Below are 177,111 nucleotides of genomic sequence, written 5' to 3' on the forward strand. Positions count from 1 at the left end.
TGCGTGGCCTTCACCGCCCTCTCCAAGGCGGCCGAGAAGTACCGCCTGCGCATACTGCCGGACTGCTGCACCAGCGTCAGCGAGATGATTCACCGCATCGCGCTGAGCGGCGTGTCGACCCGGGTGAGCTTGGTTCCCAGCGAAGAGGCCTTGGCCTGAGCCGCAACAAAAAAGGCCGAACCCTTGTTCCGGGTCCGGCCAGCTCACAAAAGAGAAATCAGTGCTGCTGAATGCTCAGAAATGAATGCCCTTCATCATCTGCTGCAGGGCGATGGCCTCGGCCGAGAGCTGAGGCTTGCCACCCTTCTCGCCCTTGGCCGCATCGCTGTCCGGGAACATGCGGAAGCTGGTATTCATCACGATCTGCGCCACCCGCGGCATCAGCGCATGCATCAGCTCGCCGGTGATGCCCAGCCTTGTCGCGATGCGCACCGGCTTGGCGATGCAGGCCTCGGCAATCATATCGGCCGCTTCCTCGGGGCTGAGCGTGGGCACATTGTTGTAGATCTTGGTCGGCGCAATCATGGGCGTGCGCACCAAGGGCATATTGATGGTGGTGAAGGTGATGCCCTGGTCGGCGAACTCGGATGAAGCGCAGCGCGTCCAAGCGTCCAGCGCGGCCTTGGAAGCCACATAGGCCGAGAAGCGCGGCGCATTGGTCAGCACGCCAATGCTGGAGATATTCACCACATGGCCTTTGCGCTTGGCCACCATGCCGGGCAGCAAGCCCATGGTGACGCGCAGGCAGCCGAAGTAGTTCAGCTGCATGGTGCGCTCGTAGTCGTGGAAGCGGTCGTAGCTGCCCTCGATGGCGCGGCGGATGGAGCGGCCGGCGTTGTTGATGAGGAAGTCCACCCCGCCAAAGTTCTCGGCGATCCAGGCCATCATCTCGGCGCAGCTCTGTTCATTGGCGATATCGGCCGAGAAGCTATGCACCTGGGCTTGGGCGCCGGCTGCAGCGCGGATCTGCTGCACTGCCTCGACCAGCTTGACCTCGTCGCGGGCGCAGATCAGGGTGATGGCGCCGGCCTCGGCGAACTTGATGGCCGCGGCCAGGCCAATGCCGGAGGAGCCCCCCGTCACCAGCACCACCTTGCCCGCCACCGTGCCGCGCAGGCTGCGGTCGATGAAGAGGGCCGGGTCCAGATGGCGCTCCCAGTAGTCCCACAAACGCCAGGCGTAGTCGTGCAGATTGGGGCAGGCAATACCCGAGCCCTTCAGCGCGGCCTCGGTGTCGCGGCAGTCAAAACGGGTGGGGTAATTGACGAAGGTGAGCATGTCCTCGGGCAGGCCCAGATCCTTCATCACCGCATTGCGGATACGCCGCACCGGCGCCAGCGCCATCAACCCCTTCTTGACGCTCTTGGGGATGAAACCCAGCAAGGCCGCGTTGATGAAGAGATTCATCTTGGGCGCGTGGGCGGCCTTGGAGAAGATGTCCAGCACATCGCCGACCCGGTAGCCCACCGGGTCCACCAGATGGAAGCAGGCGCCGCTCTTGCGCTGCTGGTGGCTGATGTGATCGAGCGCGTCCACCACAAAGTCCACCGGCACGATATTGACGCGGCCGCCCTCTAGGCCGATGGCCGGCATCCAGGGCGGCAGGATCTGACGCAGGCGCTGGATGGGTTTGAAGAAGTAGTAAGGCCCGTCGATCTTGTCCATCTCGCCGGTCTGGGAGTCGCCCACCACCATGGCCGGGCGATACACCGTCCAGGGCTTTTTGCACTCCTTGCGCACGATCTTCTCGCTCTCGTGCTTGGTCATGAAATAGGGGTGGTCCAGGCCCTCGGCCTCGCTGAACATATCCTCGCGGAACACGCCTTCGTAAAGGCCTGCAGCCGCGATAGAGGAAACATGGTGCACATGACCGGCGTCCACCGCCTGGGCGAACTCCACCATGCTGCGGGTGCCATCGATATTGGCCCGCACCTGGGACTCCTCGTCCGCCTTCAGGTCGTAGACGGCAGCCAGGTGGTAGACGTGATCGATCTGACCCTTGAGGCGCTTGAGGTCCTCGGCGCTGACGCCCAGCTTCTTGCCATTCAGATCACCAAAAACCGGCACGGCCCGGGTCTTGGCGCTCTTGCCCAGGCCCCAGAATTCCAAGAGCTCGGGCAGCTTGTCCCGGCTTTCTTCGCGCAGCAAAAAGTGCACCGTGCTGCCCCGGCGGGCCAAAAGTTTCTTCACCAGACGTTTGCCGATAAAGCCGGTGGCCCCAGTCACGAAATACTGCATCGCAGTCTCCTATTGTTTGAATTTGCGCTGCGATTCTTGACCATTCGCCGAGCGCCGCCCCCCGCGCTTACCCGCAGTTGCCAGGCTCGGCCAGCGCACGCCAAACTCGCAGGCGCAAGCCCAAAACCCTGGCAAAGGCCGGCAATAGGTAGAGGGCACAGCCTAGGAAGTACCGATGCGCAGGGCACGACTGTGGCTCTATAGTGGGACAAGCGCCCGCAAAGATGGGCCGCATGAATCAAGCAAAGCACAGCAAATTGTCATCACAAAGGACTGAGAACATGGTCAAGAAGCTTCAGAAAATGGCGGCTAAAAAGAACGCGGCAGCTAATAGCTCCTTGGGTGCGGCCTTTGGCTCTGCCATCCCTGCAGGCCTGCTCGACAGCCAACTGGCCCAGAACATCAAGGACTCCGCCCAGCAAATCTGGGCCGCCGGTCTGGGTGCCTTCTCCAAGGCCCAGGGCGAAGGTGGCAAGGTGTTTGAAGCCCTGGTCAAGGAAGGCGTCAATCTGCAGAAGAAGACCCAGTCCGCCGCCGAAGACAAGCTCGGTGCCATGGCCAGCAAAATGAGCGGCATGGCCGGCGACGTCGGCAACAAGGCCGGCCAGCATTGGGACAAGCTGGAATCCATCTTCGAAGAACGCGTGGCCCGTGCCTTGAAGCGCCTGGGTGTGCCCTCGGCCAAGGATGTGGACGAACTGATCGAACGCCTGAACGCATTGAGCGATCATCTGGATCTGCCTAAGGCCAAACCCGCCAAGGCCGCGAGCAAGGTCAGCAAGCCAGCAGCCAAAGCGGCCGCCAAGCCCGCTGCAAAGTCTGCCGCCAAGCCCGTGGCCAAGAAGGCGACGCCCAAGGCTAGCAGCGCTGCGCCCAAGTCGCCCTTCAAGGCAGTGAGCAAGGCCGGCAAGACGGTCAAGGCCGCCGCTGACAGCGCCCCGGCTGCCGCCAAAAAGGCCGTGGCTCAGGCCGTCAAAACCGCCAAGCCCGCCACCAAGGCCTTGAGCAGCGCGGCCAAGGCTGTCAAGGCCGCCGCAGCCCCGGCGGCCAAGAAAGCCCCGGCAAAGAAGGCCGCCGCCCCCAAGGTGGAAGCCAAGGCCGAGGTCAAGGTCGAGGCCGCCCAGGCCTGACGTCAAGCAAAGCCACCGAGTCGGCCGCGCTCAAGCGGTCGCGCTGAGTAGCAGCGCTCAGCCAGGCAAACAAGCCTTGCCTCAAGCCGGCACAGCCCTCTCACCCGGAGGTCTGGCCGGCTTTCTTGTTGCTTGAGCGCCGAATTCTGCGGCAAGAATGCACACCGAAAACGCAACAAGCGCGGCCCAGACAGGTATTCTTCTAAGCATCGAAAGCTATGGATGTGCGGCTCGCCTGAGCCCGCTGAGTTTGCCGGGCAGGCCCAGCAGGCAAGCGGATTCCGCGCCGACCAGACGAGTTTGAATCGCGAACTCAAGTCGAGGAGCGGGCGATGGCATGGATGGTGGCAGGCAGACGGGCAGCAGGCGCCCTGATCGATTCCTTGACCCTGGAGCCCAGGCTGGCAGGCGAGCCGCGTGCTCCGCAGCGACGCGGGCTTGCTAGGCCCAAGCCCGAGCGCAACCACGCCGGGCTCAAGCTTGGCGCCATCTGGCTGGCCTTGGCCGCCTGCCTCAGCAGCCCGGCCAGCGCCGAGAACTACCCCGAGCGTGAAATCACCCTGATCGTGCCCTTCTCGCGCGGCGGCGACACCGACCTTGCCGCCCGCGCCCTGCAAACCCATGTACAGAAACACTTCCCCAAAATCAGCCTGCGCCTGGACCATCACGAGGGCGAGTCGGGTGCGGTGGCCACCCGGCACCTGATCCAATCCCCAGCCGATGGCTACACCTTGATGGTGGGCCGGGTCAGCAATCTGGCCATCGTGCCAGTGCTGGACACCCGCGCCAGCTATAGCGCCAAGGACATGAGCGTGATCGCCATGATCTCGATCAATCCGCTGGTCTGTTCGGTGCGACGCGACGCCCCGTTCAGCAAGCCGCGCGACCTGATCAACTATATGCGTGCCAACCCCGGCAAGCTGCGCTACGGCACGGCCGGCGCCATGACCATCCACCATCTCAGCGTGCTTTATCTGCTGAAGATCTCAGGGCTTAAATCCGATCACGCCACGGCCAAGCCCTATGCGAACGGTGCCGACGCCGTCGCGGCGCTGATGGACGGCTCGGTCGATCTGGTCTGCGGCAACACCGCCACCGTGCTGCCCGCGCTGCGCGACAAGCGCTTGCAAGCGCTGTTCACCACCGCCTCGGCCCGCATCCCGGCCTTGCCCGAGGTGCCAACCGCGCAGGAAGTGGGGCTGCGCGATATGCAGCGCATGCTGGGCTGGGTGGCCCTGGTGGGGCCGGCCCATCTGCCGGAGCCCGTGGTGCAAAGCCTGCGCCAGGTGATCGAGCAGACCGTCAACGATGCGCAATGGACCGCCTCGGAAGAGCGCACCGGCTCCATACGCATCCCGCGCTCGGTGCGCCAGCCCGAGAAGTTCATCAAGGATCAGGTCGAGTTCTACGACGAACTGGTGGGCTCCATAGGCCTGAGGAAATGAGGATGAAGATCATGGCCACCTCTTTGCTTCAAACCCTGGGGCTAGGCCTGCTTGGGCCCGCCGCCTGCCTGGCGACCTTGCTACTCGGCGCAAGCAGTACCTCGGCCGGGGCGGCCGGCGGCGCCGATGCAGCGCTGGCCCCGCCCCTCACCATCATCGTGCCCTTCACGCCGGGCGGTGACTCCGATCTATCGGCCCGTGCGCTCGCACCTTTTGCCCAAAAGTATCTGCACGCCAGCAGCGTGCAGGTGCTGAACAAGCCCGGCGCCGCTGGCCAAGGCGGGGTGCCCAGCACCAAGGCTTTTCTGGAAGCCACGCCGGACGGCAACACCGTGCTGATGGGGCGCGGTGGCAATATCGCCGTGGCGCCGGCCCTGATGGTGCATGCGCCCTACACGCCGGAGGACTTCACCATCCTGGCCGTGCTGCAGATCGACCCGCTGGTCTGTGCCGTGCGAGCCGACTCGCCCTACCAAAAGCCGCGCGATGTGGTGGACGATATCCGGGCCCGACCCGGCGCCGTGCGCTACAGCACGGCCGGCATAGGCTCGGTGCAAAACCTCTCGGTGCTTTACTTCGTCAAGATCTCCGGCCTGAAGCCGGACGGCGTCAAGGCCGTGCATCTGGCCAGCAGTGGCGACGCCACCCGCGCCTTGCTGGACGGTGAGGTCGAACTGTCCTGCGGCAGCGTCTTGCTGATGGTGCCGCATATCAAGAGCGGGCGCCTGCGCGGGCTTTTTGGCACCTCGCCCACCGGCCGCCTGGCCCAATTGCCCGCCATGCCCAGCGCCCAGGAAGTGGGCCTGCGCGATATGAGCAAGATGGTGGGCTGGTCGGTGCTGGTGGCGCCGCCCAAAATGCCCGCACCGGCGCTGGCGCGCTGGCGCACCGCCCTGCAAAAAATCGCCGACGACCCGCAGTGGGTCAATGGCATCGAACAATCCGGCGGCCTGGTCGCCATCAAGTCCCTGCCCCGCCCGGCCGAATTCGTCAACGATCAGTTCAATCTCTACGAAGAGCTGGGCATCAATCTCGGTCTACGAAAGTAGCGCCCGACCATGGCTGAAGCGCGCCGCTGGGGTTTTTCATGGCTGGCCTGGAGCATTTTTGCTCTGGTGCTGGTCAGTGGAGGCTCCGCCAGCTGGCTGCTCTATCGCGCCATGTCCACCACCCTGGACGTGCTGACCGAAGAGCGTTTGAACGCCGCAGGCCGGGCCGTCCTGCAAGCCCTGGATACCGATCTGAACGGCGCCATCGATGCCATGCGCAGCACCGCTTTGATGATGGGGGCGCTGAACGCCCCCGATGAACAAGCTTGGCGCGCCTTTACCGTCCCCATCATGAAGGGCCGCACACCCTTGCGCGCCATGGACTGGGCTCCGCGTAGCCCTGCCGAGCAAGGCCAGGACCGCTTTCCACGCAAGCTGGTGACCCCGCCCAATATCCTGCCCCTGGGCGAGGATCTGGCGCGTCAGCCCCTCTGGTTGAGCAGCAGCCAGATGGCGCGCGACAGCGGCGTCACCGTCTCCACCGCACTCACCGATTTTCAGCTGCGCCCGGACGCTGAAGAGGTCACACAGCCCGGTGCCGACGGCTTTGACCGCGGTCGCGGTTTGATTCTGGTAACCCCGGTTTTTGCGCCCGGCACGACGACTGGATTGAAGGCCAGGCGCGAGCGCTTGAGAGGTTATGTCTCGGGTTTGTTCGACATCAACTTCTTCATGCAGGAGGCCTCCTTCCGGGCCGATTCCGCCCATCTGGACCTGCTGGTCTTCGACGTGACCGATCAGCGAAGCCTCCAGTACGCCCAGCGCGGTGAGCACAGCGATCTGGACCCGGAGACGCTGGAAGCCTACAAGCCCCGACCCGGCGATCTGCAACTCTCGGTGGTGGTGGCATCGCGATCCTGGGAGCTGGTGCTGCACCCGCGCAGCAGCTTTTTTGCGGCCGACGACCGCGGCTCCATCCACGCTTTTGCCGCCGTGGCGGCCCTGGTCACCCTGCTCTTGGCAGCCGCCGTGTTCTGGGTCGGGCACAGCCAATATGTGGCGGCGCAGGCGCGGCGCGCGGCCGAGGCGGCGGATCGCTCCAAATCGAGCTTTCTGGCCAATATGAGCCACGAGATCCGCACGCCCATGAATGCCATCATCGGCATGAGCATGCTGCTACTCAAGACCGAGCTGAACCCACGGCAAAAAGACTTCACCGAAAAAATTCAGTCCAGCAGCCTGAACCTGCTGGGCATCATCAACGACATCCTCGACCTATCCAAGATCGAGGCCGAGAAACTCAGCATCGAGAACATCGAGTTTGAATTGGAGCGGGTGCTGGACAACGTCGCCCTGCTGGTGGGGGAGAAGGCTGCGGCCAAAGGCCTGGAGGTGATTTACGACCTGGCGCCCGAGTTGCCGCGCCGGCTGATCGGCGACCCGCTGCGCCTGGGTCAAATCCTGATCAACTACGCCAATAACGCGGTCAAGTTCACCGCCCAGGGCGAGATCGTGCTGCGCATCACGGTGCGCGAGCAAAGTGCCGAGCAGGTGCTGCTGGAGTTCTCGGTCAGCGACACCGGCATCGGCCTCTCGGCCGAGCAGATGAGTCGCTTGTTCCGCAGCTTTGAGCAGGCCGACAGCTCCGTCACCCGCCAGTACGGCGGCACCGGCCTGGGCCTGGTGATCGTCAAATCGCTGGCCCAGCTGATGGGCGGCGAGGCCGGCGTGGACAGTGTGCTGGGCCAGGGCAGCCGCTTTTGGTTCACCGCCCGCCTGGGCCTGGCCGAGGCCCAAGACGAGCCCGCCACCGTGCAACAACTCGGCCTGGCCAAGGCCTTGCGCGTCCTGGTGGTGGACGACAACGCCAGCGCCCGCCAGGTGCTGGGCCTGCAGCTGCAACGCCTGCAACTCAGTTTTGCCGAAGCCCAAGACGGCCAGCAAGCCCTGGACATGCTCGCCGCGGCACAAGCCGGCCCCCAGCCCTTTGACCTCGTCTTGATGGACTGGCTGATGCCTGGCATGGACGGTGTGGCTGCCGCCCGCCTGATCCGCGCACGCTGGCCTGCGCTGGCCGTGGTGATGGTGACGGCCCATGGCCGCGAGGAAATCGTCAGCCAGGCCTCGCAGCTGGGCATCAGCGAGTTTCTGATCAAGCCCGTCAACGCCTCGGCCTTGCTCGGCACCTTGCTGCGCGCCAGCGGCGTGGCCCAGGCCCTGAGCGAGGGCCGTGGTCTGCCCCTGGACGAGGGCGAGATCCGCATGGCCCCCTTCCACGGCGCCCGCATCCTGCTGGTGGAAGACCACCCCATCAACCAGCAACTGGCCGTCGAGCTGCTGAGCGAGGTGGGCCTGCACGTCGAGGTCGCCGACAACGGCGCCATCGCCCTGGAGATGCTGCAGAAAAATGCTTACGAGCTGGTGTTGATGGACATGCAGATGCCGGTGATGGACGGCCTCAGCGCCACCCAGGCCCTGCGCCGCCTGCCCGGGCTGGAGCAAATCCCCGTGCTGGCCATGACGGCCAACGCCATGGACGCCGACCGCGACGCCTGCCTGCAAGCCGGCATGAACGACTTCATCTCCAAGCCCATAGACCCGGCCCAGCTCTGGCGCGCCTTGTCCAAATGGCTGCCCGCGCCGGAGTCGGCCGACACCATCCCAGCGCCCCTTTCGGCCGCCACCAGCCCCAAGCCCGAAGCGGCCGAAGCGCTGCCCAGCGTACTGCCCGGGGTCGACCTCAATCTCGGCCTGCGCTACAGCAATCGCAAGACCGCCACCTACCTCTCGGTGCTGCGCCAGTTCGCGCGCGGTCAGGCGCAAAGCAATGCGCAAATTGAGCAAGCCCTGGCCAGCGGCGATCTGGCCCTGGCCCAGCGCCTGGCGCATACCGTCAAGGGTGTGGCCGCCAATATCGGCGCCACCCAGGTCCCGCCCCTGGCCGAAGCGCTGGAGCAGGGCTTGCGCGACGGCCTGCCTCTGAGCGAACTGCAGGCCCGCGCCGCCGCCCTCGCCCCCGCGCTGGACGCCTTGCTGGCCGCCATCGGCCAGGCTCTGCCCGAGGTGGCAAGAACTGAGCCCAGCACCACACTCCAAGCCAGCCCCAGCGAGATCGCTCAGCGCCTGGCCGAGCTACGCGAGTTGCTCCAAGAAGCGGATGCCAGCAGCCCCGCCTTTTTGAGCGACCACCAGGCCTTGTTCCAACAAGCCCTGGGCGATCGATTCGCCCCCTTGGCCGCCGCCTTGCAGGCATTTGATCTAGAGGAAGGCTTGAAGATCCTGCAAGGCCAGGGCTGATCGGTTCAAGCTCGCAAGTCATTCGCCTTCCTTGAGTACAAGGCAAGCACGGCGGCGGCCTCCGCCAGCAAGGCCTCACGCAGCGTTTTCGGACTCAGCACGATTAACTCGCTACCCATACGCAAGAGCTGGCGCGCCGAGTAAGGCGCTGCTTCGATCGGCAGCTCGGTCTCGAACCAGCCGGGCTGTGTCGTTTTGCGCAAGCTCTGCTGCGCATGCTCGGCCATGGCAGGGGATTGCGCCCGCAGCAAGCGCAGACCCTCGTCCGAGATCTTGACCCTGGCGCGTTCGCACATCAGCTCGGCCTCAAAGCGCTGCACCGCCTTGCGCCAGTAGTCCGCCAACTCGAAGCGCCGGGGGCGCGGCGCGCTCTCGGGCAAGACCTCCAGGCTCAAGATGCTGGAGACCCGAAAGTGCCGCGTCCGCCCTGCCGCTTGCACCACCAAATACCAAAGCCCGCCCTTGAGTACCAGGCCCAGTGGCGCCACCCGCAACTGCCGCTCGCCCCGCCAGGCCGCATAGCTCAGGCTCAGCGCCTGGTCATGCCACAGGGCTGCGGCCAGCAAGGGCAGGTGCGCCAAGGCTTCGGCGCGGCCATACCAGGGCAAGGGATCCAGATGAAAACGCTCGGCCATGCGCTGCGCCTTGGCCAGCGCATCGGCACCGCCCTCCAAGGGTAGGCTGGCCAGCAGCTTGAGCTGGGCCGAGGCCGCCTCCGGGCCCAGCCCCAGATCGCTGGCCACGCCGCCCAGGCCCGCCAAAGGCAGACCTTGCGCCTCCTCCGCACTCAACGCCGTGGCACGGGCGCGGTAGCCCTCGCGCAAGACGATGCCGCCGTGGCGGCCTCGCTCGGCATAGACCGGCACCCCTGCCGCGCTGAGCCCGTCCACATCCCGGTAGATCGTGCGCACCGAGACCTCAAACAGCCGCGCCAACTCGCTTGCGCTACAACGCCCTTGCAGCTGCAAGCGCAGCAAGATCGACAGCAAACGGCTTGAGCGCATGGTGGGCCCTCTTCTTTCCGACGTCCCGACAACACAGAGAAATTCTGCGCCGGCCCAGAATACATGACATGGGCTGACAGGTTTAGCTAGGCAAGATGAACTCCTGCTCAAACAGCGAACCAAGCAGGAGATCAGCCATGAACACAGCAAGACGAAAACTCCTACTCAAAGCCGGCGGTGCGGCCACCGCCTTGGCCTTGAACAAGACGCAGGCAGCCCCCGGACTCCCGCCTCGCTTTGACCCCGTGCCGACGCTGCCCAGCCAGCCCACACCGGGCCGGCCAGGTGACTTTGATTTTCTGAACGGCGAATGGCGCATCGAGCATTTCCGCCAGCAGCCGGGCCGCCAGGATTGGGACCATTTCGAGGGTGAAGCCACTTGCTGGAGCCTGCTGGGCGGCCGCGGCAGCGTGGAAGAGCTGCGCATCCCTGCCCGCCAATTCAGCGGCATGGGCTTGCGCCTGCTCGACGCCGAAAAGGCACAGTGGTCAGACTTTTGGGTCAATGCCAAAAGCGGCGTGCTCACCACGCCGGGTCAGACCGGCAGCTTCGAGCATGGCGTGGGCATCTTCAGCTCCGAATACGAAGAGCAAGGCAAAAAGATGCTTTCCGCCGGCCTGTGGGATCAGATCACCCCGCAGTCCTGCCGCTGGCGCCAGGTGGTGTCAGCCGACGGCGGCAAGAGTTGGGAGCACAACTGGGTGATGCATTGGCGGCGGGTTTGAGGGCGCCCGAAGCGCGCAAATTCAGGCGGGCGATCTCAGTTGAGCGGCGAGCCTGTTGTGGCGGCGGCAGGCTACTGGTAGTGCTTCAGCAAGAAATACCGATCCGGGCTCTGCGCCACGCCCTCCACCTTGCCCACGATTTCAAAGCCCAGCTTTTGATAGAAGTCGGGCGCTTGAAAGGCCAGAGTGTCGACCTGGGCGGCCAGGCAGCCGCGTTGCCGGGCCTGGTTTTCTGCCAGGGCCATCAGCTGGCGGGCCAGGCCGCGGCCTCGGTGGCTATCTGCGACCCAGAGTACGTCGATCAGGAACTGACGGTAGATTGTGCGGCCGGCCACACCGCCTAGCAGCTGGCCAGACACATCGCGGGCCAAGGCGGCCAGGGGCTGGGACCTCTCCTCGCCCATCTGCGCAAAATTGTGCTGGCGCACACCTTCGACCAAGGCCTCGAAATCGGCCGCTTTGACCTCGTTCAGCAGCTCAAGTTTCAGCTCCGCCATCTCGGGGTCAAACCTTGTTCAGCCCAGATAGCGGGACTGCAGATGTGCCTTGAAATGCGCGGGGTTGAGCGACTCAGCGCTGGCGCGACGCACCAACTCAGGGGTCTCGTAGCGGCTGCCCTGCAGCCAGATGTTTTGCTTGAGCCAGTCGAACACCGGCGCCAGATTGCCCGCGCCGATTTGCGCGTCCAGATCCGGCATGGCGCGGCGCATGGCGGCAAACCATTGCGCGGCGTACATGGCGCCCAGGGTGTAGCAGGGGAAGTAACCGACCAGGCCCGCACCCCAGTGCACGTCCTGCATGCAGCCGTCCTTGAAGTTGCCACGGGTGTCCAGACCCAGCAGCTCCATCATCTTGGCGTCCCACAGGGCCGGGATGTCCTCGCACTCGATCTGGCCTTCGATCAGGGCGCGCTCGATCTCGTAGCGCAAGATGATGTGGGCGGGGTAGGTCACCTCGTCGGCGTCGACGCGGATCAGGCCCGGGCTGACCCGGGTCAGCAGGCCATGCAGATTGCCGGCCTCAAACGCGGGCTGAGCCCCGAAATGTTGATTCAACAGCGGGCTCAAGAGCTTGGCGAACGCCGGGTGGCTGCCTAACTGCATCTCGAAGCTGAGCGACTGGCTCTCGTGCAAGCCCATGGAGCGGGCTTCTGACAGGGGTTGGCCCAGCCATTCGCGCGGGCGGTTCTGCTCGTAGCGGCCATGGCCGGTTTCGTGGATGGTGCCCATCAGGCTGGGCAGGAAATTGTCTTCGCGGTAGCGCGTGGTCATGCGCACGTCTTCGGGCACCCCGCCGCAAAAGGGGTGGGCGCTTTCATCCAGGCGTCCGGCTTCAAAGTCGAAGCCCATCAAGCGCATGGCGTCCAGGCCCAGGGCGCGCTGGGCGGCCTTGGGGAAGCTGCCCACCGGCTGCAGCACTTTTTCCTGCGCTTGCTTGGCGCGCACGCTTTGGATCAGGCCCGGCAACCAGCTGCGCAGATCGCCGAACACGCGGTCCACCTCGGCGCTGCGCATGCCGGGCTCATACTGGTCCATCAGCGCGTCGTAACGCGACAAACCGCTGGAGTCCGCCAGCAAGCTCGCCTCTTCCCTTGCCAGCTTGATCACCTCGCGCAGATTGGGCAGATAGCCTGCCCAGTCATTGGCTTGGCGTTGCTCGCGCCAGGCATGTTCGCAGCGCGAAGCGGCCAGGGACTTGGCCTCCACCAGGGCCTGGGGCAAGGCATTGGAGGCGCGCCAGACCCGGCGCATCTCACGCAGATTGGCCCGCTGGTCCGCGTCCAGCGGCTCTTGCTCGGCGGCGTCCAGCAGGCCCTTCAAGGCCGGCTCGGTGGCCAATTGGTGCAGCAAGCCGCCCATCTCGGCCACGGCCAGGGAGCGCGCCTCATTGCCCTTGGGCGGCATATTGGCCGACTGGTCCCACTCGGCAATCGACTTCAGATGCGCCAGATGATGCAGGCGCTGGTGGCGCTTGTGCAGTTCGGCGTAGGCGGCTGGCAGGGCTTGGGTATTCATAGGGAGCGTCTGGCGGTTGGCGATGAAGGCAGTCTCGCATTGTCATCGCAGCGACCCTGCTGCGCCGTCTCCCCCATCAGGGGGGAAATACCCAGACCAGGGCCGCCGTCATCACGACATAACGCATGAACTTGCCGACAGCCATATAGGCCACACAAGGCCAGAAAGGCAGCTTGAGCCAGCCGGCCACGGCGCACAGCGGGTCGCCAACGAGGGGCAGCCAACTCAGCAAGCAGGCCTTGGCGCCGAACTTGCTCAGCCAACTCAGGGCGCGCGGATTGGGCGGCTTTTTGTGGCGGGCATGCTCGTAAGCGGCTTCGGCGCCATAGCCCATCCACCAGCTGATGGCGCCGCCCAGGGTATTGCCCAGGGTGGCCACCGCAATCGCCGGCCAGAACATGCTGGGGTCGGACTTGACCAGCAAAAACACCGCCGGCTCCGAGCCCAGGGGTAGCAGGGTGGCCGAAACCAGGGCCACCAGAAAGACGGCGGCCAGGCCCACCTGGGGCAGGGCCAGTGCGGCCAAAAGGGCCAGAATGCCCGACTCCAGAAATTTCTCCATGAGAGGCATTATCGGCAGCGTCGGCGGGCGGCCAGCGGGGCAAGACCTCGGGGCTGTCGGCTGTCTGTCGGCTTTTTATGACCCGACCCGCAACATCTGCGCCGCAAAGTCGGCATAAATCCCGCCGCCACGCTGCACGGCGGGCCCCGAGGCCTTATACTCTTGCCTCATTTTTGAGCAAACGCGCGAGCCCCTGCGGCCCGCCGCCTGCGGCGATAGGCCCACTTCGGGCTCCAAAGCCTGCAGCGCCCGCTCCGATTTGTCCGCCCGCTTTTTCGCTGCTCCTCGCCTTTTTTCGCCCCCTTGGCGATTCGCCCGGTCCCGTTCCACATGACTTCCGCCGCGCCGACTCTGCAAATCGGCCCCCACAGGCTTGCCAATCATTTGTTCGTAGCGCCCATGGCCGGCGTTACGGATCGGCCTTTCCGCCAGCTCTGCCGCCGCATGGGCGCGGGCTATGCGGTGAGCGAGATGGTGACCTCGCGCAAAGACCTGTGGAACAGCCTGAAGACCTCGCGCCGCGCCAACCACGAGGGTGAGCAAGGCCCCATCGCCGTGCAGATCGCCGGCACCGACGCCCCCATGATGGCCGAGGCCGCGGCCTACAACATCGCCCGCGGCGCCCAGATCATCGACATCAATATGGGCTGCCCGGCCAAAAAGGTGTGCAGCAAATGGGCCGGCTCGGCCCTGATGCAGGACGAGCCCCTGGCGCTGGAGATTGTTGAGGCCGTGGTCGCCGCCGCCGCCCCGCAGGGCGTGCCCGTGACGCTGAAGATGCGCACCGGCTGGTGCGAGACCGAGAAGAACGCCGTGCGCATCGCCCAGGCCGCCGAGAACGCCGGCGTGGCCATGGTCACCGTGCATGGCCGCACCCGCGAGCAGGGCTACAAAGGTGCGGCCGAGTACACAACCATCGCCGCCGTGAAGGCAGCCCTGCGCATCCCGGTGGTGGCCAATGGCGATATCGATTCGCCGCAAAAGGCCAAGGAGGTGCTGGCCCTGACCGGCGCCGACGCCATCATGATTGGCCGCGCCGCCCAAGGCCGGCCCTGGATCTTCCGCGAGATCGCCCATTTTCTGGCGACGGGCCAAGAGTTGCCCGCGCCCACCGTGGCTGAGGCCAGCGACTGGCTGGTGGAACACCTGCTGGAGCACTACAGCCTCTACGGCAGCCTGACCGGCATGCGCACCGCGCGCAAGCACATCGGCTGGGCCGTGCGAGACCTGCCTGGCGGCGAGGACTTCCGCCAAGCCATGAACCGGCTGGAAAGCTGTGAGGCCCAAATCCAGGCCTTGCAGCAATGGTTCGCGACCCTGGGCGCGGACTATGAGCGCTTGCCCTATCTTGCCAAGCGCGAGTCCCCGCCAACAATGGCGGCCACAGACAATGATGATGACGACGATGATCCCAAGCAACAACAAGAGTGAGGCCGCAGGCATGACACCGAAACCCATTGATGCCTGCGTGCGTGAAAACCTGGAAGTCTATTTCCGTGACCTGGAAGGCGAGGTGCCGCATTCCATGCACGAGATGCTGATCAATCTGGTGGAAAAGCCGCTGCTGGAGGTGGTGATGCAGCACGCCGCCGGCAACCAGAGCAAGGCGGCCGAATGGTTGGGCATCAACCGCAACACCCTGCGCCGCAAGCTGAGCGAGCACAAACTGCTCTGATCGCTTCCCGCAGACAATTCACGCCATCCCGACGATTTGGCGGCTCAGCCCCGGCAGGCCGGCCGCCCTCCCCACTTTCTTTCTTGAGTAGCAAACCATGTCTCCCAAGCCTCTTCTGACCGCCTTGATCTCCGTGTCCGACAAGACCGGCATCCTCGAATTCGCCAAGGAACTGCACGCCCTGAACGTGCGCCTGCTGTCCACCGGCGGCACGGCCAAGCTGCTGGCCGATGCCGGCCTGCCGGTCACCGAGGTGGCAGACCACACCGGCTTCCCCGAGATGCTGGACGGCCGAGTCAAGACCCTGCACCCCAAGGTGCACGGCGGCCTGCTGGCGCGCCGCGACTTCCCCGAGCACATGGCCGCCGCCGCTCAGCACGGCATCACCATGATCGACATCCTGGCCGTCAACCTCTACCCCTTTGAAGCCACCGTGGCCAAGCCCGGCTGCACGCTGGAAGACGCGATCGAGAACATCGACATCGGCGGCCCGGCCATGGTGCGCAGCGCCGCCAAGAACTGGAAGGACGTCACCGTGCTGACCGACGCCGGCCAGTACGCCCAAGTCTTGGCCGAGCTGAAGGCAGAAGGCAAGACCAGCGACAAGACCCGCTTTGCCGCTTCTGTGGCCGCCTTCAACCGCATCGCCCAATATGACGCTGCGATTAGCAATTACCTGAGCGCACGTACCGAAGAAGGCACGCTGTCCGAGTACCCCGGCCAGATGAACAGCAGCTTCGTCAAGGTGCAAGACCTGCGCTACGGCGAGAACAGCCACCAGACCGCCGCGCTCTACCGCGACCTCTACCCTGCCCCCGGCTCCCTGGTCACGGCCAAGCAGCTGCAAGGCAAGGAACTCAGCTACAACAATATCGCCGACTCCGACGCCGCCTGGGAATGCGTCAAGAGCTTCGATGTGCCCGCCTGCGTCATCGTCAAGCACGCCAACCCCTGCGGCGTGGCCGTGGCGGCCAACGCGGCCGAGGCCTATGCCAAGGCCTTGAAGACCGACCCCACCAGCGCCTTCGGCGGCATCATCGCCTTCAACCGCGAGGTGGACGGCGCCGCTGCGGCCCATGTCTCCAAGCAATTCGTCGAAGTGCTGATGGCGCCCAGCTTCAGCGCCGAAGCGCTGGAAATCTTCAAGGCCAAGGTCAATGTGCGCCTCTTGCAAATCGACCTGCCGCCCGGCGGCGCGACACCCTGGCAGCAAGGCCGAAATCTGACCGACAGCAAGCGCATCGGCTCCGGCATCCTGCTGCAGAGCGCCGACAACCACTTCCTGAAAAAGAGCGATCTGAAAATCGTCACCACCCTGCAGCCCACGGCTCAGCAGCTGGATGACCTGATGTTCGCCTGGACCGTGGCCCAGTATGTGAAGAGCAATGCCATCGTCTTCTGCGGCGGCGGCATGACCCTGGGCGTGGGCGCCGGCCAGATGAGCCGTGTGGACTCGACCAAGATCGCCGCCATCAAGGCCGCCAACGCCGGTCTGGCGCTGAAGGGCTCGGTGGTCGCCAGCGACGCCTTCTTCCCCTTCCGCGACGGTGTGGACGTGCTGGCCGATGCAGGCGCCAGCGCCGTCATCCAGCCGGGTGGCTCCATGCGCGACGAAGAGGTGATTGCCGCCGCCAATGAGCGCGGCATCGCCATGGTCTTCACGGGTGTGCGTCACTTCCGTCACTAAGCATTGACAAGGCCCTGCGCCGAATCAAGCAAGAATCAAAGCCGCCGGAGCTCCCCAGCCCGGCGGCTTTTTTCATGTTCTACACCACCGCGCCAGGGGCCCCCAACACCATGTGCCGCAATATCAAAACCCTGTTCAATTTCGCGCCTCCGGCCACCGAGCTGGAGATCCGCGACGCCTCCTTGCAATATGTGCGCAAGCTCAGCGGCTTTGCCGTGCCTAGCCAGGCCAATGCGGCCGCGTTTGAGCAAGCCGTGGCCGAGGTGGCGGCCAGCACCCGCAAGCTGATGCAAGCCCTGCGCACCCAGGCGCCGCCGCGCGACCGGGAGACCGAAGCGGCCAAGGCCCGGGCGCGTTCTCAGCTACGCTTCGGCAAGCCCACCGAGCAGGACACACCATGATCGATCCCCAACACTGGCTGCTCTTTGCCGGCGCCGCCTTTTTGATGGCCCTGACCCCGGGGCCGAATATGGTTTATCTGATCTCGCGTTCGCTCTGCCAGGGCTGGCGCGCCGGCCTGACCTCCTGGTGCGGGGTGGTGCTGGGCTTCACCCTGCATATGACGGCGGCGGCCGTGGGCCTGACGGCCTTGTTCATGGCCGTGCCCCTGGGCTATGAAGTACTCAAGTTCGCCGGTGCGCTGTACCTGGCCTGGCTGGCCTGGGGCGCGCTCAAACCCGGCGCACGCTCGCCCTTCGAGGCGCGCGCCCTGCCCGCTGAATCCCCGCGCAAGCTCTTCGTCATGGGCTTGCTGACCAGCGCCCTGAACCCCAAGGTCGCGGTGTTTTATCTCTCGGTCCTGCCCCAGTTCATCGCCCCCGAGCGGGGTTCGGTGCTGCTGCAGGGCTTCACGCTGGGGGCCACGCAGATGTTCATTGGCTCGGCCGTGAACCTGCTGGTGACCTTGTCGGCCGCGCGCATCGCCCTGTGGTTTGCCAACAATCCCTTGTGGATGAGTGTGCAGCGCTACTTCATGGGCCTGGTGCTGGCCGGTCTGGCGCTCCGCTTGTTGCTGGAGCCGCGTCGCGGCATCTGACACCTTGGAGACAGGCGCGCGCCTCTAGACGCCTGTCTCTAGCCCAGGGCCAACACCCTTGGCCTGAAGGCCTTCCAGGGTTAGCCTTGGCCGCAGGCAAAGAACAAGGAGACGACACGATGAATCGACGCCGCTGGCTGCAACTCGGCCTGGGGGCCGCCGTGCTGCTGGGTGTGGCGGGGGCCGGTGTGGCCCTGCTCAAACCCGGCTTGGTGGATGGCAAGCTGAGCCCCTCGGCCCGCTCCCTGATGCGCGCCGTGGCCCTGGCCGTGCTGGATGGGCAATGGCCTGAATCGGCGATCGAGCGCGGCGCCCGGCTGGATCAGCAAGTGGCCCAGATTGAGGCCAGTGTGGCCAAGTTCCCTGCCAGCGTGCGCGCCGAACTCTCCCAAGTCCTGAGCCTTTTGAGCACGGCGCCGGGCCGCCTGGGCCTGACCGGCCTGAAGAGCGATTGGAGCGAGGCGACGGCGGCCGAGATCCAGAGCGCCTTTGCCGCCATGAGCATCTCCAGCATCGCCACCCGCCAGCAGGTCTATCGCGCCCTGCGTGACCTCAACTGCCTGGTCTTCTTCAGCGATGCGACGAACTGGCCCCGCGTGGGCTACCCCGGCCCCCGCCAGATTCCCTGAGTACCCCTGATATGAGCACAAGCATCATCGACCCCATTGCCCAAGGGCTGGCGCACGGCTGGAAGGTCTTGGGCGGCAATGTGGCGGGTCAGGCCCGCCCGGCGCCCAGCAGCTTGGACTGCGACGTCGTCATCGTCGGCAGCGGTGCCGGCGCGGGCATCACAGCCGAGCTGCTGGCCAAGGCGGGGCTGAAAATCATCATCGTGGAAGAAGGCCCGCTGCGCTCCAGCAGCGACTTCCGCCAGCTGGAGTCCGAGGCCTATAGCCAGCTCTACCAAGAAGCCGGTGGGCGCAAGAACGTCGAGCAAACCATGCCCATCTTGCAGGGCCGCTGCGTGGGCGGCTCCACCACGGTCAACTGGGCCGGGGCCTTCCGCACCCCCGCCAGCACCCTGGAGTTTTGGGGCCAGAAGTACGGCCTGAATGAGCTGAATGCCAAGGCCATGTCGCCCTGGTTCGAGCAAGTCGAGCGCCGCCTCAACGTGGGCGAGTGGATGGGCGAGCCCAACGAGAACAATGCCGTGATCCAGCGTGGCGGCCTCAAGATTGGCGTCGAGGTGAACAAAATGCACCGCAACGTCAAGGGCTGTTGGAATCTGGGCTCCTGCGGCCTGGGATGCCCCACCAATGCCAAGCAGTCCATGCTGGTGACCACCATTCCCGCCGCCCTGGATCTGGGCGCCACCCTGCTGGTGCAGACCCGGGCCGAGCGTCTGGAATTGCAAGGCGATCAAGCCCAAGCCCTGGTCTGCCAGCCCATTGCCTTGAACGGCGATGCCGCAGGCCCCGCCCTGCGCATCAGCGCCAAGCACTTTGTGGTTGCCGGTGGCGCCATCAACTCGCCCGCGCTCTTGATGCGCTCCGGCGCACCCGACCCCCACAAGCTCTTGGGCAAGCGCACTTTTCTGCACCCCACCGGGGTCAGCAGCGCCTTGATGCCCGAGGCCGTCGAAGGCTGGGCCGGCGCGCCCATGAGCGTGTTCTCCGACCAATTCCTGCGTCAGCACCCCATCGACGGGCCGGTGGGCTACAAGCTGGAAACCGCCCCCGTCCACCCCGGTTTTGCCCTGACCAATCTGGGCGGTATGGGCAGCGCCCTGGGCGGGCGCATGAAGGCCTTCCCGCACTTGCACATCGGCATCGCCTTGTTGCGCGACGGCTTCCACGAGCAGGCCCCCGGCGGCACAGTGACGCTCAAATCGGATGGCAGCGCCAGCCTGTCCTATGTCTTGAACGACTATCTGCTCGACGGAGTACGCCGCGCCCACCTGACCATGGCCGAGATTCAATTTGCTGCCGGCGCCAAGAGCGTGCGCCCCGGCCACGAACAGGCCGAGGATTACACGTCCTGGGAACAGGCCAAGCGCGCCATCCAGGGCCTGAACTACCAGCCCTTTTTGACCGTGGTGGGCAGCGCCCATGTGATGGGCGGCTGCGGCCTGGCCAGCGAGGCCGGCCACGGCGTCGTGCGGCCAGACGGCCAGCATTGGCAGCTGGCCAATGTCTCGGTGCACGACGGCTCGCTCTTCCCCACCAGCATTGGCGCCAACCCGCAGGTCACCGTCTACACCCTGGCCAACCGCTTCGCCACCGGTCTGGCCAAGCGCTTGGCGGGCAAGGATGTGCAGCTGGCTTGAGGGCCGTCAATCACCGAAGGCAAAGTCCAGCACCGCCGCCGCGCCCTGCATCAACATGGCGCCGTGGTCGTGGCCGGCCAGCTCGGCATGGCTGAGGCGCAGCCCCGGCCAGTCGCTGGCGCGCAGGGCGGCAACGAAATCGCGGGCGTTGTCCACCATGCGATTGGCCGCCAGGCGCGCGTTGCGCTCGGCCGTGCGGCTGGGGTCGGCCGCCTGCTCCAGCAGGCCCACGGCGATATGCACACGCCGCTCGCCCGGCGGATTTGGCCGAGCGGCCAGACGTTCAGCCAGGCCTTGCAGCAAAAAGCGATTGCCAAACCATAGCGAGGGGCTGGAAGCCCAGTAACGCGCAAACAAAGCGGGTCTGTGCAGCAAGGTGTAGAGCGTGAACTGACCGCCGTAGGAATGGCCAAACAGGCTGAGCTGGCGGCGATCCACGGGCAAATGCGGCAGCAGCCTGGCCAGCGTGGGCAGCAGCTCCAGCTCGATGAAGTCCAGGAAATGTGCCGCCCCACCGTGCCGGGGTGAGAGCTTGTCGCAGGGCGCGCAGGCATCGGTGGGCGTGTAGTCCAGCGCCCGCGCATCCACATCGATGGGGTCGCCACTCGCATAGCCTATGCCCACAACCAGGCCGGGCCGACGCCCGCCCATCTTGCTGCGCCGGAACTCGCTGCGCAGCTGCGGCCGGGCGCGCTGCGGCTCCATCAAGGCAAACACGGCCTGGCCGTCCAGAGCCAGCAAGGCGGGGTAGCCGCTTTGGCCCGGGGCCAAGGGGCCGTCCGGCAGGCCTAGCCAGATGCGATAGCGCTGGCCCGTGTGCCGGGAGTTCAACTCAAAGGTTTGCGCATGCTCCAGCTGGGCGGCTTGCAAGATCGGCAACTCGGATGGCGCCGTCTGCGCCAAAGCCTTGCCGCTCGCCAGCCAGGCCAGGGCCAGGCCCAAACAATCACGCCGTGCCAGGGCGCTCATGCTTGCAACTCCGCCGCCATCAGGGGCACGACCAGGGGCGCGCCATCGCCCGGAGTGCTCAGCACCCGCGCTTCCAGGCCGTAGAGCTGGCGTACCAGGCCGGGCGTCACCACCTCGCGCGGCGTGCCCAGCGCCAGCACCCTGCCCTGCTGCAGGGCCAGCAAGGAATCCGCATGACGCGCCGCCGCGCCCAGATCGTGCAAGACCATCAAGATGCCACGCCCGGCCTCGGCCAGGCGGCGCACCAGGCCCAGCAGCTCATGGCCATGGCCCAGATCGAGGGCGCTGGTGGGCTCGTCCAGCAAGAGCCAGGGGGTTTGCTGGGCCAGCACCATGGCCAGCCAGGCGCGTTGGCGCTGGCCGCCGGAGAGCTGGTCCAGGCGCCGCCCGGCCAGGTCCAGCAGATCGCAATCGCGCAGGCATTGCTCCAACACCTGCTCGTCCTCGGCCGACCAGCGCTGCCACAGGCCCAGGCTGGCGCGCTGATGCGGGCGCCGGCCAAAAGCCACCAGCTGGGCCACGCTCAGCCCTTCGGGCGCCAGCGCCTGCTGGGGCAACAAAGCCAGACGACGGGCTCGCTGCGCCAGCGGCATGCGCTCCAGCACCTGGCCTTCTAGCAAGACCTGACCCCGCGAGGGCGCCAACAGCCCGGCCATGCAGCGCAGCAAGGTCGATTTGCCGCAGCCGTTTGCCCCCACCACCGCCATCACCTGGCCGCGCCGCAGCTGCAGATCGACGCCGCGCAGGGCCGCCGTGCCGCCATAGCCGGCATGCAAATCCAGCACCCGCAGCTGCTGATTCGCCTCGTTCACGCTTGCCATCTCACTCACTCCTCATCCCCCTGCGAAGCATCTCTCAACAAGAGCCATAGCAACACCGGCCCACCCAAGATGCCGCTGAGCACCCCGGCCGGCAGTTCCACCGGCGCCAGCAAGAGCCGGCCCAGCAGATCGGCAATCAAGGTCAGAGCCGCGCCCAGCAGGCTGGCCCCCAAAAAAGGCAGGGGCCCCAGCCAGGCCCGCGCCAACAAAGGCGCGACCAGGGCGATAAAGCCGATAGGCCCGGCCACGCTGACGCCCAAGCCCGCCAAGGCCGCGGCCAGCAGCAAGAGCGCCCAACGATGCAAGCCCACCCGCAGGCCCAGCAGCTGGGCCTGGCTCTCGCCCAGCTGCAGCAGGGCCAGGCCCGGCAGCCAGGGCAGCAAGAGCAGGAGCACGAGGCCCAGGCCCCAGCTCACCGGGCGCAACTGCTGGTAGGAGCCGGCCAGCAAACTGCCCATGCTGAAGCTGTAGAGCGCGCTGCTATGCGCCAGCTCCACCGTGGCCAAGACCAGCTCAAAACCCGCCCGCGCCACGGCCGCCACCGCCAGGCCGACGACCAGAACACGCTGGCCCTGCCGCCCCACACCACCGGCGCACAGCAAGACCAGCAGCAGGCTCAGCAAGGCCCCGCCCAGGGCCAGCCACCAGGGGCCTAGCAAGCCATCCGCGCTGACCCACAGCCCCGCGCCCAAGGCCAACACGGCACCGTCATGCAGGCCCAGCACATCGGGGCTGGCCAGGCGGTTGCGGGCCAGGGTCTGCAAGATCAGGCCGGCCAGGCCCAGGCTGGCGCCCACCAGCAAGGCGGCCAGGGCGCGCGGCAGGCGCACCTCTTGCAGCAGGAACAAGGCCATCGCGTCCTCACCCCGCCAAGCGGCCCAGGCCTGCTGCGGGCTCAGGCTCAGCTCACCGGCCAAGAGACTGAGCAGCAGCAAGGCCACGACCGCCAAGGCCAGCAAGCTGTTCAGGCCCCAGCGCCCTGGGCGCAGGACGGGCGAGCCGCCCGGCTTGAAGCGCAAGCCCGGTAGCAGCGTGCTGGCGCGCCAGGCACGCGAAGAAAAAATGCGGCTCATTTTCGCAGCCCCAGACTGGCATCACGGTGCAAGGCCAGCACCAACAAGGGCGCGCCGAGCAAGGCGCACAGGGCCGAGAGCGGCGGCTCAAAGGGCGCGCACAACCAGCGCCCCAGCAAATCGGCCGCCAGCAAGCAGATGGCGCCCAGGCCCGCGCTGGCCCATAGCTGGGCCAAGGGGGCTTGCCAGCCCAGGCTGCGCGCCAGATAAGGCGCGGCAAAGCCCAGGAAGGCCAGCGGGCCTATCCAGGCCACGGCACCGCCGGCCAGCAAGGCCACGGCGATCACCGCCGCCGCGCGCAGCAAGGTCGGCCGCGCCCCCAGGCCGGCGGCCAGATCATCGTCCAGCAAGAGCAGGCTCAGGCGCGGCCCGCAGGCCAGGACCAGGCCCAACCCCAGGAGCAGGGGCGACAGGCTGAGCCAAAAAGCGTCGGGCCCAACCCGCGCCAGCGAGGCTAGCACCCAGAAGCGAAACTGATCCAGGCCCTGCTGATCCATCAGCAGCAGAAAAGCCATCAGGCCGCGGGCCGTGGCCGCCAGCGCCAGCCCGGCCAGCAAAAGGCGCAGGGGCGACAAATGAGCCCGCCTCCCCTGGCCGCGCCGGGCCAGCCACAAGACGGCCAGGGTGGCGAGCAAGGCGCCACACAGCGCCCAAAGCAACAGGCCCAAGGGCCCAAGCGTGCCCTGCAGGCTCAGGCCCAGGGCGATGGCCAGGGTGGCACCGCTGTTGACGCCCAGCAGGCCCGGCTCGGCCAGGGGGTTGCGGCTCAGGCGCTGCATCAGGCAGCCCGCCAGGCCCAGGGCCGCGCCCACGGCCAAGGCCGCCAGCAGACGCGGCAGACGCAGCTGCAGCAAGACCATGCGGCCATGCTCATCCAGGCCCTCGGGCCGCCACAGCCCCAGCCAGGACTGGGCCATGCCGACCCGGCCGGGGCCGTACAGCATGGCCATCAGCATCAAGCCCATCAAAACTAAGCCCAGGCCCAGGCCGCGCGCCTGACTCATGCCGCAGCCAGCATCAGGCGTTCCACATCGTCCAGCACCGCCATGGCCGCCAAGGGGCCGCCGGTGACGGTCCACAGGGCCGCGTCGACCTGGCGCACCCGGCCGGCGCGTGCGGCGCGCAGCTGGCGGAAGCCCGGCTGTTGCAGCAGGGCTTGCAAGGCCTGCGGCTCATGGCCGGCACCGCTGCCAAACATGCCGATCAAGAGCCAGTCGGCATCGATCTCGCCCAAGGCCTCGCTGGACAGCGGCGCCGAATGCCCGGCCCCCGGCTCCTGCTGGCGCGGCGGGCGCGTCAGGCCCAGCTCACCCAGCAAGAGGCCGGCAAAGGCCTGACCCTTCATATAGGCCGGGCCTTGCGGGGTCCAGCGCACCAGGCTGACGCTGCGGCCCTGTTGGGCGGCCAGGCGCTGGCGCAGGGCCGCCACCCGGCTCTGATAACGCTGCAAGGCCTCGGCACCGGCCTGCTCCCGGCCCAACCAATCGGCCAGGCGGGGCAGGCTCAGCGTCCAGGGCTCGGTGCCCCGGTAGGTCGAGACGGTGGGCGCCACCCGCTCCAGCTGGGCAAACAATTTCGCATCGGCCAGGCCACCGGCCAGGATCAGGTCTGGCCTCGCAGCCAGAACCCGGTCCATGCTGGGATTGGCGAATTGCCCCAGGCTGAGCACGCCTTGGGCGGCCCCCGCCAGATAGGGCGGAAAACCCAGCTGCGCCCGTCCCAGGGTGCTGGCCACGGGCTTGAGGCCCAGGGCCAGGGCGGCGTCCAGATCGCGTTCCGACAAGGCCAGCACCCGCTGGGCCTGGGCCGGCAAGACCTGGCTGCGGCCCAGGGCGTCTTGCACCTGGCGGCCGGTGGTTTGCGCCCGGCTCAAGCCCGGCAAGGCCAGGGCCGCGCCCAGGCCCAAACTCCATTGGCGACGATTGATCTTCACGGCAAGTTCTCCCAATTCAATTCGAGCGGCGCTTGGCGGCTCATCAAGGCCAGATGTGAGGCCAGCACCTCGTGCATGGTGATTTGCGCTCGGGCATGGGGGCAGGCGCATTGGATGAGCAAGACCTGACCCCCGTCCTGCGAGAGCAGCTCGCATTGGCCGAAGGCGAACTCGATCTGCGCCTGCTCACTGCCCAGGGCCACCGGCACCTTCTTGGCGAAGTGCTTGGCCAGCTTGAACAAAAAGGCGTCGGCGCGCGGGGTTTGGACCCTGGCCCGGCTTTGCAGCGGCGCGCTCAAAACTGCGCTCCCAGACGCAGCCAGAAACGCCGGCCTTCGTCGATCTGCCAATTGCCGTCCAGACCGGTGTTGCGATTGCGATCGTCCACCGCCACTTGGCGATTGCCCAGATTGATCAGGGCCGCGCTCAAGCTCAGCTGCTCATTGATGGCATAGCTGCCACCCAGGTCCAGGGTGGCCAGGGCGGGCCGCTCGCGCACCCCACGGGCGCCGTTGCGCAGGCCGGCCCAGTACTGCTCGCCCTCGTAGTTAGCCCGCACAAAGCCTTGCAGGCCCATGGGGCCGCGCCAATCCAGGCGCAGCGAGGCCATATGCTTGGGCGTCTTGTCCAGCGGGCGGCCGTCCAGGGAGCTGCCCTCAAAACTGGTCTCACGCCCACCATCGCGCTGGGAGTCGGTGTAGCTGTAGTTGCCGTTCAGGCTCCAACTCGGGCTGAAGGCCCAAGCGCCAGCCAGCTCCAGGCCTTGCAGCTTGACGCGGTCCACATTGTCGTAAACATAGATGTCCAAGGCCTTGTTCAGCGGGTCCACCTTGCCTGTGTTGTAGGACACGACCTTGTTGCGGAAGTCGTTGTGGAAGAGCGTGGCCACCAAGGAGTTGCCGCGCTGGCCATCCCAGCGCAAGCCCAGCTCGGCGCTGCGGCTGGTCTCGGGCTTGAGATCGGGGTTGCCGCACAGGGAGCCGCGCCTGGGCGTGTTGCCACCCGTGCTCATGCAATAACTGGCCTCGGCCTGGCGCAGCTTGGGTGCTTTGAAGCCACTGCCCACACCACCGCGCAGGCTCCAGCCCTGGGCCAGCTTGTAGACGCTGTAAACGCGCGGACTCCAATGCGTGCCATAACGCGACTCACGATCGGCACGCAGACCCAGGGTCAGGGCCAGGGCCGGGCTGAGTTCGATCTCGTCCTCGGCAAACAGGGCGGCGGCATCGGTCTTGATCTGGGCCGGGCTGCTGGCATGGCCCTTGACTGAGGCCTCCTGGGCCACGCCCGAGAGCTCGTTGCGCTGCCACTGCAGGCCCAGGCTGAGGCTGTGGGCATCGAGCGGCAGGGTCAGCACGCTGTCCAGCACGGTGTTGCTGACGCGGGGTTCCAGCTCGGAGGGCTTGCCCGCCGTCCAATTGTTTTGCTGGCCGCTCTCGCGGTACAGGGCCGAGCGCCAGCGCCCGCCCTGCAGGACCTGAGCGCTATGGCTCAGGGCCCAGTAGTCGCGGGTCTGCTCATTGTCGTAGTCGGCCTCCTTGGGGCCTATGCTTTGGCCGGCATGGTTTTCGCGGCGCAGCTGGCCCTGGCCCAGCTCCAGCGCCAGCTGCTGGCCCTCGCCCAGCTGCAGGCCCAGCTTGGCCCCCAGGTTTTGCTGGGTCTGGGCGGCCGCGCCCGCGGTCGTGCTGATGGGGTAGTACAGCTGATCTTCCTCGCGCTGATTGCGTCCGCCCCAGAGCTGCAAGCTCAGGCCTTGAGCCAGCGGCCCGCCCACCCAGAAATCACCCTGGCGGCTGTCGCCCAGGCGGCGATCGCCGCTTTGCTGGGTCAGGCCCAGGCCCAGGCTGCCGCTCCAGCGGGCGATCTGCTTGCGGGTGATGATATTGATCACCCCGCCCATGGCATCGGCCCCGTACAGGGCCGACATGGGGCCGCGCACGATCTCGATGCGCTCGATGGCGGCCACGGGCGGCATCCAAAAGGCCTGCACCCCACCGGTGCCACGGTTCATGGTCTCGCGGGTGTTCTGGCGCCGTCCATCGACCAGGATCAAGGTGTACTCGCCCGGCATGCCGCGCAGATTGATGTCTTGGTCATTGGGCCCGCTGCCCACCACCGAGACACCCTCGACCCGGCGCAGCGCGTCCTCCAAGCTGGCCACCGGCTCGCGCTCCAGCTGCTCGCGCGTGATCACGGTGATGCTGGCCGGGGCATCGGCCAGGGCACGGGCACTGGCCGATGCGCTGACGGTGACGCGCTCCAGCTGCTCGGCTGCTGCCGCGAGCACAGCGCCATTGGCTGATAACAGGGCGCAAGCCAGGGCCAGTGGGCGGATCGGCCCAGCCGCCAAGCCGGGTCCAGAAGAGACAAGAGGGGAACTCGATCGAGGGATGCGCATACAGCAAGGGCCAGAAAAAAGTAGAGGGGATGCGGTGCCGGCTTCGCCGGGCCGTGGTTCAGGCCCAGCGATCCCGGCCCGCTCAAAACCTGGGCCATTGCGGTTTTGCATTCATTCTAAATGCGAATAGTTTGCATTAACGCTTTGGCGGCGCTAGTATCCATGGCTTGCCCGGCGCCTGCCTTTGCGCCCACCACCCGTCTTTGCTACACGCCCACCTTGTTCTCGCACCCCGCCTTGCCTGCCCCCCAACACCGGGCTCAGACCCCAAACGCCCGCCGGGCTGCGCTGCAGCTGCGCAGCGGCCTGGCCCTCAGCTACAGCACCCTCAGCCACGCCCATGCACCCGGCCAGGAGGTGCAGGCCGCGGCCGGCCTGCATCTGGTGATGGTTTTGCAGGGGCGCTTGCACCTGACTTTTGGTGGCCAGGCCCAGCGCCTGGGCGAGAGCGGGCAGGCCGAGCTGGCCCTGATCTCGCTACACCGCCCGGCCCGCTTCGAGCGCAAAGACGCGGCCGGGCTCGCTGAACACCGCCTGAGTCTGCAGATCAGCCAGCAATGGCTGGACCAAGCCGGCCTGCGCCTGCCCAGCCGCCACCTGGGCGCCGAGCGGCCCCGCATGGGCCGTGCGCTGCAAGACCTCGGGCGGGGCCTGCTGGGCCAGGCCCAAGCCGGTGCGGCCACGGGCCTGGCCCGCCTGCGCCTGGAATGCCAATGCCTGGAGTTGCTGAGCGAGGCCCTGAGCCAGGCCGAGCAAGGCGCTGCGCCCAGCCCCCCCGAACGCATGCAGCTGGCGCGTGAGTTGCTGGACAGCGGCGCGGCCGACCACTGGAGCCTGGCCGATATCGCGCTGGAGCTGGACCTGCACGAGAACACCTTGCAGCGCCACTTCCGCGCCGCCCATGGCTGCTCGGTGTTTGAGTATTTGCGCCGACGCCGCCTGGCTCGGGCCCATGCCCTGCTGCGCCAAGGCGCCTCGGTGGCGCAAGCCGCCCTGGAGGCCGCTTTCGAGAGCCCGGCCAATTTCGCCACCGCCTTCAAAAAGCAGTACGGCATCAGCCCCAGCCAGGTCAAATGAGAACGAAGCCCGCGTAAAAAGGACTTGCGTAACGAGCAGAGGGGACTGGACTTTCGGGCCGAGCGCCGGGCCGCCCCAAGCCGGCCCACCGGAAGGCGGCGGCGGCTCAATGCCGCAGTCGGCTTCGTCCCCTAGGGGGACCGACTGGGCTCGCCCGCGTCCAGCGAGGTGAGACTGGGCGAGGGGCTCGCTTCAGAGGATAGGATGGCGGCATGTCTCTTGCCCATTACACCGGCCTGCTCTTGGCCGGGCTTGCCCGCCTGATCACAGGTGCACAAGGCCATTGGAAGGGCTGCCCGCCCATGGCCGAGCAGCGCATCTATTTCGCCAACCACCAAAGCCATTTCGACTGGGTCCTGATCTGGGCCGCCCTGCCGCATGAGCTGCGCGCCCAGACCCGCCCCATCGCCGCCCGCGACTACTGGACCAGCAGCCCGCTCAAGGCCTGGCTGACCTCGGCCGTGTTCAATGCCGTCTACGTCAGCCGCACCCGCGCCACGCCGGACGAAGACCCGCTGGAGCCCCTGCTCGAGGCCCTGGCCGCCGGGGACTCGGTGGTGATCTTCCCCGAGGGCACCCGCTCCAACAAAGGCGACCCGCAGGCCTTCAAGGCCGGGCTCTTTCATCTGGCCGAGCAGTTCCCGCAGGTCAAGCTGATCCCCACCTGGATAGACAACGTACAACGCGTCATGCCCAAGGGCGAGGTCGTGCCGGTGCCGATTCTGTGCACCGTCACCTTTGGCGCCGCCCTGAGCCTGGAGCCCGGCGAGGACAAGCGTGCCTTTCTGGAACGCGCCCGTGCGGCCGTGATGGCGCAGCGGCCGGGTAGGAGCCGCCCATGAACTGGCTCAAAGGGCTGGACAGCCACGAGCAGATCGCCCTGCTCTTCGTCACCTTGTTCGGCGCCCTGGCCCTGGCCAGCGCCGCCAGCTTTCTAATGAGCTTGCGGGCGCGCGAAGAAAACGGCGAACGCGCCCTGGCCCGGCGGCGCAAGATCCAGCACGAGCTGAGCATGTTGTGGCTGGGCGCCTCCATCTTCTGGGCGGCCTGGATCTCGGGGCCGCTGGGCGCCACGCTCTTGTTCGGCGTGCTGTCCTTCTTGGCCCTGCGCGAGTTCATCACCCTGCTGCACACCCGGCGCGGCGACCACCGCAGCCTGATCCTGGCCTTCTTCGTGCTGCTGCCCTTGCAATACCTGGTGGTGGGCCTGCGCGAGTTCAATCTCTTCACCGTGCTGGTACCGGTCTACGCCTTTCTGGCCATTCCCGTGGTCAGCGCTCTGGCCGGTGACCCGGAAGACTTCTTGGAACGTAATGCCAAGATTCAATGGGGCATCATGGTCTGCGTTTACGGGCTTTCGCATGCCCCGGCCCTGATCCTGCTGGACATCCCGGGCTACAAGGGCCGCGGGGCTTTTCTGCTCTTCTTCCTGGTGATGGTGGTGAGTTGCGGCCAGCTGGTCGAGCAGGCCGCCAGCCAGCGCCTGCGCCGCCGGCCGGTGGCGCGCCATGTCAGCCGGACTTTTTCCATGCGGGCCTGGTGGGCGGGCTTGCTGGCGGCGGGGCTGCTGGGTGCGGCGCTGTTCTGGATCACGCCCTTCACCGTCTGGAAAGCCATGCTGATGGCCGCCGTGGCGGCCGGTGCCGGCAGCTTTGGCAGCCTGGTGATGGAGGCCTTGAAGCGTGACGCCGGCGTGCGCTCCTGGGGCAACCAAAGCTCGATTACCGGCGCCGTGGGCCTGCTGGATCGCATCGCCGTGCTGTGCTTCTCCGCCCCCGTTTTCTTTCACTCGGTTCGCTGGTATTTCAAATGGGCGCAATGAGAATTTTGGGTATTGACCCTGGGCTACAAACGACCGGTTTTAGCTTCGGCCGGCGCTGGTGCGCCTTCACGTCCGCTGCGCGGACATGAGCCTGCGCTGAAATCCTGCCCAACTTCAACTTTTTCGCGCCTCAACAACCATGCGTATTCTTGGCATTGACCCCGGTCTACAAACAACGGGTTTTGGCGTCATCGAAGCCGACGGCCCGCGTCTCGCCTACGTCGCCAGCGGCACCATCAAGACCAGCGCCGTCGCCACCGGCGATTTGCCGGCCCGCCTGAAGATCATCTTCGACGGCGTGTGCGAGGTCAGCCGTCGCTACGGCGCGCAATGCGCGGCGGTGGAAATCGTGTTTGTGAACGTCAACCCTCAATCCACCCTGCTGCTGGGGCAGGCGCGCGGTGCGGCCATCACCGCCCTGGTGTCCTGCGATCTGCCGGTGGCCGAATACACCGCCTTGCAGATGAAGAAAGCCGTGGTCGGCCATGGCCACGCCAAAAAAGAGCAGGTGCAACATATGGTGCAACGCCTGCTGCAGCTGCCCGGTGAGCCGGGCAAGGACGCCGCCGACGCCTTGGGCCTGGCCATCATGCACGCGCATGCCAATGTCTCGTTCGAGGCCATGAGCCGCAGCACCACCTTGCAGCGCCGCCAGCATGCGCAGTTCAAGGGCAGCCGCACCTACTGAGGCGGGGCCAAGGGGCGATCAGCGCGCGCTTTGCTGCCTAGCGCCGCAGAGCGAACAGGCGCGAAGCTAACGCATCAAGTCCACGCCACAAGGGCCGAAACCCTGAGCACAGGGAAGGCCGCAGCGCGGCTGCAAGACGGCTGAAGAGCGGCGCCAAACAAGAGCCCGCCCCAGCCCCATTGCGGAATCAAGACCCAGGTGCCTTGCGCACCCAAGCCCAAAGCTTGCCCAGGCTTTGCTCATGCCCCCATGAGTGCCTGGGCCGGGCCGCGCCATGTCGACTTCCCTGGTGATCAGAGTTCACTTGCTTTCAAAACCCGGAGAAGTCCCCCATGAAGACCCCCAGCCCCCGCCTGCAATTGGCCCTCAAGACCTTGTTGGGCCTGAGCCTGGCCCTGCCCCTGCTGACGGCCCAGGCCAATGAAACGCCCAAGACTCTGGCCGGCGTGAAACTGGTCAGCGCCGAAGAAACCAAGAAGCTGTTGGACGGCGGCGTGCCGGTCTACGACACCCGCGTGGCGGCCGAGTACGCCGAGAAAACCATCAAGGGCGCCAAGAGCCTGCCCTACAAGGAAAAGAGCGCCAAGGCGGTGGACTTCGACGCCAGCAAGGACGCATTCGATCTGGGCAAGCTGCCCGGCGACAAGGCCGCGCCCCTGGTCTTCTTCTGCAACTCGGGTGAATGCTGGAAGAGCTACAAGGCCGCGGTGCTGGCGCAAAAAGCCGGCCACAGCAAGATCCATTGGTTCCGCGGCGGCATGCCCGAGTGGTCGGCCAAGGGCTTGCCCACGCAGTAATCCCGGCCGGCCTGGCGCCGCCCCCGCGTTCACGGCCTTCCACACTTGTTCACCGAGCCCCGCATGAACTTTAATCTGAGCATCAAGAGCCGCTTGCTGGCCTTGGCCGCCCTGGCCCTGCTGGGCATAGGCCTGGTCGCGGCCCTGGCGGTCCTGTCCAACCGGGTCAATATCGCCGCCCTGCAGCAGCTGTACGAAGAAGACAGTGGCAGCGTCGTGCAGCTGATGAGCGTCGAGAACAGCCTGCTGGAGGTGCGCTTTCGCACCGCCGGCGTCTTGCTGGATCAACTGCCCGTGCCGGGTTCGCTGAACCATCTGCGCGAGGTGCGCGCCAGCCTGGGCGAGCGCTGGGCGACCCTGACACCGCTGCTGGACAAGGTGTTCGAAGACAGCGAGGCGGCGCACGAGAGCGTGGCCCTGCTGAGCCAGTTACGCCAGCACTGGACCTTGGTGGACAGCACCCTGGCCAAGCTGGAACAGGCTTACGAGGCCAAGAACCGTGAGGAGCTGGCGCGCTTGCTGGAGGAAGAATGGCCGCTGATGCACAAAGAGGCCATCAAGCCCTTGCAAGGCCTGATCCCCCTGGCTCAACAGCAAGCCGAGCAGGACTTTGTGCAGGCCCGGGCAAAGAGCCGAAGCATGTTGGGCACCGGCATTGCGGGCGGCCTGCTGTGCATGCTGGCCCTGGGCGCCTTGGCGCTTTACACCTTGCGTGCGGTGCTCGGGCCGCTGCGCGAGGTGGAATATTGCATGGAGAAAATCGCCCAGGGCCAGCTGAACACGACGCTGCCCGCAGCGCGTGAGGACGAGCTGGGCCGCATGATCGCCGGCCTGGGCGCCATGCAGGCCCAGTTGCAAAGCGTGGTCGGCGAGGTGCGCCGTTCCAGCGACAGCATTGCCACCGCCTCGGCCCAGATCAGCATGGGCACGCAGGATCTGAGCCAGCGCACCGAGCAGACGGCCAGCAATCTGCAGCAAACCGCGGCCTCGATGGAGCTGCTGACCCAGGCGGTGCGGCAGTCCGCCGACTCCGCCGCCCAGGCCGACCAGATGGCACGCGCCGCCGCCACGGTGGCGGCACGCGGTGGCACGGTGGTGGCCCAGGTGGTGAACACCATGGACGAAATCAGCAGCAGCTCCAGCCGCATTGCCGACATCATCGGCGTGATCGACGGCATCGCCTTTCAGACCAATATCTTGGCGCTGAACGCGGCCGTGGAAGCGGCGCGTGCGGGTGAACAAGGGCGGGGTTTTGCGGTGGTGGCCAGCGAGGTGCGCAGCCTGGCCGGACGCTCGGCAGAGGCGGCCAAGGAGATCAAGTCCTTGATCCACGCCTCGGCGGAGCGGGTGGAGTCGGGCAGCCAGTTGGTGGCGGACGCGGGCGCCACCATGCGCGAGCTGGTGAGCTCGGTCAAACGGGTCAGCGACATCATCGGTGAGATCAGCGCGGCCTCGGCCGAGCAGTCCGGCGGCATCGGCCGGGTCAATGGCTCGGTGACTCAGCTGGACCAGATGACGCAGCAGAATGCGGCCTTGGTCGAAGAAAGCGCCGCAGCCGCCGAGAGCCTGCAAGACCAGGCCCAAAAACTGGGCCTGGTGATGGGCGGCTTCAAGCTCTGAAGCCGCCCGAGGGGACGGGCGATCAGGCCTGCGCTTGACGGCGGCGGGCGATCGCGCCCACGGCCAGCAGACCGGCCAGGCTCAGGGCCCAGGTCGAGGGCTCGGGCACGGCGCTGATGGTGTAGCTGCCCGAGCTTTCCAAGCCACCGACAGGCGTGAAGTGCAGATAGGCATCGCTCAGATCAAAGCTGCCCGAGGTGAAAACCAAGGTCTGCGTAGGGGAGCTGAACTGATAGCTCAGCCCCAAGAAGACGCCGTCTTGATGATCGGCCGTGGGCGTGCCAGTGGCGCTGCCCAAGCTGTAGTTCTGGCCCAAAAAGCTCAGGCTGAAACTCAGCAGGGCGGGCGTCTCAAAGCCGCTGCCGCTCACGGCGGCGTCTGAGAAGCTGAACTGGCCGCTGAAGGTCTGGCCGGCCTGGGGGCCGGCGTCGATCAAGCCGTTGAAGTTATAGGTGGCAGCTTGCGCCGACAGCATGGCGCCGAGCAAGCCCAGGGCGATGGCGGTTTTCTTGAACATTTAATCTCTCCGAAAACAATTCTGAAATTCAGCCGCGAGGGGCGACCGGCGCTACAGCGAGCGTCGGCCGCCCCGGCCTTGATTTAGAACTTATCCGCAAATAGCTGGGGTCGGCTGGCGGACGCTTTGAACGCAGGGCTGCGTTGCAAATCCTCGCGATACCTTTGGGTATCGCTGTGGTTTGCGCCTTGCTCTGCATCCAAATCGCCTCGCCATCCTCAACCCCGCTATTTACGGACAAGTTCTTAGAAACGGAAGCTATTGGCTTGCAGAGCCGAGCAGCTGACGTTTTTGAGCACGACGACCGGACGGGACCTGACGGCGCCGCTAGCACCATCCGGGTCATAACCGACCACCGCACCAGCACTGGAGTTGGCGCAGGTCACCAGACCGGCGGCCAGGGGATCGCTGCTCTCGATCCCTGCATTGGCCAGGAGTTCGGTGAAGACCAGCAAGTCCTGACCCGGTTTGAAGTCGGTGATGGTGTCCAGGCCATCGGCGCCCGTCTTGTAGACGAACTGGTTGTTGCCCGCGCCGCCCGTCAAGGTGTCGCGGCCCAGTCCGCCCTCGATGATGTCGTCCCCGGCTGTGCCCACCAGCACATCGTTGCCCGCCGTGCCCTTGATCTGCTTGTACAGATTCAGGCCCAGCACCATGGGGTCATGGTCGGAGGAGCGGAAGGGCGTGGGCGTGTAGTAGGCGGCCGGGTTGAACTCGGTGTTGTAGTCGATCACCAAAGGCTCATCGGCGTTGATATGCCAGGAGGTTGCGCCCGCCACCTTTGAGACAAGGGACGCCGTGCCGAAGCCATGATCCAGACGACCGGCAAAGCCGTCGAAGACATAGGAGTAGTCGGCCGGCTCGAACAAGCCCACCAGGTCCACGATCTGGCCGTTCTGGGTCAAGGTGTAGACGGGGTCTTCCTGAGCGTAGGAATTGAAGTCGCCCAGCAGCACCAGATCATTGGTGCCGGCCACCGTCTTCACCTGGTTGACGAAGTTCTGCAACTGCAGCGCCTGCTCAACGCGGGTGGCGTTGTAGCAGCCTTGCAGATCGCCTTGGTCGGCGTCTGGGCCCGCAGCGCTCGAGCAGCTCTTGGACTTGAAGTGGTTGACCACCACGGCGAAGCGCTCGCCATTGGGGGCCTGGAAGCCCTGGGCAAAGGTCGGGCGGTTGTTGATGGGCGAGGGATCCGAGATGGAAGCACCCACCAGGCTCAGCTTGGCCGGCTTGTAAATCATGGCCACGCGGATAGCGTCGTCGCCCGTGCCTTGGGCGGGCGGCGGAGTCACGGCATAGGTGCCCGCGCCCATCTTGGCGTTCAGCGCATTGACAAGCGTCGTGACCGCCACCTCGCCATTGTTCTGAATTTCCATCAGGCCGACGACGTCGGCATTGAGCGTGCTCAGCTCGGCCACGGTCTTGGCGATCTGGCGCTGGTACTCGTTCAGATTGTCGGCGCCGCGGCAGTTGGCCGCCGACACCGAGCCGCCCAGCGAGCAGCCCTGACCCGTGCCACCGGCGGCCGTTTGGCCGTTGGTGAAGGTGGTGAAGAAGTTCAAGACATTGGCGCTGGCGATGCGCACATTGCCGCCCACGGCCGGGGCCGTCAGGGGGCGCGGATTGGCGCGGGTGAAGGCCGGCGCCACGGTGGGCTGCAGGCGGTACATGGAAGCACCGCTGGCGTTGGCCGTGGCCGGGCCGTAGTCGATCACACCGGTCAGGCTGTCGGCCGTGTCGCCCGCGCGGTTGGTGTTGTCCACGCCCATATAGGGCACGACGGCGGGGTTCTGAGCCGAGCTGTTGTCGTCCAGGATGAGGGCGCGGGCCAGATTGGCCGCGGCCAGGGCTTGCGCATCGGGGCCCGGACGCAGCACATTGGTCGGGTTCAGCATGCGGCCACCGGCCGCCACCGTCAGCTGGCCGTAGCGGCCGAGGAAGTAGTTCTGCTGCACGGTGATGGGGCCGGTCAGCGTGACCAACATGCCTTCAAACGCCTCCAGGCCGCCGGGGGCCAGGGTGGTCAGGTCCACCGCCGTGGGCTGGATGGCATTGCCGGTGCTCAGCGTGGTCAGGCCGCTGATGTTCTTCAGCTGGGTGATGGTGCTTTGACCGGACGTGAACTCGGTGACCAAGCCGCTCAGGCTGACCTCGGCGCCGACGGCCACGGTGGGCGCGGTGACGGTGTAGACAAAAATGCCGTCCGAGGTGCTGGGATCGCCGTCACCGAGGCGGTCTTGCAGATAGAAGCCGGTCGGCGCCAGATGGGTCACGATGCCCTTGGTGCTGACCGTCTGATTCACCAACGGGCTGCTGGCACCCGAACCTTGGATGTTGTAGATGGGGGTCAGCCCGGCCACCGTCACGCTGAAGCTGCAGGTCGCGGATTGGCCATCGTTATTGCCCCATTGCAGGCCCAGGTTGTAAGTGCCGCCGGCCACCGAGGCGGCGACATTGATGTTTTGCGTCGCCGAGCCGCCAGGGGCTGTGGCTGCGCTGAAGCTCCCCAGGCTGATGCCTGCGGGCCAAGCGGCCGTGGCCAGAGCGCTGTTGACCAGGCTGTCGGCATCGCTGGCGCCGACGCTGAAGACGCTGTTGGCGCCCGAGGTGGCGGTCGCGTTCGGGCAGTTGGGCACGATGGGCTGGAAGGGCTGAGTGCCGCCGCAAACGTTTGCCGGTGTCGCGGAATTGCGCAGCAGCGGGGTGCCCACCGTGAAGTCCGCGCTGTTGTTGTCGCTGTCGGTGCATCCTGCGAGCTTGCGCAAGGCGGCTGTGGTGCTGCTCAGTGCCGGAGTGGCTGCGCCTTCAAAGCCATTGGCCGTGCCATAGCCCACCAGATCGACCAGACTGGCGCTGACCGGGTTAGCACCGCTCAGGGCCAGCGTGCTGCTCACCAAGGCGACCTTGCCGTTGGAAGCACTCATGCTCAGATTGCCCGTGCCGTCCTGGATGGTGATGTCCGCACCCAGTGCGCCGGTGCCCGTGCTTTGGCGAATCAGCAGATAGCGGCCGGGCTGCAGAACCGGATTGGCCAGATTGTTCAGTGCTGCAACAGCCCAGTTACCGGTGCCGGTGGCGCTGCCGTACTGCAGGGAGTAGCCGCTCAGATCGACGGGATTGCTGCCGCCGTTGAAAATCTCGATGTAGTCGTATTTGTAGGAGGGCGAGCCGGTGGTGGCCGCACCACCGCCGTAAACCTGGCTGATGACCACGCCTTGCGCGGAAGCCAGCACTGCCGGGGCCGCAAACGCGGCGGCCAGCAAGGCAACAATGGGTTTGAGTTTCATGGTGATGGAGTAGAAGAGAGAGACCGCACTCCGGGCTTGAAACCATGCATTTCTCAAAGGCACTGGGCCGATCAAATGCTGCAAACCCGGCTCTCGCGCCAAGAACTGCCCAGGCGCTGCGGCGGATGCTAGCGCCCAAATATGACGGTTGATGACATGCAAAACCCTCGTCTGAGGGGCCGGGTGTACCCGAATCAGGGACTTGCACGGCGCTGTATTTGCGCCGCCATCTGAGCCAGTTTGGCAATCGCCGGCTCCACCCGTGCATCGTCCGGGTGGCCCACATTCAGGCGCAGGGCCTGGCGGAAACGCCGATCGGCCGAGAAGAGCTGACCCGGTGCCGTGCTGATGCCGGCCTCTAGCGCCTCGCGATGCAGGGCCAGGGTGTCCACCTCAGCCGGCAGCTGCAGCCAAAGAAAGTAACCGCCGTCCGGCTGCGAGACCCGCGTGCCCGCGGGAAAGTGGCGCAGCACCAGGGCGCGTGCCCGCGCCATGCTGGCGGCCAGGGCCTGCCGCAGGCTACGCAGATGGCGCTCGTAGCCGCCCTGCTCCAGATACTCGGCCAGGGCCAGCTGCGAGGGCACGGCCGTGGCCAGCGAACTCATCATCTTGAGCCGCTGCAGCTGCGGTGCAAAACGCCCGGCCGCCGCCCAGCCGACCCGGTAGCCCGGCGCCAGGCATTTGGAGAAGGAGCTGCAATGCAGCACCCCGCCCTCCTGATCGAAGGCCTTGGCCGGGCGCGGGCGCTGGATGCCGTGATACAGCTCGGCATAGACATCGTCCTCGATCAAGGGCACGCCGTGCCGGGCCAGCAAGGCGACCAAGGCCTTCTTGCGTGCCACGGGCATCAAGGCCCCCAGCGGATTCTGAAAATTAGGCATGAACCAGCAGGCGGCAATCGGCTGCCGGGCCAGCAGTTCGGCCAGGGCATCGGGGTCCACACCCAGGCGCGGATCGGTTGGGACCTCGACGGCGCGCAGATGCAGGCGCTCCAGGGCTTGCAAGGCGGCGTAAAAGGTCGGGCCTTCCACCGCCACCACATCGCCCGGCCGGGTCACGGCCTGCAGGCACAGGCCTAGCGCCTCCATCGCGCCATTGCAGATCACCAACTCCTGCGGCGCCAGCGCGATATCGTGCTGGCCATAGCGCCGCCGCAGGGCTTGCAAGAGGCGGGCATTGCCGCTGGTCAGCTCGGCGGTGAGTTGGCGGGGCGGCAGCTGGCGCATGGCACGGGCGCCGCAGCGCGCCAGCTGGGCCAGCGGGAACAGCTCGGCCGCGGCAAAGGCCGAGCCCAGGGGCACGACCTCGGCGTCGCGGGTGGAGCCCAGCACATCGAAGATCAACTCGCTGATCACCACCTCGGTGGCGGCTGCCGGCGCAGGCGCTTGCAAGGCCGCCGCCAGCGGCGCGGCCCGTGCCCGCCTGAGCTTGCGCACGTAATAGCCCGAGCGGGGCCGCGCCTCGATCAGGCCGCGCGCCTCCAGCAAGTAGTAAGCCTGGAACACGGTGGAGGGGCTGATGCCCCGCGCCAAGCAGGCCTGGCGCACTGAGGGCAGGCGGTCGCCGGCCGACAGCGCGCCGCTGTGGATGCGTTCCTCCAGCTCCTCGGCCAGGCTTTCAAACAGAGTCGTGGCGCTCATGGGGCTTGATCTGATCCGGTAGTTTTGTCAGAAAAGTGATTACACCATCTCAGATGAGCTTAGGCCAAGATCGCTGCCAGCCCTCCTGCACCATGAGCTTGCCGTCCATGTCCAGTCCCATCCCCAGCACTCGCCATCCCATCATTCCCATCCGCAGCCTGCTGCCCGAGCTGGAGGGCCTTGAGGCCGCCCACAAAGTCCAGGTGCGCAGCGTGCGCGGCCGCTTCAGTCGCCTGCGCCTTGGCTTGCTGCTGCTGACCCAGCTGGTGTTTCTGGGTCTGCCCTGGTTGCAAATCAACGATCGCCAGGCGGTTCGCTTCGATCTGGAGGCCCAGCGCTTTCACCTCTTCAAACTGGTGCTGCTGCCGCAGGACCTGATCTATCTGACCGGCTTGCTGGTCATCAGCGCCCTGCTGCTCTTCTTCGTCACCACCTTGTTCGGCCGGGTCTGGTGCGGCTTCGCCTGCCCGCAAACCGTCTACACCCAGCTCTTCATCGGCCTGGAAAAACGCTTCGAGGGCGAGCGCCACCAGCGCCTGCGCCTGGATCAGGCCGCCTGGGGGCCGCAGAAGATGGCCCGCCGCGGCGGCAAGCATCTGGCCTGGCTGGCGCTGAGCTTTTGGGTAGGCCTGAGCTTTGTGGGCTGGTTCTCGCCCATGCGGGAGTTGGGAGCGCAGCTGCTGAGCCTGAACTTGGGGCCCTGGGAAGCCTTTTGGGCCCTGTTCTACGGCGGCTTCACCTATCTGAACGCCGGCCTGCTGCGCGAGAAGATCTGCCAACATATGTGTCCTTACGGCCGCTTCCAGGGCGCCATGCTGGATGCCGACACCTTGCTCGTCAGCTACGACGCCCAGCGCGGTGAGCCGCGCGGCAAACAAACCAGCAAATCCAGCGGCGCCTGTGTGGACTGCAGCCTGTGTGTGCAGGTCTGCCCGGTGGGCATAGACATCCGTCAAGGTGTGCAATCGGCCTGCATAGGCTGCGCCGTCTGCATCGATGCCTGCGATCAAGTCATGGACAAGCTGCAGGCGCCGCGCGGCCTGATCCGCTACGCCAGTGAGAACGGCGCCCAGGCCGCCCGCCTTGGCTGGCAATTAGCCCGGCCCCGGGTGCGCATCTATGCAGGCCTCTTGCTAGGCCTGTGCCTGGCCATGGCCTGGGGCTTGTCGCAGCGCGACGAGCTGCGCCTGGACGTGATCCGTGACCGTGGCGTGATGGCGCGTCAGGTGGACGAGGGCGCGGTGGAAAACATCTACCGCCTGCAGGTGGTGAATCTGTCGGAAGAGGCGCGCCAGATTCGCCTCACGCTGCAAGGCTTGCCGGGGGCGGAACTGGTGGGCAGTAGTAGCGGCAGCAACGGCAGCACCGAGTTCCGCGGTGGCGAGGCCCGCAGCCTGGTCGTGGCGGTGCGCCTGTCGGCGCCAGCGGCAGCGGCTCTGCGGCTTGGCAAGTCTGGCCAAGGCGCTAGCTCGCCCATCGCCTTTCAGATCAGCAATGGCCTGGGCGAGCAGGTCGAGGAGCCCTCGACCTTTGTCTTGCCGCGCTGAAGGCGGCTCAGGCGTTCTCGCCCATGGCGCGCAGCACCCTGGCCTGCTCTTCCTCGTGCTGGGCCTCGGTGTCGGAAAAGCGCTGGGCGATCTGGTTGAAGTTGTCGGCCTCGGCGATGAAGGCGGCGACGATGTCGGGATCGAAATGGATGCCGCTGCCGGCCACGATCAGGCCATAAGCCTGGTCATGCGACATGGCGGGTTTGTAGACACGCCGGCTGATCAAGGCGTCGTACACATCAGCCAGGGCCATCAGGCGGGCCGAGATGGGAATGTCCTCACCGGCCAGGCCATTGGGGTAGCCGCTGCCGTCCCATTTCTCCTGGTGGCTGAGCGCAATCTCCTTGGCAAAGCGCAGAAACGGCGCCTGCTTTTGCATGCGGGACTCCCCCTCCACCAAGGCGCGATAGCCCAGGGTGGTGTGGGTCTTCATCACCTCGAACTCCTCCGGCGTCAGCCGGCCGGGCTTGAGCAGGATGCGATCCGGTACGCCGACCTTGCCGATGTCGTGCAGGGGGGCGCTCTTGACGATCAGCTCGATATTGCTGGGCGTCAGCTCGGCCGAGAAGCGCGCATGGCCTTGCAGATGATCGGCCAGGGCCTGCACATAGAGCTGGGTACGAACGAGATGGTGGCCAGTCTCGTTATCACGCGTTTCCGCCAGCGAAGCCAGGGCCATGATGGTGACGTCCTGCACCACCTGGATCTCATGCACCCGGCGGCGGACTTCCTCCTCCAGCGTGGCATTGCGATCCTTCAGCACCTGGCGCGCGTTCTTCAGCACCAGATGAGTTTCGATACGGGCTAACAAAATCGGTGGACTGACCGGCTTGGACAGAAAGTCCACCGCGCCCAGCTCAAAGCCTTGGGCCTCGGCCGAGGTGTCGCTGCGGGCGGTCAAAAAGACCACCGGGATCTCGGCGGTGCGGGGCTCGGCCTTCAGGCGGCGGCAGACCTCGTAGCCATCCATGCCCGGCATCAGCACATCCAGCAGGATCAGGTCCGGCTGAGGGTCGCTGTTGGCAATCACCAACGCCTTTTCCCCGTTTGTGGCCACCTTGATCTGGTAATGCTGCTTGAGCAGCCGCGAGATCAGGGCAAGGTTCTCGGGGGTATCGTCAACCACGAGGACCGACTGCCGAAGCGTCTGTTCCACCATAGATCTCCTATGTACCGTTCGACGTTCAGGGGCCTAACGCGTTAGCCAGCAGACACGTCAATACTCGGAATTCACCAGCACCAAGCCGCATTCAGCGCCTGACGCCACGCAAGGCCTCGATAGTATGCGGATCAAGAAATTCGATTGCAAGAAATGAGGGGCAGAGCGAGCCCAACTTGTGCAAAGCACAACGCCACATAGTCCGCCGCTTGATTGAGTTATCTCAATCCCCGCTGGGCCAACATTCGCGCCACATTTACCCATGAAATAGTTTCATTTTTTGGGCGCTTTCGTCGAAGATGCAGTAACCGTCTACTCAGACGGCGAAGTCTGTCCCTGCCATTCTTCAGGTGAACCACGGAGCGCAACTATGTCCTCGGTCGATCTTCACAATGAATCGCTCGCCAATGTTCAGCAGCTGCGCGCCATGCTAGACATTGACGATGAGTTGCTGGACGACGTGCAGCGCTACGGCAAGATCGTCATTCCGCAGCTGCCGCAGTTTCTGGACGCCTTCTACGCCTGGATGGCAGGCCAACCCGACTACCGCACCTTCTTCTCCGACCCCGACCGGCTGCAACGCGTCAAGGGCGGCCAGCTGCGCTACTGGCAGGGCTTCTTCCAGGCCCAGGTGGACGACAACTATCTGCGTCGTCTGCGCGATGTCGGCGAGGTTCATGCCCGCATCGGCCTGCCTTTGCCGACGTACTTCGCGGCGATGGATGTGTCGCTCGCCATGCTCTTGGAGAACTTTTACGACAACTCCTTGGAGCCGGATGACTACATCCGCTGCGCCCGGGCCGTCACCCGCATGCTGCACTTCGACACCACGGCCGTGGTGGAGACCTACTCCCACCTGATCGGCCGTCGCATGGCCGAGCAGACCCGCACCCTGATCGCCATGTCCACCCCGGTGACCTCGCTGTGGGAAGGGATTCTCTTGCTGCCCATCATCGGCCTGGTGGATTCGCGGCGCGCCCAGGACATCATGCATTCCTCGCTCTCGCGCATCGCCGAGTCACGCGCCAAGGTCTTCATCATCGACATCAGCGGCGTGTCGGTGGTGGACACGGCGGTGGCCAATCACCTGATCAAGGTGGTACAGGCCTCGCAGCTGATGGGCTGCTCCTGCATCTTGTCCGGCCTCTCTCCCGCCATCGCCCAAACCATTGTGGAGTTGGGCATCCCCGTCAACGATTTGCGCACCACCTCGACCCTGCGCAATGCGCTGGAAATCGCCTTTAAGTTTGCCGGCGTCAGCGTCAAACAGATTACCGATAACTGACCCCCTCCACGCCTTGGACGCCTCTAGCAATGTCGTTTACAGCCTGGTCTCGGGCTGTCTTGTCGCCACCATTCACGGCGAGATGACGGCCGAGTCCCTGCAGGCCATGAATCAGCCCTTGCTGCTGCAGCTCAGCCGTAGCGAACAGCGTACGGTGTTGATCGATATGTCCAGCGTGGATCTGTTGGACCTGGTGGACTTCCAGGCCCTGCGCCAGATGCTGGGCGCCATCCATCTGATGGGCGCGCGCGCCGTCTTGATCGGCTTGCAAGCCGGTCTGGCGGCCTTGCTGGTCAATCTGGGGGCAGACACCCGCGGCCTGCGCGTGGCAGGCACGCTGGAGCAAGCCCTCTCTGTTTACGGACGCAAAGCATGAAGGTCGGCAAAGATGTGGAGGTCAGCATCAGCGGCGAGGCCGATCTCTGGATCGCCCTGGCCGAGGTGGACCTGCTGGCGCGCTCGGCGGGTTTTTCCGCAGCCGACACCGCCCGGCTCAAGACCGCGGCCTCCGAGCTGGCCCAGAACATCCTCAAATACGCCGGTCGCGGCCGCCTGTGCCTGCGCCTGCTGGACCCCTATCTGCAAGCAGGTGCTTGTGAGTTGGTAGCCCAGGACCAAGGCCCGGGCATCGCAGACATCAGCGCCGCCATGCGCGACAACTTCAGCACCGGCGGCACGCTGGGCCTGGGTCTGCCGGGGGTGCGCCGGCTCAGCGAATCCTTCAAGATCGACTCCAAACCGGGCGCGGGCACCGTGGTCACCGCCCGTTTCAGCCGACGCTAAGGCGGGCCGAGATGAAGCTCGAACACGGCAGCTACAACCTCCCCTGCTTCGGGCAGACCGAGTCGGGGGATCTGGTCTTCACCCAAGTCACCGAGCAGGGGTTGCTGTTTGGCCTGATCGATGTGTCGGGCCATGGCGAGCAAGCGGCCAAGGTGGCCCAGGAAATTAAGGCCTGGATAGGCGACAAGGCGCCGGAGCGGCCGATGGTGTTTCTGCAGCAGCTGGACAAGCTTTTGCGCGGCCATGGCAGCGGGGTGGGCGTGGTCTGCAATCTGGACACCCAGAAAGCGCTGCTGAGCTATTGCGGCGTCGGCAACCCCTTGCTCTGGTTGGTGGACAAGCATCAGGTACACAGCTTCCCCGCCAAACCCGGCCTGATCGGCCAGTACCTGCCGCGCCTGGAAGAGCGGCAGGTCAAGGTCGACCTGGACGATGTGATCGTGCTGGCCTCCGATGGCGTGTCCTCCAGCGCCATCTGCGTCGACGGCTTCCCGGCCAATAAGCTGCGCACCATGTCAGCCGCCGACTGCGCGCTCAATCTGGTGCGGCAGCAAGGCCGCTTCCACGACGACGCCAGCTGCCTGGTGGTACGGTGCTGCCATGATTGAGCTGGGCAGGCTCAAGCCTTGCAGCCGCGGCGCCAAAGGCCTGCAGCCCAATGCCAATGGGCGGCGTCGCCTGCTGGAGATGGGCCGGGCGCTGGGCTGGCCCTCGCCCCTGGTTTTGCGCCAGGCGGTGTTGTTCTCGCATCTGGCTCGCTTGGCGCTGACGCTGAAGGAGGTCTCGGAGGTCGAGGTGCAGTTTCTGCGCAGCAGCAGCGAGTTGGCCTTCACCCTGCAGTACCAAGGCGGGCCCATCGAGGCCCATGAGTTGCCTGCCTGTGATCGCAGCGAGCAGATCCGCCTGGACGATGGTCGCCAGCAACTGCGCTTGCTGGTGGGTGAGCCCGATGATTTGCTGAGCATCCTGGATGCCGAGCGCCTGGAGCAAGCCCGTCAATGCCTGGCGATCCGCAGTGCCGACGAGTTATTCGCCGACGTTCAGGTCAAGAACCAGGCCCTGGAAGAAGCCCACCAAACCCTGGAGCAGCGCATCAACGAGCGCACCATGGAGCTGCAGCAGGCCATGGCCATCGCCGAGGCGGCGGTGGAGACCAAGAGCGCATTTCTGGCCAATATGAGCCATGAGATCCGCACGCCGATGAACGCCATCATCGGCCTGGCCCACCTCTGCCTGAAGACCGATCTGAACGCGCGCCAACACGACTACGTCACCAAGATTCATCACTCCGGCCAGTCCCTGCTGGGCATCTTGAACGACATCCTGGACTTCTCCCGCATCGAGGCCGGCAAGCTGGCGATGGAGGCGATCGAGTTTGAGCTCAGCACCGTGCTGGAGAGCTTGGTCACCGTGATCGCCCAGCGCGCCTATAGCAAGGGCCTGGAGCTGCTGATCGAGGTGCGTGAAGACGTGCCGCCGCATTTGATCGGCGACCCCCTGCGCCTGGGCCAGATCCTCACCAATCTGGTGGGCAATGCGATCAAGTTCACCGAGCAAGGCCAGGTCGGCCTGGAGATCAGCCTGGTGCAAGCCCAGGGTCAAGAGCTGCAGCTGCGCTTTGTGGTGGAGGACACCGGCATCGGCATGTCGCCCGAGCAATGCCGCAAGATGTTCAAGGCCTTCTCGCAAGCCGACGAGTCCACCACCCGCAAATACGGCGGCACCGGCTTGGGCCTGGCCATCAGCAAACGCCTGGTGGAGATGATGGGCGGCGAGATCGACGTCAGCTCCGAGCAGGACAAGGGCAGCCGCTTCTTCTTCACCGCCAACTTCGGTCGCGGCGAGGGCCGCCCGACCCGGCCGGTGCTGCCGCCCCAGCTGCACCGCGCCCGCGCCCTGATCGTGGACGACAACCCCGTGGCCGAGCGCATCCTGCGCAAGCTCTTGGAGCGGCTTGAGCTGCGAGTGGACAGCTGCCAATCCGCCCTCGCCTCCTACGACTTGCTGGCCGCCGCCGACGGCCTGGACCCCTACCGACTGGTGTTTCTGGACTGGAAGATGCCGGTGGTGGACGGCATGCAAGCCGCTCAGCACATCCGCCACGAGCTGCCCCTGAGCCACCCGCCGCGCCTGATCATGGTGACGGCCTTCGGCATGGAAGAAACCCGCGCCAAGGCCGAGGCCATAGGCGTGGACGGCTTTTTGCACAAGCCGGTCAACCCCTCCTCCTTGCTTGACGCCTTGATGGACCTCTACGGCGACTACAAGCTCAAACTGCCCGCCCCCGACGCGAGCGAGCCCTCGCTGCGCTTCGAGGACGTGCATGTGCTGCTGGTCGAAGACAACGAGATCAACCGCCAGATCGCGCTGGAGCTGTTTGCCCTGGTGGGCGTCAGCGCCGAGGTGGCGGTCAATGGCCAGGAGGCGGTGGAACACCTGCTGCGCAGCGGCCCCGAGCCCTTCGACATCGTCTTCATGGACATGCAGATGCCGGTGATGGACGGCCATGAGGCGGCCAAACGACTGCGCGCCGACCCACAGTTCGACTCCCTCCCCATCATCGCGATGACGGCCCACGCCATGGCCGAGGAGCGCGAGCGCTGCCTGAGCGAGGGCATGCAAGCCCATATCTCCAAGCCCCTGGACCCCGGCAATCTCTATCGCCATATCGCCCAGTACAGCGGCAAGGAGCTCAAGGCCCAACATGCCGAGGGTGGGCCGGTCGAAGCGGCCGCCCTGTCCGAGACCGCCGCCGCCCAGGACATGCAGGAGCGCCTGTCCAAATTCATCACCCAGCCCAGCCCCGAGGGCGAAGCCTTGATCGCCGCCCTGCCGGGCCTGGACATTGCCGCCGCCTTGCAGCGTTTCGTCAACGACGCAGGCTCTCTGCGCAATACCTTGCAACGCTTTTGCGTCAACCAGCGCCAGGCCCTGGAGGAGCTCAGCAGCGCCTTGAAACGGCAGAACTGGGCCGAGGGTGAGCGGGTCGCCCATACCTTGAAAGGCTTGTCCGCCACCTTCGGCATGGACGCACTGGCCCAGGCCGCGGGAGCGCTTGAGCAGGCCTTGCGCCAGCCCGAGCCCGAGGCTCAAGTGCTGCACAGCGGCATGGCCGAGCTGAGCCAGGCCTTGCAAAGCGTGCTGGGCCAGTTGGACGCCTACTTCGGCAAGGCCAGCGACGCCACGGTGGAGATTTACGAGCCGGCACCTAGCGCCCATGCGGCGCCAGGCGACCCCGCCGCCGTCCAGGCCTTGCAAGAACGGCTGCGCCAGCTGCTGCAGGCCTCCGATCTGGACGCCCTGGCCCTGGCCGAGGAGAGCAGCGACTTGCTGCGCAGCTGGCTGGGCTCCTCCCAGGCCGATGCCTTGATGGACCATCTGCAACTGTTTGACTTCGACGCCGCCCTGGCTTTGCTGGACGCCGCCAAGGGCTAAATTGAGACAAGCCAGCGCTGAGCCTAGCCCCACCTAGAATCGGCCGCTGCCCTCCAATCACCCGCCCTTGGCTGCGGGCCCCGCGAGATGACCCTGACCCAAATGTTGCTCGGCTTTGTACGCCGGCATTGGCGCGCCTATGCCGCCGCCGCCCTGATGCTGGCCAGCATCGCCGTGCTGACCACCTGGATCCCGCGCCAGGTGGGCCATGTGGTGGACGGCATGGTGGCCGGCTCCCTGCAGGGTCAGGTCTTGCTCCAGCAGCTGGGCCTGCTGGTGGCGGCCGGTGCGGCCATTTATCTGCTGCGGGTGGGCTGGCGCCTGGCCTTGTTCGCCGCCGCCTACCGCCTGGGCCAGCAGCTGCGCACCCAGCTCTATGCCCGCTTGAGTCTGCAAGGTCCGGTGTTCTTCCAGGCCAAGCGCAGCGGTGATTTGATGGCCTTGGCCACCAACGACGTGGACGCCGTCGAGATGGCCGCGGGCGAGGCCTTGCTGGCAGCCTTTGATGGCACGCTGACTCTGGTCTTGGTACTCCTGATGATGACCGTGGGCGTGGATTGGCGCCTGGGCCTCGCCGCGCTGCTGCCCTTCCCCCTGATGGCGCTGGCGTTCTGGCGCATCTCCGACCATATCCACCACGCCTGGCAAAGCTCGCTGGGGCGCTTTTCAAAACTCAATCAGCATGTGCAAGAAGGCCTGGCCAGCGTGCGCACCCTGCGCGCCCTAGGCCTGGCCGAGCACAACGCCGGCCAGTTCCGCACCTTGGCGGCCAGCGCCGGTGAGGCCAGCTTTCAGGCCCAGCGTTGGGAAGCAGCTTACGAGCCCGCCGTGGGCATGACGCTGAGCGCGGCCACCGTCATCGCCCTGGGCCTGGGCGGCGTGCTGGTCGCCAAACAAGAGCTCAGCATCGGCCAGCTGACCTCTTTCACCATGTATCTGGGCCAGCTGATCTGGCCCATGTTTGCCGCCGGCTGGGTGCTGTCCCTGCTGGAGCGTGGGCGCGCCGCCTGGGACCGCCTGCTGCCCGTGCTGGAAGCGCCCCTGAGCTTGGAAGACAAGGGCCAGCAGCCCATGCCGGCCCAGGCCCAGCTGAGCTTTGAGGATTTGACTTTTAGCTACGCCGAGGCCAGCAAGCCGGCCCTGCAAGACATCCAGCTGCAGCTGCGCCCCGGCCAAACCCTGGGCCTGGTGGGGCCCACGGGCGCGGGCAAGTCCACGCTGCTGAATCTGATCCTGCGCCAGTTCGAACCCAGTGAGGGTCGCATCGCGGTGAGTGCCGATGGCCAAACCCTGGGCCTGCCCGAGATCAGCCTGACCAGCCTGCGCGCCGCCATCGCCTGGGTGCCACAAGAGCCATTTTTGTTCTCGGCCTCCATCGCGGAAAACATCGCCCTGGCACGCCCCACGGCCACCCGCGCCGAGGTCGAACAAGCCGCCCGCATGGCGGCCGTGCACGACGACATCACGCGCCTGCCCCAGGGCTATGAGACCGAGGTGGGCGAGCGCGGCGTGACGCTTTCCGGCGGCCAGCGCCAGCGGGTGGCGATCGCGCGTGCCCTGCTGTCCGAGGCGCCGATTCTGCTGCTGGACGATGCCTTGTCGGCCGTGGACACCGGCACCGAAACGCAGATCCTCGACCATTTGCGCGAGCTGCGCCAGGCACGCCCCGAGCGCAGCGTCATCATCGTCAGCCATCGCCTCAGCGCGGTGATGGAGGCCGACCAGATCGCCGTGCTGCGCGCGGGCCGCATCAGCGAACAGGGCCGGCATGCCGAGCTGCTGGAGGCCGGCGCCTGGTACGCCAGCCAATGGCGTTATCAACAACTGGAGGCCAGCCTTGATGCGCTCTGAAGAAGTCAAAAAAGACGAGCGGCCCTGGGCCTCGGTCGGCCTGCTGCTGGATGCCGCCAAGCCGGAGAAGCGCACGATGCGATGGGGCGTTTTGTGGCTGCTCGTCGCCGCCGGCCTGGAAGCCTTGGGGCCCATCATCGGCAAGCAATTCATCGACGCGCACCTGCTGCCGCGCCAATTCGACCTCCCCGCCATGGCCATGCTGCTCACGGGCTTGCTGGCCTGCGGCTGGGTGGCCAGCTGGATCCGTTACGCCCAGCTCAGCCGCATGGCCGGTGTGGCCCAGCGCTCGGTGCTGCGCTTGCGCGAGCAGGTCTATGCCCATGTGCTGGCCCTGCCCATGGCTTTTTTTGATCGCGCCATCACCGGCCAGCTGGTCAGCCGCGTCACCAATGACAGCGAGGCGGTCAACACGCTTTATCGCCAGGTGCTGTATGTGATGCTGGACTCCAGCATCGTGGTGCTGGGCTCGCTGATCGCCATGGCCTGGCTGGACTGGCGGCTGATGCTGATCGTCGCCACCCTGATCCCGGCCATGGTCGTCATCATCTTGCTTTACCAGCGCCTGAGCGCGCCGGCCGTGGCCCGCGCCCGCCAGCTGCGCAGCGAGATCAATGCGCAGATGGCCGAGAGCATGGCCGGCATGGCCATGTTGCAGGCGGCCGGCGCGGCCCAGCGCTTTGGCGAACGCTTCGGCAGCACCAACAGCGCTCACTTCGACGCGCGCCAGAAAGAGCTGCGCGCCAATGCCTGGCTTTTGCGCCCGGCCCTGGACTTGCTCAATGTGATGCTCTTGGTCACCGTCATCTACGGCTTTGGCCGGCGCGAGATGTCGGGCCTGGAGGTGGGCCTGCTCTATGCCTTCCTGAGCTATATCGCCCGGGTGGTGGAGCCGCTGATCCAGATCACCATGCAGTTCGGCCAGCTGCAGCAGTCCATGGTGGCGGCCTCGCGGGTGCGCAGCCTGTTGCAAGAGACCGCACCTGTCGTGGCCAGCGCCAGCGGCCGGCCGATTAGCCAAGGCCAAATCGAGATCGATCAACTCAGCTTCGGCTACGCGCCCGAGCGGCCCGTGCTGCATGAGTTGAATGTGCAGATTCCGGCCGGCTCTTTTGTGGGCATCGTCGGCCATACCGGCAGCGGCAAGTCCACCCTGCTCTCGCTCTTGCTGCGCTTTTACGCGCCCCAGCTGGGGCGCATCAGCATCGATGGCCAGGCCTTGTCCGAGATCCCCGACGCCGCCTTCCGCGCCGCCGTGGGCCTGGTGCCGCAAGAACCCTATCTGATGGCAGCCTCGGCGCGCGAGAACATCGCCATGGGCCGCAAGATCCCCGAGGCCCAGCTGCGCGCCGCGGCACGCGCCGCCCGCATCGATGAGTTTTTGGACGGCCTGCCGCAGGGCTGGGACACGCTCATGGGTGAAGGCGGCGCCCGCGTCTCCACCGGCCAAAAGCAGCTGATCGCCATGGCTCGCGCCCTGGCCGGTGCGCCCAAGATTCTGTTCCTGGACGAGGCCACCTCGAACATCGACAGCGCCACCGAGCGCATCGTCAGCGAGGCCCTGACGGCCTTGCGCGGCCAGGTGACGATTCTGGCGATTGCCCACCGGCTCTCCACCATCCGCGAGGCCGATCAAATCATCGTGCTCAACCACGGCCATCTGGCCGAGCGCGGCCGCCATGTGGAGCTGATGGGCTTGGAGGGCGGGATCTATCAGCGCCTGGTTCAGTTGCAGGATTTGAGCGACTAGAACGGAAAAGGCCGGGCAACAAGCCCGGCCTTGCCGTCATGCAGAGTCTTAGTTGTGGTTGGCAACCAGGCTGGTATTGCTGACCGCCGCATAAGCACTCAGCAGCAGGTAGTAGGTGCCGGCCTTGGGCGCGGCCACCGTGATGGTCTCGGTATTGCTCGAACCGTCGGACTTGAGCTCGAACGAAGTCGTGGTCGGGGCGCTGCCGAACTTCAGGTAAATGTCACCGTCGCCAGTGCCGCCCGAGAGCTTGAACGTCAGGTTCTTGGCGCCGGCAGGCACGAGCAAGGTGTAGAGCTTGCTCGCCCCCTTGGCCAGGCTGATGCCGGTTTGCGCCACGCCCTTGCTCAAGGGGATGCCAGTTTGCGGCTGGGTCGCGCAGCTCACGCCCACGGCGGCGAAGGCGGCGGTCACGTCGGCCACGGCGTAGCTTCGGTTGGTGGCGGCTTTTTCCACCCCGCAAGCGCCTTGGTTGAAGGTGCTGTTGGCCGTCCAGTACAGGCGGTTGGCATCCACCATCACCTCGAAGGCCTTGCGGGTGTTCCAGCCCGGCTTGGTGGCCAGCAGGTAAAAGGCCTTGTTGTAGACGCCGCTGGAGAGGTGAACATCCAGTCCATCGTAGTAATTGGCCGCGTTGGCGATGGAGCGGCCGTCACGGGTCGGGTCGGCAAAGTAGCGCAAGGCGCCGCTGGCCTTGAAGATCTCGCTGCCCACCAACCAGTCGTTCGTGCCCTTCATAAAGTACTCGGCCGCCTCACCCGCCATATCGGAGAAGGCCTCGTTCATGCCGCCCGATTGCTTGGAATAGACCAAGCCCGAGTTCTGCTCGGTAAAGCCATGGCTGACCTCGTGGGCCGAGACGTCCAGCGACACCAGAGGGTAAAAGGTGGATGCGCCGTCACCGAAATGCATGGCCGAGCCGTCCCAGAAGGCATTCTCGTAATTGCTGCCGTAATGCACCTTCATATAAAGCGTCTGGCTGATGGGTCTCAGGCCAAACCAGCCCTGGTACATATTGAAGACCACATTGCCGAAGTAATGCGCGTCATTGAGCGGCGAGAAAGCACCATTGGTCAGCTTGTACTCATTGCGTGAGCAGGTGAATTTGAAGGGGGTCGTGCCCGAGGTCCCACCTTTCAGGTCCACGGTGATGACATTGCCGCTATTCATCTGGCAGTCGGTCGTCACGACCAGGGGGCCGTAGTTGACGCCGTACTCATACTTGCCGGTTTTGCTATTGCCGCCGGGGCCGGTGGCGTCCTTGTGGTTCAGGCCTTCCCAGCGATCCAGCACCGCGCCGCTGTTGGCGTCGATCAGGAAATGGGGGCGGCTGGGATGTTGGGCGTCACTGCTATCCAAAAACGACACCAGATAGACCAGCTTTGCCACATTGCGCTCATCCAGCTTGATGAAGAGCTTGGCTTGTTCATTCGTGGTCAGGGCTGCTGTACGAGCGCCGCTGGCGCCATGCAAGCCCTTGGCCTGGCTGAGCACCGCAGCCTGCGACAAGCTGGGTTCGGTATGCGCGAGGTCTTGCACCAGATTGCGCAGCAGGGCACCGCTGAAACTGCTGGTTTGAGATTTGCCGGAGACATGCTCCACAACTGCCTCGCCCCAGATGGGCACGCCTTTGTAGAACTGCTGGTGCCGGGTCACCACCAGGCCGTTTGCATAGCTTTGGCTGCGCAGAGGCTGCAACTCCTCGGCCGCCAGGCCTAGCGCTGCGGCCGGGCCGCCGGCGCCACGCAGGGCGCTGATGCCGCTGCTTTGCAAATCCCGGCCATTCAGGTCCACGCGCTCGGCGGCGATGGCCTGGCAAGCCAGGGCCGAGAGGGCGGCCAGTACGCTCAGGCGTAGTAGTCCGAATTGAGGTGTGCTCATGTCTATCTCCTTGGGTTGGATGTCGTTTGCATAACCCGTTATGGCAAGGTTCGCCACGGGCCGCCTTTGCGGCAAGACTGGATCGCAGCCGGGCTGACAAGGCGTGGGGTTCGGCGGCGAAGGCCTGCAAGCAGCCAAAGCGACTCAGCGGCCGGCCCTCAAACCCGTGACGCGCATCCTAGATTCGGGCGATCAGCGCACAAGCTGTCATAGTTGACAGGCATATAAACCATTAGTTGCCCAGCAAGCAACGGAGTTCTAGTGGCCCCAATCGCCGAGATCTTGGAATCATCAGCAAAAACGCTAGGCAGGTTTTCCCGTAGGGCGAATCTCGCACATCCGCCTACCATCGCCGCGCGAACCGACGCGAGTGCGCATTGCCCACCCGGCAAACGACCTTGAGCCTGCCCCCCGGGCGAACTTGGGTCGGATCTTCAACCACCGAATTGGAGAGAAAAATGATGGCGAATCGAGGACAAAACAAACACCCATCCCGCTGGGGACTCGCCCTGGGCCTGAGTGCACTGATGCTCAGCGCCGCACCGGCTGTCGCGGCTTCGCAGGGCCGAGTTTGGATCAGCCTGGGCGATGCCGCCTACCAGCAGCTGCAAGCCCTGCCCGCGCTCAAGGCTCGCAGCGAAGCCTCGGTCGCGGCCTTGGCCTCGCGCCCAAGCCAGAGTGCCGACACGCTGGCTCGCGCCGCGCCGCTGGAACAAGTGCATCTGGTCGAGGTGGATGAGGCCGGCCTGGGTCAGCTGTCTGAAGCCATCCATGAAACACTGCGCCGCTGCGGCGGCTATATGTACCACGCCAGCAAGGCGGAAGGCCTGCGCAGCCTGCAGCGCTTGGCACAACCGCAGCAGCCCACGCTGACGCCCACCCGACCCAGCTATCTGGTCGATCAGCAAGCCAAGATCACCCCCATGCTCAGCCAAATGCAGGCCAGCAATATCGGCCAGACCATTCTGGATCTGTCCGCCCATACCAACCGCTTCTACACCACCAGCGGCGGTGTGGCAGCCTCCAACTGGCTGAAGACGCGCTGGAGCAATCTGACGGCTGGCCGCAGCGACGTCACGATCGAGCAGTTCCCCCATCCGAATTGGCCGCAGCAATCGGTGATTGCCACCTTCAGGGGTTCAGACAATCCGGGCGAGGTGGTGGTGCTAGGCGCCCACCTTGACTCCACCGGCGGTTCGGGCACGAGCGAGGCGACGCGCGCCCCCGGGGCCGATGACGATGCCTCCGGCGTCGCCAGCCTGACGGAGATCATCCGCACCCTGGTCGCCAACAACTTCAAGCCCCGCCGCACCCTCAAATTCATGGCCTATGCGGCGGAGGAGGTCGGCTTGCGGGGTTCGCAAGAAATCGCCGCCAAGCTGGCGTCCTTGAACACCAATGTGGTGGGCGTGCTGCAGTTGGACATGACCAATTACAAGGGCTCGCCCAACGATATCTACATCTTCACCGACTACACCGACGGCTCGCAAAATCAGTTCCTGACCCAGCTGATTCAGACCTATCAGCCAACGCTCACGATAGGCAGCGACCGCTGTGGTTATGCCTGCTCCGACCATGCATCCTGGAGCGCCCAGGGCTATGCCGCCAGCATGCCATTCGAGGCCTCGTTCTCGGGTGACAACCCTTACATCCACACCGCCAACGATACCTATGCCAATAGCGGCAACCAGGCCGAGCATTCGCTGAAGTTTGCGCGCCTGGGCTTGTCCTATGCGGTGGAGCTGGGCGCCGACGGGCCTGGCGCTCGGCAGCCGGCGGACAAAGTAGAGGTCTTCAACGGTGATTTGACGACCGGCCAGTCACGCAGTTTTGGGCCCTTCAGACTCAAGGCCGGCGGCACCCTGAAGGCCAATACCAGTGGCACGGGCGACATCGACCTGTACGTCAAAAAGGGCAGCGCCGCCAGCGCCAGCAGCTACGACTGCAAGAGTGAGGGCAGCACTTCCACCGAGAGTTGCAACGTCAGCACCAACAGCGATGTCGATGTGTATGTGACGCTCTTGGGCTATAGCGCCGGCAGCTACAAGCTCACCGTCACCTACAAGGCCAAGTAATGTTTGACGCGAAGGTGGGGCCGATCACAGACCGCCCTGCCCTCACAAAAACATGGCCAACCGCTCCAGAATCAAGACGGCAAAGAAACCCAGGCCGGCCAAGACCGTCCATTTGACGATGACCAGGCCGCGCTGGCGCCAGACGACCTGGCCGGTGGCGATATAGAGCGCAAACGAGAGCACGCCCGCAAACAGCAGCAGGCCAACGACGAGGCGGAAGATCATCATGGTGTTTGCTTACCAGGCCGGTGCCAGTTTGGCAAAGCCCTGCGGGGCCTTGGCCTCGTCTTCAAAAGTGACGTAGTCATACGCCGTCTCGTCCGCCAGCAAGGCGCGCAGCAGCTTGTTGTTGAGCGCGTGGCCGCCCTTGAAGGAGGTATAGGCCGCCAAGAGCGGATGGCCCACCACCTGCATATCGCCGATGGCATCGAGGATTTTGTGCTTCACGAACTCATCGTCGTAGCGCAGGCCATCGGCATTGAGCACGCGGTAGTCGTCCACCACGATGGCGTTGTCCATGGAGCCGCCCAGGGTCAGGCCGCGCGAGCGCATCAGCTCGATATCGCTGGTCATGCCAAAGGTGCGGGCGCGTGCGATCTCGCGCTTGTACTGGCCGCTGCCCATATCGAACACATATTGCTGGCCGGTGGCCGAGACAGCGGGGTTGTCGAACTCGATCTCAAAGCTCAGTGTGTAACCGTGATGGGGTGCAAGCCGAGCCCACATCAGGCGTTTGCCCTCGCCCTGGCGCACTTCCACCGTCTTCTTGACGCGCAAAAACTTCTTGGGCTCCTTCTGCAGCTCGATGCCGGCGCTCTGCAGCAGGTAGACAAAGCTGGCGGCCGAACCGTCGAGTATGGGCACCTCGTCGGCATTGATGTCGACGTAGAGATTGTCCAGCCCCAGGCCCGCGCAGGCCGAGAGCAGATGTTCAATGGTCTGCACCTTGGGGCCGCCGGGGTCGCCATTCGGGCTGATGGTGGTGGCCATGCGGGTGTCGCAGACCGTGTCGGTGCGCACGGGGATGTCGACCGGCGTGTTCAGGTCGACACGGCGAAAAACAATGCCCGTGTCGGGCGCGGCGGGGCGCAGGGTCAGCTCGACTCTTTGCCCGCTGTGTATGCCCACGCCCACGGCACGGGTCAGAGACTTCAGCGTTCTTTGTTGCAGCATGGGCGAGATTGTCGGCGATCAGGCAGGGCTTTGCTTGCCTGGGGCCTCTGGGCGGATGACGGGCAGACGCAGGCTCAGGCGGGTGCCATGGCCGGGGCTGGAATCGATGCGCAAAGAGCCGCCCAGGCGCTGGGTGCGGCGCTGCTGGCTCTTCAGGCCGCGGCCCCGTTGGGCGGTGTTGATGTCAAAACCTTCGCCATCGTCTTCCACCCGGATCTCCACATAGCTGCCGTGATGGCGGGTCACCATGCGCACCCGGCTGGCGCGCGCATGTTTGAGCACATTGCTCAAGGCCTCCTGCATCAGGCGCAACACATGCAGCGCGTCGGGGGGCTCCAGCCATTCCAGCGGCGGCAGGTCTTGCACATCCCACTCCAGCATCAGGCCGCCGGCTTGCAAGCGCTTGCCCAAACGGTAACGCATGGTGGCGAGCAGGGAGACCAGATCATGGCCGATAGGTTCCAGCGAATCGATCACCAGGCGCAGATCGTCCACACACTCGCGCAGCACCTCGACCACCCGGTCCTGATCCATGCTGCCCTGCTCCACCGCCACCATGGCCGAGAGCAGGGAGGAGCCCAGGCCATCGTGCATGTCCTGCATCAGGCGCTGGCGCTCCAGCAGCAGGGCTTGCTGGCGCTCGGCCTCGCGCAGGCGGTCGTGCTGGGCCTGCATCTCGCGGCTTTGCGCGTCCAGGCGCTGGGCCAGGTTCTCGTTCAGCAACTCCACCTCGTAGACCGCGCCCACATAACGGTTCTGCACCGCGTACAGAAAACTGGCCACGATGATGAGGGTGGCAAAAGGCATCAGATAAATATGCTCGGGCCAGGCCCAGCCCGCCAGCAGGAAGAGATCGTGAATGCCCAGCAAAAGGCTGAGCACCAGGGCCAGAGCAATCAGGCGCAGGCCGTAACGCCGCTCCCGCAAGGCCACGCTCACCACAAAGCTGGTGCAGGCAAAACCGACGACCGCGTTGATCGCATGCTGAAAGAACAGGCCATCGAACCAGAAATGCCAGAACGGCAGGGTCAGCGTACTGCCCAGCAAGACCAGCCCGGCCACACCCAACTCAAAGCGCGGGAAGCGCCGCCTGGAAAAGCGCAGCACAAAGAGAAAGGTAAGCAGCATCACCCAGGACATGGAGGCATGGGTCACCCACCAAAACCACTCCAGCCCGACCCGGGTGCGCGGCAGGTCCACGTGGTAATGCAGATTGCGCAGCAGCCAAGCGACCGAGGCCAGAGAGAAGAGCAGATAGGCCGGCTCATCACGCCGGCGCACCCAGAGAGAAAAAGAGAACAGGCCCAGCACCACCAGGGTCAGGCCTGTGGCCTGAGGCACGCCGATCTGCAAGGCCCAGCGTCGCTGGTAGCGCGCCTCCAGATCCTCGCGCGGGCCCAGCCAGGCGCTGGAGACCGAATAGAAGGTGTCGTTGATGGCAGGCACCGCCACCACCACCTCCAGGGCCTGATCCTGGCTGAGCGCCGTCAGCGCGGCAGGAAAGACCACCCACAGCGGGCGCACCCATTGCTCGCGCGCGCCAGATTGGTTGTCAAACACCGGCCGCCAGCCCTCATCGGTATGCACCAGCACGGCGGCGGCCATGGTCACCAGGCGCGGCATATACAAGGCCACACTGGTGGGCCAGCGCCCTTCGGGAGGCGCGTAGCGGAAGCGATACCAACGCATCTGGTACTGCGGGTCTTCGGTGAAGCGGCGGCCCACCTCGCGGCCGCGCACATCGGGCAATTGCACCCGGCTCCACAAGCGCGGGTCGCTGGGGGGCTGCAGATGCGAGGGCATGCTGCCGGGGCTGCCGTCCATGGAGCGCAGGGCCGCCCACCACTCATGCAAATCGTCGCGCGACCATTGGCTGATGGCCAACTCAGCACTTTGCATCTGCTGACCCAGCTGCTTATTGGCATCGGCCGGCGGGGTGATCAAACGCGGCTGTGCCCAGGCGCCAAAGCCGGGCAAGAGGCTTGCCAAGAGCAGGCTCAGCAGGGCCAGCAGCCAAAGGCGCAAGGCACGACGGGCCCAGGCAGCCAAGCCCGCCAACGCAAACTCTGACGCTAACGCCGATGCCGACGCGAGCCCGCCATGCGGCCGCCCGGCCTGCAGGAGCGTATGCCTCGTCAAAGCGGGATCAAGAGTCGAAACAAGCATTCAATGCGGACGCCAAACAGCCAGATGGAAGCAGCAAGCATGCCACAGGCCCGGGCTCGGCAGCAGGCCTTTTGGGCCCAGCGGCTCCGCTGTTGCGGGGCCGCTGCGCGCGGCGCTTGGGGCCCTTCTTCTGGGGGATTGGCGGGCAAGGCCAGCGCACGGTGCGCAAGCCCAAAAGCAAAACCCGGTGTCCTGAGCTGCTGGCTCATGACACCGGGTCGGGCGGAGGTTTAGTTCTGACTTGCAGGCCAAGCCCATCCGCGTGTATTGCGGCTGGGGCTTGACCGTGCGAAATCAATCAGCTTGCTTGCGCAAAAAGGCTGGGATCTCGATTTCGTCCATGCCGTTGGAGGACAGCGCCTCCACCTTGGCGGCGGCCGTGCGGCCGTGGCGCCAGACGCTGGGCACGCTCATGCCGGCGAAATCGCCGCCAGCACCCAGGGCGCCGACGCCGGCCACCGAGCCCATGGCGGGAGCGGCAGCGCTCACGCCCTGGCCCACGCCGGCCGAAGCCATGGTGACGGCCTGGGTCAGCACCGGCATATTGTCGGTACCGGTGCGCAGCTGCACCTGTTGTTGCACCACTTGCAGCGGTGCGGCTTGACGAGCGCGTTGCGAGCACAGGCCGGTGGCGATGACGGTCACCCGCAGGGCTTCGCCCAGGCTCTCGTCATAGGCCGTGCCGTAGATGATGTGGGCTTCGTCGGAGGCATAACGCTTGATGGCGTTCATGGCGTTGCGCGACTCGCTCAGCTTGAAGTTCGCCTTGCTTGCGGCGATCAGCACCAGCACGCCACGCGCGCCGGACAGGTCGATACCTTCCAGCAGCGGGCAAGCCACGGCGGCTTCGGCGGCCTTGGCGGCGCGGTCCGGGCCACTGGCTTGGGCCGTGCCCATCATGGCCTTGCCGGGCTCGCTCATCACCGTCTTGACGTCTTCAAAGTCGACGTTGACCAGGCCGGGGATGTGGATGATGTCGGAGATGCCGCCCACGGCGTTCTTCAGCACATCGTTGGCGTGGGCAAAGGCTTGGTCCTGGGTGACGTCGTCGCCCAGCACGTCCAGCAGCTTGTCGTTCAGCACCACGATCAGGGAGTCGACATTGGCTTCCAGCTCGGCCAAGCCGGCATCGGCGGCCGTGGAGCGGCGCTTGCCTTCAAACTCAAAAGGCTTGGTCACCACACCGACGGTGAGGATGCCCATTTCCTTGGCCACACGAGCGATCACGGGTGCAGCGCCGGTGCCGGTGCCGCCGCCCATGCCGGCGGTGATGAACAACATATTGGCGCCTTGGATGGCGTCGCGGATGCGGCTTTCGGCCTCCAGCGCGGCTTCCTGGCCCTTTTCGGGCTTGGCGCCAGCGCCCAGGCCGGAGGTGCCCAGCTGCAGCAGCTGGTCAGCCTTCGAGCGATTGAGTGCTTGGGCATCGGTGTTGGCGCAGATGAATTCCACACCCTGCACGCCCTGAGCAATCATGTGCTCCACGGCATTACCGCCGCCACCGCCAACACCAATCACCTTGATTTGGGTGCCTTGGTCAAACTCTTCAATCATTTCGATCGCCATAACAAACCTCCTGTGCCGATTGTGCCGTTAACAACAGTGAAAAACTACGGGGTTCACCCTCTTTTTTCACTTACTGCCGTTGTTTCCCGACAGTTAAGTCCTCAAAAACTCTGCCGCTGCAAATCTGCCCCCGCGGGGCTTAGAAATTGCCCAAAAACCAATCCTTGGCGCGCCCGAAAGCGGTCTTCATCGAACCCGCTTGTTGCGCCGCCTTCAAACCCCGGGTGCGCGACATGCGCGCCTCTTCCAGCAAACCCATGACGGTGGCGGAACGCGGGTTGGAAACCATGTCAAACAAGGCACCGCTATAGGTGGGATTCCCACGGCGCACCGGTTTCAGGAATATGTCTTCGGCCAGCTCAATCATGCCAGGCATCACCGAAGACCCCCCCGTTAGGACGATTCCGGAAGACAACAATTCCTCGTATCCGCTTTCCCGAATGACTTGCTGGACCAGGGAGAATATTTCCTCGACGCGTGGCTCAATCACGCCCGCCAAAGCCTGTTTGGAAAGCATGCGCGGCGCCCTGTCACCCAAACCGGGGACTTCCACCTGATCGGCCGGGTCGGCCAGCAATTGCTTGGCCACGCCATGTTCGACCTTGATTTCCTCGGCATCCTTGGTGGGCGTGCGCAAGGCCATCGCAATATCGCTGGTAATCAAATCGCCGGCGATTGGTATTACGGCGGTATGGCGAATCGAACCGCCGGTGAATATGGCGACATCGGTGGTGCCCGCCCCAATATCCACAATGGCCACACCCAGGTCGCGCTCATCGGGCGTCAGCGCGGCATGGCTGGAGGCGCTGGGATTCAAAACCAGTTGATCGACCTCCAAACCGCAGCGGCGCACGCATTTGACGATGTTTTCCGCCGCACTTTGGGCGCCGGTCACAATATGTACCTTGACCTCCAGGCGACCGCCGCTCATACCAATCGGCTCTTTCACCTCATGGCCGTCGATGACAAATTCCTGCGGCTCCACCAACAACAGGCGCTGATCGTTGGGAATATTGATGGCTTTGGCGGTTTCCACCACCCGCGCCACGTCCACCGGCGTGACCTCTTTGTCACGCACAATCACCATGCCGGTGGAGTTTTGGCCGCGAATATGGCTGCCGGTGATGCCGGTGTAAACCCGGCTGATTTTGCAGTCGGCCATCATTTCGGCCTCTTTCAAGGCCTGCTGGATGGATTGCACGGTGGCATCAATATTGACGACCACGCCGCGCTTCAAGCCATGCGAAGTGGCCACGCCCAGACCGGCAATGCGCAATTCACCATTGCCCAACACCTCGGCCACCACCGCCATGATCTTGGCGGTGCCGATATCCAGTCCGACGACCAAATCCTTGTATTCCTTGGCCATATCTCTTTTTCCTTAGAGTTTTTTCGTCTTCGCTGCCGCCCGCGGCCAAACCCTTTGAGCCCGGCTCAACGGGTCTTGCCGGGCTTTTCCGTGGTCGTTACCCCGCGCAAACGCACGGCAAATCCATCCGCATGTCGCAAATCGGCGGACAAAACCGGCGCTTGGTAGCGCGAGCTAATCTGTGTAATCGTGCGCATATATTGTCCATAACGGGCCAGCACTTCTTCCTCGCTGCCGCGGCCCAATTCCAGCACCGCACCCTTTTCCAGCGTCACCCGCCAGGAGCCGCGGCCCGACAAATCCAGCCTTTCGACCCCGTCTTGCTGCTTGTTGCTGAGGGCTTGCAGTTGCTGCCACATCTTCAACATGGCGGCCGAACTGCCCTTGGGGCCGGCCAGCACCGGCAGGTCCTCGTCTTCCACATCGCCCAGATTGGCCTGGAAGACTTCGCCATAGCTGTTCACCAGCAGGCGGTCCACGGCGGCATCGCTCTGCGCGTCGGCCCCCTCGGCCTTGGTTTCCCAGTAGGCGGCGGGGTGGTGTTCTTCCAGTTTGACGCGCAGGCGATTCGGCCAGACCCTCTGCACCTGGGCATTGCGCACCCAAGGCACGGCCTCAAAAGCATTGCGTCCGTTCTGCAAGCTCATGCTCAAGAAGGAGCCCGAGAGATGGGGCAAGGCATTGGCCCGCAGTGAGGCCGCGCTATTGCGGGTCACATCGCCCTCCACCTGAATCGCGCGGATGGCGAACACCGGCAGGCGGCTGAACCAGCGCAGGGCCAAGGCCGCCGACGCCAGCACAAAAGCGGCGAGCAGCAAAGCCGTCACCGCCTGCATCAGACGAACGTCTGGCGGGATGATGAGGGTTTTGCTGTTGGCGCGCATGGCTGGGTGAATGGGTGGGCTTCAGTCTCAGACCGCTGGGGCGACAGGCTTGCTGTTGTCCAGCCGCGCTTGCGAGAGCAGCCACAGGCAGAGCTTGGAGTAAGGAATGCCCGCCGCCTTGGCCGACACCGGCACCAGGGAATGAGAGGTCATGCCGGGCGAGGTGTTCATCTCCAGCAAAAAGGGCTTGCCGTCCTTGGCGCGCAGCATCAGGTCGGCACGACCCCAGCCGCGGCAGCCCAGGGAGCGGTAGGCCGCCAGCACCAGGGCCTGGACCTCACGCTCCTGTGCTTCGCTCAGGGTGCCGGTGAGGTACTGGGTGGTGTTGGTGAAGTACTTGTTTTGGTAGTCGTACTTGCCTTCGACCGCATTGATGCGCACCACCGGCAGAGCGAAGGCGGCATCACCCTCGCCCAGCACGGGGCAGGTCAGCTCGGGGCCTTCGATGAATTCCTCGCAGAGGATTTCATCGTCGAATTGCGCGGCCAGCTGCACCGCCTCCTGCATCTGCGAATAGCCCTCCACCTTGCTGGCGCCCATGGACGAACCCTCGTGCGGCGGCTTCACAAACACCGGCAGGCCCAGCTCATCGGGGATGGCATTGCAGCGTTCGCGGCTGATGTCGGCGCGGCGAATCTTCACATAGCGCGGTGTGGGCAGGCCGTCGGCCAGCCACAGGCGCTTGGTGGTGATCTTGTCCATGGCCATGCTGGAGGCCATCACGCCCGAGCCGGTGTAGGGGATGCCCAGCAACTCCAAGGCGCCCTGCACCGTGCCGTCCTCACCGCCCCGACCATGCAGGGCGATGAAGCAGCGCGCGAAGCCTTGACGCTTGAGTTCACCCAGATCGTTCACCGAGGGATCGAAGGGGTGAGCGTCCACACCTTCCTCACGCAAGGCTTGCAAGACGCCGGGGCCCGACATGGTCAGCGAAACCTCGCGCTCGGCCGAGCTGCCACCCAGCAAAACGGCGACCTTGCCGAATGCCTTGGGATCGATATTCAAATTCAAAACAGTGGGTGTATTCATGCCGAAGCATCCTTGCCGCTAGCGGGCGGCACAGTCAAAAGTTCATGTGTCTGGGCGGGCACGGCGCCAATCGAGCCGGCGCCCATCACGATCACCACATCGCCGGCCTTCGCCTGCTGAGCGATGGCCTGCGGCAGCGCGGCGATATTGTCGACAAAGTTGACCGGGGTCTGGCCCTTCTCCGCGCCCTTCTCCGCACCCTTGGCCGCCTTCGTCAGCGCATCCATCAAGGCACGTCCATCGGCGCCGGCAATCACCGGTTCGCCAGCCGAGTAAACCTCGGTCAAAAGCACGGCATCGGCCTGGCCCATCACCTGCACAAAGTCGGCAAAGCAGTCCCGCGTGCGGGTGTAGCGATGCGGCTGGAAGGCCAACACCAGGCGGCGGCCGGGGAAGGCCCCGCGCGCCGCGCTCAGCACCGCGGCCATTTCCACCGGGTGGTGGCCGTAGTCATCGATCAGCGCGAATGTGCCGCCGTCCTGCGTGGGCAGATCACCATAGCGCTGGAAGCGCCGACCCACGCCGCCGAACTTCTGCAGGGCGGCCACGATGGGCGCGTCCGGCAACTCCAGCTCGGTGGCCACGGCGATCACGGCCAGGGCGTTCAACACATTGTGCTGACCGGCCAGATTGAGCGTCACCTCCAACTCGGGCAAGACCTGACCCTGCTCCAGTTCACGGCGAACCTTGAAGCGCATCTGGCCACCGGCCAGGGCTTGCACATCCAAGGCCTGCACCTGATTGCCAGCATTCATGCCATAGCTGATCACCGGACGGGACAGCAAGGGCATGATGGAGCGCACACCCGCATCATCCCCGCACAAGACCGCCGCGCCGTAGAAAGGCATGCGGTGCAGGAACTCGACAAAGGCCAGCTTCAGGCGCGCAAAGTCATGGCCATAGGTTTCCATATGGTCGGCGTCGATATTGGTGACGACGGCCAGGGTGGGCAGCAGGTTCAGGAAGGAGGCGTCCGACTCATCGGCCTCCACCACGATGAACTCGCCCTGGCCCAGGCGCGAGTTGGCGCCCGCGGCCAGGAGCTTGCCGCCGATGACGAAGGTCGGATCCAGGCCCGCCTCCACCAGCACCGAGCTGAGCAAGGAGGTCGTCGTCGTCTTGCCATGGGTGCCGGCCACCGCAATGCCTTTTTGCCGACGCATCAACTCGGCCAGCATGACAGCGCGCTGCACCACCGGGATGCCTTGGGCGCGCGCTGCAATCACCTCGGGGTTGTCGGCCTTGACGGCGGTCGAGGTGACCACCACCTGCGCGCCCGCGATGTGCTCGGCCGCATGGCCGATGTGGATGCTCAGGCCCAGGCTGGCTAGGCGCTGCGCGGTGGCGCTGTCCGATTGATCGGAGCCCGAAACGACATAGCCCAGATCGTGCAGGATCTCGGCGATGGCGCTCATGCCGGCGCCGCCAACGCCGACGAAATGGATGTGCTTGAGTGCGTGTTTCATGATTGATGACTCACCAAGGCTTCCAACTCGTCCGCCACTCGCGCCGCCGCGCGCGGCTTGGCCAGGGCGCGGGCGCGCTGGGCCATTTGCACGAGGCTGTCGCGGTCCTGGCTCTTGAGCAATTCATAAAGGCTTTGCGCGTTCAGCTCCGGCTGCGGCAGATGGATGGCCGCGGCGTGCTGGGCCATGTACTGCGCGTTGTCGCGCTGATGCGAGGTGGTGCTGACGACCAGAGGCACCAGCACGCTGGGCAGGCCGGCGGCGCAGAGCTCGCTCACGGTGACGGCGCCGGCGCGGCAGATGATCAGATCGGCCTCGGCCAGCTGCGTCGCCATATCCTCGATAAAGGGGCGCAGCTCCAGGCCCTCGCCCAGCTCCAGACCGGCCTCGCGATAGCCTTGTTGCACGGCCGCCAGATTGGCTTGACCGGTTTGATGCAATACCTGCGGGCGGCTCTCGGTGGGCCACAGAGCCAAGGCCTTGGGCAGGACTTCGTTGATGGCTTTGGCACCCAGGGAGCCACCCACCACCAGAATCCGCAAGGGCCCCGAGCGGCCAGCAAAACGCTGCTCGGGCGGCGCGATGGCCTCGATCTCGGCCCGCACCGGATTGCCCGTCACCACGGCCTTGGGCGTGGCTGCGGCCGCTGCGCCGTCAAAGCCAAAGGCGATGCGACGGGCGAAATGCTTGAGGGAGTTATTGCTCAAGAGCATGGCCGCATCGGCATTCACCAACATCAGCGGCTTGCCGCTCAGCCAGGCCATCAGACCGCCGGGAAAGCAGACATAGCCGCCCATGCCCAGCACCACATCGGCGCTGCGAGTCACAAAGACCTGACGGCTCTGCACAAAGGCCTGCACCAGCTTGAACAAACCTTTGACGGTATGCATCAAGCCCTTGCCGCGCAGGCCGGCGAAGGCCATGCGGTCCAGCGGAATGCCGGTCGGCGGCACCAGCTTGTTTTCCAGGCCCAACTCGGTGCCCATCCAGCTGACGCTCCAGCCGCGCCGGGTCATCTCCTCGGCCACGGCCAGGCCGGGAATGATGTGACCACCGGTGCCGGCCGCCATGATGACCAGGTGTTTAGTACTCACGCGCGGCCTCCCCGCATGAGCTGTCTGTTTTGGCTGCGCCGAAACCGGCAAACGCCGCGCATGCTGCGCAGCGTCGGCTTTGCGCTTTGCTTCAAGCCGCTCATGCTCGGCCTCCTCGCATGAGTTGCCGGTTTTCAATATCAATTCTCAAAACCACAGCCAGCGCGACACAGTTCATCAGAATCGCCGACCCTCCAAAACTCATCAGGGGCAAAGTCAGTCCTTTGGTAGGCAGGGCGCCGAGGTTCACGCCCATATTGATAAAAGCTTGGCCGCCCATCCAGATGCCTATGCCTTGGGCATAGAGACCGGCGAACACGCGGTCCAGGGCGATGGCTTGGCGGCCGATGTGGAAGAGCCGGCGCGAGAGCCAGAAGAAGCCCAGGATCACCACGGCCACGCCCAAAAAGCCCAGCTCTTCGCCGATCACGGCCAGCAAGAAGTCGGTGTGCGCCTCGGGCAGGTAATGCAGTTTTTCCACGCTGGAACCCAGGCCCTGGCCGAACCATTCGCCCCGGCCGAGTGCGATCAGGGAATGCGTCAGCTGATAAGCCTTGCCCTGGGCGTACTTCTCGTCCCAGGGGTTGAGGTAGGCAAAAATGCGCTCGCGGCGGAAGTCGCTCAGCGTGATCATCAGCACAAAGGCACCGATCAAAACCGCCACGATGAGGAAGAACATGCGGCCGTTCACACCGCCCAAGAACAAGATGCCCATGGCGATGGCGGCGATCACGATGAAGGCCCCCATATCCGGCTCGGCCAGCAGCAAAACGCCCACCACGCCCAGGGCCACGACCATGGGCCAGACGGCTTTGACGAAGTTCTCCTTCACATCCATCTTGCGCATCATGTAGTTGGCCGCATACATGGCGATGGCGAACTTGGCCAGCTCCGAGGGCTGGAAGTTCATCACACCCAGAGGCAGCCAACGCCGCGCGCCATACACCACCTTGCCCACACCCGGCACCAGCACCAAGATCAGCAAGACCAGGGCCACCACAAACAACCAGGGCGCCCAGCGCTCCCAGTTGCTAACCGGCACCATCACCGTCACCAAGGCCGCCACCAGGCCGAAGCAGATGGCCACGATGTGTCGGATCAAAAAGTGCGTGGGCAGGTATTTGGCAAAGCGCGGGTTGTCCGGCATGGCGATGGAGGCCGAATACACCATCAGCAGGCCCAGGCCCATCAAGGCCAAGACCACCCAGATCAGCGTCAGATCCAAACCCTGAATCTGCGTGGGTTGGCCGGCCGAGGTGGAAACCCAGTCCCGCACTGGCACTTTCTCTTTGCCGCCCGCGCGATCGCCGCCCAGCAGGCCACGCAGGCGCTCGACCAGGCCGGCCAAGCCGCCCGAGCGAAAGCTGCCGCTGCCGGTCTCGCTCATGCGCTGAGACCTCGGTCGGCCGCCAGGCTTTGCACCGCGGCCACAAAGACCTCAGCGCGGTGGGCGTAGTTGCGGAACATATCCAGGCTGGCACAGGCGGGGCTCAGGAGCACGCTGTCCGTGCCTTGGGCTTGTTCCAGACACCAGGCGGTGGCGGCTTCCAGGGATTCATGCGACTGCAGGGGCACGCCAGTCTCGGCCAGGGCCGCCGCGATCTGCGGGCCGTCGCGGCCGATCAAGGCCACGGCGCGTGCATGGCGGGCGACACCGGCAGCCAAAGGGCTGAAGTCCTGGCCCTTGCCGTCGCCACCCAGAATCAAGACCAGCTTGGCCGGGTCGCGGTCTGCACCTAGGCCGGTGATGGCGGCCACGGTGGCGCCCACATTCGTGCCCTTGGAATCGTCGTAGAAGTCGATGCCGTCAATCGTCGCCACATGCTCGACCCGATGCGGCTCGCCTCGGTATTCGCGCAGGCCGTGCAGCATAGGAGCCAAGGCGCAGTCCGCCGCGCTGGCCAAGGCCAGAGCCGCCAGCGCGTTCGAGGCGTTGTGGCGGCCGCGCACCCGCAGGGCATCGGCCGGCATCAGGCGCTGCAGAGAAATTTCTTCCTCGTCATCGCCTTTCTTGCGTTTGATGGTCTCGTCCACCTCGCGGGCGCGCACCAGCCATGCCATGCCGCCCTCTTCCACCAGGCCGAAATCGCCGGGGCGGTCCGGGGCGTCGAGGCCGAAACGGGTGACCCGGCGCGACACGCTCTTGGCCGCGCGACCCCGGCCTTGCTTGACCAGCACAGCGGCCGGCACCATGGCCTCGACCAGGGGGTCGTCGCGGTTGATGACCATCAGGCCTTGCTCGCCAAACACCCGCGCCTTGGCCCGGCTGTAGTCGGCCATATCGCCGTGCCAGTCCAGATGGTCCTGGGTGATATTGAGCACCGTGGCGGCCGTGGGCTCGAAGCCCTGCACGCCATCGAGTTGGAAGCTGGACAGCTCCAGCACCCAGACCTCGGGCAAGACCTCAAACACCGGGCCCTTGGGCGGCGGCTTGATGGGCAGGGGCGCCTCGTCCAGCAAGGCGTCCACCATTTCCATGGTGGATTGCTCGAGGACGGTGGCGGCAACTGCAGCGGGTGCCGCAATTTCGGCAGTCTCAGCGGCTTCAGCGACAGGCTCGGCGACCTCCTCTGGCGAGGGTTCAGCTTCGACAGCCGGGACGTCCACGCTCAACTCCGCATCGGCCATGGCCTCGTTCGCCATGGCTTCCGTGGCCGACTCGCTTGGCGTCGCTTCCACTACCTCCACGGCTTCAGCTGGCATGTCCAGCGGCGCTTCCACCGCAAGTTCAAGGACAGGTTCCGGCTCCAGATCCAAGGCCTGGCCGAGCATGCCCAACATGCTGGGGCCGATATTGCCGGCCACCGCCACACGCTTGCCGGCGCGCTCGGCCAGCAAGGCGGTCATGCAAGTGGTCGTCGTCTTGCCATTGGTGCCGGTGATGGCCAGCACGGCCGGGGCATATTGCCGCTCGGTCTTCAGGTCAGCCAGGGCCTGCACAAACAAGTCCAGCTCGCCCAGCACAGGCACGCCGGTCTGGCGCGCCAGCTCGATCAAGGGCGCGATGCGCGCATCGCGGGGCGACAGGCCCGGGCTCTTGAGCAAGAGGTGCACACCCTGCAACTCGGCCGCAGGCTCACCGAACTCGCCGCTGACAAACGTTGCTTCGGGCAAGACCTCGCGCAGGGCCGCCAGCTGAGGCGGGTTGGCACGCGAGTCCCAGACCCGGATGCTGGCAACACCCAAACGCTGCATCCAGACGGCCATGGCCAGGCCGGTGTCACCCAGGCCCAGGATCAGCGCATGACGGTCGTTATAGCTTCTCATGGCATTAGCGGAGCTTCAGGCTGGCCAGGCCGATCAGGCATAGCAGCATGGTGATGATCCAGAAGCGCACCACGACCTGCGTCTCCCTCCAGCCCGATTTCTCAAAATGGTGGTGCAGGGGCGCCATCTTGAAGATGCGGCGGCCGGTGCCGTATTTGCGCTTGGTGTACTTGAACCAGGTCACCTGCAACATCACCGACAAGACCTCGGCCACAAAGATACCGCCCATGATGCCCAGCAGGATTTCCTGGCGGGTGATCACAGCCACGGTGCCCAGAGCGCCGCCCAAGGACAACGCGCCCACATCGCCCATAAAGACTTGGGCCGGATGGGTGTTAAACCAGAGGAAGGCCAGACCCGCGCCGGCCATGGCCGCGCAAAAAATCAGCAACTCACCGGCGCCCGGGATATAGGGCAGCAAGAGGTATTTGGAGAACACCGTCGAGCCGGTCAGGTAGGCAAACAGACCCAGCACCGAGCCCACCATCACCACCGGCATGATGGCCAGGCCGTCTAGGCCGTCGGTGAAGTTCACCGCATTGCTGGTGCCCACGATGACGAAGTAGGACAGGCCGATAAAGCCGAACACGCCCAGCGGGTAGCTGACCGTTTTGAAGAAGGGCACGATCAAGTCCGCGCGCGGCGGCAGCTCGGTCGAGAAGCCGCTGCTGATCCAACGGAAGAAGAGCTGGATCACGCCCAAGAACGACGTCTCCGACACGCTGAAGGCCAGGTAAATGGCGGCGAACAGGCCGATCAAGGACTGCCAGAAGAACTTCTCGCGGCTCTTCATGCCCTCGGGGTTCTTGTCCACCACCTTGCGCCAATCGTCCACCCAACCGACCGCGCCAAAGCCCAGGGTGACGACCATCACCACCCAGACGAAACGATTGCTCCAGTCAAACCACAGCAAGGTGGAGACCGCGATGCCGATCAAGATCAGCACACCACCCATGGTAGGGGTGCCACTCTTGGCCAGATGCTGTTGCACGCCGTACTCGCGGATGGGCTGGCCGATCTTCATCTCGGTCAGGCGGCGTATCACCCAGGGGCCGAAGGCCAGGCCGATCAGCAAGGCCGTCAGGGCCGCCATCACGGCGCGGAAGGTCAGGTATTGGAAGACCCGCAAAAACCCCAGCTCGGGGTACATGCTTTGCAACCAGATCGCCAAACTATGCAGCATGTGAAGTGCCCTGCTCTGTGTCGCCCGCCAATGCAGCGACGATCTGTTCCATCCGCATGAATCTCGATCCTTTGACCACGATGTTCTGCACCTGAGGTGCTAGTTCTTCGACTGTGAGGGTGGCGATCAACTCGGCCACCGTCTTGAAATGCCGCGCGGCCGGGCCAAAGGCGGCCGCTGCGTGCTCGGTTGCGCTTCCCACTGTCCACAGGGCTTGCAAGCCCCGCTGAGCAGCGTAGGCGCCGACTTCGGCGTGGAAGGCCGGGCCTTGATCGCCCACCTCGCCCATATCGCCCAAGATCAGCCAGGATGCGCCGGGTAGATCCGCCAGCACATCGATGGCCGCGCGCACGCTGTCGGGGTTGGCGTTGTAGCTGTCGTCGATCAGATTGAAGGCACGACCCATGCGTTCAACACGGCGCAGCTGGGAACGACCTTTGACCGGGCGGAAGGCCTCCAGCCCGCGCTGAATCACCGCCAGCGGAGCACCGGCCGCCAGGGCGCAGGCGGTAGCCGCCAAGGCATTGCGCACATTGTGCAAACCGGCCACGGCCAGGGCCACGGGGGCGTCGCCAGCGGGGGTGTGCAACTCCAGCGCCCAATGGCCGGCCTCCAGCCAACGTGCACTGCCCTGCACATCGGCAGGTCCTTGCAAGGCGAAACTCAGATGGCCACGATGGCCGGCTTGCGCGGCCCAGATGGGGGCGCATTCATCATCGGCGGGGAACACGGCCACGCCACTATCGCCCAGTGCCTCGATGACGGCGCCGTTCTCGCGCGCGGCGGCCTCCACGGTCTGCAGAAACTCCTGATGCTCACGCTGGGCGTTATTGACCAGGGCCACGGTGGGCCGGGCGATGGCGGCCAAGGGCGCGATCTCGCCGGGGTGGTTCATGCCCAGCTCCAGCACCGCCACCCGATGCCATTGATGCTCGTCCTGGCGCAGGCGCAGCACGGTCAGGGGCACACCGATATCGTTATTGAAATTGCCCGCCGTGGCCAAGGCTTGCTCGCCATGCCATGTGCGCAGAATGCTGGCAATCATCTGGGTGACCGTGGTCTTGCCATTGCTGCCGGTGACGGCGATCACCGGCAATTGCAGCTGGGCGCGCCAGGCCTTGGCCAACAGGCCCAAGGCCTGCTTGGCATCGGGCACCTCGATGCCAGCTAGCCCCGCTTCGGCCAGGCCGCGTTCGGCCAGGGCAGCGACGGCACCGGCGGCTGCAGCCTGCGCAAGAAAATCGTTCGCATCAAAACGCTCGCCACGCAGGGCGACGAAAAGATCGCCCGCCGCCAGCGTGCGGCTGTCGCTATGCACCCGCTGGATGGCGATGCTGGCATCGCCCACCAGACGCGCCTGGGGCAGCAAAGGCTGCAGCAGCGCATGGGCCTGGCCCAGAGTCATCAAATGTTGGGCAGTCACAGGCCAGCCCTCCGGATCAAGGCGGCACGCGCCTCTTCCACATCGGAGAAGTGATGGCGCACGCCGCCCACCTCCTGGTAGTCCTCATGGCCTTTGCCGGCGACCAGGATGACGTCGCGGCTGCCGGCCTCTTGCACGGCCTGCGCTATGGCGGCGCGGCGGTCGGCAATGACTTGATGGGGTGCGCCAGCGGGCACACCGGCGACGATATCGGCCAGCACCGCATCGGGCGCCTCGTTACGGGGGTTGTCGCTGGTCAGGATGACGCGCTGGGCCTTGGCCGCAGCAATCGCCCCCATGGCCGGCCGCTTCGTGCGATCGCGATTACCACCGCAGCCAAACACCACGCTCAGCTGACCACCCCGTGCTGCTGCCAGCGGAGCCAGGGCGCTCAAGGCCTTGTCCAAGGCATCGGGCGTGTGGGCATAGTCCACCACCAGCTGAGGCAACTCGGTGCCTGAGCCCACCCGCTGCATACGGCCAGGCACCGGCGTGACCTGGGCCGCCACGCGGGCGGCGTCGGCCAGGCTATGACCCAGGGCGCGCAGGCCGCCCAGCACGGCCAGCAGATTGGCGACGTTGTAGTCGCCGATCAAGCCGGTCTCCAGCAGCAACTCGCCCGCGCCCTGCTCACGCAAGGTAAAGGCCAGACCACCGGCGCGGTAATGCAGATCGTGGGCGGACAAGCGCGCGCCCTTGTCGCCCAAGGCATAGGTCCACAGATCCAACTTGCCAGCCAACTCAAGCGCCAACTCGGCGCCCTTGGCATCGTCCAGATTCAGCACGGCGGCCTGCAGGCCGGGCCAGTCGAACAGCTCGCGCTTGGCGGCCCAGTAGGCCTCCATGCTGCCGTGATAGTCCAGATGGTCTTGGGTGAAATTGGTGAACAAGGCCACCCGCAGCTGGGTGCCGGCTAGGCGATGTTCTTTCAGACCAATGCTGGAGGCCTCGATGGCGCAGGCGCTGAAACCCTGGTCGGCCATGCGGCGAAAGCCCTGCTGCAGGAGCACGGGGTCAGGTGTTGTCAGGCCTGTGTATTCGATGGCGGCCCCCGCATTGGCCTGGCCAGGGATGGGCGGCTCGCCCACACCCAAGGTGCCGACAATGCCGCAGCGCTGGCCCAGCAGGCTCAGGGCCTGAGCCATCCACCAGGCGGTCGAGGTCTTGCCATTGGTGCCGGTGGTGGCGATCACATCCAGGGCCTTGGAGGGCTCACCGTAGTAGGCGGCGGCGATCAGGCCGGTCTTGCTCTTGAGCCCGGGCAGCGAGGCCACGCGGGCGTCGACAAAGCCATAAGTCTCCACGCCCTCGTCTTCCACCAGACAGGTGGAGGCACCTGCGGCCAGGGCGGCGGCCACAAACTCGCGGCCGTCACGCGCATAGCCGGGCCAGGCGATGAAGGCATCACCCGGCTGCACGGCACGGCTGTCGGTGCGCAGGGCGCCGGTCGTCCATTCCTGCAACCAGCGGGCGGCGGCTTCGGGGGATTTCAACTTCGTCAACATCAAAAGCTTTCTTCAACTGCTTCGACCGGGGTCTTGGCCACGATTTGCGGCTTCACTTCCAGATCGGGTGGCACGGCCATCAGGCGCAGGCTTTGCGAGACCACCTGGCTGAACACCGGGCCGGCCACGGCGCCACCGAAATACTTGCCGGCCGTGGGCTCATCCAACATCACCGCGACGATGATGCGGGGCTTGCTGATAGGCGCGATGCCCACAAACCAGGAGCGATATTTATTGCCGGCATAGCCCTTGCCTTCTTGCTTGTGAGCCGTGCCGGACTTGCCGCCCACGCTGTAACCCGCGGCCATGGCCTGGGGCGCCGTGCCTCCGGGGGCGGCGGCCATCTCCAGCATGCCGCGCATGGTTTCGGCCGTCTTGGGCGAGAAAACCTTGATGCCATGCACCTGCTCGCCCGGCGGGCGACGCATCATGGTCAGGGGGATGACCTCGCCATCCCGCGCGAATACGGTGTAAGCATGAGCCAGCTGGAATAGCGAGGCCGAGAGGCCATAGCCGTAAGACATGGTGGCCTGCTCGATCGGCCGCCAGGCCTTGTAAGGCCGCAGCTTGCCGGTGATGGCGCCGGGAAAGTCCAGCTGCGGGCGCTGACCCAGGCCGATGGCGGTGAACAGCTCGTGCATCTCGCGCGGCGGCATCTGCATGGCCATCTTGACCACACCGATATTGCTGGAGCGCTGGATGACTTGGGTCACCGTCATGGATTCGCGCGGCGTGTGGTCGGTGGGCGACCAGCCGCTGATGTTGACGCTGCGAGGCGCGGTATGAATGATGGTGTCGGGCGTGACGCGGCCGCTCTCCAGGGCTTGCGCCACGATGAAGGGCTTCATGGTCGAGCCGGGCTCGAAGATGTCGGTCAGGGCGCGGTTGCGCAGCTGGGCGCCGCTCAGATTCTTGCGCTCACCGGGGTCGTAGCTGGGGAAGTTGGCCAGGGCCAACACCTCGCCGGTCTGCACATCGACCACCACCACCGAACCGGCCTTGGCCTTGTTCTCGGCCACCGCGTCGCGGATGCGCTGGTAGGCAAAGAACTGCACCTTGGAGTCAACCGACAGGTCAATGTCGCGACCATTCACCGCCGGGATGCGGTCGCCAATGTCTTCCACCACCCGGCCCAGGCGGTCGCGCACCACTGAGCGCGAACCATCGCGGCCCTGCAGCTCTTTCTGGAAGGCCAGCTCTATGCCTTCCTGGCCTTTTTCTTCGATATTGGTGAAGCCCACCACATGGGCGGCGGCCTCGCCTTCGGGGTATTTGCGCTTGTACTCGCGGTCAGCGAACACGCCCTTCAGGCCCAGGGCCTTGATCTTCTCGGCCGTCTGGTCGTCGGCCTGGCGGCGCAGCCAAACGAATTTAGTCGCCGGGTCCAGCTTGCGCTCAAGTTCCGCGTTAGACCAACCCAGAATCTTGGCCAGGGCGCGCCGCTTGTCGGGGTCGGCATCGACTTCTTTCGGGATGGCCCAGAAGGAAGGCACGGCCACGCTGGCGGCCAGCACCTGACCGCTGCGGTCGATGATGCGGCCACGGCTGGCCGGCAGCTCCATGGTGTGGGCGTAGCGCGCCTCGCCCTGTTTTTGATAGAACTCGGTGCCTATCACCTGCACGTACAAGGCACGCACCAGCAAGCCGGCGAAGGCCAGGCCCACCAGGGCCACGAGAAAGCGCGAACGCCAGGGCGGCGTCTTGGAGGCCAGCAGCGGGCTGGTCGAATAATTGACCCCGCGGGTGCTGAGCGAGCGCGCGGCCGAGTTGCCGCTGCCACTATTGCGTTTGGCGCCGGGCAGCTTCAAGACTTGGCTCCCGAGGCGGCATTGTGGGCAGGCTTGGCCGCCTGGTCCGTCACCTCCTGAGTGACTGCCGGGCCGATGGCGCGCATATGCAGGCGCTCGCGCGCCACCTGCTCCACCCGCAGATTGGTGGCCTGGGCATGACGCTCGGCCTGCAGGCGCTGGCTATCAGCCTCCAGCCGCCGACCTTCCGCCTGCGCACGATCCAGCTCGGTGAACAGCCGGCGTGCCTCGTAGGCGCTGCGCACCAGAGTCACGCCGCTCAGCAGAACGGCAATCAGCAGGAGGAAGTTGAGGCGGCTCATATCACTCAGGGCGCCTCATCAGTGCCTTCGCCGCGCGCGGCGCGACGACGCTTGTGATGCTCCACCGGCAGCGGCGTGGTGGTGCGCTGGGCGATGCGCAGCACGGCCGAGCGGGCGCGCGGGTTGGCGGCCACCTCGGCTTCGCTGGGCTTGATGCGGGCAATCGCCTCCAGCGCCAGAGGCTTGGGCTCGGCAAACAGGGCGCGCCGGTCCACCACCTGCTTGCTATGGCCGGCGATGAAGTTCTTGACGATGCGGTCTTCCAGCGAGTGGAAGCTGATGATGGCCATGCGCCCCCCCGGGGCCAGCAAGGCCAGGGCCGCGTTGAGGCCGCGCTCTAGTTCTTCAAGCTCCCCGTTGACGTGAATCCGAAGAGCTTGAAAGGTGCGCGTTGCGGGGTTTTGTCCCGCTTCCCGGGTCTTGACCGCACGAGCCACGACCTCGGACAACTCGTCGGTGCTTCTAACGGGATTCCCGCCTGCCCTGCGAGCAACAAGCGCCTTTGCAATCTGAACAGCAAACCGTTCTTCCCCATAGTCGCGTATGACCTCCGCAATCTGGCGCTCATCGGCGCGGGCCAGGAAATCCGCGGCACTTTCACCACGGCTTGTGTCCATACGCATGTCCAGCGGGCCGTTGAAACGGAAGCTGAAACCACGCTCTGGGTTGTCGATCTGCGGGCTGGACACACCGATGTCCAGCAAGATGCCTTGCACCTGTTCCACACCGCGCTCGCGCAGCTGCTCGCGCATATCGGCGAAGGCGGCGTGGATGATGGAAAAACGCGGATCCGTGATCCGCGTCTCGCCCGTCGTGGCCGCCGCGATCGCCTCCAGATCGCGGTCGATGGCGATCAGCCGCCCCTCGGGCGAGAGTTTGGAAAGCAGCAGGCGCGAATGACCGCCGCGGCCGAAAGTGCCGTCGACGTAAACACCGTCCGGCGAGGTCAGCACCTGCTCCACCGTTTCGTGCAGCAGCACGGTGGTGTGCGAAAAGGGGGCGGGAGAGGTGGGCGTTGTTTCCATCAGAAGCTGAAATCCTTGAGGGCGTCAGGCAGTTCGGACTGCATGACTTGTGCTTCATGTTTGGCATAAGAGGGGGCGTCCCACAGCTCGAAGTGACTGCCCATGCCCAGCAGCATCACCTCGCGCTCGATGCCGGCTGCCGCACGCAGCTCGGGCGAGATCAGCACGCGCGCAGCGCTGTCGATCTCCACATCCATGGCATTGCCCAGAAAAACCCGCTTCCAGCCGGCTGCCGACATGGGCAGCGCAGCGATGCGGTCGCGAAAGGCTTCCCAGGCTGGGCGCGGGAACACCATCAAGCAGCCTTCGGGGTGGCGGGTCACGGTCAGCTGGCCGGCGCACAGCGCCTGCAAGACCTCGCGGTGGCGTGTCGGGACGGCAAAACGCCCCTTGGCATCCATTGCCAAGGAGGAAGCCCCCTGAAACACAAAATTCGCCACAGCGACCCACCAAAGTACACTTTTCACCACTTTACTGACCGAACTTCAGCAGGTCAAGCCAATTCGTAAAAAGTTCCAATGAAATCAAGCACTTAGACACATATGCTCACAAGCCCCTGGAACTGAAATTCGTTCAAAATTAAGGACTTGCATAACTGTCTGCAAGTGCTAGATGAACTTATTTCAAGTAGGGCTTGTCACGATTTCGGGCTACAGACTCTCGCAAAGCTGCCGATTCCTAGGAAACCCAAGGACTCGAGTCCGCGCAAGCGCTCGATCCGCCCATCCCTTCCAAGCCCCTGGACCGTCCAGGCGCGTGAACCGATAGAGGCGTTTTTGAGCAGCAAAGCATCAAGTTCTCTGTTCTATGCCATCGCCCTGGGCGCCAGCATCGGTCTCTTACTCCCCGCCCTGATGGTGGGCGGCTGGTTGATCGGCCTGCGTGAATCCCAGGTCGCCGTCGAAGAGCAGCAACGCGAGCTGGAGACCAAGCTGGACGTGCTGGCCAGCAGCCTGCCCGAGCTGCTGTGGAATCTGGACACCGTGGCCGCCCGCGAGGTAGTGGCGGCGGTGATGAAGTCGCCCGACGTGGTGCGGGTCAAGATCCGCGACGCCTCGCAAGACGCGCCCTTCATCGAGATGAGCGCGCCCGAGCGCCAGCAAGGCCGGCAAATCCTCGGCGAGCGCGATATCGTGCGCGGCAGCAGTCAAATCGGTCATATCCAGATCGAGCTGGACGACCACCTCAGCAGCGCCGCCCTCTCCCGCCAGCGCTGGCTTTACGGCGCTACCGTGGGCGGCCAGTTACTGATCTCGCTGGGCCTGATCCTGGCCCTGCTCAACACCCGTGTGATGCGCCCCTTGCGCGAACTGGGTGCTTTTGCCAACGACCTGGCCGAGGGCCGCTTCAGCGCAAGGCTGAACAGCCACCGTACCGACGAGATCGGCCTGCTGGGCACCCATCTGGACCATATGCGCCACGCCCTGCATGAACAGTTCGGTGCGCAACGCGCCCTGCTGGAGCGCATGCGCGGCATTGCTGAGACCGTGCCCGGCGTGGTCTACCAGCTACGCAAGGACGCCGAGGGGCAATACCAATTCGCCTACGTCAGCGAGGCGGTAAAGGACTTCTTCCAGCTCAGCGCCGCCGAGTTGAGCGAGAGTGCAAACGCCTGGTTTGAGCAGATTGATCCGGCCGACCGTGCGGCGGTGCGCCAAAGCCTGAAGGAGTCGGCCCGCCAACTCAGCCCCTGGCAGCAGGAGTTCCGAACCCGCCGCCCCGACGGCAGCGAACGCTGGCTCTACGGCAACGCCATCGCCCAGGCCGAGGAAGGCGGCTCGGTGCTGTGGCATGGTTTTCTGACCGACATCTCAAGCCAGCGTCTGGACGCCCTGGAGTTGATGCGTTACCGTCACCACCTGGAAGAGCTGGTGGAAGCACGCACCGCCGAGCTGGCCGAGGCCAGCCAGGCCGCCCAAGCCGCCAATCTGGCCAAAAGCGCGTTCCTGGCCAATATGAGCCATGAGATCCGCACCCCCATGAATGCCATCATCGGCATGACCTATCTGGTACAAAGCGATGCGCACGAACCCAAGCAGCAGGAGAGGCTGCAAAAGGTCGCCGACGCCGCCGAGCATCTGCTGGGCGTGATCAACAATGTCTTGGATCTCTCCAAAATCGAGGCCGGAAAACTGCAGCTCCTACACACCGAATTCACCGTTACTCAAGTGCTGGACAACGTCTACAGCATGCTCGCCCAGCGGGCCAGTGAGAAGCGGCTCAGCCTCAAGATCGAGATCGAAGATCGCCTGGCCAAGCAGGTGCTGCTGGGAGACTCCCAGCGCATTGCCGAGGTCTTGCTGAACTTTGCCGGCAACGCCATCAAGTTCACCGAACAAGGTCAGGTCTGCATGGCCGCCCACATCCTGGCGGACGAGGCCGGCAAGCTGCAAGTTCGCTTTGAGGTCATCGATACCGGCATCGGCATCGCCGATCCTGACCAGCAACGCCTGTTCCAAGACTTCGAGCAAGCCGACAGCTCCACCACCCGACGCTACGGCGGCACGGGCCTGGGCCTGTCGATCTGCCGCCGCCTTGCCGAGCTGATGGGCGGTCAGGTGGGCGTGGAAAGCAAGCCCGGCCAAGGCAGCTGCTTCTGGCTCAAGCTCAGCCTGGCCAAGAGCAGCGGCTTTGTGCTCGGCCCGCCGCCCGCCCCACCGCGCCGCAACCATGCCGCAAGAGACCGCCTGGCCGAGTTCAGTGGCCGCCGGGTGCTGCTGGCCGAAGACAATATGGTCAATCAAGAAGTCGCCATCGCCCTGCTGGGCAGCGCCGGCCTGGCCGTCGACGTGGCCCCCGATGGCAAAGCCGCGCTAGACATGATGAGCGACCCGAACAAGGACTACGCCCTGGTCTTGATGGATGTGCAAATGCCCATCATGGACGGACTGGACGCCACCCGCGCGATTCGCCGCCTGGAGCGGGGCCGCGACATCCCCATCTTGGCCATGACGGCCAATGCCTTTGCCGAGGAGCGCCAGCGCTGCTTGGATGCGGGCATGAATGACCATGTTGCCAAGCCCGTGGTGGCCGAGCAACTATTCGGCACCTTGCATCTTTGGTTGAGCCGCAGCGAAGAACAGCGCAAACTAACGCAATAGTCCACGGAGCGCCTCATGCGCAAGCCCTGCAGCCGGCCCGTCAAGCAGCACCGCACGTTTGCCCGCCGCCTCGGTGAGGCTCTGCTGCTGGCCTGCGCTCTGCCCACCCTGCCTGCCCTTGCCGCTACTGCCGCGGCCCCGGAGGCAGGCGGCGCCCCGCTCGCTGCCACCAGCACGCCGACCCAACTCCTCCATCTGGTGACCGAGGAGTACCCTCCCTACAATATGAGCGGCCAGACCAAGGAAGGCATGGGCGAGGTCACCGGCATTTCCAGCCGCATCTTGCAAACCCTGCTGGCCGAGGCCAAGCTGGACTACACGGTCGCCATCTACCCCTGGGCCCGCGCCATTGCCATGGCCAGATCTCAGGCCATGACCTGCGTCTACTCCATGTCACGCACGCCGGAGCGCGAGTCGCTCTACCAATGGGTAGGCCCCTTGGTCTTCAATGACTGGACCTTGTTTGCCCGCAGCGGCGGGAGCCGCCCGGCCCAGTTGCAGGAGGCGATCAAGGCCCGCATCGGCAGCTACCGGGGTGACGCCATCGTGCCCTATCTGCAGGAGCGCGGTTACCAGGTGGACGTGGGCAGCTCGGACGAACTCAACCCGCGCAAGCTGCTGGCCGGCCGCATCGACTTCTGGGCGACCGGCCGCCTGATCGGCCTCTACCGCTTGCAGCAGCAGGGCTTGACGGGCATAGAGCCGGTGCTCAATTTCAACCGCAGCGAGATGTATCTGGCTTGCCAGAAAGACATGCCCGAGGCCTTGATCCGCCAGCTCAATCAGGGCTTGCAAGCCCTGGACCGGCGCGGCGTGATCCGCAAAATCTACAGCGACTTCGGCTACACGCCTTGAGGCTTGCTCAAGGACCCGAAGATTCCTTGATCAGGCGGCCCGAGCCGCTTTGAATCGGCCTCGCATTCATGGGGTAAAGCCGGCTGAAGATGGAAATCTGATTCATGGACAGCTGCACCGGCTGACGCAACACCATCCACAGCACACCCTCGGAGCAAGGCGGCGTGGTCAACGATCCCATATAGGTGTAGTAGGCCCGGTCCTCCGGCAGCAGCTGGTTCAGATCGATGCTGACCTGGGCCGGCAAGGCCTCGTTCTTCTCCAGCGGCAGATTGTTCCAAATGGTTTGGATCAGCGGCTGATCGCGGCCGCGCTCCAGCAACACCGCCACCACGGCCAGCTTGCCATCGGGGTCCTTGTGCACCAGATGGGCCACCATATCGAACTGGCGGCCGTTGATGCGCTCCTCGCTGGGGCGATGGAAGTGGAACTGCAAGAGCTCAAAGCGCCGGCCCATGATTTGCAGAGAATTGCCCGGCGCCACGTTCACCTGCACCGTGTGGCCGTTGTCCAGCACCGCGAAGCCACTGGGCCGGTAGTCGAACTGGATCTTCTCCAAATCCACCCGTATGCCCTCGCGGATATCGATGGGGCTTTGCCGCGTGCCGACGGCGCAGGTGGCGAACTCGGGGTTCAGCGCCGCCCAACGCTCGGGCGCGCCTTCGCCGGTATAGCCCCAGTGCACATGGGGCGCGCCGCCATGGGCCTCGGCCTTGGCATGCTCGTTTTTGGCCTTGCCCTTTGCGGCCTTGCCATGCTCGTCAGCGGCACCCGGCTTGCCTGCGACCTTGAGCGCGCCCGAGGCCGACTTATTGCTGAGCCGCTCGGCCAAGCGCTGGCGCAACACGTCCAGCGACTCCTCAGGCTTGCCTGCGTCGCCATGCTGGGCCTGGACCGATGACAGGCTCAGCATGCCGGCCAAGGCCGCAGCCAAAACTCTTGAAAAATGATTGCGATGCATGAATGAAGACTCCCGGCCTCGACAGGCCCATCGTCTTTTCATCGGTCATTCGGGCCTCAGCTTGAGGCCTGGGCTCAGGTCATCTCGCGTTTGACGATGGTCCAGGACAGCAGGCCTATGCCCATCAAACCCATCGAGGTGAACGCCAGCGCCACGGTGGAATGCATCACCAAGGGCACGACCAGGCCTGCGACCAGGCCGTTAGCCGCACTGCCAATACAGGCCTGCAAGCTGGAGGCCAGGCCACGGCGCTCGGGCACCTCGTCCAGCACCAGCAAGGTCACCACCGGCACCATCAAAGCCCAGCCAAAGGCAAAGGCCGAGATCACCGGCAAGGCCCAGAAGGGATTGGGCGGCAGCAGTAGATTGAGCGTCACGTTCAGCAGGGAGACCACCGACATGATGACGAAGCCATAGCGGATCTGCTTGCGCGGCGGCACTTTGCCGGCCAGGCGCCCGCTGAGCCAGGCCCCGCCCATGATGCCGCCGATGGAGAAGCAGAAGAACCAGAAGAACTGCGTGGGCGCCAGCCTCAGATGCTCACCCACAAACACCGGCGCCGACAACACGTACAAAAACATGCCGTTAAAGGGAATGCCGCTGGCCAAGGCCAGAAGGATGAAGCGATGGCTGGTGCACAGCCGCCAGTACTCACGCAGCAGCTGGCCCACATGGAAGGGCTGCTTGGCCTCCTCATGCAGCGTCTCGGGCAGCAAGCGCCAGTTGGCGATGAAGAGGCTGGCGCCGATCAGCACCAGGAACCAAAAAATGCTGTGCCAGTCGGAATGCACAAACAAAAAGCCGCCGATCATCGGCGCGATGGCCGGCGCGATGCCAAAAAAGATGGTCACCTGAGACATCACCCGCTGCGCCTCGGAGGGCGCGAACATATCGCGAATGATGGCGCGCGACACCACAATGCCCGCGCCCGCCGACATACCTTGCACCGTGCGCCAAAACACCAGCTGGCCGATGCTGCCCGCCAGGGCACAGCCCACCGAGGCTAAGGTGAAGGCGGCCATGCCCCACAAGACCACCGGCCGGCGGCCGAAGCTGTCGGACAAAGCGCCGTGGAACAGATTCATCACGGCAAAGCCCAGCAGATAGCTGGACAGGGTCTGCTGCATCTCCACCGGCGTGGCATTGAGCGCCGTGGCAATGCCGGCAAAGGCCGGCAGATAGGTGTCGATGGAGAAGGGGCCAATCATGCCCAGGGCCGCCAACAAGACGGCCAAGGCCCAACGCGGCGCGCGCCACAAGGTGCTGGCTTGGGGGTTCATAAAGGATGTGGGAAAACTGGTGGTGTGCGACAGGCACAGCGGGCCAGTGTAGCGGCGAGGCCTTGCGAGCTCGCGTTGAAAAATTAAAAGTGTGAAGCAAGCCGATAGGCCGGATTCTGTGCAGCGCGGCCTTCTTGCGAAGACCGCGCCGTGACCGCCATTCCTCTTGGCCGGGCATCACTGCCCGGCTCGGTGCCACCTACCCGCCAGCTCTGCGAGCCGCATCAATACTGGCCTACTTGGTGTTGCTGCGCGTAGAGATTGCCCGTTTCACCCGACCCTGGAGGCTGCGCTTCCAGTCCCGCAAGGGCTTACACCCCGCACGTTTGATCGACTCGTCTCTGTTGCTCTAATCCTCGGCTCACGCCGGACAGCCGTTAGCTGCTACGCCGCTCTATGCAGTCCGGACCTTCCTCCAGTGCCATGTTTCCATGCTTGCACCAGCGGCGGTCTAGCTTGCTTCACGGCGCCATTATCGTCGATAAGATTTGCCCGCCATGAATGCCTCCTTGTTTGATGACGAGCCCGCCGAGATGCCTCTCGCCCCCGGCGCCACCATGTTGCGCGGCTTCGCCCTGGCGCACAGCGCCGCCTTGCAAGCCGGTGTGGCAGCGGTGCTGGCGCAAGCGCCGCTGCGCCAGATGCTCACGCCGGGCGGCAAGCTGATGGCTGTGTGGATGACGAACTGCGGGCCGCTGGGCTGGGTGTCGGACCGGCGCGGCTACCGCTACCAAGCCCAGGACCCCGTGAGCGGGCGACCCTGGCCCGCCCTGCCAGCAGCCTTTGCAGAACTGGCGCAGCAAGCCGCCGAACGGGCCGGCTTCCCGCGCTTTGAGCCAGACGCCTGCCTGATCAACCGCTACCTGCCCGGCACGCGCCTGAGCCTGCACCAAGACCGCGACGAGCAAGACTTCAGCCAGCCCATCGTCTCGGTCTCGCTAGGCTTGCCCGCCGTGTTCCTGTTCGGCGGCTTGAGTCGCGGCGACAAGACCGAGAGATTGGATCTGCAGCATGGCGACGTTTTGGTCTGGGGCGGCCCGGCCCGTCTGCGCTTTCATGGCGTTATGCCGCTGGCGGGTGGCCGGCACGAAGAGCTGGGCGAGCAGCGGATCAACCTGACTTTTCGCAAGGCTGGTTGAAGCACTGCTACTCATCTGGCGATCAAACCACCAGGCCGAAAAACCAAGGAGAGATTTGCCACCGCCTTGCGACTGACTTCGCGCGGCACATCAGGCACGCCGAGGTGGGAGCCCGTTTTCTAAGCCGTCAACCAAGCCTGGGACTTCGGACTTTCGACCCACGGGAAGGAGGGAAGCATTCCTTAGTCGAAGATGCCGGCTCAGTGGCCGGATCCGAAAGGGATAAGGATTCGGCAGCAGGCTGATTGTGGCCGTTCGCGTCAGGTCGCTCTGCTGTCAGCTATCGCTGATTGCAGTCAGTCACCTGGCATGGTTTGTACGGCCAGTTTCTGTCCGTTGCGTCCTCCAAGCGCGGAATCTGCCAGACTGCCCGAAGAGGAACGCCAACGGTTGCATCGACCTAGGCATCCAGCGACCTCGCGTCGCTGAACAAATCAGGGATGAAATATGAATAATGAGTACACGTTCGCACGATTCTGGCGCTGTGCGCTACAGGTCAATCCTGTCGGCTACAACGGCACCTATAGGGGAGCCGACCATGGGCTGGATGAGGGCGGCTACAACCAAGCCCTGCTTCAGAAGTGCCTTGAGCTGGGCATCAAAGTTGTAGGGTTAGCCGACCACGGCAGCGTGAGCAGCGTCGATGCTTTACGTCAGGTGTTACAGCTGCAAGGGATCGTGGTGTTTCCCGGCTTCGAGATCGCCTCGAACGACAAAACGCATTTCGTCTGTCTTTTCCCCGAGGACACCACGGTGCAGCAGCTTGATCGCTACCTTGGCAACCTCAAGCTGCATGACCCTACAGATGGCATCCGGCCTTCTCGGCTGAGCTCAGAAGATCTGATTGAAGAAGTCGATCTACTTGGTGGGTTCATCTACGCTGCACATTGCACGCAGGACAGTGGCCTGCTGAAAAGCCGCCTGAACCACGTATGGAAGCATCCCAAGCTGCGCGCGGCCCAGATTCCGGGGTCGATAGACGACCTCACGAGCATCGAGAGCGACTTCTATCGCAAGGTGTTCTTGAACAAGGACGAAAGCTACCGGCGTGAGCGCCCTGTGGCAGCGATCAATGCCAAGGATGTAGCCAAGCCTGATGACTTGGATCAGCCGAGCGCAACGTGCTTCATCAAGATGACACGGCCCACTTTCTCAGCTTTCAAGGTGGCCTTCCTCGATCCAGGATCGCGTGTCCGGCTCAACTCGCAGCAGGCCCAAAGTCCGATTGGCAAGGTGGTACGCATGACGGTAGCCGGTGGCTACCTTGATGGCGTCCGGGTGGATTTTTCCGACCATCTCAACACGGTGATCGGCGGCCGTGGAACGGGTAAGTCAACCTTGCTCGAATGCCTGCGCTTCGCCTTGAACTTGCCACCCAAAGGCAAACAGGCTCTGAAGCTCCACCAGGACATCATCAAGGAGAACCTTGGTCGCTCGGCCGGTCGGGTTGAGCTGACAGTGGTGTCCTCTGCCCAGAACGGCAAGCAATACACCATCTCGCGCCGTCATGGCGAGCTGCCGATGGTGCGTGAGATGGATGGCAATATCTCCACCCTACTCCCGCGCGACTTGCTGCCGGGTATCGACATTTACGGGCAGAACGAAATTTACGAGTTGGCCCAAGATGAAACCAGCCGCGTGCAGTTGCTGGATCGCTTTCTTCCTCAAGACGGGGAGTACGAGGCGAAGAGCGCCGACGTGCATAGGCGGTTGAAGGACAACCAACAGAAGCTCACGAAGTCCCTGACCGATCTTGATGAGCTGAATGCACAGGTGGAGCGCTTGCCCAAGCTGGAAGAGCAGCATCGCGGTTTTGATGAACTGGGGATAAAGGAGAAGCTGGCCAAGACCTCACTGATCGCACGCGAGCGAGAGATTTCCAAGACCGCTACTGATGGCGTACAGAGCTTTCGCAACGCGCTTTCAGACCTGCGTGACAGATTGCCAGACCTTGACTTCTTCAACGATGAGGCTCTTCAGGGATTGCCTGACGCTGCACAGTTGCTTGCCATGCGCACAACGCTGGAGGGACTCAAGCAGGGATTCACTGACCATCTGACCGCCATGCAGGCCTTGGTTGATGACAGGGCAGGACAGTTCAGCAACCAGCATGACACATGGCAGCAGGCGATTAAGGCGCACGATACTGAGTTGGAGAAGGCGCTGCGGACGTTGCCCGCCACCGCTGGAAAAAGCGGGCAGGAGATCGGTGTTGCTTATCAAAAGTTGATCGAGGAGATTGAGCGCATCAAGCCCATGAAGTCGCGGGCAACGAATCACGAGTCCCAGCGCGACGCCTTGCTTCAGGAGCGACGCAACTTTTTGGCCGAACTGTCCGATTTGCGTGGGCAACGCATACAGACGTTGCAAAGGGCCGCGAAGAAACTGAACAGGCGACTTGAGGGCAAGCTCAAGGTGGAGATCGTGCCGGAGGCTGACCGCACGCCCTTGATGACCTTCTTGCTGGCTTGCAAGCTGGACGGTGTTGGTGAAAAGCGGCTTGCGTTCATTGAGGAGGCTGAGACGATCAGCCCGCTGTCACTGGCCAAGTCGATTCAGAAAGGATCTGCCGAGGTGCAACTCGATTGGGACGTCACGCAGATGGTGGCCGATGCACTCACCAAGCTCCAGTCTGCTCAACTCATGGAAATGGAAGCCTTGGAGCTGGCGCATCGCGTGGACATCTTTTTGAATGTCGCGCACGGCCAAGCCGATCCGAAATTCCGGCCACTCAACAAGCTCTCTACTGGCCAGCAGTGCACGGCAATCCTGCACATGCTGCTGCTTGAGAGCGTCGATCCCCTTCTGATGGATCAGCCGGAGGACAACCTAGACAACGCCTTCATCGCAGATCGGATCGTCACCGAATTGAGGGAGGCAAAGACCAGTCGGCAGTTCTTGTTCGCAACACACAACGCGAACATCCCTGTGTTCGGCGATGCCGAATGGATTGGCGTGTTCACAGCCGCTGAGAATCATGGATGTCTCGGGTTGGAAGCGCAAGGCTCAATAGACGTTCCTGTGATTCGGGATGAGGTGGCCAGGATTCTGGAAGGCGGGCGCGACGCCTTCATCCAGCGCAAAGAGAAGTACGAGTTCTAAGGTCGTTTTGAAAAGCACCCCGAGAACTCCACCTCGGTGGGCATCTTTGGGGCCAATAGTGGAAATACAGCGACGTAAGTGCGACCCGCAGCTAGCGCAGCAGACGAGCCGTTCACCTATGCGATGCCAGCTCCAGGCGAATAGGAGCCGTTCGAATCGGAGAGGCGACCGGCTGGCTGCAATCTCCAAGAATCAACAGTCAAGGATGTCCGCAGCCCTTGCCGCCTATCACCCTGCCCCGGGCCCTTAACCAGGAGTCACCAGGCCTCCTGGCAAAATCCAAATGATCGGGGCGAGCTTGGCATGAGGGCAACGCTGAACAGGCCCCCCTTGAACAATGGAGCAGCATCAATGGCACTGACAAAAAAGGGTGAGTTCTGGTACGGGACGACGTCCGGCGACACCCAAGCCGAGCTGCGCAGCTACAGCATCGCGAATCGCCACGAGGCCGTCCGGTTTGCCGCGTCCAAATGCGAGTGCGGCTGCCGGACCTTTGCGCTGCAGACGGATGAAGACGCCGGCGTGGCCATCCGCACCTGCACCGACTGCGGGCAAGAACACCTGATGGGCGACAGCGCGGACTATGTTGATGGCGCCACGCCCGAGACGCACGAGTGCGTGTGCGAGAACGAGGTGTTCGAGCTGATGTCGGGCGTCTCCGTGGTCGAGGGCACACATGACGTGCGCTGGTACTACATCGCTTGCCACTGCGTGGAATGCAATCTGGTCGGGGTCTTCGCCGACTGGAAGTGTGAAGCGGGTGATGCGGCGAGCTTCCTCGCCAAGGTTTGAGCGGGCGAGCCCTGCCGAGAGCAGACCTCGCAGCAGAGGCTCTGGCACCCTGACTCAATCCATCCAGCGATCAGGCCGCATGCTGCCTGGCCCACAGCCCGCGCCACCAAGCCAGCAGGCGGGTTAGCCAGCTTCTTGATTGCGGCGCAGCCGAGGCACTGGCAGTCTCAAGCACAGGCTCCGCAGCCACCGGTGCCGCCACCGCCTGCTCAAAGCGGCCAAAAAACTCGCCAATGATTTTTTGGGCCGCGCCGTCCACCACCCGCGAGCCGATTTGCGCCAGCTTGCCGCCGATCTGCACATCGGCGCCATAGCTGAGCAGGCAGCGATCCTCGGCCAAGCTGGCCAGGCTCACCGCCGCCCTGCCCTTGCCAAAGCCTGCCACCCCACCCTGACCGTCAAATTGCACGGTATAGCGATTGGGCACCTCCACGTCCAACATCTGCAGCTGGGCCTTGAAGCGGGCCCGCACCGGGCCCACCGCTGCCATCACCACCACGCTGAGCTGGTCGGGGCCGGTGCGCTCCAGGCTTTCGCAGCCGGGGATGCAGCTTTGCAGTACGGCGTCATCGTTCAATGCGGCCCAGGCCTGGGCCTGGCTGCAGGGCAGCTCGCGTTGACTCTCAATCTTCATCGCTCAAGCCTCCACCAGGGGTGCGGTGGGCACGGCCGCATGTGGGTGCTTTTGCGCGATCACCGCATGCCAGGCGCGCCAGTCGCGGCCCGGGTGTTGCTCGCCGCAAGAGGCGCAAACGCGGGAGGCGTCCGAGCTGGCGTAGAACTGCTGATACAGCGGCGGCAGGTCGCCCACAATGCTTTGCAGCTGCACCTCGTGGCGTTGGATCAGGCCGCCGCAGTGTGCGCAATACCACTGGAAGGCGTCCAAAGAGCCGGGCGCGCGCTGGCGCTCGATCACGGTGCACAAGCTACCGGGTTCGGGGCGCTGGGGTGAATGTTGCACATGGGCGGGCAGCAAAAAGATATCGCCCTCGCGCAGATCCACCCGCTCGAAGCGGCCGCGGTCCCACAGCATCAGGTGGGCGTTGCCCTTGAGTTGGTGGAAGAACTCCTCGTGCGGATCGTCGTGAAAATCGGTGCGGTGGTTGGGGCCGCCGACCACGGTGCAGATGAAATCGGCGTCCTGCCAGATCTGCTGATTGCCCACGGGCGGCTTCAGCTCGGCCGCATGGTCGGCGATCCAGCGGGCGAAGTTGAGGGGGGGACCAAACTTGAGCATCTTGTCTTCTCCTGAGGGTTTGAGTATCAATAGTTCTTGGGGGGCTAGGGGGGTCTGGAAAACCCAGCGCGAGGGCGCGGCAATCGGATCGGGATGGACTGCAAGGCGAAACTTGCAGCCAATAGCCCAGCTATTGGCAAGAGTTTCAACGCAGCAGGCCGCCCGAGTCCGATTGATGGCGCTGCGCGCTGGGTTTTGCAGACCCCCCTCGCTATGATGAGCCTTGCCATGAGCCAAGACACGCCAACGCCCACCCATATCCCAACGCGAAATCTCAGCGGTGCATTGAGCCTGAGCCATCGCCCGGCCAATGTCTCGCTGAAACAGCTGCGTGGCTTTGCGGCCGTGGCGCGCGAGGGCAGCTTCACCCGCGCGGCGGGTCAGTTGTTCCTCAGCCAGTCGGCGCTCTCGGCCCTGATTCGCGGGCTGGAGACCGAGCTGGGCCTGAAGCTGTTTGACCGCACCACCCGACGCCTGGAGTTGACCGAGGCGGCCCGCGAGTTGCTGCCGGCCGTCGAGCGCCTGTTGGCCGATCTGGACCGGGTGGCGGGTGATCTGCGCGATGTGGCCGAACGCCGCCGTGGCCGGGTGCGCCTGGGCACGACGCCGCTGCTGGCGGCCTCGCTGATGCCGGGGCTGTTGCGCAGCTTCAGCCAGCGTTACCCCGAGATCGAGCTGAGCCTGCTGGACGCCAGCGCCGATGTCTTGCTGGCCAAGCTGCGCGCTGGCGAGCTGGACCTGGCCCTGGCCACTTTTGATCAGGACGAGGGCGAGATCGTCAGCGAAGCCCTGCTGCGCGACCCCATGGTGGCCATGTGCCCGCGCGAACATGCCTTGGCCGCTGCCGGCTCCCTGGCCTGGCGCGAGCTGCTGGAGCAGCCCCTGCTCTTCCTGCGCGAGGGCAGCGGCCTGCGCGCCCTGGTGGAGCGCTGCTTTGCGCCCCTGGGCGGTGCGCCCAAGCCGGCGCAAGAAGTAACCCATATCGCCACCGCCATGGCCATGGCGGCGGCCGGCATGGGCATCGCCATCCTGCCGGCCTATGCCTTGCGCGTCTCGCCGCTGGCCAATCTGGTGGGCGTGCCGCTGACCGAGCCGACCATCGCCCGCGAGGTCTCGCTGGCCCATCTGCAGCAGCGCTCGCTCTCGCCCGCAGCGCAGGCCATGCAAGAGCACATCCGGGCGCATTTGCGGGAACAGCTGGGCGAGCATCTGGGGCTTTCCGAACCGAGCAAAGGCCGCGTCAAACGCTCACGCGCGCACGACGACTCATGATGCTGCGCATCACGCTATAGGGCGTGACCATCGAGGTCTTGGGGTTGTCTTTGGAGGCCGTGTTGTTCAGCTGCAAGCGCATCTCGCCAGCGGCGCCGCTGGCCTCGATCTCATGCACATTGCCCTGGATCGTCGGGTCGGCCACCAGTTCGACCTGGGTGGCGTCCATGCCTAAAGTGCAGATCGCCAGCGTGGCGGCCACATTGGCGTTTTTGGGATAGAGCCGGGCGGCGTCGCGCGCGCTGCCGCTGAAGAAAACCGTTGGGGTCTTGATGCTGGCCAGATCCAGCAAGGCCTCGGCCGGCGTATCGCGCCAAGCCAGGGGCGGCTTGCGCGAGCGCAGGCAAACGCGCTCCAGCCCGGCCATGCGCGCGGCCTGCAGATAGTCCAGGCCGGCCAGCGCGCCCGAGGGCAGCAAGAGCTGGCGGCCAGCGGCCTCAGCGGCGGCCTCCAAATCGGCCTGCAGCGCCGAGTCAGACAAGACCCCCACCGAGACCAGGAGCAGATCGCAGCCCGCGCGCAGCACCGCCGCGCCATGGGCTTTGACGGCGCCGTGGCCGGCCGCTTCCACCACCAGATCGGGTTTCAGCGCCAACAGATCCGCCAACTCTGTCAACACCTGCACGCCCTGCCCCTCCCCTTCGGCCACATGCTGGGCCAGGGCGCCGACCAGGCACACACCCTCGCTGGCGCGGGCCTGCAACTCCTGGGCAATCACCCGGCCGATGGCGCCCAGGCCGATCAAGGCCACGCGCAAAGTCGGGCTGTTTGAGTTTGTCGTGTTCGTTGTCATTGCTGCATCTCCAAAGCTTGTTCTACGGTACGGGCGGCCAGCACGGCGGCCAGATGGGCGCGGTAATCGGCCGGGGCGTGGACATCGCTGGACATCAGCTCCTCGTCCACCTTCAGCCCTTTCAGCGCCTCGGGACTGAAGCTGCGGGTCAACGCGGCCTCGAAGGCCGGCAGGCGCACCGCTCCCTGGGCCGTGCCGGTCAGGGCCACGCGGGCGCTGCCATCGTCCAGCTGGGCCACGGCCACACCGACCAGGGCGAAGCGCGAGGCCATCTGCTCTATTTTTTGATAAGCCATGCGGCGCGGCTTGCCAAAGCTGAGGCCACACAGAATCTCATCGGGCTCCAGGGCCGTGCCAAACATGCCGGTGAAGTAGTCATCCACCTCGATTTCACGCCGGTCGGTCTTGAGCCTGGCGCCCAGGGCCAGCACGCCGGCGGGCCAGCAGGCCGCAGGATCGGCATTGGCCAGGGAGCCGCCCAGCGTGCCCATGCTGCGCACCTGCTCGTCGGCGATATGCGAGGCCAGGGCCGCCATGCCGGGCGCAAAGCCGCGCAGCGCGGGGCTGCGCGTCAGGTCGGCATGGGTCTGCATGGCGCCCAGCCAGAGGCGGCCGCTGCCAAGCTCGCGCTGCGCGCGCAACTCGGCCACATCGCGCAAGTCGATCAAGCGCTCGGGCGCCATCAGGCCCAGCTTCATCGCGCCCAGCAGGCTTTGGCCACCGGCCAGCAGCTTGCTGTCCACGCCCTCGCGCAGCAGGGCCAGGGCCTCGCCCAAGGTTTTGACCCGGCAGTACTCGAACTCACGCATGCTGAGCCTGCCCTTCACGTTCGGCGGCCAGCCATTCGCAGATGGCCGCCACAATGCCTTCGTAACCGGTGCAGCGGCAGATATTGCCGCTCAAGGCTCGCGCCACCGCTTCCGTTTCGGCCGGCACACCCTCAGCCAACATGGCCTTGGCCCGCATCAACATGCCGGGCGTGCAGAAGCCGCATTGCAAGGCGTGGTGACGCGAGAAGGCCAGTTGCAAGGGATGCAAAACATCACCCTGAGCCAAGCCCTCCACCGTCTCGATCTCGCTGCCCTCGGCCTGCGCGGCCAAGACATTGCAGGCCTTGACGGCACGGCCATTCATCAACACGGTGCAGGCGCCGCACTGGGCGGTGTCGCAGCCCTGGTGGGTGCCGGTGAGGCCCAGGTCCTCACGCAAGACCTCGATCAAGAGGCTGGCTCGGCGCGGCGTGGGCGCCAGCGGGCAGCTGCGCAGATTGACCTTCAGCTCCATGGCAGATCAGCCCAGTTCCAGGCCGCTCTTGGCGAACTGCTCGCGGATCAAGGCCTTCTCGTCCTCGCTCAACTGCAAGAGCGGGCGGCGCACCGGGCCACCAACCTGGCCCAGCAGTTCCAGCCAGTATTTGCTGTGGGCCTGCGGCTTGCCCTTGGGTTTGCTGGCCTTGAAGGCCTGGCGGGCGGGCTCCAGACTGTCGCGGACCTGGCGGGCCTCGGCGAATTTGCCGGCAAAGGCCAGGCGGGTGTACTCATTGATGCGCTGGTCGGCCGCCGTCTGCAGCAGCAGGGGCGGGGTGGAGCAGAGGTAGAGGCGCCAGCCCAGCTCCTCGATATTGTCCAGCCACTCCTCCTCGGAGGCGGTGCTGACCTGGATCTTGTCGCCCACCAAACGACTCAACTCCACATACATCTCGCGCGGCACGCTGTACTTGATGGCGACGATATTGGGCAGCTCGGCGATGCGGGCGCAGAGCTGGGGGCTCATCAGATAACCGCAGTCCGGGTGGTTCCACATGGCGATGCCGATGTCCAGCTGCTCGCTGATATAGCGGTAGTACTCGTAAATCGTCTCCTCGGTGTCGGCGCCGAAATGCAGCACCGGGCTGTGGACCACGATCCAGTCCGCGCCGCATTCCTGGGCATGGCGGCCCAGAGCCAGCACCGTGTCCAGGTTGGTGTCGGAGCAAGACATCACCGTGCGCGAGCCCTGGGCGCGCGCCTCTTCCGCCGCCCAAGTGAAGCTGCGCTTGCGCTCCTCCAGCGACATGGAGAAGAACTCGCCCTGCTTGCCGCTGACGAACAGCCCGCCCAGCTTGAGCACGCCGGTCCAATGCCGCACATTGGCGCGGAAGCCCGCCTCATCGATGCTGCCGTCGGCCTTGAACGGCGTCAGCATGGCCGCCCACACGCCGGTGAAATGGGCTTTGGCATAGGCCTTGGCTTCTTGCTTGCTGTAGTCCATGGGGATTCCTTCTTAGGTTTTCAAACTGGATTCATGGCGCGCCAGAGCGTGGCGGCCGTGAGCGGGAATTGAAGTGCTGCGGCCTGCGGCTGCACGCCAATGGCGGCGAGCGCGTCATGCGCGGCATTGAGAATCGCGGCCGGCAGGCCGATGCAGCCGGCCTCGCCCACGCCCTTGGCGCCCAGGCGGTTGGCGGCGCTGCGGGTGGGCAGGCTTTCGAGTTGCACACGCGGCATGTCTTCGGCGCGCGGCAGGGCGTAGTCCATCAGGGAGCCGGTCAGAAGCTGGCCGTTCTCGTCATAGGCGATGCGCTCCATCAAGGCCTGACCCAGGCCCTGAGCCAGGCCGCCGATCAGCTGGCCATGGACCAGCTCGGGGTGCACCAGCACACCGGCGTCATCCACCCAGACCAGCTCGCTGATGCGGGGCTGGCCGGTCTGGCGGTCGATCAGCAGCTCCAGCATCAAGCAGCCCGAGGCCCAGGCCTCGTGAGCCACGGTGTGGAAGACCTCCTCGGTGCAGGGCAGCGTCGCGCCTGCGGCCAGCCTGGCTTGCAGCTGCTCGGCCGCCGCCAGAATCGCCGAGCCGCCAATGGCCGTGCTGCGGCTAGCCAGGGCGCCTATGCCAGCCGGGCAGGTGCCGGTATTGCCATGCAAGACCTCCACCTGCTCGGGCAGGCAACCCATGGCCTGGGCGACGATGCGGGCGTAGGCCGTCTCCCGGCCTTGCCCTTGGGCGCTGCTGCCCGTGGCCAGGCGGTAGTGCAGGCCACCCGTTTGAGCGGGGTCCAGCGCCGTCAAGCGGGCGCTCTCGCCGCCCTGGCCGCAGGGTTCCACATACAAGGCCAGCCCCAAGCCTTTCAAAGGCAGGGACGAATCGCTGTTGTGCTGGGCCTGAGCGGCGCGGCGGGCGCGGTAGTCAAACAGAGTGGCGGCGCGCTGCAACAAGGCGGGCAGATCGCAGCGATCCAGCCACTCGCCTTGCGGCAACTCGCGCGGCAACTCCTCCGCGGTCCAGGCATTGGCCAGGCGCAGGTCCAGCGGGTCCAGGCCGCGCCGGCGTGCCGCCTCGTCGACCAGGGCTTCCATCAAGATGCAAGCCTCGGGCCGACCGGCACCGCGAAAGATACCCACGGCCGCCGCATGGCTCAGATGCGCTTGGGCCTGCACCTGCAGGGCCGGCACGCGATAAGGCCCGGGCAGGATGCGCGCCGCATTGCGCAGCGGGGCTGCAGCGCTGAAAGGCATCCAATGGCCCAGCGCAAAGTGCAGCTTCGCCTCCAGAGCTTGGAACTGCCCTTGCTCATCTATCCATAACTGGCCATCCATGCGGGCCGCGCGGCCGTGGGTGCCGGCCAGCAAATCCTCGCCCCGTGTGGCCAGCCAGCGCAGAGGCCGGCCCTGCACCTGGGGCAGACGGGCGGCCCAGGCCAGCATCAAATCCTCAGCAAAAACCGAGGCCTTGCCGCCGAAAGCGCCGCCCACATCGGTGGCGATCACCTGCACCTGCTCGGGCGCCAAGCCCAGGGCGGCGGCCAGGTCCTCACGCGCCCGGCTGGGCGTTTGGGTGGACAGCCAGGTCTGCAGCCTTGCGTTCGCGGCATCCCATTGCATCAGGGCGGCGCGCGGCTCCAGGGGCGCGGCGGCGACGCGCGGCAGGCTCAGATGCGATGCGGCCGTGCTCGGGTGTGCAGGCAAGCTGCCGCTAGAGACCTGAGCTTGCAGGCCCAGATTGCCCGGCACCTCCGCATACAGCTCGGGCGCGGCCGTAGCAAAGTCCAGTACCGGCGGCAGATCGGCATAGTCCACCCAGACCAGATCGGCGGCGGCCTGCGCCTCGTGCAGGTTCTGCGCGATCACCATCGCCACCGGCACCCCGACGGCCAAGACCCGGTCGGCAGGCAGCAGCTCGGCTTGTGGGCAGACCATCTGCGACAGCAGGCGGTTGACGCGAGGCTGGCGCAATGCTGCGAAGTCGGCCGGCGTCAGAACAGCAACCACGCCCGGCTGAGCCTGGGCCTCCTCGATCTGAACACTCTGGATCAAAGCATGCGCGTGCGGGCTGCGAACGAAGACGACGTGCAAGCTGCCGGGCAATTTTTGATTGGCCACAAAACCGCCCTGTCCGCGCAGCAAGCGGGCGTCTTCCACCCGCAGCAGGCCTTGCGGCCTGGCCAAGCGGCTGCCCTCTCCCTGGAAGAACGCGTGGATTCCCTCGTCACCGAGTTGCTTGTTTGCGTGTGCTGTGCTTGCCATGGCCTGCATTGAATCCGCCTGGCGACATTCATGCAAACGCAAAGAATTCGTTGATTCAGTTGTTTTACTTCTGAATAAAACAGGCCGCTCAGCGCCCAAATCGTGCCCAGCCCGCAACGGAGAGCCCGGCATGCAGACAAACACCATGAATCCAAATCAGTATTTATGTATACATTGCAGCAACACTGAATACAAAAGGAGAAAACAAATGACTCAATATCGCAAGACATGGCGGGCCCCGCTAGCGATCGCGCCAACGATCATGCTGCTGGCCGGCCTGCTCGCCACGGCCGGCGCCGTCCAGGCTCAGCAGGCCAAGGCCGCCAGCGGCAACGCCCTCCTCATCTACGGCTTCTTGAAGGCCGATGTAGAAACCGTCAGCGCCAGCGGCATGGACGGCAGCCTCAAGCGCCTGTCCAACAATCTCTCGGTGCTGGGCTTTCGCGCCAGCGAAGACTTGGGGAGCGGCCTGGTCGCCTGGGCGCAGATTGAAACCAACGCCCGTGTCGACACCGGCGACGGCCCCTGGGGCGGCCGCAACACCGGCATCGGCCTGCGCAGCCCCTGGGGCGATCTGCTGATGGGCCAGTGGGAGACGCCGCTACGCTTTGTCTCGGTCTACGCCATCGACCCCTTCACCGCCGGCATCTTTGCCTCCAACAGCCTGATGGGCAATGGCTTTGCCACGGCCGCCAATGCGGCGGCGCCCTCTTCCTTTGACCGCCGCGCGCCCAATCTGATCCAGTACAGCAGCCCGGTGGTGAACGGCATCTCCGGCCGCATCGCCTATGCCCTGAGCGAAGAGAAGACCGCGACGACGAGGCCCGACCTGATCTCCGGCCTGCTCAGCTACAACGCCAATGGCCTCTACCTCGCCTGGGGCCATGAGCGGCATCGCGACTACTTTGGCCCCGGCAGCCTGGATGTGGCCAATCGCTTAGGCGCCGCCTACTCCATGGGCAAGACGCGCTTGCGCGCCGCCTGGGAGCGCCTGCAATACGAGCCGGCCGCCGGCCAAAGCCTGCGCCGGGACGCCTGGCAGCTGGCGGTGACGCATGACATCGGCCAGGGCCAGTTGCGCGCCAGCTATGTGCGGGCGGAAGAGCCCCAAGGCAATGCCACGCAAGGCCTGGGCGGCATGGGCGCCCCGGGGGTGGATTCAGGGGCGCAGCAGGTCTCGCTGGGCTATGGCTACCACTTCTCCAAACGCACCGAGGTCTGGGGGGCCTGGACGCTGATACGCAATGGCCAAGGCGCTGTCTACAACCTCTCGGCAAATAGCTTGCCAGGCTTGAAGCCAGGCCAGGATCCACGCGGCCTAGGCCTGGGCATCACGCACAAGTTCTGAGGCCGGAACTGAGGGCATCAGTCCAGTGCCAGCACCAGGTCTTGCGCCTCGGGCACGCAGCCAGGGGCGATGGGCGTCCAGCCACGCCGAATCACCACTTGCGTTTCGGTATGGCATAGCTCCACCCGCTGGGTGGCGGGCGCCTGGGCGCGCACAAAAGCCTCCAGGGAAGACGGCATGCTGACCTGGTAGCGCAGGGCCGCCAGGTCCTCGGGCGGATGGTCTTCATCGTGGACCCAGGGGATGAAGGCGCCCAGCCACTTCAGCGGGCGCCAGCCCAGCTCCATCGCGGTGGGCTGGTAACCCTGGCCGCGCAGCCAGGCCTGGGCCTGGGCCCGAGCTTCTTCGGTCGCCCCACTCGGCTGCGCGCCCGACCAGGCAGCGGCCAGCATCTCCGCAACCCATTGATTGCAGTTCTGATATTGCAGGCCAAAGGCATAGGCATTGGCGCTGTACTGCGGGTTCAGCATCTGCAGGACCAGGCCCTTGTCCAGGGCGGCGCGTTCCAGCTGAGCCGAGGTCTCGGGCGGCAGGAATAGCAGGGACACAAAGCCCAGCTTGGGGTCGTCGCCACCCAAGACAAAGCCCGCCATGCCTTGATCAAAAATACGCGGCCGCCCTTCATCGCAAGAGAAGTAGAGCTGGCGCACCGACCAAGGCGTGTTCTCGCTCTCGCGCAGGCTGAAGCCCGCATGCGAATAGCGCTGATCAAAGCGCGCCAGGTCCATGCCCGAACGCGCCACCAGGGCCAGGCCGCGGCCCGACTGGTTCAGCTCGTTTTTGACGATCTCGGCAAAGCGCAGCAGCTTGTGCTGCGAGGCCGCATTGGCCGGCGCGGGCCGGTCACAGTAGCCGGTGCTGGAGGCCTGGGCCGCTGCGCCAAAAAAAAGCAAGCAGCCCGCGACAAGCAGGGGGCGAATCAAAGCACAAGCATCAAAGCACAACAGGATTGCTGTGCAATTCCTTGAACCACTCGTCACGCAAGACCAGGAAAAAGGCTTGGCTGGTTTGGGCCACGGCGAACTCCAGGCCGTAAGCATGCTCACGCGCCGTCACCGTGCCGCCTGCCGCCAGATTCGTCTTGGCCAAGGTGGCTGCGGGCAGCAGCAGTTGGAATTCTTCGGCCGGTTGGCCGGCCGGGGTGGCAGCGGCCTGCAAGGTCAGCTGAGCCATGCCGGGCTTGCCAGGCACAGCGGCGATGTCGATGATTTTGTAGTCTCCGGCGGCCACTTTTTTGTCGCCGGTCGAGCTCTTGCTGGAGCCCTGGATGGAGTCCGACAGGCTGCCCACCGAGGTGGAGACGCTGTCCGACACCGAAGACGTAGCCGAGCTGGCGGCCCAGCCTGGGGCGGCGGCCAGGGCCAGCAAGCAGGCCGCGGCCAGGGGTGCAAAAGTCTTGTGAATTTGAGCCATGATGAGCTTCGCCATTCCGGTTAATTTAGACGTTAGTGAGTTGACGCCAAGCAAGGCCTGCGCCACTCACCCGATACGCCATATTAGCCGCTGGCACCGACTCAGAATCCGCGCTTGAGCTGGAGCAAGGCCAAAGCCACCTGATTGGTCGCCGCCGAGAAAGGCGTGCCCGAGTCCAGCATGCGCTTGGCCTCGGCCATCTGGCCCTGGTTGATGCGCCGCGCCACTTCGCCGGCGGCCAGGTGGAATTGCCGGTGCTGCTCCAGCAAGCTGACGAAATCAGGCTTGCCGCCAAAGCGCTGCCGGCCCTTGCCATGCATCCATTGCCCCAGGGCACATCGGTCGTCGCAGGCAATGGTTTCAACGTCCAGCTTCTCATTGCGTTCGATGGCCTTGCGCAGCTTGACCTTCCATTGCCGGTGCGCCTCCACGGCGGAATCCACATCGATGTCCAGAGCCTCTTTCTGCGGGCGATGATGCTCGGCCGCTGAAGCAGGCAGGCGGAAGCCCGCGACCTGCTGGGCCAGGGTCTGCGCCTCGGCCTTCATGGCCGTGGCTCCGGCCGCCGTCTCTTCCACCATGGCCGCGTTCTGCTGGGTGGCCTTGTCCAGATCCTGCACGGCCATGCCCACCTGACCCACGCCCTCGCTTTGCTCGCTGGCGCCCAGGGCGATCTGGGCCAGCAACACATTGATGCGCTCGGCGCTGCCCACAATGTCTTCCATGGTGCTGCCCGCCTCGCGCACGATGCGGGTGCCGCCCTCCACCTTCTCCACGCTGGCGGTGATCAGGCCCTTGATCTCGCGCGCCGCACCGGCGCTGCGTTGGGCCAGGGCCCGCACCTCGGAGGCGACGACCGCGAAACCGCGCCCCTGCTCGCCCGCACGGGCGGCTTCCACCGCGGCGTTGAGGGCCAGGATATTGGTTTGGAAGGCGATGCCGTCGATGACACCGATGATCTCGTTGATCTTGCGCGATGAGTCCTGAATCTCCTCCATGGTCGCCACCATGGAGCCGATCACCACCCCGCCATGCTTGGCGACCTCAGCGTTTTGCGAAGCGATACGGGTGGCTTCCTGCGTGTGGTCCGAGGTCTGGCGCACGGTGGCGCTGATCTGTTCCATGGCCGAGGCCGTTTGCTCCAGATTGGCGGCGGCCTGCTCGGTGCGGGCCGACAAATCCATGGCACCTGCGGCGATCTCGCTGCTGGAGTTCAGGATCTCGTCGCTGGACTCGCGCACGCTGTGCACCATGGTCAGCAAGGACTGCTGCATGGCGCGCAGATCCAGCATCAGCTCGGCCGCCTCGTCGCGGCCCCAGGGGTCGGGCGAGGTGGTCAGATCGCCGCGCGTCATGGCGCCCAGATGGCGGCGTGTCTCGCGCAGGCCGCCGTCCATGACGCGGAAGAAGCAGTAGAAAAGATAGGCCGCCAGCAGCAGAGCCGGCACCAGAACGGCCAGGTTCAGCATCAGGCGCTGCCGACTGGCGGCACGCAAATCATCGATATAAATGCCCGAACCCAGCACCCAGCCCCAGGGCTCAAAGCCCTTGACGTAGGAGAGCTTGTCCACCGGTTTGTCCTGGCCCGGCTTGGGCCATTGGTAGTAGACAAAGCCCGCGCCGTTTTTGCGCACTTCTTGAGCAAAGGCCGTGAACACGGCCAGACCATTGGGGTCCTTGATGCCGGAGCCGTCCTTGCCGTTCAACTCGGGCTTGGTCGGGTGCATCAGGACCTGGGCTTGCAGGTCGTTGATCCAGAAATACTCGTTCTTGTCATAACGCAACTTGGCCACGGCCTGCTTGGCCAGGGTCTGGGCCTGCTCGCGGCTGAGCGAGCCACTGGCTTCCTGCGCCTGCGCCCAGGCCAACACGCCATGAGCAATTTCTACATGCTGGCGGGTGGCGTCTTGACGGCCGCTCAACTCCGCATCGGCTTGCTCCAGCATCTGCCAGGCCAAGAGCCCCAGCAAGGGCAGCAGAAAGCTCAGGGAAATGATGAGGGCCTTGGCGCCGAAGCGCAGGCGCCGGAATAGACGCACTCCCGGTGCCCACAGGCCATGATGGGAGAAGAAGCCAGCGCTAGCGCTGGCGCGCACGGCGGGCGCTACAAATTGCTCGCTTGAAGACATGAGATTCCTCTTCATTTCCGGGGCATGGCGAAGCCGAAACCTACGGCTCCATCCCAAGAAGTATGGGCAGATAGCCTATCGCCAAAGGCCCGAAAAGAGCGCCACAGGGCCGCCAACAAAAGTGCGAGAAGCGGACTTTTTGGCCTTGCCGCGCGAGTTTCAGCGGCGCAGGGCGTCAGGCTCTAGCAAGCTTCCGGGCAGGCCGCTAGGCCGCTTGCGCGCCGGTGGCTGCGCGCTAGGCGCAGGTCCTGAGCGAACACGGCGGCCGCCAGCAGCACCAGACCCAAACCCAGGCCGCAGCTGGCGGGCCAAGCCCCCCATTGCCATGCCAGCGCGCCCAAGGCCGAGCCGCCGGCCGCACCGATGAAGTAGCTGGTCATATAGACCGCATTGATGCGCGAACGCGCATCGGCCTGCAGGCGGTAGATGATGTTTTGATTGCTCAGATGCACACCGGGCAAGGCGATGTCGATCAGCAAAATACCCAGCAGCAAGAGCCCGAGCTGGCTGCTGCCCCACCAGAATGCCGCCCAACTCAGAGCGAAGAGCAGCAAGGAAGCGCCGCTGACGCGCTGCGCCCAGCCCCGGTCCGCCAGCCGCCCCACCACGCTGGCCGACAAAGCGCCCACCACCCCGACCAAGCCCACCAGGCCGATCTGCGCATCACTCAGCTCAAAGCCCGGCCCGGCCAGCAGCAGGGCCAGAGTGGAGAACAGCACGCTCATGGAGCCAAAACACAGGGCGCCCAGCAAGGAGCGGGTGCGCAGCCGCGGGTAGCGCCGCAAGAGCCCGGCCATGGAAGCCAGAATTTGCAGATAGCCCGCCGGCTGCGCATTGCGCGAGCGCGGCAGCTGCCAGGCCAGCAAGGCCGCCAGCGCCAGCATGGCCACGGCGCCCAGGCGATAGACCAGCTGCCAGCTGCCCATGCTGGACAACACCCCCGCCGCGCTGCGCGCCAGCAAGATGCCGGCCAGCAAGCCGCTCATCACCAGACCCACGGCGCGGCCGCTGCGCGCCGGCTCGGACAAGGTGGCCGCCATGGGCACCAGCACCTGAGCCGCCACCGAGAAGAGGCCCGTCATCACCGTGCCCAGCAAAAGCAGCTCGAAATTGGGCGCAAAGCCGCTGATGGCCAGGCCCAGGGCCGCCAGCAGCATCAGGCCTACCGAGAGGCTGCGCCGCTCCAGCTTGTCACCCAAGGGCACGAGGAAGAGCAGGCCCAGGGCGTAAGACACCTGGGCCAGGGTGACGGTCAAGGCCGCCTTGCCCTCGCTCAAGTTCAAGGCCTGGGCAATGGAATGCAGCAGGGGCTGATTGAAGTAATTGCTGCCCGCACACAGGCCGGTGGCCACGGCCATCAGCAACAAGGTGGGGGTGCGCAAAATCGTGGCGGCCGGGGCCGCCGAGGCAGAGTTGGGTAAAGCAGAAGAAGAGAGCAAAGACATTAACACCGGTGCCAAGAAAACAAGGGCGCCAGTATCAAAGCTCAAGCCCACTTGAGATCAAGCCCCCCGCTTCAAGACCTTGGCCAGCCGGGCTCTTTCATCCGGCTTGCGCACAAACGGGAGGCTCAGGGCTTGCGGGCTGCGGCCGCGGCTGCGCGCTCGCCATCTTCCTTGATGTGCTTCAAGAAATAGCGCAGATAGAACACTCCCAAGCCCAGGGTGATGCTGAGGCCGGCCACACTCATCAGGCCCACATCGGTCGAGAACAGAACATTCCAGGCAGTCATCGCTTTTCTCCAGTGTCGACCCTCCATCAGGTCGACTTCCATTGGGCGCCCGGGGTCGCGGAGTCTTGTTGAGCTTGCGCAAAGGCACGCGAAGCAGACTTTGCACTGCGTCAAACAAAGCTGCAGGGCTTGGTATTCACCAGTGAGTAAGGCGTTATGCCCCAAAATGATCCAGATCAAGCACTGCCATCTAGCGAGCCCACGATGCCAGAAAGTCGCCCCATCAACGTCATCAGCGCCATCACGCCCCAAGCCGGCAAGACCTGGCCCCTGCTGCGCCTGGGCCTAGCCCTGCTGACCCTGGGCGCGATTGCCTGGCAGCTCAGCATCAATCTGAGCCTGGCGATGGACCCGGTCAATTTCTTCAGCTACTTCACCAATCTGTCCAATCTGCTCGCCGCCAGCGTGCTCTTGGTGCTGACCCTGGACGAGTTGCTTTGGCAAGGCCGCCTCGCGGCCCGGCCGGCCATGCAAAGGCTGCGCGCGCTGTCGATTCTCAATATGCTGGTGGTCGGCCTGGTGTTTGTGCTGCTTCTGCGCCATGTGGACCTGGGCGCCCTGCGGCCCTGGATCAACACGGTCTTGCACTATGTGATGCCCTGCGCCCTGCTGCTGGATTGGTGGCTGCGGCCGCAGGCCAGCGGACAGGTCTTGAGCTTCAGCGCCAAGTCCCTGGGCCTGAGCCTGGCCTTCCCCCTCGTCTACCTGGTTTACACAATGCTGCGTGGTGCGGCCACCGGCTGGTACCCCTACCCCTTCCTCAGACCCGAGCAAGCGGGTGGCGCGGCGGCCGTGGCGGCCTATGCCCTGGGCATCGCGCTCAGCTTTGTGGCGGCCCACGCCTTGCTGCTGGGGCTGGCCCGCTGGCGCCAGGCGGGCCGAGGAATTTAGACTCCGCTCACCCACCCTGAAGGAAGCCCATGCTGCGCCCCGGCCCCCTGAACCTGATCACCGACGTCCCCGGCCTGCGCGTGGGCCACGCCAGCGACGAAGCCTGCCGCAGCGGCGTCACGAGCTTGTTGGTCGACGGCTTCTGGGCCGCAGGTGTGGACGTGCGCGGCGGCGGCCCTGGCAGCCGCGAGACCGAGGTGCTCTCACCGGAGAACTTAGTCGGCCGGGCCCATGCCATCGTGCTCAGCGGCGGCTCGGTGTTCGGCCTGGCCGCCGCCGATGGCGTTGCCGCCGCTCTATCCCATGCGGGTCTTGGCCTGCGCTTGACCGAGGGCTCGCCCGCCATCCCCATCGTGCCGGCCGCCGTGCTGCACGATCTGGGCAATGGGGGTGACAAAGCCTGGGGCCTGAACCCACCTTACCGCGATCTGGGCCTGGCCTCGGTGGCTGCGGCGCAGCGAGACTTCGCCCTGGGCCGAGTGGGCGCCGGGCGCGGTGCCATGGCTGGCCTCATCCCTGGCGGCCTGGGCTCGGCCTCGCTGGACTTGGGCGACGGGCTGCTGGTTGGCGCCCTGGTCGCGGCCAATCCGGTCGGCTCGGCCCTGATGCCCGATGGCCAAACCTTCTGGGCCTGGCCGTTTGAGATTGACGCAGAGTTTGGTGGGCACAGGCCGCTTGGCACTGCGCCGGTGATCGAGCCCGTGCCCGACCAGTCCAAGCTGGCGGCCCTGGGCCGCCACCAGGCCGGTGCCAACACCACGCTGGCCATCGTGGCCTGCAATGCCGATCTGACCAGCGCCGAATGCAAACGCCTGGCCATGATGGCGCAAGACGGCCTGGCCCGCGCTGTGCGCCCGGCCCACACCCCGTTTGATGGCGACACCGTGTTCGCCCTGGCCGGTGGCCAGCAGCAGCTGGGCGATGGCATGGCGCGCCAGGTTCAGATCGCCCGCCTCGGCTCCGCCGCGGCGGACTGCCTGGCGAGGGCGATTGCCCGCGCCGTCTATCTGGCCAACTTGGAATGACGCAGGGATAAAGCCCGGTCCAGATCCGGCGTGGCCGCCAGCAAGGCCTGGGTCACCGGATGTTGAGGCCGGCTGAACAAGGCCTCGGTCGCACCGCTCTCGACGATGCGGCCGGCATCCATCACATGCAAGACATCGGTGACGGCCCGCACCACAGCCAGGTCGTGCGAGACAAACAGCAGGGCCAGGCCCAGCTCCTGCGACAAGCGATCCAGCAGGGCCAGGATCTGCGCCCGCAGCGACACATCCAGGGCCGACACCGCCTCGTCCAGCACCAGCAACTGGGGCTGCACGATCAGGGCTCGGGCAATGGCGATGCGCTGCCGCTGGCCGCCCGAGAACTGATGGGCATAACGGTCCATATCCTCGGCAGCCAGGCCGACCAGCTCCAGCAAATCCCCGACCCGCTGACGCAGGCGGGCCGAGTCGGCGTCCTCGCCCAGCAGATGCAAGGGCTCGGCCACCAGCTGCCAGACCCGCCAGCGCGGATCGAAGCTGCCGTAAGGGTCTTGGAACACGATTTGCACCAAGCGACGCAGCTCGCGCTGCGAGGCATCCATGCCGCCCCAAAAACGCTGGCCTTGCAAAAGCACCTCGCCGCCCTGGGGCTTGTCCAGGCCCAGCACGCAGCGCAAAAGCGTGGACTTGCCGCAGCCCGAGGCACCGACTAGACCTAACCTCTCACCCCGGCGGATCTGCAAGGACACGCCGTCCACCGCTCGCGTCTGCGCTTCCTGGGCACGCCAGAGCATGCCGCTGCGGGCGAAGAAACTGCGCCGCAAATCACGCAGCTCCAGCAAGGGGGGGGCCTGCGAGAACGACTCCTCAGCGGCTTCTGGCTGCTGCTGCGCCGCAAGCCTGGGGCTGAGCCTGGAATGCGCCAGCAGATGGCGGCTGCCCTGCTCCCTGGGTTGGCTCAGCATCTGCAAGGTGTCGCCCTGCTCCAGCAGGCGGCCGCCCTGCATCACCGCCACCCGGTCGGCCAGCTCGGCCACCACGGCCAGGTCATGGCTGATCAGGATCAGGGCACAGTCCTGGGCCCGCACCCGCTCGCGCAGCAGAGCCAGGATCTGGGCCTGGGTCACCACATCCAAGGCGGTGGTGGGTTCGTCGGCGATCAAGAGCTTGGGGCTGAGCGCCAGGGCCATGGCAATCGCCACCCGCTGCCGCTGGCCGCCCGAGAGTTCATGCGGCAATCGCGCCATGCCGATCCGAGACTCGGGCAGGCCCACCTGGTCCAGCAACTCGGCCGCGCGGGCCAGCGCCGCCCGGCGCCCCAGGCCCGGCCGGCCGGCGCGCGGCAGACGCAAGACCTCGGCCACCTGATCGCCTATGCGCATCAAGGGGTTGAGCGCCGTCATCGGCTCCTGAAAAACCATGGCAATTTCGCTGCCACGGCGGGCATTCATCTGCAGCTCATCCAGCGCCAGCAAGTCCTGCCCCGCCAGCAAGACCTGACCCTCGATCTCGGACTGCGGCGGCGCCAGGCCCATCAGGGCCAGGGCCGTCAGCGATTTGCCCGAGCCCGATTCGCCCACCAGACCCAGGATTTCACCGGCCTGCAGCTGCAGACTCAAGTCCTGCACCAGGGGCTGGCCGGCGATCGCCAGCCGCAAACCGCGGATGTCCAGCAGGGGCGCGTTCACCGTCAAGCTCATGGCATGGCCTTCGCGGCTTCACGCTGCGGGTCCCAGTGCTGGCGCAGGCCTTCGCCCAGCAGATTGAAACCCAGCACGGCCAGCACCAGGGCCAGGCCGGGGAACAAGGCCAGGCTGGGCGCCAGGGCCGTCAGGGTTTGGGCTTCGGCCAACATACGGCCCCAGCTGGCGACCGGCGGCTGGGCGCCCAGGCCCAGATAAGACAAGCCCGCCTCGGCCAAGAGCCCGACAGAAAACTGGATGCTCAGCTGCACCAGCAACAAGCCGCTCAGATTGGGCAATAGGTGTTGCCAGGAGATCAGCAGCGGCCCCTTGCCCGCCACCCGCGCGGCCAGGATGAAATCACGCGCCCACAAGCTCAGCGCGCCGGCCCGCACGACGCGGGCAAACACCGGCACATTGAACACGGCGATCGCCAGGATCACGCTGCTGCGCCCCGGGCCCAACCAGGTGCTGAGCAGAATCGCCAGCAGCAAGGAGGGGAAGGCAAACACCACATCACCCGCCCGCATCACCGCCTCGTCCACCCAGCCCGCCCGCGCCGCCGCCCACAGGCCCAGCGGCAGGCCCAGGCAAGCGCCCAGGCTGACCGCCACAAAGGCCACGCCCAGCGAGGTGGCCGCGCCCTTCATCAGCAAGGACAGCACATCGCGCCCTAACTGATCGGTGCCCAGCCAATGCTGGGCGCTAGGCCCTTGCAAGCGTTGCGAGACGGCCAGCTGGCTGATGTCATACGGCGTCCAAACGGCGGACAAGAGGCCCAGCAGCAAAAAGCCCAGACCCAGGGCCAAGCCGAGGCGCAGCGAGGTGTTGGCCGGCTTCATGCTCATGCTTGCGCCACCCGGTTGCCGATGCGCGGGTCGGCCACGCGGTAAGCCATCTCCACCACAAAGGAGACGGCCGCCACCGCCACGGCCAGCAGCAGCACCAGACTTTGCAGCAGGATCAGATCGCGCTGGGCCACGGCCTGGAACAAAAGCCGGCCCAAGCCGGGCAGGAAAAACACGTTCTCGATGATGACGGCCCCCGCCAGCAGAAAAGAAAACTGCATGCCCAGAATCGTCAGCACCGGCACCAGGGCATTGGGCAAGGCATGGCGCAACAAGGCCTGCCAGGCGCTCAAGCCCTTGGCGCGCGCGCTGCGCAGATAGTCTTCATGCAGGCAGGCGATCAAGGCGCCGCGCAGCACCCGCGCCAAAATGGCCGCCTGCGGCAAGGCCAGGGCCAGGGCGGGCAGCAGCAGGGATCGCAAGGCCGCCCCGGGCCCTGCCTCCCAGCCCTCAAAGCCACCGGCCGGCAGCCAGCGCAGGCCCACGGCAAACACCAGCACCAGCAAAAGCCCCAGCCAGAAATTCGGCACGGCCACGCCCAGCTGGGTCAGGCTGCTCAAAAAGCCATCCACCCAGCTGCCACGTCGATGCGCAGCGATCAGGCCCACAGGCAGGGCGAGCAAGACCGCCAGGCTCAGCGCCAACACGGCCAGGGGCAGCGAGACCTGCAAGCGCTCTTGCAGCAATTGGCTCACCGGCACCCGGTAGGTGTAGCTGCGGCCGAAGTCGCCTTGCACAAAGCCCCAGATCCACTGGCCGTAGCGCTGCAGCGCGGGCGCATCCAGGCCCAGCTGCTGGCGCAAGGCAGCCAGCACCTCGGCATCCGCATTCAGCCCCATCATGTAGCGCGCCGGATCGCCCGGCGCCAGCTGCACCAGCACAAACACAAGGCCGCTGGCCAAGACCAGGGTCAGGCCAAGACCCAGCAGGCGCTGGGCCAGCCAACGCGGGCCGCTGCGCCGCAAGGCCAGGGCCATCAGGGCCGCCAGACCGGTGGCCGCCAGGCCCAAGACGGCCAGCGTCAACCACGCGCCCCAACCCCAAGCCCGACTGCCCTGGGCGGGCAGATTGAATGAACCCAGCGCACCCGGCGCATAAGACGCCGCGCCCAGCTGCACCACGCCCAGGGCATTGGGCGGGCCGCCCAGACGCAGCTGCGCATTGCGCACCAGCAGGCGCGGGTACTGGAACAGAAAGCCGTTGACCGCATCCTCGCTGAGCTTGCGCTGAATCTCCTGCAAAAGCTCATGCCGGGCAGCTGGCTCCGTTTGCTCATCCAGCCTGGCCAGCAAGGCCTTGAAGGCCGCACTTTGGTAGCCGAAGTAATAGCCCTCGCGGCCGTAGATGGTGTAGTCCAGCGGCTCCACATGGGCGACCACGCTGAGTTCAAAGTCGTGCCGCTTGTAGACCTGGTCCAGCCACTGCGCCCACTCCAGGTTTTCGATGCGAACCTGGATGCCCACCTGGGCCAGCTGGGCGGCGATGATCTCGCCGCTGCGCCGCGCATAGGGCGTGGGCGGCAGCTTCATGCGCAGGCTCAAACCCTGAGCCAGGCCCACCTGAGCCAGCAGGCTGCGGGCCCGCTGCGGGTCATAGCGATAGACCCCGGTCAGGTCCACATACGCCGCATTGCTGGGCGGGAAATGGCTGCCAATCGGCTGGCCAAAACCAAACATCGCGCCCTCGATCAGGGCGCGTCGGTCGATGGCATGGGCTATCGCGCGTCGCACCGCCAGCTGGGCCAGAGCCGGGTGGCGGTGGTTGAGCGAGAGAATCGTCTCGCCTTCGCTGGAGGCTATCTCCACCGCAAAGCGCGGGTCGGCCTGGAACTGGGCGATGTTCTCGGGCGCGGGGAAGTTGGAAAACAAATCCACATCGCCCGCCATCAGCGCCGCAAACGCGGCCGAGGGGTCGGCGATGAAACGGTAGCTGGCCTGGGCGATGGCCGGGCGGCCGCCCCAGTAGCCGTCGAAGCGGCGCAGCTCCACCGCCTCGCCGCGCCGCCAGGCCTCGAAGCGATAGGGGCCGGTGCCGACCGGATGGCTGCTATTCGTCGCCGCCGTGGCGGGCGCCACCATCACCAGGGCGCCGGCACCCAAGGCTTGCAACAAACCACCCTGGCGACGCAGCAGCTGGATGCGCAGACGCAAGGGGCCGAGCACTTCCACCGCATGGATAGCTTGCAAGCTGGAGCGCTGCGGGTTGATGGAGCCCTGCGCCCGGGCGCGGTCCAGCGAGAACTTGGCGACCGCAGCGTCGAAAGGCGTGCCGTCGTGGAAGCGCACGCCGGGCCGCAGCGCAAACTCATAGCTGAGGCCATCGGGCGCGATGTCCCAGCGCAGGGCCAGCCGGGGCTGGGGCTCGCCGTCGGCACCCAGCGTTAGCAGGCCTTCGAAGACATTGCCGTAGACCAGCTCGCTGATGGGCGCGGCCGCACCCGCCGTGGGGTCCAGAATCGGCGGCTCCAGCTGCAAAGCCACGCGCAGGCGCTGCTCTTGCGGCGCAGGTTCAGCCGCCGCCTGCGCGGCAGAGGCAAAGACAAGCCCCAGCCAGGCCAGCAACAGCAGGCCCAGCCGCAGAACGCGTCCCAGGGTCGATGTCAGCAAGACGGTTTAGCGCTTGGGTGCGAAGGCCGCGTCGCCGAACTGCCAGAGGAAGAAGCTCCACACATCGGCGGTTTCATCCAGGCGCTGCGAAACGCCCGAGCCCATGCCGTGGCCGGCCTCAAAGTCCACCCGCAAAATCGTCGGCTTGCCCTTGGCCAGGCTGTCCGGGTTGGCCGCCTGCATGCGGGCCGCGAACTTGGCCGGGATCCAGGCCTCCACCCGCGGGTCATTGGCACCGGTGGTGACGATGACGGCCGGATAGGCGCGGCCCTCCTGCACCAGGTGGTAGGGGCTCAAGGCATACATGCTCTTGAAGTGGGCCGGGTTGCTGACGGTGCCGAACTCGGCCACATTGGGCGCGCCGTTGGGCGTGGTCTCCATGCGCAACATATCGGACAGGCCCACCGCGCTTTGTGCCGCGGCCAGCAGATCCGGGCGCTGGGTGATGGTGCCGCCGATGGTGATGCCGCCCGCGCTGCCGCCGGTGCCGGCCAGCTTGGCCGGCGAGGTGTATTTGTTGGCGATCAACCATTCGGCGCAGGCGATGAAGTCCGACACCGTGTTTTGCTTGGTGGCGATATAACCGCCTTGGTGCCACTCTTCACCTAACTCACCACCGCCGCGCACATGGCAGGTGGCCAGCACGCCGCCCCGCTCCGTCCAGGCCAGGCGGGTGGCGGCAAAGCGCGGCTCCATGGTGATGCCGTAAGCGCCATAGCCGGTCAGGATGGTGGGATGCTGGCCGTCCAGGGCCGCGCCCTTGGGCGCGATGATGGACAACGGCACCATCACCCCGTCATGGCTCTTGACCATGACCCGGCGTGCTTCCACGCCCGATGTATCCACGGCCACCGGCTTTTGGATGGACAGCTGACGCGGGGCCTCGCCCGGCTTGCGTGGGTCGATCAGCAAACTTTGCGGCGCCTGCGTCCAGCCCTCCAGCAGCACCAGCAGCTTGCCGTCCTTCAAGGCGTTGACGCCGCGCAGCGTGCCTTCGAAAGGCAGGGCCACGGTGCTGATGGCGCCGCTCTTGCGGTCCACCCGCCAGAGCTTGCTCACGCCCGCGTCCAGCGCCTTCACATAGACCGCGTCATCGCCCACCTCCAGGGTTTGCAAGACGCTCTCACCGGCCGGCAGCACGGCCTTGAACTTGGCATTGGGTTTGGTCAAATCCAGGCTCACCAGCTGGCGGCGCGAGGCCGTCTTCTGCGTCAAGGCATAAAGCTTGTCACCCGCCAGCGCGGCGTGGATGACGCGGTCTTCGGGCCGAACGACCTGGCGCCAAGGCGTGGCCGCGCCCTTGAGCTGCTTGGCCGGGGCGACCCAGAAGGAATGATCCACCGCATCGCCATGCAGCACCTCGGCCAAGACGAAGTGAGAGTCCTTGGACAGGCGCAGATAGGGCAGATCAGGGATCGCAAACTTGTGCTTGGGGCTGACCTCCCAACCGAATACCGCTACATCCTTGGCCGCGTCCTGGCCCAGCTTGTGCAGATAGACGGCGCTCTTGTTGTAGCGCTCGTCGGCGGGGTGGCGGTTGTAGGCGAAGCCGGAGGAATCCGGCAACCAGGCCACGCCGCCCTCGTTCAAGCCGGTGTGCGCGATGGCCTCACTCAGGAACTTGCCGCTGGCCACATCCAGCACGCGAAGCACGCTGTTCTCCGAGCCGCCCTTGGATAGGCCCAGGGCCAGCAACTTGCCATTGGGCGAAACGCTGTACCAGTCGATCGCATGCTTGCCCGGCTCGCCCGGCAAGTTGTTCGGGTCCAGCAGCTCGCGCTCCGCGCCTTCCAGCCCCTCGCGCTGCCACAGCCGCGCCTGGTTCTGCCCGGGCGCACGCTTCATATAAAAAAGCTTGCCCGCCACCACCTCGTAGCCACCCGTGCTCTCGCCTGCATCCGAGAGCTGGCCCAGGCGCTCACGCAAGGCCGCACGGCCCGGCAACTGGCTCAGTAAATCGGCGGCAAAGGCCGATTGCGTGCGCATCCAGCTCTGGAACTCCGGTGCCTTCATATCCTCCATCCAGCGATAGGGATCAACCACCACCGTGCCGTGATAGTTGTCGCTGACCGGCTTTTGCGGCGTCGCCGGGTAAGCGACAGCCTGGGCGTTCGCCTGTTGGGCAGCGAAGCCGCAGGCGATGGCCAGGGCCAGGCCCAGGGAAGTGGTGGAGCGCTTCAAACGTAGATTCATCATGGTTCTTGAGTTCCGTTCAAGACAACAAGAGGGCGCGCGCCAAGCGGGTGGCCGGGGCGCTTGCGATTCGGTGCTGCATCTTAAGCACGAGGTGGGCAGCGACGGCAAACTCAATCGGGCTGCGGGGAGCGGTTTGAACCCGCGTTTGAGGTTTTGTCTCGCAATGCGCGGGAGTTGGCCACCATGCCTTCGGCCAGGAATGCGATCAGCGCCACAAACAAGCCCACAGCCACGACGATGTAGAGCGTGGTGAACAGCTTGCCAAAGTCCGACTGCGGCGCCAGACCTGGGCTGCCGATGGTCGACATGGTCGTCACGCTGAAATAGAAGGCATCGATCCAGCTCCAGCCCTCCACCGTGCGGAAGAAAATCGTCCCCGAGCTCAAGGTCATGGCAACCAGCGTCAAGACACTGCGAAAGTCCGGCCTCGACCAGGCCTGACGAACACCGCCGAGAAATCTGAGGAGGGTCAGCAGCAGAGAGGTCATGAAGTCCCCGACAAGGCGTTGTGGATGGGGTGGGTATTGTGGCGTGACAAAGCACCTCCCCCGCTCAGCGAATCTCTGCCGACCAGGCTCGGCCGGCCTGCTCGTTCAGGCTGAAGCTCGCGGCGGCTCAGGCAAGGCAGAGCCGAACAACACGCCCCGATAGAACTTCCGGCCGCTTTGCCGGGCCGCAGCCCGCGCCGTCTCCCGCCGCCCGACCACCGCGCCGCGAAAACTGAACTGGCTTTGCAACTGCGCCCGAAAGCGCTCCGGCTCCAAGGCCAGGCGTTCCAGAATGGCGGGCGTGTCGGCGGACACAAGCCCGCGCTTACCCCTCCGCTCAATGCGGGCGGCCCAGTCCAGCAGTTCCAGATAGTCTTGCAGCTGATAGGGAAGCTGCTTGGCCGAGGGCTTGGCTTTGGCGAGACCCTCGGGCATGAACGGCATCAGGCGCGGCGGGGGTGAAGAGGGTTCGCCTTCCGTCTTGGCAGGCGTGGGGGCCGACTTCTCGGCCTGCAACAAGGCCTTGACGCGCTGCTCAATCGAGGTGAACTCGCTGGCCTCCGGCGTCGGCGCCATGCCCGCGCGCACCGGGTTCAGGTCCACATAAGCCATGCAGGCCAGCAAACCCACCTCGTCCAGCAAGGCTTGGCTGCGGAAGCGCCCTTCCCAGAAGCGGCCCGTACAGCCATCTTCCGCATTGGCCTGGCGCGCCAGCTTCTCGTTGAAGACCCGCATAAACCAAGACAGGCTGCACAGCCGTTCACGCCAGACCTGCAACATCTTTTGCGCCGCCGCGCGCTCGGCCGCCGTGCCGCATTGGCCCTGCAAATAGCGCGTGACCAATACATGCTGGCCAAAAAAGAGTTGCCAGCGCCGCGCCACTTCTTTTTCTGACCACTGGGCCGCACTTTGTGGATTCACCCGCACAACCAGGTGGTAATGATTGGACATCACGGCGTAGGCGGCCACATCAATTGCAAAGCCTGCTGCCAAGCGAGCCAGCAAATCCACCACCCAGGCCTTGCGGTGGCCGTAGTCGCGCTGGTTGTAGGCGTCCACCCCACACAAGAAAGCACGCCGCACGCAGCGACCCACCACGTGGTAATAGGGGGTTAGCGTCAGATCAACCAAGGTTTGGCGAGCGCGAGGCATGGTGATGACGGACGAGGATCGCGGGGTGGATCAGGGCTTCATGATGCTGGGGGAGCGCCGGGACGGCATCCTCAAATTGGTGGATGTCTATGAAAACAACCCTTCAGGCCGAGGCTCGCATCGGCTCAGGCAAGGCCGAACCCGCCACACGACCGGGATTTGATCGTTTTGTGAGCTGCGGGGTTTGGATCGGTGTCTCCGAGTTTCGTCTCGAGTTTCGCCAGCTTGGCTGGCGCACTGGGTGCCCCAGACAGCCTTGTCAAACCACCGACTGCTGACTCTGATTCAACAGTTAGGGTCTGGTACACCCATCAAAATTTCGGCGAAGTCAATTGCGGCTGTTGCATGGGTGTCTTGGACTTGTTGGACTTGGTCGACACAGGTCGACTCAGCAGTGCCACATCGGAAATCGTGGTCATTTGCTCCCTAGATCGAAGATATGTTTGAAGAACTGGTCAAAGTCACCCTGCTGATTCCAGCAGCCCGTTGCAGTCGGTGCAGCAAGAAGCATCCGTTCTGGCTTGGTCCATTCGTAGGAAATTTGTGTGTAACTGGCCACGATTTGGCCATTGGAAAGATCAATAACCTGGCGGTGCGATTTGCCGAACCGCTCATCAGTCATGCGTTCCCGGAAATCTCGATACCTGTAACGAACTGGATGATCTGGCGCCACGGGTGAGAAGATGAATTTCCGCCGATATGGGCCTAGCCAGCCATCAACGCGGACGTCATGCCATTGATTTTCTTTGTCTTGAAATCGAACGAATGCCACGCGCTCGAACCGGAAGGGTTGGGCCATGTCCTCGGGGTCATGCCCCTCCACCTCCCACCCCACATCCTTCTCCAATGGCGCGTAAAACCTCGGCCCGCCTTCCTCCCGGCACATCTTGTTGAACTTCCACTGCCCCGCAATGGCGTCCAAGTTGTAGATCACCGGGGCGAGCAGCAAGGCGCCGATCCAAAGCAGCGACTTAGGCATGAATGCCACCGAGATTGCAAACGAAGCGAGTGAGCTGGCAGGACAAGCGCTCGGCGAGGGCATCCTTCAGATCAATAGCAACTGCCGACTCAACGAGGCATTCCGCGCTTCGGGCGTCCTCAAGCTGGGCGTTGAGGGATATCTGTTGAATCCAAGTCATGTCCGCCCCCGCCTTGCCGCGCCAAGCCAATCGGGCGCGCACCTGCCTTGCTGTCATTGAGACCTCCCTATCCGGCGCGATGGGCCGCTTGATCAGGCGTGCAGTCTAAGCAGCCTGGCCCTAGTTTCGCGCAAGGGAAAAAACACCGCCGCACATGGCCGCCGAGCCCGCTGCCCCACTCTCGGGAAGCCCCTCCCGCCAATCAGCGACAATCCCCACCCTATGTTTGCACTGTTCGATGAAGCCGGAAAATTCCTCGCCGGCCGCGTGATGTCTGAAGCCGATAGTTCGATGCAGGTCGAACTGGAATCAGGCAAGCGCGTCAAAGTGAAAGCGGCCAATGTGCTGCTTAAATTTGAAAAACCCTCGCCCGCCGAGTTGATCGCCGAAGGCCAGCGCCTGGCCCAGGAGATCGACCTCGACCTGGCCTGGGAGTTCGCGCCCGAGGGCGAGTTCGGCTTTGCCGATCTGGCTCGCGATTACTTCGACGCCAAGTGCAGCACCGCCCACCAGGTGGGAGCGCTGTTCCGCCTGTTTGAGGCGCCGCATTACTTCCGCCGCGCCGGCAAGGGCCAGTTCAAGAAGGCGGCGGAAGAAACCGTCAAGGCCGCCTTGCTGGGCATTGAGCGCAAGCGCCAGCAAGCGCTGCAGATCGAGCAATGGGCCACCGAGCTGGCGGCCGGCACATGCCCGCAGCCGATTGCCGACCAGATTTACAAGATTCTGTTCAAGCCCGACAAGAACGGCCCCGAGTACAAGGCCGTGGTCGAGGCCACCCGCCGCTCGCACAAGGCCCCGCTGGACTTGCTGCAGGGCGCGGGCGCCATCACCAGCGCCTACCAGTTCCACTGGAAGCGCTTTTTGTTCGAGCAGTTCCCCAAGGGCGTGGGCTTCCCCAAGCTGGTGGCGCCGGAGATCAAGGACGAGCTGCCGCTGTCCAGCGCGCAGGCTTTCTCCATCGACGACTCGGCCACGACCGAGATCGACGATGCCTTGTCCGTGCAAGGTCTGGGCACGGGCACCGTCACCTTTGGCGTGCACATCGCAGCGCCGGGCTTGGCGGTGCAGCCGGATTCGGCCATCGACAAGGTGGCGCGCGAGCGCCTGTCCACCGTCTATATGCCGGGCTGGAAGCTGACCATGCTGCCCGACGAGGTGGTGCAGGCCTACACCTTGATCGAAGGGCGGGACTGCCCGGCCGTCTCCATCTACTTCAGCCTGGATGAAGCGACGCTGGCGATTCAAAGCAGCGAGACCAAGTTGGAGCGGGTGCGGATTGCCGCCAATCTGCGCCACGACAGACTGGACGGCGTGATCACCGAGGCCACGCTGACCGGCGCTGAAGTCGCGGATTACGCCTTCGCACCCGAGCTGGCCTTTTGCTTCCGCCTGGCGCAGGTGCTCAAAAAGCAGCGCGAAGTCGTGCGTGGCAAGCCGGAGAACTTCAACCGGCCAGACTACAACTTCCGCCTGGATTCGGGTGGTGCCACCGAGCCCAAGGGGACCGAACAAGTCAGCATCAGCACCCGGGTGCGCGGCGCGCCGCTGGACCTGATCGTGGCCGAGGCCATGATTTTGGCCAACTCCAGCTGGGGCGCCTGGATCAACGAGCTGGGCCTGCCCGGCATCTACCGCAGCCAGGCCAGCATGGCGCCTGGCATCAAGGTGCGCATGGGCACCCGCGCTCAGCCACATGCCGGCCTGGGCGTGGCTCAGTACACCTGGTCGACCTCGCCCCTGCGCCGCTATGTGGACCTGGTCAATCAGTGGCAAATCATTGCTTGCGCCAAGAACGGCCGCACGGCGGCCCTGGTCGCGCCCTTCAAGCCCAAGGACGCGCAGCTCTTCTCCATCATCTCGGGCTTTGATGCGGCCTATAGCGCTTACAACGGCTTCCAGAATGGCATCGAGCGTTTCTGGACCCTGCGCTATCTGGTGCAGAACAACATCACCGAGCTGACCGCCACCGTGATGAAGGACGGCCTGGTGCGTGCCGACGAACTGCCCCTGGTCTTCAAGGCCCTGGGCTGCGAGCCGCTGGCACGTGGCGCGCACGTCAAGGTGCGCATCACCGGCACGGACGAGATGACGCTGGACGTGCATGCCACCCTGATCGAACGCCTGGATGAGGTGGCCACCGAAGTCGCCGATGCCGAGGAAGACGATGAGGACACCGGCGCCGGCCCTCTGACGCTGGCCCTGGACCTCACGGAAGGCGAGGACGCAGCCGCGCCCGCAACCGAGGTCGCAGCACCTTAGCAATGCGCTGGCGGCCCACCACCCTCCAGATCGCCCTGGCGGCCTCCCTGCTTTTGCACGGGGGCCTGCTCACTCTGCGCCTGGTGGACCCGAATCGCTTTGACCGGCTGTTTCAGGACACGCCGCTGGAAGTCATCCTCGTCAACAGCCGCAGCAGCGAGGCGCCGACCAAGGCCACGGCCCTGGCCCAGGCCAATCTGGCCGGCGGCGGCGAGATGGAGGCGGGCCGAGCAACCTCGCCCCTGCCGCCCTCCAAGCTGATGGAAGTGGGCGAGGCGGTGGAGACGCAACACACGCAGATCGCCCAGCTGAAAGAGCAGGAGCAGCAGCTGCTGACTCAGGTGCGGCGTGAGCTGGCCCAGATGCCCGCCCCCGACCCGCAACGCGACAAAGGCTCGGAAGCCGCCCGCGAGCAGGCCGAGCGCCGCCGCGCCCTGGTGCAGCTGCTGGCCGAAATTGAAAAACGCGTCAACGAGGAAAGCGCCCGCCCGCGCAAGCGCTACATCAGCCCGGCCACCCGCGAGGTGGTCTACGCCCTGTATTACGACAATCTGCGCCATCGCATCGAGGAGCGCGGCACCCGTGACTTCCCCGAGCACAAGGGCCGCAAGCTCTACGGCGAGCTGACCATGAATATCCATGTGGATCAGCGCGGCCGGGTGATAGAAACCGATATCGTGGCGCCCTCGGGCGACGCCAATCTGGACCGCCGGGCCGTGGCCATCGTGCGGGCCGCCTCGCCCTTTGGCAATTTCACCCCGGCCATGCGCCAGGGCGCCGAGGTGCTGGTGATCACCTCACGCTTTCGCTTCACCCGCGAAGACGGCTTGGAGACCAGCGTGAGCGGCAGTAGCAGCAGCAACCCGTAGACAAGAACAGGCAGTACCGATGACCGCTCCAGTTAGGCAACTTGCGCGCTACGCCGTGGCCGGCAACCCGGTGGCGCACAGCCGCTCGCCCGCCATCCACGCCGAGTTTGCTCGCCAGTGCGGCATGAATCAGGCCATGAGCTACGAGCGCCTGCTTTGCCCGCTGGACGCTTTTGCCCCCACCGTTCAAGCTTTTGCGGCGGCCGGCGGGCGCGGCTGCAATATCACCGTGCCTTTCAAATTTGAGGCCCACGCCCTGGCAGCAAAGCTCACCCAACGGGCGCAGCTGGCCGGCGCGGTCAACACCTTGCGCTTTGATGCGGAAAGCGAGGGCGGCTGGCTGGGCGACAACACCGACGGCGCCGGCCTGGTGCGCGATATCGAGATCAATGCCCAGCGCCCCCTGGTCGGCCAGCGCCTGCTGCTGCTGGGCGCGGGCGGCGCCTCGGCCGGCGTGCTGGGCAGCCTGATCGCCCAGCGGCCCACTGAGATTTGCATCGCCAACCGCAGCGTCGACAAGGCCCAGGCCTTGGTCGATCAGCACGCAAACTGGGCCGCCGAGCATGGCGTGCGCCTGAGCGCCCACGCTTTGCAGGACTGCGGCCGGGGCTTTGACGTCTTGATCAACGCCACCAGTGCCAGCCTGGCCGGTGCAGGCGTGCCGGTCGCGCCCGAGGTCTTGAAACCCGGCGCCCTGGCCCTGGACATGATGTATGGCCCGGCCGCCGCGCCCTTTTTGGACTGGGCCCGCGCCCAAGGCGCCGAGCCGCGTGATGGCCTGGGCATGTTGGTTGAGCAAGCGGCCGAGGCTTTTGAGCTCTGGCGCGGCGCCAAGCCGGACTCCGCCGCCGTACTGCGCCAGCTGCGGCAACAGGTTTCAGACGCCAAACCATGAAGTCGCTCGGCCGCTCCCTGCTCCGCCTGGCCGCCCTGCTGCTCTTGAGCCTGCTGGCCTTGCAGCTCTATTTCGCGGGCCGCATCGCGCTGATGAATCTCGTGGCGCCACAGTCCACCAGTTTTGAGCGTTCGGAAATCTGGCGGCTGGCGGTAGAAAAGCACGAGATCGCCTGGAGCCAGGAGTGGGTGGACGGCGATGGCCTTTCGCGCCAAATCAAGCGCGCGGTGATCGCCAGCGAGGACGCCGCCTTCGTCGAGCACAGCGGGGTGGACTGGGACGCGCTGGAAAAAGCCTGGGAGAAAAACCAAAAGGCCCAGGCGATCGCGCAAAAACAGGCCGACAAACGTGCCGAGCAGATGCAAAAGATAGCCGCCAAGCGACCCGCCACGGCCAAAGAGCTGCCGCCGCCCAAGCCCGCCAAAATCGTCGGCGGCTCCACCATCACCCAGCAGCTGGCCAAGAACTTGTTTCTGAGCGGCGAACGCAGCCTGCTGCGCAAGGGTCAGGAGTTCTTGATCACCTTCATGCTGGAAGCCCTGCTGGGCAAGGACCGCATCCTGGAGATTTACCTCAACCATGTGGAATGGGGCGAGGGCGTTTTCGGTGCCCAGGCGGCCGCGCGGCATTACTTCCGGGTGGATGCCAGCCGGCTCTCCAGCAACCAGGCGGCAAGGCTGGCGGTGATGCTGCCCGCGCCCAAGCGCTTCGAGAAGCGCCCAGGCTCGGGCTATGTCCTGTCCCGCGCGGCTACCATCGAAGCCCGCATGCCCGCTGTTGAACTCCCATGATCCCGGAACACTCTTCCATCAGCACCGAAATCGCCGCCACCGCCGCCCGCCTCGTGGTGGAGGAAGGCCTGGAATACGGCCCGGCCAAGCAGCGCGCCCTCAAACAACTCGGCCTGACCCGCAACTCCCGCGCCGCCTTGCCCAGCAATGAAGAGTTAGAGGACGAGGTGCGGGACTATCTGGCCCTGTTCTGCGCCGATACCCAGCCCGCCGAGCTGCGCGCCCTGCGCGAGCTGGCGGCCCGCTGGATGGCAAGGCTGGCCGAGTTCCGGCCGCATCTGTGCGGCGCGGTCTGGCGCGGCACGGCGACGCGGCTGAACAATATTCATCTGCAGCTGTTCTGCGATGACAGCAAGTCGGCCGAGATTGCGCTGATCAATATGAATGTGGATTACGAGGTGGGCGCGGTCAGCGGCCCGCGCGGCCAGGACGTCGACGTGCTCTCCATCGCCGCGCCCTGCCCGGCCTTGCAGGAGCTGGTCACCGTCCACCTGAGCATTCTCGATTTCGACGATTTGCGCGGCGCGCTCAAGCTGGACTCCCGCGGACGCAGCGAGCGGGGCGATCTGAATGCTCTGCAAAAACTGCTGGATGAAGAAAAGCAAGACTCCCCCTGAACAGAGCGCCAAGACATGAGCACCGAGATCGAATCGAACACCGGCGGCCGCCGCAAACTGCTGCTCGCCGCGGCCGGCATCGCCGCCGGTGCCGCCGGCTTGGGCCTGGCCTGGCGCCGCCATCAGGCCGAGAACCCAGCTCTGAGCCCGGCCGAGCAAAGCTTCTGGGCCGCCCGCTTTGATCGCCCCACACCCGATGCGGCCACAGGCGCCAAGGATTTGGCCACGGCCGATTTCCGTGGCAAACCACTGCTGGTGAACTTCTGGGCCACCTGGTGCCCGCCTTGCGTGAAAGAGCTGCCGGAGCTGGCCCAGTTCCACCGCGAGTTCCAAGTCGAGGGCTGGCAGGTGCTGGGTTTGGCGGTAGACGCACCGACGCCGGTGCGGGATTTTCTGCAAAAACTGCCGCTGGATTTCCCCCAAGGCCTGGCCGGCATGGTGGGCACCGAGCTGACCCGCAGCCTGGGCAATAGCCAGGGCGGTCTGCCGTTTTCGGTCGCTTTTGCAGCGAACGGCCGCGTAATGTGGCGAAAATTGGGCGCCACCAGCCTGGAAGAACTGCGCCAACTCGGCCAGGGCAAACTGGTCTGATCGGCCGCACCGCCGGGCCTTGGCTGGCGCAAAGCCGGGCGGCGGTCAAGAAAATTATTTACGAGGAAGCCGCGTGAACGGGCTTCAAAACGCGTAAAGTCCGGCCTTCTTCGCTTCTAGTGGCGCCACTCTAAGGTCGGCAACACGATTCGACGATGTCGCAGAAACAGATTCTTGTCATTCACGGCCCCAACCTCAACCTGCTCGGCACCCGCGAGCCGGAGATCTATGGTGCGCTGACTTTGCCGCAGATCAATGCTGATCTGGCCGAGATCGCCGCCAATGCAGGGGCTGAGCTAAAATCCTTCCAGAGCAATCACGAAGGAGAGTTGGTCGACCGCATCCAAGCCGCTCGCACGGACGGTTGCCAGTTCATCATCATCAACCCCGCGGCCTATACCCACACCAGTGTGGCCATGCGGGACGCCCTGGCCGCGGTTGCCCTGCCTTTTGTTGAAGTTCATCTGTCCAATGTTCATAAACGCGAGGCCTTCCGGCATCACAGCTATTTCTCAGATCTGGCCGAAGGTGTGATCTGCGGCCTGGGCGCCCAAGGCTACCGAGCAGCCTTGGCGTTTGCACTCAGCAAGCTGGGCTGAGCTTCCTGTCATCACGCACCAGTATCAAGTTCGTCGCGAGCGCTAGTTCGCGGCGAATTTGCATCCCGACGCGGCGCTGCTGTGCCTGCGGGATCTGAATCCCCTAAAACACAATAAACAACATCTCGCTGGAGAAACCTTATGGATCTGCGCAAGCTCAAGACCCTGATCGACCTCGTGTCCGAGTCGAATATTTCTGAACTTGAAATCACCGAGGCTGATGGCAAGGTGCGCATCGTCAAGTCCGATGGCGCCGTCGCCGTGCCCATGATGATGCAAGTGCCTGCCGCTGCCGCTGCGCCCGCCGCGGCGCCGGTGGCTGCCGCAGCTCCTGCCGCGCCGGTGGCCGCCGCCCCGGCAGCTCCAGCGGCCGAGACCGGTCACATCGTGACTTCGCCCATGGTCGGAACCTTCTACCGCGCCTCTGGCCCGAACGCCAAGCCTTTCGCCGAGATCGGTCAGCAGATCAAGGAAGGCGAAGCCATCTGCATCATCGAGGCGATGAAGATCATGAACGAGATCGACGCCGACTTCTCGGGCACCATCACCAAGATCTTGTGCGAAAACGGTCAGCCGGTTGAGTTTGGCCAGCCTTTGTTCGTCATCGAATAAGGTCTCGCGATGTTCAAAAAAATTCTGATTGCGAATCGTGGGGAGATTGCCCTGCGAATTCAGCGCGCCTGCCGAGAACTGGGCATCAAGTCGGTGGTGGTGTATTCCGAAGCCGACCGTGAAGCCAAGTATGTGAAGCTGGCCGATGAGGCCGTCTGCATTGGCCCGGCCGCTTCGGCGCAAAGCTATCTCTCGATGCCCGCCATCATCGCCACGGCCGAGGTCACCGACGCCGAAGCGATTCACCCCGGCTACGGCTTCCTGAGCGAGAACGCCGACTTCGCCGAGCGCGTGGAGCGCAGTGGCTTCACCTTCATCGGCCCCACGCCCGAGTCCATCCGCATGATGGGCGACAAGGTCTCGGCCAAGCAGGCCATGATCCGCGCCGGTGTGCCTTGCGTGCCCGGCTCGGAAGGCGCCCTGCCCGATGACCCGCGCGAGATCGTCAAGATTGCCCGCTCCATCGGCTATCCCGTCATCATCAAGGCCGCCGGCGGCGGCGGTGGTCGCGGCATGCGCGTGGTCCACACCGAGGCGGCCCTGGTCAATGCGGTGCAGACGACCAAGGCGGAAGCCGGTGCGGCCTTCGGCAACCCCGAGGTCTATATGGAGAAGTTCCTCGAGAACCCACGCCATATCGAGATCCAGGTGCTGGCCGACGAGCACAAGAACGCCGTCTGGCTGGGCGAGCGCGACTGCTCCATGCAGCGCCGCCACCAGAAGATTCTGGAAGAAGCACCGGCACCCGGCATCCCGCGCCGCATCATCGAGAAAATCGGTGACCGCTGCTCGGCTGCCTGCCGCAAGATGGGCTATCGCGGCGCAGGCACTTTTGAGTTCCTGTACGAAAACGGCGAGTTCTACTTCATCGAGATGAACACCCGCGTGCAGGTGGAGCATCCGGTGACGGAGATGGTCACCGGCATCGACATCGTGCAGATGCAGATCCGCGTGGCTGCTGGCGAAAAGCTGCCCTTCACTCAGCGCAATATCACCATGCGTGGTCATGCGATCGAGTGCCGCATCAATGCCGAGGACCCCTTCAAGTTCACGCCCTCGCCGGGCCGCATCACCATGTGGCACGCACCGGGTGGCCCGGGCGTGCGGGTGGACTCGCATGTCTACACCAACTACTTTGTGCCCCCGCACTACGACTCCATGGTCGGCAAGATCATCGTGCACGGCGACACCCGCGAGCAGGCCCTGGCCCGCATGCGCATCGCCTTGTCGGAGACCGTGGTTGAAGGCATTTTGACCAACATCCCGCTGCACCGCGAACTGATGGTGGATGCCAAGTTTGTCGAAGGCGGCACCAATATCCATTACCTCGAGGGCTGGATGAGCCAGCACAAGCGATGAGCGAGGCCGTCAAAAGCGATGCCCAGGACGAGGAGCCGAATGCGGCCACCTTGCACGAGTTGCTGCTGATCTGCGGTGAGGATGATGTGGAGACCGTCAGCGATGCACTGATGGAGCTCGATGCCTTGGCCGTGTCGGTGGAAGACGCCGACGCCGATACCGATGCCGAGAAAGCGCTGTTCGGCGAGCCCGGCATGCCCGCACCGCGCGGCGGCTGGCAGCGCTCTGTCGTCAAAGCCTTGTTTCCGAACGAGGCCGAAGCGACCGAATGCGCGACGCTGATCCTGGCCCAGGATTGGGCCGAGGACGTGCATGTGCAAGCCATTCAGGCCGTGGCCGAGCAGGACTGGGTGCGGCTGACGCAGTCGCAGTTCCAGCCGGTCGAGATCACGCCCGAGTTCTGGATCGTGCCCTCCTGGCATGAGGCGCCGCCTCAGGCCAAGCAGATCATGCGTCTGGACCCAGGCCTGGCCTTTGGCACGGGCACTCACCCCACGACCCGCATGTGCTTGCGCTGGATCGCCCGCCATCAAGACCTGGCCCCCAGCTGGCAGCGGGTGCTGGACTACGGCTGCGGCTCGGGCATTCTGGCCATCGGTGCGGCCCTGCACGGCGCCAAGAATATCGATGCGGTGGACATCGACCCGGCCGCCATCATCGCCAGTAAGGCTAACGCCGAAGCCAATCAGGTCACGCTGCGTGCCGCCCTGCCTGATGCAGCCCAAGGCGAGTACCCGCTGGTGATGGCCAATATCTTGGCCACGCCGCTCAAGCTGCTGGCCCCCCTGCTCTGCGCCCACCTGGCCCCCGGTGCCCACCTGATTCTGGCGGGCATTCTGGAGCGCCAGGCCGAGGAGCTCAAAGAGGCCTATGCCCCTTGGCTGAAGCTGGAAGTCAGCGACAGCGAAGAAGGCTGGATCTTGATGAGCGCACAGCGCATCTGAGAGGCCGAGTTTAGGCATTTGAAGACCTGCATCGCTCAGCAGCCGCGAGATCTCATGGCATGATTCGGCCATGAGTCTCGCCACCCGTTGTACCGCTTGCGGCACCATCTTTCGGGTGGTGCAGGATCAGCTTCGCGTCTCCGAAGGATTTGTTCGTTGCGGCCGTTGCGCCGAGGTGTTTGACGCCGGCGAACAGCTTTTCGACATCGACCGCGAAGCCCCTCCTCCTTGGCCTGCCGACGCTGCGCCCGCTGCCGCCCCTGCTACCCGTCAGGACGTGCCACCAGCACATCACGCAGCCTTCGAGCCCAGCCCGCCGCATCACCCACCAGCCAGCACCGCCTTCCACACCCCTGCGCCGCCGAACCACGCGCCCTGGCATGAGGAAGAAGAGGAAGCTGATGTGCTGCCGGCGCCGGAGGACCTGGACCTGATCACGGCCAAGGCGCAGGCCCAGCAAAGCGCTTGGGCCGACGCCGAAGCCGAAGCCGACGCACTCGAACAAGAACGCCCCGGCCCGGCCCCCACGCATCGCCCGGCGGCCGAACCCGGCTTCACCAACTCACGCCTGGAGCCGCAATGGTTTGAGGGCGATGATCAGGAGCCCGCACCGCCGCCCGCGCAGAGTGACGCTCAGGCTCGCCTGCGTGCAGCAGAACCTGCGGCCATCTTGATCGACCCGCCGCTGGAGGACGACAAGCCCGATGTGGTGCTGTCCAAAAGCCTGAGCAGCGGCCTGGCGAACAAGGACAAGGCCGGCAGCAAGACCAAGGACAGTGACGCGGGCAAGAAGCAGCCCAAGGCCGCAGCTGCAGCCACATCGCGCAGCAAGACAGCCCCCGCCGAACAAGCACCGGCCCCGGCCGGCACAGAAGAAGCCGGCCTGCCCGAGTTTTTGCGCAAGCCGGCCCGCGGCGGCGCCTGGCAACGCAAGCCGGTTCGCCTGGCGGCAGGCTTTGCCTGTGGCGTCTTGATCGCCGGCCTGGGTGTGCAGCTTTTGCAGCATTTCCACGATGCCATCGCCACGGTTGTGCCCGCCAGTCGGCCGGCTTTGCAAGCCTATTGCCAGCTGACCGGCTGCCAGATCAAACCCTGGCAACGCATCGAGCATATGGCGGTGGAAAGCACGGCCCTGAGCCAGCTCAGCCCGGGCAGCAACGGCAACCACTATCAGCTGGCCATCAGCCTACGCAACAAGAGCAGCTATGAGCTGGCCACGCCTTGGGTGGAGCTGAGTCTGACCGACTCCTCCGGCGCCCTGGTGGGCCGCCGCATGCTCTCGCCCGCCGAGTTCAGACTCAACCCGCCGGCTCCCGCCGCCTCGGCAGCAGGCCTGGCCGCCGCGGTGGCCGCAGCCAGTGCAGCCTCGGCTGCCAGCGCCACAGCCAGCACGGCCGCGCCCAGCAAGCATGAGTCCATGGCTGCGGGCAGCGAGTTGCCCTTGCAAATTCTGCTCTCCACCGGCGAGCAGCGCGTCAGCGGCTACAGCGTCGAAATCTTCTTTCCCTGACAGCCAAGGCCAGACGGCCCGCCCAGGCCTTCCGACTCTCGATCGACAGACGAAAAAAAACCCGGCCGGAGCCGGGTTTCGCTGACATCAGAGAGGGACCGTTTCTGTACCCCTCTCCGCCGTCGCAGAGCGACAAATCGCTCAGGGCTTGTTGCCCGTGGGGAAGGGCCATGCAGCTTGCGGGCTCAGTGCCGTCTTGGCAGCGGGCGCGGCAGCAGCGGGCTTGGCAGCCGGCTTCTTGGCAGCGGGAGCTGCCTTCTTCACCGGAGGCTTGACGGGCGCGGCATCCTTCTTGGCAGGCGCAGCAGCAGCCTTCTTGACCGGCGGCTTGACAGGCGCAGCGGCCTTCTTCACGGGAGGCTTGACGGGTGCAGCAGCCTTCTTGGCAGGAGCAGCAGCCTTCTTCGCGGGTGCAGCGGCCTTCTTGGCAGGAGCAGCAGCCTTCTTCGCGGGTGCAGCGGCCTTCTTAGCAGGAGCAGCAGCCTTCTTCGCGGGCGCAGCAGCCTTCTTGGCAGGAGCAGCAGCCTTCTTCGCAGGTGCAGCGGCCTTCTTCGCAGGAGCAGCAGCCTTCTTCGCGGGTGCAGCGGCCTTCTTAGCAGGAGCGGCAGCCTTCTTCGCAGGTGCAGCGGCCTTCTTAGCAGGAGCAGCAGCCTTCTTTGCAGGTGCAGCGGCCTTCTTGGCGGGAGCAGCAGCCTTCTTAGCAGGCGCAGCGGCCTTCTTCACGGGAGCAGCAGCGACCTTCTTTGCTGGTGCAGCAGCCTTCTTTGCGGGAGCGGCGGCCTTCTTAGCCGGTGCCTTCTTTGCAGTTGCCATTTCAGTTCTCCTTGATCAAGTGGAAAAAGCACTGTGTGCGGTCGACGCTAGCTCAAGCCTCACACAGCTATTCACCGCCCAGATGTCGCCCAGGAGGAGCGCCCCAGTACGGAGAATTCGGTTTTCAAACGCCGCGCCCGAGTCCTGTGGGACAGGGGTCACTGCGCTCGACAAATCAGTTACTTATTCGTCTGCTTGAGTGGGAACTGAATGGGAACGCAAAGCGAATTCAGGCTTTGTGTCCTAGTTCAGCCAAAGGGCTTGCAGGCCCTTTGGCCTAAGCCAGGCGAGAGACAAGCCGCAGGGCTTGTCTCTCGTCCGGGCTCAGCCAATGCGCTTGCAAGCGCCTTGGCCTGACTGAGGCAGGAGACAAGCCGCAGGGCTTGTCTCCTGTCCACAGTCAGTCCCAGCTCAATGCGCCACCGGATTGGTATTCGATGACGCGGGTTTCAAAAAAGTTGCGTTCCTTCTTCAGGTCAATCATTTCGCTCATCCAAGGGAAGGGGTTCTCTTCGTTGGGGAAGAGTTCATCCAATCCGATCTGGGTCGCGCGCCGGTTGGCGATGTAACGCAGATAGCCCTTGAACATCGACGCATTCAGACCCAACACGCCACGCGGCATGGTGTCTTCGGCGTAGGCGTATTCCAGTTCCACGGCCTTCATGAACAAGGCCTTGATCTCGGCCTTGAACTCGGGCGTCCACAGCTGCGGGTTCTCGAGCTTGATCTGGTTGATCAGGTCGATGCCGAAGTTGCAGTGCATGGACTCGTCGCGCAGGATGTACTGGTACTGCTCGGCAGCACCGGTCATCTTGTTCTGGCGACCCATGGCCAGGATCTGGGTGAAGCCCACGTAGAAGAACAGACCTTCCATCAGGCAGGCAAACACGATCAGACTCTTCAACAGAGTCTGGTCGGTTTCCAAGGTGCCGGTGTGGAAGTTGGGGTCCATGATCGCGCCGATGAAGGGGATCAGGAACTCGTCCTTGTCACGGATGGATTTGACTTCGTTGTAGGCGTTGAAGATCTCAGACTCATCCAGACCCAAGGACTCCACGATGTACTGGTAAGCGTGGGTGTGGATGGCTTCCTCAAAAGCCTGGCGCAGCAGGAACTGGCGGCACTCGGGCGCCGTGATGTGGCGGTAAGTGCCCAGCACGATGTTGTTGGCGGCCAGCGAATCGGCCGTCACGAAGAAGCCGAGGTTGCGCTTGATGATGCGGCGCTCGTCTTCGGACAGACCGTTAGGGTCCTTCCACAAGGCGATGTCGCGCGACATATTCACTTCTTGCGGCATCCAATGGTTGGCGCAAGTGGCGAGGTACTTCTCCCACGCCCATTTGTACTTGAAGGGGACCAGCTGATTGACGTCGGTCTGGCCGTTGATGATGCGCTTGTCGGCGGCCTTGATGCGATGCGTTGTGGCGCTCAGCACGGGCTGCGTTGCTGCAGCGCTCGGCGCTGCCGACGAGCCGCCGGCAGCTTGTGCCTGAACGCTGCTCGCTTCATTTTTGGTGACGTCTGCACCCGCGTTCGCAGCATTGCCGGTCGCGGTATTTGCATGTGCTTTTTCAGCGTGCTTCAGGTCTTCTTCCCAAACCAACATAGTGGCCTTCCTATCGGATCGAATTATCAGAGTGTTGCGTTCAAACACCAAGGACTTCTTGACATGGAGATGCGATCTGCGTTGCTCGCTCGCATCGTCCAAGTCGCTCAATCACCGCTGTTCATCGCGGTTCTGAGCGCCTGCTGTTCTTCACGCAACCCACCGAGGGTGTGGTTCAAGAGGTCTGCGATGCAGGCATTGCGCAGACCTCGATTCGAGTTTGGCCCGATGAACACGGGGATCTCGGCCAAACCCCAAACTTTCAATTCACTCGCACTCGTCGCGCCAAGAGTTTGCAAAAGGAGGCTCGCTCCGCAAGCCGCCCAGTTCACGCCAAGCTCGCGCGATGTGTGCGCTCGTCGACTGATGCTTCACCGCAGCTTGTGACTTCGTCGCAACCTTTGGCGAAGCATCGCCGTCTTACTGACACGCCTCGCAGTCGGGGTTGTGACGTCGTCGCAACCCCGGCGAGGCATTGCCCGCTTACTGACACGCCTCGCAGTCGGGGTTGTCAATCGAGCAGAACTTCATGTCGGTCGCAGGCAGTGCTTCTTCGACCGGCGCGGCAGGCGCGGCGGGTGCCGACACCATGCTGGGCGCAGCGCCCGAGGACACCGAGTTCAGCTGACCCGACTTGGTCACCGTGCTCTTCTCGGCCGAGGAGGCGCTCATGGTGCGCAGGTAGTAAGTCGTCTTCAGACCGCGCAGCCAAGCCAGCTTGTAGGTCTCGTCCAGCTTCTTGCCCGAGGCACCCGCCATATAGATATTGAGCGACTGTGCTTGGTCGATCCACTTCTGGCGACGTGCGGCAGCTTCCACCAGCCAATGCGTCTCGACCTCGAAGGCGGTGGCGTACAGCGCCTTCAACTCTTCGGGCACGCGGTCGATGCGACGCAGCGAACCGTCGAAGTGCTTGAGGTCCATGACCATCACGTCGTCCCACAGGCCCAGCTTCTTCAGGTCACGCACCAGCGACTCATTGATGATGGTGAACTCGCCCGACAGATTGGACTTGACCGAGAGGTTGCCGAAGCAAGGCTCGATCGAGGCGTCCACGCCGATGATGTTGGAGATGGTGGCGGTCGGCGCGATGGCCACGCAATTGCTATTGCGCATGCCGTGCGCTTGGATCTTGGCGCGCAGTGCGTCCCAGTCCAGCGTCGTGCTGCGATCCACTTCCACATAACCGCCGCGCGCCTTGGCCAGCAGGTCCAGGGAGTCGATGGGCAAGATGCCCTGATCCCACAGCGAACCCTTGTAGGAGGAATAGCGGCCACGCTCAGCAGCCAGCTCGGTCGAAGCCTGGTAGGCGTAGTAGCAGATCGCTTCCATCGAACGGTCGGCGAACTCCACGGCGGCTTGCGAGGCGTAAGGCGTGCGCAGCGCATACAGCGAGTCCTGGAAGCCCATCAGGCCCAGACCCACCGGGCGATGGCGCAGATTGGAGTCACGCGCCTTCTTGACGGCGTAGTAGTTGATGTCGATCACGTTGTCCAGCATGCGCATGGCGGTCGAGATCGTCTTCTTCAGCTTCTCGTGGTCAACGCCACCGTCCTTCAAGTGCTGGACCAGATTGACCGAACCCAGATTGCAGACGGCGATCTCACTGTCGTTGGTGTTCAGCGTGATCTCGGTACAGAGATTGCTGGAGTGCACCACGCCCACATGCTGCTGGGGCGAACGCACATTGCAAGCGTCTTTGAAGGTGATCCAGGGGTGGCCGGTCTCGAACAGCATCGAGAGCATCTTGCGCCACAGGTCCTTGGCGGGCATGCGCTTGAACAGCTTGATCTCGCCACGGTCGGCCTTGGCCTCATACTCAACGTAAGCCTTCTCGAAGGCGGCACCAAACAGATCGTGCAGATCGGGCGTGTTGGAGGGGCTGAACAGGGTCCAGTCACCACCGTCCATGACACGGCGCATGAACAGATCGGGGATCCAGTTCGCGGTGTTCATGTCGTGGGTGCGGCGGCGGTCATCGCCGGTGTTCTTGCGCAGTTCCAGGAACTCTTCGATGTCCAGGTGCCAAGATTCCAGATAGGCGCAGACGGCGCCCTTGCGCTTGCCGCCTTGGTTCACCGCCACGGCGGTGTCGTTCACCACCTTCAGGAAGGGGACCACGCCCTGGCTCTTGCCATTCGTGCCCTTGATGTGCGAGCCCAGGGCGCGCACAGGCGTCCAGTCATTGCCCAGGCCGCCGGCAAACTTGGACAGCAAGGCGTTTTCTTTCAGCGCCTCGTAGATGCCGTCCAGATCGTCGGCCACGGTGGTCAGATAGCAGCTGGACAACTGCGAGCGACGGGTGCCGGAGTTGAACAGCGTCGGGGTGCTGGACATGAAGTCAAAGCTGGACAGCACTTCGTAGAACTCGATGGCGCGGGTTTCGCGGTCGACTTCGTTCAGCGCCAGGCCCATGGCCACGCGCATGAAGAAGGCCTGCGGCATCTCAATGCGCTGGTCGTCGATGTGCTGGAAGTAGCGGTCGTACAGGGTCTGCAGGCCCAGGTAGTCGAACTGCAGATCGCGCTCGGCCTTCAGCGCCGCGCCCAGGCGGGCCAGGTCGTACTGAGCCAGCTTCTCATCCAGCAACTCGGCGGCCACACCCTTCTTGATGTACTTGGGGAAGTACTCGGCATAGCGCTCTTGCATCTGCTCTTGGCTGATCTCACCACCGACCACTTCACGGCGGATGGTGTGCAGCAGCAGGCGGGCGGTGGCGCGGCTATAGCCCGGGTCTTTTTCGATCAGGGTACGGGCGGCCAGGATGGAGGCCTTGTAGACCTCGTCGATGGGCACGCCGTCATACAGATTGCGCTTGGTCTCGGCCAGGATGGGCTCAGGCTTCACATCGGCGCCCAGATTGGCGCAGGCCGACACGATCAGGCTTTGCAGATGGGCCAGATCCAGGGGCACGCGCTGGCCGCCATCAATTACCGTCAGGGCGGCCGAGGCCACGGGCGTGACCTGCTCCACCTGGCGGGCACGCTCTTGATTGCGGCGCTCGCGGTACAGCACATAGGCACGCGCCACTTCGTGATGGCCACCGCGCATCAGACCCAGCTCCACCTGGTCTTGCACATCTTCAATATGGAAGGTTCCGCCGCTCGGGCGCGAGCGCACCAGGGCGCGCACCACGGCTTCGGTCAGGCCGTCCACCGTCTCGCGCACGCTGGCCGAGGCCGCACCGGTCGTGCCATGCACGGCCAGAAAGGCTTTCATCAAAGCCACGGCGATCTTGCTGGGCTCGAAGGAGACCACCGCGCCATTGCGGCGCAGGATGTGATACGCCAGAAAGGCCGACGATGCGCCTTGACTCGCGCTCACGGGGCCTTGCTGGCTTGCGCCTTCGGGCACGGCTTGATCGACTTGAGTTTGCATTGCTAAAAACCTTTCCTGGCTGGTCTCGGGGGTGTCAGAAATCAAAGAGCGCCGCGGGCTGGCCGACTCGGCTGCGTTGCGACGCTTGGATTTTTGAGAATTGATGTTGTTGACTTGTTGTTTCTTTTTGCTGAGTCGGAGGGGCATCCGAAGCTCCATTCCACGCCTTCGCCGTCGTCCTGCTCTGAACGGCGCGGGGCTGCAATCTGACCTTTTTTGCACAAACGCATGGCGAGATCACAGCTTGTCCCATCTGGCCACATGGGCCGAACTTGGCCGAATCCGGCCACCGCATCCCGCAAGCTGAAGCCGACTGGCGGCTCACCCAAGCAGGTGCGACGACGCACTCACTCAGCGGGATGAAATAGACAGATTGGGCAAGACCCTGGACTTCCTTGCTCGACCCTCCCCCGGGCGTGCAAAGAGGGGCTGCGAAGCCCCTCTTGATGCCCGCCGAAGCCGGGAGAAAATCCTGCAACTTGGCCGCCCGGAACGCACGCAAAACTGCGCGTTTCCGAGTGCTGAAGTCAGGTGTGAAGCATACCATGCGGCGCACTATATCTGGGGGCTCCACCCCCTTCAAGCACTACAGCTAGCGTATCAATACCGCTTGACGTTGCTGACTTGCCGCGCTAGCAAGGGCCTGGAAAGCGCCTCCAAAACCGCTTTCGGCGCCACCTTTTGGCGGGCAAGAAAGCCGCCCAGACAAGGCCCTGTGGCGCGTAAGCCCCGATGGCGTGGGGGCCCGCGCAAACAAGCCCGCATGGCGCTTGGTTTTGCGGCCGGAATGCCTCGCAAAGCCGCGCCAATACTGGCGCTGCGAAGCCGGTGTTGCAAGACTTGGGGTCCAGTCGACTCGTCAAGCAAAGCGCTGGCAAGCCAGCCGCTGCAAACAATTCAGAACGGGTCGGGCCGGCCAAGAACCCTCGCGCAAGAGGGGTAAATCCCAGCGTCGACGACTTCGTCGAAAGGCCTTTCGCACCCGTCTTTGCGTTGAAGCAAAAAACTCGCGGGACCCAGGGAATACCCGAGGATTCTAGCCGCTAGGCGATCCATGCCGGATTCGGCAGCAAGCAGCTTCAAGCCCCCTCGGCGTCGGTGATGCCCAGCCGGGCCATGCGGTAGCGGATCTGGCGCAGCGACAAACCCAGGCTGGCGCCCGCGGCCGTGCGATTGAAGCGGTGCAGATCGAGGGCGCGCAGCAAGATGTCACGCTCCACCTCATCCAAATAGGCCGCCAGGTCGCTGGGCAACAGCCCCTCCCCTCGGGCCGGCAGCTCATGCTTCAGGGACGAGCCCGGCTCGGCCAGCTCATCCAGGGCGCCGAGTTGGGAGTCATCCAGCATGGCCTCAGGCAGGCCCAGATCGCCCGCATCGATCCACTCCCCGCCCGCCAGCGCCAGTGCGCGATGCAGCAAGTTCTCCAGCTCGCGCACATTGCCGGGGAAGGCATAGCGCTGCAGCAGGCTCAGTGCGCTGGCCGTCAGGCGCGGCACGGGCGAGACACCGGCATCGGCCGCAATGCGCTCGAGCACCTTGTCGCTGATCAGGGCCACATCCTCGATACGCTCGCGCAGCGGCGGCACGCGCAGCTGGATGACGTTGAGGCGGTAGAACAAGTCTTGCCGGAAGCGGCCGGCCGTCACCTCGGCGCTCAAATCCTTGTGCGTGGCACTGAGTATGCGCACATTGACCGGCGCCTCCACCACCGCCCCCACCGGCCGCACCGAGCGCTCCTGGATGGAGCGCAAGAGCTTGCTCTGCATGGCCAGGGGCAGATCGCCGATCTCGTCCAGAAACAGCGTGCCGCCATCCGCTGCCTGGAAGAAACCCTCGCGGTCTTCGTTGGCGCCGGTGAAAGCGCCCTTGCGGTAGCCAAAGAACTCAGCCTCCAACAAGGCCTCGGGAATGGCGCCGCAGTTCACCGCCACAAAGCGCTGGCGCAGACGCGAGCCGCTGTCGTGAATGGCGCGCGCCACCAACTCCTTGCCGGTGCCGGACTCGCCTTGCAAGAGCACGGGCGCCATGCTGCGGCCCACCTTTTCGATCAGCTGGCGCACCTCCTGAATCGCGGCAGAGCAGCCGGCCAGGCGGGACAAGGCCGTCACAGGCTGCTTGAGCGCCGGGGCAGCGGCCGGGACGGCTGGCAGCGGCTTGCTGGCCGGCGGCGCCGGCGGTGGGCTGACCTGCGCACCGGGCTGAGCGCCCTGCGCCTCCGAGGGTAGATTGGCCGGCACCACGGTGGCCGCCACGGCCGGCACCCGGCCCAGGGCCGAGGCCACCACCAGGCGGAACTGACGCAGATCCACCGGCTTGGTCAGATAGTCATAGGCGCCGGCCTTCAAGGCCTCGACCGCGTTCTCGGCCGAGCCATAGGCCGTGATCACCAGGGTCTTCTCCTTGCGCGCCTGGCTCTCCAGCCACTGCAAGATATCCAAGCCGCTGCCGTCGGGCAGGCGCATATCGGTGATGACGGCACTGAACTCACGTTGCTTCAATTGCCGCAAGGCCTCTTCCACCGTGCCTGCGGTCTCCAGCTCATAGCCTTCGCGCAGCAGCGTCAGCTCGTACAAGGTGCGCAGATCGGGTTCATCGTCCACCACCAGAAGGCTGAAGGGGCTTGTTGTGCTCATGCGCTAGCGCTCAATTGGAAGGGTGACGGCCGAGGGCCGCAGGGGCGGAAGCAGCTGAAGAAGCGGCTGAAGAAGCCGCCAGCAAACGCAGGCGCAGACTGAACTCATTGCCCGCGCGAGCGGGATCGTGGCGGCGCTGGTAGTCGATGCTGGCGCCATAACGCTCACACAGCTCGCGGCAGATGTACAGGCCCAGGCCCGAACCGCGGCTGCGGGTGGAGAAGAAAGGTTCAAACAGATGCCGCTCCACATCGGGCGGTATGGCCGGCCCCAGATTGAACACGCTCAGGCGCACCCAGGGCTGTGGATCGGGCGCGGGCGCGCGCGAGGGTTTGTGGGCCGCATCCGGCACCGGCTCGGCCTCCTGCTCCAGCAAGACCTGCATGCAGCCTGGCCCGCGCTCGGCATGGCGCCAGGCGTTGTCCAGCAGATTGACCAGCACCCGGCGCAGATGCTCCGGGTCAAAAGCCACGATCAGCGGATGCAAGGGCACGCTGCAGCTGAGCGGGTCGGAGGGGCCAGGGGCGAGTTGATTGGTGCGCGCCCATTCCAGGCAGATCTCGTTGACCAGGGCGGCAGCATCCAGGGGCACCGCTGCCGACACCGCGCCTGGCGCCACCTCCAGCACATCGTCCACGATGCGTTTGAGCCGCTGCACATTGGAGGCCACCATGCGCGTCAGTTGCTGGACTCGAGGCTCGACGGCATCCTCCGACAACAGGGCATTGGCCTGATCAATGGCCGCCAAGGGATTGCGAATCTCATGCGCAATACCGGCCGACACCCGGCCCATGGCCGCCAGCTTGTCCTGCTGGATGCGAGCCTGCACGCGGCGCTTGTCTTCCACAAACAGCACGCATAAATCTTCACTGGTGTCGGGCGCGCGGCGGCGGGTGAAGCGCATGCGCAGGCGCAGGCTGCGCTGCAGGCCAGAGTCAAAGGCCAAGTCCACATCGCGCCCACCCTCGGGCCAGGCACCGTCGGCAAAGGCCTGCTCCACCGCCTGCACCAGCGGGTGCCAGGCCTTGACCCCGCGCAGCTGAAACGGCGCACTGCGCACGGCCGCCGCACCATCGGCCAGCAAAGCCCGCGAGGCCGGGTTGGCGGCGCGCACCCGGCCGCGCCGATCCACCACCATCACCCCCTCTTGCATCTCGTCGATCACTAGGCGATTGAGCTGGGCCTGCTGGCGCGCAAACTCCATGCTGCCACGCGCGGCGCGCTCTTCCTTGGCCAGGCGGCTGGCCAACTCGCTGGCCAGCAGGCTGATGACGAAAAAGCCGCTGCCCACCAGGCCGGCTTGCGTCATGCGCAGGCCCACATCGGCCCCGGCCAGCACGGCCCAGCCAGCCACGCCCAGCATCAGCAAAGCCGCACAGGCCGCCGTCGCCAGCGCCAGCAGGCGCGGCGTCAGCACGCCCGCCATCAGCACCGGCATCACCAGCATGGCGCCGTAATTGACATTCGCCCCGCGGTCGAAGGCATGCAAAACACCGAACACCAGCAGATCCAGACCGATGCTGGTCCACCAGGGCGGGCTGGAGACGCGCGCCATGCTGCGTGCCGACGCGCCCTTTTGCAAAGGCGGCCACAGCCACAAGACCATGGCCTGCACCCCGTAGAGCACGCACACCACCAGGGTCCACTCCGGTGCCGGTGCGCCTAAAAAACCCCCGATGACCTGGGTCGCCACCAAGGCCAGGCCGAGGGCGGCGCGGGCGCCCAAAAAAGCACGGTAAAGGCGGGCGAACGCGCTGCCGCCGCTGTTCACCAAACGGCGCGCTTGCTGAAAAAAGAACTGCGACTCGGCAGCGCTCTCGCTTGCCGCGGGCCCGGCCTCAGCCCGACCCGCAGCGATCGCCGCCGCGTCCTCACCAAGCCCGGATTCGGCCGCCAACTCCTCGCTCGGGTCCGGGTCCCACAAGGCTTGCACGCTGTCGTCCGAGCGTTTCTTCGACAAGGCCTTGGGCCGGTCGTCCCCCGGGCCAAACCAGGATTGCGCGGGCTCAGCACTCATGCGGCGCCGCCATGCTCCGCTTCATAGGCCTTGCGATGCGAGCTGCAGCAGAACACACCGCCGCGGCCTGGCAAAGCCTCCTCGGCAGGCAGATGCAGGCCACATTGCGCGCAGCTGGCCATGTCCTTGGGCGCGGCGGGCTGCGGCTCGGGCACCTCTTTTTTGGGCTGAGCGGGCCGCGAATGCTTGACCCCCAGCAAAAAGAACACCAGGCCCAGCAAGAGGATCAGAAAGAGAAACTTCAACATCGTGGCTACCCAGGTTCAGCGAGCTCAAATTCAGGCGGCCAGAGGCCGCTGCAAGATCACTTCCAGCACAAAGCGCGAGCCGGCATAAGACAGCAGCAAGAGCAAAGCGCCGAAATAAAGCCAGCGGGTGGCGCGCCGGCCGCGCCAGCCAAACACCTTGCGGCCGGTTAGCAGACCGGTCAGCACCAGCCAGCCCAAGACGGCCAGAAAGTTTTTGTGGTCCCAATGCCAGTGCGGTGTGAACCACCAGCCCAGCAAAATCGCGATCGACAAAGCCGCCACCCCGGCGCCGACGAACTGAAAGGTCAGCCGCTCCAGACGCAGCAAAGGCATCAAGGGCTGAGCCGCCGCGCTGGCATTGGGCGAGCCGGGCTTGAGCACACGCATCATGCGCTCGGCCCGATTCAGCATGGCCGCGTGCAGCACCGCCACCCCGAACAAACCGTAGGAAGCCAGACCCAGCAGCCAGTGCAGCGGCGCCCAGGGCGAACCCGCCAATGGGCGGCTTTCGCCCGGGAATGCAAAGGCCAGCAAAACCGCCGCCGCCGACATCAGCGCCAGCACCCGGCGCACGCCGGGCAGAGGGACAAAGCGGCTCTCCACCATATAGACGGCCAACACCAGCCAGACCGTGGTCGACAGGGCAGGCGCAAAGCCAAAGCGCGTGCCACTGACCGCCTGCCCTACCCCAGACACATCCACCAGCAAAGCCAAAAGGTGCGCGCCCCAGGCCAGCAAAAGCAGGCCCGCTGAATCGGCCAGGCCCTGAGCACCCGTGGCCTTGGAAGCCCGTACAGCGACCCAGCCATAGGCCAGGGCGGCCAACAAACTGGCGCCAGCCAAGACCCAATTGGCGGCACCTGAAGATGCGATGGATAAAATCATGGCCACAGTGTACTTTTGCGCGCCCGGCCCTAGTGGCAGCGCCACCCCCCATGGCTTCCAATTTGACCGACCGCCTCAGTCGCCTCGTGAAAACGATGCGCGGCCAAGCCCGCATCACCGAAAGCAATGTCCAGGAGATGCTGCGCGAAGTGCGCATGGCTCTGCTGGAGGCCGACGTGGCCCTGCCCGTTGTGCGCGACTTCATCGCTCGCGTCAAGGACAAGGCCCTGGGCACCGAGGTGATCGGCTCCCTCAACCCCGGCCAGGTGCTGGTGTCCATCGTCCAGAAAGAACTCGCCGCCACCATGGGCGAGGGCGTGGCCGACATCAATCTCGCCGCCCAACCGCCCGCCGTCATCCTGATGGCCGGCTTGCAAGGCGCGGGCAAAACCACCACCACCGCCAAGCTGGCCAAGCATCTGATCGAGAAGCGCAAGAAAAAGGTGCTGACGGTCTCGGCCGACGTCTACCGCCCCGCCGCGATTGAACAGCTCAAGACGGTGACGGCCCAGGCCGGCGCCGAGTGGTTCCCCTCCGCGCCGGATCAAAAGCCGCGCGAGATCGCCCTGGCCGCCATCGACTACGCCAAAAAGCATTACTTCGATGTGCTGCTGGTGGACACCGCCGGCCGCCTCGCCATCGACGAAGCGCTGATGGCCGAGATCCGTGATCTGCACGCCATCCTGAACCCGGTCGAAACCCTGTTCGTGGTCGACGCCATGCAGGGTCAAGACGCCATCAACACCGCCAAGGCCTTCAAGGAAGCCCTGCCCCTGACCGGCGTGATCCTGACCAAGCTGGACGGTGATTCACGCGGCGGTGCCGCCCTGTCGGTGCGCCAGATCACCGGCGCGCCGATCAAATTCGCCGGTACGTCCGAGAAGATTGACGGCCTGGAAGTGTTTGACGCCGAACGCCATGCCGGCCGCGTGCTGGGCATGGGTGACATCGTCGCCCTGGTCGAGGAGGTGACCAAGGGCGTGGACGTGGCCGCCGCCCACAAGCTGGCTGAGAAGCTCAAGAGCGGCAGCGGCTTCGACCTCAACGACTTCCTGGCCCAGATCTCGCAGATGAAGAAGATGGGCGGGCTCTCCGGCCTGATGGACAAGCTGCCCACCCAGATGACCGCCAAGGCCGGCCCGCAAGACATGGACCGTGCCGAGCGCGATATGAAGCGCATGGAAGGCATCTTGAACGCCATGACGGCCAAGGAGCGCCGCCAGCCCGCCCTGCTGATGGACGGCAAAAGCAAGGCCAGCCGCAAACGCCGCATCGCCACGGGCGCTGGCGTGCAGATCCAGGACGTCAACCGCCTGCTGACTCAGTTTGATCAGATGCAAAGCATGATGAAGAAGATGAGCGGCGGCGGCATGATGAAGATGATGAAGAAGCTGGGTGGCATGAAAGGCCTGAAGGGCATGATGCCAGGCATGTAAACATTCCCAGCCTTTCAACGAAAAGGGCCAGCAGTCGCTGGCCCTTTCTCATTTGCGCAATTCCTCGCTCACTCCAGCAAAGCCTGCGCAAACTCCCGCGCATTGAAGGTCTGCAAATCCTCCAGCTTCTCGCCCACCCCGATGAAGTAAACCGGTATGGCCCGCTCGCGGGCGATGGCTGCCAGCACGCCGCCCTTGGCCGTGCCGTCCAGCTTGGTGACGATCAGGCCGGTCAGACCCAGGGCATCGTCAAAAGACTTGACCTGGCTGAGCGCGTTCTGGCCGGTATTGCCGTCCACCACCAGCAAGACCTCATGCGGCGCCTCGGCCTGCGCCTTTGTGATCACACGCTTGATCTTCTTCAGCTCTTCCATCAGGTGCAGCTGGGTGGGCAGGCGGCCGGCCGTGTCGGCCAAAACCACATCACAGCCGCGCGCGCGGCCGGCATTGACCGCATCAAAGGTCACCGAGGCCGGGTCGCCGCCCTCCTGGCTGATGATTTGCACCTGGGTGCGATCGGCCCAGACCGAGAGCTGCTCACGCGCCGCCGCGCGGAAGGTGTCGGCAGCGGCCAGCAGCACTTTTTGATCGGCCTCGGCCAGATGGCGGGTCAGCTTGCCGATGCTGGTGGTCTTGCCCGCACCGTTCACACCCACCACCATCATCACCGTGGGGCTGTGCTGGCCAACGACCAGGGCGCGCTCCAAGGGTTTGAGCAGCTCAGCCAGGGACTCCACCAACAGGGCCCGCACGGCGCTGGGATCGGTGGCTTTTGTGTCCTTCACTCTTTGCTTCAGATCCGCCAGCAAGAACTCGGTCGCCTTGACGCCGGTGTCGGCCATCAGCAGCGCAGCTTCCAGCTCCTCGTAAAGCGCATCGTCAATCTTGGTGCCGGTAAAGACCTGGGCGATGCTGGAGCCGGTCTTGCGCAAGCCTTGGCGCAGCTTGTCCATCCAGCTGCGGCGCGGTTCAGGCGCAGGCGACGGCGCGAGTTCGGGCGCAGCGACAGGCACGACCGCGGGCAGGACTGGAGCGGGCGCCGCAAGGACAGCGGGAACTTCTGCAACCGCTGCAGGCACGGGTGCAAGTGCGGGCGCGGGCGCAGATACGGGTGCAGGAGCCACCGACGGCTGCACCTCGACCTTGACCTCGGGCTGGCTGAGCTCCGCCACAAGCTCGCTGGGCAGGGGAGCCACGGCAGGCGCTGGCGCGGGTGCCGCTACGGCCTCGGGTGGCGGAGGAGGAGGTGGCGAAGCACCGAATTTTTTCTTGAAGAAACTGAACATCTAAACGCCTAGATTCCTGGGTCCCTGGCCTTGCAAAGCAAATCTTTGTTGCAGCGGGCCCAGCGCAGAGGCCAGTGCTGAACGCCCCGACCCGAAGTCCCGAATCATAATCGGCCGAGCCTTCTGCAACCCTCCAGCAGCCCTTCAAGCCGCCTTGTGCAGAGCGCTCCAGCCGCAGGTCCCGATTCCAAGAGAAGCAAAGACGCCAGCCATGCAAATCCATGAAGCCCAGGCCACCGCCGCCCTGCTGCCTTTTGATCGCTTGATCCCGGCCGTGGCCCAAGCCATGCGCGACCTGCGCGACGGCCGCATCCACGCCAGCCCCCGCACCGTCCTTCCCCTGCCCGAGGGCGGCAGCTATCTGGCCATGCCTTGCACCGATCAGCGCTATGCCGTCACCAAACTGGTGGCCGTCACGCCCGCCAACCGCGCCCTGGGTCAACCCACGATCCAGGGCCGGGTCATCGTCAGCGAAGCCGCCTCGGGAACGCCGCTGATGATTCTGGACGGCTCGGTCATCACCGCCCGCCGCACCGCCGCCGTCACCTTGCTGGGCATAGAGACCTTGCTGGGACAAGCGCCCGCCAGCGTCGCCTTGGTGGGCACCGGCAGCCAAGCCCGCATGCATGCCCTCGCCATGAGGGAACGCTGGCCCGGTGTGGAGCTGCGCTGCGTGGGTAGAAGCAATACCCAAAGCAAACTCTTCGCCGCCAGTCTGAGTGAACAAGGCGTCAGCAATGTGCTGGCCTTCCCGCTGGAGCAGGCCTTAGACGGCGCGACCGTGGCCGTCGCCGCCACCACATCCTTGAATGCCGTGCTGCCTCAGGAGGTTGCGGCCGACACCTTGATCGTCGGCCTGGGCAGCTTTACGCCGCAGATGGCCGAACTCCCGGCCACCCAGGTGCGCAGCCGCCAACTCTGGGTTGACGATTTAGAAGGCGCTCGCCACGAGGCGGGCGACCTGCTCCAGGCCGGTGTTGATTGGAGCCGCGTCCACCCCTTGGCCGAAGCCCTGGACGGACAGACGGCCTTGCGCCGCCCCCTGCTATTCAAAACCGTGGGCCATGCGGCCTGGGACTTGGCTGCGGTTCGGGTCGCTCTAGGCGCTTGATCTAGGCGCTTGAGCCAGGCGCTCAAACAGGATTTCTTAAACTTTTTTCAAAAACTCTTGCGCAGCCCAAAAAAGTGCTGCTATAGTAGAGGGCTTGAGGCGCTTTAGCTCAGCCGGTTAGAGCGACGGAATCATAATCCGCAGGTCCGGGGTTCGAATCCCTGAAGCGCCACCAAAAAGAAGAGAAACAGCCCAAGGCCAAAACCTTGGGCTGTTTTGTTTTCCGGACGCCGAACACGCGTTCTGTGAAGACAAAAAATCTTTGCCCGATTCACGCAGCCCCTGGACAAATACCATGACTCGCTGTGCCAACTCTTGGTTCGCCTCCGCCGTGTTGACCGTGGCGGCCTGCTGTTTTGCAGCCGCACCCGCGCTGGCGCAAAGCCACCGCCCCTTCCCGCCCCAAACCCTGCGCGGTGAACTGGTGGTGCAGCAAACGCCCGACGTTTTGCTCAACGGTAAACCCGCCCGCCTTGCCCCCGGTGCCCGCCTGCGCAGCGACGGCCATATGCTGCTGCCGCCCGCCAGCGTGGCCGGCCAGAAGTTGACGGTGCATTACACGGTGGACCCCGCCGGCCTGCTGATGGATGTGTGGGTCTTGAACTCGGCCGAGCTGGCCAACAAGACCTGGCCCCGCTCGCCGCAGGAATCGGCCAGCTGGAGTTTCGAGCCCGGCACGCAGACCTGGACCAAACGCTGAATCTCAACGCAATCTAATTTCGCGGCCGGGCCGAGCGCCGGGCCGCCCCAAGCCGGCCCGCATCCCCTCGGGGGATCGGCCGGTGTACCCAACGGACGAGGGGTCCCATGCCTAAAAAAGTCTTCATCAAAACCTTCGGCTGCCAGATGAACGAGTACGACTCGGGCAAGATGGCCGATGTGCTGGGCGCGGCCCAGGGTTACGAGAAAACCGAGAACGTTGACGAAGCCGACCTGATTCTTTTCAACACCTGCTCGGTGCGCGAGAAGGCGCAGGAGAAAGTCTTCAGCGATCTGGGTCGCATCAAGCACCTGAAGGAAAAAGGCGTGCTGATCGGCGTGGGCGGCTGCGTGGCCTCGCAAGAAGGTGCGGCCATCATCGAACGCGCACCCTATGTGGACGTGGTCTTCGGCCCGCAGACCCTGCACCGCCTGCCGCAAATGCTGGCGGCCCGCCGCGACGAGCGCCGCCCGCAGGTGGACATCTCCTTCCCCGAGATCGAGAAGTTCGACCATCTGCCGCCCGCCAAGGTGGAAGGCGCCTCGGCCTTTGTCTCCATCATGGAAGGCTGCTCCAAATACTGCAGCTACTGCGTCGTGCCTTACACCCGTGGCGAAGAGGTCTCGCGCCCCTTTGACGATGTGTTGACCGAGATCGCCGGCCTGGCCGACCAGGGCGTGATGGAAATCAATCTGCTGGGTCAGAACGTCAACGCCTACCGCGGCAAGATGGGCGCCACCGGCGAATACGCCGACCTCGCCCTACTGCTGGAGTACTGCGCCGACATCCCCGGCATCGAGCGCCTGCGCTTCACCACCAGCCACCCGAACGAGTTCAGCCAGCGCCTGGTCGAGGCCTATGCCAAGGTGCCGCAGTTGGTCAACCATCTGCATTTGCCGGTCCAGCATGGCAGCGACCGCATCTTGATGGCCATGAAGCGCGGCTACACCGCCCTGGAGTTCAAGAGCACGATCAAGAAGCTGCGCGCGATTCGGCCCGACATCCGCATCGCCAGCGACTTCATCGTCGGCTTCCCCGGCGAGACCGAGGAAGACCACGCCAAGCTGATGAAGCTGGTGCATGACATCGGCTTCGATGCCTCATTCAGCTTCATCTTCAGCCCCCGACCCGGCACGCCGGCCGCTGCGCTCGAGGACACGACGCCCTACGAAGTCAAGGTCAAGCGCCTGCAAGAGCTGCAAGCCGTCATCGAGGCCAACACCCTGGCCATCAGCGAGACCATGGTGGGCAAGACCCATCGCATCCTGGTCACCGGCAATGCCCGCAAGGACGCCAGCGAGTTGATGGGCCGCACCGAGTGCAACCGCATCGTCAACTTCAAGGGCCACCCGCGCCTGATGAATCAGCTGGTGGACGTCAAAATCACCCAGGCCTTCGCGCACTCCTTGCGCGCCGAGGTGCTGACGAGCGAAGACGCTACTTTTTTGGCCTGAAAGCCAGCCACCACTGCGGCAGGCTGATGCTCAACAGCATCAGCCCATAACCCATCATCTTGCCGTCATGGCCTAGCACAGCCAAGGCCGCAACCAAGCCAAGGCTGCCGCCCACACCGCCCCATTTGAGCAAGCGCAGCCAGGCCAGGCCCTGGGTTTCGCGCCGCCACAGCAGCTTGCAGGCCGCGGCCAGCAGCGCGGCCACACACCAGGCGGGGGCAAAGAAGTTGGCGAGATGCCAGATGGCGTCGAGTGGACTCAAGATGGAAAGACGCCCAGGGCTGGGATGAAAGTGTTTGGAAACGAGCAAGGCTTGAGTTAAATCAAGTCCAAAGCCCCAAGTTTTACCGCCAGACAACGCTTCTCGGCCTTGGTCTGACAGATGTCAATTTTATAATCCCCTCATGTCAGTCTTTGCCCTGGGCTTGAACCATAACTCCGCGCCGTTGGATTTGCGCGGCCGTTTTGCGTTCTCGCTGGAACAACTGGCACCCACCTTGCTGGGCTTCCGCCAGCAGTTGCAAAGCCCCAAGCTCAGCAAAGGCGCCGAGGCCGCCATCCTGTCCACCTGCAATCGCACCGAGCTTTATGTGGCAGGCGACAGCAGCATGGTGCAACCCGCCGTCGACTGGCTGGCCCAAATCGGTGGCGTGGGCTCCAGCGCCTTGATGGACCATGCCTATGTGCTGCAAGGCAGCGCCGCCGCCCGCCATGCCTTCCGCGTGGCCAGCGGCCTGGACTCCATGGTCCTGGGCGAGCCACAAATCCTGGGTCAGATGAAGCAGGCCGTGCATCACGCCAACCAGGCCGGCACGGTAGGCACCACTCTGCACCAACTCTTTCAGCGCAGCTTCTCGGTCGCCAAAGAAGTGCGCAGCTCGACCGAGATCGGCGCCCATTCGATCAGCATGGCCGCCGCCTCGGTGCGCCTGGCCGCTCAGCTGTTTGAAGACCTCAGCAAGATCAAGGTACTTTTCGTCGGCGCGGGTGAAATGATCGAGCTGGTCGCCACCCATTTCGCCGCCCGCACGCCAAAATCCATGGCCGTGGCCAACCGCACGCTGGAGCGTGGCGAGAAGCTGGCCGGCCGCCTGGGTGCCGAGTCAATCCGCCTGGCCGATCTGCCACAGCGCTTGCATGAGTTTGACGCCGTCATCTCCTGCACCGCCAGCAGCCTGCCCTTGATCGGCCTGGGCGCCGTCGAGCGCGCGCTCAAGGCCCGCAAGCACCGACCCATGTTCATGGTCGATCTGGCCGTGCCGCGCGATATCGAACCCGAAGTCGCCCAGCTGGACGATGTCTACCTTTACACCGTCGACGAATTGGCCAATCTGGTGCAGACCGCCGGCGAGAAGCGCCAAGCCGCCGTGCAACAGGCCGAGGCCATCATCGAAACCGGCGTGCAGAGCTTTGTGCACTGGCTGGGTCAGCGCCACACCGTGCCCCTGATCCAGGCCCTGAACGCCCAGGCCGAGGGCTGGCGCGAGCATGAAATCAATCGCGCCCGCAAGCTGCTGGCCAAGGGGGCGGATGTGGAAGAGGTGCTGGACGCCCTCTCGCGCGGCCTGACCCAGAAAATGCTGCACGGCGCCCTGGCCGAATTGCACGCCAGCGAAGGCGAGCAAAGAGTGCAGATGGCGCAAACCGTGTCGCGCCTGTTCCTGCGCAATAGCAGCCGCAACCCGGCCAATGCGGTCGAGCGCTCGGACGAGCATTAGCGAAGTCGGTGGCAAGCCCGGGGCACTCCCTGCCCCATTCCTCGCTTCCCGCTTGAAGCGACGTCTCCACGCATCGCACCGAACCCGCCATGAAAGACTCCCTGCGCCAGCAGTTTGAACGCCTCGCCTACCGCCTGAACGAGCTCGACACCATCCTGGCCGACGGCAGCGCCGCCGCCGATATGAAGCGTTATCGCGCCCTGACGCGCGAGCAGTCCGAAGCCGCCGAGCTGGTCGGCCAGTACCGCCAGTACCAGCAATGCGAGGCCGATCTGGCCGAGGCGCAGGCCTGGTTGGATGACCCTGAGATGGCCGAGATGGCCAAGGAAGAAATCAGCCGCGCCCAGGCCGAGATGACCCGCTTGCACGAGGCCTTGCAGCTGGCCCTGCTGCCGCGCGACCCGGACGATGAGCGCCCGGCCTTTCTGGAAATCCGCGCCGGCACCGGCGGCGATGAGTCCGCCCTGTTCGCGGGCGACCTGGCCCGCATGTATCTGCGCTATGCCGAGCGGCGCGGCTGGCGCACCGAAATTTTGTCGGCCAATGAGTCAGACTTGGGCGGCTACAAAGAATTGGTGGTGCGCATCGAGGGCACGCCCAGCGATAGGGTCTACGGCAGCCTCAAGTTTGAGTCCGGCGGCCACCGGGTGCAGCGCGTGCCCGCCACCGAATCGCAGGGCCGCATCCACACCAGCGCCTGCACCGTGGCCGTGCTGGCCGAGCCGGACGAGGCCGAAGAGGTCACGCTCAACCCGGCCGATCTGCGCATCGACACCTACCGCGCCAGCGGCGCCGGTGGCCAGCACATCAACAAGACCGACAGCGCCGTGCGCATCACCCACGTGCCCACCGGCCTGGTGGCCGAATGCCAGGACGACCGCAGCCAACATCGCAACAAGGCCAAGGCCATGGCCGTGCTGGGCGCCCGCCTGCGCGACAAGGACCGCATCGAACGCGCCGCCAAAGACGCCGCCATGCGCAAAAGCCTGATCGGCAGCGGCGACCGCAGCGACCGCATCCGCACCTACAACTTCCCGCAAGGCCGGCTGACCGACCACCGCATCAATCTGACGCTTTACAAGCTCGGCGCCATCATGGACGGCGATCTGGACGATGTGGCCGCCGGCCTGCAAGCCGCCCAGGCGGCCGAGCAACTCGCGCTGCTGGAAGAGGGAGGCAAGAACTGATGCAGACGGTTAGCTCCGCCCTCGTCCGGGCCCAAAGCCTGGGCCTGGACCGGCTGGATGCCCAGCTGCTGCTGGGCCGCGCCCTGCAGCAAAGCCGGGCCTGGTTGATCAGCCACGACGATGCAGCGTTGCCCGCGGCACTCGCAGCCGACTTGCTGGCGCAGTTTGAACAGCGCGCCGCCGGCGTGCCCCTGGCCTATATCGTCGGCGAGAAAGAGTTCCACGGCCTGCTCTTGAAGGTGACGCCCGACACCCTGGTGCCCCGGCCGGACACCGAGACCTTGGTCGAGTGGGCACTGGAAATTCTGCAGACCCTGCCGGGCCAGCCTCGCTTGATCGACCTCGGCACGGGCAGCGGTGCCATCGCCTTGGCCCTGAAAGCCAGCCATCCGGCCGCCGAGGTCCACGCCCTGGACTTCAGCACCGCGGCCCTGGCCGTGGCCCAAGAAAACTCCCGCCAGCTGGGGCTCCCCGTGGAGTTTCACCAGGGTGACTGGTGGCAGCCCCTGGCGGGCCAGCGCTTTGACCTGATCGTCAGCAACCCGCCCTATATCGCCGGCGAAGACCCCCATTTGCCGGCGCTGCGTCACGAACCCCTCAGCGCCCTGACGCCCGGTGGCGATGGCCTGCGCGACCTGCTGACCCTGATCGAAGGGGCGCCCGCGCACCTGAATCCGGGCGCCTGGCTGCTGCTGGAGCATGGCTACGACCAGGCCGAGGCGGTCACGGCCGCCCTGCGCCAGCGCGGCTTTGCCGAGGTCGGCTTCCGGCGCGATCTGGGCCAGCAAGCGCGGGTGAGTGGTGGCATCTGGCTGGGCTGAGCCCGGACCGAGCTTGGCTCAATCTGTGCAAAAGCGGGCACTTCCCCGTCAAATGAGGGCTCACAAAAGCGCGCGGCAGGCGTAGCATCGATCCAAAACCACTGCTGCAGGAGATCGCCATGAAGACCGCGTCCACGCTTCTTTCGGCTCGCACCATGCGCTCCATGCCCCGCCTGCCCGCCCTGTCCATGCAGGGTCTGGCGGTCCTGGCCTTGCACACGGGCGCGCTGGCCGCCGACTTCTCGGCCCCATCGCTGGAAGCGCCCAAATGGCAAGCCCGGCTGCAATTGGGCAGTCTGGACAGCAGCAGCAACTGGAACAACGGCTTCGAAAACTCGCGCTATGCCGGCTCGCGTCTGCTCAGCGCCCAGCTGATGGGCGACTATTTCCTGACCGGCTCGGGCCTGCGCGGCGTCCACGGCGGCCTGCGCGCCACCGGCGGCATGCTCTTGGGCCCCGTCTCGCAAAGCCAGCTCGGCTTTGGCCTGGGGTCAAACGCCCGCCTCGGCCAGAACTTCTCACTCAGCCAACGCAGCTCACTCAGCACCTTGTCACCGGCCCTGGATGGCGGCGACCCCAGCGCCTCGCTGTCCTATCTGGGCCTGGGCTATTCCGGTCAATCCCTGCGCGGCGGCTGGGGTTTCAGCGCCGACCTGGGCTTGCTGAGCGACACCAGCTTGGGCGGTTTGCGCCTGGGCAATAGCCGCAGCCAGGGCATGGAAGACCTGATGCGGGACCTGCGCTTCAAGCCGGTGCTGCAACTAGGTCTGTCTTACAGCTACTGAAATTGCCCTCGCTGAGCGGGCCGACAGCTGGCCAAGAAGCCCGTCCGAGGCGGGGGGCATGCAAGCTCACCGATAATCCCACCCTAGTTTCAATATTTTTTGGGGTGAAGATCAAATGAGCGACGTTCAGCAACGCATCGATGAGCTGGTCAAGGGCAACCGCGTGGTCCTGTTCATGAAGGGCACGGCGCAGTTCCCCATGTGCGGCTTCTCCGGCCGCGCCATCCAGATCCTCAAGGCCGTCGGCGTGACCGATCTGAAGACCGTCAATGTGCTGGAAGACGCCGAAGTGCGCCAAGGCATCAAGGACTACGCCAACTGGCCCACCATTCCTCAGCTCTACGTCAAGGGCGAGTTTGTCGGCGGCTCGGACATTATGATGGAGATGTACGAATCCGGTGAGCTGCAACAGGCCCTGGCAGCCTGAAGACGGCAGACATCCGCTTGAACAACCGCAGCCACTCGCCCGCGCCGCAGCGCCTGGTCGTCGGCATCACCGGCGCCACCGGTGCAGCCTATGCCTTGCGCTTGCTGCGCCGCGGTCGCGAGCTGGGGCTGGAAACGCATCTGATCGTCACCCCGGCCGGTGTGCTCAATGCCCACCACGAGCTGGGCCTGGATCGCAAGGCCTTGGAGGCCGAGGCCAGCCACGCTTACTCGCCCGCCGATGTGGGCGCCTGCGTGGCCAGCGGCAGCTTCGCCACCGCCGCCATGGTGGTGGCGCCTTGTTCGATGAAGACCCTGGCCTCGGTGGCCCATGGCTTTGGCGACAATCTGCTAACGCGTGCCGCCGACGTCACGCTCAAGGAGCGCCGCCGCCTGATCCTGATGGTGCGCGAGACGCCGTTCAACTTGGCTCATCTTCGCAATATGACGGCCGCCACCGAGATGGGTGCCATCATCTTCCCGCCCCTGCCCGCCTTCTATCACCACCCGCAGAGCATCGAGGAATTGGTGAATGAAAGCGCCGAGCGGGTGCTGGAGTTGGCCGGCGTCCTCGGCGCCTCACCCAAGGCCTGGGTCGGCCTGAAGAACTGAGCCTGCGCTTACTTCTCGCCGTCCATCAACCATTGTTTGCGGCAGGCAAACACGGCGTTGGGGTATTCCGCCCGACCCCGGCTGCCGTTATAGCGGCCCAGGGTCAGAAACATATTGCCCTTCTCCCGGTCCAGATAGTGGCGCAGGATGACGCAGCCAAAGCGCAGATTGGTCTGCATATGGAAGAGGCGTGAGGCCTGGCCATCGCCGATCAATTTGGCCCAGAAAGGCATCACCTGCATATAGCCACGCGCACCGGCCGAGCTGATTGCGTATTTGCGGAAGCCGCTCTCCACCTGAATCAAACCCAGCACCAGGCTGGGCTCCAAGCCCGCTCGCATGGATTCGTACCAGACCGTCTCCAGAAACTCGATGCGGGTCTGCGTCTCACTCTTGCGGCGCTTGAGTTTTTCACTCATCACACCCAACCAGCGCAGATAGGCCAGACGCTGCTCCACATCGGCGAAGCTGGGCTTGGGCGGCGCGCTATTGGCGATGGAGGCGCTCAGAGCCGAGCGAACGGAGTCGACCAAAGGCTCCTCGACCTGGGCGCCGGCCTGGGCCGGGCGAGGCAGCAAGAAACCGGCCCCCGCCGCCATGAGCAGACTGCGGCGTAACACCGCTGCCGGCGTCAACTCATTCTTCAAATGCTTTGTCATCGTGACAGCCAAGCCTCCAGCGGCAAGCGAATCTTGATACGGGGCGCCCAACTTATCCACAAGCTCCAATACAGCAAGCTCAGACCCAACAGGGCCGCCGTACCGAAAGGCAGGCTGAGGCCCAAGCCACTGAAGAGCAGCAAACTCAGCAGGGAGCTGCCGATATAAATGCTCAGCGTGTGAGGGCCTGCGGGTGCCAGCTGCAGCATCAAGCGCGAACCGCGCTGTGCGGCCAGCACCAGCCTGGGCACCAAGCCGGCCAACAAGGCCAGCGCAAACCAGATGTAAACCGACCAGCACAGCTGCTCCAGCCGCTCATTTTGGCTGCGCAAAGCCTGCCACAGCGTCAAGCCCCAGACCAGATTCAAGACCAAGCCTGGCCACAGCCAACGGCTGGCCCAGCGCTGCAAGCTGGCGCGCCAGCGGCGGTGGCTGAACAAGCGCAGACGGGCAGCGATCAAGCCTGCCGTCATCAGGCCAGTGAAAAACGGCAAGGCCAGCAGCAGCTGACCCAGCACGCCAGCAATAAAGTTGCCACCGTTGAGTCGGATCCAAGCCCACCCGTTCGTGGCTTGAGTCAGAGAACGCAGCTCGTCCGATTTCTCGACCCAGCCACCCTGCAGCAGCCAGACCGCGATCGCCAGGCTCAGCAACAATTCAAGCCCCAGCAACATCATCATGCGACGCCACAGCTGACGCAGGCGCAGGCCCGACCAGCTGAGTATCAAGAGCCCGCTGATGGCGTACAGGGTGAGGACGTCGCCCATATAGATGAACACGCCGTGCAGCAGGCCCAGGGCCAGCAGACGGCGCATGCGCAGGCGCCGATGCGCCAAAGCATCCCGCCCTCGCGCGCGGCGCGACAAGCCCTGGCTGTAGCCAAACAAAAAAGCCAGCAAGCTGATGCCCTTGCCCGCCAGCAAGACGGCCACCAGGGCCAGGCTGAGCTGGGCCAGCCACGAGGAGGTAGCTTGGGCCGGCCCCAGGGGACCGGCCTCGGGCAGGCTGGTATAGCCCACCCAATTCACCGCGATCACCGCCAACAAGGCCAGGGCCCGCAGGCCGTCGACGGCCAACTCTCTTTGCATGGGCGGCGCGGGCCGCTGCCAGCTCACGCCAGCTTGGTCTTGAGCAGATCCAGCACCTCGGCCAAGCCCAGCTTGGTGGCTGCGCTGTCACGGCGGCCCTGGTACTCGACCTGGCCTTCTTTCAGACCGCGGTCTGAGATCACCACGCGATGCGGCACGCCCACCAACTCCCAGTCGGCAAACATGGCGCCGGGGCGCTCGCCGCGATCATCCAGCAAGACATCCACGCCCAGGGCTTGCAAGTCATCATGCAGCTGCTGCGCGGCGAGCTTGACCTCTTCGCTGCGATCCATTCCGATGGGGCAAACGACCACGGTGAAGGGCGCGATGGCCTCGGGCCAGATGATGCCGCGCTCGTCGTGGTTCTGCTCGATGGCTGCACCCAGGATGCGGGTCACGCCGATGCCGTAGCAGCCCATCACCATATGCTGAGGCTTGCCGTTTTCGTCCAGGAAGGTGGCGTTCATGTCCTTGGAGTACTTGGTGCCCAAGAGGAAGACATGGCCCACCTCGATGCCGCGCTGGATGGCCAGCACGCCCTTGCCGTCGGGCGAGGGGTCACCGGCGACCACATTGCGGATGTCAGCCACCAGATCGGCCTCGGGCAGGTCACGACCCCAGTTGGCGCCGGTGAAGTGGAAGTCGGCCTGATTGGCGCCGCAGACGAAATCGCTCATCAGCGCGACCGTCCGGTCGGCCACCACCTTGACGGGTTTGAGCAGCTTGATCGGGCCCAGATAGCCGGGCTTGCTGCCGAAATGGTCTTCGATCTCGGCCACGGTGGCGAAGCGGAAGCCGTTCTTCAAGCCCTCGATCTTGCCGGCCTTGACCTCGTTCAGATCGTGATCGCCGCGCAGCAGCAGCAGCCAGATGGTGGACTTGACGATGGCACCGTCCTTGTCCAACTCATCACTGGCCAGCACCAGGGACTTCACCGTCTGCGTCAGCGGCAGGCCCAACAGCGCCGCCACGTCTTCGCAAGTGCTCTTAGCGGGCGTGGCGGTCAGGGTCAGGTCTTGCGTCGCCGCGGCACGGGCAGGCAATAGCGCCACGCCTTCAGCCAATTCGATATTGGCGGCGTAGTCACTCGTGGGGCAGTAGACGATGGCGTCTTCGCCGGTGTCGGCGATGACCTGGAACTCATGCGAGAGCTCGCCCCCGATGGCGCCGGTGTCGGCCGCCACGGCGCGGAACTCCAGACCGAAGCGGCCGAAGATGCGCTGGTAGGCCGCGTACATATTCTGGTAGCTCACCGTCGCGGTGGCCACATCACGGTCGAAGGAGTAGGCGTCCTTCATGGTGAACTCGCGGCCGCGCATGATGCCGAAGCGTGGGCGACGCTCGTCACGGAACTTGGTCTGGATGTGATAGAAATTCTTGGGCAGTTGCTTGTAGCTGCGCAGTTCCTGGCGGGCGATGTCGGTCATCACCTCTTCAGACGTGGGCTGGATGATGAAATCGCGGCCATGGCGGTCCTTCACCCGCAAGAGCTCCGGCCCCATCTTGTCGAAGCGACCGGTTTCCTGCCACAGCTCGGCCGGCTGCACCACGGGCATCAGCAGTTCCACCGCGCCGGCGCGATTCATCTCCTCGCGGATGATGGCCTCCACCTTGCGGATCACGCGCAAGCCCATGGGCATGTAGTTGTAGATGCCGGCACCCAGGCGCTTGATCATGCCGGCTCGCATCATCAGCTTGTGGCTGACAACTTCGGCGTCGGCAGGGGCTTCTTTGAGCGTGGAAACGAAAAACTGGCTGGCTTTCATGGCGGCGCGGGACTCGGCAAAAAGGCTTGGCTGAACACAGCAAAACCCAGGGGTATGGAAAGGGTGGGGTCAGGGTAAGCGAGGACGATGCCGGGGTGGCATCCCAATGCAATAATCAAACCAACTATAGATTCGAGGTTGATTATGCTCGACCGTGAAGGGTTCCGCCCCAACGTCGGCATCATCCTGCTCAACCACCGGAATGAAGTGTTTTGGGGCAAACGCATCCGCACTCATTCTTGGCAGTTCCCGCAAGGGGGCATCAATTATGGCGAAACGCCTGAGCAGGCGATGTATCGCGAGCTCCACGAAGAAGTGGGGCTTGTGCCCGACCATGTGCGCATCATTGCGCGCACCCGCGATTGGCTGCGTTATGAGGTGCCCGATCACTTCATAAGGCGCGATGCCCGTGGCCATTACCGTGGCCAAAAGCAGATCTGGTTCTTGTTGCAGCTGATGGGCCGCGACTCGGACATGAATCTGCGCGCCACCAATCACCCCGAGTTCGACGCTTGGCGCTGGAACGAGTACTGGGTGCCTCTGGACGCGGTCATCGAGTTCAAGCGCGGCGTCTACGAGAACGCGCTGACCGAGCTGGCCCGCTACCTGCCGCGCATCAACCAGCACAACCGCTATCTGCGCTCGGGCATGCGCCCGCACCATGGCGGAGGCGGGCAAAGGGCGGGAGATGCCAGTAACGCCGAAAGACCGCGGCATCGTCAAGCCGGCTTAGCGCCCGACAGCGGGGATGCGCCACTGCCGCTGCAAGAGCCCGGCAGCGGGATCGCTGAGTCGCAAGACTGAACGCTTTGTTGCAAGCAAAAAGCCGACCCAGGGGTCGGCTTTTTTCATTTCGCTGAGGCTTGGATCAGCCAAGCAAGATCAGATTGTCGCGATGGATCAACTCATGCTCGGCCACATAGCCCAGCACCCGTTCGATCTCGCTGGAAGGCTTGCGGGCGATCAGGCGCGCCTCGGCGCTGGAGTAATTCGTCAGGCCCCGCGCCAGCTCCAAGCCGGCTGCGTCACGCACCGCGATCACATCGCCACGCCGGAAATCGCCCTGCACCTCTTGCACACCGATGGACAACAAGCTCTTGCCCTCGCCCTGCAGCTTGGCCGACGCACCGGCGTCCACCACCACCGCTCCGCGCAGCTGCAGATGGTCGGCCATCCATTGCTTGCGTGCAGCCAGCTTCGGGGTTGTGGCCAGCAAGGCCGTACCTATCGCCTCGCCGGCCGCCAAACGCAAGAGCACATCGGGCTCACGACCCCAGGCGATCACGGTGTTAGCACCGCTACCCGCCGCACGCTTGGCCGCCAGGATCTTGGTGATCATGCCGCCGCGCCCGAGGGATGAGCCTGCCCCACCGGCCATCTGCTCCAGCTCCGGCGTACCGGCCTGGGCTTCGGCGATGAAGCGAGCTTGCGGGTCCTTGCGCGGGTCGGCCGAGTAAAGGCCGCGCTGATCGGTCAAGATGATCAAGGCGTCGGCTTCCACCAAATTGGCTACCAGGGCGCCCAAGGTGTCGTTGTCACCGAACTTGATTTCGTCGTTGACGACGGTGTCGTTCTCGTTGATGACCGGCAGCACGCGGTGTTGCAGCAGGGTCAGCAAGGTGGAGCGCGCATTGAGGTAGCGCTCTCGATCGGCCAAGTCCGCATGGGTCAGCAGCACTTGCGCGCTACCCATGCCCTGCTCCCGCAGCTTGGTTTCATACATCTGGGCCAAGCCCATCTGGCCCACGGCCGCCGCGGCCTGCAACTCATGCAGTTCCTTGGGGCGGCTGGTCCAGCCCAGGCGCTTCATGCCCTCGGCAATCGCGCCGCTGGACACCATGACCACTTCACGACCTTCGGCCGCTAATGCCGCCAATTGGCGGCACCAGTTTCCGATGGCCTCGGCATCCACCCCGCGACCTTCATTGGTCACCAGGCTGGAGCCTACTTTTACGACGATGCGCCGCGCGCCTTTCAGCGCGCCGCTCATACCGCGTCGTCTTCAGCCGTGGCCGAAGCGGGCTTGCCCTCGGGGAAGCGCGGATCCACTTCCACAATGACGCGCTGAGCCGAGGCCACATGGTCATAAATGGCATGCACCAAGCCTTGGCAGCCATCGCGGGTCAGGGCGGAGATCTCGAAGACCGGGCCCTTCCACTTGTAGCGCTTGATGAAGTCCTTGACGCGCTTGGCGCGCTCGTCCTCGGGCACCATGTCCAGCTTGTTGAGCACCAACCAGCGCGGCTTGTCGTACAAAGCCTCGTCGTACTTCTTCAGCTCGGCCACGATGGCCTTGGCCTCAGCAACAGGATCGACTGCCGGGTCAAAAGGCGCCAGGTCCACGACGTGCAAGAGCAAACGGGTGCGCTGCAAATGACGCAGGAACTGATGGCCTAAGCCCGCACCTTCGGCCGCGCCTTCGATCAGGCCGGGGATGTCGGCGACCACAAAGCTCTTCTCTGGGCCCACGCGCACCACACCCAGATTCGGGTAAAGCGTCGTGAAGGGATAGTCGGCGATCTTGGGGCGCGCATTGGACACGGCCGTGATCAGCGTGGACTTGCCCGCATTGGGCTGACCCAACAGGCCCACATCGGCCAGCACGCGCAGTTCCAGCTTGACCTTCTTGGCCTCGCCGGGCCAGCCGGGCGTCTTCTGACGCGGGGCGCGGTTGGTACTGGTCTTGAAATGCAAGTTGCCGAAACCACCGTCGCCGCCCTTGGCCAACAAGACCTTCTCGCCTGGTTCCAGCAATTCGGCGATCACGGTATCGGTTTCCAGGTCACGAATGATGGTGCCCACCGGCATGCGCAGGATGATGTCATCCGAGGCCGCGCCGTATTGGTCCGAACCACGACCCGCCTCACCGTTGCGAGCCTCGTGGCGGCGCGCATAGCGGTAGTCGATCAAGGTGTTGAGATTGACGTCACCGACGGCAAACACGCTGCCGCCACGTCCGCCGTCACCGCCGTCGGGTCCACCGAAGGGGATGAATTTCTCGCGGCGAAAGCTCGCACAGCCGGCGCCACCATTGCCGGCCACGATATCGATGGTGGCTTCGTCGATGAACTTCATATATTTGTTCTAAGCCTTGTTCGCTTTGAAAGCGGCTGCAGGGACTGGCGCTGGGCCAATGCCTAATTTTAGAGCAAGCCGAGTCTACGGAACCCGCTGCTGCCGATGTCAGCCGCAAAAAGCAAAAGCCCCGGCGAGCCGGGGCTTTGGGTCGCCGGCGGGCGGCTACTGCCCCCATCGGCGATAAGTGTCGTCGCTCGTCTAAAAATTAGACAGGGGTGACGAACACGGTTTGGCGGCTCTTCTCACCCTTGATGGCGAACGACACTTGGCCGTCGACCAGAGCGAACAGCGTGTGGTCCTTGCCGATGCCGACATTGGTGCCGGGATGGAACTTGGTACCGCGCTGGCGCACGATGATGGAACCTGCAGAGATGGTCTGGCCGCCGAAGGCCTTCACACCGAGCATCTTAGGTTTGGAGTCGCGGCCGTTCCGTGTGGAACCGCCGCCCTTTTTCTGTGCCATGGATTAGCTCCTTGAACTGTTAGCGAAGAAGGGAGACAGGCTTGGCTCAGCCGTTCACCGTGCTGATCAACAGCTCGGTGAAGTTCTGGCGGTGGCCCTGACTCTTCTTGTAGTGCTTACGACGGCGCAGCTTGAAGATGCGCACTTTGTCGTGCCTACCGTGAGCCACAACTGTGGCGGAAACGCTTGCGCCCGCAACCAAGGGAGTGCCAACCTTCAATTCAGCGCCGTTGCCGACAGCCAAAATTTGGTCGATCACAATCTCTTGGCCAACATCCGCAGCAATCTGTTCTATCTTGATCTTTTCGCCGGCAGCAACTTTGTATTGCTTACCGCCGGTTTTTATGACCGCGTACATATCAGCCCTTTCAATTAAACCTATCTGTCACTCGGGACTCAAAGCTCGCCGGTGAAGTACCGCTCCCGAAAAAGCAAGCCCTCAAACCACGCACTCGAATCCCTTGCACCCAGACCTATACCCTGCAACCTTAAAAGTAGCAGAGCCCGCGAGTGTAGCACGGATTGCGCAACTCGCAAGCAAGATTGCCAAGACCCGGCCTGGAGCGACGGGCCGCGCCGACAAAGCAGCGCAGCCTGGGAAACGCCCTCCCCGCTGTTCCTATAATCACACTTTCGTCCCAATGAGAGCCGAGAGTGCACGCTGCGTCTGCTTCGTCCCCCTCCACCCGTCCCGCCCTGAGCGAGGCACTCACCACCCTGGCAGCAGAAATGCTGGAAGTGGATGCCGTGATTGCCCAGCGCCTGAGCTCGGACGTCGCGCTGATCAATCAGATCGCGGGTTATATCGTGCACGCCGGTGGCAAGCGCATGCGTCCCAAGTTGGTGTTGCTGTTCGCCAATGCCCTGGGCTACGACAAGCCTGGCCGCTTTGAGCTGGCCGCCGTGGTGGAATTCATCCACACCGCCACCTTGCTACACGACGACGTGGTGGACGAGTCCTCGATGCGCCGCGGCAAGAAGACCGCCAATGCCTTGTTCGGCAATGCCGCCAGCGTGCTGGTGGGCGACTTCCTCTATTCGCGCGCCTTCCAGATGATGGTGTCGGTGAACCGCATGCGGGTGCTAGACGTCTTGGCCGAGGCGACCAATGTGATCGCCGAAGGTGAAGTCCTGCAGCTGATGAATATGCACGATCCGGACATCACGGTCGAAAGCTATTTGCGCGTCATCCGCTACAAGACCGCCAAGCTGTTTGAAGCCAGCGCGCGCCTGGGCGCGGTGCTGGCCGAGGCCAGCCCGGAGGTGGAAGAAGCCTGCGCCGGTTATGGCCGCGCCCTGGGCACCGCCTTCCAGCTGATCGACGATGTGCTGGACTACGAAGGCGATAGCGCCGCTCTGGGCAAGAACGTGGGCGACGATTTGCGCGAAGGCAAGACCACATTGCCCCTGCTGATCGCCATGGAACGCAGCACACCCGAGCAGCGCGCGCTGCTGCGCCACGCCATCGAACATGGCGAGCAAGAAAAGCTCAGCGAGATCGTCGACATCGTGCGCTCCACCGGCGCGCTCGAAGCCACTCGCGAGGCCGCAAGAGCCGAGGCCAAGTTGGCAAAAGATTGCCTGAAGCTGCTGCCTGCCAATAAGTGGCGTGAATCTCTGCTAGAATTTGCGGCTCAGTCGGTTGAGCGGTCCTTCTAAGAAGATCCATCACCAGCTTGACTGAAGAGTTCGAGCCGGCGCTTCCGCCGAGCCCATCGGACACACAAAAAATCGGGGTGTAGCTTAGCCTGGTAGAGCGCTACGTTCGGGACGTAGAGGCCGGAGGTTCGAATCCTCTCACCCCGACCAAACAAAAAACAAAGAGCCCAAGTGAGTCCTTCACTTGGGCTCTTTGCATTTGAGTTTGCAAGCAGCGCAGCAAAGCTGGCCGCCCCTACAATCCGCGCCAAACTGATGGAGCCCCCAGCATGTCTGCGCCGATTGATTTCTACTTCGACTTTGCCTCGCCCTACGGCTATATCGCCTCCGCCGCGATCGACAAGATCGCCGAGCGGCACGGCCGCGCCGTCAACTGGCATGCCATCGTGCTGGACGCCAATTTCACCTCGCTGGAGCGCATCCGCATCCCCAGCAGCGTGATGCGCAGCGAGTACATCAAGCGCGACGCCGAACGCCTGGCCGCTTACGAGGGCATTCGCTACAAGACGCCCTCCACCCTGGGCCTGCACACCGAGCAAGCGGCGCGCATCTTCCACTGGGTGAACGACCGCAGCCCCGAGCAAGGCCGAGGCTTTGCGCAACGTGTGCTGCAAGCTTACTTCGTCGATGACCGCAATATCGCGGCGACCGAGGTGCTGCAAGAGATCGCTCTTGAGCTGGGCGTCTCGGAGGAAGACTTCCACGAGGCCAGCAGCGCCTCCGCCAGCCGCGCACGCCTGAAGGCCGAGGTCGATATGGCAGAAGCCCGCGGCGTCTTCGGCTCCCCCTTCTTCATCGTCGAGGGCGAGCGTTTCTGGGGCAATGACCGCCTGCCTCAGTTGGAGCGCTGGCTGGCCAACGGCCCCTATTAAGGCGAACTAAGACTGGCCGCTGCCCTTACTTGGGCAGCAGGCCAGCGGCCAGGCTGCGCAGTGCGGCTGCATCCAAGGTCTTGCCCGGCTGAGCCTCGCAGATCTGCGCCACCCGCTTGAGCAGGCCGGCGGCAAAGCGGTGGGCGGCGGCCAGCGTTTCTTCGTCGGTGTCGTAGGTATCGTAGGCCTCGACGGCAACGCCGCTGTCGGAGGCGAGATGCTTGACGTCGATCTTGCCTGAAACGTTGCCTTTGGCGTTGTTGTTGGGGGGCGTGCTGGCCATGTTGAACTCCTGTTATCGGGCGCTTACTGTAAGGGCTGGGGCCGAGCAAGGCGCACACGCAGCGCACAAGCCCATGCAACGTACATCCCAGGCACCGGGGGTCAGGTCTTGCCAGCTGCGCACCAAGCACGATGAGCCCCCTAAGCTTGGGGGGCTCTGGGCCGCAGGAATCCGAGGGCTCTGTCGAATTTGCCACGCGGCCCTCGTCTTTGCGCGATCTACGCACAAATAGCCTTCACGTCACGGACGCCTCTGACCGATAGCCCCACTCACGGGGAGCATCTCGACGACTGCAAGAGAACAGCGCGAGATCTGTGAGGAGTTAGAGCTATGTCTTTCAGTCAGCCACTGGGCCTGCCGCAGCCCTTCAAGGTGCCCGAAGAATTCACCCGTTTCAAAGCCGCCAAGGGCGAAGGCTATTTCAGCCATCATGGCCTGTGGGCCCCGGGTGTGCGGGTCTTCAGAAACATGGGCTTCAAGGCCAAGGCCAGCGTGATCTGCCTGGGCTTTATGTTGCCGATGCTGGCCTTGATGATCTGGCTTTTGCAAGCGCTCAGCGAGCAAGCCATGCAGTCCCGCATGGACGCCACCCGCCAGCATGTGGAAGTGGCGCACGGCATTCTGAGCTGGGCCTATACCCAGGAAACCGATGGCAAGCTAAGCCGCGAGCAGGCCCAGACTCTGGCCAAGCAAGAGATTGCCAAGCTGCGCTACAACGAGCGCGAGTACTACTGGATCAACGATATGCAGCCTCGCATGGTCATGCACCCGACCAAGCCCGAGCTGGATGGCAAGGATTTGTCGAACAACAAAGATCCCAATGGTTTCGCCCTCTTCAACGCCTTCGTCGCCAAGGTCAAGGAGTCGGGCAAGGGCTTTGTGGCCTACCAATGGCCCAAGCCGGGCAGCGACAAGCCGGTGGACAAACTCTCCTATGTGCAAGGCTTTGAGCCCTGGGGCTGGATCGTGGGCACTGGCATCTATATCGACGATTTGCGCGCAGCCACCTTGCGCCGGGTGGAGTTGTCGGCGGGGATCGCGGCCTTTGTGCTGCTGGGCACCGGCTATCTCTTCCTGAGCTTTTACCGCGTCATGAACGGCGGCCTGGTGGAAACCCGCCGCCATCTGCAGGCCATGAGCAGCGGCGATCTGACCACCACACCCAAGCCCTGGGGGCGCGATGAAATCTCCCAGCTGATGCATGAGCTCAGCGAGATGCAGGGCTCGCTGCGCGAGATGGTGCGCGGGGTGCGGGCCTCCAGCCACAAGATCCTGCACTCCAGCAGCGAGATCACCCACGGTGCAGAAGATCTGTCGGCCCGGACCGAACAAGCCGCGGCGAACCTGGAGGAATCGGCCGCCTCGATGGAGCAGATCAGCGCCACCGTCAAACAGTCGGCCGCCCTCACCGCCGATGCCTCCCAGGTGGCGCGCCGCAATGCCGATGTGGCCCGCGACGGTGCTCGTGTGATCGAGGAAGTGGCCCAGACCATGGACGGCATACGCGGTGCCTCGGCCCGCATCGGCGAGATCATCGGTACGGTGGACTCCATCGCCTTCCAGACCAATATCCTGGCCCTGAACGCCGCCGTCGAAGCCGCCCGGGCCGGCGAACAAGGGCGCGGTTTTGCGGTGGTGGCCAGCGAGGTGCGCATGCTGGCCCAGCGCAGCGCCGATGCGGCCAAGGAAATCAAGGGCCTGATCGGCAGCAGCGTGGAGCAGGTCGAGACCGGTTCGGCCATCGTGCGTCGCGCCGGCCAAACCATGGCCGACATCGTCAGCGCCTCCCAGCAGGTGGACCAGGTGCTGGACGAGATCGCCGGTGGCGCCCGTGAGCAAAGTCTGGGCATCAACCAGATCGGTCAGGCCGTGGCCGAGTTGGACCGCATGACCCAGCAAAACGCCGCCCTGGTCGAAGAAACCGTGGCCGCCGCCGCCGCCATGCAGCGCCAGGCCCAAGGGCTGGCCGGCCAGGTCGAGCGCTTCAACTTGCCCTGAGGCCAGCGCCGGCGGCAAGCCGCTCAGCCTTCGTTCAGCCTTCGCTCAGCTTCAAGCGGCTGGCGGTCACCTGGGAGATGCAGCGCAGCAGCTCCACTGGCTCGATGGGCTTGTGCAGCAAAGGCACCTGGCCCAGCTGGGCCAGGGCCTGCTCGCTGAGCAACTCCCCGGTCAGCACCACCAGCGGGATCGTGCCCAGCAGCTCCCGCACCAGCGCCTGCACATCGAGCGCGGTGCAATCCTGGGGCAGGCGGTAGTCGCTCAGCACCACATCGGGTTCGCGTTCCAGCTCGGGCAGCAGCTTGCGCAAATCGTCCAGCGACAGCGCGCGTTCATGCAGGGCGCCGAAAGCATCCAGCAAGGCCTCGGTGGACTGCATCACCAACTCATCGTCTTCCACCAGCAAGACAAAAAGGTGGGACAGATCCAGGCCACGCAGATCAAAGTCACCGCCGGTCGGTTCGCCATCCAGATTGATCTCGCCCAGGCCCGAGCTCGGCAGGCTCAGGGTGAAGCAGCTGCCCTGACCCAGGGTGGAGCGCAGGCTCAGGTGGTGGTCGGGCAGCAGGCTCAGAATCGCCTTCACGATGGACAGACCCAGGCCCACGCCCCGGTCCCCCTCGGGTGGCCGGCTCTGGGCTTGGAAGAAGGGCTGGAAGATGGCTCCGCTCTCAATCATCTCCGACGCGATGCCGATGCCGTTGTCCTCCACCGCCAGCTGCACCTGCTGCTCCAGCTGGCGCGCCCGCAGGCACACAAAAGCCCCGCCCGCCGGCTGGGCCGAGCGGTACTTGATGCCGTTCTGCACCAGGTTGAGCAAGAGGCGCTGCAAGAGCTGGCGGTCGCTGCGCACAAACAGCAGATGCGGCGGCTCCAGATCCAGCAGCACCCGCACGCCCAGATCCTCGGCCTGCGGCGCCAGCTGGGCCAACACGCTTTGCAGCAGCAGCTTGAGCTCAAACACCGCATAGCTGGGCTGGGTCAGACCAGACTCCAGGCGCGAGATGTCGAGGATGGCATTGAGCTGCTCACGCATCAGCCGGGAGGAGCGGCGCGCGATCTCGATCAGCTGCTCGGTGCGCCGCATATCGCCGGCCTTGGCTGCCAGGTAAGCGGGCTCCAGCGCCGTGCCTATGGCTTGCAGGGGCTGGCGCAGATCGTGCACGGCGCTGGCGATGAATTTGGATTTTTCGCGATCGCGCTTTTCCGCCAAGCTGCGCAGACGCAGCTCGCGCCGCAGCGCCGCCTCGTTCTGCAGTGCCGAGTCCTGGCCCTCGCGGTGTCGCAGCGGGTCAAACAAGAGCACCGCCCCACCGCCCGCCCGCGCCGCCGCATCCAGCGCCAGCTTGGCGTCGCGCAAGAAAGAGGCGCCATGGCCCTGGCCATCGTCGATACGCACGGCGATATCGATCTCGACCGGGATGTCCTTGCCCTGCAGATAACTGCCTTGCAGCAGCTCCTGCAGGCGGCGGCAGTCCTGCAAGACCGCCTCCACGCTCAGGCCCCAGTACAGCAGGCCGAAGCAATGGCGGTTGAGCAAGGCCACATTGCCGGCCGCCTTGGCCGTGGCATTGAGGCGCTGGCTCAGGGCCAGCAGCAGGGCATCGCCCAGGTCCTGGCCCTGGTAGATCACCCGCTCATCAAAATCGCGCACCTGCACCAGGGCCAGGGCCGTGCCGCGCTCGCCCACATTGCGCATGCGCGCCAGGGTCAAGTCCAGCATGCGGATGAAGGCGCTGCGATTGGGCAGATGGGTGAGCGGGTCCAGCAAGGCGCTTTCCTGCAACTGCTCGGCCAGAAACTCCGCCCGCATCTCGTCCACGATGGCCTGCACATGCCAGGCCAGGCGCGCGCCCAGATAGGCGGCAGACAAAAGCCGCAAGCCACGCGACTCCAGATAGACCCCGCCCATCATCCCCGCCCCACGCTGCACACCAAAAGCCGCCACGCTGGCAGGCCGGCGCGACGCAAAATAGGCGTCCGAGCCCCAGGCCAGCTGGCGATGTGGCTCGTTGAGGCAGACAAAGCGGCCGCCGGACCAGACCTCGTGCAGCAAGGCCAGGGGCAGCACGGCCTCGCTGTCCGCGCCCAGAGGCATGCGCACCAGGGACACGGTTTGCTCGGGCTGGCGCTCGCTGACCAGGGCCGTGCTCAGGCCCTCCACCAGCACCACCACCCGGTCGACCGCAAACTCCTGCAAGAGCGCCGCGAACTTCTCGCGCAAGCTCATGCCCACCGGGCGCGGCGGGATCTGCACCCGCTCATCCAGATCGACCAGCAGCGCCGCATGCTGGCGCAACAGGCGGTCGCTGATCGCCGTGGCACCCCAGCTCAGGTAATCCTGGTAGGCACGCTGCAGCAGCTCCAGCGCCAGCCGTCGATGGCCTTGGGCCAGATAGAACTCGGCACTCAGCTCGGCAATCAAGGCGCGGTCGTGCAAGAAAGCGCTGGCCTGGACCAGCCGCTGGGCGCGCTCAAAAGCCTCCCAGGCCTGCACCACCTCGCCCTGCGCGCTCAAGCACATGGCCTGGGCCAGGGCCAGCTTGTGGGCGAAATTGGCCGGCGCCATCTGAGCCCAGACTTGCAATCGCTCCAGCAGGGCTTGGATGCGGGCAGCGCTTTGTTCGTCGCTAGTCACGCGCAGCTCACACAGCAGGGACAGCAGCACATGCTCCACCGACAGCAAGGTGGCCACGGCCGTCATTGCATAGTCCTGCGCCACCCGGCAGGCTTGAAAGGCCTGCTCCCAATCGTGCCGATGCCAGGCCAGCCAGGCGCGCAAGACATGGGCGGTGAACAGGGAGAAATGATTGTTGGCGGCCATCAGCTCGGCAATGTCCACCCGCTCGTCAAAGACGCGCCCCTGCAAGCTCAGCCGGGGCTGGGTGTCGCTTTGCAGCGCCAGCAAAAACTGCAGCCAGACCTGGCAATGCCGCCAAGAAAAGTCATGGCCAAACTGCCGCACGAGCTTGGTATGCGGCTCATGCAGCTGCAACAACTCGCCCAGGGGCTGCAAGCCCCAGGCCTTGTCGCAATAGAGGAAGGAGGCATAGCCCATGTACTCCTGGTCGCCACACAGCAAGCAGGCCTCCAGCGTGTCGAGCAGAGGCCGCAAGGAAGCCTCGGCCGGCAGCTGCCAGTGGCGCAAGAAGCCGTAGCCCAGGGCGCTGACCTTGCAATGCAAGCCCTCGTCCCCCAGGCGCTCGCTCAAGACCAGGGCCAGCTCGCTGGCGGCAAAGCCCTCGGGGTTGCGGCCGATGCCGCACAGGGTCAGGCCGTAATTGGTGAAGGTGATAGCCGTCAGCGGCGAGCTGGGGTGGGCATCCGCCAGGCCCACCATGGTCAGGATGACCCGCGCATACATCTCGAAGGAGGTGATGTAGGCGCAGGGTGTCAGCCACACCAGCAGGCGCAGGGCTGTGTCCACCCGCGGGTTGCTGGGCTCACCCAGGGCCAGGCTCTCCAGCGTGGGCACCTGCGGCCACTGGGCGGGCGGGATCAGCGCCGCCAATTCCACGCCCAGCAAGGCCAGGGCCTGCTGGCCCAGGGCCAGGGCCTCCACCATCTGATTGCGTGCCACCAGCCCTTGGATGCGTAACTCGAACACCCGCGCGCTGGGCACGGCGCCGAGGGCGGCATCCGCCACCCACCGATCCAAGCCGGCACACAAAGCATCCAGGCGGCCGAAATCGGCGGCCAGATACGCAGCCTCGGCGGCCTCCCAGCAGATCTCAAAATAGCCCAGGGCATCGCGCGCCTTGTCTTGTTCTTCCAGCAAGGCCAGGGCATGGTTGAAGTGCGCCAGCGCCGCAGCGGCCGCCCCGCCGCGCCTGGCCTTGCGGCCGGCCGCCACGTTCAGGCCCATCACCCGCTCGCGCTCGCTGGCGCCCACCGCGGCGGGCCCGGCCTGGTTGAAGTGCAACACCACCTCGAACAAATGCTCTTGCAGCAGCAGGTCGGTGTCGTAAGCGGCCAGCAGGGCACGGCCGATCTCGGCGTGGCGGATGGCATCCCGCTGCTGGCCCACCAGGGCATGGGCGGCGAATTGCACGATGTCATGCGCCAGCTTGAGGCGCGGCAGCTCCACCGGGCTGCCCAGGTCCAGGTCCTCCAGCAGCAGGCCGCTGGCCAGGGCCGGCCACAGCTGGGCCAAGACCTGGCTGCGCCCACGGCCCAAGGCGGCAGCCAGAGTGTCCACGCTGAAGGCGGCGCCCAGAAAGGCGGCGGTGGACAAGGTCTGCCGGGTCGGCGCGGGCAGCTGGGCCAGCTGGCGCGCGGCCAGCTCGGCGCTGTGGCTGCCCTTGAGCAACTGGGCCGCCTGGGTTTGATCGATCAGCCAGCACTGGCTCCGCGCATCAAAGCCCAGACAGGCCTTGCGGTGCAGCTCGCGCAAGGCCAGCAAGCTTCCCAAGGGGTTGCCGGCCGTGCTGCGGTAGACCAGATCGGCCAGCTCATCCTCACGCTCGCCCTCACCCTGGGCCGCCACCAGCTTGGCCGCGGCCAGCAGGCGCAGCAGGTCTTCATGCGTCCAGGCGCGCACGCTGACGCGGCGCAGCTCGGCCCCATCGGCCTGCAGCTCGGCCAGGGCCAGTGGCAGGGCATGACCCTCGCCCACCGCCTCGGGCCGGTAAGCGGCCAGCAGCAAGAGATGGCGGATGTCGGCATCGCGCAGCAGGCCGCGCAGCAGCTTGAGCGAGACCGGGTCGGCCCAATGCACATCGTCCAGCACCAGCACCAAGGGCTGCTCCCGCGTGGCCAGGGCCGCCACAAAGCGGCGCATGAGCAATTCCAGGCGCATGCGGCTGGCCTCGCCCGACAAGCTGGGCGGCGGGCTCTGCGGGCCCAGCCAGCGACTCAGCTGCGGCACCGCATCGATCAAGACCTGGCCCAGGCCTTGCAAGGCCGCCAGCACGCGCTGGCGCAGGGCTTGCTGGCGGTGCTCGGTCTCGGCCAACAAGCCCTCCACCACCGCGTCCAAGGCCTGGCTCAGGGCCCAGAGCGGGCGGCTGTCGCCGAACTGGTTGAACTTGCCCATGCCGATGCGAGCGCCATGTTCGGCCATCACCCGGCAGGCATCGGCAATCACCGCCGTCTTGCCGATGCCGGCCTGGCCGTCCAGCACCAGCAGCAAGGAGCCCGGTCGCTTGCCTGGCACCGCGCTTGGCAATTTGGCAGCAGCGCTTTTTGCCCCCTCCGCCGTCAGCTCTGCACCCAGCTCCTGCGGCACGCCAGCCACCTCGGCATAGGCCGCCATCAAGACGGCCAACTCGGCCTCCCGACCGAGCCGCGCCTGCGGCAGATCCAGCTCGGGCGGCTGGCCAAGGTCCAGACCCAGGGTGGCGGCAGCGTCAGCACCATCCACGTTCTGCAGCTGCGCCCGGCAGCGCGCCAGGTCCATCAGCACAGGCCCTGCATGCTTATAGCCCTGGGCCGTACCCGCTTGCAGCAGGCGGTTCAGCAGCAGGCGCAGCGGCGGCGGCAGGGTCGCCAGGCGCTCGGCGTAGACATCGGGCGGGGGGCCGGTTTCGTGATCGTGGGCGGCGGGCGCAGCGGGCAGGGCAAGCGGCTGAAGTTCGGCAGCGAACAAGGCCTCCAGGGTCGCGTCGCTGAGCTCGGCCGAGCCGCTCAAGCGGGCGCCGCTGAACATGCGCAGCAGCAGCCGGCCCAGGGCGCGCAAATCATGGGCATGGGTGAGGACGGCGGCCCCCGCCACCGCTGGCGCCGCACGCGCAAAGCGGGCGCGGCCGAAGCTGATCAAGGCCAGCTCGGCGCCACCCTCTTGCACCAAGACATGCGAGGCCTGCAAAGCCCCGTGCACCACGCCACGCTCGGCCAGGCCGGCGAGGATCTGCGCCAGCGCCTCGGCCAGACGCAGAATCTCCTCCAGCGGCAAGGCTGCTGCCGGGCCAAAGGCCTGGGCCGGCGCATGCGCGTCCACATAAGCCGCCAGATCCTGACCCGGTAGCCAGGGCACATTGAGCACCAGGCCATGAGGCTGGGCCGTCAAGGCCAGGGGGCTGGCCACACCGCGCAGCTTCAGGCCGGTGCAGATCAGAAAGTGCTGGCGCAAACGCCGACGCGCGGCCTCGCCACCCTTGCCCCAGGCGGCCAGCTTCTCGAACAAGACATGGCCCGAAGCGTCCTCAACACGGCGGGTCAGCAACTGGGTCCCAAAGACCTGGGCAAACGCTGAAAACTCGGCAGACTCCACAAACACCCCCCTCCAAGGTCAAGGCCCTGCTTCAAAGCAAGCAGCCCGCCTGTTTGGAGGAAAGTCTGGCGGCATTCGGCCCCCAGGCCAAGCCCCTAAATCGACTCTGGCCGGGGCCAGAGCCCGCTTCAGCCGCCCAGCAAATCCAGCAAACCGCTGGCGCGACGGGTGCGACGCCCCAGCGCCATTGCGAAGCCGGGCGCCCAGCCCGTCACCAGGGTGAAGGCGCTGCGGGCTCGGGTGATGCCGGTGTACACCAATTCACGCGACATGACATGGCTGGCCCTGTCGGGCAAGACCAACACCGTGTGCTCGAATTCCGAGCCCTGGGACTTGTGCACCGTCATCGCAAACGCCGTTTCCACATCGGCCAGGCGGCTGACCGAGACCGAACGCAGGGTCTGGCCATCGAGGAAGAAGGCCCTCAGCGCAAGACCTGAGCTCGCGGCAGCCCCAGGCTCAGCAAAAGGCTTGAGCACGATGCCAATATCGCCGTTGAACACGCCCAGACCCGTGTCATTGCGGGTCACCATGATGGGCCTGCCGGCATACCACTCGCCGGACTTGCTCAGCAAACCTTGCTGGATCAAGGCGCCCTCCACCGCCGCGTTCAGGCCTTGCGCGCCCCACTCACCCTCGCGCACGGCGCAGAGCAGGCGGAAGCGTTCAAAGGCCTTGATCACCGCGCAGGCCCAAGCCTCGAAACCAGCCCGATCTGGCGTGCCCGGACCTTGGCGCAAGAGTTCCAGATAGGCGCGGTAGCCGCCGGGCGCACCGACACGGCCGCGCTCGGCCAAATGCAAGACCTGGGAAGCGCTGGGCGCTTCCAGCCAGAGCAAATCAGGTGTGCCCTGCTTCAGCAAGGCCGCGGCCGCCTTGCCATCACCTCGGTTGGCCGCCAGGGCCAGCTGGCCGATGGGGCCGCCAAAGCGCCGGCTCTCGCGCAGCATCACCGTCTGCTGGGCCAGGGGCTTAGGCGCCAGCAGCGGCGGCAATAGATAGTCTGCAGGCAAGGCCTGGCCCGTCGTGGCCAGGGCAAAGGCCGCCGTCTCTGCCGAGTAAGCACCCGCCTGCGCATCGCTGCACAGATCACCCAGCACCGCGCCGGCCTCCACCGAGGCGAGCTGATCCTTGTCGCCCAGAAAAATGACGCGAGCCGTGGGCGGCAGGGCTTCCAGCAGGCCGGCCATCATCTCCAGATGAATCATGGAGGCCTCGTCCACGATCAACACATCCAGGGCCAACGGATTGGCCGCATCGGCGCGCAGCTTGCGGGTGTCAGGTCTTGCCCCCAGGAGCGAATGCAGGGTGCGCGCCGCCCCCAAGGCCTGGGCCAGCTCGGCGCGCGGCAGGCCGCAATCGAAGTCGGCCGGAATATCCTTCAATGCCGAGGCGATGGACTGCTTGAGCCGGGCCGCCGCCTTGCCCGTGGGCGCGGCCAAGCCGACGCGCAGATTCTTGGGCCGGCTGTCCTGCGCAAACAGCAGGGCTAGCAGGCGAGCGGCGGTGTAGGTCTTGCCCGTGCCCGGCCCGCCGGTGATGACGGCAAAGCGGCCCCGCAAGGCCACGGCACAGGCGAACTTCTGCCAGTCAAAGGCCTCGGTGGGCGGGAACAAAGCATCCAGACGCTGGCGCAGCGCGGCCTCGTCCAAGGCCTCATTCGCCGACGCACAACGCCTCAGCACCTGGGTGGCCACCCGCTGCTCATAAGCCCAGTAACGGCGCAGGTAGAGCCGGCTACCGCGCAAAACCAGCGGTGTGTTCGTGGCCTCGCTGTCTGCACCGCTGTCGACCAGAACACTGCCGCCAATCTGGCTCAGCCAATCCGACAAGTCCTGCGGCAGATCCGCCAGCTGGGCCTGCAAGGCCGTCGTGCCCTCGACGGGCCAGCTCAGCAAATCCTCGGCGTCCTGCAGCAGATGGGCCAGGTCCAGGCAGCTATGGCCCCGCCCTTCCAGATGGCTCAGCAAGGCCGCGGCCAAGAGCAAGGCGGGCGGCGCGCTGGGTTCCAGCTCTTGCAAGAAAGCGGCAAAAGCCGGGTCCAGGCGGCGCAGCCAGCCCGCTTCGCGCCAGGCCTGCAGATTCTTGATCAAGGCCGCGCTCATGCCGCTTGCTCCTGGCTCAACAAAACATCCTCACGGAACAAGGCATCGAGCTTCTCCAACAGCGCCAGCGGCGGCTCCACCGTGTAGCAGCCTCGGCCTGGGTGGCCAATGCCGCGCAGAAAGAAAAACACCGCCCCGCCCAGATGCTCGCCCGGCTCATAGGCCTCGCCCAAGCGGGCGCGGAGCAAGCGATGCAGGGCCAGCAGATAGATCGCGGCCTGCACCTCGTAGCGATGCTGGGCCATGGCGGCCTCCAAATTTGTCAGCTGATAGTCGGCGTCAGCATCGCCCAGGGCATTGGACTTGTAGTCCAAAACGTAGAAGCGCCCGCCCTGCTCAAACACTAGGTCGGCAAAACCCATCAACATGCCCCGCAGCTCGCGCTGGGGCAAGGCCGGGCGGGCATGGCCGTCCAGCAGATGCTGACGGCAGAGCTGGTCCAAATGACTGGCCAGCAGGCCCTCACTCGGGAACCAAAACTCCATCTCGGGCAGAGGCCGCTGGATCTGGTCCAGGCTGGCACCCACGCCGGGAATCACGGTGGCGCAGACCTGGCTCAGCCAGGCCAGGACCGCCTCGGCATGCCCGGCCCACAGCCCGCGCTCGCAACGGCGTGTGAGCTGGGCACGCAGCTCGGGCGAGTCGCTGAGCGTTCCGCCTTGCGCTGCTTTCTCGCTCATCAGCCACTCCAGCTGATCGTGCAAGAAATTACCGGCCAGGGCACCACGCGGGAAGCTGTGCCAGGGGGCGGGCGCGGCCTCGCTTTGTGCTGGCTCGGCCTGCACCGTCTCCGGCGAAGTGGCGGCTTGTTCGGACTCATCCTCACGCGCTGCCGCCACGGTCACAGCAGTCGCCCCTCCCCCCGTATGTGGCAAGGCACGCACCAGGGCGGAGAAGCTGCCAATCGTCCAGCGCCGCTCAAACTCCGCCTCATAGGGCTGCAGCTCCCGCAAAGGAGGCGGTGCCTCGCGGGGCAGCAAGCGGCCGGGCAGAGCAGGCTGGCCCGGCATCGCCAGCACCTGCATCTCTGCCTGGTCTTGGGCCAGCAGATTCACCTGCTCGGCCAGGCCTTCGCCGCTCATTTTGTGCGGCCCGGCCAGCAGATAGCCCAGGGCGCTGCGATGGGCCGTGCTGTCCTTGCCGCCGCGCAGACTGATGGCGGCGATACCCAGCCACAGGCTGTGGCGGGCGCGGGTCAGGGCGACGTAGAGCAGACGCAAGTCCTCGCGCTGGCGCTCACGGTCGGCCGCCTCGATCAGCTCGGGCGTGAGCTGCAGATGCAGCCTGGCTTCGCCTTGCTCATCGGCCACCTTCACATAGCTGCTGCGCCCGTCCACGCCGCGGAAGGCGCAGGCAAAGGGCAAGAACACCAGGGGGTACTCCAAGCCCTTGGACTTGTGCACCGTCACCACCTTGACCAGATCGGCATCGCTCTCCAGGCGCAGCACCTGCTCCTCGCCGCCGCGCAGGCCGGCGCTCTCAATCTGGCCGGCCAGCCAGCGGATCAAGGCCTGCTCGCCTTCCAGCTGGCGGCTGGCGCTTTGCAGCATCTCGGCCAGATGCAGGAAATTGGTCAGTCGGCGTTCGCCATTCGTTTCCAAGCCCAGCAAGCCGCCCGCCTCGCCGCTTGAGGCCAACCAGCGCGCCGGCAGATCCAGCAGATGCAAGGTCTGGCGCAGCATGGCCAGCACGCCTTGCGCCCGCCACACCTGGCGCAAGGCCTTCAAATCCTCGCTGCGGCGATCAAACACCTCGTCGTCCGCCGCCAGCACGCTCAGCTCGGCCAAGCTCAGGCTCAGCATGCGAGTCGCCAGGGCCGCGCGCACCAGGCGGCTGTCCAGGGGCTGGGCCACGGCCTTGAGCCAGCGCAAGAGGTCGCCCGCCTCCACGCTCATGAAGACCGAGTCCTTGTCCGAGAGGTAGACCGAAGCCACGGCGCGCCGCCGCAGCTCGCGCCGCACGGCGGCCGCCTCGCGCCCGGTGCGCACCAGCACGGCGATATCGGCCGGCCGCAGGCGGGTGAAGGCCTGGGTCTCGCTGTCCTGGAAACCGGCTTGCGCATCGTTCAGCAAGTCCACGATGCGCTGGGCGCAGTGGGCGGCAAACAGGCGCTGGCTGCTGCCGCCGTCGCGCAGCTCGGCGTCCAGCGCCAGGCTGAGCGCGGGCTGGGGCCCGTCCGAACACACAAACTGCTGCTTGCGACCCTTGGCGGCCACGGCCTCGAAAGGCAGGGGGTTCTCGTCCGGCCGGCGGAACATGAAGGCGCCCTCGCCCACCCGCTGCTCGGCCCGCTCAAAAACATGGTTCACCGCCTTCACCAAGGCCTGGGTGGAGCGGTGATTGGTGCCCAAAACATAATGCCGCCCCTCGGTGGCACGGCGGGCTTGCAGATAGCTGTAGATGTCGGCACCGCGAAAGCCGTAAATGGACTGCTTGGGGTCGCCGATCAAGAGCAGGGCCTTGTCGCTGCGATGCTCGGCGATGCGGTAGAGCCGATCAAAGATGCGCAGCTGCAGGGGCGAGGTGTCCTGAAACTCATCGATCAAGGCCACCGGGTACTGGGCCAGCATACGCTGGCGCAGGCGCTCGGCGGCGGGGCCATTCAATTCTGGGTCCAGCGCCCGGTCCAGGCGGGTCAACATATCGGCAAAGCCAAAAGTACCGGCCTTGAGTTTCAACTCGGCCAGACGCTGCTGGATGCGCGCCGTGGCGTGCAGCCGCGCCAGCGCTGCCAAGTCGGGCAGAGCCTGCAAGGCCTGCATCAATTGCTCGAAGGCGGCGAAGTGCTCGGGCAGATCAAAGGCAGCATCGGGCTTCCAGGCCTTTTCCATGCCCTCGGGCGTGAAGCGGGTCAGGCCGGTCTTCATGTCCGGGTAGGTGGCGGCGTCGGTCGCGCTGCTGTCTTCCCGCGCCCAGGCGGCCAGGGCGGAGAGCCAATTGCTGTAATGCTTTTGGTTGAGCGAGCGCTTGTCAAAGGGGCAGTTCTTGAGGGCGTAAAGCTCATCCAGCCAACGCTGCATTTCCGCGGCGCGAGCCTCCCAGCCCTGCTTCAAATCGCCCAAGGCCGTGGCGCGCTGCAAGCTCACTTCTTCGATCAAAGCGCCCAAGCTGCCCTCGCCCGCGCCCTCGGGCATGGCGAAGTCCAGCAGGCCGCGAGCATCCTTGGCCAGGGCGTCGACGTGCGGCCAGACGCTCAAGGCCTGCTCCAAGTCGGCGGCGCGCAGCGGGTACAACTCGCTGCGCCAATAGTCTTGAGCGGCCAGGACTTGCAGCTCGCCCTCATTGCCTTGCAGCTCTTCGTCAAACAAGCAGCCGCTGTCAAAAGCATGCTCGCGCAACATGCGCTGGCACCAGGCGTCGATGGTGTGCACGGCCGCGTCGTCCATGCTCTCGGCCGCCAGGGCCAGGGTCCAGGCGGCACGCTCGCGCACGGCGCCTGCCGGGTAGGCTTGCAAAAGATCGCGCAAAAACTCGTCGTACTCGGTCTCCTCGCCCTCGCCGCGGAAGCAGCGCGCGGCCTCCAGCAGGCGGGAGCGGATGCGGTCCGACAGCTCGCGCGTGGCGGCGCGGGTGAAGGTCATCACCAAGATTTCAGCGGGCAGCAAGGGGCGCTGAAAGGCCGTGGGCTCGGCCGCGTCGGCCGCCTCCCCATGGCCCAAGACCAGGCGCAGATAGAGAGCGGCGATGGTCCAGGTCTTGCCCGTGCCGGCACTGGCCTCGATCAGGCGGCTGCCCCAAAGCGGGAAGCTCAGCGGGTGGAGTGCGTTAGTCATCGCTTAACCTAGATTCGGCAGTTGGGCGCGGCCGAAGGGGTCGCTGGGCAGTGCGCGGGCCAGGCGCGCCGACGAAGTGGGCTGATGCCCACGAGGAGAAGCAACGCAGTCCGCGTGCTGCCTAGCGAGCCAGGCGGCTGCGCAGCGCGGCAAGCCGTATGGCGAAGGTCCTTGACCGGGTCAAAGGTAGTAGGCATCAATGTTTCCAGATCAAATCAAGCGGTCAACTGCCGAATCTAGGTTAGTCCTCGCTGCCGTGCAGCTTCAGGGTCACGCTGCGATGCATCCACTGCAGCAGGGGGTCGAACAAAAGCCGGGCGTAATGCTCAAAGCGGCCATCGGCGCTGAGGGCCGCAAAGTCTGGGTAAGTGCGCGCCAGGCAGGCCTCTTCGCCCTCGCCGCTCAGGCCGCCAAAGCCACCGCCCTCGTAAACCTGGGCCACATCGCGTTGATCGGCCACAAAGGCCAGCGCCGTCTTGGCCGCGAATGGCAGGGGTTCGTCCATGCCCTGCTGCCAGGTTTGCAGCAAGGCGTTCAGGCATTCAATGGCTTCTTCCTGCGGCAAGGGGTTGACCTGGATAGAGGCATCGCGCCCCACCAGCACGCCCAGGGCCGGCTCGCCGCAGGCGCTGGCCACCAGGCTGCGCAACCAGGGGGCCAGCAGATGATCGGCGCGCGGTGTGCGGCTTTTCTCGTCGGCGCAGAGCCGGCTGGGCGAGAGCGTCAGCCAGACCAGCTGCTCGGCCTCGGGCGCGGCTTGCAAGCCGTCTAACCAGTCATCCAGATGCACGGTGGCGCCCTCCTCCGTCTCGGCCACAAAGTGCAGGCGCGCCATCGCCGCTTTGACGGGGAAGAGCGACTGCAGCTCCACCCAGGCCTTGAGCATGGGCAGCAGGGTGACGCCCAGCTGACGCTCGGCACGCCGCCCCATCTCGCCCAGAGGCAGGCGGCCGGCGGCTTGCACGCGGCGGGTTTGGGCCTGAATCAAATCGCCGAGCAAGGCTTCATCGGCATCGGCTGCGTCGTCACCCAAGGCCTCCAAGCTCATCAAGACCTCGTGGCTCAGCTCGCTCAGCAGCGCCCATTCGTCCAGGCCGCCCAGGCCAAAGGCCTCGTCGTCTTCCAGGGCCTCTTCCTCATCGCGGAATTGCACATCCAGGCGCTGCTGAAAAAAGCTCTTCACCGGGTTCTTCAAGAATGCCGTCAAGGCCGCCAGATTGAGCGGCAGCTCAGGCGAGCCCAGCTCGACCTTGCCTGCCAGAGGCGCGGTTTCACCAACGCCGTCCGTCTGCGCATGGGCTTGGCGCCACTCGCGGGCGAAGGTGAACAAGTCGCGCTGCTGGGCCGCGTCGTTCTTGAGCTCGAAATAGCTGCGGCTGAAAGGCTGCAGCGGGTGCTGCACGGTGCGCGCCGCCACCTCGGCTTCGCCCCAGCCCGAGGCCAGGTAGTCGCGCAGCTGCGAGACCAGCACCGAGGGCGGCTGCTCGCTGTTGTCGCGCACGCTGCGGCCGCTCCAGCTGATATAGAGCTGCTGGCGGGCCGAGAGCAAGGCCTCCAGGATCAGCTGGCGATCGTCGTCCCGACCCGAGCGGTCGCCGGGGCGCTGCTGGCCGGGCAGGCCCATCAGGTCGAAGTCGCTGCGGCTGCTGCGACGCGGGTAGTCGCCGTCATTCATGCCCAAGAGGCAGACCAGTTCAAAGGGCACGGCCCGCATGGGCATCAAGGTGCAGAAGGTGACGCCGCCGGCCTTGAAGCGGCGGTTCAAGGTGGGCAAGTCCATGCCCGTCAACCAAGCCTCGCGCGCCACCGGCAGCTCGATTTCATCGGCAAACTCGGCCGTGTCGCAGGCGTTCAGCCATTGCGTCATCGCTGTCTGCAAAGCGCCCAGGGTCTGGCGCTCCTGCTCGTCCTGCGCGAGGAAAAAGTTTTCCATCAGCCAGCGCCCGCGCTCGGCCCATTCCAGGGGCGCAACCGGCGTGGCCGCCAGTTCCCACCAGGCTTGTAGCGCACCCAGCAGATCGGCCAGGCAGCCGGCCAGAGCGGCGTCCAGGCCTCCCACTTCGGAGTAAGCGGCAATGCCCTGGAAGGCTTGGTCCTGGGCCGTGGTGTCACCCACCGCATAGCCCAACAGGATGCGGCGCAGGCCAAACACCCAGCTGTTCTGCTCGCCACAGGCGGCCAGGCCTAGCTCCGCACGCTGCGCCTCGTTCAGGCCCCAGCGTATGCCCGCACCTTCCATCCACTGGCTCAGCCGAGGTAAATCGTTAACGCTGAGGCCGAAGCGCGCAGCAAGACCTGGCACATCCAGCAGATCGCGGACCTCGCTCAAGCGACAGCGCTGCTGGGGCAGGCGTAGCAACCACTCCAGCGCGATCATGAGGGGGTTGTGGCCCCGGTCCTTCAGGTCGGCAATGTCGAAGGGGATAAAACGTTTGTCGCCCCGGCCGTACTGACCGAAGACCGAGCGGATGGCGGGGGCAAAAGCGTCGATGTCCGGCACCATCACGACGATGTCACGCGGCTGCAAGCCTCCTGCAGCCAGCCGCTTGAGCAGCTGGTCTTGCAGGATCTCGACCTCGCGCTGGGCGCCATGGGCGATGTGGAAGACGATGGAGCGGTCGGCCGCGTCAAGCTGCACCGGCTCATGCTCGGCCAGGGGCACGAGGTCGCGGATGCGGGCCTGCACCTGGCCCAGCCAATGCGCCCCCTCGCCTTCATCAAACAGATCGATCTTGGCCTGGGCAAAGCGTTCTTGCGCCTGCAGCGCGTCGTCAAAGGCGTCGAGCTGGCGCACAAAGTCGCGGCCCTGTCGGCCCCAGCTGGCCAGCAGGGGGTGGGCGTGTTGATGCATGGCCTCCAGGCCCAGCTCGGCCAGGTCCAGGCCCTTGCGCAGGGGCTGGCGGCGGCGGCTTTGCTTGAGCAGCTCGCGGCCCTCGATGATGTCGGCCCAGTGGTAGCGACAGGGGTTGGGGATGGCCAGCAAGACCTGGCAGCTTTCAGACAAGGCGGCCAAGGCCTGCAAGGTCTGCATGGGCACATGGGTCATGCCAAAGAGCACGACGCGCCGGGCCATGGGCGCGACGGGCCTGCGACCTGCTTGCAAAGCAGCCACAAAGCGCTGGTGCAGCTGCGGCCGGCTGGCGGCGCGCTCGGTGGCACTCAGGGGATGCTGCAAGGCGCGCCACAGCAGGGGCTGCCAGCTTTGATCGGCCGGCAGGCCGGGGCTGGTGCTTGGGTCCTGGCCAGTCTGCTGAATTAAGACGTCATGGCCCTGGCCCCAGGCGTCCAGCCAATCGCTGCGATAGACCTGGTACTGGTCAAACAAATCGGCCAGGCGCTGGGCCAGCTGCAAGCGCCGCTCCATGCCACCCAGGCGCAAGAAACCGGCCAGTGGTTCAAAGCCCGGCTGCTCTTGCAAAGCGGGCAGCAACTGCATCAGCCGCCAGGTCATGGGCAGCTTGTCCAGCAGCGACTCGGCAGGCACGGCCGCCCGTCCCAGCAGCTGCCGGTAGGCCCGCCACAAAAACCGCCCCGGCAGCTCCACCCGGGTGGCGGCGCAGATGCCGGTCTGCGTGGCCAGGGTCATCTTCAACCACTCGGCCACGCCATTGCTCTGCACCAGAAAAATCTCTTCCTCCAAGGGCCCCAGCGGCTGGCGCCGCAACCACTCAAACACCGCCTCGCCCAGCAACTCGGCACGGTTGCCGTGCAGGACGAGGAGGCCGGGGGTGATGGGGGTGATGGGGGTGGGGCCAGGAAGCTCGGCAGTGGCCGGGGAGCGGTCGGTCATGGATTTGGGGGCAACAAAGGATGTTGATGCAACGATGTTTTGGCGGCTAGCGGCGGGTGGCGTGCGTGCGCGAACCTAGCTTGGGGACATTGTCGGGCAGGGTTTGGCTAGGCCAGCAAGCTCTGGACATCTTTGTGCAGAGGAATGGCAATCATCACTGACAAGCTGGCGGGAGAGCCGCGAGGAGCAGTCGTCACCAAGGGATGGCCATAATGTGCCGCTGCGCTGCGGAGACTTCGAGCGCTCCCGCTCACGGCCCACAAACCTTGCCATCGCCCTTTTCGGAGTTCCCATGAAGATCACCGTATCCACCCTCGTCAAAGCCCCAATTGCCGAAGTCTGGCGCGCCTACAACTCGCCCGAGGACATCAAGGTTTGGAACACCGCCTCGCCGGACTGGCATACGACGGCGTCCAGTGTGGATCTGCGGGTGGGCGGCAAGTTCTCATCGCGCATGGAGGCCAAGGACGGCTCGTTTGGCTTTGACTTTGCGGGCGAGTACACGGCCGTGCAGGCGCCGACCCATCTGGCCTATCGATTTGGCGACCGGGTCGGTGAGGTCGGCTTCTCGGAAGGCCCTGCGGGCGTCACCGTGAGCGTCACTTTCGACGGTGAGAACACCCACAGCGAAGAACAGCAGCGCACGGGCTGGCAGGCAATTCTGGACAGCTTTGCGCGACATGTAGAGAAAAAGCAGAGCGGCACGCCAAACTAACAGGCCTCAGCCCCGGGCTACTTCTGACCCCAAGGCGCCGGTGGCGCGGCCACCTCTCGCTGCAGATCAAAGGCGACCTGGAAGCGCCGGTCCGAGCCCTCGCGCCTGAGGGCATAGACATAACTTTTATCATCCACGGTGACGGTCCAGACATTGCTGGCGGCACCCGGGATGAGGGCGGCCGTGTGAGCGTCGGCAAAGAACTCAACGCTGGCGCCCTTGATGGTGCCGCGTGAGTCACCACCATATTGGGTGATGGCGTCTTCGCTGCCATCGGCATGGCGGTGATCATGTTTCAGGCGCAGGCCCTCGCTGCTGCGAGTGAAGACCCAGGTGCGGGAATGATCCTCGCCCACATGGAAGGGCACGCGGATCTCGCTTTCGCTGCAGCTGCGTACCTGCATCAGCAGCTGCTTGCCTGCCATATCGGCATCGCGCGCTTGCGGATTGAGCAGCTGCCCCTGGAAGGACTTGCCGCAGAGCTTTTGCAAGGCCTGCCAAAACGCCTCTCCCGGTTTGTCACCGCCCTCGGCGGCCAGGGCCAAGGCCGGGGCCAGGCTCAGCATCAGCAGGGCCCAAAGACCCGAGCGTTTCTTACCCGAGCGTTTCTTCATTTCAAAAACTCCGTTGAGATCGATTCAATTCACGAGCGCGCGCGGGAGGCCGAGCGGCGATTAGGGCTTGGGCACCGTGCGCCTGAGCTGAGCGGCCTCGGCCACCCGATGCAAGTCCAGAGCTTGGGGCTCGGGCGTGGCTTGGCGAGAGCTTTGCGCGACCTTGGCCAGCATCTGGCCCAAATCACCCAGGGCGCCAAGATCAAGATCTGCTGTGGCTGGTGTGGGCTGGGGCAGATGAAGGCTGGCCAAGTCCATGGGCTGGGCAGCGGCAAGTTCCTGCGCGGGTGATAGACCCGGCAAATGGATTTGGCCGAGGTCAAAAGCCCCGGACTCGGCATTGGCCTCGTTCACCTTCAGGTCGATGTGCAAAAAGGCGGCCAGCTCGGCCCGCTCGCGTTCGGCTTGCGCTTCGCGGGCCAGACGAGCGGACTCTCTGGCCAAAGCGGCTTCAGCCTCCTGGGCTTGGAGCAGCGCAGCGCGTTCAGCCGCAG

145 protein-coding genes, 2 tRNA genes and 1 other RNA gene (1 of these 148 running past the window's edge) are annotated in these 177,111 nt (G+C 65.1%); 67 read left to right on the plus strand and 81 right to left on the minus strand.

Annotation, left to right across the window (positions count from 1 at the left end):
• Positions 1 to 159 carry the final stretch of a cysteine hydrolase family protein gene (locus DBR47_RS04075; RefSeq protein ID WP_124447212.1) on the plus strand. It extends 366 nt beyond the left edge of the window, so only the last 159 of its 525 coding nucleotides appear in the window; the start codon falls outside the window, past its left edge; it ends in the stop codon at positions 157 to 159.
• A 75-nt stretch (positions 160 to 234) separates the two neighbouring features.
• Here DBR47_RS04075 and DBR47_RS04080 read toward each other — a convergent pair whose 3' ends face one another.
• Complete coding sequence (locus DBR47_RS04080) at positions 235 to 2,238, minus strand: SDR family oxidoreductase (protein ID WP_124447214.1); 2,004 nt, start codon at positions 2,236 to 2,238, stop codon at positions 235 to 237.
• A 281-nt stretch (positions 2,239 to 2,519) separates the two neighbouring features.
• Between DBR47_RS04080 and DBR47_RS04085 the strand changes: the two genes are divergently transcribed.
• From DBR47_RS04085 to DBR47_RS04100, 4 genes are all read left to right on the plus strand, one after another.
• Positions 2,520 to 3,368, plus strand: a complete 849-nt coding sequence (locus DBR47_RS04085; protein WP_124447216.1) for a phasin family protein — start codon at positions 2,520 to 2,522, stop codon at positions 3,366 to 3,368.
• Positions 3,369 to 3,700: 332 nt separating this feature from the next.
• Positions 3,701 to 4,813 (plus strand): tripartite tricarboxylate transporter substrate binding protein, encoded by a 1,113-nt coding sequence (locus DBR47_RS04090; RefSeq protein WP_124447218.1) that lies wholly within the window; start codon positions 3,701 to 3,703, stop codon positions 4,811 to 4,813.
• Between the two features lie 11 nt (positions 4,814 to 4,824).
• Positions 4,825 to 5,862 carry a tripartite tricarboxylate transporter substrate binding protein gene (locus DBR47_RS04095; protein WP_197046858.1) on the plus strand — a complete coding sequence of 346 codons (1,038 nt, stop codon included), beginning with the start codon at positions 4,825 to 4,827 and terminating at the stop codon, positions 5,860 to 5,862.
• A gap of 9 nt (positions 5,863 to 5,871) precedes the next feature.
• Positions 5,872 to 9,099, plus strand: a complete 3,228-nt coding sequence (locus tag DBR47_RS04100; RefSeq protein ID WP_124447222.1) for a response regulator — start codon at positions 5,872 to 5,874, stop codon at positions 9,097 to 9,099.
• A gap of 5 nt (positions 9,100 to 9,104) precedes the next feature.
• Here DBR47_RS04100 and DBR47_RS04105 read toward each other — a convergent pair whose 3' ends face one another.
• On the minus strand, positions 9,105 to 10,103 hold the full coding sequence (locus DBR47_RS04105) for a YafY family protein (RefSeq protein WP_124447224.1): 999 nt from the start codon (positions 10,101 to 10,103) through the stop codon (positions 9,105 to 9,107).
• Positions 10,104 to 10,240: 137 nt separating this feature from the next.
• Between DBR47_RS04105 and DBR47_RS04110 the strand changes: the two genes are divergently transcribed.
• Positions 10,241 to 10,828, plus strand: a complete 588-nt coding sequence (locus DBR47_RS04110; RefSeq protein WP_124447226.1) for a hypothetical protein — start codon at positions 10,241 to 10,243, stop codon at positions 10,826 to 10,828.
• 71 nt (positions 10,829 to 10,899) lie between these two features.
• Here the strand turns inward: DBR47_RS04110 and DBR47_RS04115 are convergent, their stop codons facing one another.
• From DBR47_RS04115 to DBR47_RS04125, 3 genes are all read right to left on the minus strand, one after another.
• The gene (locus DBR47_RS04115; RefSeq protein WP_197046859.1) at positions 10,900 to 11,325 is read right to left on the minus strand and encodes a GNAT family N-acetyltransferase; all 426 of its coding nucleotides are present in this window, start codon (positions 11,323 to 11,325) and stop codon (positions 10,900 to 10,902) included.
• Between the two features lie 18 nt (positions 11,326 to 11,343).
• Entirely contained in the window at positions 11,344 to 12,843 is a 1,500-nt protein-coding gene (locus DBR47_RS04120; RefSeq protein ID WP_124447228.1) for a carboxypeptidase M32, read from the minus strand.
• 76 nt (positions 12,844 to 12,919) lie between these two features.
• The gene (locus DBR47_RS04125; RefSeq protein ID WP_124447230.1) at positions 12,920 to 13,405 is read right to left on the minus strand and encodes a YqaA family protein; all 486 of its coding nucleotides are present in this window, start codon (positions 13,403 to 13,405) and stop codon (positions 12,920 to 12,922) included.
• A 351-nt stretch (positions 13,406 to 13,756) separates the two neighbouring features.
• On the opposite strand from DBR47_RS04125, the gene dusB reads away from it, so the two are divergent.
• From dusB to DBR47_RS04160, 7 genes are all read left to right on the plus strand, one after another.
• Complete coding sequence (gene dusB / locus DBR47_RS04130) at positions 13,757 to 14,836, plus strand: tRNA dihydrouridine synthase DusB (protein ID WP_370454867.1); 1,080 nt, start codon at positions 13,757 to 13,759, stop codon at positions 14,834 to 14,836.
• Positions 14,837 to 14,846: 10 nt separating this feature from the next.
• Positions 14,847 to 15,080, plus strand: a complete 234-nt coding sequence (locus DBR47_RS04135) for a helix-turn-helix domain-containing protein (RefSeq protein WP_124447234.1) — start codon at positions 14,847 to 14,849, stop codon at positions 15,078 to 15,080.
• Between the two features lie 97 nt (positions 15,081 to 15,177).
• Positions 15,178 to 16,767, plus strand: coding sequence for a bifunctional phosphoribosylaminoimidazolecarboxamide formyltransferase/IMP cyclohydrolase (purH, locus tag DBR47_RS04140; RefSeq protein WP_197046860.1), 1,590 nt, complete (start codon positions 15,178 to 15,180; stop codon positions 16,765 to 16,767).
• A 110-nt stretch (positions 16,768 to 16,877) separates the two neighbouring features.
• Positions 16,878 to 17,168, plus strand: a complete 291-nt coding sequence (locus DBR47_RS04145; RefSeq protein WP_124447706.1) for a DUF2277 domain-containing protein — start codon at positions 16,878 to 16,880, stop codon at positions 17,166 to 17,168.
• On the plus strand, positions 17,165 to 17,803 hold the full coding sequence (locus tag DBR47_RS04150) for a LysE family translocator (RefSeq protein WP_124447236.1): 639 nt from the start codon (positions 17,165 to 17,167) through the stop codon (positions 17,801 to 17,803). Before DBR47_RS04145 ends, DBR47_RS04150 begins: the two co-directional genes overlap by 4 nt.
• A 119-nt stretch (positions 17,804 to 17,922) precedes the next feature.
• Positions 17,923 to 18,432, plus strand: coding sequence for a hypothetical protein (locus DBR47_RS04155; protein ID WP_124447238.1), 510 nt, complete (start codon positions 17,923 to 17,925; stop codon positions 18,430 to 18,432).
• Between the two features lie 11 nt (positions 18,433 to 18,443).
• A complete protein-coding gene (locus tag DBR47_RS04160) occupies positions 18,444 to 20,069 on the plus strand; it encodes a GMC family oxidoreductase (RefSeq protein ID WP_124447240.1) in 1,626 nt (541 codons plus the stop codon).
• A gap of 6 nt (positions 20,070 to 20,075) precedes the next feature.
• Here DBR47_RS04160 and DBR47_RS04165 read toward each other — a convergent pair whose 3' ends face one another.
• Genes DBR47_RS04165 through DBR47_RS04195 form a run of 7 tightly spaced genes read right to left on the minus strand, consistent with a single transcriptional unit; the run spans position 20,076 to position 27,152 of the window.
• Entirely contained in the window at positions 20,076 to 21,038 is a 963-nt protein-coding gene (locus tag DBR47_RS04165) for an alpha/beta hydrolase (RefSeq protein WP_124447242.1), read from the minus strand.
• Positions 21,035 to 21,859 carry an ABC transporter ATP-binding protein gene (locus DBR47_RS04170; RefSeq protein ID WP_124447244.1) on the minus strand — a complete coding sequence of 275 codons (825 nt, stop codon included), beginning with the start codon at positions 21,857 to 21,859 and terminating at the stop codon, positions 21,035 to 21,037. Before DBR47_RS04170 ends, DBR47_RS04165 begins: the two co-directional genes overlap by 4 nt.
• 5 nt (positions 21,860 to 21,864) lie before the next feature.
• Positions 21,865 to 22,932 (minus strand): iron ABC transporter permease, encoded by a 1,068-nt coding sequence (locus tag DBR47_RS04175; RefSeq protein ID WP_124447246.1) that lies wholly within the window; start codon positions 22,930 to 22,932, stop codon positions 21,865 to 21,867.
• Entirely contained in the window at positions 22,929 to 23,936 is a 1,008-nt protein-coding gene (locus DBR47_RS04180; protein ID WP_124447248.1) for an iron ABC transporter permease, read from the minus strand. The genes DBR47_RS04175 and DBR47_RS04180 overlap by 4 nt, the downstream gene beginning before the upstream one ends.
• Complete coding sequence (locus DBR47_RS04185) at positions 23,933 to 24,865, minus strand: ABC transporter substrate-binding protein (protein WP_124447250.1); 933 nt, start codon at positions 24,863 to 24,865, stop codon at positions 23,933 to 23,935. Before DBR47_RS04185 ends, DBR47_RS04180 begins: the two co-directional genes overlap by 4 nt.
• Positions 24,862 to 25,164 (minus strand): DUF2218 domain-containing protein, encoded by a 303-nt coding sequence (locus DBR47_RS04190; protein WP_197046861.1) that lies wholly within the window; start codon positions 25,162 to 25,164, stop codon positions 24,862 to 24,864. Before DBR47_RS04190 ends, DBR47_RS04185 begins: the two co-directional genes overlap by 4 nt.
• Positions 25,161 to 27,152: a TonB-dependent receptor domain-containing protein gene (locus tag DBR47_RS04195; protein ID WP_197046862.1), complete on the minus strand. Its 1,992-nt coding sequence runs from the start codon at positions 27,150 to 27,152 to the stop codon at positions 25,161 to 25,163. The genes DBR47_RS04190 and DBR47_RS04195 overlap by 4 nt, the downstream gene beginning before the upstream one ends.
• 348 nt (positions 27,153 to 27,500) lie before the next feature.
• Between DBR47_RS04195 and DBR47_RS04200 the strand changes: the two genes are divergently transcribed.
• The 6 genes from DBR47_RS04200 (at position 27,501) to DBR47_RS25335 (ending at position 33,267) form a co-directional block, all read left to right on the plus strand.
• Positions 27,501 to 28,340 (plus strand): AraC family transcriptional regulator, encoded by an 840-nt coding sequence (locus DBR47_RS04200; protein WP_124447256.1) that lies wholly within the window; start codon positions 27,501 to 27,503, stop codon positions 28,338 to 28,340.
• Between the two features lie 212 nt (positions 28,341 to 28,552).
• Positions 28,553 to 29,182: a 1-acyl-sn-glycerol-3-phosphate acyltransferase gene (locus DBR47_RS04205; protein WP_124447258.1), complete on the plus strand. Its 630-nt coding sequence runs from the start codon at positions 28,553 to 28,555 to the stop codon at positions 29,180 to 29,182.
• Entirely contained in the window at positions 29,179 to 30,162 is a 984-nt protein-coding gene (locus DBR47_RS04210; protein ID WP_124447260.1) for a phosphatidate cytidylyltransferase, read from the plus strand. Before DBR47_RS04205 ends, DBR47_RS04210 begins: the two co-directional genes overlap by 4 nt.
• A 139-nt stretch (positions 30,163 to 30,301) precedes the next feature.
• Positions 30,302 to 30,850 (plus strand): crossover junction endodeoxyribonuclease RuvC, encoded by a 549-nt coding sequence (gene ruvC, locus DBR47_RS04215; RefSeq protein WP_124447262.1) that lies wholly within the window; start codon positions 30,302 to 30,304, stop codon positions 30,848 to 30,850.
• A 332-nt stretch (positions 30,851 to 31,182) separates the two neighbouring features.
• Complete coding sequence (locus tag DBR47_RS04220; protein ID WP_124447264.1) at positions 31,183 to 31,647, plus strand: rhodanese-like domain-containing protein; 465 nt, start codon at positions 31,183 to 31,185, stop codon at positions 31,645 to 31,647.
• A gap of 63 nt (positions 31,648 to 31,710) precedes the next feature.
• On the plus strand, positions 31,711 to 33,267 hold the full coding sequence (locus DBR47_RS25335; protein WP_124447266.1) for a methyl-accepting chemotaxis protein: 1,557 nt from the start codon (positions 31,711 to 31,713) through the stop codon (positions 33,265 to 33,267).
• A 22-nt stretch (positions 33,268 to 33,289) separates the two neighbouring features.
• On the opposite strand, the gene DBR47_RS04230 is transcribed toward DBR47_RS25335, so the two are convergent.
• The 3 genes from DBR47_RS04230 to DBR47_RS04240 all read right to left on the minus strand — a co-directional run bounded on the left by DBR47_RS04230 (position 33,290) and on the right by DBR47_RS04240 (position 38,711).
• A complete protein-coding gene (locus DBR47_RS04230) occupies positions 33,290 to 33,784 on the minus strand; it encodes a PEP-CTERM sorting domain-containing protein (protein ID WP_124447268.1) in 495 nt (164 codons plus the stop codon).
• A gap of 245 nt (positions 33,785 to 34,029) precedes the next feature.
• Entirely contained in the window at positions 34,030 to 37,071 is a 3,042-nt protein-coding gene (locus DBR47_RS04235) for an ExeM/NucH family extracellular endonuclease (RefSeq protein WP_124447271.1), read from the minus strand.
• Positions 37,072 to 37,265: 194 nt separating this feature from the next.
• Positions 37,266 to 38,711, minus strand: coding sequence for a PLP-dependent aminotransferase family protein (locus DBR47_RS04240; protein WP_124447273.1), 1,446 nt, complete (start codon positions 38,709 to 38,711; stop codon positions 37,266 to 37,268).
• 107 nt (positions 38,712 to 38,818) lie between these two features.
• On the opposite strand from DBR47_RS04240, the gene ccoG reads away from it, so the two are divergent.
• Positions 38,819 to 40,258, plus strand: coding sequence for a cytochrome c oxidase accessory protein CcoG (ccoG, locus tag DBR47_RS04245; protein ID WP_124447275.1), 1,440 nt, complete (start codon positions 38,819 to 38,821; stop codon positions 40,256 to 40,258).
• A 7-nt stretch (positions 40,259 to 40,265) separates the two neighbouring features.
• On the opposite strand, the gene DBR47_RS04250 is transcribed toward ccoG, so the two are convergent.
• Positions 40,266 to 41,417: an HD-GYP domain-containing protein gene (locus DBR47_RS04250; RefSeq protein WP_124447277.1), complete on the minus strand. Its 1,152-nt coding sequence runs from the start codon at positions 41,415 to 41,417 to the stop codon at positions 40,266 to 40,268.
• Between the two features lie 370 nt (positions 41,418 to 41,787).
• On the opposite strand from DBR47_RS04250, the gene DBR47_RS04255 reads away from it, so the two are divergent.
• The 7 genes from DBR47_RS04255 (at position 41,788) to DBR47_RS04285 (ending at position 50,521) form a co-directional block, all read left to right on the plus strand.
• Positions 41,788 to 42,702, plus strand: a complete 915-nt coding sequence (locus tag DBR47_RS04255; protein ID WP_124447279.1) for a protoglobin domain-containing protein — start codon at positions 41,788 to 41,790, stop codon at positions 42,700 to 42,702.
• A 13-nt stretch (positions 42,703 to 42,715) separates the two neighbouring features.
• Complete coding sequence (locus tag DBR47_RS04260; RefSeq protein ID WP_124447281.1) at positions 42,716 to 43,078, plus strand: STAS domain-containing protein; 363 nt, start codon at positions 42,716 to 42,718, stop codon at positions 43,076 to 43,078.
• Positions 43,075 to 43,485: an ATP-binding protein gene (locus tag DBR47_RS04265; protein WP_124447283.1), complete on the plus strand. Its 411-nt coding sequence runs from the start codon at positions 43,075 to 43,077 to the stop codon at positions 43,483 to 43,485. The genes DBR47_RS04260 and DBR47_RS04265 overlap by 4 nt, the downstream gene beginning before the upstream one ends.
• Positions 43,486 to 43,496: 11 nt before the next feature.
• Entirely contained in the window at positions 43,497 to 44,093 is a 597-nt protein-coding gene (locus tag DBR47_RS04270; RefSeq protein WP_124447285.1) for a SpoIIE family protein phosphatase, read from the plus strand.
• A complete protein-coding gene (locus DBR47_RS04275; protein ID WP_124447287.1) occupies positions 44,086 to 46,920 on the plus strand; it encodes a response regulator in 2,835 nt (944 codons plus the stop codon). Before DBR47_RS04270 ends, DBR47_RS04275 begins: the two co-directional genes overlap by 8 nt.
• Positions 46,921 to 47,007: 87 nt before the next feature.
• Positions 47,008 to 48,771, plus strand: a complete 1,764-nt coding sequence (locus tag DBR47_RS04280) for an ATP-binding cassette domain-containing protein (RefSeq protein ID WP_124447288.1) — start codon at positions 47,008 to 47,010, stop codon at positions 48,769 to 48,771.
• Positions 48,761 to 50,521 (plus strand): ABC transporter ATP-binding protein, encoded by a 1,761-nt coding sequence (locus tag DBR47_RS04285; protein WP_124447290.1) that lies wholly within the window; start codon positions 48,761 to 48,763, stop codon positions 50,519 to 50,521. The genes DBR47_RS04280 and DBR47_RS04285 overlap by 11 nt, the downstream gene beginning before the upstream one ends.
• Positions 50,522 to 50,569: 48 nt before the next feature.
• Here DBR47_RS04285 and DBR47_RS04290 read toward each other — a convergent pair whose 3' ends face one another.
• Entirely contained in the window at positions 50,570 to 52,402 is a 1,833-nt protein-coding gene (locus DBR47_RS04290; protein ID WP_124447292.1) for a M4 family metallopeptidase, read from the minus strand.
• Positions 52,403 to 52,863: 461 nt separating this feature from the next.
• On the opposite strand from DBR47_RS04290, the gene DBR47_RS04295 reads away from it, so the two are divergent.
• On the plus strand, positions 52,864 to 54,477 hold the full coding sequence (locus tag DBR47_RS04295) for a M20/M25/M40 family metallo-hydrolase (protein ID WP_124447294.1): 1,614 nt from the start codon (positions 52,864 to 52,866) through the stop codon (positions 54,475 to 54,477).
• Between the two features lie 42 nt (positions 54,478 to 54,519).
• On the opposite strand, the gene DBR47_RS04300 is transcribed toward DBR47_RS04295, so the two are convergent.
• From DBR47_RS04300 to mraZ, 18 genes are all read right to left on the minus strand, one after another.
• Positions 54,520 to 54,705, minus strand: coding sequence for a hypothetical protein (locus tag DBR47_RS04300; protein WP_124447296.1), 186 nt, complete (start codon positions 54,703 to 54,705; stop codon positions 54,520 to 54,522).
• Between the two features lie 9 nt (positions 54,706 to 54,714).
• Positions 54,715 to 55,650, minus strand: coding sequence for a UDP-3-O-acyl-N-acetylglucosamine deacetylase (lpxC, locus tag DBR47_RS04305; protein ID WP_124447298.1), 936 nt, complete (start codon positions 55,648 to 55,650; stop codon positions 54,715 to 54,717).
• An 18-nt stretch (positions 55,651 to 55,668) separates the two neighbouring features.
• Entirely contained in the window at positions 55,669 to 57,675 is a 2,007-nt protein-coding gene (locus tag DBR47_RS04310) for a sensor histidine kinase (protein WP_124447299.1), read from the minus strand.
• 435 nt (positions 57,676 to 58,110) lie between these two features.
• Positions 58,111 to 59,382, minus strand: coding sequence for a cell division protein FtsZ (gene ftsZ, locus DBR47_RS04315; protein WP_124447300.1), 1,272 nt, complete (start codon positions 59,380 to 59,382; stop codon positions 58,111 to 58,113).
• Positions 59,383 to 59,521: 139 nt separating this feature from the next.
• A complete protein-coding gene (gene ftsA / locus DBR47_RS04320; RefSeq protein ID WP_124447302.1) occupies positions 59,522 to 60,751 on the minus strand; it encodes a cell division protein FtsA in 1,230 nt (409 codons plus the stop codon).
• Positions 60,752 to 60,816: 65 nt separating this feature from the next.
• A complete protein-coding gene (locus DBR47_RS04325) occupies positions 60,817 to 61,635 on the minus strand; it encodes a cell division protein FtsQ/DivIB (protein WP_124447304.1) in 819 nt (272 codons plus the stop codon).
• Between the two features lie 27 nt (positions 61,636 to 61,662).
• Entirely contained in the window at positions 61,663 to 62,664 is a 1,002-nt protein-coding gene (locus tag DBR47_RS04330; protein WP_197046863.1) for a D-alanine--D-alanine ligase, read from the minus strand.
• On the minus strand, positions 62,661 to 64,130 hold the full coding sequence (gene murC, locus DBR47_RS04335) for a UDP-N-acetylmuramate--L-alanine ligase (protein WP_124447306.1): 1,470 nt from the start codon (positions 64,128 to 64,130) through the stop codon (positions 62,661 to 62,663). Before murC ends, DBR47_RS04330 begins: the two co-directional genes overlap by 4 nt.
• Positions 64,127 to 65,224 carry an undecaprenyldiphospho-muramoylpentapeptide beta-N-acetylglucosaminyltransferase gene (murG, locus tag DBR47_RS04340; protein WP_124447308.1) on the minus strand — a complete coding sequence of 366 codons (1,098 nt, stop codon included), beginning with the start codon at positions 65,222 to 65,224 and terminating at the stop codon, positions 64,127 to 64,129. Before murG ends, murC begins: the two co-directional genes overlap by 4 nt.
• A 100-nt stretch (positions 65,225 to 65,324) precedes the next feature.
• Complete coding sequence (gene ftsW, locus DBR47_RS04345) at positions 65,325 to 66,611, minus strand: putative lipid II flippase FtsW (protein WP_124447310.1); 1,287 nt, start codon at positions 66,609 to 66,611, stop codon at positions 65,325 to 65,327.
• On the minus strand, positions 66,608 to 68,491 hold the full coding sequence (gene murD, locus DBR47_RS04350; protein WP_124447312.1) for a UDP-N-acetylmuramoyl-L-alanine--D-glutamate ligase: 1,884 nt from the start codon (positions 68,489 to 68,491) through the stop codon (positions 66,608 to 66,610). The genes ftsW and murD overlap by 4 nt, the downstream gene beginning before the upstream one ends.
• Before the next feature lie 4 nt (positions 68,492 to 68,495).
• Positions 68,496 to 69,674, minus strand: coding sequence for a phospho-N-acetylmuramoyl-pentapeptide-transferase (gene mraY / locus DBR47_RS04355; RefSeq protein ID WP_124447314.1), 1,179 nt, complete (start codon positions 69,672 to 69,674; stop codon positions 68,496 to 68,498).
• Positions 69,664 to 71,079 carry a UDP-N-acetylmuramoyl-tripeptide--D-alanyl-D-alanine ligase gene (murF, locus tag DBR47_RS04360; RefSeq protein ID WP_124447710.1) on the minus strand — a complete coding sequence of 472 codons (1,416 nt, stop codon included), beginning with the start codon at positions 71,077 to 71,079 and terminating at the stop codon, positions 69,664 to 69,666. The genes mraY and murF overlap by 11 nt, the downstream gene beginning before the upstream one ends.
• 14 nt (positions 71,080 to 71,093) lie before the next feature.
• Positions 71,094 to 72,602 carry a UDP-N-acetylmuramoyl-L-alanyl-D-glutamate--2,6-diaminopimelate ligase gene (locus tag DBR47_RS04365; RefSeq protein ID WP_124447316.1) on the minus strand — a complete coding sequence of 503 codons (1,509 nt, stop codon included), beginning with the start codon at positions 72,600 to 72,602 and terminating at the stop codon, positions 71,094 to 71,096.
• The gene (locus DBR47_RS04370; protein ID WP_124447711.1) at positions 72,602 to 74,404 is read right to left on the minus strand and encodes a penicillin-binding protein 2; all 1,803 of its coding nucleotides are present in this window, start codon (positions 74,402 to 74,404) and stop codon (positions 72,602 to 72,604) included. The genes DBR47_RS04365 and DBR47_RS04370 overlap by 1 nt, the downstream gene beginning before the upstream one ends.
• Positions 74,405 to 74,406: 2 nt before the next feature.
• Entirely contained in the window at positions 74,407 to 74,712 is a 306-nt protein-coding gene (gene ftsL / locus DBR47_RS04375) for a cell division protein FtsL (RefSeq protein WP_124447318.1), read from the minus strand.
• 5 nt (positions 74,713 to 74,717) lie between these two features.
• On the minus strand, positions 74,718 to 75,737 hold the full coding sequence (gene rsmH, locus DBR47_RS04380; protein ID WP_124447320.1) for a 16S rRNA (cytosine(1402)-N(4))-methyltransferase RsmH: 1,020 nt from the start codon (positions 75,735 to 75,737) through the stop codon (positions 74,718 to 74,720).
• Complete coding sequence (gene mraZ / locus DBR47_RS04385; RefSeq protein ID WP_124447712.1) at positions 75,737 to 76,165, minus strand: division/cell wall cluster transcriptional repressor MraZ; 429 nt, start codon at positions 76,163 to 76,165, stop codon at positions 75,737 to 75,739. Before mraZ ends, rsmH begins: the two co-directional genes overlap by 1 nt.
• Before the next feature lie 348 nt (positions 76,166 to 76,513).
• On the opposite strand from mraZ, the gene DBR47_RS04390 reads away from it, so the two are divergent.
• On the plus strand, positions 76,514 to 78,838 hold the full coding sequence (locus DBR47_RS04390) for an ATP-binding protein (protein WP_124447322.1): 2,325 nt from the start codon (positions 76,514 to 76,516) through the stop codon (positions 78,836 to 78,838).
• A 15-nt stretch (positions 78,839 to 78,853) separates the two neighbouring features.
• Positions 78,854 to 79,693 (plus strand): ABC transporter substrate-binding protein, encoded by an 840-nt coding sequence (locus tag DBR47_RS04395; protein WP_124447324.1) that lies wholly within the window; start codon positions 78,854 to 78,856, stop codon positions 79,691 to 79,693.
• A 7-nt stretch (positions 79,694 to 79,700) separates the two neighbouring features.
• On the opposite strand, the gene DBR47_RS04400 is transcribed toward DBR47_RS04395, so the two are convergent.
• The 3 genes from DBR47_RS04400 to rnpB form a co-directional block, all read right to left on the minus strand.
• Complete coding sequence (locus tag DBR47_RS04400; RefSeq protein WP_197046864.1) at positions 79,701 to 80,654, minus strand: carbonic anhydrase; 954 nt, start codon at positions 80,652 to 80,654, stop codon at positions 79,701 to 79,703.
• Positions 80,655 to 80,728: 74 nt separating this feature from the next.
• A complete protein-coding gene (locus tag DBR47_RS04405; protein WP_124447328.1) occupies positions 80,729 to 81,934 on the minus strand; it encodes a multidrug effflux MFS transporter in 1,206 nt (401 codons plus the stop codon).
• A gap of 89 nt (positions 81,935 to 82,023) precedes the next feature.
• Positions 82,024 to 82,397, minus strand: an RNA gene (rnpB, locus tag DBR47_RS04410) — RNase P RNA component class A.
• 34 nt (positions 82,398 to 82,431) lie between these two features.
• On the opposite strand from rnpB, the gene alkB reads away from it, so the two are divergent.
• The 3 genes from alkB to DBR47_RS04425 all read left to right on the plus strand — a co-directional run bounded on the left by alkB (position 82,432) and on the right by DBR47_RS04425 (position 86,967).
• Complete coding sequence (alkB, locus tag DBR47_RS04415) at positions 82,432 to 83,073, plus strand: DNA oxidative demethylase AlkB (RefSeq protein WP_124447330.1); 642 nt, start codon at positions 82,432 to 82,434, stop codon at positions 83,071 to 83,073.
• Between the two features lie 447 nt (positions 83,074 to 83,520).
• A complete protein-coding gene (locus DBR47_RS04420; RefSeq protein ID WP_124447332.1) occupies positions 83,521 to 86,175 on the plus strand; it encodes a TrlF family AAA-like ATPase in 2,655 nt (884 codons plus the stop codon).
• Positions 86,176 to 86,526: 351 nt separating this feature from the next.
• A complete protein-coding gene (locus DBR47_RS04425; RefSeq protein ID WP_124447333.1) occupies positions 86,527 to 86,967 on the plus strand; it encodes a hypothetical protein in 441 nt (146 codons plus the stop codon).
• Positions 86,968 to 87,037: 70 nt separating this feature from the next.
• Here the strand turns inward: DBR47_RS04425 and DBR47_RS04430 are convergent, their stop codons facing one another.
• Positions 87,038 to 87,601 carry a CoxG family protein gene (locus DBR47_RS04430; protein ID WP_124447335.1) on the minus strand — a complete coding sequence of 188 codons (564 nt, stop codon included), beginning with the start codon at positions 87,599 to 87,601 and terminating at the stop codon, positions 87,038 to 87,040.
• Positions 87,602 to 87,604: 3 nt separating this feature from the next.
• Positions 87,605 to 88,204: a 3-hydroxyanthranilate 3,4-dioxygenase gene (locus DBR47_RS04435; protein ID WP_124447337.1), complete on the minus strand. Its 600-nt coding sequence runs from the start codon at positions 88,202 to 88,204 to the stop codon at positions 87,605 to 87,607.
• Between the two features lie 228 nt (positions 88,205 to 88,432).
• Here DBR47_RS04435 and DBR47_RS04440 point away from each other — a divergent pair, with 228 nt between their 5' ends.
• Positions 88,433 to 89,476: a LysR family transcriptional regulator gene (locus DBR47_RS04440; protein WP_197046865.1), complete on the plus strand. Its 1,044-nt coding sequence runs from the start codon at positions 88,433 to 88,435 to the stop codon at positions 89,474 to 89,476.
• Here DBR47_RS04440 and DBR47_RS04445 read toward each other — a convergent pair.
• The 5 genes from DBR47_RS04445 to DBR47_RS04465 are packed head-to-tail and all read right to left on the minus strand — an operon-like array spanning position 89,445 to position 94,774.
• Entirely contained in the window at positions 89,445 to 90,269 is an 825-nt protein-coding gene (locus DBR47_RS04445) for an aspartate dehydrogenase (RefSeq protein WP_124447341.1), read from the minus strand. The two genes, DBR47_RS04440 and DBR47_RS04445, sit on opposite strands and share 32 nt — an antisense overlap.
• Positions 90,266 to 91,078 carry a xanthine dehydrogenase family protein subunit M gene (locus tag DBR47_RS04450; RefSeq protein WP_124447344.1) on the minus strand — a complete coding sequence of 271 codons (813 nt, stop codon included), beginning with the start codon at positions 91,076 to 91,078 and terminating at the stop codon, positions 90,266 to 90,268. The genes DBR47_RS04445 and DBR47_RS04450 overlap by 4 nt, the downstream gene beginning before the upstream one ends.
• Positions 91,071 to 91,553, minus strand: a complete 483-nt coding sequence (locus tag DBR47_RS04455) for a (2Fe-2S)-binding protein (protein WP_124447346.1) — start codon at positions 91,551 to 91,553, stop codon at positions 91,071 to 91,073. The genes DBR47_RS04450 and DBR47_RS04455 overlap by 8 nt, the downstream gene beginning before the upstream one ends.
• A 6-nt stretch (positions 91,554 to 91,559) precedes the next feature.
• Complete coding sequence (locus DBR47_RS04460) at positions 91,560 to 92,519, minus strand: dihydrodipicolinate synthase family protein (RefSeq protein WP_124447348.1); 960 nt, start codon at positions 92,517 to 92,519, stop codon at positions 91,560 to 91,562.
• 20 nt (positions 92,520 to 92,539) lie between these two features.
• Positions 92,540 to 94,774: a xanthine dehydrogenase family protein molybdopterin-binding subunit gene (locus DBR47_RS04465; RefSeq protein ID WP_124447350.1), complete on the minus strand. Its 2,235-nt coding sequence runs from the start codon at positions 94,772 to 94,774 to the stop codon at positions 92,540 to 92,542.
• Positions 94,775 to 94,982: 208 nt separating this feature from the next.
• On the opposite strand from DBR47_RS04465, the gene DBR47_RS04470 reads away from it, so the two are divergent.
• Positions 94,983 to 96,122, plus strand: coding sequence for a porin (locus DBR47_RS04470; protein ID WP_231512120.1), 1,140 nt, complete (start codon positions 94,983 to 94,985; stop codon positions 96,120 to 96,122).
• Between the two features lie 17 nt (positions 96,123 to 96,139).
• On the opposite strand, the gene DBR47_RS04475 is transcribed toward DBR47_RS04470, so the two are convergent.
• From DBR47_RS04475 to DBR47_RS04495, 5 genes are all read right to left on the minus strand, one after another.
• Positions 96,140 to 97,015 (minus strand): DUF2145 domain-containing protein, encoded by an 876-nt coding sequence (locus tag DBR47_RS04475; protein WP_231512121.1) that lies wholly within the window; start codon positions 97,013 to 97,015, stop codon positions 96,140 to 96,142.
• A gap of 40 nt (positions 97,016 to 97,055) precedes the next feature.
• Positions 97,056 to 97,535: a hypothetical protein gene (locus DBR47_RS04480; protein ID WP_231512122.1), complete on the minus strand. Its 480-nt coding sequence runs from the start codon at positions 97,533 to 97,535 to the stop codon at positions 97,056 to 97,058.
• Between the two features lie 101 nt (positions 97,536 to 97,636).
• Complete coding sequence (locus DBR47_RS04485; RefSeq protein ID WP_148090412.1) at positions 97,637 to 99,664, minus strand: methyl-accepting chemotaxis protein; 2,028 nt, start codon at positions 99,662 to 99,664, stop codon at positions 97,637 to 97,639.
• A 182-nt stretch (positions 99,665 to 99,846) separates the two neighbouring features.
• Positions 99,847 to 101,109, minus strand: a complete 1,263-nt coding sequence (locus DBR47_RS04490) for an MFS transporter (RefSeq protein ID WP_124447354.1) — start codon at positions 101,107 to 101,109, stop codon at positions 99,847 to 99,849.
• Positions 101,110 to 101,234: 125 nt separating this feature from the next.
• Positions 101,235 to 101,396 (minus strand): DUF3149 domain-containing protein, encoded by a 162-nt coding sequence (locus DBR47_RS04495; protein WP_124447356.1) that lies wholly within the window; start codon positions 101,394 to 101,396, stop codon positions 101,235 to 101,237.
• Between the two features lie 204 nt (positions 101,397 to 101,600).
• Here DBR47_RS04495 and DBR47_RS04500 point away from each other — a divergent pair, with 204 nt between their 5' ends.
• Together DBR47_RS04500 and DBR47_RS04505 are read left to right on the plus strand one after the other, a co-directional pair.
• Positions 101,601 to 102,287, plus strand: coding sequence for a Pr6Pr family membrane protein (locus DBR47_RS04500; protein ID WP_124447358.1), 687 nt, complete (start codon positions 101,601 to 101,603; stop codon positions 102,285 to 102,287).
• A 29-nt stretch (positions 102,288 to 102,316) separates the two neighbouring features.
• Positions 102,317 to 103,312 (plus strand): P1 family peptidase, encoded by a 996-nt coding sequence (locus tag DBR47_RS04505; RefSeq protein ID WP_124447360.1) that lies wholly within the window; start codon positions 102,317 to 102,319, stop codon positions 103,310 to 103,312.
• Here DBR47_RS04505 and DBR47_RS04510 read toward each other — a convergent pair.
• The 6 genes from DBR47_RS04510 to DBR47_RS25430 form a co-directional block, all read right to left on the minus strand.
• Complete coding sequence (locus DBR47_RS04510; RefSeq protein ID WP_124447362.1) at positions 103,291 to 104,970, minus strand: ABC transporter ATP-binding protein; 1,680 nt, start codon at positions 104,968 to 104,970, stop codon at positions 103,291 to 103,293. The genes DBR47_RS04505 and DBR47_RS04510 overlap by 22 nt on opposite strands.
• Positions 104,967 to 105,800 (minus strand): ABC transporter permease, encoded by an 834-nt coding sequence (locus tag DBR47_RS04515; protein ID WP_124447364.1) that lies wholly within the window; start codon positions 105,798 to 105,800, stop codon positions 104,967 to 104,969. The genes DBR47_RS04510 and DBR47_RS04515 overlap by 4 nt, the downstream gene beginning before the upstream one ends.
• The gene (locus tag DBR47_RS25425; RefSeq protein ID WP_197046866.1) at positions 105,797 to 108,406 is read right to left on the minus strand and encodes an ABC transporter substrate-binding protein; all 2,610 of its coding nucleotides are present in this window, start codon (positions 108,404 to 108,406) and stop codon (positions 105,797 to 105,799) included. The genes DBR47_RS04515 and DBR47_RS25425 overlap by 4 nt, the downstream gene beginning before the upstream one ends.
• Positions 108,407 to 108,412: 6 nt before the next feature.
• The gene (locus DBR47_RS04525; protein ID WP_197046867.1) at positions 108,413 to 110,599 is read right to left on the minus strand and encodes a prolyl oligopeptidase family serine peptidase; all 2,187 of its coding nucleotides are present in this window, start codon (positions 110,597 to 110,599) and stop codon (positions 108,413 to 108,415) included.
• A gap of 113 nt (positions 110,600 to 110,712) precedes the next feature.
• Positions 110,713 to 111,009 (minus strand): potassium channel family protein, encoded by a 297-nt coding sequence (locus DBR47_RS04530; RefSeq protein WP_231512123.1) that lies wholly within the window; start codon positions 111,007 to 111,009, stop codon positions 110,713 to 110,715.
• A 186-nt stretch (positions 111,010 to 111,195) separates the two neighbouring features.
• Positions 111,196 to 112,242: a transposase gene (locus tag DBR47_RS25430; protein WP_124447370.1), complete on the minus strand. Its 1,047-nt coding sequence runs from the start codon at positions 112,240 to 112,242 to the stop codon at positions 111,196 to 111,198.
• Between DBR47_RS25430 and DBR47_RS24530 the strand changes: the two genes are divergently transcribed.
• On the plus strand, positions 112,241 to 112,405 hold the full coding sequence (locus tag DBR47_RS24530) for a hypothetical protein (RefSeq protein WP_156089034.1): 165 nt from the start codon (positions 112,241 to 112,243) through the stop codon (positions 112,403 to 112,405). The genes DBR47_RS25430 and DBR47_RS24530 overlap by 2 nt on opposite strands.
• Before the next feature lie 252 nt (positions 112,406 to 112,657).
• On the opposite strand, the gene DBR47_RS04540 is transcribed toward DBR47_RS24530, so the two are convergent.
• Positions 112,658 to 113,221: a hypothetical protein gene (locus DBR47_RS04540; protein WP_124447372.1), complete on the minus strand. Its 564-nt coding sequence runs from the start codon at positions 113,219 to 113,221 to the stop codon at positions 112,658 to 112,660.
• On the opposite strand from DBR47_RS04540, the gene DBR47_RS04545 reads away from it, so the two are divergent.
• From DBR47_RS04545 to DBR47_RS04600, 12 genes are all read left to right on the plus strand, one after another.
• On the plus strand, positions 113,220 to 113,441 hold the full coding sequence (locus DBR47_RS04545; protein ID WP_124447374.1) for a hypothetical protein: 222 nt from the start codon (positions 113,220 to 113,222) through the stop codon (positions 113,439 to 113,441). The genes DBR47_RS04540 and DBR47_RS04545 overlap by 2 nt on opposite strands.
• 162 nt (positions 113,442 to 113,603) lie before the next feature.
• Positions 113,604 to 115,640 carry a ribonuclease catalytic domain-containing protein gene (locus DBR47_RS04550; RefSeq protein ID WP_124447376.1) on the plus strand — a complete coding sequence of 679 codons (2,037 nt, stop codon included), beginning with the start codon at positions 113,604 to 113,606 and terminating at the stop codon, positions 115,638 to 115,640.
• A gap of 2 nt (positions 115,641 to 115,642) precedes the next feature.
• Positions 115,643 to 116,509 carry an energy transducer TonB gene (locus DBR47_RS04555; protein WP_124447378.1) on the plus strand — a complete coding sequence of 289 codons (867 nt, stop codon included), beginning with the start codon at positions 115,643 to 115,645 and terminating at the stop codon, positions 116,507 to 116,509.
• Positions 116,510 to 116,528: 19 nt separating this feature from the next.
• Positions 116,529 to 117,404 carry a shikimate dehydrogenase gene (gene aroE / locus DBR47_RS04560; protein WP_124447380.1) on the plus strand — a complete coding sequence of 292 codons (876 nt, stop codon included), beginning with the start codon at positions 116,529 to 116,531 and terminating at the stop codon, positions 117,402 to 117,404.
• Complete coding sequence (locus tag DBR47_RS04565; RefSeq protein ID WP_124447382.1) at positions 117,401 to 118,195, plus strand: transglycosylase domain-containing protein; 795 nt, start codon at positions 117,401 to 117,403, stop codon at positions 118,193 to 118,195. Before aroE ends, DBR47_RS04565 begins: the two co-directional genes overlap by 4 nt.
• Positions 118,192 to 118,812, plus strand: coding sequence for a hypothetical protein (locus DBR47_RS04570; protein WP_124447384.1), 621 nt, complete (start codon positions 118,192 to 118,194; stop codon positions 118,810 to 118,812). The genes DBR47_RS04565 and DBR47_RS04570 overlap by 4 nt, the downstream gene beginning before the upstream one ends.
• 15 nt (positions 118,813 to 118,827) lie before the next feature.
• A complete protein-coding gene (locus DBR47_RS04575) occupies positions 118,828 to 119,403 on the plus strand; it encodes a TlpA disulfide reductase family protein (protein WP_124447386.1) in 576 nt (191 codons plus the stop codon).
• Between the two features lie 155 nt (positions 119,404 to 119,558).
• Positions 119,559 to 120,002, plus strand: coding sequence for a type II 3-dehydroquinate dehydratase (gene aroQ / locus DBR47_RS04580; protein WP_124447388.1), 444 nt, complete (start codon positions 119,559 to 119,561; stop codon positions 120,000 to 120,002).
• Between the two features lie 141 nt (positions 120,003 to 120,143).
• Positions 120,144 to 120,614: an acetyl-CoA carboxylase biotin carboxyl carrier protein gene (gene accB, locus DBR47_RS04585; RefSeq protein WP_124447390.1), complete on the plus strand. Its 471-nt coding sequence runs from the start codon at positions 120,144 to 120,146 to the stop codon at positions 120,612 to 120,614.
• 9 nt (positions 120,615 to 120,623) lie between these two features.
• Entirely contained in the window at positions 120,624 to 121,973 is a 1,350-nt protein-coding gene (accC, locus tag DBR47_RS04590; protein WP_124447392.1) for an acetyl-CoA carboxylase biotin carboxylase subunit, read from the plus strand.
• Between the two features lie 50 nt (positions 121,974 to 122,023).
• On the plus strand, positions 122,024 to 122,917 hold the full coding sequence (prmA, locus tag DBR47_RS04595; protein WP_124447722.1) for a 50S ribosomal protein L11 methyltransferase: 894 nt from the start codon (positions 122,024 to 122,026) through the stop codon (positions 122,915 to 122,917).
• A gap of 70 nt (positions 122,918 to 122,987) precedes the next feature.
• Entirely contained in the window at positions 122,988 to 124,427 is a 1,440-nt protein-coding gene (locus DBR47_RS04600; RefSeq protein WP_124447724.1) for a zinc-ribbon and DUF3426 domain-containing protein, read from the plus strand.
• Positions 124,428 to 124,568: 141 nt separating this feature from the next.
• Here DBR47_RS04600 and DBR47_RS04605 read toward each other — a convergent pair whose 3' ends face one another.
• The 8 genes from DBR47_RS04605 to DBR47_RS04635 all read right to left on the minus strand — a co-directional run bounded on the left by DBR47_RS04605 (position 124,569) and on the right by DBR47_RS04635 (position 136,007).
• Positions 124,569 to 125,240: a histone H1 gene (locus tag DBR47_RS04605; RefSeq protein ID WP_124447394.1), complete on the minus strand. Its 672-nt coding sequence runs from the start codon at positions 125,238 to 125,240 to the stop codon at positions 124,569 to 124,571.
• Positions 125,241 to 125,640: 400 nt separating this feature from the next.
• Positions 125,641 to 126,846 (minus strand): ribonucleotide-diphosphate reductase subunit beta, encoded by a 1,206-nt coding sequence (locus DBR47_RS04610; RefSeq protein WP_124447396.1) that lies wholly within the window; start codon positions 126,844 to 126,846, stop codon positions 125,641 to 125,643.
• Between the two features lie 107 nt (positions 126,847 to 126,953).
• The gene (locus tag DBR47_RS24535; protein WP_156089035.1) at positions 126,954 to 127,097 is read right to left on the minus strand and encodes a hypothetical protein; all 144 of its coding nucleotides are present in this window, start codon (positions 127,095 to 127,097) and stop codon (positions 126,954 to 126,956) included.
• A gap of 232 nt (positions 127,098 to 127,329) precedes the next feature.
• Positions 127,330 to 130,224, minus strand: coding sequence for a ribonucleoside-diphosphate reductase subunit alpha (locus DBR47_RS04615; RefSeq protein WP_124447398.1), 2,895 nt, complete (start codon positions 130,222 to 130,224; stop codon positions 127,330 to 127,332).
• A gap of 1,079 nt (positions 130,225 to 131,303) precedes the next feature.
• Positions 131,304 to 132,857 carry a sigma-54 dependent transcriptional regulator gene (locus tag DBR47_RS04620; protein ID WP_124447400.1) on the minus strand — a complete coding sequence of 518 codons (1,554 nt, stop codon included), beginning with the start codon at positions 132,855 to 132,857 and terminating at the stop codon, positions 131,304 to 131,306.
• Positions 132,858 to 132,867: 10 nt separating this feature from the next.
• The gene (locus tag DBR47_RS04625) at positions 132,868 to 134,874 is read right to left on the minus strand and encodes a PAS domain-containing sensor histidine kinase (protein ID WP_124447402.1); all 2,007 of its coding nucleotides are present in this window, start codon (positions 134,872 to 134,874) and stop codon (positions 132,868 to 132,870) included.
• Positions 134,871 to 135,122 (minus strand): PP0621 family protein, encoded by a 252-nt coding sequence (locus DBR47_RS04630; protein ID WP_124447404.1) that lies wholly within the window; start codon positions 135,120 to 135,122, stop codon positions 134,871 to 134,873. Before DBR47_RS04630 ends, DBR47_RS04625 begins: the two co-directional genes overlap by 4 nt.
• Positions 135,123 to 135,152: 30 nt before the next feature.
• The gene (locus tag DBR47_RS04635) at positions 135,153 to 136,007 is read right to left on the minus strand and encodes an inner membrane protein YpjD (protein WP_124447406.1); all 855 of its coding nucleotides are present in this window, start codon (positions 136,005 to 136,007) and stop codon (positions 135,153 to 135,155) included.
• 50 nt (positions 136,008 to 136,057) lie between these two features.
• On the opposite strand from DBR47_RS04635, the gene ffh reads away from it, so the two are divergent.
• Entirely contained in the window at positions 136,058 to 137,443 is a 1,386-nt protein-coding gene (gene ffh / locus DBR47_RS04640; RefSeq protein WP_124447408.1) for a signal recognition particle protein, read from the plus strand.
• A 68-nt stretch (positions 137,444 to 137,511) separates the two neighbouring features.
• Here the strand turns inward: ffh and ftsY are convergent, their stop codons facing one another.
• Complete coding sequence (ftsY, locus tag DBR47_RS04645) at positions 137,512 to 138,729, minus strand: signal recognition particle-docking protein FtsY (protein ID WP_124447410.1); 1,218 nt, start codon at positions 138,727 to 138,729, stop codon at positions 137,512 to 137,514.
• A 211-nt stretch (positions 138,730 to 138,940) separates the two neighbouring features.
• On the opposite strand from ftsY, the gene DBR47_RS04650 reads away from it, so the two are divergent.
• The 4 genes from DBR47_RS04650 to miaB all read left to right on the plus strand — a co-directional run bounded on the left by DBR47_RS04650 (position 138,941) and on the right by miaB (position 141,994).
• Complete coding sequence (locus DBR47_RS04650; RefSeq protein WP_124447412.1) at positions 138,941 to 139,840, plus strand: delta(1)-pyrroline-2-carboxylate reductase family protein; 900 nt, start codon at positions 138,941 to 138,943, stop codon at positions 139,838 to 139,840.
• Positions 139,841 to 139,938: 98 nt separating this feature from the next.
• Positions 139,939 to 140,015, plus strand: a tRNA-Met gene (locus DBR47_RS04655).
• Between the two features lie 120 nt (positions 140,016 to 140,135).
• The gene (locus DBR47_RS04660) at positions 140,136 to 140,540 is read left to right on the plus strand and encodes a hypothetical protein (protein ID WP_124447414.1); all 405 of its coding nucleotides are present in this window, start codon (positions 140,136 to 140,138) and stop codon (positions 140,538 to 140,540) included.
• Between the two features lie 107 nt (positions 140,541 to 140,647).
• On the plus strand, positions 140,648 to 141,994 hold the full coding sequence (gene miaB / locus DBR47_RS04665) for a tRNA (N6-isopentenyl adenosine(37)-C2)-methylthiotransferase MiaB (protein ID WP_124447416.1): 1,347 nt from the start codon (positions 140,648 to 140,650) through the stop codon (positions 141,992 to 141,994).
• Here miaB and DBR47_RS04670 read toward each other — a convergent pair.
• Complete coding sequence (locus DBR47_RS04670) at positions 141,978 to 142,256, minus strand: hypothetical protein (RefSeq protein WP_124447418.1); 279 nt, start codon at positions 142,254 to 142,256, stop codon at positions 141,978 to 141,980. The two genes, miaB and DBR47_RS04670, sit on opposite strands and share 17 nt — an antisense overlap.
• A 142-nt stretch (positions 142,257 to 142,398) precedes the next feature.
• Here DBR47_RS04670 and hemA point away from each other — a divergent pair, with 142 nt between their 5' ends.
• From hemA to DBR47_RS04700, 6 genes are all read left to right on the plus strand, one after another.
• Positions 142,399 to 143,712 (plus strand): glutamyl-tRNA reductase, encoded by a 1,314-nt coding sequence (gene hemA, locus DBR47_RS04675; RefSeq protein ID WP_124447420.1) that lies wholly within the window; start codon positions 142,399 to 142,401, stop codon positions 143,710 to 143,712.
• A gap of 89 nt (positions 143,713 to 143,801) precedes the next feature.
• Positions 143,802 to 144,899, plus strand: coding sequence for a peptide chain release factor 1 (gene prfA, locus DBR47_RS04680; protein WP_124447422.1), 1,098 nt, complete (start codon positions 143,802 to 143,804; stop codon positions 144,897 to 144,899).
• Positions 144,899 to 145,720, plus strand: a complete 822-nt coding sequence (gene prmC / locus DBR47_RS04685) for a peptide chain release factor N(5)-glutamine methyltransferase (protein WP_124447424.1) — start codon at positions 144,899 to 144,901, stop codon at positions 145,718 to 145,720. The genes prfA and prmC overlap by 1 nt, the downstream gene beginning before the upstream one ends.
• Positions 145,721 to 145,839: 119 nt before the next feature.
• Positions 145,840 to 146,505: a hypothetical protein gene (locus tag DBR47_RS04690; RefSeq protein ID WP_124447426.1), complete on the plus strand. Its 666-nt coding sequence runs from the start codon at positions 145,840 to 145,842 to the stop codon at positions 146,503 to 146,505.
• 115 nt (positions 146,506 to 146,620) lie between these two features.
• The gene (grxD, locus tag DBR47_RS04695) at positions 146,621 to 146,932 is read left to right on the plus strand and encodes a Grx4 family monothiol glutaredoxin (protein WP_124447428.1); all 312 of its coding nucleotides are present in this window, start codon (positions 146,621 to 146,623) and stop codon (positions 146,930 to 146,932) included.
• Between the two features lie 17 nt (positions 146,933 to 146,949).
• On the plus strand, positions 146,950 to 147,543 hold the full coding sequence (locus DBR47_RS04700) for a UbiX family flavin prenyltransferase (RefSeq protein ID WP_124447430.1): 594 nt from the start codon (positions 146,950 to 146,952) through the stop codon (positions 147,541 to 147,543).
• An 8-nt stretch (positions 147,544 to 147,551) separates the two neighbouring features.
• Here DBR47_RS04700 and DBR47_RS04705 read toward each other — a convergent pair whose 3' ends face one another.
• The 3 genes from DBR47_RS04705 to DBR47_RS04715 are packed head-to-tail and all read right to left on the minus strand — an operon-like array spanning position 147,552 to position 151,056.
• On the minus strand, positions 147,552 to 148,202 hold the full coding sequence (locus tag DBR47_RS04705; RefSeq protein ID WP_124447432.1) for a lytic transglycosylase domain-containing protein: 651 nt from the start codon (positions 148,200 to 148,202) through the stop codon (positions 147,552 to 147,554).
• A complete protein-coding gene (locus DBR47_RS04710) occupies positions 148,199 to 149,290 on the minus strand; it encodes a DUF418 domain-containing protein (protein WP_124447434.1) in 1,092 nt (363 codons plus the stop codon). The genes DBR47_RS04705 and DBR47_RS04710 overlap by 4 nt, the downstream gene beginning before the upstream one ends.
• Before the next feature lie 23 nt (positions 149,291 to 149,313).
• On the minus strand, positions 149,314 to 151,056 hold the full coding sequence (locus DBR47_RS04715) for a proline--tRNA ligase (RefSeq protein WP_124447436.1): 1,743 nt from the start codon (positions 151,054 to 151,056) through the stop codon (positions 149,314 to 149,316).
• A gap of 144 nt (positions 151,057 to 151,200) precedes the next feature.
• Between DBR47_RS04715 and DBR47_RS04720 the strand changes: the two genes are divergently transcribed.
• Entirely contained in the window at positions 151,201 to 151,860 is a 660-nt protein-coding gene (locus DBR47_RS04720; RefSeq protein ID WP_124447438.1) for an RNA pyrophosphohydrolase, read from the plus strand.
• Between the two features lie 64 nt (positions 151,861 to 151,924).
• Here the strand turns inward: DBR47_RS04720 and proB are convergent, their stop codons facing one another.
• The 4 genes from proB to rplU form a co-directional block, all read right to left on the minus strand.
• Positions 151,925 to 153,046: a glutamate 5-kinase gene (gene proB / locus DBR47_RS04725; protein WP_124447440.1), complete on the minus strand. Its 1,122-nt coding sequence runs from the start codon at positions 153,044 to 153,046 to the stop codon at positions 151,925 to 151,927.
• Positions 153,043 to 154,131 (minus strand): GTPase ObgE, encoded by a 1,089-nt coding sequence (gene obgE / locus DBR47_RS04730; RefSeq protein WP_124447442.1) that lies wholly within the window; start codon positions 154,129 to 154,131, stop codon positions 153,043 to 153,045. Before obgE ends, proB begins: the two co-directional genes overlap by 4 nt.
• 208 nt (positions 154,132 to 154,339) lie before the next feature.
• A complete protein-coding gene (gene rpmA / locus DBR47_RS04735; RefSeq protein ID WP_124447444.1) occupies positions 154,340 to 154,597 on the minus strand; it encodes a 50S ribosomal protein L27 in 258 nt (85 codons plus the stop codon).
• A 46-nt stretch (positions 154,598 to 154,643) separates the two neighbouring features.
• On the minus strand, positions 154,644 to 154,955 hold the full coding sequence (gene rplU, locus DBR47_RS04740; RefSeq protein WP_124447447.1) for a 50S ribosomal protein L21: 312 nt from the start codon (positions 154,953 to 154,955) through the stop codon (positions 154,644 to 154,646).
• Positions 154,956 to 155,326: 371 nt separating this feature from the next.
• Between rplU and ispB the strand changes: the two genes are divergently transcribed.
• From ispB to DBR47_RS04755, 3 genes are all read left to right on the plus strand, one after another.
• A complete protein-coding gene (ispB, locus tag DBR47_RS04745) occupies positions 155,327 to 156,256 on the plus strand; it encodes an octaprenyl diphosphate synthase (RefSeq protein ID WP_124447726.1) in 930 nt (309 codons plus the stop codon).
• Between the two features lie 73 nt (positions 156,257 to 156,329).
• Positions 156,330 to 156,406 (plus strand) — tRNA-Pro (locus DBR47_RS04750).
• Positions 156,407 to 156,525: 119 nt separating this feature from the next.
• Positions 156,526 to 157,128, plus strand: a complete 603-nt coding sequence (locus DBR47_RS04755) for a 2-hydroxychromene-2-carboxylate isomerase (protein ID WP_124447449.1) — start codon at positions 156,526 to 156,528, stop codon at positions 157,126 to 157,128.
• A 25-nt stretch (positions 157,129 to 157,153) separates the two neighbouring features.
• Here the strand turns inward: DBR47_RS04755 and DBR47_RS04760 are convergent, their stop codons facing one another.
• Positions 157,154 to 157,411 (minus strand): hypothetical protein, encoded by a 258-nt coding sequence (locus DBR47_RS04760; RefSeq protein WP_124447451.1) that lies wholly within the window; start codon positions 157,409 to 157,411, stop codon positions 157,154 to 157,156.
• A 330-nt stretch (positions 157,412 to 157,741) separates the two neighbouring features.
• Here DBR47_RS04760 and DBR47_RS04765 point away from each other — a divergent pair, with 330 nt between their 5' ends.
• Positions 157,742 to 159,409 carry a methyl-accepting chemotaxis protein gene (locus tag DBR47_RS04765; RefSeq protein ID WP_124447453.1) on the plus strand — a complete coding sequence of 556 codons (1,668 nt, stop codon included), beginning with the start codon at positions 157,742 to 157,744 and terminating at the stop codon, positions 159,407 to 159,409.
• Positions 159,410 to 159,443: 34 nt separating this feature from the next.
• Here DBR47_RS04765 and DBR47_RS04770 read toward each other — a convergent pair whose 3' ends face one another.
• From DBR47_RS04770 to recC, 4 genes are all read right to left on the minus strand, one after another.
• Positions 159,444 to 165,620 (minus strand): AAA family ATPase, encoded by a 6,177-nt coding sequence (locus tag DBR47_RS04770; protein WP_124447455.1) that lies wholly within the window; start codon positions 165,618 to 165,620, stop codon positions 159,444 to 159,446.
• Positions 165,621 to 165,748: 128 nt separating this feature from the next.
• A complete protein-coding gene (gene recD / locus DBR47_RS04775) occupies positions 165,749 to 167,725 on the minus strand; it encodes an exodeoxyribonuclease V subunit alpha (protein ID WP_124447457.1) in 1,977 nt (658 codons plus the stop codon).
• On the minus strand, positions 167,722 to 171,498 hold the full coding sequence (recB, locus tag DBR47_RS04780) for an exodeoxyribonuclease V subunit beta (RefSeq protein ID WP_124447459.1): 3,777 nt from the start codon (positions 171,496 to 171,498) through the stop codon (positions 167,722 to 167,724). The genes recD and recB overlap by 4 nt, the downstream gene beginning before the upstream one ends.
• 241 nt (positions 171,499 to 171,739) lie before the next feature.
• Positions 171,740 to 175,288 carry an exodeoxyribonuclease V subunit gamma gene (gene recC, locus DBR47_RS04785; RefSeq protein ID WP_124447461.1) on the minus strand — a complete coding sequence of 1,183 codons (3,549 nt, stop codon included), beginning with the start codon at positions 175,286 to 175,288 and terminating at the stop codon, positions 171,740 to 171,742.
• Positions 175,289 to 175,580: 292 nt separating this feature from the next.
• On the opposite strand from recC, the gene DBR47_RS04790 reads away from it, so the two are divergent.
• Positions 175,581 to 176,003, plus strand: coding sequence for an SRPBCC domain-containing protein (locus DBR47_RS04790; protein WP_124447464.1), 423 nt, complete (start codon positions 175,581 to 175,583; stop codon positions 176,001 to 176,003).
• A 17-nt stretch (positions 176,004 to 176,020) separates the two neighbouring features.
• Here the strand turns inward: DBR47_RS04790 and DBR47_RS04795 are convergent, their stop codons facing one another.
• Positions 176,021 to 176,617, minus strand: a complete 597-nt coding sequence (locus tag DBR47_RS04795) for a hypothetical protein (protein WP_197046869.1) — start codon at positions 176,615 to 176,617, stop codon at positions 176,021 to 176,023.
• A gap of 60 nt (positions 176,618 to 176,677) precedes the next feature.
• Positions 176,678 to 177,111 (minus strand): hypothetical protein (locus tag DBR47_RS04800; protein ID WP_231512124.1); only part of this gene is annotated, 434 nt, incomplete at its 5' end.

Origin of the sequence: Paucibacter sp. KBW04, from assembly GCF_003852425.1 — a bacterium.
In the GTDB taxonomy this organism is placed as follows: domain Bacteria; phylum Pseudomonadota; class Gammaproteobacteria; order Burkholderiales; family Burkholderiaceae_C; genus Paucibacter_A.

Coding starts and splice junctions, on each gene's coding strand:
- DBR47_RS04080 (WP_124447214.1), bottom strand. CDS start 2,238: ATGCAGTATTTCGTGACTGGGGCCACCGGCTTTATCGGCAAACGTCTG.
- DBR47_RS04085 (WP_124447216.1), top strand. CDS start 2,520: ATGGTCAAGAAGCTTCAGAAAATGGCGGCTAAAAAGAACGCGGCAGCT.
- DBR47_RS04090 (WP_124447218.1), top strand. CDS start 3,701: ATGGCATGGATGGTGGCAGGCAGACGGGCAGCAGGCGCCCTGATCGAT.
- DBR47_RS04095 (WP_197046858.1), top strand. CDS start 4,825: ATGGCCACCTCTTTGCTTCAAACCCTGGGGCTAGGCCTGCTTGGGCCC.
- DBR47_RS04100 (WP_124447222.1), top strand. CDS start 5,872: ATGGCTGAAGCGCGCCGCTGGGGTTTTTCATGGCTGGCCTGGAGCATT.
- DBR47_RS04105 (WP_124447224.1), bottom strand. CDS start 10,103: ATGCGCTCAAGCCGTTTGCTGTCGATCTTGCTGCGCTTGCAGCTGCAA.
- DBR47_RS04110 (WP_124447226.1), top strand. CDS start 10,241: ATGAACACAGCAAGACGAAAACTCCTACTCAAAGCCGGCGGTGCGGCC.
- DBR47_RS04115 (WP_197046859.1), bottom strand. CDS start 11,325: ATGGCGGAGCTGAAACTTGAGCTGCTGAACGAGGTCAAAGCGGCCGAT.
- DBR47_RS04120 (WP_124447228.1), bottom strand. CDS start 12,843: ATGAATACCCAAGCCCTGCCAGCCGCCTACGCCGAACTGCACAAGCGC.
- DBR47_RS04125 (WP_124447230.1), bottom strand. CDS start 13,405: ATGGAGAAATTTCTGGAGTCGGGCATTCTGGCCCTTTTGGCCGCACTG.
- DBR47_RS04135 (WP_124447234.1), top strand. CDS start 14,847: ATGACACCGAAACCCATTGATGCCTGCGTGCGTGAAAACCTGGAAGTC.
- purH (WP_197046860.1), top strand. CDS start 15,178: ATGTCTCCCAAGCCTCTTCTGACCGCCTTGATCTCCGTGTCCGACAAG.
- DBR47_RS04145 (WP_124447706.1), top strand. CDS start 16,878: ATGTGCCGCAATATCAAAACCCTGTTCAATTTCGCGCCTCCGGCCACC.
- DBR47_RS04150 (WP_124447236.1), top strand. CDS start 17,165: ATGATCGATCCCCAACACTGGCTGCTCTTTGCCGGCGCCGCCTTTTTG.
- DBR47_RS04155 (WP_124447238.1), top strand. CDS start 17,923: ATGAATCGACGCCGCTGGCTGCAACTCGGCCTGGGGGCCGCCGTGCTG.
- DBR47_RS04160 (WP_124447240.1), top strand. CDS start 18,444: ATGAGCACAAGCATCATCGACCCCATTGCCCAAGGGCTGGCGCACGGC.
- DBR47_RS04165 (WP_124447242.1), bottom strand. CDS start 21,038: ATGAGCGCCCTGGCACGGCGTGATTGTTTGGGCCTGGCCCTGGCCTGG.
- DBR47_RS04170 (WP_124447244.1), bottom strand. CDS start 21,859: ATGGCAAGCGTGAACGAGGCGAATCAGCAGCTGCGGGTGCTGGATTTG.
- DBR47_RS04175 (WP_124447246.1), bottom strand. CDS start 22,932: ATGAGCCGCATTTTTTCTTCGCGTGCCTGGCGCGCCAGCACGCTGCTA.
- DBR47_RS04180 (WP_124447248.1), bottom strand. CDS start 23,936: ATGAGTCAGGCGCGCGGCCTGGGCCTGGGCTTAGTTTTGATGGGCTTG.
- DBR47_RS04205 (WP_124447258.1), top strand. CDS start 28,553: ATGTCTCTTGCCCATTACACCGGCCTGCTCTTGGCCGGGCTTGCCCGC.
- DBR47_RS04210 (WP_124447260.1), top strand. CDS start 29,179: ATGAACTGGCTCAAAGGGCTGGACAGCCACGAGCAGATCGCCCTGCTC.
- ruvC (WP_124447262.1), top strand. CDS start 30,302: ATGCGTATTCTTGGCATTGACCCCGGTCTACAAACAACGGGTTTTGGC.
- DBR47_RS04220 (WP_124447264.1), top strand. CDS start 31,183: ATGAAGACCCCCAGCCCCCGCCTGCAATTGGCCCTCAAGACCTTGTTG.
- DBR47_RS25335 (WP_124447266.1), top strand. CDS start 31,711: ATGAACTTTAATCTGAGCATCAAGAGCCGCTTGCTGGCCTTGGCCGCC.
- DBR47_RS04230 (WP_124447268.1), bottom strand. CDS start 33,784: ATGTTCAAGAAAACCGCCATCGCCCTGGGCTTGCTCGGCGCCATGCTG.
- DBR47_RS04235 (WP_124447271.1), bottom strand. CDS start 37,071: ATGAAACTCAAACCCATTGTTGCCTTGCTGGCCGCCGCGTTTGCGGCC.
- DBR47_RS04240 (WP_124447273.1), bottom strand. CDS start 38,711: ATGAGCGCCACGACTCTGTTTGAAAGCCTGGCCGAGGAGCTGGAGGAA.
- ccoG (WP_124447275.1), top strand. CDS start 38,819: ATGTCCAGTCCCATCCCCAGCACTCGCCATCCCATCATTCCCATCCGC.
- DBR47_RS04250 (WP_124447277.1), bottom strand. CDS start 41,417: ATGGTGGAACAGACGCTTCGGCAGTCGGTCCTCGTGGTTGACGATACC.
- DBR47_RS04255 (WP_124447279.1), top strand. CDS start 41,788: ATGTCCTCGGTCGATCTTCACAATGAATCGCTCGCCAATGTTCAGCAG.
- DBR47_RS04265 (WP_124447283.1), top strand. CDS start 43,075: ATGAAGGTCGGCAAAGATGTGGAGGTCAGCATCAGCGGCGAGGCCGAT.
- DBR47_RS04270 (WP_124447285.1), top strand. CDS start 43,497: ATGAAGCTCGAACACGGCAGCTACAACCTCCCCTGCTTCGGGCAGACC.
- DBR47_RS04275 (WP_124447287.1), top strand. CDS start 44,086: ATGATTGAGCTGGGCAGGCTCAAGCCTTGCAGCCGCGGCGCCAAAGGC.
- DBR47_RS04280 (WP_124447288.1), top strand. CDS start 47,008: ATGACCCTGACCCAAATGTTGCTCGGCTTTGTACGCCGGCATTGGCGC.
- DBR47_RS04285 (WP_124447290.1), top strand. CDS start 48,761: ATGCGCTCTGAAGAAGTCAAAAAAGACGAGCGGCCCTGGGCCTCGGTC.
- DBR47_RS04290 (WP_124447292.1), bottom strand. CDS start 52,402: ATGAGCACACCTCAATTCGGACTACTACGCCTGAGCGTACTGGCCGCC.
- DBR47_RS04295 (WP_124447294.1), top strand. CDS start 52,864: ATGGCGAATCGAGGACAAAACAAACACCCATCCCGCTGGGGACTCGCC.
- DBR47_RS04300 (WP_124447296.1), bottom strand. CDS start 54,705: ATGATGATCTTCCGCCTCGTCGTTGGCCTGCTGCTGTTTGCGGGCGTG.
- lpxC (WP_124447298.1), bottom strand. CDS start 55,650: ATGCTGCAACAAAGAACGCTGAAGTCTCTGACCCGTGCCGTGGGCGTG.
- ftsZ (WP_124447300.1), bottom strand. CDS start 59,382: ATGGCGATCGAAATGATTGAAGAGTTTGACCAAGGCACCCAAATCAAG.
- ftsA (WP_124447302.1), bottom strand. CDS start 60,751: ATGGCCAAGGAATACAAGGATTTGGTCGTCGGACTGGATATCGGCACC.
- DBR47_RS04325 (WP_124447304.1), bottom strand. CDS start 61,635: ATGCGCGCCAACAGCAAAACCCTCATCATCCCGCCAGACGTTCGTCTG.
- DBR47_RS04330 (WP_197046863.1), bottom strand. CDS start 62,664: ATGAATACACCCACTGTTTTGAATTTGAATATCGATCCCAAGGCATTC.
- murC (WP_124447306.1), bottom strand. CDS start 64,130: ATGAAACACGCACTCAAGCACATCCATTTCGTCGGCGTTGGCGGCGCC.
- ftsW (WP_124447310.1), bottom strand. CDS start 66,611: ATGAGCGAGACCGGCAGCGGCAGCTTTCGCTCGGGCGGCTTGGCCGGC.
- murD (WP_124447312.1), bottom strand. CDS start 68,491: ATGAGAAGCTATAACGACCGTCATGCGCTGATCCTGGGCCTGGGTGAC.
- mraY (WP_124447314.1), bottom strand. CDS start 69,674: ATGCTGCATAGTTTGGCGATCTGGTTGCAAAGCATGTACCCCGAGCTG.
- murF (WP_124447710.1), bottom strand. CDS start 71,079: ATGACTCTGGGCCAGGCCCATGCGCTGCTGCAGCCTTTGCTGCCCCAG.
- DBR47_RS04365 (WP_124447316.1), bottom strand. CDS start 72,602: ATGTTGACGAAGTTGAAATCCCCCGAAGCCGCCGCCCGCTGGTTGCAG.
- ftsL (WP_124447318.1), bottom strand. CDS start 74,712: ATGAGCCGCCTCAACTTCCTCCTGCTGATTGCCGTTCTGCTGAGCGGC.
- rsmH (WP_124447320.1), bottom strand. CDS start 75,737: ATGGAAACAACGCCCACCTCTCCCGCCCCCTTTTCGCACACCACCGTG.
- DBR47_RS04395 (WP_124447324.1), top strand. CDS start 78,854: ATGCGCAAGCCCTGCAGCCGGCCCGTCAAGCAGCACCGCACGTTTGCC.
- DBR47_RS04400 (WP_197046864.1), bottom strand. CDS start 80,654: ATGCATCGCAATCATTTTTCAAGAGTTTTGGCTGCGGCCTTGGCCGGC.
- DBR47_RS04405 (WP_124447328.1), bottom strand. CDS start 81,934: ATGAACCCCCAAGCCAGCACCTTGTGGCGCGCGCCGCGTTGGGCCTTG.
- alkB (WP_124447330.1), top strand. CDS start 82,432: ATGAATGCCTCCTTGTTTGATGACGAGCCCGCCGAGATGCCTCTCGCC.
- DBR47_RS04420 (WP_124447332.1), top strand. CDS start 83,521: ATGAATAATGAGTACACGTTCGCACGATTCTGGCGCTGTGCGCTACAG.
- DBR47_RS04425 (WP_124447333.1), top strand. CDS start 86,527: ATGGCACTGACAAAAAAGGGTGAGTTCTGGTACGGGACGACGTCCGGC.
- DBR47_RS04430 (WP_124447335.1), bottom strand. CDS start 87,601: ATGAAGATTGAGAGTCAACGCGAGCTGCCCTGCAGCCAGGCCCAGGCC.
- DBR47_RS04435 (WP_124447337.1), bottom strand. CDS start 88,204: ATGCTCAAGTTTGGTCCCCCCCTCAACTTCGCCCGCTGGATCGCCGAC.
- DBR47_RS04440 (WP_197046865.1), top strand. CDS start 88,433: ATGAGCCAAGACACGCCAACGCCCACCCATATCCCAACGCGAAATCTC.
- DBR47_RS04445 (WP_124447341.1), bottom strand. CDS start 90,269: ATGACAACGAACACGACAAACTCAAACAGCCCGACTTTGCGCGTGGCC.
- DBR47_RS04450 (WP_124447344.1), bottom strand. CDS start 91,078: ATGCGTGAGTTCGAGTACTGCCGGGTCAAAACCTTGGGCGAGGCCCTG.
- DBR47_RS04455 (WP_124447346.1), bottom strand. CDS start 91,553: ATGGAGCTGAAGGTCAATCTGCGCAGCTGCCCGCTGGCGCCCACGCCG.
- DBR47_RS04460 (WP_124447348.1), bottom strand. CDS start 92,519: ATGGACTACAGCAAGCAAGAAGCCAAGGCCTATGCCAAAGCCCATTTC.
- DBR47_RS04465 (WP_124447350.1), bottom strand. CDS start 94,774: ATGGCAAGCACAGCACACGCAAACAAGCAACTCGGTGACGAGGGAATC.
- DBR47_RS04470 (WP_231512120.1), top strand. CDS start 94,983: ATGACTCAATATCGCAAGACATGGCGGGCCCCGCTAGCGATCGCGCCA.
- DBR47_RS04480 (WP_231512122.1), bottom strand. CDS start 97,535: ATGGCTCAAATTCACAAGACTTTTGCACCCCTGGCCGCGGCCTGCTTG.
- DBR47_RS04485 (WP_148090412.1), bottom strand. CDS start 99,664: ATGTCTTCAAGCGAGCAATTTGTAGCGCCCGCCGTGCGCGCCAGCGCT.
- DBR47_RS04490 (WP_124447354.1), bottom strand. CDS start 101,109: ATGTCTTTGCTCTCTTCTTCTGCTTTACCCAACTCTGCCTCGGCGGCC.
- DBR47_RS04495 (WP_124447356.1), bottom strand. CDS start 101,396: ATGACTGCCTGGAATGTTCTGTTCTCGACCGATGTGGGCCTGATGAGT.
- DBR47_RS04500 (WP_124447358.1), top strand. CDS start 101,601: ATGCCAGAAAGTCGCCCCATCAACGTCATCAGCGCCATCACGCCCCAA.
- DBR47_RS04505 (WP_124447360.1), top strand. CDS start 102,317: ATGCTGCGCCCCGGCCCCCTGAACCTGATCACCGACGTCCCCGGCCTG.
- DBR47_RS04510 (WP_124447362.1), bottom strand. CDS start 104,970: ATGAGCTTGACGGTGAACGCGCCCCTGCTGGACATCCGCGGTTTGCGG.
- DBR47_RS04515 (WP_124447364.1), bottom strand. CDS start 105,800: ATGAGCATGAAGCCGGCCAACACCTCGCTGCGCCTCGGCTTGGCCCTG.
- DBR47_RS04525 (WP_197046867.1), bottom strand. CDS start 110,599: ATGAATCTACGTTTGAAGCGCTCCACCACTTCCCTGGGCCTGGCCCTG.
- DBR47_RS24530 (WP_156089034.1), top strand. CDS start 112,241: ATGGTGATGACGGACGAGGATCGCGGGGTGGATCAGGGCTTCATGATG.
- DBR47_RS25430 (WP_124447370.1), bottom strand. CDS start 112,242: ATGCCTCGCGCTCGCCAAACCTTGGTTGATCTGACGCTAACCCCCTAT.
- DBR47_RS04545 (WP_124447374.1), top strand. CDS start 113,220: ATGAATGCCACCGAGATTGCAAACGAAGCGAGTGAGCTGGCAGGACAA.
- DBR47_RS04540 (WP_124447372.1), bottom strand. CDS start 113,221: ATGCCTAAGTCGCTGCTTTGGATCGGCGCCTTGCTGCTCGCCCCGGTG.
- DBR47_RS04550 (WP_124447376.1), top strand. CDS start 113,604: ATGTTTGCACTGTTCGATGAAGCCGGAAAATTCCTCGCCGGCCGCGTG.
- DBR47_RS04555 (WP_124447378.1), top strand. CDS start 115,643: ATGCGCTGGCGGCCCACCACCCTCCAGATCGCCCTGGCGGCCTCCCTG.
- aroE (WP_124447380.1), top strand. CDS start 116,529: ATGACCGCTCCAGTTAGGCAACTTGCGCGCTACGCCGTGGCCGGCAAC.
- DBR47_RS04565 (WP_124447382.1), top strand. CDS start 117,401: ATGAAGTCGCTCGGCCGCTCCCTGCTCCGCCTGGCCGCCCTGCTGCTC.
- DBR47_RS04570 (WP_124447384.1), top strand. CDS start 118,192: ATGATCCCGGAACACTCTTCCATCAGCACCGAAATCGCCGCCACCGCC.
- DBR47_RS04575 (WP_124447386.1), top strand. CDS start 118,828: ATGAGCACCGAGATCGAATCGAACACCGGCGGCCGCCGCAAACTGCTG.
- aroQ (WP_124447388.1), top strand. CDS start 119,559: ATGTCGCAGAAACAGATTCTTGTCATTCACGGCCCCAACCTCAACCTG.
- accB (WP_124447390.1), top strand. CDS start 120,144: ATGGATCTGCGCAAGCTCAAGACCCTGATCGACCTCGTGTCCGAGTCG.
- accC (WP_124447392.1), top strand. CDS start 120,624: ATGTTCAAAAAAATTCTGATTGCGAATCGTGGGGAGATTGCCCTGCGA.
- DBR47_RS04600 (WP_124447724.1), top strand. CDS start 122,988: ATGAGTCTCGCCACCCGTTGTACCGCTTGCGGCACCATCTTTCGGGTG.
- DBR47_RS04605 (WP_124447394.1), bottom strand. CDS start 125,240: ATGGCAACTGCAAAGAAGGCACCGGCTAAGAAGGCCGCCGCTCCCGCA.
- DBR47_RS04610 (WP_124447396.1), bottom strand. CDS start 126,846: ATGTTGGTTTGGGAAGAAGACCTGAAGCACGCTGAAAAAGCACATGCA.
- DBR47_RS04615 (WP_124447398.1), bottom strand. CDS start 130,224: ATGCAAACTCAAGTCGATCAAGCCGTGCCCGAAGGCGCAAGCCAGCAA.
- DBR47_RS04620 (WP_124447400.1), bottom strand. CDS start 132,857: ATGAGCACAACAAGCCCCTTCAGCCTTCTGGTGGTGGACGATGAACCC.
- DBR47_RS04625 (WP_124447402.1), bottom strand. CDS start 134,874: ATGAGTGCTGAGCCCGCGCAATCCTGGTTTGGCCCGGGGGACGACCGG.
- DBR47_RS04630 (WP_124447404.1), bottom strand. CDS start 135,122: ATGTTGAAGTTTCTCTTTCTGATCCTCTTGCTGGGCCTGGTGTTCTTT.
- DBR47_RS04635 (WP_124447406.1), bottom strand. CDS start 136,007: ATGATTTTATCCATCGCATCTTCAGGTGCCGCCAATTGGGTCTTGGCT.
- ffh (WP_124447408.1), top strand. CDS start 136,058: ATGGCTTCCAATTTGACCGACCGCCTCAGTCGCCTCGTGAAAACGATG.
- ftsY (WP_124447410.1), bottom strand. CDS start 138,729: ATGTTCAGTTTCTTCAAGAAAAAATTCGGTGCTTCGCCACCTCCTCCT.
- DBR47_RS04650 (WP_124447412.1), top strand. CDS start 138,941: ATGCAAATCCATGAAGCCCAGGCCACCGCCGCCCTGCTGCCTTTTGAT.
- DBR47_RS04660 (WP_124447414.1), top strand. CDS start 140,136: ATGACTCGCTGTGCCAACTCTTGGTTCGCCTCCGCCGTGTTGACCGTG.
- miaB (WP_124447416.1), top strand. CDS start 140,648: ATGCCTAAAAAAGTCTTCATCAAAACCTTCGGCTGCCAGATGAACGAG.
- hemA (WP_124447420.1), top strand. CDS start 142,399: ATGTCAGTCTTTGCCCTGGGCTTGAACCATAACTCCGCGCCGTTGGAT.
- prfA (WP_124447422.1), top strand. CDS start 143,802: ATGAAAGACTCCCTGCGCCAGCAGTTTGAACGCCTCGCCTACCGCCTG.
- prmC (WP_124447424.1), top strand. CDS start 144,899: ATGCAGACGGTTAGCTCCGCCCTCGTCCGGGCCCAAAGCCTGGGCCTG.
- DBR47_RS04690 (WP_124447426.1), top strand. CDS start 145,840: ATGAAGACCGCGTCCACGCTTCTTTCGGCTCGCACCATGCGCTCCATG.
- grxD (WP_124447428.1), top strand. CDS start 146,621: ATGAGCGACGTTCAGCAACGCATCGATGAGCTGGTCAAGGGCAACCGC.
- DBR47_RS04705 (WP_124447432.1), bottom strand. CDS start 148,202: ATGACAAAGCATTTGAAGAATGAGTTGACGCCGGCAGCGGTGTTACGC.
- DBR47_RS04710 (WP_124447434.1), bottom strand. CDS start 149,290: ATGCAAAGAGAGTTGGCCGTCGACGGCCTGCGGGCCCTGGCCTTGTTG.
- DBR47_RS04715 (WP_124447436.1), bottom strand. CDS start 151,056: ATGAAAGCCAGCCAGTTTTTCGTTTCCACGCTCAAAGAAGCCCCTGCC.
- DBR47_RS04720 (WP_124447438.1), top strand. CDS start 151,201: ATGCTCGACCGTGAAGGGTTCCGCCCCAACGTCGGCATCATCCTGCTC.
- proB (WP_124447440.1), bottom strand. CDS start 153,046: ATGAGCGGCGCGCTGAAAGGCGCGCGGCGCATCGTCGTAAAAGTAGGC.
- obgE (WP_124447442.1), bottom strand. CDS start 154,131: ATGAAGTTCATCGACGAAGCCACCATCGATATCGTGGCCGGCAATGGT.
- rpmA (WP_124447444.1), bottom strand. CDS start 154,597: ATGGCACAGAAAAAGGGCGGCGGTTCCACACGGAACGGCCGCGACTCC.
- rplU (WP_124447447.1), bottom strand. CDS start 154,955: ATGTACGCGGTCATAAAAACCGGCGGTAAGCAATACAAAGTTGCTGCC.
- ispB (WP_124447726.1), top strand. CDS start 155,327: ATGCTGGAAGTGGATGCCGTGATTGCCCAGCGCCTGAGCTCGGACGTC.
- DBR47_RS04755 (WP_124447449.1), top strand. CDS start 156,526: ATGTCTGCGCCGATTGATTTCTACTTCGACTTTGCCTCGCCCTACGGC.
- DBR47_RS04760 (WP_124447451.1), bottom strand. CDS start 157,411: ATGGCCAGCACGCCCCCCAACAACAACGCCAAAGGCAACGTTTCAGGC.
- DBR47_RS04765 (WP_124447453.1), top strand. CDS start 157,742: ATGTCTTTCAGTCAGCCACTGGGCCTGCCGCAGCCCTTCAAGGTGCCC.
- recD (WP_124447457.1), bottom strand. CDS start 167,725: ATGAGCGCGGCCTTGATCAAGAATCTGCAGGCCTGGCGCGAAGCGGGC.
- recB (WP_124447459.1), bottom strand. CDS start 171,498: ATGACTAACGCACTCCACCCGCTGAGCTTCCCGCTTTGGGGCAGCCGC.
- recC (WP_124447461.1), bottom strand. CDS start 175,288: ATGACCGACCGCTCCCCGGCCACTGCCGAGCTTCCTGGCCCCACCCCC.
- DBR47_RS04790 (WP_124447464.1), top strand. CDS start 175,581: ATGAAGATCACCGTATCCACCCTCGTCAAAGCCCCAATTGCCGAAGTC.
- DBR47_RS04795 (WP_197046869.1), bottom strand. CDS start 176,617: ATGAAGAAACGCTCGGGTAAGAAACGCTCGGGTCTTTGGGCCCTGCTG.